General features: G+C 70.7%; 200 protein-coding genes, 1 tRNA gene and 2 pseudogenes (2 of these 203 running past the window's edge). 132 read left to right on the forward strand and 71 right to left on the reverse strand.

Features of this window, described 5'->3' with window-relative positions; all coding sequences use genetic code 11:
• From AC3RXY_RS07100 to AC3RXY_RS07155, 12 genes are all read left to right on the forward strand, one after another.
• Positions 1-408, forward strand: partial view of a Gfo/Idh/MocA family oxidoreductase gene (locus AC3RXY_RS07100; RefSeq protein WP_491510203.1) — the 3' portion only. It extends 588 nt beyond the left edge of the window; the window shows 408 of its 996 coding nt (coding positions 589-996); its start codon lies beyond the left edge, outside the window; it ends in the stop codon at positions 406-408.
• Positions 409-419: 11 nt separating this feature from the next.
• Positions 420-1,577, forward strand: coding sequence for a glycosyltransferase family protein (locus AC3RXY_RS07105; RefSeq protein WP_491510204.1), 1,158 nt, complete (start codon positions 420-422; stop codon positions 1,575-1,577).
• Positions 1,578-1,745: 168 nt separating this feature from the next.
• On the forward strand, positions 1,746-3,551 hold the full coding sequence (locus tag AC3RXY_RS07110; protein WP_498224535.1) for an ABC transporter ATP-binding protein: 1,806 nt from the start codon (positions 1,746-1,748) through the stop codon (positions 3,549-3,551).
• Positions 3,548-4,666 (forward strand): glycosyltransferase, encoded by a 1,119-nt coding sequence (locus AC3RXY_RS07115; protein WP_491510206.1) that lies wholly within the window; start codon positions 3,548-3,550, stop codon positions 4,664-4,666. The genes AC3RXY_RS07110 and AC3RXY_RS07115 overlap by 4 nt, the downstream gene beginning before the upstream one ends.
• Positions 4,663-5,799 (forward strand): glycosyltransferase, encoded by a 1,137-nt coding sequence (locus AC3RXY_RS07120; protein ID WP_491510207.1) that lies wholly within the window; start codon positions 4,663-4,665, stop codon positions 5,797-5,799. The genes AC3RXY_RS07115 and AC3RXY_RS07120 overlap by 4 nt, the downstream gene beginning before the upstream one ends.
• A complete protein-coding gene (locus tag AC3RXY_RS07125; RefSeq protein WP_491510208.1) occupies positions 5,796-6,941 on the forward strand; it encodes a glycosyltransferase family protein in 1,146 nt (381 codons plus the stop codon). Before AC3RXY_RS07120 ends, AC3RXY_RS07125 begins: the two co-directional genes overlap by 4 nt.
• Positions 6,938-8,173 carry a glycosyltransferase gene (locus AC3RXY_RS07130; protein ID WP_491510209.1) on the forward strand — a complete coding sequence of 412 codons (1,236 nt, stop codon included), beginning with the start codon at positions 6,938-6,940 and terminating at the stop codon, positions 8,171-8,173. Before AC3RXY_RS07125 ends, AC3RXY_RS07130 begins: the two co-directional genes overlap by 4 nt.
• Complete coding sequence (locus AC3RXY_RS07135; RefSeq protein ID WP_491510210.1) at positions 8,170-10,311, forward strand: glycosyltransferase; 2,142 nt, start codon at positions 8,170-8,172, stop codon at positions 10,309-10,311. Before AC3RXY_RS07130 ends, AC3RXY_RS07135 begins: the two co-directional genes overlap by 4 nt.
• A gap of 215 nt (positions 10,312-10,526) precedes the next feature.
• Positions 10,527-11,600 (forward strand): non-hydrolyzing UDP-N-acetylglucosamine 2-epimerase, encoded by a 1,074-nt coding sequence (gene wecB, locus AC3RXY_RS07140; protein ID WP_491510211.1) that lies wholly within the window; start codon positions 10,527-10,529, stop codon positions 11,598-11,600.
• Positions 11,597-12,697, forward strand: coding sequence for an acyltransferase (locus AC3RXY_RS07145; RefSeq protein WP_491510212.1), 1,101 nt, complete (start codon positions 11,597-11,599; stop codon positions 12,695-12,697). The genes wecB and AC3RXY_RS07145 overlap by 4 nt, the downstream gene beginning before the upstream one ends.
• Positions 12,698-12,845: 148 nt before the next feature.
• Complete coding sequence (locus tag AC3RXY_RS07150) at positions 12,846-14,138, forward strand: nucleotide sugar dehydrogenase (protein ID WP_491510213.1); 1,293 nt, start codon at positions 12,846-12,848, stop codon at positions 14,136-14,138.
• 6 nt (positions 14,139-14,144) lie between these two features.
• Positions 14,145-16,076, forward strand: a complete 1,932-nt coding sequence (locus AC3RXY_RS07155) for a DUF6541 family protein (protein WP_491510214.1) — start codon at positions 14,145-14,147, stop codon at positions 16,074-16,076.
• Positions 16,077-16,123: 47 nt separating this feature from the next.
• Here AC3RXY_RS07155 and AC3RXY_RS07160 read toward each other — a convergent pair whose 3' ends face one another.
• Entirely contained in the window at positions 16,124-17,104 is a 981-nt protein-coding gene (locus tag AC3RXY_RS07160; RefSeq protein WP_491510215.1) for a glycosyltransferase family 2 protein, read from the reverse strand.
• Complete coding sequence (locus AC3RXY_RS07165) at positions 17,097-17,522, reverse strand: GtrA family protein (RefSeq protein ID WP_491510216.1); 426 nt, start codon at positions 17,520-17,522, stop codon at positions 17,097-17,099. The genes AC3RXY_RS07160 and AC3RXY_RS07165 overlap by 8 nt, the downstream gene beginning before the upstream one ends.
• A 135-nt stretch (positions 17,523-17,657) precedes the next feature.
• Between AC3RXY_RS07165 and AC3RXY_RS07170 the strand changes: the two genes are divergently transcribed.
• From AC3RXY_RS07170 to AC3RXY_RS07190, 5 genes are all read left to right on the forward strand, one after another.
• Positions 17,658-19,157 carry a cell wall-binding repeat-containing protein gene (locus AC3RXY_RS07170; RefSeq protein WP_491510217.1) on the forward strand — a complete coding sequence of 500 codons (1,500 nt, stop codon included), beginning with the start codon at positions 17,658-17,660 and terminating at the stop codon, positions 19,155-19,157.
• Between the two features lie 106 nt (positions 19,158-19,263).
• The gene (gene glf / locus AC3RXY_RS07175; protein ID WP_491510218.1) at positions 19,264-20,400 is read left to right on the forward strand and encodes a UDP-galactopyranose mutase; all 1,137 of its coding nucleotides are present in this window, start codon (positions 19,264-19,266) and stop codon (positions 20,398-20,400) included.
• Entirely contained in the window at positions 20,397-22,406 is a 2,010-nt protein-coding gene (locus AC3RXY_RS07180; RefSeq protein ID WP_491510219.1) for an acyltransferase family protein, read from the forward strand. The genes glf and AC3RXY_RS07180 overlap by 4 nt, the downstream gene beginning before the upstream one ends.
• A 46-nt stretch (positions 22,407-22,452) precedes the next feature.
• Positions 22,453-23,244 (forward strand): ABC transporter permease, encoded by a 792-nt coding sequence (locus AC3RXY_RS07185; RefSeq protein WP_491510220.1) that lies wholly within the window; start codon positions 22,453-22,455, stop codon positions 23,242-23,244.
• Positions 23,244-24,005: an ABC transporter ATP-binding protein gene (locus AC3RXY_RS07190; RefSeq protein ID WP_491510221.1), complete on the forward strand. Its 762-nt coding sequence runs from the start codon at positions 23,244-23,246 to the stop codon at positions 24,003-24,005. The genes AC3RXY_RS07185 and AC3RXY_RS07190 overlap by 1 nt, the downstream gene beginning before the upstream one ends.
• 21 nt (positions 24,006-24,026) lie before the next feature.
• On the opposite strand, the gene AC3RXY_RS07195 is transcribed toward AC3RXY_RS07190, so the two are convergent.
• The 5 genes from AC3RXY_RS07195 to AC3RXY_RS07215 form a co-directional block, all read right to left on the reverse strand.
• Positions 24,027-25,001 carry a putative endonuclease domain-containing protein gene (locus AC3RXY_RS07195; protein ID WP_491510222.1) on the reverse strand — a complete coding sequence of 325 codons (975 nt, stop codon included), beginning with the start codon at positions 24,999-25,001 and terminating at the stop codon, positions 24,027-24,029.
• A 100-nt stretch (positions 25,002-25,101) separates the two neighbouring features.
• Entirely contained in the window at positions 25,102-26,082 is a 981-nt protein-coding gene (locus AC3RXY_RS07200) for a glycosyltransferase (RefSeq protein WP_491510223.1), read from the reverse strand.
• Positions 26,079-27,992 (reverse strand): glycosyltransferase, encoded by a 1,914-nt coding sequence (locus tag AC3RXY_RS07205; protein WP_491510224.1) that lies wholly within the window; start codon positions 27,990-27,992, stop codon positions 26,079-26,081. The genes AC3RXY_RS07200 and AC3RXY_RS07205 overlap by 4 nt, the downstream gene beginning before the upstream one ends.
• Before the next feature lie 227 nt (positions 27,993-28,219).
• The gene (locus tag AC3RXY_RS07210) at positions 28,220-29,533 is read right to left on the reverse strand and encodes an O-antigen ligase family protein (RefSeq protein WP_491510225.1); all 1,314 of its coding nucleotides are present in this window, start codon (positions 29,531-29,533) and stop codon (positions 28,220-28,222) included.
• Positions 29,530-30,954 (reverse strand): O-antigen ligase family protein, encoded by a 1,425-nt coding sequence (locus tag AC3RXY_RS07215; RefSeq protein WP_491510226.1) that lies wholly within the window; start codon positions 30,952-30,954, stop codon positions 29,530-29,532. Before AC3RXY_RS07215 ends, AC3RXY_RS07210 begins: the two co-directional genes overlap by 4 nt.
• A gap of 209 nt (positions 30,955-31,163) precedes the next feature.
• Here AC3RXY_RS07215 and AC3RXY_RS07220 point away from each other — a divergent pair, with 209 nt between their 5' ends.
• From AC3RXY_RS07220 to AC3RXY_RS07230, 3 genes are all read left to right on the forward strand, one after another.
• Complete coding sequence (locus AC3RXY_RS07220) at positions 31,164-31,481, forward strand: WhiB family transcriptional regulator (RefSeq protein WP_491510227.1); 318 nt, start codon at positions 31,164-31,166, stop codon at positions 31,479-31,481.
• A 113-nt stretch (positions 31,482-31,594) separates the two neighbouring features.
• Positions 31,595-34,948: a glycosyltransferase gene (locus tag AC3RXY_RS07225; protein ID WP_491510228.1), complete on the forward strand. Its 3,354-nt coding sequence runs from the start codon at positions 31,595-31,597 to the stop codon at positions 34,946-34,948.
• Complete coding sequence (locus tag AC3RXY_RS07230) at positions 34,945-36,312, forward strand: DUF5719 family protein (protein ID WP_491510229.1); 1,368 nt, start codon at positions 34,945-34,947, stop codon at positions 36,310-36,312. Before AC3RXY_RS07225 ends, AC3RXY_RS07230 begins: the two co-directional genes overlap by 4 nt.
• Before the next feature lie 164 nt (positions 36,313-36,476).
• Here AC3RXY_RS07230 and AC3RXY_RS07235 read toward each other — a convergent pair whose 3' ends face one another.
• Together AC3RXY_RS07235 and AC3RXY_RS07240 are read right to left on the reverse strand one after the other, a co-directional pair.
• Positions 36,477-36,647: a hypothetical protein gene (locus AC3RXY_RS07235; RefSeq protein WP_491510230.1), complete on the reverse strand. Its 171-nt coding sequence runs from the start codon at positions 36,645-36,647 to the stop codon at positions 36,477-36,479.
• Between the two features lie 67 nt (positions 36,648-36,714).
• Positions 36,715-37,155: a hypothetical protein gene (locus tag AC3RXY_RS07240; protein ID WP_491510231.1), complete on the reverse strand. Its 441-nt coding sequence runs from the start codon at positions 37,153-37,155 to the stop codon at positions 36,715-36,717.
• Positions 37,156-37,216: 61 nt separating this feature from the next.
• On the opposite strand from AC3RXY_RS07240, the gene AC3RXY_RS07245 reads away from it, so the two are divergent.
• Positions 37,217-37,423, forward strand: a complete 207-nt coding sequence (locus tag AC3RXY_RS07245) for a DUF3499 family protein (RefSeq protein WP_491510232.1) — start codon at positions 37,217-37,219, stop codon at positions 37,421-37,423.
• 36 nt (positions 37,424-37,459) lie between these two features.
• Positions 37,460-38,908: an adenosylhomocysteinase gene (ahcY, locus tag AC3RXY_RS07250; RefSeq protein ID WP_491510233.1), complete on the forward strand. Its 1,449-nt coding sequence runs from the start codon at positions 37,460-37,462 to the stop codon at positions 38,906-38,908.
• A 109-nt stretch (positions 38,909-39,017) separates the two neighbouring features.
• On the opposite strand, the gene AC3RXY_RS07255 is transcribed toward ahcY, so the two are convergent.
• Complete coding sequence (locus AC3RXY_RS07255) at positions 39,018-39,827, reverse strand: RDD family protein (protein ID WP_491510234.1); 810 nt, start codon at positions 39,825-39,827, stop codon at positions 39,018-39,020.
• A 16-nt stretch (positions 39,828-39,843) separates the two neighbouring features.
• Here AC3RXY_RS07255 and AC3RXY_RS07260 point away from each other — a divergent pair, with 16 nt between their 5' ends.
• Entirely contained in the window at positions 39,844-40,836 is a 993-nt protein-coding gene (locus tag AC3RXY_RS07260; protein WP_491510235.1) for a stage II sporulation protein M, read from the forward strand.
• 99 nt (positions 40,837-40,935) lie between these two features.
• On the opposite strand, the gene AC3RXY_RS07265 is transcribed toward AC3RXY_RS07260, so the two are convergent.
• Complete coding sequence (locus tag AC3RXY_RS07265; protein ID WP_491510236.1) at positions 40,936-41,682, reverse strand: aquaporin; 747 nt, start codon at positions 41,680-41,682, stop codon at positions 40,936-40,938.
• Positions 41,683-41,833: 151 nt separating this feature from the next.
• Between AC3RXY_RS07265 and AC3RXY_RS07270 the strand changes: the two genes are divergently transcribed.
• Together AC3RXY_RS07270 and katG are read left to right on the forward strand one after the other, a co-directional pair.
• Complete coding sequence (locus AC3RXY_RS07270; RefSeq protein ID WP_491510237.1) at positions 41,834-42,334, forward strand: Fur family transcriptional regulator; 501 nt, start codon at positions 41,834-41,836, stop codon at positions 42,332-42,334.
• Entirely contained in the window at positions 42,318-44,600 is a 2,283-nt protein-coding gene (katG, locus tag AC3RXY_RS07275; protein WP_491510238.1) for a catalase/peroxidase HPI, read from the forward strand. Before AC3RXY_RS07270 ends, katG begins: the two co-directional genes overlap by 17 nt.
• 60 nt (positions 44,601-44,660) lie before the next feature.
• On the opposite strand, the gene AC3RXY_RS07280 is transcribed toward katG, so the two are convergent.
• The 5 genes from AC3RXY_RS07280 to AC3RXY_RS07300 all read right to left on the reverse strand — a co-directional run bounded on the left by AC3RXY_RS07280 (position 44,661) and on the right by AC3RXY_RS07300 (position 50,280).
• The gene (locus AC3RXY_RS07280) at positions 44,661-45,968 is read right to left on the reverse strand and encodes a DUF58 domain-containing protein (protein WP_491510239.1); all 1,308 of its coding nucleotides are present in this window, start codon (positions 45,966-45,968) and stop codon (positions 44,661-44,663) included.
• A gap of 16 nt (positions 45,969-45,984) precedes the next feature.
• A complete protein-coding gene (locus AC3RXY_RS07285) occupies positions 45,985-46,941 on the reverse strand; it encodes an AAA family ATPase (RefSeq protein WP_491510421.1) in 957 nt (318 codons plus the stop codon).
• 71 nt (positions 46,942-47,012) lie between these two features.
• Complete coding sequence (locus tag AC3RXY_RS07290) at positions 47,013-48,191, reverse strand: DUF4350 domain-containing protein (protein ID WP_491510240.1); 1,179 nt, start codon at positions 48,189-48,191, stop codon at positions 47,013-47,015.
• Positions 48,188-48,871 (reverse strand): DUF4129 domain-containing protein, encoded by a 684-nt coding sequence (locus AC3RXY_RS07295; protein WP_491510241.1) that lies wholly within the window; start codon positions 48,869-48,871, stop codon positions 48,188-48,190. The genes AC3RXY_RS07290 and AC3RXY_RS07295 overlap by 4 nt, the downstream gene beginning before the upstream one ends.
• Complete coding sequence (locus tag AC3RXY_RS07300; protein WP_491510242.1) at positions 48,868-50,280, reverse strand: glycerophosphoryl diester phosphodiesterase membrane domain-containing protein; 1,413 nt, start codon at positions 50,278-50,280, stop codon at positions 48,868-48,870. The genes AC3RXY_RS07295 and AC3RXY_RS07300 overlap by 4 nt, the downstream gene beginning before the upstream one ends.
• A 180-nt stretch (positions 50,281-50,460) precedes the next feature.
• Here AC3RXY_RS07300 and mtrA point away from each other — a divergent pair, with 180 nt between their 5' ends.
• The 5 genes from mtrA to hpf all read left to right on the forward strand — a co-directional run bounded on the left by mtrA (position 50,461) and on the right by hpf (position 56,205).
• Positions 50,461-51,141: an MtrAB system response regulator MtrA gene (gene mtrA, locus AC3RXY_RS07305; RefSeq protein WP_491510243.1), complete on the forward strand. Its 681-nt coding sequence runs from the start codon at positions 50,461-50,463 to the stop codon at positions 51,139-51,141.
• A 7-nt stretch (positions 51,142-51,148) separates the two neighbouring features.
• Positions 51,149-52,942 carry an MtrAB system histidine kinase MtrB gene (mtrB, locus tag AC3RXY_RS07310; protein ID WP_491510244.1) on the forward strand — a complete coding sequence of 598 codons (1,794 nt, stop codon included), beginning with the start codon at positions 51,149-51,151 and terminating at the stop codon, positions 52,940-52,942.
• A complete protein-coding gene (locus tag AC3RXY_RS07315; protein WP_491510245.1) occupies positions 52,939-54,624 on the forward strand; it encodes an LpqB family beta-propeller domain-containing protein in 1,686 nt (561 codons plus the stop codon). Before mtrB ends, AC3RXY_RS07315 begins: the two co-directional genes overlap by 4 nt.
• A gap of 119 nt (positions 54,625-54,743) precedes the next feature.
• Complete coding sequence (locus AC3RXY_RS07320) at positions 54,744-55,463, forward strand: ComF family protein (protein ID WP_491510246.1); 720 nt, start codon at positions 54,744-54,746, stop codon at positions 55,461-55,463.
• An 85-nt stretch (positions 55,464-55,548) separates the two neighbouring features.
• Complete coding sequence (gene hpf, locus AC3RXY_RS07325) at positions 55,549-56,205, forward strand: ribosome hibernation-promoting factor, HPF/YfiA family (RefSeq protein ID WP_491510247.1); 657 nt, start codon at positions 55,549-55,551, stop codon at positions 56,203-56,205.
• Positions 56,206-56,432: 227 nt separating this feature from the next.
• Here hpf and AC3RXY_RS07330 read toward each other — a convergent pair whose 3' ends face one another.
• Positions 56,433-57,755 (reverse strand): coiled-coil domain-containing protein, encoded by a 1,323-nt coding sequence (locus AC3RXY_RS07330; protein ID WP_491510248.1) that lies wholly within the window; start codon positions 57,753-57,755, stop codon positions 56,433-56,435.
• Positions 57,756-57,764: 9 nt separating this feature from the next.
• Positions 57,765-58,364: a PadR family transcriptional regulator gene (locus AC3RXY_RS07335; protein ID WP_491510249.1), complete on the reverse strand. Its 600-nt coding sequence runs from the start codon at positions 58,362-58,364 to the stop codon at positions 57,765-57,767.
• Between the two features lie 217 nt (positions 58,365-58,581).
• On the opposite strand from AC3RXY_RS07335, the gene secA reads away from it, so the two are divergent.
• Together secA and AC3RXY_RS07345 are read left to right on the forward strand one after the other, a co-directional pair.
• Entirely contained in the window at positions 58,582-61,359 is a 2,778-nt protein-coding gene (secA, locus tag AC3RXY_RS07340) for a preprotein translocase subunit SecA (protein ID WP_491510250.1), read from the forward strand.
• Between the two features lie 234 nt (positions 61,360-61,593).
• On the forward strand, positions 61,594-62,838 hold the full coding sequence (locus AC3RXY_RS07345) for a pyridoxal phosphate-dependent aminotransferase (protein WP_491510251.1): 1,245 nt from the start codon (positions 61,594-61,596) through the stop codon (positions 62,836-62,838).
• 112 nt (positions 62,839-62,950) lie between these two features.
• On the opposite strand, the pseudogene AC3RXY_RS07350 reads toward AC3RXY_RS07345, so the two are convergent.
• Both AC3RXY_RS07350 and AC3RXY_RS07355 read right to left on the reverse strand, forming a co-directional pair.
• A pseudogene (locus AC3RXY_RS07350) lies at positions 62,951-64,045 on the reverse strand (nucleotide-binding protein); the annotation flags it as partial.
• On the reverse strand, positions 64,042-64,665 hold the full coding sequence (locus AC3RXY_RS07355) for a CpaB family protein (RefSeq protein ID WP_491510252.1): 624 nt from the start codon (positions 64,663-64,665) through the stop codon (positions 64,042-64,044). The gene AC3RXY_RS07355 and the pseudogene AC3RXY_RS07350, both read right to left, overlap by 4 nt.
• Positions 64,666-64,765: 100 nt before the next feature.
• Here AC3RXY_RS07355 and AC3RXY_RS07360 point away from each other — a divergent pair, with 100 nt between their 5' ends.
• Positions 64,766-65,041 carry a helix-turn-helix domain-containing protein gene (locus tag AC3RXY_RS07360; RefSeq protein WP_491510253.1) on the forward strand — a complete coding sequence of 92 codons (276 nt, stop codon included), beginning with the start codon at positions 64,766-64,768 and terminating at the stop codon, positions 65,039-65,041.
• 95 nt (positions 65,042-65,136) lie between these two features.
• On the opposite strand, the gene AC3RXY_RS07365 is transcribed toward AC3RXY_RS07360, so the two are convergent.
• Positions 65,137-65,733, reverse strand: coding sequence for a hypothetical protein (locus AC3RXY_RS07365; protein ID WP_491510254.1), 597 nt, complete (start codon positions 65,731-65,733; stop codon positions 65,137-65,139).
• 182 nt (positions 65,734-65,915) lie between these two features.
• On the opposite strand from AC3RXY_RS07365, the gene AC3RXY_RS07370 reads away from it, so the two are divergent.
• Together AC3RXY_RS07370 and AC3RXY_RS07375 are read left to right on the forward strand one after the other, a co-directional pair.
• Positions 65,916-66,323, forward strand: coding sequence for an Rv3235 family protein (locus AC3RXY_RS07370; protein ID WP_491510255.1), 408 nt, complete (start codon positions 65,916-65,918; stop codon positions 66,321-66,323).
• A gap of 68 nt (positions 66,324-66,391) precedes the next feature.
• The gene (locus AC3RXY_RS07375) at positions 66,392-67,891 is read left to right on the forward strand and encodes a sensor histidine kinase (RefSeq protein WP_491510256.1); all 1,500 of its coding nucleotides are present in this window, start codon (positions 66,392-66,394) and stop codon (positions 67,889-67,891) included.
• A 117-nt stretch (positions 67,892-68,008) separates the two neighbouring features.
• On the opposite strand, the gene AC3RXY_RS07380 is transcribed toward AC3RXY_RS07375, so the two are convergent.
• Positions 68,009-68,257, reverse strand: a complete 249-nt coding sequence (locus AC3RXY_RS07380) for a WhiB family transcriptional regulator (protein ID WP_067248175.1) — start codon at positions 68,255-68,257, stop codon at positions 68,009-68,011.
• A 214-nt stretch (positions 68,258-68,471) separates the two neighbouring features.
• Here AC3RXY_RS07380 and AC3RXY_RS07385 point away from each other — a divergent pair, with 214 nt between their 5' ends.
• On the forward strand, positions 68,472-68,867 hold the full coding sequence (locus AC3RXY_RS07385) for a hypothetical protein (protein WP_491510257.1): 396 nt from the start codon (positions 68,472-68,474) through the stop codon (positions 68,865-68,867).
• Positions 68,868-68,880: 13 nt separating this feature from the next.
• Here the strand turns inward: AC3RXY_RS07385 and bcp are convergent, their stop codons facing one another.
• The 3 genes from bcp to aroA are packed head-to-tail and all read right to left on the reverse strand — an operon-like array spanning position 68,881 to position 71,793.
• Positions 68,881-69,357 (reverse strand): thioredoxin-dependent thiol peroxidase, encoded by a 477-nt coding sequence (gene bcp / locus AC3RXY_RS07390; protein WP_491510258.1) that lies wholly within the window; start codon positions 69,355-69,357, stop codon positions 68,881-68,883.
• Between the two features lie 58 nt (positions 69,358-69,415).
• Positions 69,416-70,462, reverse strand: a complete 1,047-nt coding sequence (gene rsgA / locus AC3RXY_RS07395) for a ribosome small subunit-dependent GTPase A (RefSeq protein ID WP_491510259.1) — start codon at positions 70,460-70,462, stop codon at positions 69,416-69,418.
• Positions 70,459-71,793, reverse strand: coding sequence for a 3-phosphoshikimate 1-carboxyvinyltransferase (aroA, locus tag AC3RXY_RS07400; RefSeq protein WP_491510260.1), 1,335 nt, complete (start codon positions 71,791-71,793; stop codon positions 70,459-70,461). The genes rsgA and aroA overlap by 4 nt, the downstream gene beginning before the upstream one ends.
• Positions 71,794-71,925: 132 nt before the next feature.
• Here aroA and AC3RXY_RS07405 point away from each other — a divergent pair, with 132 nt between their 5' ends.
• The 4 genes from AC3RXY_RS07405 to AC3RXY_RS07420 all read left to right on the forward strand — a co-directional run bounded on the left by AC3RXY_RS07405 (position 71,926) and on the right by AC3RXY_RS07420 (position 75,152).
• Positions 71,926-72,543 (forward strand): sigma-70 family RNA polymerase sigma factor, encoded by a 618-nt coding sequence (locus AC3RXY_RS07405; RefSeq protein WP_491510422.1) that lies wholly within the window; start codon positions 71,926-71,928, stop codon positions 72,541-72,543.
• Entirely contained in the window at positions 72,540-72,785 is a 246-nt protein-coding gene (locus AC3RXY_RS07410) for an anti-sigma factor family protein (protein ID WP_491510261.1), read from the forward strand. The genes AC3RXY_RS07405 and AC3RXY_RS07410 overlap by 4 nt, the downstream gene beginning before the upstream one ends.
• A 103-nt stretch (positions 72,786-72,888) precedes the next feature.
• A complete protein-coding gene (locus AC3RXY_RS07415; protein ID WP_491510262.1) occupies positions 72,889-74,196 on the forward strand; it encodes a GNAT family N-acetyltransferase in 1,308 nt (435 codons plus the stop codon).
• A 5-nt stretch (positions 74,197-74,201) separates the two neighbouring features.
• On the forward strand, positions 74,202-75,152 hold the full coding sequence (locus AC3RXY_RS07420; RefSeq protein ID WP_491510263.1) for an ornithine cyclodeaminase family protein: 951 nt from the start codon (positions 74,202-74,204) through the stop codon (positions 75,150-75,152).
• Between the two features lie 117 nt (positions 75,153-75,269).
• On the opposite strand, the gene AC3RXY_RS07425 is transcribed toward AC3RXY_RS07420, so the two are convergent.
• Complete coding sequence (locus AC3RXY_RS07425) at positions 75,270-78,944, reverse strand: multifunctional oxoglutarate decarboxylase/oxoglutarate dehydrogenase thiamine pyrophosphate-binding subunit/dihydrolipoyllysine-residue succinyltransferase subunit (protein ID WP_491510264.1); 3,675 nt, start codon at positions 78,942-78,944, stop codon at positions 75,270-75,272.
• A 201-nt stretch (positions 78,945-79,145) separates the two neighbouring features.
• Here AC3RXY_RS07425 and guaB1 point away from each other — a divergent pair, with 201 nt between their 5' ends.
• The 3 genes from guaB1 to AC3RXY_RS07440 all read left to right on the forward strand — a co-directional run bounded on the left by guaB1 (position 79,146) and on the right by AC3RXY_RS07440 (position 83,166).
• Positions 79,146-80,618, forward strand: a complete 1,473-nt coding sequence (gene guaB1, locus AC3RXY_RS07430) for a GMP reductase (protein WP_491510265.1) — start codon at positions 79,146-79,148, stop codon at positions 80,616-80,618.
• Between the two features lie 149 nt (positions 80,619-80,767).
• On the forward strand, positions 80,768-82,117 hold the full coding sequence (locus AC3RXY_RS07435; RefSeq protein ID WP_491510266.1) for a hemolysin family protein: 1,350 nt from the start codon (positions 80,768-80,770) through the stop codon (positions 82,115-82,117).
• Positions 82,114-83,166 (forward strand): hemolysin family protein, encoded by a 1,053-nt coding sequence (locus AC3RXY_RS07440; protein ID WP_491510267.1) that lies wholly within the window; start codon positions 82,114-82,116, stop codon positions 83,164-83,166. Before AC3RXY_RS07435 ends, AC3RXY_RS07440 begins: the two co-directional genes overlap by 4 nt.
• Before the next feature lie 93 nt (positions 83,167-83,259).
• Here the strand turns inward: AC3RXY_RS07440 and AC3RXY_RS07445 are convergent, their stop codons facing one another.
• Positions 83,260-84,327 carry an NADH:flavin oxidoreductase/NADH oxidase gene (locus tag AC3RXY_RS07445; RefSeq protein ID WP_491510268.1) on the reverse strand — a complete coding sequence of 356 codons (1,068 nt, stop codon included), beginning with the start codon at positions 84,325-84,327 and terminating at the stop codon, positions 83,260-83,262.
• A gap of 131 nt (positions 84,328-84,458) precedes the next feature.
• On the opposite strand from AC3RXY_RS07445, the gene AC3RXY_RS07450 reads away from it, so the two are divergent.
• The 4 genes from AC3RXY_RS07450 (at position 84,459) to AC3RXY_RS07465 (ending at position 88,217) form a co-directional block, all read left to right on the forward strand.
• Positions 84,459-85,346 carry an ADP-dependent NAD(P)H-hydrate dehydratase gene (locus AC3RXY_RS07450; RefSeq protein ID WP_491510269.1) on the forward strand — a complete coding sequence of 296 codons (888 nt, stop codon included), beginning with the start codon at positions 84,459-84,461 and terminating at the stop codon, positions 85,344-85,346.
• Positions 85,343-86,635: a hypothetical protein gene (locus AC3RXY_RS07455; RefSeq protein WP_491510270.1), complete on the forward strand. Its 1,293-nt coding sequence runs from the start codon at positions 85,343-85,345 to the stop codon at positions 86,633-86,635. The genes AC3RXY_RS07450 and AC3RXY_RS07455 overlap by 4 nt, the downstream gene beginning before the upstream one ends.
• On the forward strand, positions 86,592-86,906 hold the full coding sequence (locus AC3RXY_RS07460) for a thiamine-binding protein (protein WP_491510271.1): 315 nt from the start codon (positions 86,592-86,594) through the stop codon (positions 86,904-86,906). The genes AC3RXY_RS07455 and AC3RXY_RS07460 overlap by 44 nt, the downstream gene beginning before the upstream one ends.
• A gap of 81 nt (positions 86,907-86,987) precedes the next feature.
• Positions 86,988-88,217, forward strand: a complete 1,230-nt coding sequence (locus AC3RXY_RS07465; protein WP_491510272.1) for an MFS transporter — start codon at positions 86,988-86,990, stop codon at positions 88,215-88,217.
• Positions 88,218-88,266: 49 nt separating this feature from the next.
• Here AC3RXY_RS07465 and metX read toward each other — a convergent pair whose 3' ends face one another.
• Together metX and AC3RXY_RS07475 are read right to left on the reverse strand one after the other, a co-directional pair.
• Positions 88,267-89,472 carry a homoserine O-acetyltransferase MetX gene (gene metX, locus AC3RXY_RS07470; protein WP_491510273.1) on the reverse strand — a complete coding sequence of 402 codons (1,206 nt, stop codon included), beginning with the start codon at positions 89,470-89,472 and terminating at the stop codon, positions 88,267-88,269.
• A 153-nt stretch (positions 89,473-89,625) separates the two neighbouring features.
• Positions 89,626-90,948, reverse strand: coding sequence for a bifunctional o-acetylhomoserine/o-acetylserine sulfhydrylase (locus tag AC3RXY_RS07475; protein WP_491510274.1), 1,323 nt, complete (start codon positions 90,946-90,948; stop codon positions 89,626-89,628).
• A gap of 187 nt (positions 90,949-91,135) precedes the next feature.
• Between AC3RXY_RS07475 and AC3RXY_RS07480 the strand changes: the two genes are divergently transcribed.
• Genes AC3RXY_RS07480 through AC3RXY_RS07490 form a run of 3 tightly spaced genes read left to right on the forward strand, consistent with a single transcriptional unit; the run spans position 91,136 to position 93,237 of the window.
• Positions 91,136-91,945, forward strand: a complete 810-nt coding sequence (locus AC3RXY_RS07480) for an SDR family NAD(P)-dependent oxidoreductase (RefSeq protein ID WP_491510275.1) — start codon at positions 91,136-91,138, stop codon at positions 91,943-91,945.
• A gap of 6 nt (positions 91,946-91,951) precedes the next feature.
• Positions 91,952-92,665 carry a uracil-DNA glycosylase gene (locus AC3RXY_RS07485; protein ID WP_491510276.1) on the forward strand — a complete coding sequence of 238 codons (714 nt, stop codon included), beginning with the start codon at positions 91,952-91,954 and terminating at the stop codon, positions 92,663-92,665.
• Entirely contained in the window at positions 92,662-93,237 is a 576-nt protein-coding gene (locus AC3RXY_RS07490) for a GNAT family N-acetyltransferase (protein WP_491510277.1), read from the forward strand. The genes AC3RXY_RS07485 and AC3RXY_RS07490 overlap by 4 nt, the downstream gene beginning before the upstream one ends.
• 99 nt (positions 93,238-93,336) lie before the next feature.
• On the opposite strand, the gene AC3RXY_RS07495 is transcribed toward AC3RXY_RS07490, so the two are convergent.
• The 6 genes from AC3RXY_RS07495 to AC3RXY_RS07520 are packed head-to-tail and all read right to left on the reverse strand — an operon-like array spanning position 93,337 to position 99,345.
• Positions 93,337-94,125: an ABC transporter ATP-binding protein gene (locus AC3RXY_RS07495; RefSeq protein WP_491510278.1), complete on the reverse strand. Its 789-nt coding sequence runs from the start codon at positions 94,123-94,125 to the stop codon at positions 93,337-93,339.
• A complete protein-coding gene (locus AC3RXY_RS07500) occupies positions 94,122-94,988 on the reverse strand; it encodes an ATP-binding cassette domain-containing protein (RefSeq protein ID WP_491510279.1) in 867 nt (288 codons plus the stop codon). The genes AC3RXY_RS07495 and AC3RXY_RS07500 overlap by 4 nt, the downstream gene beginning before the upstream one ends.
• On the reverse strand, positions 94,985-95,890 hold the full coding sequence (locus tag AC3RXY_RS07505) for an ABC transporter permease (protein ID WP_491510280.1): 906 nt from the start codon (positions 95,888-95,890) through the stop codon (positions 94,985-94,987). The genes AC3RXY_RS07500 and AC3RXY_RS07505 overlap by 4 nt, the downstream gene beginning before the upstream one ends.
• Positions 95,887-96,837 (reverse strand): ABC transporter permease, encoded by a 951-nt coding sequence (locus tag AC3RXY_RS07510; RefSeq protein ID WP_491510281.1) that lies wholly within the window; start codon positions 96,835-96,837, stop codon positions 95,887-95,889. Before AC3RXY_RS07510 ends, AC3RXY_RS07505 begins: the two co-directional genes overlap by 4 nt.
• Before the next feature lie 30 nt (positions 96,838-96,867).
• On the reverse strand, positions 96,868-98,406 hold the full coding sequence (locus tag AC3RXY_RS07515; RefSeq protein ID WP_491510282.1) for an ABC transporter substrate-binding protein: 1,539 nt from the start codon (positions 98,404-98,406) through the stop codon (positions 96,868-96,870).
• Positions 98,407-98,451: 45 nt separating this feature from the next.
• Complete coding sequence (locus AC3RXY_RS07520; RefSeq protein WP_491510283.1) at positions 98,452-99,345, reverse strand: alpha/beta fold hydrolase; 894 nt, start codon at positions 99,343-99,345, stop codon at positions 98,452-98,454.
• 213 nt (positions 99,346-99,558) lie between these two features.
• On the opposite strand from AC3RXY_RS07520, the gene AC3RXY_RS07525 reads away from it, so the two are divergent.
• The 3 genes from AC3RXY_RS07525 to AC3RXY_RS07535 all read left to right on the forward strand — a co-directional run bounded on the left by AC3RXY_RS07525 (position 99,559) and on the right by AC3RXY_RS07535 (position 101,289).
• A complete protein-coding gene (locus tag AC3RXY_RS07525) occupies positions 99,559-100,026 on the forward strand; it encodes a carboxymuconolactone decarboxylase family protein (protein WP_491510284.1) in 468 nt (155 codons plus the stop codon).
• Between the two features lie 10 nt (positions 100,027-100,036).
• Positions 100,037-100,741: a tyrosine-protein phosphatase gene (locus AC3RXY_RS07530; RefSeq protein ID WP_491510285.1), complete on the forward strand. Its 705-nt coding sequence runs from the start codon at positions 100,037-100,039 to the stop codon at positions 100,739-100,741.
• Between the two features lie 92 nt (positions 100,742-100,833).
• Positions 100,834-101,289: an SIP domain-containing protein gene (locus AC3RXY_RS07535; RefSeq protein ID WP_491510286.1), complete on the forward strand. Its 456-nt coding sequence runs from the start codon at positions 100,834-100,836 to the stop codon at positions 101,287-101,289.
• 142 nt (positions 101,290-101,431) lie between these two features.
• On the opposite strand, the gene AC3RXY_RS07540 is transcribed toward AC3RXY_RS07535, so the two are convergent.
• The 4 genes from AC3RXY_RS07540 to AC3RXY_RS07555 form a co-directional block, all read right to left on the reverse strand.
• Positions 101,432-101,899, reverse strand: coding sequence for a Fe-S oxidoreductase (locus tag AC3RXY_RS07540; protein ID WP_491510287.1), 468 nt, complete (start codon positions 101,897-101,899; stop codon positions 101,432-101,434).
• Positions 101,896-102,723 carry an arginase family protein gene (locus tag AC3RXY_RS07545; RefSeq protein WP_491510288.1) on the reverse strand — a complete coding sequence of 276 codons (828 nt, stop codon included), beginning with the start codon at positions 102,721-102,723 and terminating at the stop codon, positions 101,896-101,898. Before AC3RXY_RS07545 ends, AC3RXY_RS07540 begins: the two co-directional genes overlap by 4 nt.
• A gap of 58 nt (positions 102,724-102,781) precedes the next feature.
• A complete protein-coding gene (locus tag AC3RXY_RS07550; protein ID WP_491510289.1) occupies positions 102,782-103,522 on the reverse strand; it encodes a PspA/IM30 family protein in 741 nt (246 codons plus the stop codon).
• A 72-nt stretch (positions 103,523-103,594) separates the two neighbouring features.
• Positions 103,595-105,571, reverse strand: coding sequence for a TPM domain-containing protein (locus tag AC3RXY_RS07555; protein ID WP_491510290.1), 1,977 nt, complete (start codon positions 105,569-105,571; stop codon positions 103,595-103,597).
• A 240-nt stretch (positions 105,572-105,811) separates the two neighbouring features.
• Between AC3RXY_RS07555 and AC3RXY_RS07560 the strand changes: the two genes are divergently transcribed.
• From AC3RXY_RS07560 to AC3RXY_RS07570, 3 genes are all read left to right on the forward strand, one after another.
• Positions 105,812-106,654, forward strand: coding sequence for a DUF3097 domain-containing protein (locus tag AC3RXY_RS07560; RefSeq protein WP_491510291.1), 843 nt, complete (start codon positions 105,812-105,814; stop codon positions 106,652-106,654).
• Between the two features lie 74 nt (positions 106,655-106,728).
• Complete coding sequence (trmB, locus tag AC3RXY_RS07565; RefSeq protein ID WP_491510292.1) at positions 106,729-107,472, forward strand: tRNA (guanosine(46)-N7)-methyltransferase TrmB; 744 nt, start codon at positions 106,729-106,731, stop codon at positions 107,470-107,472.
• 20 nt (positions 107,473-107,492) lie between these two features.
• The gene (locus AC3RXY_RS07570; protein WP_491510423.1) at positions 107,493-108,347 is read left to right on the forward strand and encodes a CPBP family intramembrane glutamic endopeptidase; all 855 of its coding nucleotides are present in this window, start codon (positions 107,493-107,495) and stop codon (positions 108,345-108,347) included.
• A gap of 85 nt (positions 108,348-108,432) precedes the next feature.
• On the opposite strand, the gene AC3RXY_RS07575 is transcribed toward AC3RXY_RS07570, so the two are convergent.
• Positions 108,433-110,259 (reverse strand): DUF2207 domain-containing protein, encoded by a 1,827-nt coding sequence (locus AC3RXY_RS07575; RefSeq protein ID WP_491510293.1) that lies wholly within the window; start codon positions 110,257-110,259, stop codon positions 108,433-108,435.
• Between the two features lie 102 nt (positions 110,260-110,361).
• On the opposite strand from AC3RXY_RS07575, the gene AC3RXY_RS07580 reads away from it, so the two are divergent.
• A complete protein-coding gene (locus AC3RXY_RS07580; protein ID WP_491510294.1) occupies positions 110,362-111,183 on the forward strand; it encodes a methylenetetrahydrofolate reductase in 822 nt (273 codons plus the stop codon).
• 28 nt (positions 111,184-111,211) lie between these two features.
• On the opposite strand, the gene AC3RXY_RS07585 is transcribed toward AC3RXY_RS07580, so the two are convergent.
• The 6 genes from AC3RXY_RS07585 to AC3RXY_RS07610 all read right to left on the reverse strand — a co-directional run bounded on the left by AC3RXY_RS07585 (position 111,212) and on the right by AC3RXY_RS07610 (position 116,584).
• Positions 111,212-112,051 (reverse strand): HAD-IIB family hydrolase, encoded by an 840-nt coding sequence (locus tag AC3RXY_RS07585; RefSeq protein ID WP_491510295.1) that lies wholly within the window; start codon positions 112,049-112,051, stop codon positions 111,212-111,214.
• 29 nt (positions 112,052-112,080) lie between these two features.
• On the reverse strand, positions 112,081-112,677 hold the full coding sequence (locus tag AC3RXY_RS07590; protein WP_491510296.1) for a DUF2249 domain-containing protein: 597 nt from the start codon (positions 112,675-112,677) through the stop codon (positions 112,081-112,083).
• 165 nt (positions 112,678-112,842) lie between these two features.
• Complete coding sequence (locus AC3RXY_RS07595; protein ID WP_491510297.1) at positions 112,843-113,838, reverse strand: FecCD family ABC transporter permease; 996 nt, start codon at positions 113,836-113,838, stop codon at positions 112,843-112,845.
• The gene (locus tag AC3RXY_RS07600) at positions 113,835-114,869 is read right to left on the reverse strand and encodes a FecCD family ABC transporter permease (RefSeq protein ID WP_491510298.1); all 1,035 of its coding nucleotides are present in this window, start codon (positions 114,867-114,869) and stop codon (positions 113,835-113,837) included. The genes AC3RXY_RS07595 and AC3RXY_RS07600 overlap by 4 nt, the downstream gene beginning before the upstream one ends.
• Positions 114,866-115,894 carry an ABC transporter substrate-binding protein gene (locus AC3RXY_RS07605; protein ID WP_491510299.1) on the reverse strand — a complete coding sequence of 343 codons (1,029 nt, stop codon included), beginning with the start codon at positions 115,892-115,894 and terminating at the stop codon, positions 114,866-114,868. Before AC3RXY_RS07605 ends, AC3RXY_RS07600 begins: the two co-directional genes overlap by 4 nt.
• 87 nt (positions 115,895-115,981) lie before the next feature.
• Complete coding sequence (locus tag AC3RXY_RS07610; RefSeq protein ID WP_491510300.1) at positions 115,982-116,584, reverse strand: TetR/AcrR family transcriptional regulator; 603 nt, start codon at positions 116,582-116,584, stop codon at positions 115,982-115,984.
• Positions 116,585-116,632: 48 nt separating this feature from the next.
• On the opposite strand from AC3RXY_RS07610, the gene AC3RXY_RS07615 reads away from it, so the two are divergent.
• Entirely contained in the window at positions 116,633-118,228 is a 1,596-nt protein-coding gene (locus AC3RXY_RS07615) for an ATP-binding cassette domain-containing protein (RefSeq protein ID WP_491510301.1), read from the forward strand.
• The gene (locus AC3RXY_RS07620; RefSeq protein ID WP_491510302.1) at positions 118,225-119,820 is read left to right on the forward strand and encodes an ATP-binding cassette domain-containing protein; all 1,596 of its coding nucleotides are present in this window, start codon (positions 118,225-118,227) and stop codon (positions 119,818-119,820) included. The genes AC3RXY_RS07615 and AC3RXY_RS07620 overlap by 4 nt, the downstream gene beginning before the upstream one ends.
• Positions 119,821-119,880: 60 nt before the next feature.
• On the opposite strand, the gene AC3RXY_RS07625 is transcribed toward AC3RXY_RS07620, so the two are convergent.
• A tRNA-Arg gene (locus tag AC3RXY_RS07625) sits at positions 119,881-119,956 on the reverse strand.
• 73 nt (positions 119,957-120,029) lie between these two features.
• Here AC3RXY_RS07625 and argS point away from each other — a divergent pair.
• Positions 120,030-121,688, forward strand: coding sequence for an arginine--tRNA ligase (gene argS / locus AC3RXY_RS07630; protein ID WP_491510303.1), 1,659 nt, complete (start codon positions 120,030-120,032; stop codon positions 121,686-121,688).
• Between the two features lie 4 nt (positions 121,689-121,692).
• A complete protein-coding gene (locus AC3RXY_RS07635; protein ID WP_491510304.1) occupies positions 121,693-122,439 on the forward strand; it encodes an LmeA family phospholipid-binding protein in 747 nt (248 codons plus the stop codon).
• A 121-nt stretch (positions 122,440-122,560) separates the two neighbouring features.
• On the opposite strand, the gene AC3RXY_RS07640 is transcribed toward AC3RXY_RS07635, so the two are convergent.
• Complete coding sequence (locus tag AC3RXY_RS07640; protein ID WP_491510305.1) at positions 122,561-123,574, reverse strand: YihY/virulence factor BrkB family protein; 1,014 nt, start codon at positions 123,572-123,574, stop codon at positions 122,561-122,563.
• A 171-nt stretch (positions 123,575-123,745) separates the two neighbouring features.
• On the opposite strand from AC3RXY_RS07640, the gene lysA reads away from it, so the two are divergent.
• From lysA to prfA, 5 genes are all read left to right on the forward strand, one after another.
• A complete protein-coding gene (gene lysA / locus AC3RXY_RS07645; RefSeq protein WP_491510306.1) occupies positions 123,746-125,224 on the forward strand; it encodes a diaminopimelate decarboxylase in 1,479 nt (492 codons plus the stop codon).
• Positions 125,221-126,513 carry a homoserine dehydrogenase gene (locus AC3RXY_RS07650; RefSeq protein ID WP_491510307.1) on the forward strand — a complete coding sequence of 431 codons (1,293 nt, stop codon included), beginning with the start codon at positions 125,221-125,223 and terminating at the stop codon, positions 126,511-126,513. Before lysA ends, AC3RXY_RS07650 begins: the two co-directional genes overlap by 4 nt.
• Entirely contained in the window at positions 126,510-127,460 is a 951-nt protein-coding gene (gene thrB / locus AC3RXY_RS07655; RefSeq protein ID WP_491510308.1) for a homoserine kinase, read from the forward strand. The genes AC3RXY_RS07650 and thrB overlap by 4 nt, the downstream gene beginning before the upstream one ends.
• A gap of 201 nt (positions 127,461-127,661) precedes the next feature.
• The gene (rho, locus tag AC3RXY_RS07660; protein ID WP_491510309.1) at positions 127,662-129,638 is read left to right on the forward strand and encodes a transcription termination factor Rho; all 1,977 of its coding nucleotides are present in this window, start codon (positions 127,662-127,664) and stop codon (positions 129,636-129,638) included.
• Between the two features lie 13 nt (positions 129,639-129,651).
• A complete protein-coding gene (gene prfA, locus AC3RXY_RS07665) occupies positions 129,652-130,725 on the forward strand; it encodes a peptide chain release factor 1 (protein WP_491510310.1) in 1,074 nt (357 codons plus the stop codon).
• An 89-nt stretch (positions 130,726-130,814) separates the two neighbouring features.
• Here prfA and epsC read toward each other — a convergent pair whose 3' ends face one another.
• Both epsC and cysK read right to left on the reverse strand, forming a co-directional pair.
• Positions 130,815-131,384 (reverse strand): serine O-acetyltransferase EpsC, encoded by a 570-nt coding sequence (epsC, locus tag AC3RXY_RS07670; protein WP_491510311.1) that lies wholly within the window; start codon positions 131,382-131,384, stop codon positions 130,815-130,817.
• A gap of 1 nt (position 131,385) precedes the next feature.
• On the reverse strand, positions 131,386-132,324 hold the full coding sequence (gene cysK / locus AC3RXY_RS07675) for a cysteine synthase A (RefSeq protein WP_491510312.1): 939 nt from the start codon (positions 132,322-132,324) through the stop codon (positions 131,386-131,388).
• A gap of 169 nt (positions 132,325-132,493) precedes the next feature.
• On the opposite strand from cysK, the gene prmC reads away from it, so the two are divergent.
• The 17 genes and pseudogenes from prmC (at position 132,494) to AC3RXY_RS07760 (ending at position 149,350) form a co-directional block, all read left to right on the forward strand.
• Positions 132,494-133,345: a peptide chain release factor N(5)-glutamine methyltransferase gene (gene prmC, locus AC3RXY_RS07680; RefSeq protein WP_491510424.1), complete on the forward strand. Its 852-nt coding sequence runs from the start codon at positions 132,494-132,496 to the stop codon at positions 133,343-133,345.
• A 38-nt stretch (positions 133,346-133,383) separates the two neighbouring features.
• Positions 133,384-134,067: pseudogene (locus AC3RXY_RS07685) on the forward strand (L-threonylcarbamoyladenylate synthase); the annotation flags it as partial.
• A 179-nt stretch (positions 134,068-134,246) separates the two neighbouring features.
• Complete coding sequence (locus AC3RXY_RS07690) at positions 134,247-135,428, forward strand: MraY family glycosyltransferase (RefSeq protein WP_491510313.1); 1,182 nt, start codon at positions 134,247-134,249, stop codon at positions 135,426-135,428.
• Positions 135,425-135,901: a Cg1360 family ATP-synthase-associated protein gene (locus tag AC3RXY_RS07695; RefSeq protein WP_491510314.1), complete on the forward strand. Its 477-nt coding sequence runs from the start codon at positions 135,425-135,427 to the stop codon at positions 135,899-135,901. The genes AC3RXY_RS07690 and AC3RXY_RS07695 overlap by 4 nt, the downstream gene beginning before the upstream one ends.
• 139 nt (positions 135,902-136,040) lie before the next feature.
• Complete coding sequence (gene atpB, locus AC3RXY_RS07700) at positions 136,041-136,847, forward strand: F0F1 ATP synthase subunit A (RefSeq protein WP_491510315.1); 807 nt, start codon at positions 136,041-136,043, stop codon at positions 136,845-136,847.
• 39 nt (positions 136,848-136,886) lie between these two features.
• Positions 136,887-137,123: a F0F1 ATP synthase subunit C gene (gene atpE, locus AC3RXY_RS07705; RefSeq protein WP_491510316.1), complete on the forward strand. Its 237-nt coding sequence runs from the start codon at positions 136,887-136,889 to the stop codon at positions 137,121-137,123.
• A 38-nt stretch (positions 137,124-137,161) separates the two neighbouring features.
• Positions 137,162-137,713: a F0F1 ATP synthase subunit B gene (locus tag AC3RXY_RS07710; RefSeq protein WP_491510317.1), complete on the forward strand. Its 552-nt coding sequence runs from the start codon at positions 137,162-137,164 to the stop codon at positions 137,711-137,713.
• Positions 137,713-138,501 (forward strand): F0F1 ATP synthase subunit delta, encoded by a 789-nt coding sequence (locus AC3RXY_RS07715; protein ID WP_491510318.1) that lies wholly within the window; start codon positions 137,713-137,715, stop codon positions 138,499-138,501. The genes AC3RXY_RS07710 and AC3RXY_RS07715 overlap by 1 nt, the downstream gene beginning before the upstream one ends.
• A 53-nt stretch (positions 138,502-138,554) precedes the next feature.
• Entirely contained in the window at positions 138,555-140,195 is a 1,641-nt protein-coding gene (gene atpA, locus AC3RXY_RS07720) for a F0F1 ATP synthase subunit alpha (protein ID WP_491510319.1), read from the forward strand.
• A gap of 18 nt (positions 140,196-140,213) precedes the next feature.
• A complete protein-coding gene (locus tag AC3RXY_RS07725) occupies positions 140,214-141,119 on the forward strand; it encodes a F0F1 ATP synthase subunit gamma (RefSeq protein ID WP_491510320.1) in 906 nt (301 codons plus the stop codon).
• A gap of 21 nt (positions 141,120-141,140) precedes the next feature.
• Positions 141,141-142,577, forward strand: a complete 1,437-nt coding sequence (gene atpD, locus AC3RXY_RS07730; protein ID WP_491510321.1) for a F0F1 ATP synthase subunit beta — start codon at positions 141,141-141,143, stop codon at positions 142,575-142,577.
• A 2-nt stretch (positions 142,578-142,579) separates the two neighbouring features.
• On the forward strand, positions 142,580-142,840 hold the full coding sequence (locus tag AC3RXY_RS07735; RefSeq protein ID WP_491510322.1) for a F0F1 ATP synthase subunit epsilon: 261 nt from the start codon (positions 142,580-142,582) through the stop codon (positions 142,838-142,840).
• A 76-nt stretch (positions 142,841-142,916) separates the two neighbouring features.
• The gene (locus AC3RXY_RS07740; RefSeq protein ID WP_491510323.1) at positions 142,917-143,675 is read left to right on the forward strand and encodes a YaaA family protein; all 759 of its coding nucleotides are present in this window, start codon (positions 142,917-142,919) and stop codon (positions 143,673-143,675) included.
• Positions 143,676-143,781: 106 nt separating this feature from the next.
• The gene (locus AC3RXY_RS07745) at positions 143,782-144,528 is read left to right on the forward strand and encodes a large exoprotein (protein ID WP_491510324.1); all 747 of its coding nucleotides are present in this window, start codon (positions 143,782-143,784) and stop codon (positions 144,526-144,528) included.
• 84 nt (positions 144,529-144,612) lie between these two features.
• Positions 144,613-145,593 carry an aldo/keto reductase gene (locus tag AC3RXY_RS07750; RefSeq protein WP_491510325.1) on the forward strand — a complete coding sequence of 327 codons (981 nt, stop codon included), beginning with the start codon at positions 144,613-144,615 and terminating at the stop codon, positions 145,591-145,593.
• A gap of 106 nt (positions 145,594-145,699) precedes the next feature.
• Positions 145,700-146,539, forward strand: coding sequence for a PP2C family protein-serine/threonine phosphatase (locus AC3RXY_RS07755; RefSeq protein WP_491510326.1), 840 nt, complete (start codon positions 145,700-145,702; stop codon positions 146,537-146,539).
• Positions 146,540-146,578: 39 nt separating this feature from the next.
• Positions 146,579-149,350 (forward strand): FtsK/SpoIIIE domain-containing protein, encoded by a 2,772-nt coding sequence (locus AC3RXY_RS07760; protein WP_491510327.1) that lies wholly within the window; start codon positions 146,579-146,581, stop codon positions 149,348-149,350.
• A 78-nt stretch (positions 149,351-149,428) separates the two neighbouring features.
• On the opposite strand, the gene AC3RXY_RS07765 is transcribed toward AC3RXY_RS07760, so the two are convergent.
• Complete coding sequence (locus tag AC3RXY_RS07765; protein WP_491510328.1) at positions 149,429-150,424, reverse strand: asparaginase; 996 nt, start codon at positions 150,422-150,424, stop codon at positions 149,429-149,431.
• Between the two features lie 54 nt (positions 150,425-150,478).
• On the opposite strand from AC3RXY_RS07765, the gene AC3RXY_RS07770 reads away from it, so the two are divergent.
• Entirely contained in the window at positions 150,479-151,039 is a 561-nt protein-coding gene (locus tag AC3RXY_RS07770) for an OsmC family protein (protein WP_491510329.1), read from the forward strand.
• A gap of 112 nt (positions 151,040-151,151) precedes the next feature.
• On the opposite strand, the gene AC3RXY_RS07775 is transcribed toward AC3RXY_RS07770, so the two are convergent.
• On the reverse strand, positions 151,152-151,841 hold the full coding sequence (locus tag AC3RXY_RS07775) for a lysophospholipid acyltransferase family protein (RefSeq protein WP_491510425.1): 690 nt from the start codon (positions 151,839-151,841) through the stop codon (positions 151,152-151,154).
• Between the two features lie 241 nt (positions 151,842-152,082).
• Between AC3RXY_RS07775 and AC3RXY_RS07780 the strand changes: the two genes are divergently transcribed.
• The 3 genes from AC3RXY_RS07780 to AC3RXY_RS07790 all read left to right on the forward strand — a co-directional run bounded on the left by AC3RXY_RS07780 (position 152,083) and on the right by AC3RXY_RS07790 (position 155,588).
• Entirely contained in the window at positions 152,083-153,054 is a 972-nt protein-coding gene (locus AC3RXY_RS07780) for an FKBP-type peptidyl-prolyl cis-trans isomerase (RefSeq protein WP_491510330.1), read from the forward strand.
• A 55-nt stretch (positions 153,055-153,109) separates the two neighbouring features.
• Positions 153,110-154,192 carry a 1-deoxy-D-xylulose-5-phosphate reductoisomerase gene (gene dxr, locus AC3RXY_RS07785; protein ID WP_491510331.1) on the forward strand — a complete coding sequence of 361 codons (1,083 nt, stop codon included), beginning with the start codon at positions 153,110-153,112 and terminating at the stop codon, positions 154,190-154,192.
• Between the two features lie 85 nt (positions 154,193-154,277).
• Positions 154,278-155,588 (forward strand): M50 family metallopeptidase, encoded by a 1,311-nt coding sequence (locus AC3RXY_RS07790; protein ID WP_491510332.1) that lies wholly within the window; start codon positions 154,278-154,280, stop codon positions 155,586-155,588.
• Positions 155,589-155,733: 145 nt separating this feature from the next.
• Here AC3RXY_RS07790 and AC3RXY_RS07795 read toward each other — a convergent pair whose 3' ends face one another.
• Positions 155,734-157,641 carry an anthranilate synthase family protein gene (locus AC3RXY_RS07795; RefSeq protein WP_491510333.1) on the reverse strand — a complete coding sequence of 636 codons (1,908 nt, stop codon included), beginning with the start codon at positions 157,639-157,641 and terminating at the stop codon, positions 155,734-155,736.
• 242 nt (positions 157,642-157,883) lie between these two features.
• Here AC3RXY_RS07795 and ispG point away from each other — a divergent pair, with 242 nt between their 5' ends.
• Positions 157,884-159,014 carry a flavodoxin-dependent (E)-4-hydroxy-3-methylbut-2-enyl-diphosphate synthase gene (ispG, locus tag AC3RXY_RS07800; RefSeq protein ID WP_491510426.1) on the forward strand — a complete coding sequence of 377 codons (1,131 nt, stop codon included), beginning with the start codon at positions 157,884-157,886 and terminating at the stop codon, positions 159,012-159,014.
• A complete protein-coding gene (locus AC3RXY_RS07805; RefSeq protein WP_491510334.1) occupies positions 159,011-159,871 on the forward strand; it encodes a hypothetical protein in 861 nt (286 codons plus the stop codon). Before ispG ends, AC3RXY_RS07805 begins: the two co-directional genes overlap by 4 nt.
• 155 nt (positions 159,872-160,026) lie before the next feature.
• Here AC3RXY_RS07805 and AC3RXY_RS07810 read toward each other — a convergent pair whose 3' ends face one another.
• On the reverse strand, positions 160,027-161,469 hold the full coding sequence (locus AC3RXY_RS07810; RefSeq protein WP_491510335.1) for an RNB domain-containing ribonuclease: 1,443 nt from the start codon (positions 161,467-161,469) through the stop codon (positions 160,027-160,029).
• A 44-nt stretch (positions 161,470-161,513) separates the two neighbouring features.
• Positions 161,514-162,149: a pyroglutamyl-peptidase I gene (gene pcp / locus AC3RXY_RS07815; RefSeq protein WP_491510336.1), complete on the reverse strand. Its 636-nt coding sequence runs from the start codon at positions 162,147-162,149 to the stop codon at positions 161,514-161,516.
• A gap of 190 nt (positions 162,150-162,339) precedes the next feature.
• Here pcp and AC3RXY_RS07820 point away from each other — a divergent pair, with 190 nt between their 5' ends.
• Positions 162,340-163,113, forward strand: coding sequence for an isocitrate lyase/PEP mutase family protein (locus tag AC3RXY_RS07820; protein WP_491510337.1), 774 nt, complete (start codon positions 162,340-162,342; stop codon positions 163,111-163,113).
• A 76-nt stretch (positions 163,114-163,189) separates the two neighbouring features.
• Positions 163,190-164,959 (forward strand): proline--tRNA ligase, encoded by a 1,770-nt coding sequence (locus tag AC3RXY_RS07825; RefSeq protein WP_491510338.1) that lies wholly within the window; start codon positions 163,190-163,192, stop codon positions 164,957-164,959.
• Positions 164,960-165,091: 132 nt separating this feature from the next.
• Here AC3RXY_RS07825 and nhaA read toward each other — a convergent pair whose 3' ends face one another.
• A complete protein-coding gene (gene nhaA / locus AC3RXY_RS07830) occupies positions 165,092-166,438 on the reverse strand; it encodes a Na+/H+ antiporter NhaA (RefSeq protein WP_491510427.1) in 1,347 nt (448 codons plus the stop codon).
• 95 nt (positions 166,439-166,533) lie between these two features.
• Here nhaA and AC3RXY_RS07835 point away from each other — a divergent pair, with 95 nt between their 5' ends.
• The 5 genes from AC3RXY_RS07835 to rbfA all read left to right on the forward strand — a co-directional run bounded on the left by AC3RXY_RS07835 (position 166,534) and on the right by rbfA (position 172,349).
• Positions 166,534-167,559 (forward strand): LOG family protein, encoded by a 1,026-nt coding sequence (locus AC3RXY_RS07835; RefSeq protein WP_491510339.1) that lies wholly within the window; start codon positions 166,534-166,536, stop codon positions 167,557-167,559.
• Between the two features lie 116 nt (positions 167,560-167,675).
• Positions 167,676-168,662, forward strand: coding sequence for a transcription termination factor NusA (gene nusA, locus AC3RXY_RS07840; protein WP_491510428.1), 987 nt, complete (start codon positions 167,676-167,678; stop codon positions 168,660-168,662).
• 67 nt (positions 168,663-168,729) lie between these two features.
• Entirely contained in the window at positions 168,730-169,002 is a 273-nt protein-coding gene (locus tag AC3RXY_RS07845; RefSeq protein WP_491510340.1) for a YlxR family protein, read from the forward strand.
• Positions 169,003-169,079: 77 nt separating this feature from the next.
• The gene (gene infB / locus AC3RXY_RS07850; RefSeq protein WP_498224566.1) at positions 169,080-171,809 is read left to right on the forward strand and encodes a translation initiation factor IF-2; all 2,730 of its coding nucleotides are present in this window, start codon (positions 169,080-169,082) and stop codon (positions 171,807-171,809) included.
• A 105-nt stretch (positions 171,810-171,914) separates the two neighbouring features.
• On the forward strand, positions 171,915-172,349 hold the full coding sequence (gene rbfA / locus AC3RXY_RS07855; protein WP_491510342.1) for a 30S ribosome-binding factor RbfA: 435 nt from the start codon (positions 171,915-171,917) through the stop codon (positions 172,347-172,349).
• Positions 172,350-172,439: 90 nt separating this feature from the next.
• Here the strand turns inward: rbfA and AC3RXY_RS07860 are convergent, their stop codons facing one another.
• On the reverse strand, positions 172,440-173,360 hold the full coding sequence (locus AC3RXY_RS07860; protein WP_491510343.1) for an HhH-GPD family protein: 921 nt from the start codon (positions 173,358-173,360) through the stop codon (positions 172,440-172,442).
• Between the two features lie 181 nt (positions 173,361-173,541).
• Here AC3RXY_RS07860 and truB point away from each other — a divergent pair, with 181 nt between their 5' ends.
• Positions 173,542-174,441, forward strand: a complete 900-nt coding sequence (gene truB, locus AC3RXY_RS07865; RefSeq protein WP_491510344.1) for a tRNA pseudouridine(55) synthase TruB — start codon at positions 173,542-173,544, stop codon at positions 174,439-174,441.
• Positions 174,438-174,806, forward strand: coding sequence for a hypothetical protein (locus tag AC3RXY_RS07870; RefSeq protein WP_491510345.1), 369 nt, complete (start codon positions 174,438-174,440; stop codon positions 174,804-174,806). Before truB ends, AC3RXY_RS07870 begins: the two co-directional genes overlap by 4 nt.
• 90 nt (positions 174,807-174,896) lie before the next feature.
• Here the strand turns inward: AC3RXY_RS07870 and AC3RXY_RS07875 are convergent, their stop codons facing one another.
• Entirely contained in the window at positions 174,897-175,691 is a 795-nt protein-coding gene (locus AC3RXY_RS07875; RefSeq protein WP_491510346.1) for a thioesterase family protein, read from the reverse strand.
• A 170-nt stretch (positions 175,692-175,861) separates the two neighbouring features.
• Between AC3RXY_RS07875 and AC3RXY_RS07880 the strand changes: the two genes are divergently transcribed.
• The 5 genes from AC3RXY_RS07880 to AC3RXY_RS07900 all read left to right on the forward strand — a co-directional run bounded on the left by AC3RXY_RS07880 (position 175,862) and on the right by AC3RXY_RS07900 (position 181,685).
• Positions 175,862-176,248 (forward strand): hypothetical protein, encoded by a 387-nt coding sequence (locus AC3RXY_RS07880; protein WP_491510429.1) that lies wholly within the window; start codon positions 175,862-175,864, stop codon positions 176,246-176,248.
• On the forward strand, positions 176,245-177,195 hold the full coding sequence (locus AC3RXY_RS07885; protein ID WP_491510347.1) for a bifunctional riboflavin kinase/FAD synthetase: 951 nt from the start codon (positions 176,245-176,247) through the stop codon (positions 177,193-177,195). The genes AC3RXY_RS07880 and AC3RXY_RS07885 overlap by 4 nt, the downstream gene beginning before the upstream one ends.
• Before the next feature lie 171 nt (positions 177,196-177,366).
• Positions 177,367-179,502 (forward strand): DEAD/DEAH box helicase, encoded by a 2,136-nt coding sequence (locus tag AC3RXY_RS07890; RefSeq protein WP_491510348.1) that lies wholly within the window; start codon positions 177,367-177,369, stop codon positions 179,500-179,502.
• A gap of 142 nt (positions 179,503-179,644) precedes the next feature.
• Positions 179,645-180,673: a 6-phosphofructokinase gene (locus AC3RXY_RS07895; RefSeq protein WP_491510349.1), complete on the forward strand. Its 1,029-nt coding sequence runs from the start codon at positions 179,645-179,647 to the stop codon at positions 180,671-180,673.
• 178 nt (positions 180,674-180,851) lie between these two features.
• Positions 180,852-181,685 (forward strand): DUF559 domain-containing protein, encoded by an 834-nt coding sequence (locus AC3RXY_RS07900; RefSeq protein WP_491510350.1) that lies wholly within the window; start codon positions 180,852-180,854, stop codon positions 181,683-181,685.
• 127 nt (positions 181,686-181,812) lie between these two features.
• Here AC3RXY_RS07900 and AC3RXY_RS07905 read toward each other — a convergent pair whose 3' ends face one another.
• Complete coding sequence (locus AC3RXY_RS07905; protein WP_491510351.1) at positions 181,813-183,924, reverse strand: S9 family peptidase; 2,112 nt, start codon at positions 183,922-183,924, stop codon at positions 181,813-181,815.
• Positions 183,925-184,125: 201 nt separating this feature from the next.
• On the opposite strand from AC3RXY_RS07905, the gene AC3RXY_RS07910 reads away from it, so the two are divergent.
• The 4 genes from AC3RXY_RS07910 to AC3RXY_RS07925 all read left to right on the forward strand — a co-directional run bounded on the left by AC3RXY_RS07910 (position 184,126) and on the right by AC3RXY_RS07925 (position 188,323).
• Positions 184,126-185,391: an inorganic phosphate transporter gene (locus tag AC3RXY_RS07910; protein ID WP_491510352.1), complete on the forward strand. Its 1,266-nt coding sequence runs from the start codon at positions 184,126-184,128 to the stop codon at positions 185,389-185,391.
• Positions 185,388-185,723 carry a peptidase gene (locus tag AC3RXY_RS07915; protein ID WP_491510353.1) on the forward strand — a complete coding sequence of 112 codons (336 nt, stop codon included), beginning with the start codon at positions 185,388-185,390 and terminating at the stop codon, positions 185,721-185,723. Before AC3RXY_RS07910 ends, AC3RXY_RS07915 begins: the two co-directional genes overlap by 4 nt.
• Positions 185,724-185,857: 134 nt before the next feature.
• A complete protein-coding gene (locus AC3RXY_RS07920; RefSeq protein ID WP_491510354.1) occupies positions 185,858-186,787 on the forward strand; it encodes a phosphodiesterase in 930 nt (309 codons plus the stop codon).
• A 75-nt stretch (positions 186,788-186,862) separates the two neighbouring features.
• Complete coding sequence (locus tag AC3RXY_RS07925; RefSeq protein WP_491510355.1) at positions 186,863-188,323, forward strand: aspartate ammonia-lyase; 1,461 nt, start codon at positions 186,863-186,865, stop codon at positions 188,321-188,323.
• 114 nt (positions 188,324-188,437) lie between these two features.
• On the opposite strand, the gene AC3RXY_RS07930 is transcribed toward AC3RXY_RS07925, so the two are convergent.
• Positions 188,438-189,310, reverse strand: coding sequence for a fumarylacetoacetate hydrolase family protein (locus AC3RXY_RS07930; RefSeq protein WP_491510356.1), 873 nt, complete (start codon positions 189,308-189,310; stop codon positions 188,438-188,440).
• A gap of 121 nt (positions 189,311-189,431) precedes the next feature.
• Between AC3RXY_RS07930 and AC3RXY_RS07935 the strand changes: the two genes are divergently transcribed.
• On the forward strand, positions 189,432-190,700 hold the full coding sequence (locus AC3RXY_RS07935) for a PrsW family intramembrane metalloprotease (RefSeq protein WP_491510357.1): 1,269 nt from the start codon (positions 189,432-189,434) through the stop codon (positions 190,698-190,700).
• 261 nt (positions 190,701-190,961) lie between these two features.
• Here the strand turns inward: AC3RXY_RS07935 and AC3RXY_RS07940 are convergent, their stop codons facing one another.
• Entirely contained in the window at positions 190,962-191,675 is a 714-nt protein-coding gene (locus tag AC3RXY_RS07940) for a cache domain-containing protein (RefSeq protein WP_491510358.1), read from the reverse strand.
• A 34-nt stretch (positions 191,676-191,709) separates the two neighbouring features.
• On the reverse strand, positions 191,710-192,501 hold the full coding sequence (locus AC3RXY_RS07945; RefSeq protein ID WP_491510359.1) for a GntR family transcriptional regulator: 792 nt from the start codon (positions 192,499-192,501) through the stop codon (positions 191,710-191,712).
• A gap of 106 nt (positions 192,502-192,607) precedes the next feature.
• Here AC3RXY_RS07945 and AC3RXY_RS07950 point away from each other — a divergent pair, with 106 nt between their 5' ends.
• From AC3RXY_RS07950 to AC3RXY_RS07970, 5 genes are all read left to right on the forward strand, one after another.
• Complete coding sequence (locus AC3RXY_RS07950; RefSeq protein ID WP_491510360.1) at positions 192,608-193,678, forward strand: ABC transporter ATP-binding protein; 1,071 nt, start codon at positions 192,608-192,610, stop codon at positions 193,676-193,678.
• 143 nt (positions 193,679-193,821) lie between these two features.
• A complete protein-coding gene (locus tag AC3RXY_RS07955; RefSeq protein ID WP_491510361.1) occupies positions 193,822-195,003 on the forward strand; it encodes an extracellular solute-binding protein in 1,182 nt (393 codons plus the stop codon).
• A 69-nt stretch (positions 195,004-195,072) separates the two neighbouring features.
• Entirely contained in the window at positions 195,073-195,900 is an 828-nt protein-coding gene (locus AC3RXY_RS07960; RefSeq protein WP_491510362.1) for an ABC transporter permease, read from the forward strand.
• A 7-nt stretch (positions 195,901-195,907) separates the two neighbouring features.
• A complete protein-coding gene (locus AC3RXY_RS07965; protein WP_491510363.1) occupies positions 195,908-196,720 on the forward strand; it encodes an ABC transporter permease in 813 nt (270 codons plus the stop codon).
• 176 nt (positions 196,721-196,896) lie between these two features.
• Positions 196,897-197,265, forward strand: coding sequence for an FKBP-type peptidyl-prolyl cis-trans isomerase (locus AC3RXY_RS07970; protein WP_491510364.1), 369 nt, complete (start codon positions 196,897-196,899; stop codon positions 197,263-197,265).
• A gap of 34 nt (positions 197,266-197,299) precedes the next feature.
• Here the strand turns inward: AC3RXY_RS07970 and AC3RXY_RS07975 are convergent, their stop codons facing one another.
• Positions 197,300-198,589, reverse strand: coding sequence for an MFS transporter (locus AC3RXY_RS07975; RefSeq protein ID WP_491510365.1), 1,290 nt, complete (start codon positions 198,587-198,589; stop codon positions 197,300-197,302).
• Between the two features lie 142 nt (positions 198,590-198,731).
• On the opposite strand from AC3RXY_RS07975, the gene rpsO reads away from it, so the two are divergent.
• Entirely contained in the window at positions 198,732-199,001 is a 270-nt protein-coding gene (gene rpsO, locus AC3RXY_RS07980; RefSeq protein WP_491510366.1) for a 30S ribosomal protein S15, read from the forward strand.
• A gap of 116 nt (positions 199,002-199,117) precedes the next feature.
• Here rpsO and AC3RXY_RS07985 read toward each other — a convergent pair whose 3' ends face one another.
• Complete coding sequence (locus AC3RXY_RS07985) at positions 199,118-200,122, reverse strand: isopenicillin N synthase family dioxygenase (protein WP_491510367.1); 1,005 nt, start codon at positions 200,120-200,122, stop codon at positions 199,118-199,120.
• A gap of 64 nt (positions 200,123-200,186) precedes the next feature.
• Here AC3RXY_RS07985 and AC3RXY_RS07990 point away from each other — a divergent pair, with 64 nt between their 5' ends.
• From AC3RXY_RS07990 to efeB, 4 genes are all read left to right on the forward strand, one after another.
• Positions 200,187-200,639, forward strand: a complete 453-nt coding sequence (locus AC3RXY_RS07990; protein ID WP_491510368.1) for a hypothetical protein — start codon at positions 200,187-200,189, stop codon at positions 200,637-200,639.
• Positions 200,640-200,772: 133 nt separating this feature from the next.
• A complete protein-coding gene (gene efeU, locus AC3RXY_RS07995) occupies positions 200,773-201,732 on the forward strand; it encodes an iron uptake transporter permease EfeU (RefSeq protein WP_491510369.1) in 960 nt (319 codons plus the stop codon).
• Positions 201,729-202,970: an iron uptake system protein EfeO gene (gene efeO / locus AC3RXY_RS08000; RefSeq protein WP_491510370.1), complete on the forward strand. Its 1,242-nt coding sequence runs from the start codon at positions 201,729-201,731 to the stop codon at positions 202,968-202,970. The genes efeU and efeO overlap by 4 nt, the downstream gene beginning before the upstream one ends.
• A gap of 17 nt (positions 202,971-202,987) precedes the next feature.
• Positions 202,988-204,334, forward strand: coding sequence for an iron uptake transporter deferrochelatase/peroxidase subunit (gene efeB, locus AC3RXY_RS08005; protein ID WP_491510371.1), 1,347 nt, complete (start codon positions 202,988-202,990; stop codon positions 204,332-204,334).
• Positions 204,335-204,474: 140 nt separating this feature from the next.
• Here efeB and AC3RXY_RS08010 read toward each other — a convergent pair whose 3' ends face one another.
• A complete protein-coding gene (locus AC3RXY_RS08010) occupies positions 204,475-205,938 on the reverse strand; it encodes an Ig-like domain-containing protein (RefSeq protein WP_491510372.1) in 1,464 nt (487 codons plus the stop codon).
• Positions 205,939-206,243: 305 nt separating this feature from the next.
• Here AC3RXY_RS08010 and AC3RXY_RS08015 point away from each other — a divergent pair, with 305 nt between their 5' ends.
• Positions 206,244-207,098 (forward strand): helix-turn-helix domain-containing protein, encoded by an 855-nt coding sequence (locus AC3RXY_RS08015; protein WP_491510373.1) that lies wholly within the window; start codon positions 206,244-206,246, stop codon positions 207,096-207,098.
• 112 nt (positions 207,099-207,210) lie between these two features.
• Here AC3RXY_RS08015 and AC3RXY_RS08020 read toward each other — a convergent pair whose 3' ends face one another.
• Entirely contained in the window at positions 207,211-208,266 is a 1,056-nt protein-coding gene (locus tag AC3RXY_RS08020) for an acyltransferase family protein (protein ID WP_491510374.1), read from the reverse strand.
• A 126-nt stretch (positions 208,267-208,392) separates the two neighbouring features.
• Between AC3RXY_RS08020 and AC3RXY_RS08025 the strand changes: the two genes are divergently transcribed.
• Positions 208,393-209,577: an LLM class flavin-dependent oxidoreductase gene (locus AC3RXY_RS08025; protein WP_491510375.1), complete on the forward strand. Its 1,185-nt coding sequence runs from the start codon at positions 208,393-208,395 to the stop codon at positions 209,575-209,577.
• 217 nt (positions 209,578-209,794) lie between these two features.
• On the opposite strand, the gene AC3RXY_RS08030 is transcribed toward AC3RXY_RS08025, so the two are convergent.
• Positions 209,795-211,174 carry an aggregation-promoting factor C-terminal-like domain-containing protein gene (locus AC3RXY_RS08030; protein WP_491510376.1) on the reverse strand — a complete coding sequence of 460 codons (1,380 nt, stop codon included), beginning with the start codon at positions 211,172-211,174 and terminating at the stop codon, positions 209,795-209,797.
• A 355-nt stretch (positions 211,175-211,529) separates the two neighbouring features.
• Here AC3RXY_RS08030 and AC3RXY_RS08035 point away from each other — a divergent pair, with 355 nt between their 5' ends.
• From AC3RXY_RS08035 to AC3RXY_RS08055, 5 genes are all read left to right on the forward strand, one after another.
• A complete protein-coding gene (locus AC3RXY_RS08035; RefSeq protein WP_491510377.1) occupies positions 211,530-213,800 on the forward strand; it encodes a polyribonucleotide nucleotidyltransferase in 2,271 nt (756 codons plus the stop codon).
• Positions 213,801-214,139: 339 nt separating this feature from the next.
• Complete coding sequence (locus AC3RXY_RS08040; RefSeq protein WP_491510378.1) at positions 214,140-215,132, forward strand: aldo/keto reductase; 993 nt, start codon at positions 214,140-214,142, stop codon at positions 215,130-215,132.
• A 92-nt stretch (positions 215,133-215,224) separates the two neighbouring features.
• The gene (locus AC3RXY_RS08045; protein WP_491510379.1) at positions 215,225-215,827 is read left to right on the forward strand and encodes a histidine phosphatase family protein; all 603 of its coding nucleotides are present in this window, start codon (positions 215,225-215,227) and stop codon (positions 215,825-215,827) included.
• 57 nt (positions 215,828-215,884) lie between these two features.
• Positions 215,885-216,634, forward strand: a complete 750-nt coding sequence (gene dapB, locus AC3RXY_RS08050) for a 4-hydroxy-tetrahydrodipicolinate reductase (protein WP_491510380.1) — start codon at positions 215,885-215,887, stop codon at positions 216,632-216,634.
• On the forward strand, positions 216,631-217,080 hold the full coding sequence (locus tag AC3RXY_RS08055; RefSeq protein WP_491510381.1) for a hypothetical protein: 450 nt from the start codon (positions 216,631-216,633) through the stop codon (positions 217,078-217,080). The genes dapB and AC3RXY_RS08055 overlap by 4 nt, the downstream gene beginning before the upstream one ends.
• 16 nt (positions 217,081-217,096) lie before the next feature.
• Here the strand turns inward: AC3RXY_RS08055 and AC3RXY_RS08060 are convergent, their stop codons facing one another.
• The 4 genes from AC3RXY_RS08060 to AC3RXY_RS08075 all read right to left on the reverse strand — a co-directional run bounded on the left by AC3RXY_RS08060 (position 217,097) and on the right by AC3RXY_RS08075 (position 219,541).
• Positions 217,097-217,522, reverse strand: coding sequence for an OsmC family peroxiredoxin (locus tag AC3RXY_RS08060; RefSeq protein ID WP_491510382.1), 426 nt, complete (start codon positions 217,520-217,522; stop codon positions 217,097-217,099).
• Positions 217,523-217,593: 71 nt separating this feature from the next.
• The gene (locus AC3RXY_RS08065; protein ID WP_491510383.1) at positions 217,594-218,508 is read right to left on the reverse strand and encodes a TIGR01777 family oxidoreductase; all 915 of its coding nucleotides are present in this window, start codon (positions 218,506-218,508) and stop codon (positions 217,594-217,596) included.
• Positions 218,509-218,575: 67 nt separating this feature from the next.
• On the reverse strand, positions 218,576-219,106 hold the full coding sequence (locus tag AC3RXY_RS08070; RefSeq protein ID WP_491510384.1) for a DUF4395 domain-containing protein: 531 nt from the start codon (positions 219,104-219,106) through the stop codon (positions 218,576-218,578).
• A gap of 27 nt (positions 219,107-219,133) precedes the next feature.
• Positions 219,134-219,541, reverse strand: coding sequence for a TlpA family protein disulfide reductase (locus AC3RXY_RS08075; protein WP_491510385.1), 408 nt, complete (start codon positions 219,539-219,541; stop codon positions 219,134-219,136).
• Between the two features lie 96 nt (positions 219,542-219,637).
• Here AC3RXY_RS08075 and AC3RXY_RS08080 point away from each other — a divergent pair, with 96 nt between their 5' ends.
• The 7 genes from AC3RXY_RS08080 to pgsA all read left to right on the forward strand — a co-directional run.
• Complete coding sequence (locus AC3RXY_RS08080; protein WP_491510386.1) at positions 219,638-220,447, forward strand: thymidylate synthase; 810 nt, start codon at positions 219,638-219,640, stop codon at positions 220,445-220,447.
• On the forward strand, positions 220,444-220,944 hold the full coding sequence (locus tag AC3RXY_RS08085; RefSeq protein WP_491510387.1) for a dihydrofolate reductase: 501 nt from the start codon (positions 220,444-220,446) through the stop codon (positions 220,942-220,944). The genes AC3RXY_RS08080 and AC3RXY_RS08085 overlap by 4 nt, the downstream gene beginning before the upstream one ends.
• Position 220,945: 1 nt before the next feature.
• On the forward strand, positions 220,946-221,701 hold the full coding sequence (locus AC3RXY_RS08090; RefSeq protein WP_491510430.1) for an SDR family NAD(P)-dependent oxidoreductase: 756 nt from the start codon (positions 220,946-220,948) through the stop codon (positions 221,699-221,701).
• 92 nt (positions 221,702-221,793) lie between these two features.
• Complete coding sequence (gene dapA / locus AC3RXY_RS08095; protein ID WP_491510388.1) at positions 221,794-222,771, forward strand: 4-hydroxy-tetrahydrodipicolinate synthase; 978 nt, start codon at positions 221,794-221,796, stop codon at positions 222,769-222,771.
• A 43-nt stretch (positions 222,772-222,814) separates the two neighbouring features.
• Positions 222,815-224,491 carry a ribonuclease J gene (locus AC3RXY_RS08100; protein WP_491510389.1) on the forward strand — a complete coding sequence of 559 codons (1,677 nt, stop codon included), beginning with the start codon at positions 222,815-222,817 and terminating at the stop codon, positions 224,489-224,491.
• A gap of 161 nt (positions 224,492-224,652) precedes the next feature.
• On the forward strand, positions 224,653-227,415 hold the full coding sequence (locus AC3RXY_RS08105; protein WP_491510390.1) for an FtsK/SpoIIIE family DNA translocase: 2,763 nt from the start codon (positions 224,653-224,655) through the stop codon (positions 227,413-227,415).
• Between the two features lie 123 nt (positions 227,416-227,538).
• Positions 227,539-227,898: the 5' portion of a CDP-diacylglycerol--glycerol-3-phosphate 3-phosphatidyltransferase gene (pgsA, locus tag AC3RXY_RS08110; RefSeq protein WP_491510391.1), read on the forward strand. It continues 288 nt past the right edge of the window; the window shows 360 of its 648 coding nt (coding positions 1-360); the start codon lies at positions 227,539-227,541; the stop codon falls past the right edge of the window.

Here is a 227,898-nt window from a genome sequence, read left to right on the forward strand (position 1 = left end):
GAGGACATGATCGTCATCTCCGGGCGCACCGCGTCCGGCGTGACGGTGAACAACATCGTCAACTGGCTGAGCCCGATGAAGGAGCGCCTCACGGTGGTGACGGGGGAGAAGGGGGCGTTCGTCGCCGACACCTCCACGGGCGACCTGACGTTCTACGCCAACGGCACGATCCCGCTCGAGTGGGAGTCGGTCTCCAGCTTCCGCGGCGTCTCCGAGGGCGACGTGACCCGATACGCCTTCGCGAAGCGCGAGCCGCTGAAGGTCGAGCACGAGTCCTTCCGCGACGCGGTCCTGGGCCGGGAGACCGACCTGGTGACCATGGCGCAGGGGCAGCGCACGCTCGCCGTGGTGGAGGCCGCACTGGAGTCGGCGCGCACCGGGCAGTCGGTCTCGCTGCCGAAGGCCTGACCGGTCCCACGATGGTCAAGAGCGCGATCGTGCGGGCGATCCCCGTGCCGATCGCCGAGTATGTGCTGCCGTGGGAGCGCGCGGCGTTCCGGTCGGCCGGCGTGTCGCGGGTGCCCTCCGCCGCGCGACGGCTGCTGATCGGGCCGGTGAACTCCGCCGGGCAGGCGTACGCGTGGGCGCGTGCGGCGGAACGCCTGCCCGGCGTGGCCGCGGCGAACTTCATGTATCGCGGCGCGGACGACGTCTTCGCCTTCCCCGCGGACCATGCCGTGCCGACGGCGTACTTCCTCGCCAACCGGCGCTGGCAGCGGGCGCAGACCCGTGCCGTGCGGCGGGGGTTCACGCACGTCCTCATCGAGTCCGGCCGCCGGATGCTCGGCCACGGCGGGTCGGCGGCCCAGGATGCGCGGATGCTGGCGGAGCGTGGCGTGCGGGTGGGGCTGCTGTTCCACGGCAGCGATATCCGTCTGCCCAGCCGTCATGCCGCTCTCGAACCCGACTCCCCGTTCCGCGATGGCGTCTATGCCGAGCAGGGGCGTCTGGAAGAGATCGCTCGCGGCAACAGGGCGCTGATCGATGCGGCTGGCCTGCCGGTGTTCGTCTCCACGCCAGACCTGCTCACGTTCGTGCCGGAGGCCGCCTGGCTTCCCGTCGTGATCGAGCCGCAGTGCTGGGCCGATGCCGCTCCGCGCCCGCCGCTCACGCGCGAGCGCCCGGTGGTGGTGCATGCCCCGAGTCGCGCCGGCCTGAAGGGCACCGCCCTGATCACGGCGACCGTGCGGAGGCTGCACGCCGAAGGCCTCATCGAGTACCGGGAGCTCACCGGCGTTCCCGCCGCCGACATGCCCGCGGTCTACGGTGACGCCGACATCGTGCTCGACCAGTTCTCGCTTGGGATCTACGGTGTCGCCGCGTGCGAGGCCCTCGCCAGCGGCCGCATCGTCGTCAGCCATGTCGCGGACGTCGTGCGCGACCGGGTGCGGGAGGCGACCGGGCTCGACCTCCCGGTGACCGAGTCCACCGCGGACGACCTCGAGGCGGTGCTGCGCGGCCTGATCGCCGATCCGGAGCGCGCCCGCGCCGGCGCTGCGCGCGGCCCGGCCTTCGTCTCGGCGGTGCACGACGGGTCGCGCTCGGCCCAGGTGCTCGCGGGTTTCCTGGGCATCTAGCACGCCCAGAACAGACAGCCGACGCGAGAACAGGCGACTGCCGTCAGAAACGGCCTGTTCTCGTGTCGGCTGCCTGTTCTGGGGTGGTGGTCTGCGCGCACGGATCGGATTCGGAGGTGCGCGTGGGAGACTAGAGGACGTGTGGTTTGAACTGAACGCTTCGGGGCGGTGCGTGTGAAGGTCGTCATCAAGGCGTTCCGCGATCTGATGGGCTATCTGCCTGACGACGCGCGCTCCTACCTGATCCGCTACATCGTCATCTCCTGCCTGCTGACCGTGCTGGACATCGCCGCGATCATGCTCCTGGCGCTGAGTCTCGCGCCGATGATCTCGCAGACGCCGATCACGATCCCGCTGATCGGCACGATCGATGGCGACTCCTACATGTGGCTGGTGGGGCTCGTCGCGCTGCTCATCCTGGTGAAGTCGGCGCTGCAGCTGGGCCAGCAGTGGTTCGCGACCCGCCGCTTCGCGGCCTTCGAGCTCGAGATCGGCCGTCAGCTCTTCGACGCCTACATCAAAGCGCCGTGGACGTACCGCCTCGGCCGCAACACCGCACAGATCGTCCGGATCGCCGACGTCGGCATCGCGAACGCCGTCAGCGGCTTCCTGCTGCCCATCGTGCAGCTGCCGAGCATGGTCGTCAGCTTCGTCCTGATCCTCGGCGTCATCATCGTCGCCCAGCCCTTCACCGCGCTGATCACGGTGGTGTATCTCGGCCTGATCATGGCCCTGTTGTACTGGGTGGTCTCCAGCCGCAGCGTGCAGGCGGGTCGCGTGGCCCGCGACTACTCGTTCACCGTCGCGACGCTGATGACCGAGATGATGCAGGCGCTCAAGGAGATCACGCTCCGCAACAAGACCGGTGAGGTCGCGGAGATCGTCAACGCCAACCGCGCGTTCAGCACCCGCGCCAGGGCGAACCTCAACTTCCTCGGCGCGGTGCCCGGCTTCGTGCTCAACGCCGCGCTCGTCGGCGGATTCGTCCTGGTGGGTGCCGTGGCCTACCTGTTCGGCGGGGGTGGCGAGAACGGCATGAAGGAGGCGCTCGCTGCTGTCGCGTTGTTCGCGGTGGCCGGGTTCCGCCTGGTGCCATCGCTCACGGGCTTCCAGTCGATCGTCACGCGCACCACCGCCAACGTCCCGCACGTCGAGGCGGTGATCTTCGACCTCCAGGTGTCGGAGAAGTACCTCGAAGTCGCGGAGAAGCTGGGCCAGCAGCCGATCGTCGGAACGCCGGAGAAGCTGACGCTGTCGGGGGTCTCGTTCGGCTACCCGCAGCACGAGGACACCCCGGCCGTGCATGACATCGATCTGGAGATCCCGATCGGCAGCTCCCTCGCCCTGGTCGGATCTTCCGGGGCGGGCAAGTCCACGATCGTCGACATTCTGCTCGGGCTGCTCGTTCCGCAGGCGGGCACCATCATGCTCGACGATCAGGACCTCAATGATGTCCTGGCGGCCTGGCGTGAACGGGTCGGCTATGTGCCGCAGGACGTGTCCCTGTTCGACGGAACCGTCGCCCAGAACGTCGCACTCACCTGGGACGAGAAGTCCATCGACGTCGATCGCGTACGCGCGTCCCTCGAGAAGGCGCAGCTCTGGGACGTCATCGAGGGCCGTGAGGGCGGCATGCACGGCCGCATCGGCGAGCGCGGTATGTCGCTCTCCGGCGGGCAGCGTCAGCGGCTGGGCATCGCCCGCGCCCTCTACAGCGATCCGCTGATCCTCGTGCTCGATGAGGCCACCAGCGCCCTCGACACCAAGACGGAGTCGCGCGTGACCGAGGCGATCCGCGGGCTCAAGGGCCAGGTGACGATCGTGTCGGTCGCGCACCGGCTCTCCACCATCCGCGACAGCGACACGGTGTGCTTCATGCAGGACGGCACGATCGTCGACCGCGGCACCTTCGACGAGCTCGTCGCGCGCGTGCCGAACTTCGCGGAGCAGGCTCAGCTCGCGGGGCTCGCGTGACCGCTGCCCCCCGCGGCGATGCCGCGCAGGCCGGACCGGTCGTCGAGGTCGTGGTGGCCTGCCACGATGAGCGGCGGCCGATCGAACGCGCCGTCTCCTCGCTGCTGCAGGACGACGACGTGCGCGACCGGGTACGGGTGACGGTCGTCGCGCACGGCCTCGACCCTGAGCCCCTGCGCGAGCGCCTCGCGGGGATCGCCGGTGATGTCCGCGTGCTCCCGTTCCGCGACGGCATCCGCAGCGCCGCCGGTCCCTTCAACCACGGCCTGGACCAGGTCGAAGCGCCGTACTGCGGTGTGATGGGCTCGGACGACTTCCTCGAGCCCGGCACCATGAGCCGGTGGATCGCGCATGTCGAGCGGGAGCGTCCGGATGCCGCGATCGCGCAGATCCGGCAGCAGGGCCTGCCCATCATGCCCAACCCGCTGGTGCGTCTGGGACGGCGTCGTCGTCTGGACGCGGCGAAGGACCGCCTCTTCTACCGCACCGCCCCGCTCGGGCTCATCCGGACCGCGCGCATGCGCGAGCTCGGCCTGCGGATGGCCGAGGGCGTGCGGGTGGGCGAGGACTTCGAGTTCGGCATCCGGCTGTGGGCGCAGGGCGGTCGTATCGACTTCCTGCAGGGACTCGGCTGCTATGTGATCGGGCTGGACGCCGCAGAGCGCACAACGCTCGGCGCGATGACCGTTCAGGAGCGTTTCGAGCCGATCGTTCGCATCCTCGACGACGGGCTGTTCGCCGAGCTGCGGTCTGCGCACCGCACCGCGCTCGCGGTGAAGCTCATCCGGATCAGCGTCGTCGGCAACGCCGCTCCGCTGTCGCAGCAGGGTGTCTCCGACGCCGAGGTGGCAGAGCTCGCCGCTCTGCTCCGTCGTCTGCTGGCTGCCGCGCCGCGCGCGATCCGGCCCTTCAACCGCCAGGACCGCGGCGTGATCGACGGTCTCCTCGCCGAGCCGACCGCCGCGCGGCTGCGTGCCGAGGTGGCACGCGCGACGGGCGCCGGGCGCCGGCGGCGGTGGATCACCCCCGACATCGTGCACAGCCTTGCCCGGGAGTCCACGCTGCGGCGGTATGTGCTGTACTTCTGTAAACGCGAACGAGGGGGAACCCGGTGACTGCCCGTCCGACCATGCTGATCCTGTCGTACTCGCCGATCGTGGGGGACGCTCGGGTGCTGAAGCAGGTGGCACGCTTCGTGCGCGACTATGACGTCACCACCCTCGGGTACGGTGACGCGCCGGAGGGCGTCGTCGAGCACATCTCGATGCCCCGCGAGAACCGTTTCGACGACCGGGACGGCAAGCTCGTGCTGCTCAAGCGCTATCGCACCGTGTACTGGCGGTTGTCCGCCGTGCGCTGGTCGCGTGACGCGCTCCGGGGTCGCAAGTTCGACGTGATCATCGCCAACGACGTCGAGTCGGTCCCGGTGGCCGTCAAGCTCAAGCCGCGCTACGGGGTCCTCGCCGATCTGCACGAGTACAGCCCGCGCCTGCACGACGACAATCCGTCGTGGTTCGAGAAGATCACCCCCTGGTACAACTGGGTGGTTCGGCGCTACGTCACCAAGGCCGCCGCGTGGACCACCGTCAGCCAGGGCCTGGCCGCCGAGTACGAGCGCAACTTCGGGTTCCGCGCCGAGCTGGTCAGCAACGCCACGCCCTATCACGAGCTCGACCCGACGCCGGTCTCGCGCCCCATCCGTCTGGTCCACAGCGGAGCCGGACTGACGAACCGCAAGCTGCACCTGATGGCGGAAGCGGTGGCGACAGCCGATGCCGACGTGACGCTCGACTTCTATCTGACGCCCAACCACCCGGCGTACATGGAGGAGCTGAAGGCGTTCGCCGAGACCACCGACCGGGTGCGCGTGCTCGACCCCGTGCCGTACGACGACCTGGTGCGCACGCTCAACGACTACGACGTGGGCGTCTTCCTGCTGCCGCCGGTCACGTTCAACTATCGCCATGCCCTGCCGAACAAGCTCTTCGACTATGTGCAGGCCCGGCTCGGCATCATCGTCGGTCCCTCCCCGGAGATGGCCGCGTATGTGTCGGACTACGGACTCGGTCTCGTTTCGGACGAGTTCACGGTGGAGTCCTTCCGCGCGGCGATCGAAGCGCTCACGGTCGAGTCGGTCGTCGCGTACAAGCGCAACGCCGATGCCCACGCGGCGGAGCTCGCCGGGGAACGTCAGGTGGAGAAGTGGGATCGTATCGTCGCCGGGCTGGTGGGGAAGAAGCGCCGGTGAGCCGGCCCCGCCTGCTGATCATCTCGTTCTCGCGGATCGAGGCGGACGCGCGCGTTCTCAAGCAGGTGCGCCGGCTGCGCGACGACGTCGAGGTCCACACGATCGGCTACGGGGAGCAGCCGGACGGTGCGTCGTCTCACATCCGCATCCCGGACGAGTTCCCCATCTGGCGATACGACAGGGCCGCCGTCATCCTGCGGCAGTTCCGGCGGGCGTATCGGAGCAACCGCGCTGTCGCCTTCGTCGCCGACGCGCTGCGGGGCACCCGGTGGGATGCGATCATCGCGAACGACGTGGATGCCGCCGGCGTGGCCCTGGAGCAGGACTCCGTGCATGGCGTGCACGTCGACCTGCACGAGTACGCTCCGCGGCAGAAGGAGGACGTGCCGCGGTGGCGGCTGTTCGTCGCGCCGTTCGTGCGGTGGATGTGCCGGGAGTTCGTCACACGGGCGACCTCGGTCACGACGCTCGGTCAGGGCATCGCCGACGAGTACCGCCGGGTGTACGGCATCGACGCGGAGGTCGTGACCAACGCGGCTCCTTATCACCGGATCGTGCCGGGTGCGGTGTCGTCGCCGATCCGGCTGGTGCACAGCGGTGCCGGGCTTCGCGACCGCAACCTGCTGCTGATGGCGCAGGCCGTCGTCGCATCCCGTTCCGACGTGTCGCTGGACTTCTTCCTGACGCCGAACGATCCGCCCTACATCCAGGAGCTCCGGGAGTTCGCCGCCACGACGGACGGCCGGGTCCGGGTGCTCGATCCGGTTCCCTATGACCAGCTGATCCCGGCGCTGAGCGACTATGACGTCGGTGTCTTCCTCCTGCCCCCGGTGAACTTCAACTATCGATGGACCCTCCCCAACAAGCTCTTCGATTTCGTCCAGGCCCGTCTCGGCGTCGTCATCGGACCCTCGCCGGAGATGGCGAGGGTGGTGACGGAGCACGGGTTCGGTGCGGTCGCTGACGGCTTCGATGCGGCGGCCCTCACCCGGGTGCTCGACGGCCTGACGGTTGAGCTCGTGTCGGAGTGGAAGCGTGCGGCGGATGCCGCCGCCGCCGAGCTCGCGGGGGAGACGCAGGCCGAGGTCTGGGCGCGCGCGATCCAGCGGCTGCTCGCTGCCCCGGGAGCGGGCGGATCATGACGCGCCTGGTGCTGTTCACCAACGACTACCCCTACCGGACCGGCGACGTGGTGTTCGTGGCGAAGGAGATCGACGCACTCCTGGAGCGCTTCGACGACATCGTCGTGCTCTGTCACGCGCGCGACACCAGCGCGGGCATGGTGCAGCTGCCGGAGCGGGTGCGTCTGGCCGGGAATCTGTTCGAGCCGGCCCCCGAGGACGCGCCGCGGCGGCTGCTCGAGTGGGGGGCGATCGGGCTGCTGCTCCAGGCCACCTGGCGGGAGCTCTGGAGCGGACGTCTGCTCCGGCATCCGAAGCTCTTCCTGCTCGGCGCGAAGGTGGGCATCACGCAGGCGCACCGCACGGCCGTGCGGGAGGCGATCGCCGGGGCAGAGGATGTCGTCGCGTACGGGTTCTGGGCGATGGGCGGGGGGCTGGGCGTGCCGTGGCTGCGCGGGGTGCGCGCCCGTGTCACCCGGGTACACCGATACGACCTGTACGAGGAGAGCGCCCCGAACGGGTATCTGCCCTTCCGTCCCTTCCTGTATGCGCGTGCGGACCGTGTGCTCGCGATCTCGGACGACGCAGCGCGGTATCTGGCAGAGCACCACCCGCAGACGCGCGGCAAGATCGCGGTGAGCCGCCTCGGTGCGCACGGGCCGGCCCAGGCCCCGGCGCACGAGCGCGGTGCGACCCGCACCATCGTGTCGTGCTCCGCGGTCACCGAGATCAAGAGGGTCGACCGCATCCTCGCGGCTCTGCGGATCCTTCCCGGCCTGGACGCCGCGCACCCGGTGCACTGGGTGCACGCCGGGGACGGCCCGCTCATGCCGGAGCTGCGTGCGCAGCTCGGCGACCTGCCGCCTGGCCTCACGGTGGAGCTGCGCGGCCAGGTCGACAACGCCGAACTGCTGACGTTCTACCGCGATGAGCGCGTCGACGCTTTCGTCAACGTCAGCTCGTCCGAGGGCGTTCCGGTGAGCATCATGGAGGCGATCGCGCACGGCATCCCGGTCGTCGCGACCGCCGTGGGCGGAACGCCGGAGATCGTCGGCACGGAGCACGGCACCGGTGAGCTGGTCTCAGCGCCGGCGCATCCGGTGGAGGTCGCCGCTGCCCTGCGCAGGGTGCTGGACGCGGAACCGGGTGCCTACGCCCCCCGTGAGCACTGGGAGCGTGTGTACGACGCGCGTCGCACCGGGTCGCACGCTGCGGAGCTGGTGCGGTCAGCCGGAAGCGGAGCACCGGCGTGAAGGTTCTCGTCGTCACCGCCTGGCTGCCGACGGCGGCGCGTCCGGAGGCCGGAGCCTTCGTGATGCGCGACGTGGAGATGCTGCGGCGCGACCACGAGGTCGATGTCGTGCACCTCTCCGCGGACGGAGCCCCGTCGACGGCACCGTTCCCGACCCGCACGGTGACGATGTCGCCGGCGAACCCGGTGAGCATCGCCCGGGCGGCCCGTGTCATCGCGGAGCGCATGGCACATGCCGACCTGGTGCACACGATGGCCGCCTCGGCCCTGCTCCCGTTCGGTGCGCTCAGAGTACGCCGGCCCTGGGTGCACACCGAGCACTGGTCGGCGTTCGTCGCGCCGGCGAGCATCGGCCTCGTCGCACGCGCGTCCCTGCCCCTCACCGCCCGCCTGATGGCCCGGCCCGACGTGGTGATCGCGGTCGGCGCGCTGCTGGCGAGCGCGATCGGCCGACACCGCGCCGGACCCATCGTGGTGATCGGCAACGAGGTGGCCGGCCCGGCATCCCTGCGCGAACGCCCCGGCGGCGCTGAGACGGTGCTCGTCGGGGTGGGGGGACTCGTGCCGGGGAAGGGCCCGGAGCTCGCGATCCAGGCGATCGCGGAGCTGAATCGTCGCGGCGCTCGGGCCCGCCTGATCTGGGCCGGCGACGGGCCGATGCGCGACGACGTCGAACGCCTGGCGACCCGGCTCGGTGTCGATCTCGACCTGCGCGGTCGCATCGAGCCCGCCGCCGTGCCCGATGTGCTCGCGGAGGGGGATGCGTTCCTGCTGCCCACGCGCATGGAGACCTTCGGCGTGGCGATCGCCGAGGCGCTCGTCTCCGGGCGGCCCGTGATCGTGGGCGCCGAGGGGGAGCAGGCCTCGTTCGTCTCCGAGCCGGACGGCGTGCTCGTCTCCGCTCGAACCGCGGCCGCGTACGCGGACGGTGTCGAGCGGGTGCTCGCGCTGAACCGTGAACGGTCTGCCGCCGAGGTCGCGGCGCGTGCGACGGAGCTCTTCGACCCGGAGCCGCGGCGGCGGCGGACGAGCGAAGCGTACGGGCGTGCCCGGCGCAGCGCCGCCGTCGTGGCGACCGAGCCGCTGCCCGCCGATGTGGATGTGGTCATCGCCGTGCACGATCCGGCACGGCGCATCGACAGGGCGCTGGCCTCAGCGCTCGCTGCGACGTCCGTCGGGCGGGCGATCGTGGTGTGCCACAACACGCCGGCAGCGGGCATTCGCGCGGCCGCGGGGAGCGCCGCCGATGATCCGCGCGTGCGGTTCGTCGAGCTCGACGACGGCATCCGCAGTCCCGCCGGGCCGTTCAACCGGGGGCTGGAACTCTGCGAGGGACGGTACATCGCGATCGTCGGCTCCGATGACGAGCTCGTCGACGACGCCATCGATGCGTGGCGTCGCACCGCCGCAAGGGAGCGTGCCGACATGGTCATCGCTCCGCTGCGGCACGCCGGTGGCGCACGCATCCCCACGCCGCCAACGCCGCGCCGCCGCCGGCTGCGCGGGCGTCGCGACCGGCTCGCGTACCGCACAGCTCCCCTCGGACTCATCGCGCGGGAGCGCTTCGGCGCGTTGCGCTTCACGCCGGGGCTGGCGACCGGCGAGGACCTCGGCTACTCGACGCGCATCTGGTTCTCGGGGGCGCGGATCGCCCGGCATCGCGCACCGGGGGAGTACCTCGTGCACGACGGCGAGGGGCGCGTGACGTTCACCCCCCGCCCGATCGCCGAGGATCTGCGCGCCCTGTCGTTGCTCATCGCGGAACCGGAGACCCGCGCGCTGCCGGTGAGCGACCGGGGTTCGCTCGCCGTGAAGCTCTGGCGGCTGGCCGTCTTCGGCGCGGTGCACTACCGGCAGGGACACTGGACGCCGGAGGACCGGGCCGATATCGCCGACGTCGCGCGGGAGCTGCGCGGTTTCGCTCCCGCGGCGATCGACGTGCTCTCACGGGCCGACGTCGCCCTGATCACGGCGCTCCGCGATCCCGCCGTCGCCGACGCGGAGGTCGATCGGCTGTCCGGGCGGCGGCGCCGCTTCGCGACCCCGGCAGCACTGATCCCGGCGCGGGCGTCGCGGCTGTTCGCGCGGGAGGCACCGCTGCGCTTCAGCGCGGCCACGTGGTGGGCGCTGCGCGGCTGAGCGGCCCCCGCGGTCGCCGACCGTACTCCGGCAAAAAGGCCGCCAGCGCCCGAAACGGCGGTTTTCGGGCCGGTGCGGCACATTCTGCCTGAGTACGGGAAAGCGCGTGCCGGGGCCGTGCCGGGGCCGGTCCGGGGCGCGGCTGCCGCTTCCCCCGCCAGGGCCGCCGAGTGCGCGCACAGTGCTCCCGGCCCGGTCTCCTAGACTTTGTGTCCGTGAAGATCGTCAGCGTGGTGGGTGCGCGTCCGCAGTTCGTGAAGCTTGCTCCGATCCATCGGGCGGCCGTTGCCGCGGGTGTCGATCACGTGATCGTCCACACCGGCCAGCACTACGACCCGCTGCTGTCCGATGTCTTCTTCGAGGACCTCGGGATCGGCGAGCCCGACGTGCACCTCGGCGTGGGGAGCGGCTCCCACGGGGTGCAGACCGGTGCGATGCTCGCCGCCCTCGATGCGGTTTTCGAGGAGCACCGACCCGACTGGGTGCTGGTCTACGGCGACACGAACTCGACGGTCGCCGCGGCGCTCAGCGCGGTGAAGATGCACATCCCGGTGGCTCACCTGGAAGCCGGGCTGCGCAGCTTCAACCGGCGGATGCCGGAGGAGCACAACCGGGTGATGACCGATCACGCCGCCGACCTCCTGCTCGCGCCGACGCAGGTCGCGGTGGATCATCTCGCGCATGAGGGGCTCGCCGAGCGAACCGTCCTGGTCGGCGACGTGATGACCGACGTCCTGTTCCAGGTGCGCGACGAGGTGACGGGGGCGCCTTCGCCGCTCGTGGCAGAGCTGGGTCTCGCGCCGGGCGAACACTACGTCGCGACGATCCACCGCGCCGAGAACACCGACGACCCGGAGCGGCTTGCCGCGGTGATGGGCGCGCTCTCGATCCTCGACCGACCGGTCGTGCTGCTCGCACATCCGCGCGTGGTGGCGAAGGCGCAGGACGCCGGCATCCCGCTCACCCAGGGCTCGCTGATCGCCCACGCTCCGCTGGCCTATCCGGAGCTGATCGCGTCGGTGGTGCCGTCTGCCGGGGTCGTGACGGACTCGGGCGGCCTGCAGAAGGAAGCGTTCCTCCTGGGGGTGCCCTGCACGACCGTCCGCACGGAGACCGAGTGGGTCGAGACGGTCGATCTCGGCTGGAACGTGCTGGCGAACACCGCGGAGGAGATCGCCGCGGGGGTGAACCGCCCCCGCCCGGCCGAGACCGCCGCGGCACCCTATGGCGACGGGCGCGCCGCCGAACGTGTCGTGCAGGTCTTGCTCTCGCACGCGTCCGGCGCATGACATCGGCGTCCGCGCGCGGGAGCGCAGCTGCATCCCGCCCGACCGCGCCGGGATCCGGGCGGCGCTGGTGGCTCGATGTGCTGCGGGTGGTCTCGATCTGCGGCGTCGTCGCGATCCACGTGTTCGCCGGAATGGTCGGCAACGCGGAGATCCGCGGCAGCGGGCGATGGTGGGCAGCCGTCGCCCTCGACCTGGGCTTCGTGTGGGTCGTCCCGGTGTTCGTGATGATCTCGGGCGCTCTGCTGCTCGAACCACGGCAGCACGCGGCCGGCCCCGCGACGTTCTACCGGCGCCGGCTGCTGCGCCTCGCGCCTGCCCTCGTGTTCTGGCCGGTGTTCTACCTGCTGGTCATCCGGATCGGCGTGTCTCAGGCCCCGCCAGACAGAGCGGGGCTCGTTGCCTGGGCGCTCGATGGCAAGCCCTACACGCACCTCTATTTCCTCTGGCTGATCGTTGGGCTGTATGCGGTGACGCCGGTTCTGGCCGCCTTCCTGCGCGAGGGAGGCCAGCGGAGGGCGTTGATCTTCGCCGGCATGACGCTCGCGGCCACCGTCGCCACGGGCATGTCGTCGAGCCTGCTGGGGGCGATGGGACAGCCCAGGCCCCTCACCCTCCTCGCGCTCACCCAGTGGCTCCCCTACGTGGGTTACTTCCTCGCGGGCTGGGCACTGCGTGATGTGGTGATCCGCGGGCGTGCGCTCGTGTTCGTGACGCTCGGTACCGCGGTGTCGATCGCCTTCGTGATCGTGCAGTACGGTCTGGACTTCCCCCGCATCGACGCCATCGCACCGGTGAGCTACTTCGGCCCGATCGTGGCGCTTGCCTCGATCGGCGTCTTCCTGTCGGTGAACGGGCTGCTGCGCGCCTGGACTCCGGGACCGCGGGGTGCGCGCCTTCTCCGCGAACTGTCGGACAGCGCGTTCGGGGTGTTCCTGATCCACTTCGCGCTACTGGTGACCGTGCGCCAGGTTCCGATGTTCGCCGGCTGGGCCGGGTCGTTCCCTCGGACGCTGATCCTCTATGTCGTGGTGGTGATCGCGTCGTTTGCGATCGTGGGCGTCATGCGGCGCATTCCGGGACTCCGCCGGCTGGTCTGAATCCGTCCTCGGCCCTCACCCGGACGCCGCTGCGCGCGCCTCGCTCGCACATGTGCGAGCCGGTCGCGCGGGCGAGGCGTGCGCGCGGGGCGCGCGGCGGGCCGGGGAGCGGGCGGTCACGCAGCATTGGTTCCGTAGAATGACAACTATGCGCATCGCCGTCGTGGCCCTCGGAAAGATCGGGCTTCCCCTCGCCGTCCAGTTCGCCGATTCCGGACACGAGGTGATCGGCGTCGACGTGAACCAGCGGGCGGTCGACCTCATCAACGCCGCCCAGGAGCCGTTCCCCGGCGAGGCGCACCTGCAGGAGAAGCTGAGCGAGCTGGTACCGGCCGGGCGACTGCGCGCGACCACCGACTATGCCGACGCGATCCCGGGGGCCGACGCCGTCGTGCTGGTCGCGCCGGTCTTCGTGAACGATGAGACCTGGGAACCCGACTTCCAGTACATGGACGCCGCGACGGCGTCCCTCGCGGAGCATCTCACTCCCGGCACGCTGGTGTCCTACGAGACGACGCTGCCGGTGGGCACCACCCGCACCCGGTGGAAGCCGATGCTGGAGGCGGGCTCCGGCCTGACCGAGGGCGTCGACTTCCACGTCGCGTACTCGCCGGAGCGCGTGCTCACGGGCCGCGTGTTCGCGGACCTGCGGAAGTACCCGAAGCTGATCGGCGCCCTCTCCGATGAGGGAACCCGGCGGGCACGGGAGTTCTACGAGGCCGTGCTGCAGTTCGACGAGCGTCCGGACCTGCCGCGCCAGAACGGCGTGTGGGACCTGGGGTCGACGGAGGCGTCGGAGATGGCCAAGCTCGCCGAGACCACGTACCGCGACGTCAACATCGGCCTGGCGAACCAGTTCGGGCTGTTCGCGGCTGCGCACGGCATCGACGTCTACAAGGTGATCGAGGCGTGCAACTCGCAGCCCTACAGCCACATCCACCGGCCAGGGATCGCCGTCGGCGGACACTGCATCCCGGTGTACCCGCGCCTGTACCTGTCGACGGATCCCGACGCCGATGTCGTGCGCGTCGCCCGGCAGCTGAACGCCTCGATGCCGGAGCGGCTCGTGGCCCAGGCCGCCGACCTTCTCGGGTCGCTGGACGGCCTGCAGGCCGTCGTCCTGGGGGCGGCGTACCGGGGCGGCGTCAAGGAGACCGCGTTCTCCGGGGTGTTCCCCACGGTCGAGGCGCTGCAGGCGCGCGGAGCGACCGTGCGGGTGCATGATCCGCTCTACTCCGACGAGGAGCTGGAGCGCCTCGGATTCACGCCGTACGCGCTCGGAGAACCGGCCGACGTCGTCGTGCTGCAGACCGACCATGCGGACTATCGGTCGCTCACTCCCGCAGATCTCCCGGGGGTCCGGCTGCTGGTGGACGGCCGCAACGCCACCGACCCGGAACGGTGGGCAGGCACCCCGCGCATCGTCGTCGGAAAGGCCTAGCCCGCCGTGACCGAGGCGGCTGTGATCGCTCCGGCGCTCCTGGCCGCGCTCATCGTCCTGCTCGTCCCCGGCACCATCGCGGCGCTCCTGCTCGGGGCCAGAGGCTTCACCGTCGTCGGTCTGGCAGCCCCCCTCGGCCTGGCCGCGATCGCGCTGTTCAGCGTGATCGGCATCGTGCTGCCCGTCACCTGGGGAGCGGGCATGTGGGCCGCTTCGGTCGGAGTGCTGCTGGCGGTCGCCGCCGCGCTCGGCCTGCTCACCCGGCGGGCGCGCACCGCGGACGGTTCAGAGGCGAACAGATCGGCCCTGCGGGAGGCGGTGCCCTTCGTCGCGGTCGCGGTGGCCGCCGTGCTGATCGGCGTGCGCCTCGCCGACGTCTTCGGCACGCCGGGGGCGATCTCGCAGACCTTCGACAACGTCTACCACCTCAACGCGGTGCGCTTCATCCTCGACACCGGGGCGATCGCGCCCACCCGCCAGATCATCCCGGGCTTCTACCCGAGCCTGTGGCATGCTCTCGCTGCGACCGTCGCCCTGCTCTCCGGGGCGAGCGTTCCGGTGGCGGTCAACGCGACGGCGATCGTGGTCGCCGCGGTCGTGTGGCCGGCCGGGAGCGTGCTCCTGACCAGGCAGGTCGTCGGATCCTCGCCGGTGGCTTCGCTCGCGGCGGGTGCCCTCGCGGCCGGGATGGCCGCGTTCCCCCTCCTCATGCTCGATTTCGGGGTGCTGTATCCCAACGTGCTGTCGATCGCGCTGCTGCCGGCGGTGCTCGCGCTGCTGATCGCGGTGGCCGGCGTCGGGGACGGCACCCGGGCGCCCGCCCTCATCCGCTGGGTGCTTCTCCTGGCCGGGATGGCGACGCTCGCGCTGGCCCACCCCAGCACGCTGATGGCGCTGATCGCGGTCGGGGTCTGGCCCGCGCTCGCCGGCGGGCTGCGGTGGCTGCGGGGTCTGAAGGGCACGCCTCTGGCGCGGCGCAGAGCAGCCGGGGGGATGGCGCTGTGGGCGGTGGGGCTGGTCGCAGCGACCGTGCTGCTGCGCGTGGCCCGCCCGACGCGCGAGCAGGCCTTCTGGGAGCCGTCGATGACGGTGTCCGATGCGCTGCGCAGTGTCGCCCTCGGCATGCAGGGCTGGCGGGAGCCCAGCCCCGTGGTCGCCGGCGCGCTGCTGGCCGGGATCATCGCGATCGTGCTCGTCCGCCGTCGGTGGTGGTGGCTCGTCGCCGGCTGGGCGACGCTGGGCGGCATCTTCGTCGTTTGCGCGGCTTTCCCCGTCGGCATGCTCCGCTACGGCCTCACCGGAACCTGGTACAGCGACCTGTTCCGCATCGCCGCGCTGTTCCCGTCCCTCGTCGTCCCGCTGGGAGCGGTGGGCGTCGCGCTCGCAGCGGGGGGCCTGGCGCGGATGCTGCCAGGGCGACGCGCGACGACCGAGTTCGTCGCGGGGACGACGCTCGTCGCCGTGGTGGCGGTGCTCACTCAGGCCGGTCCCGCTCTCACCCGCGCGACGGAGCAGGCAGCGTCGATGTACGCGCTGACGGAGGCATCCCCGTTGCTCACGGCATCGGAGATGCGGTTGCTGGAACGGGTGCCGGACATCGTCCCCCCGGGGGAGGTGGTCGCGGGAAGCCCCTGGACGGGAACCTCGCTCGTCTCGGCGATCGCCGACCGGCCCGCGCTGATCCCGCACATCTATCAGGAGCCAGACGCCGATGCACAGATCCTGATCGCAGGCCTTCGGGAGGCCGGAGCCGATCCCGCGGTGTGCGCGGCGGCCGAACGATCCGGCGTGCGATGGGTGCTCGACTTCGGGCGGTCAGAGGTGCACAACGCCACCCACCCGATGCCGGGCTTCGAGCGGCTCGATGAGGCTCCGGGGTGGGAGCTCGCCGCCGAGGAGGGCTCGGCGCGGCTGTATCGCCTCACCGGCTGCGGGTGATCCCCCCTCGGCCGTGACGGCATCGCCGCGGGGCAGCGCCGACGCGGTCAGTGCTCCGCGGCGCCCCGATCGGCGGAGAACGGCTCGTGATCGGGGGTCGAAGGCGTCGCCAGGATGTCCAGCTGCAGCGCGCTGATCAGCATCTGCGTCCCCATCATGAGCGGCAGCGCGGCCAGCATCACCGTCGCCGCCGTGGCGGCCGTCGACGAAGCGATCTGGAACACCATCCACACGCTCACGGCGAGCCCCAGGCCGAAGAGCAGGATGCCGAGGAAGAGCAGCAGCGCGATGGGCGAGAAGGACCACAGCACGTAGCGGTACCAGATCCGTGTCCAGTAGCCCACCGTGAGGCGGTGCACGAGCTCGGGGATCACACGGCCGAGGCGGATGCTCGACACCTCGTCGCCGTACACGGCGGGGATCGGCACATCGGTCGCCGAGACGTTGAGGATGTTCAGCTGAATGAGCAGATCGTTCTCGAAGCTGTAGCGCTTGGCGATGCGATCGAGCGGCAGGCGTCGCAGCACATCGGTGCGGACCGCGGTGTACCCGTTCTGCGGGTCGAACAGGTTCCAGTAGCCGGACGCCGACTTGGTGAGGAACGACAGCGCGATGTTGCCGAAGACACGGTATGCCGGCATGCCGCGGAACGAGTCGGGTGAGTAGAAGCGGTTGGCCTTGGCGAAGCCGAAGCCGCCGTCGGTGACCTTATCCAGCAGCGCGGGGAGGTGGGCCGGATCCATCTGCGCATCGCCCGCCATCACGACGTCGACGTCGGCGCCCAGCTCCATCGCCGTGCGGTGCGCGGTGATGATCGCCCCGCCCACGCCCTGGTTCTTCTCATGGCGGACCAGAGTGACCCGCGGGTCGCCGACCGCGCGGACGGCATCACTGGTGCCGTCCGGGCTGCAGTCGTCGACGATCACGATGTGGTCGACGAAGGCGGGCATCGTCTCGATCACCCGCGCGATCATGCGTTCCTCGCGGTATGCGGGGACGACGGCGGCGATGACGGCGTCTTTATACATCGGCGCTCCGAGCTTCCGGGGTGGCGAACACCCAATGACGATAGATGAAGTAGTTCCACACGGTCGTCGCGATCACCGCGATCACTTTGCCGGCGATCCACGGCGCCCCCATCGCCGGAGCGGCCCACACGATCGCGGTGGTCGCGACGGTGTTCGCGGCCACGAGCGCCGCGTACCGGGCGACGCTCGGGGCGACCAGGGCGTCGGAGCCGAAGGCGACCGTGCGCTGCATCGTGTAGGTCACCGCGAATGACGCGAGGAAGCCCGCAGGGGCGGCGAGAGCGAGCGGCACGCCGAGCACATCATGCGCGAGCCAGAGCAGGCCGACGTCGACGGCGAAGCAGAAGCCGCCCACGGCGAGATACCGCAGCGCGCTCTTCCCCCACAGCCGGCTCACGATGGACGAGGGCCTCGACATCCCCCGATTCTGCCAGACCAGGCCCCGGGGATTGTCCCGGCTGCGGCTTGTCGCCGCCCGGTCATGCGCCGGTATGCTACCCAACATATCCGCCTGGATATGTTTCGCTTCGTTCCCCACCCCCCGAGGTCCTGCATGCGTCAACGATTCCTCGCTGCCATCGCCACTGCGGCGGTCAGCGCATCCCTCCTCCTCGCAGCCGGCGCGCCCGCCGCCGCAGATGACACCGACGCACCGGCGCGGGGCCAGGTCAGCCTGCCCGCCGGTGATATCCGGATCAGCGGCGCCGACCGCTACGACACGGCCCGGCAGGTCGCGGCGTTCTACACCGCCGGCGTCCCCGCGGTCTACGTCGCGACGGGGGCGAACTTCCCCGACGCTCTCGCGTCGTCGGCGGCGGCAGCACAGCTGGGCGCACCGCTCCTGCTCACCGACGGCAAGACGGTCTCGGCGGCGGTGCTCTCCGAGATCCGTCGGTTGAAGCCGCAGCGCATCTATGTGGTCGGCGGCACCGGCGCCGTCAGCGCCGCGGCGTACGCGCAGCTGAGCACGACGGCCACGGAGCTCGGTGCGCAGGTCTCCCGTCTCGACGGCGCAGACCGCTACGAGACCGGCGCTCTCTCGGTGCGCACGGCGTTCCCGAAGGGATCGTCGGACTTCGCGATCATCGCGACGGGCCGGACCTTCCCCGACGCTCTGGCCGCTACCGGAGCGGCGGGCGTGGCCGGGGCGCCGGTCGTGCTCGTGGACGGTCAGGCGGCCGCGCTCCCGGCGTCGGTGCGCTCGCTGCTCACTGACCTCGGCGTGAAGCGCGTGGCCATCGCCGGCGGAACCGGCGCGGTCTCGACCGCGATCGAGAACCAGCTGAAGAACCTCGGCATCACCGTCGAGAACCGCTTCCCTGGCGAAGATCGCTACGACACGGCCGCGCGGATCAACCGCGCTTTCTTCCCCGAAGGCACGTCCGGCACCGCGTTCCTCGCGACGGGTCTGAACTTCCCCGACGCCCTCGCCGGTGCCGCGCTCGCCGGCCGCGTGGGAGCGCCGATGCACATCAGCCGCACCGACTGCCTTCCGGTGGTCGTGCGCGACGCGCTCACGGCTGGTGGGAGCACCCGCACGGTCGTGCTGGGCGGCACCGCCGTCGTGAGCGCTGCCGCCGCGCAGGGCAACGCGTGCCTCACCGCCGGCTCCCTCAAGATCAACGGGGCGACCGTCGTCGGCAGCACCCTGACCGCGCAGGTCGGGGCCTGGACCGCTGGCACCCAGCTCGCCTACCAGTGGTTCGCCGATGGCTCAGCGATCAGCGGCGCGACCAGCGCCACGCTCGTGACCGCCGCGGCCCAGGTGGGCGCGAGGATCACCGTGCGCGTCACCGGCTCGCAGACCGGCTTCGTGTCGGCATCCGTGCTCTCCGGCGCTGTCGGCCCGGTGACGGCCAAGCCGGCGCCGAAGCCGGTTCCCAACGGCAAGGACTGCCCGGCGGCCGCGCCGATCAAGGGCAACCACAGCAGCAGCGGGGAGTGGATCTACCACGTCCCGGGTCAGCGCGACTACGACAAGACGGTTCCGGAGGCGTGCTTCGCCACCGAGAGCGCCGCGCAGCAGGCCGGCTACCGCAAGGCGCTGCGCTGACACCCGGTCGCTGAGCGCATCGCCGAGGGCCCCCGTCGAACGACGGGGGCCCTCGGCTCTTCCGCGCCGCCGGATGGTTCCGCGTGCCGCCGATACGATAGACGGCATGGATCTCCTCGTCGTAGGCTCGGGTTTCTTCGGCCTCACCATCGCTGAGCGCGCGGCGGCCGCCGGGCGCAAGGTCACCGTCATCGAGCGTCGCCACCACATCGGCGGGAACGCCTACAGCGAGGATGAGCCGGAGACCGGCATCGAAGTGCACCGCTACGGCGCACACCTCTTCCACACGTCCAACAAGACCGTGTGGGAGTACGTCAACCGGTTCACCACGTTCACCGACTACGTGCACCGCGTCTATACCAGCCACCGGGGCGTCGTCTACCCGCTGCCGGTGAACCTGGGCACCATCAACCAGTTCTTCCAGGCCGCATACTCGCCAGACGAAGCACGCGCCCTGGTGCGCGAGCAGGCGGGGGAGTTCGACGTCGCCACCGCACGCAACTTCGAGGAGAAGGGCATCGCGCTCGTCGGGCGCCCGCTGTTCGAGGCCTTCTTCCGCGACTACACCGCCAAGCAGTGGCAGACCGATCCCCGTGAGCTCTCCGGCGACATCGTCAGCCGCCTCCCGGTGCGCTACACCTACGACAACCGCTACTTCAACGACACCTGGGAAGGCCTGCCCACCGACGGCTACACGGCGTGGCTGGAGCGGATGGCCGATCACCCGAACATCGAGGTCAAGCTCGACGTCGACTTCTTCGACCCGGCGCAGCCGCTCAACCGCACCGACACCGTCGGCCAGCTTCCGGTGGTCTACACCGGCCCGGTCGACCGGTACTTCGACTACGCCGAGGGTGCGCTGTCCTGGCGCACGCTCGACTTCGAGCAGGAGGTCGTGCAGACCGGCGACTTCCAGGGCACGAGCGTGATGAACTACCCCGATCCTGACGTGCCGTTCACGCGCATCCACGAGTTCCGCCACTTCCACCCCGAGCGTGCCGACCGGTACCCGAAGGACCGCACCGTCATCATGCGCGAGTTCTCGCGCTTCGCCACGCGCGAGGACGAGCCGTACTACCCGGTCAACACGCCCGCCGATCGCGCCGGCCTGCTGGCCTACCGCGAGCTGGCGAAGGGCGAGCAGGACGTCCACTTCGGCGGCCGTCTGGGCACCTACCAGTACCTCGACATGCACATGGCCATCGGCTCTGCGCTGTCGATGTGGAACAACCAGCTGGCGTGACCACCGCAGAGCCGATGACGCGGGCGGCCGTTCCGGCCGCGTCATCCGGCTATCGACGGGACATCGACGGCCTGCGAGCCGTCGCGATCCTGCTCGTCGTGGTCTACCACGTGTGGTTCGACCGGGTCTCCGGGGGCGTCGACGTCTTCCTGATGATCTCGGCGTTCCTCCTGACGCTGTCGCTCACGCGCCGGATCGAGCGGGGGGAGCGGCTCGACCTGATCTCGTACTGGGCGCGGCGCTTTCGCGGGCTGCTGCCCGCGGCGGCGCTGACGATCGTGCTCACGCTCATCGCGGGGCGGTTCCTGCTCGCCGAGACCCAGTGGCCGGCGCTGTGGCGCGAGGGCGGGGCATCGCTCCTGTTCGTGGAGAACTGGGTGCTCGCGGTCGACGGCGTCGACTACTACGCGCGTGCCGAAGAGCTGCCCTCGGTGTTCCAGCAGTTCTGGTCGCTGTCGGTGCAGGGGCAGGTCTTCGTGCTGTGGCCCCTGGTCTTCTGGGCGGTGTGGCTGATCGTCCGGCGCACCGGCTGGTCGGCGCGCACCCTGCTGGCCGTGGCGTTCGGAACGATCTTCGCCGTGTCGCTGATCTTCTCTGTCGTCACCACGGCGGCGCAGCAGGAGTTCGCCTACTTCGACACGCGCACCCGGCTGTGGGAGTTCGCGGCAGGGTCCCTGCTCGCCCTCGCGGCGCCCGTCATCCGGCTTCCGGCTGTCCTGCGGGCGATGCTCGGCTGGGCCGGTCTGCTGGCGATCATCGTGTGCGGTCTTGTGCTCGACGTGCGCGGGGGCTTCCCCGGCTACCTGGCGCTGTGGCCGGTGCTCGCGGCGGCACTGGTGATCGCGGCGGGATCCGAACCGGCGCGGTTCGCTCCGACAAGACTGCTCGAGTCGCGCCCGGTGCAGGCGCTGGGGCGCGACGCCTATGCGCTCTACCTCGTGCACTGGCCGGTGCTGATCCTCACCCTCTCCGTGCGCGACGAGACATCCGCCGGGATGATCGACGGCGCGCTCATCGTGCTCTGCTCGCTCGTGCTCGCCCGGCTCATCTCCGCCCTGGTCGACCGGCCGCTGCGCCCCGATGCCGTTCGCGGTCACCGCCGCGGCCAGAACCTCGCGGTCATCCTGGTCTCGGCCGCCGCGGTCGCCATCGCGATCGTGCCCTGGCAGATGGTGGTGCACGTGCAGAACGAGGAGGCCAGGGCCGCTTATGAGCACGAGGCCGCCGCCGCAGCAGACGGTCGCACCGCCTCCGGTGCCCTCCCGCTCCTGATGCCGCGCCCCACCGAGCTGGACGCGCAGTGGGTGTCGCTCGACATGGCCTGCTCGCCCGCCCTGTTCCCGGCAGACCCCCTCCTCCAGGCCGGATGCGGGCAGACGCCGGGCGCGGAGGAAGCCGAACGCGTCATCCTCGTGATCGGCGACTCGCACACCGAGCAGATGATGGGTGCTCTGCTGCCGATCGCCGCAGAAGAGGGCTGGGGCGTCGTGTCGCTGTTGCGCGGCGCGTGCTCGCTCGAGGAGCGGGTGCCGCAGGACGAAGCGGAATGGGTGTGCGCGGACTGGCGCGTAGCGACCCTCGACTACGCTCGGTGGCTCGTTCCGGACGCCGTGTTCACCGTCGTGACCGCCGCCGCGGTCGATTCCCCCGATGAGCGTCTTCTCGCCGGAATAGACGACCTGGCAACGCAGCTCGGCGACGCCGGCATCGCGGTGATCGGGGTGCGAGACAACCCGCGCAGCAGTGTCGACCTCTACGAGTGCGCTCTCGAGAGACGCCACTGCGATCGCCCGGCCGCGGACGCGCTCGCCGCCGTCAACCCGGCGGAGCTCATGACCGTGCCCACGCTCGTCCCGGTCGACCTCACCCCGTGGATCTGCCCTGAGGGCCTGTGCCGCGCCGAGATCGACGGCGTCGCGGTCTACCTCGACGACAACCACCTCACGGCCGACTTCGCCCACACGCTGGCGCCCGCCCTGCGCGCGCAACTCGGGGCGCTGTGGTGAGCGGGTACGCTGGCGACGATATGACCACAACGGACGGGCGGGAGCGATGAACGTGACGACTGCGGGCGCCCCCGGCACGCCGCGCCGCTACCTGCACTCGCTCTGGCTGCTCTCCGCGCGTGATCTGCGGGTGCGGTACGCCACGAGCATGCTCGGCTACCTGTGGTCGGTGCTCGACCCGCTCGTCATGAGCGCGATCTACTGGTTCGTCTTCACGCAGATCTTCGATCGCACCGTGGGCGAGCAGCCCTACATCGTGTTCCTCATCACCGCTCTGCTGCCGTGGGTGTGGTTCAACACCTCGGTCAGCGACTTCACGCGTGCTTTCCGCAAGGACGCACGCCTGGTGCGCTCGACCGCCATCCCGCGCTCGATCTGGGTCACCCGCATCGTGCTGAGCAAGGGCATCGAGTTCCTGTTCTCCCTCCCGGTGCTGGTGCTGTTCGCCGTCGTCAACGGCGCAGAGGTGAGCTGGAGCCTGCTGTGGTTCCCGGTGGCCGTGATCCTCCAGACCATGCTCCTGGTGGGTCTGGGGCTGCTCGTGGCCCCGCTCTGCGTGCTCTATTCAGACCTCGAGCGCACCACGGCGCTGATCCTGCGCGCGCTGTTCTACGCGTCGCCCATCATCTATGGCATCCCCGACCTCCCTGCGCCCTTCGACACCCTGGGCGCGTTCAACCCGCTGGCGGGCATCATCACCCTGTACCGCGTCGGGTTCTTCCCGGACCAGTGGGATGGCAGGGTCGTGGGCATCGGCGCGGTGATGACTGTCGGCATCCTCCTCCTGGGCGTCATGGTTTTCCGCCGCCTCGAACGCACCGTTCTGAAGGAGCTGTGATGGCGGCGCGCACCACGGACACTGTGCTCGGCGGCATGGCGATGGAGGTCAGCGGCCTCGGCATCCGCTTCCGCCGCAATCGACGGGGTCGGCGCAGCTTCAAAGACCTCTTCGCCGGGCGCGGGCGTCGCTCGCGACCGGGGGAGTTCTGGGCGCTGCGCGACGTGTCGTTCACGGTGCGCGCCGGTGAGGCGATCGGCGTCGTCGGCCGCAACGGCCAGGGCAAGTCGACGCTGCTCAAGCTCGTCGCCGGGGTGCTGCTGCCGGATGAGGGCGCCGTGCGCGTGAACGGCGGAGTGGCGCCGCTGATCGAGCTCACGGGCGGTTTTGTGGGAGATCTGACCGTGCGTGAGAACGTCCGGCTCACCGCGGGCCTGCACGGCATGCCGCGCGCCGAGATCGCGCGGCGCTACGACGACATCATCGAGTTCGCGGAGCTGGCGGACTTCCAGGACACCCCCTACAAGCATCTCTCCAACGGCATGAAGGTGCGCCTGGCGTTCTCGGTGGTGTCGCAGCTGGATGAGCCGATCCTGCTGGTGGACGAGGTGCTGGCGGTGGGGGACAAGGCGTTCCGCGAGAAGTGCTATCGCCGGATCGACGAGCTGCTCGCAGCCGGCCGCACGCTGTTCTTCGTCAGCCACAATGAGCGCGATCTGCGGCGCTTCTGCACGCGGGGCCTGTACCTCGATCGCGGCGCCCTGGTCTTGGACGCCCCCATCTCCGAGGTCCTCTCCCGCTACAACGCCGACCACCCCTAGGCGAGCGGCCACCCGTTGTCGCTATTTCGCGGGAATGGCCGCATTGTGTGGCCGCTCGCGGAGGAGGGCGCGAATGTGGCGTGTGATGCGGCGCATGGAATGGGGAGCGCGGAGGTCATCGGCGTTCACGCGGATGACCTCCCAGCCGGCCTCCTGGAACGCACGGACACGGGCGAAGTCGCCGCGCCACTGCCGGCGATCGTGACGATGCTGGTCTCCCTCGTACTCCATCGCCACCCGGGCCTGCGGATACGCCAGGTCCGGAGTGAGAACGCCCAGTGATGTCATCACGCCGAACGCGATCGCCGGTTCCGGCAACCCTGCGCGTCCCAGCGCGAGGCGCAGCCGGGTCTCCTGTGCGGACTCCGCCCCACCGCGCGCGAGAACCAGAGCCTCCGCGAGGAGACGCGCGCCCCGTCGCCTGCCGTGTCGTCGCACCGCGGCGCGAAGATCGTCCGGTCGGCAACGGGGCGCGTCACGCTGCCCCGCGCTGCGGCGTGTACCCGTGAGCAGGAAGTCGGCTGCGGCGACGATGTCGTCGATCTGCAGCGGATGTCGTTTCTGTGCGCCGTGCTCGGCGAGCTGGCACCAGGCGTCTGCCGCCGCGACCACGACGAGACCGTTCGGCAGGTGCACCACCGGGACGGCGTCGTGCAGCCGATGCCCGACGACCCCCGGGCGCCGGATGCGATTGCCGCCGATCGTGCTCACGTGCAGGGGCGCCCCGGCATCCGCCAGCCAGAAGGGGAGGGGCGCGCCGTGCAGCGCCAGCGCGGTGCTGTGGCTGAAGGCGTGCTGATCCTGCAGGACGGTCGCCAGCGCCTGCGCACGGGCGGAGAGCGAAGACAGATCGAGTCCCGCCGCGCGAACACCGTGGTGCGGTGCTGCCAGGTCGCCGCTGCGGAGTCGGCCCGCCGTCACCCCGTCACGGCGCGCATCGCGCACCGCGAAGGGCTTCCCGCGCAGATGCTCGGGCAGGGGCGCGGCTGGCTTCATGCCACCAAACTCTGCCCGGTCCCCGCAACCGGCGTCCCCGCCTGTCCACACCCTGCGCCGAGCGGCCAAACAAGGCGCCCATTCCGCGGAAATGGGGACGTTAAGCGGCCGCTCGCGGGAGCGGGGGCATGGGACGCCAGGACGCGTCGCGGGAGATCCGGCGGCCGTCGCGGAGACCGCGCACGAGGTTGCTCGTGCCGCGGACGGTGCGCTCCACGGTCACCAGGCGGATGAGCTCCTTGGCGAAGGTCATCGCCGTGCCGAGGCCGAACAGCACCGGGTTGTAGACACGGTGATGGCGGTAGTACTTCTTGATATATGCGCGATTGCGCATGATGTAGTACCGGTAGGTGTCGCTCGAGGCATTCAGGTGCCGGATGCCCATGTCCCACTGCTTGATCTCGCGCGTGCGACGCAGCACGAACTCGTCGACGATCACCGATGTGGTCAGACGCGAGGCCAGCCACCCGTACATCTGGTCGTCCCAGTAGATGAAGAAGCGCGGATCCGGCAGGCCGATCTCCGCGACGATGCTGCGGTGGATGAACATCCCCTCGAAGCAGCCGCTGTTCATCTCCTTGAATCCGGAGGCATCGAAGCCGGCCGGTGCGAAGGGGATCGGGATGCCCATACGCTCGGCGATCCGGTACTGCCAGTAGAACGGGCTCCCGTCGTAGTCGTATCGCCGGCCCTGAATGCTGCGGAAACGCGGCGTCCAGCGCCCCATCGCGGTCAGCCCGTTCGGCATGACCTCGACGTCGTCGTCCATCAGCCAGATCCACTCGGAGCCGAGCTCGTAGGCCACGCGCATGCCCTCGCTGAAGCCGCCGGAGCCGCCGGTGTTCTCCTCCAGCCGGCGGTAGACCAGCTCGGTGCCCAGACCCGCGCGGAACGACTCGACGACCGCGGTGGTGTCGTCGACCGATGCATTGTCGATGACCACGACGTGTCCCGGTTTCGGATCCATCGCGGTGATCGACGTGAGCAGCCCGGAGAGCAGATGCGACCGGTTGTATGTCACGACGACGATCGTCGCCGACGCCGGGTCGAACGGCACAGCGTCCGCGCGGGCGCCGCTCATCGCTGCGCTCCGAACGTGCGGCGCCACGCTTCGGGGGAGACCAGTTCCGGCAGGGCCTCGCGATAGGCGCGCTGCAGAGCGGGCCATTCCTTGCGCAGCCGGGCATGGAGCCGGAAGGACTCGCGCAGCATCCGCCGGTAGGCCCGGCGGTCACGCGTGTAGATGTTCTTGCCAGAGCCGTCTGCTGCGCTCACCAGCGCGCTGTCATAGGCGGGAACGCGCCACCACATCGCGTCCTCCTTGCCGAACTCGACCTCCGCCTGCGCGACATTGGCAGGGTGGGGACGGTGCAGCCAGTGGGAGACGAGGGTTGTGAGCGTGAACCAGCGCAGCCGCAGTCCGGTCGGGCTGTCGAACTCGTTCTGACGGCGGCGTGGTGCGAACACGACACGTCCGCGCCGCGAGCGCAGCACCCGTTCCGGGTCGGCGTGCACGATCGTCTCCGGGTAGTCCTTCGCGATCGCGCGGGCGCGGGGCAGCGCCGTCTCCAGCTGCGCGCGCATGTGCGCGGGGCCGGTGAGCACGTCGCGCAGCGCCTGATTGCGCAGGGCCACGGGATAGTACTGCATCATCATGAGGTGCTTGAGGTCGACGCGTCGACTGTGGCGCAGGAGGGTTCCGCCGCGCGGCACGTCGGAGTGGATGAGCCCGGCGACGATCCGATTGCGCGCGTGGAAGTACGCCTGCCAGTCGATGGTGTCGTCCTTGCCGACCCAGGAGACGTGCCAGAGGGCCACGCCGGGCATCGACACGGTCGGGAAGCCGGCTGCTCCGGCCCGCAGGCAGAACTCGGCGTCGTCCCATTTGATGAACGCCGGCAGGGCGAGGCCGACCTCGCGGATCGCGGCGAGGGGGATGAGGCACATCCACCAGCCGTTGTAGTCGGCGTCCATGCGCATGTGCAGCAGCGGGGTCTGGCGCAGGTTCGCGACGCCGAAGTCGTGCGGCATCCGTTCCTGGTAGAGATTGCGCCACATGAACGGCGCATCATCGACGACCTCGGCCCAGCCGTGCAGTTTCGGCCGGTTGAGGAGGTCGAACATGTGCCCGCCGACCAGCACCGGGTTGGTGGCGAAGCGGCCGAACACGATCGAGCGGCGCAGCGACTCCGGCTCGATGCGCACGTCGTCGTCGAGGAGCTGGACGAAGTCGCTCTCCGGGCGGTCGAGGGCCTCCAGCATCGATCGCGAGAAACCGCCGGACCCGCCGAGGTTGGGCTGCTGGATGATCTGCAGGGTCTCGCCGAGGCGATCCGCGACGGCATCGAAGCCCGCCTGCTCAGAGACCAGCCGGGTGCCCTGGTCGATCAGGAAGATGCGGTCGATCAGCTCGAGGGCTTCCGGTGCGTCGGCCAGGGCGGTGAGGGTCTCGACGCAGTAGTCGGGCTTGTTGATCGTGGTGATGCCGAGCGATGCCTTGCCGGTGCGCGGGGGCTCCTGCTCTGTGGTCCACTCTGCGCCCTCGAGGATCGCGGCCTTCTCGTCTGCGACGACGTCGAACCAGATCCACCCGCCGTCGCTGTACTGGTTCAGAGCCAGGTCGAAGGTGGTCACGGCGTCGCCGTTGACCTCTCTGCTGTCCAGGCGCTGGCGAACGCCGGAACCGTTGGACCGGTAGACGAGGACCGTGGCGGGCCCGGTGGTGCGAACCGTCAGCCGCACCTCGCGCACACTCGTCCAGTGCTGCCAGTACGACGCGGGGAAGGCGTTGAAGTACGTGCCGAGCGACACGCGGCGGCCCGCGACGACGCGGGCGCGGTGGCGGCCGAGGATGTTGCCCAGGTGGGCCCGGTTGGAGACGCGCACCGGCTCCTCATCGATGACCGACCAGGTCTCGGGGTCCGCGTAGAGCGGAAGGAGGTCCGGATCGCGGTCGAGCGGGAACACGAGCTTCTGCAGGACGTGGGGCAAGGCGAGATCTCCGGGGTGTCGCGCTCGCCGGATCGCGAGCCGCAGTCAGCATACCCGGCAGCGCTCCCCCCGACCTGGGACGCAGCCGACTGCCGGTCGCCCGCGACCCTGGCCGCGTGACGGGCCGACCGGGGTCCGCCGTGGGCCTGCCCTGTCGTGGCGCAGGATCGCGCGGGGACGGAGCGGGATCGCCCAGACAGCAGGCGCCGGGCGCTGCGCGGCTGCCGTCAGCGGCCCGCGGGCGGGAGGGTGGGCATCGTGCCGGTGACGGCGGCGTCGATGTCCTCCCGCCAGGACCTGGCCTGCCCGGCGCGCAGAGCGCACAGCACGAGCATGAACCAGCCGAGCCCGGTGAGGGTGAAGCTCTCGAACACCGAGTCGACCGCGAGAGCGACCAGGACCAGGGGCGTCCAGGCGTAGACGATCGAGCGCCGGGTGCTCGCCACCAGCCACGAGCGCACGAGCGCGATCCCGCCCAGCAGGGCGAACAGCACGAGCCCGACGGCGCCCAGCTGCAGCAGCACGTCGAAGAAGGCGCTGAGGGCAGAGGCGTGGCTGTCGTCGGTGAGGAAGTTCAGCGCGCGGAAGGGGAACAGGCCGTCGTCCCAGCCGCCGTGCCAGCCCCACCCGTGCAGGGGCCGGACGGCGATGTAGTCCAGCATCGTGTTCCACAGGTCTGCGCGCACCGAGAAGTCGGAGCCGGCGTCGAGGAGCCGGATGATCTGATGACGCAGGGCAAAGGCGACGGCGAGTCCTGTCGTGACCGCAGCGCCCAGGATCCACTGCACGGCCCTGCGGCGGGCGGGGGAGGTGCGTCTGACCAGGGTCAGCATGCTCGCGGCCACGGCCGATGCCAGGGCGAGAACGAAGACGGTGGGGGACGCCGAGAGCACGGCCAGCAGCGACCCCAGGGTGATGGACGTGAGGGCGAGCGGCCGCGGGATGGACTGCGTGCGCCACTCGATCACGAACGTGACCAGGGCGAGCACGGCGACGAAGCCGAGCATGTTGCGGGTGCCGAACAGGCCCTGGACGGGGCCTCCCTCCGCGAGGGATCCGGTCACGCCGAGGAAGGGGAACGGCATGTCCAGCAGCACGCCGGCGAGGATCTCCATCCCGAGGGACAGCGCGAGGAGGAGCCGGAGTGTGTCGCCGATGGCGCGCACCGTCTGGAGCGTGTCGCGCGTGTGGCCCACGACGATCGCCAGGAGCGCGCCACCGGCGAGCTCGAGCCACCCGGTGACGGTGCCGGTGCGGCTCGTGGTCCACGCCAGGCTGACGAGGGCCCACAGCAGCAGCGCCACCAGCGTGGTGGGGGCCAGGCGGATCACGGAGAGCTCGTCCCTGCGGACGAAGAGCATGGCGGCCCCGATCGCGCACAGCGCGGTGAGGACGGCGCCGAGCGTCGCTGCGCCAGCGAGCCGTTCGATCGTGAAGCCGCCGAAGACGGCGCCGATCGCGGTGAGCGCGTATGCGCGGGCGAACTCCGCCGATGCCAGCAGGTGCCGGAGCGCTCCGCCGGAGGCGTCCGCCTCGCTCATCGCATCCGCCGCCCTGGCTGTTCGCCGTGGTCGATGACCCGGCTCTGCTCGCTGAGACCGCGCCCGACGATCGGCACGGTCTTGATCTTGAACGACAGCATCATCATCAGCATCCAGCCCCACAGCATGATGGGGCCGGACTCCGTCAGGCCCTGCACGAGCAGGAGCGTGGCGACGAGGATCGGCAGCAGGGTCAGCTGCGCGTAGGGGCGGTCGGTGCGGATGTCCCAGCGCGGTCGGTCGACGGCGAGGAACCAGGCCCGCCAGACGAAGGCCAGGTACGCGACGGCCACGAGGATCAGGCCGACGATCCCGAGCTGGAAGAACGTGTCGACCCACATGTTGTGAGCCTGCATCACGCTCTGGTCGTGGTCGATGATCCAGCCGTGGAACGCCGGGTCCCACGGCATCCAGGGGCTGGCGTGCCCCCACCCGAGCAGCGGACGTTGCACGGCGCGCGCGAGCACGGTGTCCCAGATGCCCTCGCGGCCCGAGAGGTCAGAACCCCGTCCCACGAGTGAGAGCAGCGGTGTGCGCAGGAACCATACCGCCGCGAGCCCTCCGGCGATCCCGGCCCACAGCACGATGTAGGCCGTGCGGCGGGCGCCGCGCTCGGTGAGCCGGCGCAGCACCACGACGATGACGGCGACGAGCAGGCAGGCCAGGGCGCACACGCCCGCTGTGACCGAGCCGGCGCGGGCGAGGACGAACAGGGCCACCAGGCCCCACCCGATGCTCCAGCCGCGACGGGAGATGCGCGACCAGTACTGCACCGCGAAGACGATGAGGCCCAGCAGGGCCAGGATGCCGAGCAGGTTGGCGTTGCCGACGACCCCCTGGATGCGTCCGCCGTCGATGAGGTTGTTTCGCGACCAGTACCACTGCGGGTCGATCGTGTCGCCGGTCGGGGTGACACCGGAGGGCAGGACGGGGTGTCCGAGCGCGAGGGAGACCCACAGCTCGAAGGCGAGGGAGAGCCCGAGGAGCCAGCGCAGCGCCGATCCGAGGGCACGGACCAGCTCACGCCAGGTGAGCCAGGTCGGCAGGAACAGGGCCTGGATCGTGGTGACCAGCAGCAGCACCGAGGTGGTCGCCGTGGTGGCGGGCCAGGCCGACCAGAGCGTGGACAGCAGGGCCACGGCGAGGTATGCCAGTCCGGCCCACGGCAGCCGCCGCCAGGGGAACGGCTCGCTCGCGCGGCGGGCGATCAGCAGCGGGACGCCGATCGCGATCGTGCCGATGGCGAGCGCCACGCCGATCACCACGGTCGCGGTGACGCCGAACGCGTGGGTCATGGCGGTGGGGGCCAGAATCACCGCGAGCACGACGATCGCGTAGCCGCGCAGCAAAAGCCGCCCGGACGACACGCGCGCGGGCGCGGTGGGCGGGGCGGCTACGGAGATCCTCGAATACTGCGCCATCGCGGATCAGGTTACCTCGGAGCGCTGGACGCGCCGTGGGGGCGCGCACCCGCGACACGCCGGGTCACGGCATGAAGCTTCAAGGCGCAGTTGAGGGTTTAAGGTGTGCGACTTGACCGCGGGTAATGACACGGGTGTAATTAGTTGAGCCAAGAGGCTCGTGCCACGGATCAGACCGTGGTGCGGTGGGAAGACCAGGGGGCAAGAAAATGAGCGGTTACCGTGCCGATGTGCCGGGCAACTGGTTCGTCGACCCCGTCAATCTGGGGGTTCCCGGCGTCCGTCGCCCGGACGTCGACGAAGAGAGCGAGCTCGCGTGGCAGGCCGACGCGCTCTGTGCTCAGACCGATCCCGAGGCGTTCTTCCCCGAGAAGGGCGGCTCGACCCGTGACGCCAAACGGATCTGCACGTCGTGCGAGGTCCGGGCGGAGTGCCTGGAGTACGCCCTGCAGAACGATGAGCGCTTCGGCATCTGGGGCGGTCTCAGCGAGCGTGAGCGCCGGCGTCTCAAGCGTCAGGCCAGTTAGCGTCCTGGGCGGCGGTGGCGGGCCCGCGCGTCGATCGGCTGGTCACAGCAGGTTGCCTGACGCGCGGGCGCGCTGCCGCTTCCGGGCGGAGTGCCGCCTAGGCTGAGTGAGCCATGCCTGCACCTGTCCACGTCATCGTCGTCATGCGGCCGAACGCGACCGCGCACGCACGTCTGCTGCGCACGCTCGACGCTCTCGCTGCCCAGACCCTGCCGGTGCAGGCGATCACGCTCGTCGTGTGCGGCTCCGCTGAGCGCGTTCGGCGCAGCGACGTCGTCACCGCGGCCGTCGGCACGATCATCGCCGCGGACGCCGGCACCGGTCTCGGCCAGGCATTCGGCATGGGATTCCCCGGCGTGGCCGCCGACGCGTCGGTGTGGCTGCTTGAGCCGGGCGTGGTGCCTGCGCCCGATGCGCTCGAGCAGCTCGCCGGGGCCCTGGAACGCTCTCCCTCCGCGGCGATCGCGGCGCCCAAGCTGCTTGTCGAAGACCGGCCGCGCGAGCTGGCATCGTACGGCCAGAGCATGACGCGTTACGGGCGTGCGGTCGATCTGGTCACCGGCCAGCTCGATCAGGGCCAGCACGACATTCGCGACGAGGCCCTGGGCGCTGACCTGCGCGGTCTGCTGATCCGCGCGGAACTGCGCGACGGACTGCGCCCCGACCCGGCACTGGGCGGTGCGGACGAGGGGCTCGACCTCGGTGTGCGAGCCCGTCTCGGTGGCGGACGCGTCGTGCTCACCGCCGCCGCGCGCGTTCATGTCGCCGATGCCGATGACCGCAGCGCCGCCTCTCGCGCCTTCGTCGCCCGGCGGGCCCAGCTGCATCGTCGTCTGGCATACGCCCCGGCGCTCGCCGTGCCGCTGCACTGGCTGAGCCTGCTGCCGCTCGCGCTGTGGCGCTCGATCGACCACCTCATCGGCAAACGGCCGGCCGAGGTGCTTCCCGAGTGGGGTGCCGCCGGTGTGGAGATGGTGCGCTGGGGCTCGGTCGCGCGTTCTCGCCGGGCGATCAGAGCGCACCGGACCACCCCGTGGTCCGCCCTCGCGCCGCTGCGCGTGACACGCGCCGAGATCCGAGAGCATGCCGACGACGACGCGGGTGCCGAGGGCGCAGCCGTGCAGGAGCTGCGCTTCTTCTCCGGCGGGGGAGCGTGGGCGGTGCTGGCCGCGCTCGTGCTCGGCGTGGTCGCCTTCTTCTCCCTCCTGGCGTGGCCGGTGCTGGGCGGCGGTGGTCTCCTGCCGCTGCGCGAGACCGTGGCCGGCCTCTGGCGCGATGCCTCCTTCGGTATGCGCGGGGTGGGTCTGGGCGTCGTGGGGCCCGCGGATCCGTTCTCCGGCGTGGTCGCCGTGATCGGCAGCATGTCCCCCCTGGCGCCGTCGCTCGCGCTGGTGGTGCTCTGGGTGCTCGCGCTGCCGTGCGCGGTGCTGGGCGGCTGGTTCGCCGCGACGCGCGTCACCAACAGGTCGGGTCTGCGCATTCTGGCCGGCGTCGCGTGGGCGCTGGCCCCGACGTTCCTGGTGGCTCTGATCGATGGTCGTCCGGCCGCGGTGATCGCGCATCTCCTGCTGCCGTGGGCGGTCTTCGCCGCGGCTGCCGCGCACCGGTCGTGGGGGGCCGCCGGCGCCGCATCCATCCTCGTCGCGGGGGTCCTCGCGAGTGCGCCGTCTTTGCTGCCGGCGGCGGCAGTGCTCTGGGTCCTCGCAATCATCGTCGCTCTCGTCCAGGCTCGGATCCGCGGCGCTGTGCGTCTGGTCTGGCTCGCCGTGCCGGCAGCGGCGCTGTTCGTGCCGCTGGTGCTGTGGCAGCTGCGCCACGGCGACCTCTGGGCGCTGCTCGCCGACCCCGGCGCCGTCTGGGCCGGCCCGCAGGTCGGTGCCGATGCCGCCGGTCGTCTGACGCTCATCGCGGGCTTCCCGACGAGCGATCCCGGCGGGTGGGAGGCCTTCCTCGGCACCGCAGCGCCCTGGGCCCTGTATCTCTCGGTGCCTCTCGGCGCGCTCGCGCTGCTCGCCGCCGTCGCGCCGCGCTGGCGGGCCGGGCTCAGCGCCCTGCTGCTGGCCCTCATTGGCCTGGGCACCGCCCTGCTCGCTCCCGGGATCCAGGTGGCGTTCACCCAGTCGACGCCGGTGCCGCTCTGGCCGGGCGCCGGCCTCAGCCTCGCGTGGGCCGGCGCCGTGGGCGCAGCGGTCATCGCCCTCGACACGGTCGTGCGCATCCCCGCGCTGCGGACGATCGCGGCGCTGCTGGTCGGCGCCACGCTCGCGGTCTCGGCGGTCCCGTCGCTCACGGCTCTCAGCCGCGATGCGGCCGTGCTCACGAACGGCCCGGCCTCCACCCTGCCCGCGTTCGTCGCTGCCCAGGCCCGCGGCGACGGCGAGGTGGGCACGCTCGTGCTGACCCCGCAGGGAGACGGTGGCCTGGCGGCCCAGGTGGTGTGGGGTGCGAGTCGCACGCTCGGCTCCGAGAGCACGCTGCTCAGCACCGCGACCGCGCCGGTGGGGCGCGATGTCGCCCAGCTCTCGGCCGATCTCGTCTCGCCGCGCGACTTCGAGGCGGCTGAGGCGCTGGGCAGCACCGGGATCGGGTTCGTGCTGCTCGAGCAGCAGCCCGGCGGGGAGAGCGACGCGGCCCGCGCGCTGCGTCTCGACGCCGTGATCGCGCTCGACCAGCGTCCCGGCTTCGTGCGTGTCGGCGAGACCGACAAGGGCGTGCTCTGGCGTCTCGACGGCGAGCCGGCGCGCGCGCCGTCCGAGAACATTGCCGAGCGTGCCACCGCCCACCTCGTGGGCGTCGCGCAGCTCGTCGTGCTGGCGGTCGCGCTGCTGCTGGCGATCCCCACCCGCGCTTCGCGGCGTGCTGCGCGGCGTGCGCCGCGTGTCGTCGGCGCGGTCGCAAGCGACTTCTTTCCGCCGCCGCGTCGCGCGCGGCGGAAGCATGACGACGGACTCTCGGACGACACCGTCCGCGATGACCATGAGCCGGAGGAGGACGCCTTCGAGCCGACAGCGGAGCCCGTCGCGACCGTCGACGAACCGCTCGACGAGGCCGCCGTGCCGGTGGGGCCGGACGAGAGCGACGGCGCGGGGACATCGGTGGCGCAAGCCCCGACGGCGGCCGAGCAGATGCCCAGCATGCCGGTGCCCGTCGAGTCTGTGCCCGTCGACGTCGAATCGGTGCCCGGCGAGTCTGTGCCCGTCGAGTCGGGTTCTGTCGATGCGGTGCCCGAGGATGACGCGGCCGGCGATGTCGATGATCGGGCGGACGCTCCGGAGGAGGATCCCGCCGGCCCGGCAGGGCGCACGGCGCCGGAATCGTCCGCCTCCGATGACGTGGTGTCCTCCGGCGACACCCCTTCCCCGGACCGGACCGATGATCCCGCCCCGACAGACCCGGAGGCCGCCGGAGACCAGAAGACGTCCGGCGAGCAGCCGCCGCAGCCCGGAACGCAGGGGGAGAACCGATGAGCCGACCCGTTCTGGCCGGAACAGCGCGCGTGATCACCGGTGTGGTCCTGGCCGCGGCGGCCGTCGGTCTCGTGGTGCTCGCCGTTCCAGCGCCCTTGCCGGAGGTGAGCAGGGCGCCTGCGACCGTGCCGGTCGAACGAGCGGCGGCAGCGACGCCGCTCGTGTGTGCCGGACCCTTCCGCGCGATCGGCCGGGATGTCGCAGACCCCCTCGCGATGACGGTCGCCGGCGACTATGCGATCACTGAGTCGTCGACGGACCTGGTCACGCTCGACCCGCTCGTCACCGTCGAGATCGCGGACGGCAGCGTTCGTCTCCTCGTCGCGGAGCCGCCCAGCAGTGCGACGACCAGTGAGGCGGCGGCCGCAGAGTCGATCGGACTCGCGACGAGCGATCTTGCCGGTTTCGCCGCGGCGCCGTGCCGGCCCGCCGCGACGGAGTCGTGGATCGTGGGCGGTGCGGCCAGTACCGGCACCAGCGACATCCTGCTGCTGTCGAACCCGGGCGAGGTCACCGCGACCGTCTCGCTCACGGTCTTCGGCTCTGCGGGCGCGCGCTCCGACAGCACGGTCGTGGTCCCGGCACGCTCGCAGGCCGCCGTCCCGCTGGCCGCGGGCGCCTCGGGCGAGCTCAGCCCCGTGCTGCGGGTGAACGCGGTCGGCTCCCCGGTGCGCGCCGTTCTGCAGTCGAGTCTCATCAGGACCCTCGAGCCGGGCGGGATCGATCTGCAGGATGCTGCGGCGGTTCCCGCCCAGCAGCAGCGCATCCTCGGACTGAACGTCCGGGCGGTGGCCACGGCGGAGGCCGCCACGACCACGCTGCGGCTGCTCGCTCCGGACAGCGACGGCGAGGCATCGGTGATCGTGCGCGACGCCGCGGGGCGCCAGGCCGGCACTCCGGTGGCGGTGTCGCTCAGCGCGGGGGTGCCGGTGGAGGTCAACCTCAGCGGTCTCGACGCCGGCGTGTACGGCGTCGACGTCGACGCCGATGTGCCGGTGGTTGCCGCGGCGTGGCACACGACCGGTTTCGGCCGGGGCGCCGATTTCGCGTGGGTGCCGTCGGCGCCCGTGATCGATGCGGCGACGTCGTTCGCCGTTCCGGCGGGCGAGTCCGCCCGGCTGCACGTGAGCAACGCCGGGGACGCCGAGGCGACTGTCGTCGTCACGGGCGATGCGGGGGAGCAGCGGATCGTTCTCGCCCCGGGCGCCGCCGAGGTGATCCCGGTGGCCGCCGGGCGCGTTCACCGGTTGGAGTCGGACGGTCCGATCCGTGCGGCGGTCGCGCTGGAAGGCCCCGGCGGCACCGCCGCCTGGGCGCTGTGGCCGGCGCCCGGAGCGCTTCCTGCCCTCACGGTCTACCCCTGACGCGCGCCCGGCGCCCCGCCGGTGCCCGCCCGAACTCAGGCACCGCTCCGCGCCCGCGCGCCCCGGCGCCTGTTCCGGGCGCTTGCGCGCGGTTCTGCCTGAGTTCGGGATGGCGGGAGGAAGGGCACCGGAACCGACGTGGTGCTGTGCCGCCCTCGCCGCGCTCAGTCCTCGGCGTGGCGGAGCGCCGACGCGGTGAAGAAGGTCACCTCGCCATCGGCGTCCTCGACGCCGATGACCCACTTTCCCGAGACGGTCGGACGGATGTCGATGACAAAGCCGCGGGTGCGCGGGGTGAAGACGTCATCGCCGGGCGTGAAGCTGTTCTCACTCATGAGGGAATGCTAGAAGCATCGCCGCGATGCGTACGTCCCCCGTGAGGAGGACATTGCCGGAAAAGGCTCAGTCCGCGTACCGCGGGCCGAGCTCCCACGGATCACGTCCCGCGTAGGCGGCCGCCGCATGGAACACCGCGCTCTCGATCGACACCCGCCGGTGCAGGTCGTCGTCGTGTCCCGGGGCGAGCAGACGCTCGATCGGCACGCGGAACAGCACGATCCGCCGATCCTGCTGGTCGATCTGCCAGCGGGGCATCCGCTCCGCATCGTGGCGGAAAGGCATCGAGGCGACGTCGACACGCACGTCACGCAGCTCCGGCCACACCGAGCGGAGAAACTCCATCGTGGTGTCCACGATGATGTCGAACCGTTCGTCACGCCCGTCGATCGGGGGCAGCGGCGGGCGCACCACCGAGCTCCGGCCGAGGCGGCCGTGCCGCCCGTGCCGCGCGGGGCGAGGCCGGGGGGCCGGCTGCGCTGCGCGGAAAGGGTTGCGGCGGGGCATGTCTCCGAGTCTAGAGCGTGTCTGGCGAGGTCGAGAGGCCGGCCTCCTTAGGCTGACAGAGATGTACGGAAGACTCTGCTCGAAGGTTGGCTGCGCGCGCGAGGCCGTCGCGACGCTCACCTACGACTACGGCGACCAGATGGCGGCGCTGGGCCCACTGGGTGCCGGCGACGACCCGCACGCCCACGACCTCTGTGCGATCCATGCCGACCGCCTCTCGGTTCCCGCCGGTTGGATCGTCGTGCGGCACGAGACCCTACGCGCCTGAGCCGCATGCTCTGCGACGGGGTGCAAGAATGGCCAGATGCTCGACTCCAGCCAGTACGCCGTCGCCGATCTCTCCCTCGCTGAAGCCGGACGTCATCAGCTCCGCCTCGCCGAGAACGAGATGCCGGGGCTCATGGCCCTCCGCGCGGAGTTCGGTCGGTCCCAGCCGCTGAAGGGTGCACGGATCGCCGGCTCGCTGCACATGACCGTGCAGACCGCCGTGCTGATCGAGACGCTCGTCGCTCTCGGCGCCGAGGTCCGGTGGGCCAGCTGCAACATCTTCTCCACGCAGGACGAGGCGGCGGCCGCCGTCGTGGTCGGTCCGGCTGGCAGCGTCGACGAGCCCGCCGGCGTGCCCGTGTTCGCGTGGAAGGGCGAGAGTCTGGAGGAGTACTGGGACTGCGCTGCGCGCATCTTCGACTGGTCGTCCACCGGACACGACGGCCCGAACATGATCCTCGACGACGGCGGCGACGCCACCCTGCTCGTGCACCGCGGGGCCGCGTACGAGCGTGCCGGTGCCGTGCCCGACGCCGCGGAGGACGACCCCCACGAGTGGCGCGTCGTGCTCGACCTGCTCCGGAGCTCGCTCGCGGCTGATCCGACGCGCTGGACACGGGTGGCAGCCGGCATCCAGGGCGTCACGGAGGAGACCACCACGGGCGTGCACCGCCTCTACGAGCTGGCATCGGCTGGCGCCCTGCTGTTCCCCGCGATCAACGTCAACGACTCGGTCACCAAGTCCAAGTTCGACAACAAGTACGGCATCAGGCATTCGCTGCCCGACGGCCTCAACCGCGCCACCGACGTGCTGATGGGCGGCAAGGTCGCCTTCGTGTGCGGCTACGGGGACGTGGGCAAGGGGGCCGCCGAAGCCCTGCGCGGGCAGGGCGCGCGCGTGATCGTCAGCGAGGTCGATCCGATCTGCGCGCTGCAGGCCGCGATGGACGGCTTCCAGGTCGCGCGCCTCGACGACGTGATCGATCAGGTCGACATCCTGATCACCGGAACCGGCAACCGTGATGTCGTCACCGCGGCCCATCTGCAGGGGCTCAAGCACCTCGCGATCGTCGCCAACGTCGGCCACTTCGACAACGAGATCGACATGGCAGGTCTGGAGAGCCTCGTCGGCGCGGAGTCGGTGGAGATCAAACCCCAGGTGCACGAGTGGCGTCTGCCGAACGGGCGCAGCATCCTCGTGCTGAGCGAGGGGCGCCTGATGAACCTCGGGAACGCCACGGGGCATCCCTCGTTCGTCATGAGCGCGTCCTTCACGAACCAGGTGCTGGCGCAGATCGAGCTGTTCACGAAGCAGTCCGAGTATCCGGTGGGGGTGTACACCCTGCCGAAGCTCCTCGATGAGAAGGTCGCGCGTCTGCACCTCGATGCGCTCGGGGTGCAGCTGACCGAGCTCACCCCGGCTCAGGCCGACTACATCGGCGTGCCGGTGGCGGGGCCCTACAAGCTCGAGCACTACCGCTACTGAGGATCCTCCCCGCGCCAGAACAGGCGGGCATCACCAGAACAGGCGGATGCCGGCGGGAATGGCCTGTTCTGGTGACGCCCGCCTGATCTGGTGAGGCAGCGCTCGACGGTCAGACGCCGACAGCCCGCCCGCCGAGGCGCTGTACGCGCTCGTCGGCGATCCGCAGCGAGCGCAGCTCGCGCTCGCGACGCAGCACCGAGATCCCCTGCAGCGCCGTCTCCGCCGCGACGGGCGGCCACGGCGAGACGAAGGACCGTGCCTCTGCGGCCAGCTGCTCAGCGACGCGGGCGCGGGAGGCCGGCGTCATCCGGGCGGCACCGTCGAGGAACTGCGACACCCGCCGTGACAGGCGATCCGGCAGGCGCGCGACATCGGCGACCTGGGCCCAGCCGACCAGCTCCGGCGGCAGCACGGCGGGACGGGCGACGAGCCGGGGCGCGCGGGTGCGCTGGCAATAGGTGCCGGCGACCAGGTCGCCCAGTCGCTGCGACCGGGGTGAGAGCGTCCCGGTGAGAACCGCCACCGCGCCACCGCTGAGATAGATCTCCAGCACGCCGAGCAGTGCGCGGATCAGCGCGTGCCGGAACCCGGCCGCGCCGCCGTCGAGCCGCACGATGCGTCCGCCGATGACGACCTTGCCGACGCTGCGGCCGTGGGTCACGGTCTCCACTGTGCACGGCAGGACGACCGCGGCGAAGACGATGGCGCCGATGCTGAGCACCGTGGTCAGCCCGGGCTCCGCTCCGAGCGTCGCCAGCAGCCATCCGCCGCCGAAGAGCAGGCCGGCGAGCACGAGCACGGAGATGATCACGTCGATGGCCGCGCCGAGCGCTCGCAAGAGGAAGCCCACCGGCTGCACGTCGATCGCGACGGCCTCGCCGGAAAGGATCTCGTCTTCGGCGGGGAGCGTGACAGACATGGGTACAGTAAATCAGGTGGATGCTGATGCGCTCGCAGACGCTCGCCGTGCGGAATGGCAGCGACTGGAAGAACTCACCCGCGCCCGTCTCGACGGCGCCGGGGTCGACGAGCTCGTCGCCCGCTACCGGGCGGCCTCCGCTGATCTGGCCGAGCTGAAGACCAGCGTGGGCGATTCGGCGCAGGGGGAGTATCTCTCCACCGTGATCGCGGCCGCCCGGCTCCGGCTCACCGGCACCGGGGAGAACGCGGTGGTGCGGATCACGCGGTTCTTCGTCGATCAGCTCCCCGCAGCCCTGTACCGGGTGCGGTGGACGACGCTGGTGATCGCGGTGGTGTTCATCGCGATCGTGGCGGGTGTCGGCCTGTGGATCTCCCAGGATCCGCTCCTCGTCGCCGCGATCGGTGACGAGTCGATGCTGCGCCAGTACGCCGAGAGCGACTTCACCGACTACTACGTCGAGAACCCGCCCGCGGTGTTCGCCGGCATGGTGTGGTCCAACAACGCCTGGATCGCCGCGCAGTGCGTGATCTTCGGTGTCACCGGCATCTGGCCGGTGTACGTGATGGCCCAGAACGCGATCGGACTCGGCATCAGTTCGGCGGTCATGCTCTCCTACGATCAGGGCGACGTGCTGATCCTGCACCTGCTTCCGCACGGCCTGCTCGAGATGACGAGCCTGTTCGTGGCCGCCGCCGCCGGGCTGCACATGTTCTGGGCGTGGGTCGCCCCCGGTGCGCGGACCCGGGGGGCTGCGCTCGCCGCCGAAGGTCGTTCGCTCTCCACGATCGCGCTGGGCCTCGTGCTCGCTCTGGCGCTGTCTGGGCTGGTCGAGGGCTTCGTGACGGGCTCCGCCCTGCCCTGGGCGGTGAAGATCGGTATCGGGGCGGTCGCTCTGGGGGTGTTCCTCGCCTACATGCTGATTCTCGGTCGGCGTGCGGTGCGGCGGGGCGAGACCGGGGACCTGCAGGAGTTCGACGCCGGGACGCCGCGGCTCGTCGCGGGCTGATCCCCCCGGCCCCGGAGGGGCGGAACCGGCGGCCCGGGGCAAGAGACCGTGCGCTGCACCGTCATCCGATGCGTGCCGGCACCCGCGGTGCCGCGCAGGTCATCGCTTCGCGCCGTCCAGGAGCCCGCGCTGGATCAGCCCGGCGATGACCGCTCCCACCACGGGGAACACCAGGAAGACCCAGAGCTGAGCAAGGGAGTCGACGTTGCCGTAGATCGCGGTGGCGAGCGAACGGGCCGGGTTGACCGAAGCGTTGTCGATGGGGATGAGCACGAGGTGCGCGAGCGTGAGGGTGAGCCCGATCGCGAGGCCGGCGAAGGGCGTCGCGCGCTCCGGGTAGGTGGTGCCCAGGATCACGAACAGGAACACCGCGGTCACCACGACCTCGGCGATCATCACGCCGCCCATGCCGAAGCCCGACGGCGACGCCGCTCCGAAGCCGTTGCTGGCGAAACCTGCGCTGCGGGCGCCCTCGAGCCAGCCGTCCGGACCGAACAGGCCGATCAGGAAGATCAGGGTCGTAGCGACGAGGCCGCCGACCACCTGGGCGATGAGATAGGCCGGCACCTCGCGCCAGGGCATCCGCCCGGCGGTCGCGATGCCGATTGTCACGGCCGGATTGAAATGGCCGCCCGAGATGGGGCCGAAGGCATAGGCGCCGATGACGACGGTGAGCCCGAACGCGAGCGCGATCGAGAGATAGACCGCGCCGGACGATCCCGGGTCGGTGAAGTAGTTCGAGGCGAACAGGGCGGTCCCCACACCGCCGAGGACGAGGACGAGGGTGCCCACCGCCTCGGCGACGAGCTTGTGCGCGGTCGTGGGAGTCCAGGAGGTCTCGCTCATGATGGCTTCCTTTCTGCGTGCAGTCGGAAGGCGAGCGCCCCCCGACGCACCCTCAGAATGACGGCCGCGCCGCGGGCCTGCCGGAGGCGCGCCGGGCGGCGGTCGGGTCGCTCCTTTTTTGAGTGAATCAAAAAAGGGCTACGCTGGCAGTGTGCATCAGCCCGCTCGCCACCCCGACGCCGAACAGGCGATCCGCGCGGCAGGGCTGCGTGTGACGGAGTCCCGGCGTGCGGTCTTCGACGCCCTGCGGACCCGCCCGCACGCGAGCGCAGACGACGTGCACGCGGCCCTCCGCGCGCACCGGGAGTCGACCAGCCTGCAGTCGGTCTACAACGTGCTCGGCGATCTCACCGACGCCGGTCTCGTGCGACGGATCGAGCCGGCTGGGCACCCGATGATGTTCGAGCTGCGCGTCGGGGACAACCACCACCACGTGGTGTGCACCCGGTGCGGCGCTGTCCAGGATGTCGACTGCGCGGTGGGTCGCGCCCCGTGCCTGACGCCCGCCGATGTCGCGGGCTTTCACATCGTCGCCGCGGAGGTCACCTACTGGGGCCTCTGCGCCGACTGCACCGGTGCGACCGCGGCACCCCCTCAGACTCATTCCTCCTCTGCCCGCACTATGGAAGGACACCATGACCGACTCTCCTGACCAGATTCCCGGAATCGGCGACGACGTCGCCGGCATCGACCAGTCCGTGACGGTGACCGATGCTCCCGACGAGCAGACGCCGTCCGGCGGCGCGTGCCCGGTCATCCACGCGCAGCCGCATCCCACGATGGGCGATGCGAACCGGGTCTGGTGGCCTGAGCAGCTGAACATCAAGATCCTGGCGAAGAACACCGCGGAGCGGAACCCGCTCGGGGCGGACTTCGACTATCAGGCCGCCTTCGAGTCGCTCGACCTCGACGCCGTCAAGGCCGATATCGAGCAGGTCCTGACCACGTCTCAGGCGTGGTGGCCGGCCGACTTCGGCCATTACGGACCGCTGATCATCCGGATGGCGTGGCACAGCGCCGGTACGTACCGGGTGATGGACGGTCGCGGTGGGGGCGGCACGGGACAGCAGCGTTTCGCGCCGCTGAACAGCTGGCCGGACAACGTCGGCCTGGACAAGGCGCGCCGCATCCTGTGGCCGATCAAGAAGAAGTACGGTCAGTCACTGTCGTGGGGCGATCTCATGATCCTCGCCGGCAACGTCGCGCTCGAGTCGATGGGCTTCGAGACCTTCGGCTTCGCAGGCGGCCGCGTGGACGCGTGGGAGCCGGACGACGACGTGTACTGGGGTCCGGAGACCACCTGGCTGGGCTCAGAGCGCTACAGCGGCGACCGTGACCTGGACCGTCCCCTGGCGGCCGTGCAGATGGGGCTGATCTACGTCAACCCGGAAGGCCCGGACGGCAACCCCGATCCGCTCGCCTCGGCCCACGACATCCGCGAGACGTTCAAGCGCATGGCGATGAACGACGAAGAGACCGTCGCGCTCATCGCGGGCGGGCACACCTTCGGGAAGACCCACGGGGCCGGACCGGACGCCAACCTGGAGCAGAACCCCGAGGCCGCCGGTCTGGAGATGCAGGGTCTGGGCTGGAAGAACAACTTCGGCACCGGGAAGGGCGACGACCAGATCACCTCTGGCCTGGAGGTCACCTGGACCTACCACCCCACCCGCTGGGACAACGAGTTCTTCCACATCCTCTTCGCCTACGAGTGGGAGCTCTTCCAGAGCCCGGCCGGCGCCAACCAGTGGCGTCCGAAGAACGGCGCTGGTGAGGACATGGTGCCGATGGCGCACTCGCGCGGGCGGCGTGAGCCGCGCATGCTCACGAGCGACCTCGCGCTGCGCTTCGACCCGGAGTACGGCAAGATCTCGCGTCGCTTCAAGGACGACCCCGAGGCGTTCGCCGACGCCTTCGCCCGCGCGTGGTTCAAGCTGACCCACCGCGACATGGGTCCGCGCAGCCGTTACCTCGGTGCCGAGGCACCGCAGGAGGAGCTCATCTGGCAGGACCCGCTGCCGGCCGCCGATCACGAACTGATCGGTGACGCCGACGCCGCTGAGCTGAAGAAGCGCGTCCTGGACTCCGGCCTCAGCGTCTCCGACCTCGTCTCGGCGACGTGGGCGGCGGCGGCGTCGTTCCGCGGCAGTGACAAGCGCGGTGGCGTCAACGGCGCCCGCATCCGTCTGGCGCCGCAGAAGGACTGGGAAGCGAACAACCCGGCCCGTCTCGCCCGGGTCATCGGTGCGCTGGAGGAGATCCAGGCATCGTTCAACGCGGAGCGCACCGACGGCGTCCGCGTGTCGCTGGCCGACCTCATCGTGCTCGCCGGCAATGCGGCGGTCGAGAAGGCAGCGGCCGACGCCGGCGTCGACGTGGTCGTGGACTTCCACGCCGGTCGCACGGATGCCACGCAGGAGCAGACCGACGTCGAGTCGTTCGGCTACCTCGAGCCCAACGCCGACGGTTTCCGCAACTATGTCTCGCGAGACTATGCGGCGGTTCCCGCTGAGCACCTGCTGCTCGACCGCGCCAACCTGCTCACCCTCACCGCGCCGGAGATGACCGTTCTGGTCGGCGGACTGCGGGTCCTGGCGGCCAACTGGGACGGCTCCGACTACGGCGTGTTCACCGACACGCCGGGTGTGCTCACGAACGACTTCTTCGTGAACCTGCTCGACCTGGGCACCACGTGGAAGCCGCTCGACCCCGGATCGTTCGCCTTCGCCGGCCGCAAGGACGGCTCCGGCGAGTTCGTCGGGCACGGCACGCGCGTCGACCTGCTGTTCGGATCGAACTCCGAGCTGCGTGCGATCGCCGAGGTGTACGCCGCCGACGACGCGAAGGAGAAGTTCGTGCGTGACTTCGCCGCCGCGTGGGGCAAGGTCACGGAGCTGGACCGCTTCGACCTGCGCTGATCGAGCGCGTGAGGCCCCCGCCGGACGGCGGGGGCCTCACGCGTCTCCTGGCCAGGTCAGCTAGAGGCGTCCGGCGGCCTTCAGGTCGAGGTAGCGATCGGCGATCGCCGGTGGCAGGGCCTCGGGGTCGGCGGTCAGCGGCTCGCCGCCCGCTCGGCGCACGGCGTCGGCGACCTGACGGGCATCGTCGATGGTCTGCTCCGCGGCCGCGGCGAGGTAGACGTCCTCGCGAGTGTCCCGGAGGCGGGCGAGCGCGGTCACCTGCTCATCCGTCACCGTCCCGACCAGGATGGTCGTCGCGCGGGTGGCGGTCGGGAACGCCCCCAGGAATCCCCGCGCCGACTCCAGGGCGTCCTGGGCGGTGAGAACCACGACAAGCGACGGACGGGTGGTCACGGCCCGAATCGCGGCGAAAGCCCCCGTCCAGTCGGTGTCGACCAGGCGTGCGTGGACGCCGGCCATCGCGTCGGACATCGCCGGAAGGAGAGCCGGGCCCTCGACGCCGGTGACCCGGCCCCGCACCGCCCGGTCGTAGAGCAGCAGGTGCACGTGGTCGCCGGCCTCGGAGGCGAGCGCGGCGAGCAGGAGCGCGGCCTCGTAGGCTGCGTCGAGGCGGGTGGCGTCGCCCACTCTGGCCGCTGAGGTGCGGCCGGTGTCGATCAGGATCACGACCTGCCGGTCGCGCTCCGGACGCCACGTGCGGAGCATGGTGGTTCCGGCGCGCGCGGTGGCCCTCCAGTCGATCGAGCGCACGTCGTCGCCGCGCACGTACTCTCGGAGCGAGTCGAACTCGGTGCCCTGGCCACGCACCTGGATGCTCGTGTTGCCGTCGAGCTCGCGGAGCCGGGCGAGCCGTGACGGCAGATGCCGCCGGGAGGTGAACGGCGGCAGCACGCGAACCGTGCCCACGACGTCGTGCCTCGCCTGCCGCCCGGCGAGCCCGAGCGGGCCACGCGAACGGACCATCACGAACTCGCTGACTAGCTCGCCGCGCCTCCGGGGCAGGAGCGGCACGATCACCCTGCGCCGCTCTCCGGGCGGCACGGTGACCTCGCTGCGCTCCGGCGGGGCTCCGGCGGTCGGCTGCCACGCGTCGCGCACCAGGGCCGCCATCGTGCGCGACCCGAGGTTCTGCAGCGTGACCGCTGCGGGCACCGGCTCACCCAGGCGCACGCGCGAGGGGAGGGTGCGCCCGACCCGCAGCGCTCGCGGGTCTGCCGCGGTCGCCACGTCGACGCCCGCCGCCAGGAGGCACAGCAGCAGCCATCCTCCGGCGACCGCCCAGGGGGAGAGGCCGGCGGTCGAGAGGAGGACGAGCGGCACGATGCCGAGGCCGGTGAGAAGGGCGAGCCTGCCGGTGACGAACACAGTGGATCGGAGCTCCTTAGATCGGGACCCTGGTCTGCTGCACCACGGAGGCCAGCACCGCATCGGCCGAGACGCCCTCCATGAGCGCGTCGGGGCGCAGCTGCAGGCGGTGGCGCCACACCGGCACCAGCATGGTCTGCACATGGTCCGGTGTGACAGCGGGCGACGCGTTGAGCCAGGCCCACGCCTTCGCGGCGGCGAGCAGCGCTGCGGACGCGCGCGGGCTCACGCCGAGCTGCACGGAGGGGGCGTGGCGGGTGGCGCGCGCGAGGTCGACCACGTAGCCCAGCACCTCGTCGGTCACCTGCACGCGTCCGACCGCGTCCTGGGCGGCCAGCAGCTCCTCGCGGGTGACGACCGTCTGGATCTCGGCCAGCTCCCGGGGCGAGAAGCCATCGGCGTGGCGGCGCAGCACCGTCACCTCGGCGTCGCGGTCGGGCAGGCCGACCACGAGTTTCATCAGGAAGCGATCGAGCTGTGCCTCCGGAAGGCTGTACGTGCCCTCGTGCTCGATCGGGTTCTGCGTCGCGGCGACGAGGAACGGGTCCGGCAGCGGCAGGGTGCGACCGTCCACCGAGACCTGACGCTCCTCCATCGCCTCCAGGAGCGCGGCCTGGGTCTTCGGAGGGGTGCGGTTGATCTCATCCGCGAGCAGGATGTGCGTGAACACCGGTCCTTCGCGGAAGTCGAATCCGCCGCTGCGCGCATCGTAGATGAGCGACCCCGTGACGTCGCCGGGCATCAGGTCCGGGGTGAACTGGACCCGCTTGGTATCGAGGCCGAGTGCCCGGGAGAAGGTGCGCACGAGCAGGGTCTTGGCAACCCCTGGCACGCCCTCGAGCAGGACATGGCCGCGCGCGAGGAGGGCGACGAGCAGACCGGTGACCGTGCCGCCCTGGCCGACCACCGCTTTGTCGATCTCGGCGCGCACGCGGGAGATCGCGTCGCGGAGCGCGGCGTCGTCGGCCGGCACGCTGCTCGTGGCGGGCTGGTGCGCCCGGCCGGGGTGCGCCGGATCAGGCGGAGCGGAGAAGAGCGGATCGGTCACAGGGCGTTCCTTTCGATACGGTGTGTCGTCTCGAGTGCGTCCTCCCAGGAGGACAGGCGGCGGGCGGACTCCACGAGGCCGGCGTCGTCGACGGGCAGCGCCCCGAGAAGCTCCTCCCGGAGCGCCGCTCTGGGCACGCGCAGCCGGTCGGCTGCGGCGTCGGCGATGCGTTCCGCCGACGCGTGACCGGGCAGTCCCAGGCGCACAGCCATGCGCTGCAGCGAGCCCTTCCGGAGCGCTGCGGCCGCGTGCGGGGCGTCGGCTGCGGCGGCCGAGAGCCTGGCGCGTCCCTGCATCGTCTCGGACGCACGCACCGTCACCGGCAGGGTCTCGGCCACGAGCGGCCCGAAGCGCCGTCCCCGGTGCAGGGCGGCCACCACGCCGGACGCCAGCAGGAGCACGATGGCGGGGGTAACCCAGCGGGGCGTCATCGTGGCCAGTGTCTCCGGGGCGTCCACGACGATGTCGCTGTCGCCCGGTGTCGGCACGTACCACACCACGCGCGGCTCCTGAGCGAGCAGGGCGAGGGCGAGGGCTGCGTTGCCGTTCTCGGCGAGGTGCTCATTGTCGAACAGGGCGCTGCCGTCGACGGCTGCCACCGGAACGCCATCGCGTTCGCCGAGGACGGCGCCGTAGCCGCCCGCGCCGGGGAAGCAGCCGACGGCGTCCTCCGCCGGAATCAGCAGCCGCCCGGGCTCCACCGCGCCGACGCGGGCGAACTCGGCGACATCGCAGTCGGCGGTGACCGCTCCCGTGCCGGCAGCGGTCCCGACATCGGCGATGCCCAGCAGGCGCAGCGCGCGCGTGCTCGTGGAGATCAGCACGGTGCGCTGGGAGGCATCGAAGAGGGTCGTGACGGCCTCGTCGCTCAACGGGGCGGGGTCTGCTGTCACCAGGGTGACCCCGGCACCGGCGAGCTCCGCCGCGCGCTCGCGCGAGGTGACGATATCGACCTCGACGCCCTGGGCGCGGAGGATCTCGGCCAGGGCCAAGGTGCCGGCGCGCCCGTTGTTGTCCGGCGCGAAACCGGCGGAGCCGGTCGGCATGTTGCGCGCGAACAGCGCACCGAGCCCGGCGAGCAGGAGAACGGCGATCGCGATGACGGCCCAGGTCAGGATCGTCCTGGCCCGCTGCGGGCGAGGAGCGGCCGTCGAGACCGGCGCAGCGTCCCTCATGCCGGCACCGACACAGAGGGGCGCGCCGCGTCGAACACGGGCGTCGCCACCTGGAGGGCGCGGTCGGTCTCACGGATCTCGCGGTAGGCGTCCGCGCTTCCTGGCCGGTCGAGGTAGCGCACATCGTCGAACGCTGCGGCCGAGGCGCGCAGCGCCCGTGCGGCATCGGGGAAGGAGACCGTCGCCTCGCGGGCGATCGCCTGTGCCGTCGCTCCGGGCAGCGGGTCGATGACATCGCGCTCGAGCAGCCCGCGTGCCAGTGCCCGGTACCCCAGCACCACGGCCGCGCTCCAGTCCCCGCCGCGTGCTGCGCGCTCGGCGTCCTGACGCAGGCGTGCTGCGCTGCGGGAGTCATCGCTGCCGAGCAGCTCGCGCGCCGCCCGGCGTCGTGCGCGCTGGGCGCGTGGCCGGGCGAAGAGCACCAGGATCACGATGACCGCGGCGACGAGGATCGCGCCGACGATCATGAGCACGACGGACGCCGCCCCTCCCGCGCCGGAGGTGTCGAACAGGCCGAGGACGAACTCGACCACACCGCGCGCGAAACGGTCGAACGCCGTCGGCACGGCATCGGCGTACCGGGCCTTCGCGAGCTCCTGAGCGGCGAGCTCGCGCGCCTCGTCGCCGTCGGGGACGAAGACCTCCACGCCGACGGAGAAGAGGCTCAGCGGCGCGGTCACCCGCGTCCCTCGCCCGGTGCTGTCCACCGGTCGCTCGGCGGCGCGGGCTGTGCCCCTGCCGCGTCCTCGGGCGCCGGGGGCGCCGCGGGCGGAGCGGAGGGCGGCGGCGGCGCCGGAGCGTTCCGGGGTGCGGCGCCCGGCCAGGGGGCGGCGGGCGCGGCGGGTGCGGCGGCGGGCGCGTACGGGCTGCCCGACGCGTCAGAGCCGACCGGGTATCCCTGCGGAGCGGATCCCGCCTGGCCGGGATAGGCCGGGCCGGGATAGGCCGGGCCGGGATAGGCCTGGCCGGGATAGACCGGGGCGGGGAAGGAGACGGGTGCCGGCGGCGCCTGGCTCGGCGGAGGCGCGCTCGTCACGGCCCGGGCAGGGTCCACGACCCAGGGGTCGCCGAGACGGTCGGCCTCCGCGCCCAGGTCACGGCGCTCGACGTACGCCAGGAGCGCCTGATCGAGCCCCTCATAACGCATCCGCGCATCCACGTAGATCAGCGTCCCCGCGGAGTTCTGCACGATGGTGGTGATCGCCTGGAGGATGAGCACGAAAATCTGGGAGATGACCAGGCCGGCCACCATCGTGATCATCGCGCCGGTGTCCGAGGCGCCGGTCGGCTCGAACACGAAGCCGAACAACGACATCGCCAGCGTCCCGATGCTCGAGACCGCCTGTGTCGCCGCACCCATCACGAGGCCGATCAGGAACATGATGCCGAAGGCGAACCAGAACCGCCCGCGGATGAGGCGCCAGGAGCGCACGATCGCCTCGCGCAGGGTGGCGCGCTCGAGAACGAGGATCGACGGCACCAGGAGGAGCTTGGTCATCAGCCACACCACGAGCGGGATCAGCCCGAGTCCGACCAGCACCATCAGGATGATCGTGCCGGCGATCGCGGCCGTGTCACCGGTGATCGCCACCACCCAGATGAGGGCGGCGAGCAGCGTGATGCCGAGAAGGACGACCGCGGAGATCAGCGCAGACCACGCGATGAGGCGCCAGAGCGCGGGGCGCAGGCGGCTCCACAGCACCCGCAGGGGCGCCTTCTCGCCGACGGCCGCCGATGCGACCTCCGCGGCCACCACGCCCTGGACGATCGAGGTCAGCGCGACAGAGGCGAGTGCGGCGATGAGCGAGACCGCGATGATCGACGCACCGGTGCCCGCCATGATCGTGAGGAAGTCGTCCGAGGAGGGACGCACCGTGGCCATCCGGTTGATGCCCACGACCGTGGCCCACGAGACCAGTGCGACGGTGAGCAGCAGGACGATCAGCTGGACCACGACGGCGAAGCCGAACAGCACGCGCGGATTGTGGCGCAGTACGCTGAAGGATCTGCCGAGGACGGTGCCGAAGCTCAACGGGTGCAGGGGGATGAGCCCCGCCTTCGAGGCCGGGGTCCAGGACGGCGTGCTCATAATCCTCATTCCGCGGTCGCGCGCTGCGCTCCGACGCCCTCCCATCGTGTCACAGCGATCCGACACGCGCAGGCGCGACCGACCGTCCGCAGCGGTGAGGACGCCGTGAAGTACGCTGGAGGACACGCGGCCCCGGCCCGGACCCCGGCCGCGCGAGCGAGAAGGACGGCTTCGCAGAAAATGACCGCACGCATCCTCGTCGTGGACGACGACACCGCACTGGCGGAGATGATCGGCATCGTCCTGCGCACCGAGGGCTTCGAGCCCGTCTTCTGCGCAGACGGCGGCCAGGCGATCGAGCGGTGGCGCTTCGAGCGTCCCGACCTCGTGCTGCTCGATCTGATGCTCCCCGGCATGGACGGCATCGAGATCTGCACCCGCATCCGGGCGGAGTCCGGGGTGCCCGTCATCATGCTGACCGCGCGCAGCGACACCGCCGACGTGGTGCGCGGACTCGAGGTGGGCGCGGACGACTACATCGTCAAGCCGTTCAACCCGAAGGAGCTCGTCGCCCGCGTCCGCACCCGGCTCCGGCCCGCGCAGCCGGTCGGCGGCGAGGTGCTGCGGATCGGCGATCTCGTCGTCGACGTCGACGCCCACGAGGTGCGCCGCGACACGACACCGATCTCGCTGACCCCGCTCGAGTTCCAGCTCCTGGTCGCGCTCGCCTCGAAGCCGCAGCAGGTGTTCTCGCGCGAGATGCTCCTCGAGCAGGTCTGGGGCTATCACTACAAGGCCGACACACGGCTGGTGAACGTGCATGTGCAGCGCCTGCGCGCCAAGGTCGAGCTCGACCCGGACAACCCCAAGATCGTCACCACCGTGCGCGGCGTCGGCTACCGCGCCGGCGGCGTCGCGTAGGCGCAGGGTGTCGACCGGGCGCGTCTCTGCGGGAGGATCCGGCGCGGTCCGCACCGGGGTCGTCCGCGCAGAGGCGGTGCGCGTCGGCTGGCGCGGATGGCCGGGCAGGATCGCCCGCACGTGGCGGCGCTCGCTGCGCTTCCGCACCCTCACCTTCGCGCTCGTCCTCACCTCCGCCGCTGTTCTGGTCACCGGGGTCGCGATGGTCCTCGCCGTGCAGAACAGCCTGTTCGAGGCGCGCAAGACCCAGGTCCTCGAGGACGCCCGTCGGGCGGTGGCCGAGGCGCAGCGCACCTTCGAGGCCGCGGACGTGCACGGCGACCGCACGGCGCTGCAGTCGCTGATGCGCAGCGTGCGCGCCGACATCGCCCGGGTGTCCCAGTCGAACATGCTGGCGGGCTTCCGCATCGACACCGAGTTCTCGGCGATCGCGCCGCCGGACTTCCTCGTGGGCGGGCTGTCGGCGGATGTGATCTCGCCGGAGCTGCACGCCTACGTCGCCACGAGTCCGGATCAGTGGTGGCAGTCCGTCGCCCTCGGCGGCTTCCCGGGGCAGGACGTGCCGGGCATCGTGGTCGGTCAGCAGATCGAGGTCCCGGAGTCCGGCACGTATGAGTTCTACATCGCCTATCCGCTGGGCGAGACGGCGCAGACCCTGGCCGCCGTGCAGCGCGCGATGTGGCTCGCCGGCGCCCTCCTGGTGGCGATGATCGCCGCGATCGCCTGGCTCGTCGTGCGGTCGGTGGTGATGCCGGTGGTCGAGGCGTCCGAGACGAGCGCTCGGCTGGCATCCGGGGAGCTCGGGGTGCGTCTGACCGTGCACGGCGAGGACGAGCTGTCCACCCTCGGCCGGTCGTTCAACGCCATGGCCGACAGCATTCAATCCCAGATCAAGGAGCTGGGCGAGCTCTCCCTGGTGCAGCAGCGGTTCGTGTCCGACGTGTCCCACGAGCTGCGCACCCCCTTGACGACGATTCGCCTCGCGGCGGATGTGATCAACGACCAGCGCGACGGCTTCGATCCCGTCACCGCTCGCTCCGCCGAGCTCCTGCACGCCCAGGTGCAGCGGTTCGAGACGCTCCTGGGCGACCTGCTGGAGATCAGCCGCTACGACGCAGGGTCCGTGCAGCTCGAGCTCGAGCCGACGAGCCTGGCGATGCTGGCTGCGGACGTGGTGGAGCAGATGCGCCCGCTCGCCGAGGGGCACGACACCGTGCTGCGCATCAACGCCCCGGGCGGGCACACCCCGGTCGACATGGATCCGCGGCGGGTGCGCCGGGTGCTGCGCAACCTGATCGGCAACGCGATCGAGCACGGCGACGGCAAACCGGTGCTGGTCACGACGGACTCCGACTCGCGCGCGGTCGCGGTCGGCGTCCGTGACTTCGGGATGGGCATGGACCCGTCGGACGCGGAGCGCGTTTTCGACCGTTTCTGGCGGGCAGACCCATCGCGCGTGCGGACCATCGGCGGCACCGGGCTCGGCCTGTCGATCGCGCTCGGCGACGCGCGGCTGCACGGCGGGCGCCTGGAGGTGTGGTCTGAGCCGCGGGTGGGCACGAACTTCGTCCTCACCCTGCCGCGCGGGGCCGGTCCGATCGACGGTGCCGCCCCGGTGCCGCTCGAGCCGGAGGATCCGCTGGTCGAGCTGCCCGTGACGCGCCCGGTCGAGGTCGTCCAGGAGTCCGGTACGAGCGACGACGGCGTGTCGGACATCGCGGGGATCGCCTCAGAGCCCTTCAGCGCGAACGGCGCGGGGGACGGCGCGGCCGGCCTGGACGAACAGGAGGATGCGCGATGAACCGTGGCATGCGTGCGCTGGCGGGTCTGACGGTGCTGTGCGCAGCGCTGGTGGGGTGCGGGAGCCTGCCCACCGAGAGCCCGGTCAAGCCCGGGCTGCCCATCAACGAGGCGCAGACGATCGAGGACATCACCTACCTCTCGGAGGGACCGGCGGAGGACGCGGAGCCGATCGACATCGTCCGCGGCTTTCTCGATGCCGGCGTGAGCCCGGCGGGCGACTGGGCCATCGCCCAGCAGTTCCTCGCCGAGACCATGCGGCATGAGTGGCATCCGACGGCCGGGGTGACGGTGGACGCCTCGGCGGGGGAGCGCACGTTCCGCATGGTCGAGACCGGTGACGGCCAGGCCGAGGTCACCGTCGAGCTGCGTCAGATCGCCGGCGTCGATGAGGCCGGCAGCTACTCCGAGCGCCGCGGGCCCGCTGAGCTCGTGTTCCGGCTGAAGCAGGACGCGGCAGGACAGTGGCGGATCGACCAGGGTCCGGACGGCATCGTGCTCGAGGTGGAGAACTTCGGCGACATCTTCGCCGCCCACGCGGTGCAGTTCTACGACGCCACGTGGACGCGGCTCATCCCGGACGTGCGGTGGTTCCCGACGCGCTCGAACGTGGCGACCCGGATCACGCAGACCGTCATCGCCGGCGAGCCGAGCGAGTGGCTGGCCGCGACGGCGCGCACCGCCTTCCCGGCGGGTGTCGTGCTGGCCCGTGACGCCGTGCCGGTCAGCGCGCAGGTCGCCGATGTCGAGCTCGATGCCGCCGCCCTCGAGGTCGACCCGCTCATCCTGGACAGGATGCGGACCCAGCTCGAGCGCAGCCTCAGCGGCGTGGGGGTCACCGAGGTGCGGTTCAGCGTGGCGGGGCGCCCGCTCGACGCGGGGCGGGCGCCGGTCGCCGGCACCGCGGTCGACCCCAATCCCGTTGTGCTCACCGCGGACGCCTTCGGGTTCGCCGCCGGCGGGGTGGTGTCCTCGTTCGGCGGCGTCGACCCCGATCTGCTCCGGATGCCGGATGTCGTGGCGATCGATGCCTCGTCGTCCGGGCGTGCCCTCGTGCGGACCGCGGACGGCGTGGCCGCTCTGGTGACCGGTGAGCAGCGCGATGAGATCCCGTTGCCGCGGGATGCGGTCGCCCCGACCCTGGATCCCTTCGGCTTCGTCTGGAGCGCCGCCGCACACGCGCCGCAGGGCTTCCTGACGTGGGACGCCCGTCTCGAACCGCATCCGGTGGGCAATCTGTCGGAGCGCGTCGGAGGCGTTCATCGGATCGCCGCGTCGCGGGAGGGCTCGCGTCTCGCGGCGGTGGTCACGGTGGGCAACGAGCGCTGGCTCGTCGTGCTCGGCATCGAGCGCGATGCCGACGGCACCCCGCTGTCAGTGGGGGAGATGAACCGGCTGGCGGTCATCGAGGGCGAGCCGCTCGCCATCGCCTGGCTCGGGGACCAGACCGTCGGCGTCCTGGTGCGCGACGGCGATGACACGTTCCTGCTCGAGCAGCGCGTCGGAGGGCCGTCGTCGACCAGCCGGGTGCCGGCTGGGACGATCGCCCTCACCGGCGGCAACGCAGCGGCGGCTGCGCGTCTGCTCAGCGGAGACGGCGTGGTCTCGGTGCGACAGGGCCCCACGTGGCAGGCCGTCGTCAGCGATGTGATCGTGCTCGCGACCCAGGTCCCCGCCGGCTGATCGCGGGCTCCGCTGACGTTTCCGGGGCCGGTCCTTCCCCGGCTCTTCGCAGCGACCGGCTCTCCACCGTCTCCGGCGACTCCGCGCGTGAGCGGCTACGGCGGTGACATCGTCGGGGGATGCATCGCCGCCCGATCCTTCCCGACGCCGTTCGCGACGCCCTGGCCGACGCCCTCGCTCTTGCCCTCGGCGCAATCTGCATCGGATGCGGCTCCGCGGGACCCGACCCGTGCCGCGACTGCCGTGCGGCGTGCGCGACGATCCCGTTGCGGCGGGTCCGCACGCCGGGCGGACTGACCGTCATCGCCGCTGTTCCCTTCTCGGGGGTGCCGGCGCGCATGATCCGTGCGGTCAAGGACGAGGGGCGCACCGCGCTGCTGCGGCCGCTGGCACCGGGGCTGCGGTCCGCGTGGCGCGCGCTGGGCGAGCCGCGCGCCCGAGCGGTCGCGGTGCCGACATCCTCCGCTGCGTTTCGTCGTCGCGGCTACCGCGTGCCGGAGCTCCTCATCCGTGCGGCAGGGCTCCCTGGTGCCGGCGGACGCCGGCTGCTCGTGCTGCGCGCGCGCACGGCAGACCAGCGCGGGCTCGGGCCAGAGGCGCGGCGCAGCAACGTCGCGCACAGCATGCGCGCCGGGCGCGTGTCGCCCGGCGCGCATGTCGTCGTCGTCGACGACGTGATGACCACCGGTGCGACGCTCGACGAGGCCGCTCGCGCGTTACGGTCCGCGGGCTTCGTGGTTGCCGGCGGGGTGGTGCTCGCGGCGACTCCCGGGCGATCGGGGGAGGGGGGTGCAGAACCGGCGGCAGGGAATCGTGACACGCGGGAAAACGGATGGTGACAAGCGCGTGACCGTATGGATACGGTGGGGGTCACACAAGGCGACCACGGTCCGCCCTTGGCCGGACCGGGACAAGGAGGCAGCGATGGAAACGAACATCACGGGTGTCGGAGTGGGCATCTCGGATCGGTTCCGCGAGGTCGTCGAGGAGAAGGCGGCGCGCGTTGCGAATCTCGCCCCGCGCGCTCAGCGCCTCGACGTGAAGGTCACCCATCGCACCTATCGCCAGGGGCGCCTCGACGATGAGACGGTCGAGCTCACCGTGGTCGGCAAGGGCCCGGTGGTTCGGGCGGAGGCGAGCGACGGAGACAAGTTCGCCGCTCTCGATGTCGCGCTCGACAAGCTCACCGAGCAGTTGCGTCGGGCGAAGGAACGTCGCGTCGACGGACGCAACCACCCCCGTGGTGCACACTTCGAGAAGGGCAGCGGCTCCCTCGAGGGCATCGATGTCCAGCCGGCCTCTGTCGATGTGCTGCAGGCCGTCGCCACCGGCACGATCCCCGTGGTGGAGACGGAGGAAGAGGAGTACTCGCCCGTCGTCATCCGTACCAAGAGCTTCGACGCGGAGTGGATGACCGTCGAAGAGGCGGTCGACCGGATGGAGCTGGTCGGCCACGACTTCTTCCTGTTCATCGATGCGCGCAGCGATCAGCCGAGCGTCGTGTACCGCCGCAAGGGCTGGGACTACGGCGTGATCTCGCTGACAACGCAGGCCGCCCCGCTGGTCGAGGCGGCGTCCTAACCGCACGCACCCGCATCGCACGCACCGCGCACGCGGCCCCGCTCGCTTCGGCAGCGGGGCCGCGTCACGTCGAGACCGCGCTCCGCGCCCGCCGAGTCACCAGGATTTTCAGGCCCGCGGGCCTGAAAATCCTGGTGACTCGGCACGCGCGGGGCACGCGCGGGGCACGCGCGGGGCACGCGTGGGGCTGGCGTGGGGCTGGCGTGGGGCTGGCGCGGGGAACGGGCCTAGTCGAAGATGCCGTCGAGGATCGAGCCGATCACCAGGCCGCCGAGCACGCCGGAGACGAGATCGCCCCCGCCCCCGCGGCGGCCGCCGCCCATCCCGCCCCAGGCGTCGCCGCCCCAGCCCTGGGCGGGGCGGGCGGAGTCGATGTCGTGCTGCGCTGCCTGCAACGCCTCCGTAGCGAGCTGACCGATCCGCCGGGCGGTGACGAGCGCGTGCTCGCGGGTGTCCTCCGGGGCGATCATCGCGTCCACGTCCACGCGGAGCCGCTCCGCCTCCGCGAGCCGGGTGCGGGCGTCTGCGCCGATCCAGCCGCGGTGACCGGCGATCACGCTGCGCGCGACGCTCAGCTGATGGTCGGCGTCGGAGAGGGCGTGCCGCACGTGCTCGACAGGGGGGAGCGGATGCGCCTCGCGGTGCCGGGCGACGGCCACCGCGGCGTCGAGCGCTGCGTTGACTTCGCGCAGCGCGCTCAGCTCGGCGAAGGGGTCGTTGCGCGCCCCGGCGGCGGGCAGGCCGTCGAGCGCGGCACGGAGGGCGGCCGTGGCGGCGAGGACGGCCGGCGTCTGCGGCGCCGTGCGCGCCACCGTGAGATCGGACCGGGAATCGGCGATCACCTCGGCGAGCGTGGACTCCGCGCGCAGCGCCTCGATCTCGAAGTCCTCGATGCCGTCGAGGATGACCGTCGCACGTCGCACGCCCTCCGTGGCGGTCTCCAGTGCGATCCCCGCCTCCTCGTTGCGGCGCGCGCTGCGGCGCCGCTCGGAGACCTCCGCGCTGTGCAGGGCGAACGACAGCAGCTGTTCCGCCTCGTCTGCCCCCGCCTCGATACGGTGCACAGCGCTGTGCGCGTAGCGCGCCGCGAGCCGCTCGATGGTCTCCCTGGCCTGCGGAAGGCGCGCCTGATGACGGGCGACGTCCGCCCGCACCTGGGCGATCACCTCCGGTGCACGGCGCACGGCGGCGACGGCGTCCTTCAGAGCTTCCGTCTTCTCGTCGAGCAGCGACTCGGCCCACTCGCACAGCTGCGCGATACGCGCGTTGCGTGTGCGCAGCTCCTCCTCGGTGTCGGGGATCTCATCATGGTTGAGCTGGTGCAGCGCGAAGGCCTCCTGCAGGTGCGTGCGCACGCTGTGGAGGGCGGCGGAGAGATCGGCTGTCATCGTCTCGCCGAGCTCGGCGACCGCGAAGGCGAGCTCGTCGGCAGTGATCCGGATGCGCTCGTCGGCGGAGACCAGCGCCTCCTCGGCGCGACGAGCGAGATCGGCGTCCTGGGCCGCGCGTTCCTGTTGAGCCTGTCGACGCTTGCCCCAGAACCCTGCCATGGGAAGATCCTACGTTCTGATCGGGCCCGCGCTGTCGCTGTTCTCCCTTGGCGGACGTCCGCGGCGCGGCCCCTCTCCGCCGAACGCGATCGCGGTGTCCCCGATCAGGCGCTGCTCCACACGGGTGAGCCAGGTGAGCTCGGCCTCCGCCTCGGCCACCATCGCCTCCAGCACGAGGGCACGGGGAAGAGTCGCCGGCTCGCCGTCCGTGTCGTCGAGCTCGGCGCGCAGTCGCTCCAGGCGCGCGAGCGCCGCCGCGCGCTGCGTGCGCAGCAGCGCGCGGGCGTCGACGCGGGGGAGGGAGGCGGCCAGAGCCAGCTTGAGGGCGAGCTCGTCGCGGGTGCCGGCGATCTCCGGCGTGGGGGAGGACAGCCACGCCCTGGCCTGACGGGAGCCGGCCGGGGTGATCGTCCAGAACACGTGCCCCTGGGCATCGGTCTCCGCCCGGCGGACGAGGCCGTCACGCTCGAGACGATCGAGGGTGTGGTGGATCTGCCCGACGTTGAGCGGCCGGGCCCGCCCCGTGCGGCGGTCGAACTCCGCGCGCAGGCGTGCGCCGTAGCTCGGCCCCTGATCGAGGATCGCGAGCAGACTGTGGCGGACGGACATGCAACCTCCCGGGGCCGCGGAACGTGCAGGGCCCCGGGACATGTATACCCGCCCGGATCGCCGGGTGGGCGGAGCGGGACCGGGGATCCTCATCAGAGGCTCTCAGCCGGGCGGGAGGAAACGCGAGGTCACGGCCCGGTAACATGGGGCGGTATGCCTGTGAACCCGGACGGTCTCCGGATCCAGGCGCCGATCCACCGACAGGGAGAAGACTCTCGTGCCCAATCCTCTTGAGAAGCTCCTGCGCGCCGGTGAGGGACGCATCCGGCGCCGGCTCACCCAGGTCGTCAAGGCCGTCAACGCCCTCGAGGAGCACTTCGCCGAGCTCACCGACGAGGAGCTGCGAGGCGAGACGGCGGAGCTTCGCGGGCGGTACGAGAACGGCGAGACGCTCGATCAGCTGATGCCGGAGGCCTTCGCCGCCGTGCGCGAGGCGGCGCGTCGCACGCTGGGCATGCGCGCCTACGATGTGCAGCTCATGGGCGGCGCTGCCCTGCACATGGGCAACATCGCCGAGATGAAGACCGGTGAGGGAAAGACGCTGGTGGCGACGTTCCCGGCGTACCTCAACGCGATCGCCGGTGAGGGCGTCCACGTCATCACCGTCAACGACTTCCTCGCCGGGTACCAGTCCGAGCTCATGGGGCGCGTCTTCCGCGCTCTCGGCATGACCACCGGCACGATCCTGTCCGGTCAGAACCCGGCTGTGCGCCGTGAGCAGTATGCGGCAGACATCACCTACGGCACGAACAACGAGTTCGGCTTCGACTTCCTGCGCGACAACATGGCGTGGCGCAAGGATGACCTCGTCCAGCGCGGCCACTTCTTCGCGATCGTCGATGAGGTCGACTCGATCCTCATCGACGAGGCACGCACCCCGCTGATCATCTCCGGTCCGGCGTCGGGAGAGGCCAACCGCTGGTTCGCCGAGTTCGCCAAGCTGGCTCGCACCCTGGAGCCGGGCGTGGACTACGAGGTCGACGAGAAGAAGCGCACCGTCGGCGTCCTCGAGCCCGGCATCGAGAAGGTCGAGGACTACCTCGGCATCGACAACCTCTACGAGTCGGCCAACACGCCGCTGATCTCGTTCCTGAACAACTCGATCAAGGCGCTCGCGCTGTTCAAGCGCGACTCCGACTACGTCGTGATGAACGACGAGGTGATGATCGTCGACGAGCACACCGGGCGTATCCTCGCCGGACGCCGCTACAACGAGGGCATCCACCAGGCCATCGAGGCCAAGGAGGGCGTGCCGGTCAAGGCGGAGAACCAGACCCTTGCGACGGTCACGCTGCAGAACTACTTCCGCCTCTACGACAAGCTCTCCGGCATGACCGGAACCGCCGACACCGAGGCTGCAGAGTTCATGTCGACCTACAAGCTCGGTGTCGTGCCGATCCCGACCAACCGGCCGATGGTCCGCAAGGACCAGCCGGACCTGGTCTACAAGAACGAGCAGGCGAAGTTCGCCCAGGTCGTGGAGGACATCGCGGAACGGCACGAGAACGGCCAGCCCGTGCTGGTCGGGACGGTGAGCGTCGAGAAGAGCGAGTACCTCTCCGGGCTGCTGAAGAAGCGCGGCATCCGCCACGAGGTGCTCAACGCGAAGAACCATGCCCGCGAGGCGGAGATCGTCGCCCGCGCCGGACGGCTGGGCGCCGTGACCGTCGCGACCAACATGGCCGGCCGCGGCACCGACATCATGCTCGGCGGCAACGCCGAGTTCCTCGCCGTCCAGGCGCTCAAGGAGCGCGGCCTCGACCCGGTCGAGACCCCGGAGGAGTACGAGGAGGCCTGGGACGAGACCTTCGCCGAGATGCAGGCGACGGTCGCCGCCGAGGCCGAGAAGGTCGCCGCGACCGGCGGGCTGTACGTGCTCGGCACCGAGCGCCATGAGTCGCGCCGGATCGACAACCAGCTGCGCGGTCGTTCCGGCCGTCAGGGCGACCCGGGCGAGAGCCGGTTCTACCTGTCGCTCACCGACGACCTGATGCGTCTGTTCCAGTCGGGCGCCGCCGAGGCGATCCTCGCCAGGACCAACTTCCCCGACGACGTGCCGATCGAGTCCACGCTCGTCTCCCGGGCGATCCGCAGCGCCCAGTCGCAGGTCGAGTCCCGCAACGCCGAGGTGCGCAAGAACGTCCTCAAGTACGATGACGTGCTCAACCGCCAACGTGAGGCCATCTACGCCGACCGCCGTCACATCCTCGCGGGCGACGACATCCGCGACCGCGTCCAGCACTTCGTCGAGGACGCCGTCACGGCGACCGTCGACGATCACACCGCAGAGGGGCACGCGGAGAGCTGGGACTTCGACGCGCTCTGGACCGATCTGAAGACCATGTATCCGGTGGGCGTCACGATCGACGAGGTCGTCTCCGAGGCCGGCGACCGCCGCGGGGCGATCTCGGCGGAGGCGCTCAAGCGTGAGCTCATCTCGGACGCGAAGATCGCCTACGACAAGCGCGAGGCGTCGCTCGGGGAGGCGGCGACGCGTGAGCTGGAGCGCCGGGTGGTGCTGCAGGTGCTCGACCGGCGCTGGCGCGATCACCTCTACGAGATGGACTATCTCAAGGAGGGCATCGGCCTGCGTGCGATGGCGCAGCGCGACCCCCTGGTCGAGTACCAGCGCGAGGGCTACGCGATGTTCCAGTCGATGATGGGCCAGATCCGGGAGGAAGCCGTCGGATACCTCTTCAACCTCGAGGTCGAGGTGCGCGCGGCCGAGGCGGGTGCCGAGGTCGAGGCGAAGGGGCTGGCGCAGTCTGCGCCGGAGACGCCCCTGGAATACTCGGCGCCGAGCGACTCCGGCGACGTCGAGGTGCGCGACGAACGCGGCCAGGTTCAGCAGGCCGCCACGGCACGCGCGCGTCAGGCCGCCCCGCAGCAGGAGCAGCAGCCCGCCCAGCGCGGCGCCTTCGGCCAGCGCGTCGAGGGGGAGGGGCCGGCACCCCAGAACCGGGCGGAGCGCCGGGCGGCGGACAAGAAGCGCTGACCGGAACTGATCAGAACAGGCATCGCCACACGGGCGGCCGCGCGTCTTCGCGCGGCCGCCCGTGTGTTCCCCCGGGTTCGCCGTCGTTCACCCCGCGGCCGACACCGCGGAGTGATGTCGCGGGGGCGTCCGCTCCGCGTCGATTGGTCCGGAGATCGGACCAGGCGGCCCAGCGTGGCAGGTCCGCGGGCCGCCCGGCGGGGAGCGGCGGGTGCGGAGCGGTACGATGCTCGGATGACCAAGCGCCAGTTCGATCAGTCCTCCAAGCTGAAGGACGTCCTGTACGAGATCCGCGGAAAGGCCCTCGTCGAGGCGTCGCGGCTCGAGGCGGAGGGGCAGACCATCCTCAAGCTCAACACCGGCAATCCGGCGGTGTTCGGCTTCGAGGCACCCCCGCAGATCGTCCAGGACATGCTGTCGACGCTGCCGCACGCGCACGGCTACAGCGACAGCCGCGGGATCATCTCCGCGCGCCGGGCCGTCGTCAGCCGCTATGAGCAGGTCGAGGGGTTCCCGCCGGTCGACCCGGACGACGTCTATCTCGGCAACGGCGTCTCGGAGCTCATCACGATGACGATGCAGGCGCTCCTCGACGAGGGGGACGAGGTGCTGATCCCGGCGCCGGACTATCCGCTGTGGACCGCCATGACGAGCCTGGCCGGGGGCACCCCGGTGCACTACGTCTGCGATGAGGAGCAGGGCTGGGAGCCGGACCTCGAGGACATCCGTGCCAAGATCACGCCCCGGACCAAGGCGATCGTCATCATCAACCCGAACAATCCCACCGGGGCCGTCTACTCGCGTGCCGTCGTCGAGGGCATCGTCGCGGTGGCGCGCGAGCACGGGCTGCTCCTGCTCTCCGACGAGATCTACGACCGCATCCTCTACGACGACGCCGTGCACGTTCCGACGGCCGCCGTGGCGCCCGATCTGCTGTGCCTCACCTTCAACGGCCTGTCCAAGACCTATCGTGTCGCGGGCTACCGATCCGGCTGGCTGGTGATCACCGGGCCTCAGGACCACGCCCGCGGGTTCCTCGAGGGCATCCAGCTGCTCGCCTCGACCCGGCTGTGCGCGAACGTCCCTGCGCAGCACGCCGTGCAGGCTGCGCTGTCCGGTGTGCAGTCGATCGACGCGCTCATTGCCCCGTCCGGGCGGCTGCATCTGCAGCGCGATGCCGCGTGGCAGGGGCTCGAGGCGATCCCCGGCGTCACGTGCGTGCGGCCGGCCGGTGCGCTCTACGCGTTCCCGCGTCTCGACCCGGAGGTGCACGAGATCCACGACGACGCACGGCTGGTCTACGACCTCCTGGTGTCAGAGCGCATCCTGCTCGTGCAGGGGACCGGGTTCAACTGGCATGCCCCGGATCACCTGCGGGTGGTGACGCTGCCGGAGCCGCGCGTGATCTCCGAGGCCATCGAGCGCCTCGGGAACTTCCTCGCGTCCTACCGGCAGGAGCCGCTTCCGCTCTCGCGCTGAGCGCGACAGCGAGCGGCCGCAGCGCGGAGACGAACGCGGATCGCGGCATCAGGTCGCCCGCGGCGCGGCGCTGCAGCAGCACCGCGTCGAGGGCCCGGGGATCGTCTGGGAGGAACACCGCCTCGTCGATCCCCGAGAAGCGCTCGAGGGTGCGCCGGATCTGTGCTCGGGGTTCCAGGCCGAGCGGACCGGGCCGGACGCGGTTCACCACGACGTGAATGGGAGTCGCGCCGACAACGGCGCGCAGTTCCGCGTAGCCGCGGACGAAGCGGGATATGCCCACCGGGTCCGCGGCGGCGATCGCGACCACCGCGTCGGCCTCGGAGAGGCTCGCGATGGCGGCGGCGTTGCGGGCCGGAATGCCGACGTCGCTGATGATCTCCTCGTCGGCCTCGAGGGCCGCAGCGGTGTCCACGACCGTGTTCTCGGCCCATGCCCGGCAGCACCCCAGCGTGGTGCGCAGGCGGCCGGCGTCCAGCTCCGGCCAGCGTGACGGCCGGTTCAGCCCGGAGAGCACCAGGACAGGTCCGCCGGCGGTCGTCAGTCGTGCGGAGAGCCGGTCGAGCTCCGCGGGCTCGAGCGCGTCCAGCCCCGCACGGCGGCAGGCCGCAGCGACCCCGGGGCCGTCGTCATCCAGGCCGAGCAGGAGCGCGAGCGCCGGGGCGTGCGTGTCGGCGTCGATCAGCGCGGTCCGCCGCTCGGGCGCGGCTATCGCAGCGGCGAGGTGCAGGGCGACGGTGGTGCGGCCGGGCGCACCGTGCGGGCCCCAGACCGCGATCACCCGGCCAGGCTCGGGCGCCAGGGCGCCGGCGATGTCCGGGTGTGCGGCGGACAGCGCCGACGCCAGGTCCTCGGCTGCTGCATCGGCGGGCACGGGCCCGACCAGGCCGTGGCGCTGAGCGAGGCGCACGGCCGGGGTCTGCCCCCCGATGAGCACGATGCGCACCCCGGCCCGATCGCACGCCGCCAGCAGCTCGGCGGAGAGCACACCGCCGGTGGCGGGGATCGCGATGGCGTCGACGTCGTCCAGCGCCCCCGCGCGCGCGAGGAGGCCGGGTGCGCATGCGGCGGTGGACAGGATGCCCCTGATCTCGATGCCCTCGTCCCTGAGGTCTTCCGCTCGGCCGGCAATGGCGCTGCCGACGAGGAGCGCCCGGGTGCGCCGATCCGAAGAGGGCCCGGGAGGGGGCTGGCGCGGCGTTCTCATCGCGTCCCCGTGGTCGGCACGACGGAGAGCGCAGCACCCTCGGCGATCGCCCCCAGGACGGCGCCGACATCGCCGCGAGACACCACGAGCTCGAGGCTGCGGCGACCCTGGTCGAGCATCCCGCCGGCCTCGCGCACATCCGCCACGACGGCGTCGGCCACCAGGACGCGCGGCGCCTGGAAACCGCGGCCCTCCGGCGTCGGCGGCGCATGCCAGAGCTCGACGCTCGACCCGGGGCGCACGGCCGCGGGGACAGCGGTGGCACTGTCGATCACGAGGGTCGTCGTGCGCGCGGCGTCCGCGGGGGCCGTGGCCGAGACCGGGACCAGCTCGCCCCGCTCGATCGTCCGGACCGCGATGACGCCGGGTGAGAGCGACTCCGGGGCGAGATACCGGTCGGCAGCGACGCCCAGAGTGACGTCTGCGACCTGGAAGTGCGCCGCGGTCAGGGTCTCGCCCGGCACGATGGTGCGCGCCGCCATCAGCACGGGTTGCGCATGCTGCGCGGCGGAGATGACCAGCCAGACGCCCCCGATCGAGGCGACCACGAGCGCGGCCCCGACGAGGAAGCGGACGTCAGCCCAGAACCGGGTGCGCTCGGAGCGCGGTGTCGTTGTCACCCGGCCATCGTCACAGAGGCGCCGTCTCGTTCGGAAAAGTTGTCCACAGATCTATTCCGGTGCATTCCGCTGGCTCCGGAGGGTGAGGACAATGGACGACATGACCGAAGAGCCGGAGCCCCGGGCGCGCTACCTCGCCCCCGCACAGGTCGCTGAGCTGCTGAGCATCGGGGTCGACGAGGTCGTCGATCTCCTCATGGACGGGCGGCTGCGCGGAGCGCAGCTCGGATCCCCGGCGCGTTGGCGCGTGGCCGCAGACAGCCTCGAAGAGTATCTGGCCGAACAGGAGGAGCTCGCCCGCCGGATGGCCCTGTGGCATCAGGTCAACGCCGCCAGCTTCCCCGAGGTCTGGGGCGCGGCGCCGCCGACACGCTGACACGTCGGGCCGGAGGGGACAGGTCCGGGCAGAGCAGGCACGTCCGGGCAGAGCCTCCTCCGCGCAGAGCCCCGGCCGAGAGCGGTCCGGCGGCGTCAGGGGACGTCATTGCCGCCGCCGCTGATGGCCACCGAGAGCAGTGCGCGGTAGGGCACCAGCCGATAGCCGTGCACGTCTCTGCTCCGCCGTGCGGCGCCCCTGTCGTGCAGCGCGAGGTCGAGATGGTCTGCCCCGGCGCGGTCCACGGTTCCGGAGAGGATCTGACCGGTGCGGATCCGGATGCCCACCGCTCTGCGACGTCTCGCGAGCCCGCGCAGCACATACCCGAGCGTCAGACGTTCGCGCAGCGGATCGGGCCCTGTCGCATCGCGGGTGCTCGCGATGAGGTCCCCGCGCGCGAGCGTGAGCTGCGCCACCGCCGGAAGCGGCACAATGAGCGGGCCCGATGCGCCGGACTCCTCGACCGCGGCCCAGTCCGCACCCGTCGATCGCAGCGTGTCCTCGACGACGGTTCCGTCGAGCAACGTGATCGCGAGCGGCGAGCGCAGCTCGGCCAGGACGGTCAGCCGCGTCTGCAGGCCCAGCCGTGACACGCGCAGCCGCTCCGCCTCGGCGTCGAGGGCGGCACGCTCCGCCTCCCACTCCGAGGCGAGCTGGTCTTCGAGGTCATCGAACAGGCCGTCCCACCGCACGGACCAGAGCGTAGAGCACGGCGACCGATGGCGGGCGGAACTGTCCACAGGGGCGTCGGCGCCCTGTGCCCCTGTGCCGCCCGTGTGCTCTACTGGGGCAGCTCCGGGGGGAAGCGGTTCTCTTCGGCGCACGTGCGTCCGGGCGCGAGCTCTGACGCGACGGCAGTGCAGGGGGGATGGACATGAGACCGCTTGACCGTCTGGCGCGCACGGCGCGCGACACCGCGAGCTCCCCGCCGGATGAGAGGCCTCTCCCCGACACCGAGGCTTTTCTGCAGGGTCTGGCCCGGGGCGTGCTCGAGGCCATGGCAGGCGTGCGTGACGTGGACCAGCTGATCCGGTGGTTCAGCGAGGACGCCTACCGGAGCGTCCTGCTGCGGGCGAGTCTCGCCGCCCGTGCGCGCAGCGCCCGGGGCACGCCCCCGTCGCGGCCGGTCTTCCGCGTGCTCTCCGTGCACCGGTCGAGCCCGGCGCCCGGTGTGGTCGAGGCCACGGTGATCGTGGAGACCCCCGCACGCACGCGGGCGCTCGCGATCCGCCTGGAGGCCTTCGAACGCCGCTGGCGCGCGACGAGCCTGGCCGTGCTCTGAGCACGTCAGCGGTCCGGGCGGGAGGCGCTGTGCTCCGCATCGTCCCAGCAAGCGCATAGGCTTGTCGCGTGTCAACGCTCAGTGATCTCGTGCAGTCCCACGGCGACCTCGGCGAGGCGGATGTGGACTGGCTGCACCGGCTCGCCGGCGACGGCCAGCTCCTCGCCGACCTCGCCTTCGCGGACATCGTCATCTGGGTCGCGACGGCCGACGGCGACTCCTTCGTCGCTGTGACGCACGCGCGACCGAGCGGAGCCGCGACGCTGTTCTACCGCGACATCGTGGGAGAACGCATCCGTCCGCAGTGGAGCACCCAGGTGCGCTCCGCCTATGAGTCCGGCGCCATCGTGGACTCCTCATCGCCGGACTGGTTCGAGGAGACGCCGACGCGCGTGCGGGCCGTGCCGATCGCGCGCCGCGATGGCGACACCCACCGGGTGATCGGCGTGCTCACCCGGCACACCAACCTGGGTGAGTCTCGCACCCCCTCGCGCCAGCAGATCACGTTCAACCAGTGCGCAGACGATCTGTTCGAGATGATCGCCTCCGCCGAGTTCCCCGATCCTGCCGCCCCCACCTCCCCGCGCCGGGGCGCGCCCCGTGCATCCGACGGTCTCATCCGGCTCGACGTCGACGGGATCGTGACGTTCGCGAGCCCCAACGCCCTCTCGGCGTTCAACCGGATGGGGTTCGTCGACGAGCTCGAGGGGGAGTCCCTCGCGGAGGTCACCGCGCAGCTGCTGCCGGACAGCAGGGACGTCGATGAGAGCCTTCCCGTCGTCGCGACAGGGCGGGCGCCGTGGCGCACCGACATCGACGCACGCGGGGTGACCGTCTCGCTGCGCGCGATCCCGTTGCGCGACCACGGCACCCGGATCGGTGCGATCGTGCTGTGCCGCGATGTCACCGAGCAGCGCATCCAGGAGCAGGAGCTGATCACCAAGGACGCCACGATCCGGGAGATCCACCACCGGGTGAAGAACAACCTGCAGACGGTGGCGTCCCTTCTGCGCATCCAGGCGCGGCGGACCCACTCGGACGAGGCGCGGGAAGCCCTGACGCAGGCGATGCGGCGGGTCGCGGCGATCGCGGTGGTCCACGACACCCTCTCGGAGGGCCTGACCCAGCAGGTGGACTTCGACGAGGTCTTCGACCGGGTGCTCAAGCTCGTCGCCGAGGTGGCCGCCGCACCGAACACGCGGGCGCGCACGCAGTCGACCGGACGTTTCGGGGTGCTCCCGAGCACATACGCGACGCCGCTGGCTCTCGCGCTCACCGAGCTCGTGACGAACGCGGTCGAGCACGGGCTCGCCGGGCAGGAGGGCACGGTCACGATCGACGCCGCGCGCACCAAGGAGTATCTGCGCGTGAGCGTGCGCGACACCGGGCGCGGGCTCCCCGAGGGCCAGGTGGGCCGAGGGTTGGGCACGCAGATCGTGCGCACGCTCATCCAGGGCGAGCTGGGCGGGTCGATCGACTGGCACACCTCGGAGGCGGGCGAGTCCGGCGAGAGCGGCACCGAGGTGACGATCGAGATCCCGCTCTTCTGGATCGGCAAGCATCGCTAGCGACGCCGGCGCGCGCCGGGAGCGGGGATCCGCGCGGGCGCGCCGATCAGCGGCGGGCGCCGGTTCCGAGCCGGAGGTGTGCGTTCCTGCCGTGCGCGGCCGGGGTCGGGGGAACGCTCAGCTGGCGCGGCGTGCGCGTGCGGCGCGACGCTTCAGGGCGCGACGCTCGTCCTCGCTGAGACCGCCCCAGACGCCGGAGTCCTGGCTGGACTCCAGGGCGTACTGCAGGCAGATCTCGGTGACGGTGCACCGGGCGCAGACGGCCTTTGCCTTCTCGATCTGGTCGACCGCCGGTCCGGTGTTCCCCACGGGGAAGAACAGTTCGGGGTCGACAGTGAGGCATGCGGCTTTGTCGCGCCAGTCCATGGGGGCTCCTCTGGGTTTCCTTGATAGCGCACGACTGCTGAGGGAAATCGAGAGGCAGTCGGCAAGATGTCGTGTTGCGAGCAGAAGGCTCGCCCCACGTCGCTGTGGGAGCACATGGCTGTGAACTATTGTCGTACAGGAGACGGAAGTAATCAAGAGTTATGCACCAGTTGGTATGTATGAAACCGGTCGTTCCCCAACCCAGGAGATACTGATGCGTGCCCCTGCCCTTGCCCGCGCCGCCGGGACCGTCCTCATGCTGGAGGGGATCGCGCTGCTCGTGATCGCGTTCGCCGAGGGCTGGGGGCTGTTCTCCGGCCAGGCGGCTGTGCCGGTCTCCGCGGTGGCCCTGATCGTCCTCACCCTGGCCGGAGCGGTCGGGCTGATGGTCTTCGGGATCGCGGTCGCGCGCGGTCGGTCGTGGGCACGGTCGGCGGGCGTCGTGCTGCAGGTGATCGCGATCGCGGTGGCGCTCAGCGCGCTGAGCGTGCGCCCTGTGCCGGGAGGGGTCTTGCTCTTCGTCGGGGTGCCAGGACTGCTCGGCCTCGTGCTGATCCTCGCCAGCGCCCGGCGGGAAGGGCGCGATCCCGAGCCGGCGGAAGACGACTGAACCGCTGCGGCGGTCAGGCCGCGTCGATGCCGAGCAGCTTGCGGAGCCGGGCGACGTGGCCGGTGGCCTTGACGTTGTAGAGCGCCTCGGTGATCACGCCGTCCTCGTCGAGCACGAACGTCGAGCGGATCACGCCGAGGACGGTCTTGCCGTAGTTCTGCTTCTCTCCCCAGGCGCCGTAGGCCTCGTGCACGGCGTGATCGGGGTCGCTCAGGAGCGGGTACGTCAGGCCGTCGCGCTCGCGGAACGTCGCGAGCTTCGCCGGCTCGTCGCGCGAGATGCCGACCACCGCGTAGCCGGCGGACTCCAGGGACGCCATGCTGTCCCGGAAGTCGCAGGCCTCCTTCGTGCATCCCGGGGTCATCGCCGCCGGGTAGAAGAACAGGATCGCCTTGCCCCCGCGCAGATCGCCGAGAGAGACGGACGCGCCGTCCTGGTCGGTGAGGCGGAAGTCGGGGGCGGCGGTTCCGGGTTCCAGGCGCGAGGTCATGCTCACAGCCTAATCCGCCCGGCCGGGAGGCCGGCCCCGTGCCCCCGCCGCGCCGGTGCTACGCCGCGCGCTGGCGTTGCAGTTCGAGCAGCCGCTGCAGGGAGTCCAGACGGCTCGCGGCAAGGTCACCGCGCTCGACGGCCTCGATCAGCGCGCAGTCCGGCGCGTCGGGCAGATGGGTGCACCCCCGCGGGCACTCCGCGGCGATCTCGGCCAGGTCGGTGAACGCGCGCAGCACGTTGTCCGGGTCGATGTGACCGAGACCGAAAGAGCGCACGCCCGGGGTGTCGATGACCCATCCGCTCCCGGTGGGGCCGCGGTAGCGCAGGGACACCGTCGACGAGGATGTGTGGCGTCCTCGGCCGGTCACCTGGTTGACGTGCCCGGTAGCCCGTCCGGCCTCCGGCACGAGGGCGTTGACGAGGGTGGACTTGCCCACTCCGGAGTGCCCGACGAACACCGTCGCGTGTCCGGTGACGGCCTCGCCGATCTCGTCCAGCGGCATCCGGCCGCGTGCGGACGTGAACACCCGCAGATCGTCGAGCGCGTCGAAGTGGGACAGGAACGACGCCGGGTCGGAGAGGTCGGTCTTCGTCACGACCAGGAGCGGCCGGATGCCCGCGTCGAGCGCGGCGACCAGGTAGCGATCGACCAGTCGCGGCCGCGGCTCCGGGTCCGCCGCCGCGACGACGATCAGCATCTGGTCGGCGTTGGCCACCACGACGCGCTCGACCTGGTCGGTGTCGTCGGCGCTGCGCCGCAGGAGCGAGGTGCGATCCTCGACGCCGACGATGCGGCCGAGCGTGCCCTCCGCGCCGGAGGTGTCGCCGACCACGCGTGCTGCATCGCCGGTGACGATGGGCATCCGCCGCAGTTCCCTGGCCCGCGCCGCGGTGATCGTGCGCTCCTGCGCGGTGTCCTCGCCGAGCAGGACAGCGTAGCGACCGCGGTCGACGCCCAGGACCCGGCCCGTCTCGGCATCCTCGTGAGCGGGGCGCCGCTTGGTCCGGGGGCGGTTGGCCTTCGGGTTCGGCCGCACACGGACGCGGCTCTCATCGAAGGCGTCCAGGCCCTCGTCGTCCTCGTCGTCTGCGAGCCAGCTCACGCGGAGGCGCCTCCGCGCAGCATGCGCTCCCAGATCATGGTGAACTCGGGGAGCGTCTTGGCCGTCGTGCCGATGTCGTCGATCTCGACACCGGGGGTGCGCAGGCCCATCAGCGCGCCGGTGGTCGCCATGCGGTGGTCGTGATGCGCGGCCCAGACCCCGCCGTGCAGCGGCACCGGCGTGATGCGCACGCCGTCCTCGAGCTCGTCGATCTCACCGCCGAGCGCCCGCAGGTTGCCGATCAGGGCGGCGATGCGGTCGGTCTCGTGCATCCGGATGTGCCCGATCCCGCGGATGGTCGTCGGCCCATCCGCGAACGCGGCGAGGCCGACGATCGTCGGCGCGAGCTCGCCGGCCTCACCGAGGTCGAGATCGAGACCGCGGATGCCGTCGCCGGCCCGCACGGTGAGCACACCGCTCCGGCGGTGCGCGTGGGCGCCGAGCGCGGTGAGGAGCTCCGGCAGCATCGCGCCGGGCTGGGTGGAGTGGATCGGCCAGCCGGACACCGCGACCTCCCCACCGGCGACGAGCGCCGCGGCCAGGAACGGCGCGGCATTGGAGAGATCGGGCTCGATCGAGATCTCCTTGGCCCGCGGCACGCCCGCTTCGACGAGCCATTCGCCGGGGGCGGGACGCTCGATGCGGATGCCGCGGCGGCTGAGCGCTTCGATCGTCATGTCGATGTGGGGCAGGCTCGGCAGGCGCTCGCCGGTGTGCACGAGGTGCAGCCCGACGTCGAAGCGCGGTGCGGCGAGCAGCAGGCCGGAGACGAACTGACTCGACGCCGACGCGTCGATCTCGATGCGTCCGCCCCGGATGTGCCCGTGGCCGCGGATGGTGAAGGGAAGCGACCAGCCGCCCTCGTCGTCCACGTCGACGCCGAGGTCGCGCAGCGCCTGGATCATCGCGCCCATCGGCCGGTGCAGAGCGCTCTCATGCGCGGTGATGAGCACCTCGCCCTCGGCGAGACCCGCCAGGGGGGCGACGAAGCGCATGACCGTGCCGGCCTGGCCGCAGTCGACCGTGCCCCCGCCGGTGATCCGCCCCGGGGTGACGATGAGGTCTGGACCGAACTCACCGTCCCCGTCGACCTCTTCGACGCCGATGCCGATCGCCCGCAGGGCGCTGACCATGTAGCGGGAGTCGTCGGAGTGCAGCGGGGCGACCAGCCGGCCAGGTCCGTCGGCCAGGGCGGCGATCACGAGCTCGCGGTTGGTGAGCGACTTCGATCCGGGGATCGTCAGCGATGCGGACAGCGGGCCGCTGGCGGTCGGGGCGGCATAAGAGCCTGTGCTGCCTGCGGCGCGGGGGGAATACCGGTGAGTGCTCATCGGTTCCACCCTACTGAACGGCACCGACAGGGTGCCCGAGGCGAGACGGTCGACGGGGAGGAACACATGAGTCTGCTCAGCCCTCCGCGCGTGGACGAGCTCCTCAGCGACGCGGACCTAGACTGGGCCGTGATGGACGACACAGCTGGGGTCGGCTCCTCTGGGCCCGTCGACGACACCGCGCAGCGGGAGTTCGAGGAGCAGGCGATCCCCTACATGGACCAGCTCTATGCCGCGGCCATGCGGATGACGCGCAACCCCGCGGACGCCGCCGACCTCGTGCAGGAGACCTTCGTGAAGGCCTTCGCGTCCTGGTCGAGTTTCACGCAGGGGACCAACCTCAAGGCGTGGCTGTACCGGATCATGACCAACGCGTACATCAACGTGTACCGCAAGAGGCAGCGCGAGCCGTACCAGGGCACGATCGACGATCTCGCAGACTGGCAGCTCGGCGGGGCGGAGTCCACCACGGCCACCCGCAGCCGTTCCGCCGAGGTCGAGGCGATGGACCGGATGCCGGCGTCGGTGGTCAAGGACGCCCTCCAGGCGATCCCCGAGGACTTCCGCCTCGCGGTGTACCTCGCCGACGTCGAGGGGTTCGCTTATCAGGAGATCGCCGACATCATGAAGACGCCCATCGGCACGGTCATGAGCCGGCTGCATCGTGGCCGCCGGCTGCTCCGGGACCTGCTGGCCGACTATGCGGTCGAGCGCGGCATCCGGGCGTCAGGGACGAGGAGTGAGAGATGAGTGATTGTGGCTGCGAGAAAGCGCGCCGCGACCTCGAAGAGTATTTGCGCAACGAGGTCTGCAAGACCGAGCACGCCGATATTCAGGAGCATCTGGCGCACTGCCCGTCGTGCCGTGATGAGGCGATCGTGGCGCGGGCCCTCACCGAGGTGATCTCGCGGGCGTGCAAGGAGACCGCCCCGGAAGAGCTGAAGATCCAGGTCATCGCCCGGCTGCGGGCGGTTCAGGCCAGCGAGCACTGACGCTCGTGCCGGGTGTGTCTGGCACCCGCCGGCCTCGCCGGTGTTCGTGTTCCCGTGCCGTCTCTGCCCGACGCCGCGCCGACGCGCGACATAGGCTTGCGGTATGAGCCTTCTCGACGCGCGCACCGTTCCTGTCGACCCGACGTCCGCGGAAGCCCTGTCCGGGCGGGGACTGGAGTACCGCCTCATCGACACCGCAGACCAGGCGGACGCCGACGCGTTCCTGCGGGCGGACGCGCGCGGGTTCATGGACGCCCGGCCGACGGCGGAGGCGCTCAGCCGGATCCGACCGTCGCTCGCGGATCGCCGCAACATCGGCGTCTTCGATCGCGACGTCGTGCCGGGTACCCTGCCGATCGCGACGGTGAACTCCTGGGTCACCCCCCTCACGCTCCCGGGCGGGGAGATCCCGATGTGGGCGATCAGCTCGGTCACGGTCGCCGCGACGCACCGTCGTCGGGGCATCGCGCGCGCCCTGCTGGAGGGGGAGCTGCGCGCCGCCGCAACCGCCGGCGTGCCGATCGCGGGGCTGACCGCGACCGAGGCGACGATCTACGGCCGCTATGGCTTCGCCCCGGCCATTCCGGTGCTCCGGGTGCGCGTCGACACTGCGCGCGCAGGATGGCGGGCACCGGAGGCGCCGGGGCGCGTGGAGTACATCGACCGGGACCGGCTCGCGGGCGACCTCGGCGCGCTGCATGAGCGGGTGCGCCGCGAGCGCGCCGGGCAGATCGCCGGGTGGCCGCTGCGCTGGGAGCAGTCGGCCGGGCTGATGCCGGACGACAAGCAGGGCACGGCGGTGCGCGGGGTGCGCTATCTCGACGCCGACGGCGAGGTGCGCGGGGTGATGTCCTATGTGCTCGAGGAGTCGACCGGCCCGCACTTCGTGTTCGAGCTGACGATCCGCCAGATCATCGGCGAGACCGCCGAGGCCCGCGCCGCGCTGTGGCGTTTCGCCGTGCAGCACGACCTGGTGCGCGTGGTGAAGGCCGATCTGCTGCCGCTGGACGCGGCGCTGCCCTGGCTCGTGGCAGATCAGCGCGGCGTCGAGCTCACCGTGCACGACCACGGCTGGCTGCGGATCCTCGACGTCCCCGCGGTGCTCGGAGCGCGCACGCTCTCCGCGCCGCTGGATGTGGTGCTCGCGGTCAGCGACCCCTTCGGGTTCGCGGCGGGAACGTGGCGGGTGCGCGCGGCGGCGTCGGGGGACCGCCCCACCGTCGAACCCGTCGACGACGCGCCGGCCGACATCGAGCTCGGCGTCGCGGAGCTGTCCGCGCTGGTCCTCGGCGGCGTGAGCGCTGCTGTCCTGCGCGACGCCCTTCGCCTGCAGGGCGACCCCGGGGCGGTGACGGCGCTCGACGCGGCGCTGCGCGGCGACCGGGCGCCGGTCCTCAGCATCTGGTACTGAGCGGCATGAGCGGGCTGGTGCGATGGCTCGACGGCGGTGCCGTGAGCGCGGCGATCGATCCGGCGTCCGCGGTGGGCGCCATCGAGCGCGTGCTGCGCGATGGGTTCCGTCCAGAACACGATCTGCCGCGCACGGCCCCGCACTTCAGCGACGGGCACTACCTGCTCATGCCGTCCGAGCTGACCGCCGGCGGGGTGCGGACCGCGGCAGGGGTGAAAGCGCTCACGGTCGCCCCGCAGAACCCGGCGCGCGGCCTGCCGCGCATCCAGGGGATCTACGCGCTGTTCGACGCCGATACCCTCGCCCCGCGGCTGCTGATGGACGCGGCCGCGCTCACGGCGATCCGCACCCCGGCGGTGTCCATCGCCGGGGTGCTGCCGGCGCTGCGGGCGCACCGTGATCCGTTGCGCGTCGTGCTCTACGGCGCCGGCCCCCAGGCGCACGGGCACCTGCGTACGCTGCGCGCCATGCTGACGGGGGAGCGTGAGATCGGCGCGGTCGACGTGGTCGTGCGGGAACCCGCACGCGCCGACCTGCCCGACGGCGCCGGTGCTCTCCGGGCGGGCACCGCGGCCGCGCACCGTGCCACCGCGGCGGCGGGGCTGGTCGTCTGTGCGACGACGGCCAGGGAGCCCCTTTTCGCCGGAGACCTGGTCGCGCCGGATGCGGTGGTGATCGCGGTCGGATCGCATGAGCCGGACGCCCGTGAGCTCGACGCCGCCCTGCTCGGCCGCGCTCAGGTGATCGTCGAGGACGTCGACACCGCGCTCCGGGAGTGCGGCGACGTCGTGCTGGCGATCGCCGAGGAGACCCTTGCGGCGGATGCGCTCGTGCCGATGGCGGAGATCGTCACCGGGCGGGTGGCGCCGGCGGCCGATCGTCCGGTGGTGTTCAAGAGCGCCGGGATGGCCTGGCAGGACCTCGCGGTCGCCACCGCGGTCGCCGCCGCGGCCTGACTCCGGGTGCCGCGCGGCGCCATCCGGTCGCGATCCCGCGGTACCGGGGAGCGCGATGTTCCCGGGAGCACGAAGCCCCGGGGTCGCGCGAGCGGACCCCGGGGCTTCGTGGCGACGTCAGTGACTGAGCGCGGCGTGCAGGATCTCGGCCTGCTCGATCGCGTGCACCTTCGACGAACCGGTGGCGGGAGACGCGGAGGACGCACGCGAGATGACGCGCACGGGGCGACCGCCCAGCTGCGGCTGGATCTCCAGCGCGATGAACGGCCAGGCGCCCTGGTTCTCCGGCTCGTCCTGCACCCACACCAACTCGGCGTTCGGGTAGCGATCGATCACGGCGCGCAGCTCGTCGATCGGCGCCGGATAGAACTGCTCGAGGCGCACCAGGGCGATCGTCGGGTCCGGGTTCTTGTCGAGCTCGGAACGGAGGTCCCAGTGGATCTTGCCGGAGTGCAGCAGCACACGGGTGACGGAGGAACCGTGCACGCCGCGGTCATCATCGAGCACGGGCTCGAAGCGACCGCTCGTGAAGTCCTCCACCGGGCTGGTCGCACCGCGCAGGCGCAGCATCGCCTTCGGGGTGAACACGATCAGGGGACGGCGCGGACGCGCGTATGCCTGACGGCGCAGCAGGTGGAAGTACGACGCCGGCGTCGACGGGCGCGCGACGGTCATGTTGTCCTGAGCGCACAGCTGCAGGTACCGCTCCATGCGTGCGGAGGAGTGGTCAGGGCCCTGGCCCTCGTAGCCGTGCGGAAGCAGCAGGACGACGCTCGAGCGCTGTCCCCACTTCTGCTCTGCCGAGGAGATGTACTCGTCGATCACCGACTGCGCGCCGTTGGCGAAGTCGCCGAACTGGCCCTCCCACAGCACGAGCGTGTTGGGGTTCTCGACCGAGTAGCCGTACTCGAACGCCATCGCCGCGTACTCGCTGAGGAGCGAGTCGTAGACCCAGAGGCGCCCCTGGTTCTCGGTGAGGTTCGCCAGCGGCAGCCATTCCTGGCCGTTGGCGCGGTCGTGGAGGACAGCGTGACGCTGCACGAACGTTCCGCGCCTGGCGTCCTGTCCGGCCAGGCGCACCGGGGTGCCCTCGACCAGGAGCGAGCCGAACGCGAGCAGCTCGCCGAAGCCCCAGTCGATCCCGCCGTTGCGGCTCATCTCGACCCGGCGGTCGAGGAGCTGCTTGAGCTTGGAGTGGACCGTGAAGCCCTCTGGACGGTTCGCGTGCGCATCGCCGATCAGGCGGACGACATGGTCGCTGATGCCGGTCGACTCGGGGAGGGTGTCCGGCTCGGCGAGGGTGAGCTCCGGGGCGATCGGCGTCGCACCGGTCTCCGCGGCGTGCGTCTCGGCGAACGCCACCTCCAGGCGGTTCTGGAAGTCGCGCTTGGCCTCTTCGTACTGCTCCTCGGTGATGTCGCCGCGGCCGACGAGCGACTCGGTGTAGAGGCTGCGCACGGAGCGCTTGGCCTGGATCAGGTCGGTCATCAGCGGCTGGGTCATCGACGGGTCGTCGCCCTCGTTGTGGCCACGGCGGCGGTAACAGACCAGATCGATCACGATGTCGCGGTGGAAGCGCTCGCGATACTCGAAGGCCAGCTGGGCGACGTGCACGACAGCCTCCGGGTCGTCGCCGTTGACATGCAGGACCGGCGCCTGGATGGTCTTGGCGACGTCGGTGGCGTACACCGATGTGCGGCTGTCCTGGGGGAGCGTGGTGAAGCCGACCTGGTTGTTGACGACGATGTGCACGGTGCCGCCGGTGCGGAATCCGCGCAGCTGCGACATCTGCAGCGTCTCGACCACCACGCCCTGGCCCGCGAACGCCGCATCGCCGTGGACGAGGATCGGCAGCCAGGTGAACGATCCGATGGGCTTGCGATCCTGCTTGGCGCGGACGATGCCCTCCAGCACGCCGTCGACCGTCTCCAGGTGCGAGGGGTTGGCGGCGAGGTAGACCGGGATCTCTGAGCCGTCGTCCGCGACGAAGGTGCCCTCGGTGCCGAGGTGGTACTTCACATCGCCGGAGCCGCGCTGGTTGCCCGGGGTGAGGCTGCCCTCGAACTCGCGGAACACCTGGCCGTAGGTCTTGCCGGCGATGTTGGTGAGGACGTTCAGGCGACCGCGGTGGGCCATGCCGATCGCGGCACCGTCCAGGCCCGCCGCCGCCGCGCCCTGCAGGATCTCGTCGAGCATCGGGATGAGCGACTCGCCGCCCTCGAGGGAGAAGCGCTTCTGCCCGACGAACTTCGTCTGCAGGAAGGTCTCGAACGCCTCGGCCTCGTTGAGCTTGCTGAGGATGCGCAGCTGCTCCTCGTGGCCGGGCTTCTGGTACTTCACCTCGACCTTCTGCTGGAACCACGCCCGCTGGTCCGGGTCCTGGATGTGCATGTACTCGATGCCGATCGTGCGGCAGTACGAGTCGCGCAGGACGCCGAGGATGTCGCGCAGCTTCATCGTGCGCCGGCCGCCGAAACCGCCAACGACGAACTCCCGGTCGAGGTCCCAGAACGTCAGACCGTGCGACTCGATCTCGAGGTCGGGGTGCGAGCGCTGGACGTACTCGAGGGGATCGGTGTCGGCCATGAGATGGCCGCGTACGCGGAACGCGTTGATGAGCTCCTGCACGCGCGTCGCCTTGTCGACGCGCTCGGCGAGGTCGACCGAGATGTCGCCGGCCCAGCGGATCGGGGCGTAGGGGATCCGGAGGGCGGCGAAGATCTCCTCGTAGAAGTCGTTCTTGCCGATCAGCAGCTCGTGGACGATCTTGAGGAACTCGCCAGAGCCGGCACCCTGAATGACACGGTGGTCGTAGGTGCTGGTGAGGGTGATGACCTTGCCGACGCCCAGCTCGGCCAGGGTCTTCTCATTGGAGCCCTGGAACTCGGCCGGGTACTCCAGGGCGCCGGCGCCGACGATGCAGCCCTGGCCCTTCATCAGGCGCGGCACGGAGTGCACCGTGCCGATGCCGCCGGGGTTCGTCAGCGAGATCGTGGTGCCCTGGAAATCGGCGGCGGTGAGCTTGCCGCCGCGGGCGCGCTTGACGAGGTCCTCGTAGGCGACCAGGTACTCGTTGAACGTCATCGACTCTGCGCGCTTGATGCTGGGCACCATCAGAGCGCGCGTGCCGTCGGGCTTGGGCAGGTCGATCGCGATGCCGAGGTTGATGTGCGCGGGGGCGACGACGGACGGCTTGCCGTCGATCTCGGCGTAGAAGACGTTCTGGCTCGGGAACGACTTGAGGGCCTGGATGAGCGCCCAGCCGATGAGGTGGGTGAAGCTGACCTTGCCGCCGCGGGTACGCGCCATGTGGTTGTTGATGACGATGCGGTTGTCGATCATCAGCTTCGCCGGGATGCTGCGCACGCTCGTCGCGGTGGGGACGGTCAGCGACTCGTCCATGTTGGCCGCGAGGGTCTTCGGCATGCCGCGGAGGGTGGTGATCTTGTCGGAGTCGTTCTCGCTCGCGGGCTCGGCCGACTCCGCCTTGGGTGCCGGTGCCTGCGCCGGGATCGGAGCCTGAGCGGCGGGCTTCGCCGTGGTGCGGGCCACCGGCTGCGAGCCGATCACGCGCACCGGCGCGGTCGGGGGAGCGGCCTCATTGATGGTCTCGGTCCGCGCGGTGGCCGCCGGAGCGCTGGCGCGACCGTAGTTCTCCAGAACGGGCCACCACTCCTTGTCGACCGAGTCGCGGTTTACCTTGAACTGCTCGTAGAGCTCCTCGACAAGCCACGAATTGGCCCCGAAACCCCCGTCAGCTGCTGTTCCTACGCCAGTCGTCTGATCCGACACGCTGGTCGCCCTCTTTCGTCGCTGAAGATCCTGTCGCGCGCCGCCCGCGGACCGGGCTTTCCAACACGCGCTCAGGTTTCAAGCCTAACGGGTTTCGGGATTTACCGGGCGCATCCGGCGGCACCGGATCGCCCGGCGATCGCCGGAACCATCCGTGCTCCGCCGCCGAGCCCGACCGGCACGCACCGCTACCCTGAAGCCATGCGATTCTCCGGTGCGGCCCCCACGGTCGATCTGACCTATTCGGACGTGTTCCTCATGCCACGGCGATCGGGCGTGACCTCGCGTCTGGAGGTCGACCTGACCCCGCACGACGGCACGCCGGCGCGGCTGCCGCTGGTCGCATCCAACATGAACTCGGTGACCGGTCCGCGCCTGGCGGCGACGCTCGCCCGCCGCGGCGGGCTCGCGGTGCTCCCGCAGGACATCCCGCTGCAGGAGCTCGCCGCGGCGATCCGATGGGTCAAGCGCCAGCCGGTGCGCTGGGACACGCCGCTCGTGCTCTCCCCTGGCACCACCGTGGCCGCCGCGCTTCGCGTCATGCCGCCGCTCGACGGCCACGGCATCGTCGTGGCCGAGGCGACGGGCCCCGGCCCGGTCGAGATGACCGACGTGGTCGGAATCCTGCCGGCGTCCCGTCTCGCGACGGCCCTGCCGGACGCGCTGCTGGGCGACCTGGTGCGCGGTGCGGCACCCGGTCTCGACGCCGAGGGCATCGGGGAAGGACGCGCCGCCTTCGATGCCCTGCACGCCCTCGCCGAGGAGACCGGTGTGGAGACCGTCGGCGTCTTCGACCACGGGCATCTGGTCGGAACCCTGTCGCGCCGCACCGCGCTGCGCTCGACCCTCTACCCCCCGGCGATCGACGCCGAGGGCCGCCTGGCGGTCGCCGCGGCGGTCGGCATCAACGGAGACGTCGCGGAGAAGGCCGGCGCCCTCGTCGCCGCCGGCGTCGACGTCCTCGTGGTCGACACCGCCCACGGCCACCAGGAGTCGATGCTGCGTGCGCTGCGCACGATCGGCGGCCTGGGACTGGGCGTGCCGATCGTTGCCGGCAACATCGTCACGGCGGAGGGGGTCGCCGACCTCGTCGAGGCGGGGGCGTCCATCCTGAAGGTCGGCGTCGGTCCTGGTGCGATGTGCACGACCCGCATGATGACGGCGGTCGGGCGTCCGCAGTTCTCCGCCGTGCTGGAGACCTCCGAGGCCGCCCGTGCCGCCGGAGCGCATGTGTGGGCGGACGGCGGCGTGCGGTATCCCCGCGACGTCGCGCTCGCGCTCGCCGCGGGGGCCGGCTCGGTGATGATCGGTTCGTGGTTCGCCGGCACGCTCGAGGCGCCGGGAGAACTCCACCGCGATGCCGACGGACGCGTCTACAAGGAGTCGTGGGGGATGGCCTCCAGCAAGGCCGTGCAGGCGCGCTTCGGCCGCCTGGACGCGTACGAGCGCGCCCGCAAAGAGCTGTTCGCCGAGGGCATCTCCTCCTCGACGGTGTACCTGGACCCGCTGCGCCCCAGCGTGGAGGACCTCGTGGACATGATCACCTCCGGCGTGCGTTCGTCCTTCACCTATGCCGGTGCCGCGACGGTGGCGGAGTTCCACGAGCGCGCCACCGTGGGACTGCAGTCCGCAGCCGGCTACGAGGAGGGCAAGGCGCTCCCGGTCAGCTGGTGACGCCGGATTGCATCGGGGCGACCGGAACGGTCACCCCGATGCCGTAAACTCTTCGGCACAATGGACGACCCTCCTTCTCATAGTCCCCAGCCCCACGACCCGACCTTCCGATGCGTGCGCATTCTGCGGCGCGAAGGGGGGCATGCCTGATGGATTACGTCATGCTGGGAGTGGGGCTCCTGCTCACCATCGGCACCGGTCTGTTCGTCGCGAGCGAGTTCGCGCTCGTGAACCTCGACCGAGCCGACCTCGAGGCCCGTCGCGCCGCCGGCGAATCACGGCTCTCGTTGACCATCAACGCGTTGCGGATCACCTCGACGCACCTCTCCAGCGCGCAGCTGGGCATCACTCTCACGACGCTGCTCACCGGTTACACCATGGAGCCGGCGCTGTCGAACCTGATGCGCCCTCTGCTGCTCTCGGTGAATCTGCCCGAGGCGGCCATCCGGCCGGTCTCGGCGACCATCGCGATGGCGGTCGCGACGATCTTCTCGATGATCATCGGTGAGCTGGTGCCGAAGAACTTCGCCCTCGCCGTGCCGCGGCAGACGGCCAAGCTCGTGATGCCCTTCCAGGTCGCCTTCACGACGGTGTTCCGTCCGGCGATCCGTCTGCTCAACGGCAGCGCGAACGGCGTCCTGCGCGCGATGGGCATCGAGCCCAAGGAAGAGCTCTCGGGAGCGCGCACCGCGGAGGAGCTGTCCAGCCTCGTGCGGCGCTCCGCCAGCGCCGGCGTGCTCGAACAGGACACCGCTTCGCTCCTGGACCGCACGCTCACCTTCACCCGGCTGTCGACGGCCGATGTCATGACCCCGCGTCCGAGCATCCACGCCGTGGCCGCCGGGGACAGCGTCGAGGACGTCATCCAGCTCGCCCGCCGCACCGGGCACAGCCGGTTCCCGGTGTACGACGACTCGATGGACGACATCGTCGGCATCGCGCACCTCAAGCAGGCCGTCGCCGTACCGCGCGACCGTCGCTCCGACGTGCCTGCCGCGGCGATCGCAGAGGAAGCCCTGCGCATTCCGGAGGCCGTTCACCTGGACGGCCTGCTGGCCGAGCTGCGGGGACGCGGCTACCAGATGGCCGTCGTCGTGGACGAGTACGGCGGCACCGCCGGCATCGTCACCCTCGAGGACCTCGTCGAGGAGATCGTCGGAGAAGTGCTCGACGAGCATGATCGCAGCAGGGCCGGCGTCGTGCGCGCCGGCGAGTCCGTGATCTTCCCCGGTGAGCTGCGCCCGGACGAGGTGCTGGACCGCACCGGCATCCGCGTGCCGGAGGGCGATGACTACGACACCGTCGGCGGCTTCCTGATGGCCGAGCTCGAACGCGTTCCGGTCGTCGGAGACGAGGTCGAGATCGAGGACGGCACGCTCACGGTGCAGCGGATGGCCGGGCGTCGCGTCGACCGGGTGCGATTCGTTCCGCACCCGCTGCCGGGCTCAGAGGAGCCGGCCGGCAGAGAAGCGGCCAGCGAGGGAGGTGAGCGGCGATGAACGACTGGGCTGGAATCGCATGGCTGGTCGTGCTCCTGGTGTTCAACGCCTTCTTCGTCGCCTCGGAGTTCGCGGTGATCTCCGCGCGTCGCTCGCAGATCGAGCCGCTGGCAGAGAAGGGCTCCCGCGCGGCGAAGACCGCCCTGTGGGCGATGGAGCACGCGACGCTGATGCTGGCGACGAGCCAGCTGGGCATCACGATCTGCTCCCTGCTGATCCTGAACGTCTCTGAGCCCGCGATCCATCACCTCCTGGTGGTGCCGCTGGGCCTGACCGGATGGGGCGAAGCGGTCGTCGACGTCGTCGCGTTCGTGATCACCCTTCTGCTGGTCTCGTACCTGCACGTGGTGTTCGGCGAGATGGTTCCGAAGAACCTCGCGTTCTCGGTGCCGGACCGTGCGGTGCTCCTGCTGGCGACCCCGCTGGTGTGGGTGTCACGGGTGTTCCACCCGCTGATCGTGGCGCTCAACTGGATCGCGAACCACATCGTGCGGCTGTTCCGCGTCGAGCCGAAGGACGAGGCAGCCTCGACCTTCACGCTCGACGAGGTCGCCACGATCGTGAACCAGTCGCGCATCGAGGGCGTCCTCGACGACGTCTCCGGCGCGGTCGCCGCGGCCGTGGAGTTCACGGACAAGAAGGCCCGCGACGTGGCCGTCCCGCTCGACCAGCTCGTGACGCTGCCCGAGACGGCGACACCGGACGACGTGGAGCGCGCGGTCGCCAAGCACGGCTTCTCGCGATACGTCATCGTCGACGCTCAGGGTGAGCCGGTCGGCTACGTGCACCTGAAGGACGTGCTGCGCGAAGCGGAGGACGCCGTGAAGGCGGAGACCCCGCTGAAGTCCAAGCGGATCCATCACATGGTCCCCGTGCAGGAGTCCAGCGACCTGGAGGACGTGCTGGCCCTCATGCGCCGCGCCGGCCGCCACCTGGCGCGTGTGCGCGACGAGTCCGGCAGGACCACCGCTGTGCTGTTCCTGGAGGACATCCTCGAGGAGCTCGTCGGAGAGGTGCAGGACGCCACCCGGCGCGGTCACGGCCGCTGACGGCGGCTGCGTCGAACCGGCCTGCCCGGCGCGATCTGATCGCGCCGGGCAGGCCGGTTCTGATCGTCGGCGCCGCCGGCGGTGCGTGCGAGGTCAGCGCGGGCGCGCCCGCTCGTACGCGACCGGCCACGGCACATCGACGCCGAGCTCGTGGGCGGCGCGGAGCGCGAAGTGCGGGTCACGCAGCCACTCGCGGCCGGCGAAGATCACATCGGCCGCGCCGTCCTGCAGCACCTGCTCCGCCTGGGCACCGGAGGTGATGAGCCCGACAGCGCTCGTCGGAACCGTGCCACCCTGCCGCACGGTGTCGGCGAGCGGCACCTGATAGCCCGGGTGCACGTCGATGCGCTGATGGGCGACGAGGCCGCCGCTGGAGACGTCCACCAGGTCCGCCCCCGCGGTGATGGCGGCGGAGGCCACCTGCGCCGCCTCGGCGGGGTCGAAACCGCCGTCGGCGTGGTCGGTCGCCGAGATGCGCACGAACAGGCCGCGGTCCTCTCCGATCGCCGCGCGGACCGTTTCGACCACACGCAGCAGCAGCCGGGCGCGTCCGGCCAGGTCCCCGCCGTCGGCGTCGTCGCGACGGTTGCTCAGCGGCGACAGGAACTCGTGCAGCAGGTATCCGTGCGCGGCATGGATCTCGATCACATCGAAACCGGCCGCGCACGCACGCAGCGCGGCGTCCCGGAAGGCGTCGACGACCGCGTCGATCTCCGCCGCATCGAGGGCGCGCGGCGCAGCCAGCCCGTCGAAGGCGATCGCAGAAGGGGCCACCGTCTCCCAGCCGCCGTCCGCAAGGCCGACGCTCCCGCGTGCATCGGCCCATCCCCACCACGTCGACCCCTTGCGTCCGGCGTGGGCCAGCTGGACACCGGCGAGAGCGCCCTCGGCGTGGATCGCGTCGACGATCGGGACCCACGCGTCGCGCTGGGCGTCGTTCCACAGGCCCGTGCAGCGCGGAGTGATGCGTCCCTCCGGCGCGACGGCGGTGGCCTCGGTCATGACGAGCCCGGCGCCGCCCTGGGCGAACTGCGCCAGATGCCCGCGATGCCAGTCGGTCGGCATGCCGTCCTCGGCGCTGTACATGCACATCGGCGAGACCCACAGACGGTTGCGCGCGGTACGTGAGCGGATCGGATACGGCGAGAAGAGCGCAGTCACCCCTCGACGCTAACTCCTTCGCGGGGTGGCATGGCGCGTCGGACGAGATCGCGTTCGCCGTCCGATCGTGCGGAGAGGGCGCCGCGCGCCTCCGCCGCACGATCGTGGCACGCGCGCACTAGCGTGGTGGCATGGCGGACGAGCGGATCGCGGGCTGGAGCGGCCGGATGTGGGGGAGCGGCGACACCGCGCGCCTGCTGCGGCCGCCGGGGCCCACGGATGACAAATACACCCGGGGGGTGGTCGCCTTGCGCACCGGATCCCCGCGCTATCCGGGTGCCGCCGTGCTGGGCGTCGAGGGGGCATGGCGCTCCGGAGCGGGGCTGGTCCGGTGGGTCGGGGACGCCGACATCGGCCGCCTCGTGCTTGCCCGGCGTCCCGAGACCGTGCTCGGAGCAGGACGTGCTGGCGCCTGGGTGATCGGCTCCGGCACGGATGCCGCAGACCGCACGCCGGCGGAGGAGGCGGCGCTGCGGGAGATCCTCGACGGTGATGCGCCGGTGGTCGTGGACGCGGGCGCGCTCGACCTGGTGGCTGAGACCCCGGGGCGACGCGCCCCGGTGGTGCTCACGCCGCACGCCGGGGAGCTCGCGCGGATCCGCGAGCGGCTCGGGCGCTCACCGGCCGCGATCGCCGGAGACCGGGGTGCGCGCGTCGCCGCAGCGCGCGAGACCGCGGCGGCGCTGGGCGCCGTGGTGCTGCTCAAGGGCGCGGAGACCGTCGTGGCCGACCCGGCCGGCTGGGTCGAGCTCGTCGATGCCGGCACCGGGTGGCTGGCCACCGCGGGGACGGGTGACGTGCTCGCCGGAATCATCGGGACGGTGACGGCCGGTCTCGGATACAGCGGCTTCGCGGCCCTCGGAGAGGCTGCCGCGTCTGCCGCATGGCTGCATGGTCTGGCGGCCAGGATCGCCTCCGGCACGGTGACCGGCGGGGCCGGCCACCCGATCGTCGCCCTCGACGTCGCCGCGGCCGTGCCGTACGCGATCGCCGACGTGCGAGAGAACCACGGGAGGTGACCACCCGCGTGCCGATCCGCACGCCGGAACCCCGGCGCACCCTGCTGCTGCTGTGGACGCTGTTCCTCGGCGTGCACCTCGTGCACGGCGCGCTCGGCTGGTTCGTCGTGGGGGAGCCTGTGCTGGACGACGTCGTCGAGGTGTACGCACCGTGGGCACGGGATGCGGTGGCCGGCGCCGGCGTCGTCGGCATCACCGAGACCTGGGTGTACCCGCAGCTCGCGCTGGTGCCCATGCTCCTCGCGCACGGGCTCGCGATCCCCCTCGCCCCGCTCGCGGGGGATGCGGCGTTCGGGGTCGCGTGGCTCGTGCTGGTGACGGCCGTGGACGCCCTGGCCTTCGCCGTGCTCCTCGGCGACGGCGCAGCGCGCTCCCGGCGGGCCGCTGCCGTGTTCTGGTGCGCCGCCCTGCTCGTGCTCGGGCCCGTGGCGCTGTACCGCATCGACGCCGTCACCGTGCCGCTCGCGGTGCTCGGCGGGCTGCTGCTCGTGCGGCGCCCGGCGGTCGGCGGGCTGGTGCTCGCGATCGCCGGGTGGACCAAGGTCTGGCCGGTGGCGCTGGTCGCCGCGGTCGCCGGGGACCCGCGCCGCGGCCGACCCGCCGTGCTGGCAGCGGCGGCGCTCAGCGTGCTGATCGTCGCCGGGCTCTTCTTCGCCGGCGCCGGGCCGCACCTCTTCGGCTTCCTCACCACCCAGACCGGGCGCGGCCTGCAGATCGAGGCTGTTGCTGCGACGCCGTTCCTGTGGGCGGCGCTCGCGGGCCATGTCGCGGTCGGCTTCGACCCCGACATCCTCACCTATCAGGTGAGCGGCCAGGCAACGGCGGCCGTCGCCGATGCGCTCACCCCGGTGATGATCCTGTCCCTGCTCGCGCTCGCCGCGGCCGGGGCGGTGCGGATGCGGCGCGGCGGTTCGTTCGCGCGGATCCTCCCGCCGCTGTCCGCGTCGCTCGTGCTCGTGCTGATCGTGACGAACAAGGTGGGCTCGCCGCAGTTCCAGACGTGGCTGATCGCGCCCATCGCCCTCTGGCTGGTGTGGGACCGCCGGGGGGCGATCGTCCCCGCCGGGATCACCCTCGCGATCGGACTGGCGACCTTCGTCGTCTATCCGATCTGGTATCACGGTCTCTTAGAGGGCAACGGGTTCGTCGTCGCCCTCCTCACGGCCCGCAACGTCGGGCTGGTCGCACTGCTTGTGCTGTGCGTCGTCCGCCTGTCCACCATCCATCGCTTCCCAGGAGGAAACCATGCTGATCGCCTTCTCCGTCGCACCGTCCGGCAACGGCCGTGACGACGGCTCCGTCCACGACGCCGTCGCCGCCGCCGTCCGTGTCGTCCGCGACTCCGGGCTCCCGCATCGCACGACGAGCATGTTCACCGAGATCGAAGGTCCCGACTGGGACACCGTGATGGACGTCGTCAAACGCGCCACCGAGGCCGTGATGCCGTTCGGGTCGCGCGTGTCTCTCGTGCTCAAGGCCGACATCCGTCCCGGCTACGCCGGCGAGCTGGATGCCAAGATCGACCGGCTCGAGCGCGCGATCGGCGACGCGGAGGACTGAGGCCGGAGCGGGGGCGCCGTCGCGGGACGGTCACGTCGAATCGTTTCGGTGCTGCGGTCCGGGAGGGCGTAAGCTGGCGCGATGACCTCCTCGACCGTCGCGAGGGGTGCGGCGCGGCGGGCGCTCCTCGCCCTCGCCATCGGCAGCTTCGGCATCGGCATGACCGAGTTCGTCGCGATGGGCCTGCTCCCGGAGATCGCCCGCGACCTGCTGCCGACGCTGTGGCAGGCGTCCCCGGAAGCGGCTCTCGGCCAGACCGGCCATCTGATCTCGCTCTACGCGCTGGGCGTGGTCATCGGCGCGCCCACGATCGCCGGCGCGGTGGCACGGTTCCCGCGGCACCGCGTGATGATCGTGCTCGCGCTCGCCCTGCTCGTCTTCAACGGACTGGTCGTGATCGCCCCGACCTTCGAGACCGTGGCGGCTGCGCGGTTCCTGGCCGGTCTTCCTCACGGGGCGTACTTCGGCATCGGGGCGCTGGTCGCTGCCGATGTCATGGGACCGGGAAACCGGGCCAAGGGCGTGGCGTTCATCCTCACCGGCCTCACGCTCGCGAACGTCATCGGCGTGCCCGTCGGCACGCTCCTCGGGCAGCAGGTCGGCTGGCGCGCCGCCTTCGCCGTCGTGGCCGGGGTGTTCGCCATCGCTCTCATCGCCATCGCGCTGTTCGTGCCGGCCCACCCGGGTGAGGCAGGGCGCACGATGCGCGCGGAGCTGGGGGTGTTCCGCATCGGCCAGGTCTGGGCGGTGCTCGCGGTCGGGGCGATCGGGTTCGGCGGTTTCTTCGCGCTCTACAGCTACATCTCTCCGCTGGTGACCGATGTCGCCGGCGGGTCGCAGCGGGCTGTTCCGCTGGTGCTGGTTGTGATGGGCATCGGGATGACGGTGGGCAATCTGCTCGGCGGCTACCTCGCGGACCTCGATCTGCGCCGTACCCTGCTGTGGGGTCTGGTGGTGATGGGCGTGGTGCTGGTGGCACTCGCGCTGACCGCGTCGTGGATCGTGCCTCTGGTGGGCTTCGTGTTCGCCACGGGGGTGGCCTCGTCGGTGCTGAGCCCGGCCATCCAGACCCGCCTGATGGACGTGGCGGGCGACAACCAGTCGATCGCCGCGGCCCTGAACCACTCGGCGCTCAACATCGGCAACAGCCTGGGTGCCTTCCTCGGCGGCATGGTCATCACCTGGGGGTGGGGCTTCACCGCGCCCGCGTGGACCGGAGCGGTGCTCGCCGCGCTGGGCCTGCTCCTCGCCCTGGCCTCCTATCGAGCCGAATCCCGCCTCGCCGTCCCCGCGGTTCCCACCCCCGCGTGACCCTCGCCCGCGGCGAGCGTGGCTGCGTGGGCAGGGGGCAGGGTGCGGGTCAGGAGGTGAGCAGGCGGGAGAGGTGGAAGCCGACCTCGGGGATCTCGATCAGGAAGCCGTCGTGCCCGAAGTCGCTCGAGATCACCACCGCACGGTCGCCGTCGAGCGTGCCCGGCACGCTGCGCGCGATGCGGTGCTGACCGTCGACCGGAAACAGGCGGTCGCTGTCGATGCCGAGCACGAGCGTGCGCGCAGTGACCCTGTGCAGGGCCTCCTCAACCCCGCCGCGGTCGCGGCCGACGTCGTGCGAGCTCATCGCCTCCACGAGGGTGAGGTAGGTGTTCGCGTCGAAGCGGCGCGTGAACTTGTTGCCGTGGAAGTCGAGGTAGCTCTCCACCGCGAACCGACCGCCGTGACCCAGCGGTGACACATCGGACTGCCAGGTGCGCTGAAAACGCTGGTTCAGCTCGATCGGCGTGCGGTAGGTGAGCATCGCCATGCGCCGCGCGAGCGCGAGCCCGCGGTGCGGTCCCTCGCCGTCCGGCGCATCGTAGTACTCGCCGCCCTGGAAACGCGGGTCGGTGCGCAGGGCCTCCAGCTGGAGCCCGTTCAGCGCGATCTGATCGGCGGTGCTCAACGGGGGAGCGGCGATGAGGGCGAGCCGCTCGACGCGCTCCGGGTGCGTGACCGCCCACTCGAGCGCGTGCATCCCGCCCATCGAGCCGCCCACGACGGCCGCCCACGCCTCGATGCCGAGGTGGTCGGCGAGGAGGCGATGCGCCTCGACCTGGTCGCGGATGGTGAGATACGGGAAGCGGGACGCCCACTCCTGGCCGTCCGGGGCGACGCTCGAGGGTCCGGTCGAACCCTGGCAGCCGCCCAGCACATTGGGAACGACGACGAACCAGCGGTCGGTGTCGATCGGCCGCCCCGGGCCGACGATCTCGTCCCACCATCCGTCGGTCGGGTGTCCGGGTGCTGCGCTGCCGTGAGCATGGCTGTCTCCGGTGAACGCGTGCGCGATGAGCACCGCATTGTCGCGTGACGGGCTCAGCTCGCCCCAGGTCTCATAGGCGATCCGGATGCTGGGCAGAGACTGCCCCGACTCGGTGCGGAACGCGCCGAAGGTGGCGAACAGGCGCTCGCCCACCGGGTCTCCGTCGCGCCAGGCGCCGGTCACCGGTGGGCGGGCGCGGAGCAGACGCACGTCGGCCTCGGTCACCGGGGCGGAGGGAACCGTGTCCTCGGAGATCTGCCAGTCCATGCCTCTATCTTCGCGTGCAGCGGGGCGGAAGCCGACAAGGTTACGCCGGCGCCGCACCACAACAGGCAAACGGCACCAGAACAGGCAGCCCCCAGGCCATTCGGCCTGCGGTGGTGACGTTTGCCTGTTCTGGTGCCGTGCCTCCGGCGGACGTCAGGCGCGGGCAGACTCCGCGACCTCACGTGCGGCGGCGAGCGCCTGCGCGAGGTCGGCCTTGAGGTCGTCGACGTTCTCGAGCCCCACCGACAGCCGCACCAGGCCCGGGGTCACGCCGCCGGCGAGCTGCTCCTCCGGAGAGAGCTGCGAGTGCGTGGTGGATGCCGGGTGGATGACGAGCGAGCGCACGTCGCCGATGTTGGCGAGGTGGCTGAAGAGAGTGAGGTTGTTGACGAACTCGCGGCCGGCCTCGACGCCGCCCTTCAGCTCGAACGACAGCACAGCGCCCACGCCCTTCGGGGCGTACTCGTTGGCCTTGGCGTACCAGGGCGACGAGGGAAGGCCGGAGTAGTTCACCGACGCGACGTCGTCGTGGTCGTCGAGCCACTCGGCGATCTCCTGCGCGTTCTGCACGTGGCGCTCGATGCGCAGCGACAGCGTCTCGACGCCCTGGATGAGATTCCAGGCGCTCTGCGGCGAGATGGCGGAGCCGAGGTCGCGCAGCAGCTGCACGCGCGCCTTGATGATGTAGGCCAGGCCGTCGCCGACCGCCGTGGTGTAGCTGGCGCCGTGATAGGACGGGTCCGGCACGGTCAGGCCGGGGAACTTGTCGACGTTCTTCGACCACTCGAACGTTCCGCCGTCGACGATCGCGCCGCCGATGGTGGTGCCGTGACCGCCGAGGAACTTCGTCACGGAGTGGATCACGATGTCCGCGCCGTGCTCGAAGGGGCGGATCAGGTACGGGGTCGCGATCGTGTTGTCGACGATCAGCGGGATGCCGTTCTCGTGAGCGATGTCGGCGATCGCGCGGATGTCGAAGACGTTGATCTTCGGGTTGCCGATGGTCTCGCCGAAGAACAGCTTGGTGTTCGGGCGGACGGCGCGGCGCCACTCCTCGAGGTCGTCCTGGTCCTCGACGAAGGTGACCTCGATGCCGAGCTTGCCGAGGGTGTACTTGAACAGGTTGTAGGTGCCGCCGTAGATCGACGAGGACGACACGATGTGGTCGCCCGCCTGGGCGATGTTGAGCACCGAGAACGTCGCCGCAGCCTGGCCGCTGGCGAGGACGAGGGCAGCGGTGCCCCCCTCGAGCGCGGCGAGCCGCTGCTCGAGCACGTCCTGCGTGGGATTCTGGATGCGGGTGTAGATGTTGCCGAACTCCGCCAGGGCGAAGAGGTTCGCTGCGTGGTCGGCGTTGTCGAAGACATACGACGTGGTCTGGTAGATCGGCGTCGCGCGAGCCTTCGTGACCGGGTCGGGGGCGGCTCCGGCGTGGATCTGCTTCGTCTCGAAGCGCCAGTTCTCAGGTGCGGACATGATCTTCCCTCTCGGGCTGGCGCCCTGCGGGAGGGCGGTGGTTCAGGTCGTCGCCGGGGGTTGGGGACGTGAGACGAGAGTATGGTGCTAGCGCATCCGGGGCAAAGCAGCGGACATGTGACGTAACACGTGCGATCCCGGTCGTGGGGCGGCAGAAGAGCCCGTCGATTCGTCGTACGGTGGAGGCATGTCGACTGACCAGCACCGCAGCCGCCCCCTGGAAGCCCTCACCCGCCGTGCCGTCGTCACGGGCGCGAGCTCGGGAATCGGCGCTGCCACGGTGCGCGCTCTCCGCGCCTCGGGGTGGGACGTGGTGGGGGTCGCGCGCCGCGCCGACCGGCTGGAGGCCCTCGCGGCGGAGACCGGTGCGCATGTCATCGCGTGCGACGTCACCGCGGAGGGGGCGGTCGCGGCGCTGGTCGAGGAACTGGGCGATGAGATCCATGCCCTCGTCCATGTCGCCGGTGGTGCGCGCGGCACCGACCATGTCGACGCCGCGGCCGCCGAGGACTGGCGGTGGATGTATGAGCTCAACGTGATCGCGGTCCAGCACCTCACCGCCGCGCTCATGCCGGCCCTGCGTCGCGGGGCGGAGGCTACCGGGCACGCCGACACCGTCTTCGTCACGTCGACGGCCGCGCAGCAGGCGTACCCAGGCGGCGCGGGCTACAACGCCGCGAAGGCCGCTGAGGCGATGATCGCCAGGGCTCTGCGGCTGGAGCTGCACGGCGAACCCATCCGGGTCGTGGAGGTGGCTCCGGGGATGGTGCGCACCGACGAGTTCACGCGCAACCGCCTGGGCGGAGACCAGGCTGCGGCGGACGCGGTCTACGCCGGTGTCGAGGCTCCGCTGCTCGCCGAGGACGTCGCAGACATCATCCGCTATGCGCTCGACGCGCCGGCCCATGTCAACCTCGATCTGATCACGGTGCGGCCGGTCGCCCAGTCGGCGCAGCATCTGCTCGCCCGCGGGCCGCTGCGTGTGCGGGGGGAGTGAGCGCGCGTGGCGATGACGCTGCCGGAGCTCGCCGACGCCGGCATGATCGACCCCGGCTGGGCGCAGGCCCTCGCGCCGGTGGGCGACCTCATCTCGGCTCTGGGGGAGCGCCTGCGCGGCGAGGTCGCTGCGGGCCGGCCGTATCTTCCGGCCGGGCGTGACGTGCTGCGGGCGTTCCAGCGGCCGCTCGACGATGTCACGGTGCTCATCGTCGGCCAGGACCCGTATCCCACACCGGGCCATCCGATCGGACTGTCCTTCGCCGTGGACGCGCAGGTACGTCCGATCCCGCGCAGCCTCGACAACATCTACCGCGAGCTCGAGACGGATCTCGGCATTCCCCGCGCCGCGCACGGCGATCTGTCCGCGTGGAGCGATCAGGGGGTCATGCTGCTCAACAGGGTGCTCACGGTGCGTCCTGGTGCTCCCGCGTCGCACCGCGGCTGGGGCTGGGAGACGGTGACCGAGCTCGCGATCCGCACGCTCGTCGCCCGCCAGCAGCCGCTCGTGGCGATTCTGTGGGGCAAGGACGCCGCGGGTCTGATCCCGATGCTCGGGCCGACGCCGTCGATCTCGTCGCCGCATCCGTCTCCGCTGTCCGCGAGTCGCGGCTTCTTCGGTTCTCGCCCGTTCTCGCGGGCGAATGCGCTGCTGGAACAGGCCGGCGCCGCACCGATCGACTGGCGGGTGGGCGACCCGCCTGGCACGGGGGCGGTGTGAGCGCACGCTGGGCGCGTGCGGCCAGACCGCGGGCGACGCGGGCGCTGCGCGGGCGGGCGGATCGGCGCGCCGACGTCGTGATCCGCCCGGCCATGCCGGGGGATCTCGCCGGCGTCCGAGCGATCTACAACCACTCTGTGCGCACGTCTCTCGCGGCCTGGGACCACCGGGGCACGGGCGCGGGCTTCTGGCGGGCGAAACATGAGGCTCTCACCGTCCGCGGCCTGCCGTTCCTGGTGGCGGCAGACCGGCGGGGCCGGATCCTCGGCTACGCGCTCGTCCAGCCCTGGTCGGCCAAGCCCGCGTATCGGCGCACGGTGGAGAACTCGATCTACCTGGCGCCGGATGCCCGCGGCCGGGGTGTGGGTCGCATCCTCCTGGAACGGCTGGTGGCGGCGTGCGCGAACGCGGGAGTCCGTGAGATCGTGGCCGCGATCAGCGACACGGGAGCGGAGTCCTCGATCGTGCTGCACTCCCGGTGCGGCTTCGTCGAGCGAGGCAGGATGGCGGGGGTCGGGGAGAAGTTCGGCCGGCGGCTGGGAGTGATCTATCTGCAACGGAGCCTGCGATAGGGCCGTCGTTCCCTGTCGTGCGCATGCCTCGCGCGCCCAGCCCGGTTTCCGCCGCGCGGCGCGCGCATGTGCGAGCCGGGGTCACGCGACCGCGTGCGGCTACCGGCCCGGGATGACCGGAATCGCGGCGAGGAGCCGGCGCGTGTCGTCGTGCCGCGGGCTCAGCAGCACGTCCGTGGTGGCGCCGCGCTCCACCACCCGGCCGTCCTTCATGACGGCGACGGTGTCGCAGAGGTTCTGCACCACGCCGATGTCGTGTGAGACGAGCAGGAGCGTCAGCTCCTCCTCGCGACGCAGGGTGTGCAGCAGCTCGAGGATCTGAGCGCGCACGGTCACGTCCAGCGCCGACATCGGTTCGTCGCCGACGAGGATGCGCGGTCGGTGCACGATCGCCCGTGCGATCGCGATGCGCTGGCGCTGGCCGCCGGAGAACTCATGCGGGAAGCGATCGGCCATCTCCGGATCCAGCCCCACCTGGGAGAGCACCTCGTGCACGCGTTCGCGTCTGTCGCCGGGGATGCCGAGCGCCCACAGCGGTTCGCCCACGATGCGCCCGACGCTCATCCGCGGGTCGAGGGAGGCGTAGGGATCCTGGAAGACGAGTCCGGTCTGCCGGCGCAACGCGTGCAGGGAGCGGGCGGGCGCGGAGGCGTCGACCTCCGCCCCGTCCACCCGGACGGTGCCGGCGGTCGGGGTGTCCAGGCCGAGGAGCAGCCGCACGAGGGTCGATTTGCCGGAGCCGGACTCGCCGATGATGCCCAACGACTCGCCGGCCTCGACGTCGAGATCGGTCGGGTGCAGCACGGTCCGCTCCGTCGCGCGCGAGAACGGCGTGCGCCGGGAGGCACGGTATGCGCGGGAGAGTCCCCGCGCCTCGATCAGGCTCATCCGGTCTCCTCCGGCTCGTGCGGGGCGTCCCCGGCTGCGGGGTCCTGGCCGATCGGCCGATCCCCGAGCGGCACCGATCCGGTCTCGCCTGGTCTCCACAGCGTGGCGGTCGCATCGCGCAGCAGCGCCTGGGTCACCGCGGAGGACGGCGACCGGAGGAGCTCGGCCACGGAGCCCTGTTCGACGATGCGACCGTGTTCGAGCACGACCCCGTGGGTGGCCACCTGGGCGAGCACGGCGAGGTCATGGGTGATGAACAGCAAGGACATGCCCTCTTCGTCGACGAGCCGCAGCAGCAGCCGCAGCACCTCCGCCTGGATCGTCACATCCAGTGCCGTGGTGGGTTCGTCGGCGATGAGCAGGCGCGGGCGCCCGGCGAGCGCCATCGCGATCGCGGCACGCTGTCGCTGCCCGCCGGAGAGCTGGTGGGGGTAGCGGGTGACGATCTCGGCGGGGTCGGGCAGGCGCACGCGTTCCGCTTCGGCGACGGCCCTGGTCAGTGCGGCATGGCGTCCGAGCTTCTCGTGGATGCGCACGACCTCCGCGATCTGGTTCCCGATCGTGCGGATCGGGTTCAGCGCCGTCCGCGGCTCTTGGAACACGATGCCGATCTGGTCGCCGCGGAATCGTGCGAGCTCGCGATCGCTCATGCCCACCAGCTCGGTGTCGCCCCAGCGAATGCTGCCGCTCACCGTCGCGCCGTCGGGGAGAAGCCCGAGCACGGCGAGAGCCGTGAGCGACTTGCCGGACCCGGACTCCCCGATGAGCCCGACCCGGGCGCCGTCCGGCACGGCGAAGCTGATGCCGTCGATGAGCCGCCGGCCGTCGATCTCCACGGCGAGGTCGGTGACCTCGAGCCTCATGCGACCACCTCCGGGACATGCGAGCGCGGGCCGTGCTCGCGGGGCTGCTGGCGCAGCGTGGGGTCGGTGGCATCGCGCAGTGCGTCGCCGAGCAGGTTGAGCGCGAGGACGGTGAGCGTGATCGCGAGCCCCGGCCAGATGACGGAGAGCGGGTGGATGGCGATGTAGCGCTGCACGTCTGCCAGCAGGATGCCCCAGGACGGCTCGACGACCGATGCGCCGAATCCCAGATATGACAGGCCCGCCTCGGCGAGCACGGCCACCGCCATCGACCACGACAGCTGCACGATGAACACCGGCGCGACGTTGGGCAGGAGGTGGCGCACGAGGTTCTGCATCGGGGTGAGCCCGGACGCCCGCCCGGCGAGCACGAAGTCGCTCTGCTGCACGCGGCGCAGCTCCGGGCGCGTCACCCGGGCGATGTTGACGCCGAAGCCGATGCCGACCGACCAGATCACCACCCACAGCGAGCCGCCCCACACGGCGGAGACCATCATCGCGATCAGAAGCGTCGGGAAAGCGATGAGCATGTCGACGAGGACAGCCACCCCCTCCCGCATCGGCCGGGGGGTGAGCGCGCCGAGGGCGGCGAGGGTGATTCCGATCACGGTCGCCAGCACGCCGGCGCCGATCGCCACGAACACCGCCGTCTGCGCTCCGGCCATGATCAGGCTCAGGATGTCGCGCCCGGTGCCGTCCGTGCCGAGCAGGTGCGGCCAGCCCGGCAGCTGCCAGCGGCGTGCGATCGAGGCGGACTTCGGGTTGAACGGGGTCCAGAACAGCGAGACGGCCGCGGTCACGGCCACGACGCCGAGCACGATGATGGCGAAGCGCCCCGGGGCGCTGCGCCACAGGCGCCTGGCCCAGCCGGACGTGATGCGCCGGCGTGCCGCGGCGTTCATGAGGCCTCCCTCTGGCGCGGGTCCACCATGCGGTGGACGATGTCGACAGCGAAGCCGATGATCAGCACGAAGCTGGTGAGCACGAGGAGCTCTCCCTGTACCTTGACCAGGTCCCTGGTCCCGACATCCGTCACCAGCATGCGCCCGATCCCCGGCAGCGTGAACAGCTGCTCGATCACCACGGACCCCACCACGATGCCCGCCACCTGCAGACCGAGCACGGAGACCACCGAGAGGCCGACCGCGGGGATGCCGTGCCGGATCAGCGCGGCGCGGCGGGTGAGGCCCTTGGCCGCGGCCGTGCGCACGAAGTCCTGATCGGCGGCGGCGAGGGTGGCGCTGCGCACGAAACGCATCAGCATCGCGCCCTCGACGATGCCGATCGTGAGCGCAGGCAGGAGCAGGGAACGCAGAGCCGCCCCCGGCTGCTCCCATCCCGCGCGGGGAAAGCCCTGCGCCGGCAGCCATCCCAGCCACACCGCGAACACGACGATCAGCATCATGCCTGCCCACACCACCGGCACAGCGGCGAGCGCCTGCGCGCCGACGCTCATCAGCGTGCCGCTGCGGCGGCCGCGCTGCAGTGCCGCCAGGACCCCGAAAGGGGCGGCGATGAGCAGGGCGATCGCCATGGCGATCAGGCCGAGCGGCACGGTGACCTGGGCCTTGGCGAGCAGCTCGGCTCCTACCGACGTCCCGGTGATCATGGATGTGCCCAGGTCGCCGGTGATCACCCCGCCCATCCAGTCGAGATACTGCTGGGCCAGCGAGCGGTCCAGTCCCAGCGAGATGCGGATCGCGTCGATCTGTTCCGGGGTCGCCTTGGTGCCGGCGATGATCTGCGCGACGTCACCCGGGAGCACGCGCAGCGTGAAGAAGATGACGATGCTGGCGACGAGGAGCCCGGCGATGAGCAGGGCTCCTCGTGTCAGCGCATAGCGGAGCACGCGGTTATCGGATCTGTCGCGCTCGCCGGATCACTCCGCGGCGACGGTGACGTCCGCGAGGTTGATGCGGGAGTTGACGGAGTTCACCGGGAAGCCGGAGACCGTCGGCACGTGCGCGGTGATGGTCGCGCCGTTGTAGAGCCAGTCCGCGGCGTGATCCTCGGAGACCAGCCGGGCGGCCTCGGCGAGCAGCTCGGCGGATCGGTCGGCGTCCAGCGCGCCGATCGCCTGCTGGTAAAGCTCTTGCACCTGGGGGTTGTCGTAGCCGAAGTAGTAGTCGGGGTCGGCGAAATTGCTGACGTCGCGCGGCTCGACGTGCAGGACGAAACTGAGGTCGTAGTCCTTGTTGGCGTAGACATCGGTGAGCCAGGTGCTGAAGTCCACCGGGTCGACCGTGAGCTCGACGCCGACCGCGGCGAAGTCAGACACCAGCACCTGGGGCACGGTCGTGCCGTAGAAGCTCGGGATCGTCAGCGTCAGCGCGAGGGAGGACTGGCCGGCCTCGGCGAGGAGCTCCTTGGCGCGGGCCGGGTCGTACGGGGCGACGTCTGCGAGATCCTCGTATCCGGGGTCGAGGTCGGGGATCGGCCCGTAGAGGGTCTGGCCGGACCCGATCGCCTCGATGAGGGCGTCGTGGTCGATCGCCAGACGCAGCGCCTCGCGGACGCGCACGTCGTCGAGCGGGGCCTTGGCGTTGTTGAACGCCAGCGTCGCCTTGTCGGTGGTGCGACCGGTGGTCAGGATGAAGTCGCCGGACTTCTCCAGCTGCGGTGCGAGGTTCGGATCGACGGCGGTGAGGACGTCGAGGTCCCCGCCGAGGGCGGCATTGACGCCCGCGGTGAAATCGGGGATGTACTGGAAGACGACCTCGGCGAGGTTTGCCGGCGTGCCCCAGTAGGCGTCGTTGCGCACGAGGGTGATCGAGCTGCCGGTGTTCCAGCGCTCGAGCTCGTACGGCCCCGTGCCGTTGGCGCCGGTCTTCAGGTCGGTGGTGTCGTTCGCCTCGAAGACGAGGCCTGCCGGTCCGGTCAGGGCGAACAGGAAGTTCTGGTTCGGCTCGCTGAGCGTGATCACCACGGTCTGCGGATCGGGCGCGGTGATGCTGGCGACCCCGGCGAAATCCTTGTAACCCTGGACGGTCGCGTCGGACTGCACGGTCTGGAACGACCCTACCACGTCCGCGGACGTGAGCGCTGCCCCGCTGTGGAAGGTCACGCCCTCCTGCAGGGTGAAGGTGTAGGTGAGTCCGTCGTCCGAGACGTCGTATGCGGCGGCGAGGAGCGGAATGATCTCGTTCTCCTGCGTGCGCGTGACCAGACCCTCGTAGACGTTGTCGATCAGGATCTGCTCCAGCGCCGCGCCGGAGGTGTGGCGGATGTCCAGGTTCGACGGCTCGAGCACGAGTCCGACCGTGAGCGAGGCGTCCGGGTCGGCGGTGCCCTGGGCGGGAGACGGGCCGGGGCCTGTCGGCGTGGCGCCGGTGCAGGCGCTCAAGGCGAGCGCGGCGGCGAGGACGGCGGACGCCGCTGCGAGGCGGCCGGAACGGCGCGGGTGGGGGGTGCGGGACATCTGTGGACCTCTCGTGATGTCTGTCTGGGGCGGATGTCTGGTGTGTCAGTGAGCGTGGGGCGCGGCGAGCAGCGGATCGAGGACGCGGGCGATCTCGGCGTACGCGGTCTCTTGCAGGTTGTGCGGCCCGGTGATTGTCTCGATCCGTGCGTCCGGTCGGTGTGCGAGGAACGCCGCCGCGTCGCCGTCGGTCAGGAAGCCGTCTGTGGCGCGCAGCAGCCAGACCGGACCCGCCGCGGCGGCCAGGTCCGCCCAGCCGTCCGCCGTGCGGTGGCCGCCGAGCAGACGGTCGGTGAGGTGGGCGAAGTGGTGCTTCCACTCGGCGCGACCGTCCGGCCGGATCCGGGAGTTGAGGAAGACGCCGCGTTCGGCGTCGGAGCGCGTGCCGCCCAACCCGAAGGCGATCGCGCGCTCGAGGATCTCCTCGCGCGAGTCGAAGTCGGTGACGGCGAAGAACGCCTGGAGCCCGGCTGTCGCGTGCTCGACCGACATGGCGGGCGCGGCGTCGACGAGGACGGTCGCTGCCGCGAGTCCGGGGTGGCGTGCTGCCAGCGCGAGCGCAGTGAGCCCGCCGAGGGACTGGCCGACGACGACCACCGGGGCGGTGGTCCACGCCGCCAGGCCGGCGGCGACATCGTCTGCGAGGGAGCGGGGGGTGTAGTCCAGATCCTCGCGCCAGGACGAGTCGCCGTGGCCGGGGAGGTCGATCGCGAGAGCGGGCAGGCCGATGGCCATCACGGTGCTGTCCCAGGTGTGCGCGTTGAGCCCTGCGCCGTGGAGGAAGACGACCAGCGGGACGCCGTCTCCGTAACGGATCGCGCTGAGCGTCCTGCCATCGGGAAGCGCGGTCTGCAGGCGTTCCACCGCCGGGGGGACGGTTCCCTGGCGTTCGGCCTGCTCCGGCAGGAAGGAGAACTCGGAGATCTCTTCTCTGGTCACGGTGCCATTGTGCTCTGCGGGGGAGGAGGTGGTCGTCGTGCAGATCAGAATGACCGTCATAAGAGGAAACAGGCGAGCATTCTGCTCATAGAATGCGTTTCTGATCTTGGTATACGATCTCCGGCGCCGTGCGGCATGACCGTCGAACGGATGTGCGGGCACGGGCGGGACGGAGGGGAGCCCTGCGGCGGGCCGACCTCCTAGGCTGGGGGCATGAGCGAGCCGCGTGTGCACCTGTCCAAGACCTACCGGGAGATCTACGCAGCCCTGGACCAGTTCTCCCGGACGGTCAACGACGCGTGCCGTGACAACGGCATCGACGACCGGCTGAAGGAGCTTGTGCTGCTGCACACGTCCCAGCTGAACGGCTGCGCGTTCTGTGCACGCATTCATGTGGATCGGGCCGTCGAGGCGGGCATCGGCATCGACACGATCGGACAGCTGCCCACGTGGCGCGAATCCCAGGTGTTCAGCGCCCGCGAGCGCGCCGCCCTGGATCTGGCCGAGTCTTTCGCCTTCATCCACCGGGACGGAATCCCCGACGACGTCTACGCGCGCGCCCTCGCGGTCTTCTCGGAGCAGGAGTACGCCGCGCTGAGCTGGGCGTGCGTCAACATCAACGCCTTCAACCGGGTCGTCCTGGCCGGCAGATACGCTGTGCCGCGCCGCGACGGGCAGTGAGGCGGGCGCGGTGACCGTTGTGAACATCCCCGGCGTGCCGAACTTTCGCGACGTCGGTGGCATTCCGGCGGGGAACGGCCGGATCCGCGACCGCGTGCTGTATCGCTCCGGCCAGCTCGCTGCGATCACGCCGCGAGGGCAGCAGAAGGTGACCGCGCGGGTGCGGCGCATCATCGACCTCCGGGCCGACGAGGAGGTCGATGGCGAGCCGACGCGCATCGATGGCATCGAGATCACGCGCGTACCGCTGCTGCTGGGCTCCGTCGCCTCGCTGTTCTCCGACGACATCAGCCTCCCCGGCATGTATCGCGGGATCGTCACGGGGGCATCTGACCGTGTCGTGGCGGCGATGAGAGTGATCGGTGCCGGCGATCCGACGCTGGTGCACTGCACCGTCGGCAAGGATCGCACCGGCGTGACCGTCGCGATCGCCCTCGCGGCGGTGGGGGCAGAGCGCGAGGCGGTCGTCGCCGACTATGCGCTGACCGCCTCGCAGCTGCCGGCGGAGCGCAACAGAGCCGTGGTGTCCTATCTGCGTGCGCGTCATCCGCATGCCGAGCACGTCGTCGCCCTGGCCACGCAGTCTCCCGCCGCGGTGATGCGCGACCTTCTCGCCGAGGTCGACCGGGAGTACGGCTCTGCGGCGGACTACCTCATCGCGCACGGTCTGACCTCGGGCGAGCTCGACCGCCTGCGCGGCGCGCTGGTCGCCTGACCGCCGATCTGCGGCGGGCTGGCCGCGTTACGCCAGGAATCGTGCACGATGAGGTAAGGCTTGGCTAATTCGGTGCTAAGATAGTCGATGCTATGGATACCACGCTCGCCCCCTCGCGTTCGCGTCGCACTGCGCGACGTGAGCATGTGCAGCACCTGATCGCCGCGGACGAGAGCTCGTTCGCCGAGCTCGAGACCTATCTGGCGACGCTGCCGTTGTGCGCGACGGGGCGCGTGTTCATCGAGGTCGCCGACGAGCAGTCCATCGGCCACGTCGACGCTCCGGCACGGATGACCGTCACCTGGCTCGCCCGCAGCCGTCGCAGCGGAGCCCCGGGTACGGGCCGCTCCTGCCGCAACGGTGAGGCGCTCGCGCGCGCGGTGAACGCCTGGGCGGACGAAATGCTGTGCGACGAGATCGGCAGCACGCGCATCGTTCTGCTGGGGGGCTTCCTCGGCACCGCGGACATCTTCGATCACATGGTCGAAGACCTCGGCGTGGACTCCGCGGCGATCGCGGTCCCGAAGCGGTTCCACCTCACGGCCTGATTCCTCGGCGCCCGGTGCGGGCGCCGGCTGTCGGCGTGTCGCAGGCCCGCTGAGGCGGTACGAGACGCGCCGGCCCGACCGGCGCGTCTCGTACCGGTCGGGGCTCTGACAGGCCCGGCGCCTGCTGCCGGATCCCGCGTGCTCAGCGCGCGGGATCGCGCACGCGGACGTATCCGCCGTCGGCCAGACCCGCCTCGATCTCGAAACGGTTGCGCAGCGGATCGCGGCCGGCCAGATGATAGAGCACCGGCATCAGGAAGCCGTAGCGCAGCCATTGGGCACGGTGCACGGCCTCGTGCCGGAGGATCGCGTCGCTCGGTGCTCGATCGCCGGTGAGGAAGCATCCGCCGACGCACACCCCGCCCCGGGCATAGGTGGCGCGCGGCATGCCCCGGAACACCCACATCCCGCCGCGGCGCTCGATCGGGCCGGTGCTCCACAGCCCGCCCCACACCCAGCCGAGTGCGCATCCGGCGGCATAGCCGAGCCGGGAGATCGGGGACCGCAGCAGGAACGACGGGATGCGGCGATCGAAACGGCGCCCGCGCGCGAGGATCTCCTGCTGCTCCGCGGTGAGCACGTGCGCATCAGGGGCGGTGAGCTCGATCATGCGAGAGCGCCGATGAGGCGCAGAATCGCCCCCAGGTCTCCGACCGCTCCGTCGGCGGTCGCCGGGGCGAAGCCGGCGATCGTGGCGCCGGCGAGCGGCACCTCCGTGCGCAGCTCGCGGAGGGAGGAGGCCAGGGCCGCCACACCCAGGCCGAACGGGAGCGCCTCGAAGACCCCGCTGAACTCCGGGGGATCGAGCACATCGACGTCGATGTGCACATAGACGCGGGAAGCTCCGGTCGCCGCGACCGCGGCGATGAGCGATGCGGAGTCTGCAGCGGTGTCCACCCGGGTGATCGGGAGGGTCGTGAGGGCATCGTCCTCCGCCGGGTCGAGGCTGCGCGCCCCGACCAGGACGACGCGTTCTGCCCTGATACCGGGAGCAGCGGCCAGACGCGGTTCTCCCGCACCGATCGCGGCGCGCAGCGCCATGCCGCCGAAGGCGCCGGAGGGGGAGGTGTCCGGGGTGTGCAGGTCCCCGTGGGCGTCGTACCAGACCAGGGCCGTGTCGGAGAGGTCGCTGCCGTGGGCGGAGAGCACTGCAGGGGTGATCCCGCAGTCACCGCCGATCGTGACGATGTGCTCGCCCGCGTGCTCATCGGAGAGGCGGCGAACCTCCTCGGCGATGAGGTCGCGGATCCGGGCGAGGGCGCTCAGCCGGTGAACGCCGGTGTCGAGGGCCTCCCCGGCCTCGATCGGCACATCCAGGACGGTCGTCGCGTGGCGGGGCAGATCACCGGCGATCGCGGCGGCGCCGTCGGTCAGCAGCATCGCTCGCGTGGAGGGCGAGCCCTGCCACTGGGGTGCGACGAGGAATCGTGTCATCCGTCTCTCCGGGGTGGGCGCCGGTCGCGCGGAGGCCTCCGCGCGACCGGCGCAGGTGTCACTCGGACTCGATCGCGGCGCGCGGCGTGCCGCCCGCCTTCAGCTCGGCGAGGCGTGCCTCGACCTCGCTGAGCTCACCGAGGTCCTCCAGACTCTCGAACTGTGCGTCCAGCGATGACGCTGCCAGCTCCGCCTTGCCCTGGGCGATGGCCTCCTGACGGCGGATCTTGTCCTCGAAACGGCCCAGCTCGCTGGTGGGGTCGAGCACGTTGATCGACGAGATCGCGTCCTGGACGCGGGTCTGCGCCTCCGCGACCTTGGCTCGGGCGAGCAGTTCGCTCCGCTTGCCCTTGAGCTCCTCGAGCTTCTCCTTCATGCCGTTCAGGCCGGCCTTGAGCTTGTCGACGATCTCGGTCTGCGCGGCGATCTGCGGCTCGGCGGAGGTCGCCTCGCGCTCCGCGCCGATCTGGCGCTGGAGCGCGATCTTGGCGAGGCTGTCGAACTTGTCGGCGTCGGCGGTGTCGCCGATCGACCGCAGCTCATCGGCCTTGCGGCTGGCTGCCAGCGCCTTGCGGCCCCACTCGTTCGCTGCCTGGACGTCTTCCTGGTGGTCGCGCTCCAGGAGGCGGAGGTTGCCGATGGTCTCCGCGATCGCGGCCTGAGCGTCAGAGATGCTGTTGGTGTAGTCGCGCACGAGCTGGTCGAGCATCTTCTGCGGGTCCTCGGCGGAGTCGAGGAGTGCGTTGATGTTCGCGCGGACGAGGGTCGAGATGCGTCCGAAGATGGACTGCTTTGCCATGGGTGCTCCTTTCGAGCGGGTTCGATCTGGCGGTGCTTTTCGAAGACGACGACGGTGCCACGGTCCGGGGATCTAGAAGCGACCACCCCCGGACCTGCTGCGGGAGCCGCCGAAGCTGGACGACCGGAAGCCACCGCCGGAAGAGCGCCAGCCGCTGCTGCGGTTCGATCCGCCGCTGCGCCCCGACGACCATCCGCCGCCGGAGGACCGTCCCGATCCGCTGCTGGCGATGATCCCGCCGATGATGCCGCCGAGGATGTCGCCCCCGAGACCGCCGGATGATCCGCCGCCGTACCCGCCCCCGGAGCCGAAGCCGCTCACGTCGCTCTGTGCGGCGCTGATGGCGTCGCGCGCCAGCTGATCCGCGCGCTGGGCGAGCCCGAGAGCCTGCTCCGGGTCGGTCGAGGCGAGCGCGCTCGCCTGCGTCAGGGTGCTGGATGCCTCGGCGAGCCTGGTACGCGCCGTCGCGCCGATCGCGCCGCGACGGGTGGTGATGAAGTCGGACGCGGCGTTGACCTGCGTCTGCGCGTGCAGGAGCCACTGCTGCAGGACCTGGCGGGCCCGTTCGGCACGCTGGGCGGCATCGCGGACCGTGGCGGTGGTCGTGTCGATGCGCGTGTTGGCGGCGTCCAGGGCGTCGCGGACCTCCTGCGGCCGCCGGGAGACGCCGGCGAGATCGGCTCTGGCCCGATCGATCTCGGCGCGGGTGGCTGCCACGACGGGGGCGAGCTGGCCCTGGGGGTCCGGCAGCGCCGCCGCGGCAGCGATGTCGCCTTCGAGGTCGGCGATCAGTGCCCGTGCCTGCTCCTCGAGCGAGGCCAGATCGGCCCCCAGCGTGTCGGCCGCCGCGGCGAGCTGACGTGCCTGCAGGACGGACTCCTCCGCGGTGCGGATGGCGAAGGCGGCCTCGCCACGGCGTCCGGCCGCGAGGTGGGTCTCTGCATCGGCGATGCTGGTGTCCGCCAGGGTGAGCCTGCTGTGCGCCTGGGCGGCATTGTCGGCGACCGTGCTGAGCGCTGCGGGGGCGTAGAGCTGAGCCAGCGCTGCCAGTCGTGCCGGGATGCCGGCGACGAGCGGGGCCACGGCGGCACGCTGCTCCCGGGTGGCGGCGAGCGCAGCCGGTGCGTTCTTCTCGAGCTCGCGCAGCTCGTCGAAGGCGGCCACCTGCGCGTCGAGGGCTTCGTCGGCCTCGGTCGCGAGCTGGATGATGCGCGCGAACCAGGCGCGGCGCTGCGTTCGCGTGTCGGGGATCTCATCGTCGAGTTTCTGCTGCAGCGCGAAGACCTCGTCCATGCGCGTGCGCGCCTCGCCGATCACGCGACGGAAGTCGGCGGTGGCCTCCTCGCCGAACTCCGCCGCGGCGAAGCCGAGGTCCTCGCTGCTCGACGTGATCGAGTCGTCAGCCGAGACGATGGCCAGGGCGGCCCGCTTCTCCAGCTCGGCGTCGTCGAGCTCGGGGTGCGCATCGTCGGGCGCCAGCGCTTCCGGCATCGCGCGGCGGCGGGCGCGCACCACGAGCCAGATCACGACGGCGACACCGCCCACCACGATCAGGCCGATGATCCAGGGCCCTGATCCGCCGCTGCTGGAACGATCGAAGCCCGCCGCGGCGACGTCGATCGCACCGGCCCAGTCCTGATCGCTCAGCACGGGGCGAAGGGAGTCCTCGATGTCGTCGAGCCGCGACCCGCTGACCGGACCCTCGTCGTCGGCGGAGATGAAGAACTGCCGTCCCTCCGTCGCAACCGCGAGGAGGTACTGGTCGGAGCCGAGACCGTTGCCGAAGGCGGTCCGGTTGGCCCAGTCGACGCGACCGGCGGGGTCGGTGAACTCGTCGACCAGCACGACGAAGAGATCGACGCCCGCGGCGTCGCGGAGCCCGGAGAGGCGCTCGTTCGCCGCCTGCTCCTGCGCAGGGGTGAGCACGTCGGCGGAGTCAGTGACGAAACCCGGATCAAGCGTCACGGGCGGCGTGGCCGCCGCCGGCGACGCGAGCGCGCCGATCAGCAGGGCACCCCCCGCGAGAAGACCTGCACTGAGGCGTGTCATCCGGCGTCGTCGCATCGCCACCCCTTCTCGGCTGCGCGGCTTGTCGGCTGCGCGGCGCCGCTCCCCGACGCCTGGGCCAATCCTACGCACCGCCCCTGACGTGCGGGGATCGGAATTCCCGGTTTCCTGTGCCGTCCGCGCCAGCGCGGCGACCGTGGCGGAGCCGGCGGACGGGGCGCGATGGTGCGACATGCTGCGACCTCACCGGACCATCCCGCCGGTGCTCCTAGGCTGGGAGACATGGACGATCGATATGGCTCCGACGTTCTCGCGGACGGCTGGCGTGAGCGCGGTCGCCGCGTCGTGCCGGACATCCCCGCCGAGGCGGACCTGGTCGTGGAGGTGGCCGACGACGGCTACTGCGGCGCGGTCACCCGGGTGCAGGGTGGCCTGGTCGAGCTCGAGGATCGCCGGGGACGCAAGCGCGTCTTCCCGCTCGGCGGCGGATTCCTCGTGGATGGTCAGCCGGTACGCCTTCGTGCGCCGGCGCAGCAGACCGCACCGGCTCGGCGACGCACCGCGTCCGGATCCTTCGCGGTCGCCGATGCCAGGGCGCGGACCGCGCTTCCCAGCCGCATCCTCGTCGAGGGACGGCACGACGCCGAGCTCGTCGAGAAGGTCTGGGGCGACGACCTGCGCATCGAGGGCGTCGTGGTGGAGTACCTCGCGGGCATCGACCTGCTCGATCAGATGCTCGACGCGGAGCCTCCCGGTCCCGGGCGTCGCTACGGGGTGCTCGTGGACCACCTCGTGCCCGGTTCCAAGGAATCCCGGATGGCGGCTGCCGTCGCCCGCGGGCCGCACGGCGCTCATGTGCGCATCGTGGGGCACCCCTTCGTCGACGTCTGGCAGTGCGTGACCCCCCGTGCCATCGGAATCGACGCGTGGCCGGAAGTGCCCCGTGGCCAGGACTGGAAGACCGGTATCTGCCGGGCCTTCGGGTGGCCGGCGCAGACGCAGGCCGACACCGCCAGAGCCTGGCAGCGCATCCTCGCCCGCGTGAGCAGCTACCGCGATCTGGAGCCCGCGCTGCTGGGTCGCGTCGAGGAGCTCATCGACTTCGTGACCGCGCCGGCCCGCTGAGCACCGGCGGCGCCGGGCCGGGGAGCGGACGCGAGCGCATCCGCAGCGTCGTGCCGCCCCGGTAGCCTGGAAAGATGCCCGAGACCCCCGTCGTTCCCGAGGACCGCGTCTTCCGCGACGAGCCCGTGTCCTTCGTCCGTCGCAGCGGGCGGATGTCCGAGGCGCAGGAACGCGCCTTCAGCGACCTCGCCCCGCACTACCTCATCGAGGTCGAGCGCTCCTTCGCCGGCACCTCCGTGCACCCGGCCGCGCGGCTGGATCCTGCCGCCGCCTTCGGGCGGAGCGCACCGCTCATCGTCGAGGTGGGGTCGGGGCAGGGGCACGCGATCGTGCACGCGGCGAGCTCCCGGCCGGACGTCGACTTCCTCGCCGTCGAGGTGTTCCGCGCCGGCCTTGCCAGGACGATGCTCGACGCCGACCGTCTGGGTGCGCGCAATCTGCGCCTCATCGAGGCCAATGCGCCTGAGGTGCTGTCGCCGTTCCTGCCCGCCGCTGCCGCCGCGGAGGTCTGGGTCTTCTTCCCCGACCCGTGGCACAAGAAGCGGCACACCAAACGGCGTCTGGTGCGCCAGGGCTTCGGGCCGATCGTCTCCCACGCCCTGCAGGACGGCGGGCTGCTGCGGCTGGCGACCGACTGGGAGGACTACGCCCTGCAGATGCGCGAGGTGCTCGACGCCGAGCCCGACCTCGAACGCGCCTTCACCGGCGAATGGGCCGGACGATTCGACGGCAGGGTGATGACCGCGTTCGAACGGAAAGGCATCGCGAAGGGACGGGATATCCGTGACCTCGTCTACCGGCGGGTGTCGCGCGGGTGATCCGCTCCGCGCACGCCGGCGTGCTCGAGGAGCGGGCCATCCGGCCCGTCCCGCTCCTCGCCGCTCTTGCGGTGTGCGTGGCAGCCCCCGCGCTGTTCGTGGCGCAGATCCCCTGGCTGGGATGGTCGCTGATCGCGCTCGGGCTGGCAGGGGCGGCTGCCGATGAGGGGGGCGCTCTGCGCCACCGTCCGCGTGATGCCGCGGGACGGAATCTGCCCTCGCTCACCCGCGACCTCGGCCTCATCGCGCTCGGCCTGCTGATCGTCGCCGCCATCCCGCTCGCCGCCCGGCTGGACACCGTCTCGATGATCCGCTTCACGCTCGCCCTCGGCGGCGCGGTGCTGGTGCCTTATCTGGTGTCGCGGTTCGTGTTCCGCGATCGCGCGACCAGCTTCCCCTGGCGCGGCGGCGGACGCTGGGGAGCGCTGCACGGCACCTGGCTGGTCGCGGTGCTCGTGCTCGGGTGGCTCATCCTGCCGGTCTATTTCATCCGCAGCGGTGTCTACCTCAACTGGCCCGTCGTGGACACCCCCGACCTCATCGCGCGGCTCTTCGTCGGCGTCGGTGCGGTCGGCATCTGGGACGAGTTGTTCTTCATCTGCACGGTCTTCGCGCTCCTGCGCCGCCATTTCCCCGACGCGGTGGCCAACGTGCTGCAGACGATCGTGTTCGTGTCGTTTCTGTGGGACCTCGGATACCGGGCGTGGGGTCCGGTCCTCACCATCCCGTTCGCCCTCCTGCAGGGGTTCATCTTCCTGCGCACGCGGTCGCTCGCCTACGTCGTGACGGTGCATCTGCTCTTCGACGCCGTGGTCTTCGCGGTGCTCGTGCATGCCCATAACCCGGGACTGCTCGACGCGTTCTTCCTGCTCTGACGGGTCGCCGCCGGCCGGGCAGCGGGCCTCGGCGCGCACGGACGGGCAGGGTACGAGGGGGAGCGGGCCGCGCTGACGCGGTCCGTCAGCGGCCGCCTCCGCCGCCGCCGCCACCGCCTCCGCCGGAGAAGCCGCCGCCGGAGAGCCCGCTGCTCGAACTGGACGATGTGATCGCGTACGCGGAGGTCGTCGAGGCCGTGAACGTCGACATCGATGAGCTGAAGCGCCCCGAGTCGAAACCGCCGGCACCGACGTACCAGAGCGGCGCGAGCTGCGGCGCCTGGGCGTACTGCAGGGCGATCACCTGCGCCCAGTACTTCTCCTGGCCGAACAGGATCGCGTAGGGGAGAAGACGCTCGTACAGGTGCACGAGCTGGGCGGGGTCATCCGGATCCACGGTCTTCCGCTCCGCACCGGCGGGGCTCTGCAGGACGCGGATGCGCTCCTGCTCGGCCATGCGGATGTACAGCTCGAGGCCCTCCAGGTGCTCCCGGAGGAGGGCCCCTTTCCGGGTCAGGGGGTGCATCCCCACGACGAGGGCCAGGCACACGATCGCGGCCGCCGCCGTGAGCACGCCGAGCAGCACCGGCGCCGGGTTGCCGATCCCGACGCCCGCGATGATGAGCGCGCCCGCGACGACGAAGCCGGCGATCGCTGCGCCGACGAGGACGCCGGGGGTCTTCTCCCGCCGACGCAGCCCGTCGGCGGGGGCCAGCTCTGAGCGCACGGAGGTCTCGACCGCGCGCACCGCCGTCGCCGTCGACTCCGGAAGATCGGCGAGGGACACGGTGTCGCCCTCGCGCAGATCGGTGAGGGCCGCGAGCAACTGCCGCTCCTCCGGCCGCAGGCCGTCGGTGTGCAGCAGCCGCACGGCGAAGCCGGCCTTGCGACCCTCTCCGACCTCGAGGATCTGGACGTTGCCGCGGACGGCGAGATCCACCAGCTGGGCGGGGACGACCGGGCCCTGGCGCGAGCGGACCGTGTCGGCGAGCATGACCGACGTGTCCGCGGGCGGCTCATACTCGGCGATGATCGTGCCGCGGCCGGCCGCATTGCGCCCGCGCCCTCGCCGCACCGCGATCGCCGGGATCAGCAGGACGAACGGCGCGATCGCGCCAAGGACGGTGGCCCCGATGCCGAGGGGAGCGTAGAACGCAGGCTCCTGGTAGCCGGAGAACGTGTCCGCGGCGAACCCCGCCACCAGCGTGAGGTTCTCGTGCGGGCCGAGTCCCGCGTCGGAGCGGAACACGATCGTGTCGCCGGAGGCGCGCGCCTCGCACGCGTCGCCGGCCCCCTGCGCTCCCTGATAGCAGGCGACCCTTCCGTCGAAGGCGTCGGCGATCGCGGGGGACAGGTGCAGCGTCGCGGTCACGCCGGCGGTGATGGGCTGGGGCCATCCGGTGCCGTTGGTGTCCCAGTACAGCTCCTGATGATCGCCGAAGTCCTTCGTGACATCGCGCAGCGTATAGGTGATCTGGTAGGTCTGCACCCCCAGCACATAGTCATCGTCGCCAGTGGACAGGTTCAGCACCCCGTCCGACCGCTCCTCGGAGAAGATCGGCTCGTCCTCGCCGTTCCGGGTGAGTGATTCGAGCTCGACCGACGCCGGGTGCCCGTCGTAGTCGAGGGGGATCAGCCGGACGATGCCCTTGTTCTGCTCGACGGACGGGAAACGAGCCGTGATGGTCTCGACCACGCGCAGCGTCGATCGCCCCTCGGCGTCGCGATCGAGGTAGTAGTCGGCCTCGAAGGTGTCGAACGTGAAGTCGTCCACACCGGCGTCGCGGGGCGCGGCCAACGCCGCCGTGGGGGCGACGTCATCCGGCGCCGAGGTCTGCAGAGACGCCGTGCCGAGCGGGGCGAACGCCAGCAGGAGCGCAGCGGCGGGGATGAGCGCGGTGTGAGGCGTCATGCCCCCATGCTAGGCACGCTCCGCGGCGGCGCTCGGGGATTCGGGGTGAACCGGTGTGCCGCCGATACGCGGTCTTCGCGCTCCGGATGCGAGCATGGTCGCATGCCGAGCGCCGTCCCTCCCCTCTTCGAGCGCAGAGAGCCCCTCCCCGACCGCATAGAGATCGTCCCGACGGACGGCATCGTCTCGCAGGTGACGCGGAGCCTGGCGCCGGGCGCCGCGATCAGTGTGACCGCGCTGCCCGGCCGCGACATCCGCGACACGGTCGATACGGCTGTGTCGCTCGCGGCAGCCGGATACGACGTGATGCCGCACCTCGCGGCGGCGCGCGTCAGCGACCCGGCGCAGCTGCACGAGCTCCTCCGCCGGCTCGCCGATACGCCGGTCGCATCGCTGTTCGTGGTCGGGGGTGACGCGCCGGGCGCGGACGACGCCTATCCGGACGGCGGAGCGCTGCTGCGGAGCATCCGAGACCGGTGCGGTGACCGTTTCGCGCTCGGCGTCGCGGCCTATCCGGAGGGGCACCCCGCGTTCGACGTGGCCAGGGGGCTGTCGATCCTGCGCGAGAAGCAGCCGGACGCCGACTTCGCGGTCACCCAGATGTGTTTCGATGGCGCGTTGCTGGGAGCGTTCGTCCGGCGTGCTGTCGCGGAGGATGTCGGGCTGCCGTTCTGGCTCGGCGTTCCGGCGAGGGTGGGGATGCTCACCCTCGCGCGGATCGCCGCGCGCATCGGGGTGGGTCCGTCGCTGTCGTTCGTGCGGAAGGGCGCCAACCGGCGCCTGCTCACCCGATACGACCCCGCATCCCTGCGCCGTGCGGCGCTCGCGACCGCCGATCCGGCGGCGGTCGCCGGGTTCCACGTCTACAGCTTCAACGCGCTGGACGCGCTGGACGCGGTCGGCGCTGCCTCGGACGCGCCGTGACCGGACGCGCCGTGACCGGACGCGCTGCTCAGCCCGCCGCGTCGAGCAGCGCCGTCAGGACGGTCACCACGCCGTGGTCGCGGTACGACGGGGCACGGAACCGGGCCGTCGCGACGATCTCCGGATGCGCGTCGGCCATCGCGAACGACAGCCCGGAGACCGCCAGCATCTCGCGGTCGTTCAGATAGTCGCCGAACGCGCAGGTCTCGGCGGGGCCGATGCCGAGCTCCGCCTGCAGCCGCTGCACAGCAGCGCCCTTGTTCGCCTGCTGCGACATCAGATCGACCCAGTGGCGCCCGGCCACGACCACCTGGTGCGTCCGTCGGAAGGCATCCAGAGCCGGGGCCACGCCGTCCTCGGCACCGGCCGCGTCGAACACCGCGATCTTCAGGGTCTCGTCCTCCACGGCGAGGACGTCGTCGACGACCTCCAGCCGGGCGTAGTAGGTGCGGGCCTCGTCGAGGAACGCGCGGTCGGAGCGCTCCACGTACGCCGAGCGCTTGCCGCAGCGGACCAGGCCGACATCGCGCCGGCCGCCGAGCTCGCGGATCGTGCGAACCGCCGCCGCGGCGGTCGCGGGGTCGAGGGGGATCACGCCGAGCTCCTCGCCATCGCGCACGACGTACGTGCCGTTCTCCGCGATGTAGGGCATCCCCGCGGCGGCCGGGGCGAACAGTCCGGCGAGCGTGGCGTATTGTCTTCCGCTCGCCGGCGCGAAGACGATTCCGCGCCGGCGCATCCGCTCCAGCAGCGGCCAGAACGAGTCAGGCACCGCACCGCTCTCGTCGAGCAGGGTGCCGTCCATGTCGGCCACGACGAGCCGGATGCGGGCGGCGTCCGCCGCGGAGGGAAGAGCAGAAGACATCATGCCGCCATCGTCTCAGACGTGCGGGATGCTCAGACCTCCGGGCGGGCGGGGGCGATGGTCAGCGCCTGACGTCGTTGATGCACCGTGAGGTAGCCGAGCCCGTCGGCGCCGGCCTCCACTCCGCGCCGTGACCGGGCCGGGAGCCAGATGAGCTCTCCGGCGCCGATCGCGATCCGGTCGACTTCGCGGCTGAGCGTGCCGGACCCGTGCAGCACGACCCACAGCACATCGAGGTCGGGGCCGGTGTGCTCCTCGATCCGCTCGGCAGGACCCAGGCGGATGAGGTTCGCGTCGAGGCCACGGTCGCGGGGCTCGAGCCGCCACACCGCGCCGGAGACTCCCGTCGCCGCGTCCGTGAGGACGGCGGTCTGGCCCACCACGCGGGGGAGGGCGGCCGGGGAGATCTTGGTGAGGCGCGCGCGCCAGGCGTTCGGGCCCGGTTCGAGGTCCTCCCAGACGACGCCCCCGGGCAGCGCGCGCTCGACGTCGGCGCGAACGTGCTCCCCGTCGTGGTCGTCCGCGAGCACGAGGGCATCGCCGGCCGCGAGCGCGTCATAACGCCGTCGGATCAGCACGACGCGTTCCGCGCGGGGCACGTCGCGCAGGTCCAGCTCGCGGTCGGGCATGGCATAAACCCTAGTGCTCGCGGATCAACCGGCGGCGTGGTCGCCCCGGCAGCTCCCGGTCCCGGCGATGTGGGGCCCACGAAAACAGGCAGAAAGCACCAGAACAGGCAGTTCCTGCGGGTTTCTGCCTGTTCTGGTGCTTTCTGCCTGTTTTCGGGGGCGGCGTCAGCGGCAGGCCCGGCGCAGCAGCGTGAGCACGAGGTAGGCACCGCCGATGCTGATCGTGACCGCGCCGACCGGCAGCTGCGTGGGGGCGAAGGCGTGGGCGGCGAGCCAGTCCGCCGCGCTGAGGAGCACGGCGCCGGTGACCGCTGCGGCGACGATCGGGCGGTGCGGGGGCAGTGTCGCCCGCGCGAGGTGCGGTGCGGCGAGCGCGATGAACAGGATCGGTCCGGCGGATGCGGTGGTGACCGCGGTCAACGCGACGGCGGCGGCGATCAGGAGCGTACGGCTGGCGCGGACGCGGAGCCCGAGAGCCGTGGCGAGGTCGTCGCCGAGGGAGAGGACGCGCAGCCGCGGTGCAACAGCGCCGAGGACGACCGCGGCGACCGCGAGCGCCGCGAGCGCGGGGACGAGGTTGTCCCAGCGGGTGTTGTCGAGCGTGCCTGCCGCCCACACCGAGCCGGCGGTGGCTGTGGCGGTGTCGGTGCGGTAGACCAGCCAGGTGTTGATCGAGCCCAGCAGCGCCCCGACCGCGATGCCGGTGAGGATGAACGTACGGCCGCCGAGCCCGGCACGGCGGCAGAAGGCTACGACGACCGCCGCGGTCGTGAGCCCGCCCGCGAGGGCGGCGCCCGCGGTCAGTGCGAAACCCGCGGCGGGCGCGAAGAGCAGCACGATGAGCACACCCGTGTAGGCGCCCGTGTTGAAGCCGATGACGTCCGGGCTGCCGAGCGGGTTGCGCGTGACCGACTGGAAGACGGCGCCGGCGGCGCCGAGCGCCGCGCCGAAGACGAGCGCGGCACCTGCCCGGGGCAGCCGCCAGGACAGCACGACGGTCGTGGTGAAGGCGTCCGCCCGGCCGGTCAGGGCGGCCCAGACCTCGGCGGGGCTGAGGACGAGGTCGCCGGCGAGCAGGGCCGCCAGAAGGATCCCGGCCAAGAGGAGGCCCGCCACCGCCCACCGGCCACCGCTGCGGACCGGCGCTGTCCCGACGCTCACCGCGTGCCCCGGATGAGCAGGAGGAGGATCGGTGCTCCGATGGCCGCCGTGACCACCCCGACGGGGAGCTCACCAGGCCACAGCGCGATCCGCGCGACGACGTCGGCGGCCAGGAGGATGGCCGCCCCGACGACCGTGCTGACCAGGAGGAGCCGTGCGGTGCCGGGACCGGTGAAAGGGCGCACCAGGTGGGGAACGATGAGTCCGACGAATCCGATCGGGCCGGCGATGGCGGTTGCCGCTCCGACCAGGAGGGCGACGGCCACGGCCACCCCGCCCCGTGTGAGCAGGGGGCGGGTGCCGAGGCTGCGGGCGAGGTCGTCGCCGAGCGAGAGAGCGTCGAGGGGGCGGCACAGCAGGAGAGCGATCGCTGCTCCCGCAGCGAGCAACGGGAGGGCGATCGTGAGCACCTCCGGGTCCGGGGTGGCCAGCGACCCGGCCGACCAGGCGCGCATCGCGTCGAGCGCCCGCGGATCGAGCAGGGTGATGCCCAGCTGTATGCCGGAGATCGTCATGCTCAGGGCGACGCCCGCCAGGATGAGCCGCGCACCATCGGTCGAACCCCGCAGTCCGAGGGCCAGCACCGCCGCGGTCATCACCGCAGCGCCCAGCACGGCGGCCGTCGCGATCCCCAGGGCGCTGTGGACCCCGATCCAGCTGAGCGCGACCGTGACGAAGAACGCGGCTCCGGAGCCGACGCCGAGGATGCCAGGCTCTGCCAGCGGATTGCGGGTCATCGCCTGCATCAGCGCTCCCGCCCAGGCCAGTGCTGCGCCGACGAGAGCTGCGGCGATCGTGCGCGGAACACGGACGGCGTGCACCAGGGTGCGGAGGTCGTCGTCCGCGGTGCCGCGGAGGAGGGCGAGGAGCTGGTCCGGCGGAACCGGCCGGGAACCGACCAGGATGCTCGCGGCGAGGAGCATGCCGAGCGCGGCGAGGAGGACGGCGGTTGCCGCCAGGGAGCGACAGCGGCTGGAGCGGGCTGGTGCGATGCGTTCGGCGACGGTCGACCCCTGGCGGTCCAGGCTCACGACGCGGGAATGAGCTCGAGTCCCGGCCGCAGCTGCGTGAGCAGCCAGGGCACCGCGACGACGTTCGGGTCCTGAAGCGCCGTGGCGGTCTCCAGGTCGACGGGCACGTAGCGGCTGGTCATGATCGGCTGCGCGGAGACGATCGGGTTCTTCTCGAAGGCCTCCCGCAGCACGTCCGACTGATACGTCATGAAGAGCACACCGGCGTCGTCGAACAGCGGCGCCTGCTCGAAGCTGACGTCGATCGCGCCGGGCACGGAGCCCTCGCCGCCGAGCCCCGCGACGGCCGGGAGCGCGACGAGGCCGAGTCGATGCATGAAGCGCGCCGTGACGTTGGTCTCCTCGACGAGCATGACGACCACGCCGTCGCGGGCCTGCCCGTAGAGGAACGTGCCGCCGTCGAGGTTCGGCAGCTCCGTGCGCAGGTCGGCGATCGCGTCGTCCGCCTGCTCGATCAGAGCCTCCGCTGCTTCGCCCTCGCCGAGCGCCGCAGCGATGCGCCGGGCCGAGTCCTCGCTGGTGGCGGCGTAGAGCTGCTCTTCGTAGGTGACCACCGGTGCGATGTCGCTGAGCTGCTGATAGAGCGCCTGGTCGAGAGTGAAGCCGGCGGTGGCGAGGATCACATCGGGTCGTGCTGCCGCGACCTGCTCGACGTTGATGCTCATCGGGTTGATCCACGTTGTCGCGTCGGGCAGGGGAGCGAGGTAGGGCAGGTTCGGGTCTTCGTCGGTTCCGGACAGGGCCGAGAAGGACTGCGGTGCGAGGACGACGTTGGCATCCAGCGCCGATGCCACGGCGACGTCCGCATATCCGAGCGCCGCGACGCGGTCGGGCCGGGCGGCGATCGTCACGTCGCCGTAGGCGTTGTGCAGTGTCACCGGGAAGCCGTCGGCGGGGGGAGCCTCGGCGGCCGGGTCGCCTGCGCTGGCATCCGGCGTCGCCGCGCAGGCGGCGAGCAGCGCAGCACCGGCCGCGATGGCGCCGATGGCGAGGGGAAGCCGGCGGTGGGGTCGATGAATGGGCATGGATGACTCCTTGTCAGTTCGGGGGAGATCGTCGGTTCTGCGGAGATCGTCAGGACGCCCGGATGGGCGCCGGAGGGCGCGGCGGCCTCAGCGGGTCGTGAGCAACGCGGCCGCCGCGCGGAAGATCGCCTCCGGCGCAGCGCGGGCGTCCAGCTCTGGCCAATGCGGTGCCAGGGCGGCCACAGCCGGGGTGCTGTCCTCCGACGCGCGTGGCGTGGGGGCCACCGCGATGCCGCTCTGGCGGCGCGCAGCGGTGATGGTGGCCTGGCCGAGCACCGTGGCGAACATGGTGCGGTAGAAGATGAAGGCGGCCGCGTCGGCGAGGCCGGCGTCACGCGCACAGCAGAGGAACCCCTCGGGGAAGCGCAGTCCGGCGGGGCTGGTGAGGAGCCCGGTGGAGATGAGCCGGATCATCCAGGGGTGGTCGGCGAGGAAGTCGTGCAGGCAGAGCGCCAGCGCGACCGCGTGGTCGCGGGGTGCTCCGACCGGCTCCGGCAGCCGGATCTCGGTCGAGACGCGCTCGACGAGGGCGAGCAGCAGCGCGTCGCGGTCGGGGAAGTAGCGGTAGAGCGCCATCGGCGTGACGCCGAGGCCGCTCGCCAGCTGGCGCATCGACAGGGCGGGCTCGCCGTCCGCCGCGATGATCTCCAGCGCGTTCTCGATGACGCGCTCTCGATCGATCTTCGTCATGGTGCTCCTTAAGGTAGGCAACCCTAACTATACGCGTATACTTTTTCCGTGAGCAACCCGACGTCCCTCTCCTCTCCCGCTCTTCGCGGCGTCCTGGCGCCGTCGATCCCCGCACTGCTTGCGGCGGCGATCGCCGCCGCCGGTGCCGGACTCCTGTCCCTGGCAGCGGTGTGGTCCCTGGTGCGGGCGGTGTCGGGCGACGGTGCGGGAGGGGTGGTGTCGGCGTGCGTCGCCTGGGCCGGCGCAGCGGTGCTCTCGGCGGCAGCGGCGTGGCTGGCGCACCGGGCGGAGGGACGCTTCGAAGCGCGACTGCGGCGCCGGGTGGCCGTGCAGGTGCTCAGGATGCCGGCCGACAGGCTGAGCGTGAGATCCACCGACCGCCTGCGCCGCCTGGTGTCGGATGACGTGGCGGCCCTGCACCACCTCATCGCGCATCTGCCGTCGGAGGTCGCCACACTCGCGCTCGTGCCGGCTGCCGCGATCGTGCTCCTCCTCGCCGCCGCGGGGCCGGCCGCACTCCTCGCGCTTGTGCCGGGCGCCGTCGCGGCAGCGGTGTACCTCGGCGTGATTCCGCGGCTGTCCGCTCGGCATGGTGCGCAGCGGGCCGAGGTGATGGCCGGCATCACCACGGCGGTCGACGACTACGCGCGCGGCATCGAGGTGTTCCGTCTGAGCGGATCCGCTCAGGGCGCTCTCGCCGACTACGTCACGGCCGCGGAGCGCTTCACCGCCGGCATGGTCTCCTGGGTTCGGCGCGTCGCCACCCCGGCCGCCATCGCCGTCGCGCTGCTTCAGGCCGCGGCGAGCCTGGCCATCGCCTACGCGGTCGGCGCCTCGTGGGACATCTCCCGGCTCGCCGCGGTCCTGCTGCTGAGCCTGTCCCTGGTCGCCCCGGCGTTGCGGCTCGGCCACGGCCTGGACTACGTGACGGCCGGGAGAGCGGCGGCCGCCCGCATCGCAGAGCTCCTGGCGGAGCCCCCGCTGCCGGCGGGAGAGCGCGGCGTCCCGGACGGGGATGGCGTGCGGGCCGACCGGATCTGCGTGTTCGCCGGAGAACGGATGGTCATCGACGGGCTCTCCTTCGCGGCGCGTGCCGGATCGGTCACCGCGGTGACCGGGCCGAGCGGTGCGGGGAAGTCGACGCTGCTCCGGGCGATCGCGGGACTGATGCCCACGGCGAGCGGAGAGGTCCGGATCGGGGGGACACCGGTCGCCGCGCTCGACGAGACGTCTCGCCACGGCGCCGTGCAGTTGATCCCGCAGGGCGGGGACGTGCTGCCGGCGAGCGTCGCCGACAATCTCCGACTCACCGCCCCGGATGCCGATGACGAACGGCTCTGCGCCGCGCTCGCGCGGGCGGGGGTCGCGGTCGGCCTCGATGACGACGCCGAGTCGTTGTCCGGGGGAGAGCGTCAGCGTCTCTCCCTGGCGCGCGCCTTCCTCTGCTCCGCCCCCGTGGTGCTGCTCGACGAGCCCACCAGCGCGCTCGACAGGGGCACTGCCGATCGGCTGTGGGAGCAGGTGGAGGCCCTCGCGCACGACGATGGGCGCACGGTCGTCGTGGTCACCCACGATCCGGCTCTCGCCGCGCGCGCCGACCAGCGCGTGGCCGTCACCGCCGCAGAGAACGGTGTGCTCCGATGACCCCCGCGACCCCGCGACGCCCCGGCATGACCGCCGTCTTCCCGCGGTCGGCCCGCCGCCGGCTGCTCGGCATCGGCCTCGGCTGGACGCTCGCCGGCGTGACGGAGGCGACCGCGTACACGATGCTCGCGCTGGCCGTCGCCCAGCGCGGCGGCATCGCGCCCGTCCTCGTCGCCGCCGGGCTCGCCCTCATCACGACCGTGCTGTGCTCGCGCTCCGGGTATCTCGCCGGAGCGCGCGTCGCCGGCGACCTCTACGCCGCGCTCGGCCGTGCCGTGGCGCGCACGAAGCTCGCATGGTTCACCGCCGAGCATCGTGCCCTCGTCACGCGCGTCGCGGGCATCGGCATCCCCTCGTTGATGGGTGTGCCGGCTCACCAGCTGCAGACGTTCATCCTCGCGCCGCTCGTGCCCCTCCTCCTGCTCGGCGGGATCGCCATCGTCAGCGGTCCGGCACCGGCCCTGGTCGCCGCCGGGCTCCTCGCCGCCGCACTGCTCGCCCAGATCGTCGCTCAGCGGCGACTTGCGCGCGCGGACGCCGGTCGCCATCGCGCAGAGCACGCGGCGACCGCGGCGACCCTCGAACTCGTCGACCACCTCGAGCTGCTGCGGACCGCTGCTCCCGCGGATCGCGCATTCGGGCGTGCCGAGCGAGCCTGGAGCGCACAGGAGCAGGCGATGTCGCGCACGAACACCGCCGCGGCTGCAGCGACATTCGTCTCGGCGCTGGCCGGGGTGCTCCCGCTCGCGGGCATGGCCGCATTCCTGGCGGCCAGCGGCGGCTTCGCCGATCCGCCGGCCGCGCTCGCTCTGCTGCTCCTCACCGGGCGGGCGAGCGCGCCCCTCGACGATCTCGCGCTCGCCGGCATCTCGATCAGCGAGGTCCGTGCCACGGTGTCCGCCTATCGGGAGGTGGTCACAGCGCCGAGGCTGCCAGCACCGGCGGCAACCAGCGTCCCCCGCGACAACACGATCGGCCTGCGCGACGTGGTCCAGCCGCCCGCGTTGGACGGAGTGTCTGCGACGATCCCAGAGGCAGCGCGCGTGCACGTGGCCGGGCCCTCCGGCGCCGGCAAGACCACGCTGCTCGGACTCCTGCTGCGCTTCGACGACCCCGCAGGCGGCGAGATCACCCTCGGCGGCGTCCCGCTCACCGCGCTCGCCGAGCATGAGCTGGCCGGCCGGATCGCCTACGTCCCGCAGGATCCGGTCGTCTTCGGCGGCACGCTCGCGTCCAACATCCGTCTCGGCAGACCGGATGCCGATGATTCTCAGATCATCCGGGCCGCCGAGCAGGCCGGGCTCGGAGCGATCATCCGCCGCGACCCGGCGGGCATCGACCAGCAGGTCGGACGGCACGGCGCCGCACTGTCGGGTGGTGAGCGGCAGCGCGTCGCCCTGGCGCGGGCGCTCGTCACGGAAGCGCCGATCCTGGTCCTCGACGAGGCGACCGCCGCACTCGACAAAGACACCGAGAGCGCCATCGCCGCCCGGGTCGTGAGCACCGGGACCACCATCGTGTTCGTGACCCACGGCGACCCGGGCCTCTGGCAGCCGGACGGCACGATCGAGCTCAGCGGGGGAGCGCGGTGACAGGAGATCAACCATGCCACACCCGAGATTCGCGTGCGGCACGGTCGAACCGTGATGGTGTGGTGCCCCCGACAGGAATCGAACCTGCGACCTACGGTACCGGAAACCGGCGCTCTATCCGCTGAGCTACGGAGGCGTACCGAACGACCTTACCACCCGGATCGGGCTCGCTGACGACGTCGGCGCGCCCCGCGTAGACTGGGCCGTCTATGAACCCGGATGCCCTTGCCGAAGCCCTCGTCTCCGTGCTCGCCCCCCTTGCCGTCGAGAAGGGCGTCGATGCGGGCGTCACCCCCGCCGACATCACGCTGGATCGTCCGCGAAACCGAGACCACGGCGACTGGTCGACCAACCTCGCGATGCGTCTGGCCAAGACCCTCGGGATGCCGCCGCGCGAGCTCGCACAGCGGATCGCGGACGGCCTGTCCGCGGTCGAGGGAGTGGCCAGCGTCGACGTCGCAGGGCCGGGCTTCATCAATATCCGCCTCGACGCGGCGGCGGCCGGCGTGCTGGCCCGCACGATCGTCGAGGCCGGCGCAAGCTACGGCACCAACGACTCGCAGGCGGGACGCTCGATCAACATCGAGTTCGTGAGCGCCAACCCGACCGGCCCGCTGCACATCGGGCACACCCGCTGGGCTGCGCTGGGCGACGCGATCGGGCGGTTGCTCGCCGCTTCGGGCGCGACCGTCGCGCGGGAGTTCTACATCAACGACGCCGGCGCGCAGATGGAGCGCTTCGCGCGGTCGGTGCTCGCCGCAGCGGCGGGGGAGCCGACCCCGGAAGACGGTTATGCCGGCGCGTATGTCGCCGACCTCGCCCAGCGTGTGCTGGCCGAGCGTCCCGACCTCCTCGACCTGCCGGAGGACGAGCGCCTCGTGGTCGCGCGCGAGCTGTCCTACGGCTATCAGCTGGCGGAGCAGAGGGAGTCGCTCGCGGCATTCAACGTCGACTTCGACGTGTGGTTCTCCGAGCGCACGCTGCACGCGAAGGACGACGAGGGGCTGAGCCTGGTGGACCGGGCGGTGGAGCGGCTGCGCGCGCAGGGGCACGTGTTCGACCAGGACGACGCGGTGTGGGTGCGCACCACCGAGTTCGGCGACGACAAGGACCGTGTCATCCGTCGCTCCAACGGCGAGTACACCTACTTCGCCGCCGATGCCGCGTACTACCTCGACAAGGGCGACCGGGGGTTCGAGCACAAGATCTACCTGCTGGGCGCCGACCACCACGGCTACGTCCACCGCCTCAAGGCGCTCGCCGGTGCGGCCGGAGACGATCCGGAGAAGGACATCGAGGTGCTCATCGGGCAGCTGGTCTCGGTGGGCGGAGCGCGGCTCAGCAAACGCGCAGGCAACATCATCGAGATGGACGACCTGCGCCGCTGGCTCGGCACGGACGCGCTCCGGTACTCGCTCGAGCGCTACCCGGCGGATTCACCGCTGTCGCTGGACCCTGAGCTGTTGCAGAAGCGGACCAACGACAACCCGATCTTCTACGTGCAGTACGCCCACGCTCGCACCCACAATGTGGCCCGCAACGCCGCGGACTCGGGTGTGGACCGTTCGGAGTTCGCCCCGGAGCTGCTCGATCACGAGACCGAGGCGGCCCTCCTCGGAGCGCTGCAGGAGTTCCCGCGCATCGTCGGGTTCGCCGCGGCGGTGCGCGAACCGCACCGCATCGCGCGCTACCTCGAGGAGCTCGCCGGCCTCTACCACCGCTGGTACGACAACTGCCGTGTGATCCCGAAGGGCGACGACCCGATCACCAGCGTCCACCGCACGCGCCTGTGGCTCAACGACGCCACCGGTCAGGTGCTCCGCAACGGCCTCGCCCTGCTCGGCGTCTCGGCGCCAGAGCGCATGTGACGTGATGGCGGGCGAACGGCGACGGCGCTGGCCGTGGGTGGTCGGCATCCTGCTGGTGCTGCTGGCGGGGCTCGCCGTGGCGGGGGAGTTCATCGCGCGCTCCGTCGTGCAGTCGATCGCGAGGACCGAGATCATCCGGGTGCTCGATCTGCCGGCCGACCAGGCGATGGACGTCGAGACCGATGGGCTGGTGCTGCCGCAGGTGATCGCCGGACGCCTGGACACCCTGCGCGTCTCGGCCGACGAGCTCTCGATCGGCGCCTTCACCGGCGCCGTGTCGGGTGAAGGCGTGGGAATCCCGCTGCGCGGCGGCGACCTGGGGTCTGCGACGCTGAACGTGCGCATCGACGAGGAACAGGTTCTCGATCTGCTGGCCACCACCGAGCTGCCGGTGGACGCGGTGACGCTCGCGGCGCCGGATGTCACCGCGACGGGCGCTTTCCGTGTGCTCGGACTCGCGGTGCCGGTATCGATCACCCTCCGCCCCGACGCGGCCGAGGGTGATCTGCTCGTGACACCGGTGTCGGTGTCCGTGGCCGGCGCCACGCTCGAAGCCGCCGACCTCGAGCGGTTCGGCGACATCGGCCGCACGATCACCGGGGCGCACCGCATCTGCATCGCCGACCGCATCCCCGCCGGCGTTCACCTCGTCTCCATCGAGGTGGCGCAGGCGGAGCTGATCCTCATCGCCGACATCGACGGAGCCATCGCCACCGATCTGTCGCTGCAGGAACCCGGCACCTGCGACTGAGGGCGCCGCCACCGCTGATCCGTTCCCTCGCACATGTGCGCCCGCGTCGCACGGAGCCGCGCAACGCGCCCGCAGGAAGCTCACATGCGCGGGGGAAGCGCTCGCGCAGCGCGGGGCGCGGTCAGCGCGGCTCCCGCGCGTGCGCCGTCCGTTTCTCGCGTTCCGCGGCGACGGCCTGCTCCGCGGTGCGCAGCTCCGCGGCGGCCGCGTCGACGTCCTGCTGGGCGCGGAGCACGCGCAGCTCAGCGAGCGTGCGTGCCCCGTACCGCGCACGCACGCGATCCTTCTGCTCTTCCACGCCGACGATGATCCAGCTGCTCGCGATGAGCATCACCTGCACGGAGAGGTTCACCCAGAGCAGCAGCGCGATGAGGGAGCCGAAGGTGGCCAGCAGCGGGTTCTTCGTGGCCCCGCCGACGAAGAGGCTTGAGAGCTGCTGCAGCACGGTCAGTCCGACGGCGCCCAGCAGCACGCCGGACCACAGCGTCCAACCACGCGCCTTCACCCCGGAGAGCGCTCGGAAGACCACGAGGACCATCGCGACGTCGAGGGCGAACACGACCACCGCGGAGACGATCGTCGGCGCGGCGGCGGCGAGTCCGCGGGCATCCGGCAGGTCGATGAGGCCGAGCACCCACCGTGCCCCGACCGAGCCGACCACCGTCGCCGCAGCGGCTGCCAGGAACGCCAGGCCGATGAACAGCGCCAGACCGATGTCGCGCAGCTGCGCCCAATACCAGGCGATGTCCTCTGCCGCGCCGCCCGCGATCGTGCGCAGCGCGAGGCGGAGCGTGCTGATCGCTCCGAGCGCGGCGACGATCAAGCCGACGAGCGAGACGACTCCGGCGATCGACAGTCCGACCGGAGCGGTGATCCGGTCGGGATCGACCAGGCCGTCCGGGCCCACCAGCCCGGGCACCGCGGTGCCGACGGCCTCGATCAGCGCGTTCCACACCGCCGGGTTGCCGGCCAGCCACAGGGCGGCCGCCGAGAACCCGAGCAGCACGGCGGCGAAGATGCTGAACAGTGCACGATAGGTGACGCCGTCGGCGAGGTTCGATCCGTTCCGCCCCTGGTACAGCAGGAAGGCGCGCACCAGTCGACGCTCGAGGGCCCAGGCGATCACGGCATCCATGCGCCCAGCCTATGCGCGCCTCGTCGTCGCGCCATGTCGCGGCTCCCTCCGGCCGCGCTGGGCGGAGAGGCGCGCGGTCCGGGCCGGTTGCGCCCGGTGCCGTAGGATTTGCGGAAGACTTCCGCCGTTCCCCGTGTCAACGGGAGAACCTGTCCACACGATTGGTCGCCCGTGCTCCCCGTCTCGTCCGCCGGATCGCCGGCCCCGGAATGGCTGCGCGTTCCCGCCGACGCCGACGCGCTCGCCCCGCTCGTCTGGCCATCGTCGGCGGGGCGTGATGAGGACGGCTGTCTGCTGATCGGCGGCGTCCCCGTCACCGAGCTGCGCGACCGCTTCGGCACGCCCCTGCAGGTGATCGACGAGGACGAACTGCGCGCCCAGGCGCGCCGGGTGCGCGCGGCCTTCTCCGACGCCGCGGCCGCCCACGACGCCCTGGTACGCATCTATTACGCCGGCAAGGCGTTCCTGACCGCCGACGTGGTGCGCTGGGTCCTCGCCGAGGGGCTCAACGTCGACGTCTGCAGCCGCGGCGAACTCGAGCTGGCACTGGCCGCGGGGGCAGACCCCGCCCGTCTCGGCCTGCACGGCAACAACAAGTCCGTGGCAGAGCTGGAGCGCGCGGTGGAGGTGGGGGTCGGCTCGATCGTGGTCGACAGCCTCATCGAGATCGAGCGGCTCGGTGCGATCGCCGAACGCCGCGGCGTCGTGCAGCCCATCCTGCTGCGTGTCAACAGCGGTGTGCACGCCGAGACCCACGACTATCTGGCCACGTCGCACGAGGACCAGAAGTTCGGCTTCGCCCTCGACACGGCGGCTGCCGCCGTCGCGCGCATCCGCGAGATCCCGGCGCTCTCCCTGCAGGGACTGCACGGGCACATCGGCTCGCAGATCTTCGGGGTGGCCGGTTTCGCCGAGGCGGCGTCGCGCCTGATCGAGCTCCATGCCGAGCTGCGCGAGGGCGGCGAGCTGCCGATGCTCAACCTCGGCGGCGGCTTCGGGATCGCCTACACATCGGCCGACGAGCCGACGCCGATCACCGAGCTGGCGGCCGGCATCCTCGACGCGGTCGTGCGCGAGTGCGCTGTCCGCGGTATTCCTGTTCCGTTGCTGGCCTTCGAGCCCGGCCGGGCGATCGTCGGACGTGCGGGCGTGACCCTCTACACGGTGGGCACGACCAAGGAGGTCTGCCTCGGCGGGGGAGCCGCGCGTCTGTACGTGAGCGTCGACGGCGGGATGAGCGACAACGCCAGACCAGCGCTGTACGGCGCGCAGTACTCCGCGCGCATCGCGTCGCGAACCAGCGGCGCGGAGCCGGTGTTGTCGCGTGTGGTCGGATCGCACTGCGAGTCTGGCGACATCGTCGTCGAGCACGAGTACCTGCCGGACGACATCACCCCGGGGGACCTCCTGGCGGTGCCGGCGACCGGGGCCTACTGTCACGCGCTGTCGAGCAACTACAACCTCTTCACGCGCCCGCCGGTGGTGGCGGTGCACGACGGAGAGGCGCGGGTGATCGTCCGCGGTGAGACCCTGGAAGACCTGTTCGCCCGAGATGCGGGGCTTGCCGTCGACCCGTCGGACGGCCCGTCGGACGGCGGCGAGACCGGTGAAGAGACCCCGGGCGATGCCCGGGAAGAAGGAGAGAGATGACACCTCAGCGCACGCTGCGAGTCGCCCTGCTCGGGGCGGGATCTGTCGGGTCGCAGGTGGCCCGCCTCCTGCTGGAGCACCGTGATGACCTGGCTGAGCGCAGCGGGGCGACCCTCGAGCTGGCGGGCATCCTCGTCCGCGATCTCGACGCCCCCCGCGATGCCGATCTGCCGCGCGAGCTGCTGACCACCGATGCGGAGAGCCTGATCGTCGGCGCCGACATCGTCATCGAGCTCCTCGGCGGGATCGAGCCGGCCCGCGGCTTCATCCTGCAGGCGCTTGCTTCTGGCGCGTCCGTGGTGACGGGCAACAAGGCGCTGCTGGCCACCCACGGCCCGGAGATCTTCGACGTCGCGGATCAGCTCGGCGCATCGGTGTCGTATGAGGCGGCGGTCGCCGGGGCGATCCCGATCATCCGCCCGCTGCGCGATTCGCTCGCGGGCGACCGGATCGTGCGGATCTTCGGCATCGTCAACGGCAGCACCAACTTCATCCTCGACAAGATGGACCGCGAAGGCTTGAGCGCCGCGGACGCGCAGCAGCTCGCGACAGATCTGGGCTACCTCGAGGCAGACCCGACCCTGGACCTCGAGGGCTACGACGCGGCGCAGAAGGCCGCGATCCTGGCGAGCCTGGCCTTCCACACCGAGGTCTCGATCGACGACGTGCACCGCGAGGGCATCGAGTCGGTGACGGCGGAGATGATCGCGGACGCGCAGGCCGCCGGCTACGTCATCAAGCTCCTGGCCGTGTGCGAGCGCCTGGCGGACGACGCGGCCATCTCGGTGCGCGTCTATCCGGCGTTGATCAGTCGTGAGCACCCGCTCGCGGCGGTCCACGGCGGGAACAACGCCGTCTTCGTCGAGGCCGAGGCCGCCGGCCCGCTGATGTTCTACGGGGCGGGCGCCGGGGGCGTGCAGACGGCGTCTGCGGTGCTGGGCGACGTCGTCTCCACCGCGCGTCGGCACATCGCCGGCGGCGTGGGGGTGGGGGAGTCTGCGCGGCAGAGTCTGCCCGCCGCGCCCATCGAGCGCATCACGATCCGGTACCAGATCACCCTGCAGGTGTCTGACGAGCCCGGCGTGCTCGCGCGGATCGCCGGGATCCTGAGCGACGCAGGGGTGTCGGTCGCGACGGTCGTGCAGACCGCAGATGACGAAGGACGCGCGCGTCTGGTGATCGGCACCCACGCGGCTCGGGAGAAGGCGCTGGGCGAGACCGTCGCACGCCTGGCCGACACCGCGGGTGTGGAGAGCGTCGCCAGCGTGCTGCGGGTGGAAGGCGAGTGAGCGCGGATCTGACCGGGCGCAGCGTCGCGGTGCGGGTCCCGGCCACGAGTGCGAATCTCGGCCCGGGTTTTGACACCCTGGGTCTGGCGCTCAGCCGCTATGACGACCTCACGGTCACTGCCATCCCCGCTGGCCTGGAGATCGAGGTCTCCGGTTCCGGCGCGGAGGAGATCCCGCGCGATGAGTCTCACCTGGTGGTCCTCTCGATCGCACACGTGTTCGCCGACGCGGGGGTCGAGATGCCGGGCATCCGGCTCACCGCCCGCAACGACGTGCCGCACGGCCGGGGGCTCGGATCATCGGGCGCCGCGGTGGCCGCCGGCGTGCTCGCCGCGCAGGGACTGCTGGACGGCGTCGCTGATCTCGACGCCGATGCGCTGCTCCGCCTGGCGACCGAGCTGGAGGGTCATCCGGACAACGTCGCCCCTGCGCTGTTCGGGGGGCTGACGATCGCGTGGGTCGCCGAGCGCGGCCCGCAGCACAAGAAGCTCCTCGTGCATCGCAGCGTGTCGCCCCTCGTGCTGGTGCCGAACCGGACGATGTCGACCCATCTCGCTCGCAGCCTGCAGCCCACGCAGGTGCCGCGAGAGGACGCGGTGTTCAACGTCTCGCGGTCGGCGCTCCTCATCGCCGCGCTCACGCAGAGCCCCGAGCTGCTGCTGGACGCAACCGAGGACCGTCTGCACCAGGACTACCGTGCGGAAGCCATGCCGCACACCCAGGCGATGGTGCGCGGGTTGCGTGCGCGGGGATTCGCTGCGGTCGTCTCCGGGGCAGGGCCGAGCGTCCTGGTGCTCGCGGACGGACCGGGGCAGCGCCTCGCCGCCGCCGAGGCCGCCGCGTCGATCGACACGGGCGACACGGCGTGGGAGGCGCTGTTCATCGCCGTCGATGCGCGGGGTGGTACAGTGAAGGAACGCGCGGAGGGCGTCACGTCCACGACGTGAGACGGCCTCTCACCGCTTTCGCGATTTCTCGCACAACCCGCCCTGATCCCGGGAATCACCGTTCCTGTGCATCATCCCTCTGGCGCGGCATCGTTCCAGGAGCAGGGCAGAGCAACGCATCGCGTTGACTCGAGCGATCCGCACGGCATCCGGCCGTGCGCGCTGTCAATTCCGCACGACCTACAGATAAGAGGAGTGCTCGTGGAGACTGTCTCCGAGACCACCCAGACCGACGCTCCGGCGTCGGAAGCCCCGGCCTCTGCCGAGGCCCCCGCTGCCCCCGCTCGCAAGCGCGCGCCGCGCAGGGCGACCTCCGCCACGGCGGCGAAGAAGGCCGCGGAGGCAGCTGAAGCCGCACCGGCCGATGCGCCGGCCGCGGAGGCTGCGCCGGCCGCGGAGGCACCCGCCGAGACCGCGCCCAAGGCGCCCCGCCGCACGCGGGCGAAGAAGGCGGACACCGCTGTCGTCGAGGCCGCACCGGGCGACGACGCCCCCGCCGAGGCACCGGCGAAGGCGCCGGCCAAGGCTGCTGCCAAGACTGCCGCCAAGACGGCAGAGCCCGCGGCGGAGACCGAGGCGCCCGCCGTCGAGGCCGCGCCCAAGCGTGCTCCGCGCCCCCGGAAGAGCCGGAGCACCGCTGCAGCGGAGACCGCCGCAGACGGGGAGACGACTCCGACCCGCGCCCCGGAGGCGCCGGCCGCTGAGGCGCCCGCCGCCGCGCCGGAGAAGGATGACACCGCCGCGGCAGACGCCGCGCCCGCCGCCGCGCAGCGAGGCGACGCCACGAAGGGCGACGCGCAGAGCGGCGACGCCGACGAGCAGGCCGGCGAGACCACCGGCCGCAGCCGCAGCCGCAGCCGCAACCGCAGCCGCAACCGCGGTCAGAACGGCGGGCAGCCGGCCGAGCAGGCCCCCGTGGAGGATGAGAGCAACGCCCGCGGCCGTCAGCGCAACAAGCGCCGCGGCAACACCACCTCCGACGAGTTCGAGACCGAGATCGGCGAGGACGACGTGCTCGTCCCGATCGCCGGGATCCTCGACGTGCTCGACAACTACGCGTTCGTTCGCACCGCCGGCTACCTCGCCAGCTCGGCCGATGTGTATGTCTCGCTCGGACAGGTCAAGAAGTACAACCTGCGCAAGGGCGACGCGATCGTCGGCGCCATCAAGCAGCCCCGTGAGGGCGAGCAGCAGGGCCGCCAGAAGTACAACGCCCTGGTCAAGGTCGACTCGGTCAACGGGCTGACCCCGGAGGACGCCGCGAACCGCGTCGAGTTCGGCAAGCTCACTCCGCTGTACCCCCAGGAGCGGCTGCGTCTGGAGACCGAGCCGGGCAAGCTGACCCAGCGCATCATCGACCTGGTGGCGCCCATCGGCAAGGGTCAGCGCGGCCTGATCGTCGCGCCCCCGAAGGCGGGCAAGACCATCGTGCTGCAGCAGATCGCGAACGCGATCGCCCACAACAACCCCGAGGCCCACCTCATGGTCGTGCTCGTCGACGAGCGCCCGGAGGAAGTCACCGACATGCAGCGCACGGTCAAGGGCGAGGTCATCGCCTCGACCTTCGATCGTCCGGCAGAGGACCACACCACGGTCGCCGAGCTCGCGATCGAGCGCGCGAAGCGTCTTGTCGAGCTGGGTCGCGACGTCGTCGTGCTGCTCGACTCGATCACCCGACTGGGGCGTGCGTACAATGTGTCGGCCCCGGCGTCCGGCCGGGTGCTCACCGGCGGCGTCGACGCCTCGGCGCTGTATCCGCCCAAGCGCTTCTTCGGCGCAGCGCGCAACATCGAGAACGGCGGATCGCTCACGATCCTCGCCACCGCGCTCGTCGAGACCGGATCCAAGATGGACGAGGTCATCTTCGAGGAGTTCAAGGGCACCGGCAACAGCGAGCTGCGCCTGTCGCGTCAGCTGGCGGACAAGCGCATCTTCCCCGCGGTCGACGTGAACGCCTCGTCGACGCGCCGTGAGGAGATGCTGCTCTCGCCGGACGAGGTCACGATCACCTGGAAGCTGCGCCGCGCCCTCGCCGGCCTCGACCCGCAGCAGGCCCTCGAGGTCGTCCTCGGAAAGCTCAAGGAGACCGACTCCAACGTCGAGTTCCTGCTGCAGATGCAGAACGCGCAGCTGAAGTCGGCGCCGTCCCCGGGCGCGCGCGACAACGACATCCGCTGATCGGGTCCTGCCGGTGTTCGATTCCGTCCAGGCGCTGATCGACGAGCACCGCCGGGTGCAGGAGGAGCTCTCCGACCCGGCGGTGCACGCCGACGCCGCGCGCGCCAAGCGCGTCAATCGCCGCTATGCGGAGCTGTCCAAGATCGTCTCGGCGCACGAGACCTGGCTCGCGGCCTCCGACGATCTCGACGCGGCGCGCGAGCTGGCACGAGAGGACGAGGCCTTCGCGGCCGAGGTGCCTGGCCTCGAGGAGGCGCAGGCGCAGGCGCAGGAACGCCTGCGCCGCCTCCTCATCCCGCGCGATCCGGACGACGCCCGTGACGTGATCATGGAGATCAAGGCGGGGGAGGGCGGTGCGGAGAGCGCTCTGTTCGCCGCCGACCTGCTGCGCATGTATCTGCAGTATGCGACGTCGATGGGCTGGAAGACCGAGCTCCTCGAGCGCAACGAGTCCGACCTCGGCGGCTACAAAGACGTCCAGGTGGCCATCAAGGGATCCTCCAACGATCCGGCCCAGGGCGTGTGGGCGCACCTCAAGTACGAGGGCGGGGTACACCGCGTGCAGCGGGTGCCGGCCACCGAGTCGCAGGGGCGTATCCACACCTCGACCACCGGGGTGCTGGTTTTCCCCGAGGTCGATGAACCGGATGAGATCGAGATCAGCCAGAACGATCTGAAGATCGACGTGTTCCGTTCTTCCGGTCCCGGGGGGCAGTCGGTGAACACGACGGACTCTGCGGTGCGCATCACGCACGTGCCCACCGGCATCGTGGTGTCGATGCAGAACGAGAAGTCGCAGCTGCAGAACCGGGAGGCGGGGATGCGCGTGCTGCGGGCCCGCCTGCTCGCGAAGCAGCAGGAGGAACGGGACGCCGCGGCGTCCGACGCCCGCCGGTCGCAGATCCGTGGCATGGATCGGTCCGAGCGCATCCGGACGTACAACTTCCCGGAGAACCGGATCGCAGATCACCGCACCGGATACAAGGCCTACAACCTCGATCAGGTGATGGACGGCGCGCTCGCGCCGATCGTCGAATCGTGCATCACCGCCGATGAAGAGTCGCGCCTGGCCGCCCTCAACGCCTGACCCCGCGTTCCCGTCCCCACCCGCGCTTCGTCGAATCCACGCCGTTCTGGCGCGCCCCCAGGGTGGGCTCGGCGGAGGTGAGAGGGGGGCTAGATCTGGTACTCGGGGGCGGTGAGGATGCCGCGGATGTCGTCGCCGGGGGAACGGTGACGGGCCCTGGCCGGCACGCCGATGAGCACGGAGTCCGCGGGGGCATCGTGGGTCACCACGGCGTTCGCACCGACCGCCGTCCGCGCGCCGAGCGTCACGGGGCCGAGGATCTTCGCGCCGGATCCCACCGCGACGCCGTCGCCGAGTGTGGGATGCCGCTTGCCGGTGTCATGGGTGCGCCCGCCCAGCGTGACGCCGTGGTACAGCATCACGTCGTCACCGATCTCCGCGGTCTCCCCGATCACCACGCCCATGCCGTGATCGATGAAGAAGCGCCGCCCGATCGTGGCCCCGGGGTGGATCTCGATACCGGTGAGCCAGCGGGTCAGCTGGGAGAGGGCGCGCGCCGGGAAACGCACGCCGCGCACCCACAGCGCGTGCGACAGACGGTGCATCCACACCGCGTGCAGACCAGGGTAGAGCAGGGCCACCTCGAGCCCGCTCCGCGCCGCAGGGTCACGCAGGCGGGCAGCGGCGACGTCCTCCCGCACGCGGGACCAGAGCGACACCTCAGTCCTCGCGGAGATCCTCGAACAGTGCGGTGGTGAGGTACCGCTCCCCGGTATCCGGAACGACGACCACGATCGTCTTGCCCGCGTTCTCCGGGCGCCGCGCGACCTCCAGGGCGGCCCACACGGCGGCGCCGGACGACATCCCGACGAGCAGGCCCTCCTGTGCGGCCAGCTCGCGGGCCACGCGCAGGGCATCATCGAAGTCGACGTCGACGACCTCGTCGATCACGTCGCGGTCGAGGATCTCCGGGACGAAGTTCGGGCCGATGCCCTGGATCTTGTGCGGGCCGGGGTGGCCCGCGGTGAGGATAGGGGAGTCCTTGGGCTCGACGGCGATGATCTGAACGCCGGGGACGCGCTCCTTGAGCACCTGGCCGACGCCGGTGATGGTGCCGCCGGTGCCGATGCCCGCGACGAAGACGTCGACCTTCCCGTCGGTGTCGCGCAGGATCTCCTCAGCGGTGGTGCGGCGGTGGATCTCCGGGTTCGCGGCGTTCTCGAACTGGCGCACCCAGACAGCGCCCGGGGTGTCCTCGACGATCTGCTTGGCCACGTTCACGGCCTCGGACATGCCCTTGGTGGGATCGGTGAGGACGAGCTCGGCGCCGAACGCCTTCAGCAGCACCCGCCGCTCCTTCGACATCGAAGCCGGCATCGTGAGGATGACGCGGTAGCCGCGGGCCGCGCCCACCATCGCCAGGGCGATGCCGGTGTTGCCGCTGGTGGACTCCACGATCGTCCCGCCGGGCTGGAGCTCTCCGGCGGCTTCCGCGGCGTCGATGAGGGCGATGCCGAGACGGTCCTTGACGCTGGAAGCCGGGTTGTAGAACTCGAGCTTGGCCAGCACCGTCGCACCCACCCCCTCGGTGACGCGGTTGAGCCGGACCAGCGGGGTGTTGCCGAACGCGGTGGTGATGTCTGCGTGGATGCCGGACATGCGAGGCCTTTCCGAGAGGGACGAGGTCGAGGCGCATCGTGGTCGACGTGCGTGCCACAGCCTAACGGCCACAACCCGGAGGACGACCGAATATGACGAGGAGACGGCCCCGTCCGCCGTGGCGGTCTCTGGTGGTCGGGATACGCTGACGGGCGTGTCAGAGAATGCCATGACCATCGCAGACGCCCTCCGGCGGGCGGCCGCCCGCCTGGCCGAGGCCGGCGTGCACGATCCCGTGGTCGACGCCGAGCTCCTGCTCGGGCATATCCAGCAGAGCAGCCGCGGGGCGGTGCAGGCGGCCGCGATGCGCGGCGACGCCATCGGCGCCGCAGACGTAGCGGCCTTCGACACCGCCGTCGCACGCCGCGCGCAGCGGGAGCCGCTGCAGCACATCACCGGCACGGCGCCGTTCCGTCATCTTCTGCTCGCGGTCGGCCCCGGAGTGTTCGTGCCGCGGCCGGAGACCGAGACCGTCGCGCAGTTCGCGATCGACCTGCTGCGCGCCGACGCTGACCCTGCGCCGATCGGCATCGACCTCGGCACGGGCTCCGGCGCGATCGCGATCGCGATGGCCACGGAGGTGCCCCATGCGCGGGTCTACGCGGCGGAGCTCTCCGACGACGCGATCCGCTGGACCCGCCGCAACGTCGCGGGCGTCGACAACCTCGTCCTCGTCCACGCCGATCTCGGAGCAGCCTTCGACGAGCTCGCCGGAACAGCGGCGGTCGTGGTCTCCAACCCGCCCTACGTGCCGGACGCGGCGATCCCCCGTGACGCGGAGGTGCGCTTGTTCGACCCCGCGATGGCGCTGTACGGCGGCCCGGACGGTCTCGACGTCGTCCGCGTCCTCAGCGCGCGCGCTCTGCTCCTCCTGCGCTCCGGCGGTGCTCTCATCATCGAGCACGGCGAGCTGCAGGGGGAGCAGATCCGCACCCTGCTCGCCGCGGACGGGTGGCGTGCGGCGACCACCCATCCCGATCTCACCGGCCGGGACCGCACCACCATCGCGATCCTTCCCTGAACACGGCCCCCGGGCCGTCCGCATAGAATCGATCCGATATGTCCTCGATCTTCGACTGCCGCGATGAGGCACAGCTTCTCGCGGGGATGCGCAATGCCCGTCAGGCGATCGCCCGTGGCGAGCTCGTCGTCGTCCCCACCGACACCGTCTACGGCGTCGCGGCCGACGCCTTCAGCCCGGCGTCCGTCCAACGGCTCCTCGATGCCAAGGGGCGTGGCCGCCAGCAGCCTCCGCCCGTGCTGGTGTCCGGGCACGCCATGCTCGCCGCTCTCGTCGAATCGGTTCCCGAGGAGATCGAGCGGCTTGTGGAGAGCTTCTGGCCGGGCGGCCTGACCATCGTCCTGCCGGCTCAGCCCTCGCTGTCGTGGGACCTCGGTGACACGGAGGGCACTGTCGCGGTGCGCATGCCGGACAGCGCGCTCACGCGCGAGCTGATCGAGGAGACCGGCCCGCTGGCGGTCTCCAGCGCGAACCTCACAGGCTTTCCCGCCGCCGTCACCTCGCCGGGCGCTGAGCGGATGCTGGGCGAGCTGGTCGCGGTGTACCTCGACGACGGCCCGAGCCGGCTGGGTCTTGCCTCCACGATCATCGATGCGACCTCGCTGGTGACGCGGCCTGCCGGTGACCCGGAGCGCCGCGTGCGCATCCTGCGGGAGGGCACCATCTCGCGTCATGCGCTGGAGGCGGTGCTGGGCGACATCCTGGAGCCCGAGGCGGCTGCCGCGGACGCGACGGCCACGGCGGAAGCCCCGGCGGCGGCGCTCGATGCCGCGCAGACGCTGCCGGACGCCGCAGATGCGCCGCAGACCGCGTCCGCCGGCGAGGCGGAGGACGCGGTGGCGCACGAGCCGATCGCGGCCGTGGGGGAGCAGGACGCACCGGCGCCCCCGAACGAGAGCGCGTGAAGCAATACGTCTTCGTCATCATCCTGACCGCGGCGATCACGCTGGTGCTCACGTGGGCGGTGTGGCGGCTGAGCCTGCGCTTCAAGCTCTATCCGGCGATCCGCGAGCGCGACGTCCACACCACCCCGACCCCGCGGCTGGGTGGCATCGCGATCTTCCTCGGCGTGGCGGCGGCGATCGCCGTCTCCGCGGCGAACCCCTTCTTCGAGAGGCTCTGGAATCCGCCCCAGGCGATGTGGGCGGTGCTGGGCGCGAGCCTGCTCATCGTGATCGTCGGCGTCGCGGACGACCTGTGGGACCTGGACTGGATGATCAAGCTGGCCGCACAGTTCCTGGCGGCGGGGATCATCGCCGTCGGTGGCGGCCTGCAGATCCTGTCGCTCCCGATCGGCGGGATGGCGATCGTGTCTGGCTGGGCGAGCGCGATCCTCACGATGCTCGCGATCGTGATCGTGATGAACGCGGTGAACTTCATCGACGGCCTCGATGGGCTGGTGGCCGGGGTCTGCCTCATCGCGAACGCGGTGTTCTTCGCCTACTCCTACATGTTCACCCGTGATGCCGGCCAGACCAGCTACTTCACGCTGGCGTCCTTCCTCGCAGCCGTGCTGATCGGCGCCTGCCTCGGATTCCTGCCCCTCAACTGGAGTCCGGCCAAACTCTTCATGGGCGACTCCGGTGCCCTCGTGATCGGTCTGCTGATGGCGACGTCGGCGGTCGCCATCACGGGGCAGATGCCGCCGTCGGCGCTGGACCCTGAGCTGCTGGGCCGCTCGCAGCTGCTCGGCGCATTCATCCCGATCCTGCTGCCGATCGTGGTCGTGCTGCTGCCGTTGCTCGATTTCGGGCTGGCCGTGCTGCGCCGCGTCGGGAAGGGGAAGTCGCCCTTCTCGCCGGATCGCGGGCACCTGCACCACCGGATGCTGGATCTCGGCCACCGCGATCGCGACGCGGTGCTCATCTTCTACGCGTGGACCGCCGTGGTCTCCCTCGCCGTGCTGCTGATGTACATTGGCACCCGCGAGGAGTGGCCGGGCGACTACCGCATCGGCGTCGTCTTCGGCGTCGTGGGTGTCGCCGCCTGCCTCGTCGTCACCTTCCTCCCGGCGCCGCGCGCCGTGACAGCATCGGCGAAAGCCGCTACCCCGGCCACGGCCCCCGAACAGGAGACGCGATGACCGACTCTTCCGCCCGCAAGGCGCCCACCAGCAATCTGATGCTGCGCAAGACGCTCGTCTGGACCGCGATCGCGGCCGTCGCCCTGGCTGTGCTCGGCGGCGTGCTCGGCATGCTCTTTGCGGGGCAGGACGGCCTGTGGAGCGCGCTGGCCGGTGTGGTGGTCGCGGTGGTGTTCCTCGCGCTCACGCCGCTGAGCATGCTGATCGCCAACCGGTGGTACGGCTCAGACCAGTTCGTGACGATCTTCTTCGGCGTCGTCATGGGGGGATGGCTGCTGAAGTTCGTGCTGTTCTTCTTCGCGATGGTGTTCCTGCGCGATCAGGAGTGGCTCGTGCCCACGATCACCGTCGTGGCCCTGGTCGTCGGCATCGCCGTGAGCCTGGGCATCGACGCCATCGCGTTCACCAAGGCGCGGGTTCCGTACGCCTCCGAGGTTGCCCTCCCGGGGGACGAGGACGACCGCGATTCGTGAGCCTGAGAAAATCTTGATAGTCTCTCTGAGGGTTCGCTGAGCGATCACTCACCTGCGGGGTGCCGTCACGGCGCCTCGGACTCCCCATCCCAATCGTCGCGCCGGCCACCGCCGGTGCCCCGAAGTTGGAGCTGCAACGTTGACACACGCCGCGAGCCTGCTCTTCCGGACCGCAACGGATGGTGAAGGATTCCACCCGCCGTCGATCACGGAGTTCTTCCCCGAGATCCTCCTGGAGTTCGGACCCTTCGCGATCCACCGGATCCACCTTGTGCAGTTCCTCGCGACCGCCGTCCTGATCCTGGTCCTGGTTCTCGGCACCCGCCGCCTGCGCCTCGTGCCGGGCCGTGCTCAGACGATCCTCGAGATGGGCTTCAGCCTCGTTCGCGTCAACATCGCGCACGACATGATCGGACGCAAGGACGGCGACCGCTTCCTGCCGTTGCTGACCACGATGTTCTTCATGATCCTGTTCTTCAACATCACGGGTGTCATCCCGGGGCTGAACATCGCAGGAACGAGCATCATCGCGGTGCCGCTGGTGCTCGCGGTCATCAGCTACGTGACCTTCATCTACGCGGGTATCCGCAAGAGCCCGATCGGATTCTTCCGCAACGCGCTCTTCCCGCCCGGGGTTCCGCCGGCACTGTACGTGATCGTCGCCCCGCTCGAGTTCATCTCGACCTTCATCGTCCGTCCCGTCACACTGACGCTGCGTCTGCTGATGAACATGATGGTCGGCCACCTGATGCTCGTGCTGTTCTTCGCCGCCACCCAGTTCTTCGTCGTCAGCATGGGCGGCTTCTGGACCGTGCTGGGCGCGGGAACGCTCGCCTTCGGCTTCGCCTTCACCGGCTTCGAGATCCTGGTGGCGTTCCTCCAGGCCTACGTCTTCACCATTCTGACCGCGGTGTACATCCAACTCGCCATCGCGGACGAGCACTGACCCGGACGGCTTCTGCCGCCACAATGAAAGGAAAATCCCGTGGATTCTGTCACCGTTCTCGCTGAGGTCACCGGTTCCATCGCCAACGTCGGCTATGGCCTCGCAGCCATCGGCCCGGCCATCGGTGTTGGCATCGTCGTCGGCAAGACGATCGAGGGCACCGCTCGCCAGCCCGAGCTCGCCGGCAAGCTCCAGGCCACGATGTGGATCGGTATCGCCTTCACCGAGGCGCTCGCGTTCGTGGGCATCGGCGTGGCGTTCCTCTTCGGCATTTGACCCGCTTCCCCGACACTCAAGACACCTAAGGAGACAGGATGCTGAACGCTCTTGTCACGGTCGCGGCGGAAGAGTCGAACCAAAACCCGATGCTCCCGGCGATGTACGACATCGTCTGGTCGCTGGTCTGCTTCGTCCTCATCCTTCTCGTGGTCTGGAAGGTCGCCCTTCCCCGCGTGACCAAGATGCTCGATGAGCGCTCCGCTGCCATCGAGGGCAACATCGCCAAGGCCGACGAGGCGCAGAAGCAGGCCGAGGCCGCGCTGGAGGAGTACACCCGCCAGCTCGCCGAGGCCCGCGTCGAGGCCGGAGAGATCCGTGAGGCCGCGCGCGAAGAGGGCAAGCAGATCGTCGCAGAGGCGAAGGACGCGGCCGTTGCCGAGGCCTCCCGTGTGACCGCTTCCGCCCAGGCCCAGATCGAGGCGGAGCGCCAGGCGGCGCTGGTCTCGCTGCGTGGTGAGGTGGGCTCGCTGGCCCTCGACCTCGCCGGCGGCGTTGTGGGCGAGACGCTCTCCGACGACGCCCGTGCGACCGCTGTGGTCGACCGCTTCCTCGCCGACCTCGAGGCATCAGAGAAGGCGGCCCAGTAATGGGCAGCGCGACCACTCAGGCACTGGCGGCATCGACGGCGGCGCTGTCGGCGTCGTCCGGCGTGACCCTCGACACCGCGGCCGAGCTCTTCGCCGTCGCGCGTGCGGTGGGGGAGTCCGCTCAGCTGAGCGGCGCGCTGGTCGACCCCGCGGCGGCTCCGGAGGCTCGTTCCGCGCTCGCCGAGCGTGTCTTCGCGAGCCTCTCGGATGTGACGCGCGCCATCGTCGGCACCGCGATCTCCCAGCGCTGGTCGAGCCCGTCCGATCTCGTCGACGGGATCGAGGAGCTGGGCATCCGTGCTGCGGCGATCGCCGCCCCCGACGCGGACATCGCCGGCGAGCTGTTCGGGTTCTCGCGCGTCATCGCCGAGAACTCCGAGCTCGAGCTCGCCCTGGGCAGCCGTCTGGGCGACGGCGCGGCCAAGGGCCAGCTGGTCTCCACGCTGGTCGGCCAGGCCGTGAGCCCGGCCACGGCGCTGATCGCCTCGTCTCTCGTGCGCGACGCGCGCGGCCGCCGGGTGCGTCAGCTGCTGAGCAGGGCGACGCGTCTCGTCGCCGCGCAGCGTGAGCGGGCGGTGGCGACCGTGCACACCGCCGCGCCGTTGACCGACGCGCAGCGTACGCGCCTCTCCGACGCCCTCTCGCGTCGCTACGGCTCTGCCGTGGCGCTGAGCGAGGTCGTCGACCCGGCACTGGTGGGCGGCCTGCGCGTGCAGATCGCCGACGACGTCATCGACGGCAGCATCTCGGCCCGTCTCGCGGACCTCCGTCAGAGACTCGCGGGCTAACAGACTTCGCGCGGCCGACCCCGCGCACCCCTCTCCGATACAAAGGGAAGACAATGGCAGAACTATCGATCAGCCCCGACGTCATCCGCGACGCGCTGAAGGACTTCGTCGCCGCCTACGAGCCGACGGGAGCCGCGGCAACCGAGGTCGGCACCGTCGTGGACGCCGCTGACGGGATCGCGCACGTCGAGGGCCTGCCCGGCGTCATGGCCAACGAGCTGGTGACCTTCGGCGATGGCACCCAGGGTCTGGCCCTGAACCTCGACGAGCAGGAGATCGGTGTGGTCGTCCTGGGCGACTTCACCGGCATCGAGGCCGGCCAGGAGGTGACCAGGACCGGAGAGGTGCTCTCGGTCGCCGTCGGCGACGGTTACCTCGGTCGCGTCGTCGACCCGCTCGGGAACCCGATCGACGGCCTGGGCCCCGTGGCCTCCGAGGGACGTCGCGAGCTGGAGCTCCAGGCACCGGGCGTCATGCAGCGCAAGAGCGTCCACGAGCCGATGCAGACCGGCATCAAGGCGATCGACGCGATGATCCCCGTCGGCCGCGGTCAGCGTCAGCTCATCATCGGCGACCGCCAGACCGGCAAGACCGCGATCGCGATCGACACGATCATCAACCAGAAGTCCAACTGGGAGTCCGGCGACGTCAACAAGCAGGTGCGCTGCATCTACGTCGCTATCGGCCAGAAGGGCTCGACGATCGCCTCGGTGAAGGGCGCCCTCGAGGAAGCCGGCGCGATGGAGTACACCACCATCGTCGCGGCCCCCGCATCCGACGCGGCCGGCTTCAAGTACCTCGCCCCCTACACCGGCTCGGCCATCGGTCAGCACTGGATGTACGGCGGCAAGCACGTCCTCATCATCTTCGACGACCTGTCCAAGCAGGCCGAGGCCTACCGCGCCGTGTCGCTTCTGCTGCGCCGCCCGCCGGGGCGCGAGGCCTACCCTGGCGACGTCTTCTACCTGCACTCGCGTCTGCTCGAGCGTTGCGCGAAGCTGTCGGACGAGCTGGGCGCCGGATCGATGACCGGTCTTCCGATCATCGAGACGAAGGCGAACGACGTCTCCGCGTACATCCCGACCAACGTGATCTCCATCACCGACGGCCAGATCTTCCTCCAGTCCGACCTCTTCAACGCCAACCAGCGTCCGGCGGTCGACGTGGGTATCTCGGTGTCCCGTGTCGGTGGTGACGCTCAGGTCAAGTCCATCAAGAAGGTCTCCGGAACGCTGAAGCTCGAGCTCGCGCAGTACCGTGCGCTCGAGGCCTTCGCGATGTTCGCGAGCGACCTCGACGCCGCATCGCGTCGTCAGCTCGCCCGCGGTGCGCGCCTGACCGAGCTGCTCAAGCAGCCGCAGTACTCGCCGTACCCGGTCGAGGAGCAGACCGTCTCGATCTGGGCCGGCACCAAGGGCAAGCTCGACACCATCGAGGTCGAGGACGTCCTGCGCTTCGAGAAGGAGCTGCTGGAGCACCTGCGTCGCAATTCCACCGTCCTCGACACGCTGCGTGAGACGAACGTCCTCGACGCCGACACCGAGGCCCAGCTGGAGAAGGAGGTCGACGCGTTCCTCGCCGGCTTCCAGGGCGGCAAGGGCCACGGCATCGGTGACCCGGGCAACGAGTCGGTCCCCGCTCAGGACATCGACGACGTGAACCAGGAGAAGATCGTCAAGGGTCGTCGCGCGTAATCGCGCGGGTATCACGCTATGGGTGCACAACTCCGGGTCTACAAGCAGAAGATCAACACTGCTCAGACCACAAAGAAGATCACGAAGGCCATGGAGCTCATCGCGGCCTCGCGCATTCAGAAGGCGATGGCGCGCGTGCGCGCGTCCTCGCCCTTCGCGCGGGCCGTGACCCGGGCGGTGTCGGCCGTCGCGACCCACTCGAACGTCGATCACCCGCTGACGCGCGAGCCGGAGGTGATCCGCCGTTCTGCGGTGGTCATCTTCACCTCCGACCGCGGTCTGGCCGGCGCGTTCAACTCGCAGGTCATCCGCGAGGCGATGGAGCTGGCCGAGCTGCTGCGCAGCGAGGGCCGGGAGCCGGTGTATTACCTGGTCGGCCGCAAGGCCGTCGGCTACTTCACCTTCCGCCAGTTCACGGCGGCGGCGGAGTGGACCGGTGACACCGACACCCCGCAGTTCCAGACGGCGGAGGAGATCTCGGCCGTGCTGCTCGACGCGTTCGCGCGTGGCGGGCAGGCCGGAGGCGTCGACGAGATCCATCTCGTCTACAACCGCCTCGTGAGCATGATGACCCAGACGCCGGAGACGGTGCGTCTGCTCCCGCTCGAGGTCGTGGAGGCCGAGAGCGAGGGCGAGGCCGCTGCCGACTCCCTGTATCCGCTCTACGAGTTCGAGCCGGATGCGGCGACGGTGCTCGACGCGATCCTGCCGGTGTACATCCAGAGCCGCGTTTTCAACGCGCTCCTGCAGTCGTCTGCCGCCAAGCAGGCCGCGACGCAGAAGGCGATGAAGTCGGCGAGCGACAACGCGGACAAGCTCATCACCGACTACACCCGGCTGCGCAACAACGCGCGTCAGGCCGAGATCACTCAGCAGATCGCGGAGATCGTCGGCGGCGCCGACGCCCTCGCGTCGAGCAAATAGACCACCAGGAAAGAGACGAACATGACTGCCACAGCAACCGACGTCGTCGGGCGCGTTGCACGCGTCACCGGACCCGTCGTGGACATCGAGTTCCCCCACGACGCGATCCCCGACATCTACAACGCGCTGAAGACCACGATCACGATCGGCGCAGAGTCCACCGAGATCACCCTCGAGGTCGCGCAGCACCTCGGCGATGACCTGGTCCGCGCGATCGCCCTGAAGCCCACCGACGGCATCGTCCGTGGCCAGGAGGTGCGCGACACCGGCGCCCCCATCTCTGTCCCGGTCGGCGATGTCACCAAGGGCAAGGTCTTCAACGTCATCGGCGAGATCCTCAACGCCGAGCCCGGCGAGCAGATCGAGGTCACCGAGCGCTGGCCGATCCACCGCAAGGCGCCGAACTTCGACCAGCTCGAGTCCAAGACCCAGCTGTTCGAGACCGGCATCAAGTCGATCGACCTGCTCACCCCGTACGTGCAGGGTGGCAAGATCGGCCTCTTCGGCGGTGCGGGCGTGGGCAAGACCGTCCTCATCCAGGAGATGATCCAGCGTGTGGCTCAGGACCACGGTGGTGTCTCGGTGTTCGCCGGCGTCGGTGAGCGCACCCGTGAGGGCAACGACCTCATCCACGAGATGGAGGAGGCCGGCGTCTTCGACAAGACCGCCCTCGTCTTCGGCCAGATGGACGAGCCGCCGGGGACGCGTCTGCGTGTCGCGCTGTCCGCCCTGACGATGGCGGAGTACTTCCGCGACGTGCAGAAGCAGGACGTGCTGCTGTTCATCGACAACATCTTCCGCTTCACGCAGGCGGGTTCCGAGGTGTCGACGCTGCTCGGCCGCATGCCGTCCGCGGTGGGCTACCAGCCGAACCTGGCCGACGAGATGGGCCTCCTGCAGGAGCGCATCACCTCGACCCGCGGCCACTCGATCACCTCGCTGCAGGCGATCTACGTGCCGGCCGACGACTACACCGACCCGGCGCCCGCGACCACCTTCGCGCACCTCGACGCCACCACGGAGCTCTCGCGTGAGATCGCCTCGCGCGGTCTCTACCCGGCGATCGACCCGCTGACCTCGACCTCGCGGATCATGGACCCCCGCTACCTGGGCGAGGACCACTACCGCGTGGCGACGACGGTCAAGCAGATCCTGCAGAAGAACAAGGAGCTGCAGGAGATCATCGCGATCCTCGGTGTCGACGAGCTGTCCGAAGAGGACAAGATCATCGTCGCCCGTGCGCGCCGGATCCAGCAGTTCCTGTCGCAGAACACCTACATGGCGAAGAAGTTCACCGGTGTCGAGGGCTCCACGGTGCCCCTCAAGGAGACGATCGAGTCGTTCGACGCGATCGCGCGCGGTGACTTCGACCACGTCGCCGAGCAGGCCTTCTTCAACGTCGGTCCGATCTCGGACGTCGAGGAGAAGTGGGCGCAGATCCAGAAGGAGAACGCCTGATCATGGCGCTGCATGTCAGTCTGGTCTCGGCGACCGCAGAGGTCTGGACCGGCGAGGCGGACCTCGTCGTGGCCAAGACGGTCGAGGGCGAGATCGGCTTCATGTCCGGTCACGAGCCGGTGCTCGCCATCCTCGCCGAGGGACAGGTGCGGATCACGCAGAACGACGGGACCCGCATCGTGGCCAACGCCCAGGACGGCTTCGTCTCGATGGAGGGCGACAACCTGACCATCGTCGCCGGAAACGCGGCGCTCGTCGCCTGACAGGCATCCGATATCCCGAATGAGGGAGGCCCACGGGCCTCCCTCATTCGCGTCTGAACCGCGGGAGCATCCAGTCATGAAGATCCTTCTGCCGCCCTCGGAGACCAAACGAGCCGGTGGCGGAGCGGCACCGCTCGAGATCGCCGCCCTCGCACTGCCTGGCCTGGGTCCGCAGCGGGAGGAGGTCGTCAGTGCGCTCGTGGCGCTGGCGGCCGATGCCGCGGAGACCCGGCGCGTGCTCAAACTCAGCGACCGGCAGCTGGACGATGCCGTCGCCGACAACCGCGCGCTGCGCACCGGGCCGACGATGCATGCTGTCGACCGCTACACCGGCGTGCTCTATGACGCCCTCGACGCGGCATCGCTCGGCGCCGCGTCCCGCCGCTGGCTGGGCGCGCACGCGTGGATCCACTCTGCGCCCTTCGGCCCGATCGGCGCGCTCGATCCGATTCCGGCGTACCGGCTCGCAGCCGGAAGCTCTCTGCCGGGCACGGCGCCGCTGCGGCGGCTCTGGGCGGCCCCGGCGGGGACCGCGATCCGTGCGGCGGAGCCGTCCTTCGTCCTCGACCTGCGGTCGGAGTCGTATGTCGCGCTCGGCCCGATCCCGGCGGACGTGCCGGCGGCCTATGTGCGTGTCGTTGCGGACGAGGATGGACACGCACGGGCGCTCAACCACTTCAACAAGAAGGGCAAGGGGCTGCTCGTACGTGCCCTCGCGGAGGCGCGGCCCCGTGTCACGAGCCGGCGCGGCCTGCTGGCATGGGCGCAGTCAGCCGATGTGCGCCTGCGCGAGACCGACGACCCCCGGGTGCTCGAGCTGGTGGCATCGCCCTGACCCGAGCGCTGCGGGATGACGCGCCGCGACCTTGAACCCTGCGCCGCGCCGCCGCTAGCATGTGCAATGCCGTGGCGCGGCCCCCACCCAGAGATGGAGCACACAGATGGACGATCTTCCCAACTTCGGCTACAGCGTCGCCCTGGCGGTCTGGGGCCTGTTCCTGTTCGTGATCTCCATCGCGGGCTACCTGATCACGAGCTTCTTTCTGATGAAGATCTTCGACAAGGCGGGTGTGCAGGGTCGCTGGCGGGCCTGGGTGCCCGTGTACAACGTGATGATCTTCGCGAAGCTCGGCGACTTCTCGCCGTGGATCGCGCTGATCTTGATCGCGGCGTCCTTCGTCCCCGCCCTGCAGTTCTTGGCGGCACCCGCGGCCGCGGTGTTCCTCGCCGTCGTCGCGTGGCGGGTCGGCCTGAAGCTCCAGAAGGAGGCCTTCTGGGTCGTGCTGTGGGTGCTCCTCGCGCCGGTGTGGCTGGGCATCAACGCCTTCGACAAGTCCCGCTGGAACACCGCGATCGCCCCCGCCCCCTGGGCCGGGACCTCCTGGCTCGTCGACACCACGCAGTGGCCGGGCGTGCCGGTCCAGGCGTCCGCCGGTCCGGCTGCGCCGCAGGGATACGGCGCACCGCAGGGCTACGCACCGCCCGCGCCGCAGGGCTACGCACCGCCTGCTCCGCAGGGCTATGACCCGTCGGCCCCGCAGGGCTATGTTCCGCCCGCGCCGCAGGGCTATCGCCCGCCGGCGGCGGGTCCGGTTCCGCCGGTGCCCCCGATGACCCCCGGCGGCACGTCGGACGGCTCGCCGGAGAACCCGACCCCGCCGGCGCCGCCCGCGCCGCCCCAGGGCTGATCCGGACACTCGGACGGAGCTCCCTCCCGGGCGGAGGGCGCCCTGTCCGTCACGGGCTGCTCCGCGGCGCGCTACGGTGGAGGAATGACTGATCTGCCGCTTCGTCGTGTCGGTTCCTCGGGGCTGCTGGTGTCGGCCGTCGGCCTCGGCTGCAACAACTTCGGCCGCGCGGGCACCCGTACCGAGACGATCGAGGGCACGCGGGCGGTGCTCGACGCCGCGATCGGCGCGGGGGTCGTCTTCCTCGACACCGCCGACATGTACGGCAAGGAGCCCGGCCTCAGCGAGACGCTGATGGGCGAGGCCCTCGCGGGCCGCCGCGACAGCGTGGTGCTGGCGACGAAGTTCGGCCATGTCGCCGACATGGGCTACGCCTTCCCCGCGGCGCGCGGATCGCGCCGCTATGTGCGCTTCGCGGTCGAGCAGTCGCTCCGCCGGCTGCGCACCGACTGGATCGATCTCTACCAGCTGCACCTGCCAGATCCGGAGACACCGATCGCCGAGACGCTCGATGCCCTCGACGAGCTCGTCCGCGAGGGCAAGATCCGCTATTACGGTCACTCCAACCTCACCGGCTGGCAGATCGCGGAGGCCGAACTGACCGCGGCCGCCCGCGGGGGCGGGCGCTTCGTCTCGGCGCAGAACCAGTACTCGCTGCTCTCGCGGGCGTCTGAACGCGAGGTCCTCCCGGCGGTGCGCCGGTTCGGGCTCGGGTTCTTCCCGTTCTTCCCGCTGCACAACGGGCTGCTCACCGGAAAGTTCACCCGCGAGGGCGGCCCGTCCGAGAGCCGGATCATGTCCATCCGGCCGCACCTGTGGGCGAACGCCCCCTGGGACGCCCTGGACGCCTACCGCGCCTTCTGCGCAGAGCGCGGCATCACGATGCTCGATGCGACGTTCGGCTGGTTCCTGGCGCAGCCGGAGGTCTCGAGCGTGATCGCGGGGGCGACCACACCGGCCCAGGTCGAGGCCAATGCGCGCGCAGCGACCGCCTGGGCGCCGACGACGGAGGAGATCGCCGCGATCGACGCGTTCTTCCCGCTGCCGGCGGATCCCGCAGAGTGAACCGCCGGGCCCCGCAGATGCTGGCATGCTGGCCGGGCGCGGGTGTCGACTACGATGGAGCCCGACCTGCGGTCGAGCAGGATCGCCGAGAAGGACGAGGAGCTTGATGGAGCCGACGACACTGCACACGCGTGATGTCGTGCTCGACAGCGGAGAGCGGATCGTCCTGCGGTGGGCGGGGGCGACGGATCGCGGTCGCCGCCGGGAGAACAACCAGGACGCCTTCCTCGCCGCCTACCCGCTGTTCGTGGTCGCGGACGGCATGGGCGGTCACGCGGGAGGCGAGATCGCCAGCAGGGCGACCGTGGCGCGGCTGCGCGCGCTGGTCGAGCAGGAGCGCGTTGGCCCGGTCGGGATCGAGCAGGCGATCGGGCTCGCCGTTTCGGACATCGTCGGTGCTGTCGACGAGATCGACGAGGGCACCGGTACGACCCTCACCGGGATCTTCCTCGACACCGAGGGGGAAGAGCCGCACTGGACCACCCTGAACATCGGGGACTCCCGGGTGTATCTGCTGCGTGACGACGAGATCGTCCAGCTCACGGTCGATCACTCGGTCGTGCAGGAGCTGCTGGCCGCCGGTCGCATCGGTCCGGCGGAGGTGGACGGGCACCCGTACTCCAATGTCATCACACGCGCGGTGGGCGTGAGCGAGGGCCAGGCGCCGGACTACGTCTCGGTCGAGGTGCGCGACGGCGATCGATTCGTGATCTGCTCCGACGGCCTCACCAAGGAGCTCACCGACTACGGTATCCGGCACTTCCTCCAGCAGGAGGGTTCGCCGGATGCGGCGGTGACCGCGATGCTGCGCGCCGCGCTCGAGAACGGCGGACGCGACAACATCACCCTGGTCATCGTGGAGGTCTCGCGCCCGGACGCCGAGTCAGACAGCGCTGAGTTGTCCTCATCCGATGACGCGGCCGGACTCTCCACAGATCCCGCCTGAGCGCCCGCGCCCCGGTCCGGACTCGGCTGACATGGGGTCATGCACCTCACCGAGCCGATCGAGCTTCCCGCGTCGACGGCCGTCGTGCCCCGGCCGCGGCCCGGGCTGGCGACGGCACTGGTCCCTCTCCTCGGTGGCGTGGCGCTCTGGCTCGTCACCGGATCCGTGCTCGCTCTGTGCCTGGCAGCCGCCGGCCCGGCGATGATCGCGGCCTCCGCCGGCACCGGCATCTGGCGGCACCGTCGCCAGGAGCGCGCAGCCCGTGCGGGGGAGGACGCGGCCTGGCAGCAGGCGGAGGAAGAGCTGGCGTGCCGTCATGACGCAGAGCGGACAGCGCTCGAGCGCGCGAGGCCGGACGTCGTGGCGATGCTGCGAGACGCGACCGTGCGCCTGCGCGCGGTCGAGCGCGACGAGGTCGTCGTGATCGGGCGAGCCGATGCCTCCAGTGCTGTGCGCGTCACCGGGGGAGTGGGCGACAGGGCGCGGGCGTTCCGTGCGCGGGCGCGCGTGCTCTCCGGGGCTCCGCTCACGGTCCCCCTCGCCGATGGAATCTGCGTGCGGGGCCCTGGCCCGCTTGCCCGTGCCGTGGCGCGCGCTCTCGTCGCCCAGCTGGCGCTGCGCTTCTCGCCGAGCGGGCTGTCGCTCACCGGCCCGGGACTGGACGCCCTCGGCTTGGCTGCGCTGCCCCACGCGCGGCGGCAGCAGGGGGTGGTCGTCACGGTGACGACAGACGACCATGCGGTGACGGGTGCGCACGGCCGGATCGCGGTCATCGCCCCGCACGCAGAACCGCCGGCGGGCGCGGGTGCGCTGATCGATGTCGCCGAACCGAACCGCGCGGTGGTCCGGTTCGGCGGCGAGGTCGTCGAGCACGTCGCGGTCGAATGCCTCTCGGCCGCCCAGGCCGACGGGCTGTGCGCGATGCTCGCCGCGCACCCGCAGCCGCAGACCGAGCCGCCGGCGCAGCTCTCGTTCGACGCACTGGCCGCGGCCGGCAGCGGCGGCCTGTGCGCGACGATCGGGCGCAGCACCGCGGGGGACGAGATCGTCGACCTCGTCGAGGAAGGGCCGCACGCGCTGGTGACCGGTGTCACCGGCACGGGCAAGAGCGAGCTTCTGATCACCTGGGTCGTGGCCATGGCGTCCGTGCGTTCTCCGGATGATGTGGCCTTCGTGCTCGCCGACTTCAAAGGCGGAACGGCCTTCGAGGGCCTGCGGTCGCTGCCGCATGTCGCGGCCGTCATCACCGATCTCGACGCCGCAGGGGCGCGCCGCGGGGTCGAGAGCCTGCGCGCGGAGCTGCGCCGCCGCGAGCGTGCCCTGGCGGACGCCGGGGCACGGACCGCCGCAGAGGCGCGGCTGCGGCGGCTCGTGATCGTGGTGGATGAGTTCGCGACACTCCTGCATGAGCACCCCGATCTGGGCGCCGTGTTCACCGATATCGCCGCGCGGGGGAGGGCGCTGGGGATGCACCTGATCCTCGGCACCCAGCGGGCCGCAGGAACCGTTCGTGACGACCTCGCCGCCAACTGTCCGCTCCGCGTGAGCCTGCGCGTGGCGGACGCCGCAGACAGCCGTCTGATGCTCGGCAGCGACGAGGCGGCCTCGCTGCCGGGCGACGCCGCTGGCCGAGGTCTGGCACTGATCCGGCGCCCGGGAGACGCCGCCGCGGTGCGCACGAGGATCGCGCGCACCGCGGAGTCCGATGTCGCCGCGCTGGTGATCCGCGGCGGGACGCGTCCACCGGCGCCCTGGCTGCCGCCGCTGCCGACGCGCCTCGGCGTCGCGCAACTGCGCGCCGGAACGGACCCGGCATCCGCCGCGGCGGCCTCCGGGGTCGTGGCGTTCGCGCTGGCCGATGAGCCGCGAGCCCAGCGCCAGCGGGTGCTCCTGCTGCGACCGGGCCACGACAGAGGCCTGGGCGTCATCGGCGGCGTCGGTGCGGGCAAGAGCGCTCTGATCCGCCTCCTCGCCGACGCCTGCTCAGAGGTCGCCGGCGTGATCCCGCGCGACCCGGAGGCGGCATGGTCGGCTCTGCGCGCCTGGGCAGGCGCGGGAGCGCGCCCACCGGCGCTCATGCTGTGCGACGACCTCGACGCGCTCCTCGGCGCTCTCCCGCCCGAGTACGCCACGGCCTGGTCCGCACTGCTCGAGCAGGTGATCCGCGAGGGGAGGACGACCGTGGTTGCGACGGTGACCCGTGCCGCGGGCCCGGGGATGCGCGCTCTCGACCTGCTGCCGCGGCGTGCGGTGCTCGCGCTGCCAAACCGGGCGGAGCACATCGCGGCCGGGGGAGATGCCGCCGGATACGATCCGGACCGGGTTCCCGGGCGGGCGATCATCGACGGCGTCGAGGCGCAGATCGCCTGGCACCCGGCGGAGAAGGACGGCCGCGGCGGCGCCGCCCCTGTGACGTCACCAGCGAGCGCCGTGCGGCACTGGTCGCCGGGCGGCGGCCCCACCGCCATCGTGACGATCTCGGCGCGACATCTCGCCGAGGCCGTCGCACGGAGGTCTCCGCGCAGCGCGGTGGTCCGGCTGGGCGGTGGCCCGGTCCGCGAGCTGCCCGCCGGGCGGGTATGCGTCATCGGTGAGCCAGAGGCCTGGCTGCGCGAGGGGGTGCTGTGGCAGCGGATCCGCGAGCACGGCACGGCGCTGGTCGCCGCGGAGTGTTCCGCAGCGCTGCGCACCCTCGGCGGTGTGCTCGAGCTGCCTCCGTACGCCCGCCATAACGCCGGGCGTGCGTGGTTGCTGCGCGACGGCGAGGAGCCGGCGCTGGTCCTTCTCCCGACGGCAGCCGAGGCCGGCTGACCCGGACATGCATGGTGAGCCGGAGGGGGCGGCGCCGCGAGCGGTTGCTGCCGGGGTTCAGGCGGCGCCGGGCACGCCTCAGATGCCGGGGCCGGGGCGAATCATGCCGACCGGGGCGCCCCCGCCCAACACCTTCAGGGGGAGCGCGGCGACCAGCGCCGCGGCGTCGGTGGTCTCCACCGCGCCTGCGCGTGCGAGCAGGGTGATCGCGACCACTGCTGCGGCGCGCGGGCTGCCATCGAGCATCTTCAGGGCAACGGTCGTGCCGTTCGGGGCGACCATCACCTGGACGCCCTCGGCTCCCTTCTTGCTGAAGACACCGGTGCGCTCGATCGCGAGGGTGTCTGTTCCGCCCGGGCCATCGACCGCCCAGGGGTGCTCGCGCGCCGCACGGGCCAGGGCGCCGGCCACACGATGCAGCGCGAACGGCGAGCGTTCGGATGCCGTGCCGACCCGGTGGATCGCGCGCGCCAGCCCGATCAGGGTCAGCGCATGCACGGGCGCGCCGCAGCCGTCGACGACGGTCGCGGCGACCCGCTCACCAGAGAGCCGCTCGACCACATCGCGCGTGTGCTGCTGCAGGGGGTGCTCCGGGTCGAGATATCCATCCACCGGCCACCCCGAGGCCACACAAGCACTGAGCATCGCGGCGTGCTTGCCGGAACACTCCATCCGCAAGCGAGAAGGACCGATGCCCTCGCGCACCATCTCGTGGCGAGCCGCGGGATTGCCCGGCAACGAGACAGGGCATCCCAGGGCGTCCTCGGTCAGGCCGGCATCCTGCAGGATGCCGCGCACGACATCGGCATGCCGATCGGTGCCGCTGTGGCTCGCCATGGCGAGCGCGAGCTTCTCTCCCTCGAGCTCAGCGCCGGCGGTGACGGCCGCGACGGCCTGCAGCGGCTTCAGGCTCGATCTCGGGAGAACGAGGGCTCCGGGGTCGCCGTGGGCGGCCAGCTGCTCGCCGTCGGGGGAGAGGACGACGGCCGCGCCGCTGTGGCGCGACTCGACGAAGCCGCCACGCTCCACGATCGCGAGCTCGACGGCGTCCTGGGTCCTCAGCGTCTCGATCACCTCGACAGCCTACGCAAGAGCGCGACCGCGATCACGCCATGACACACTGACCACATGGACGCCCCGGACCTTCCCGACACCGAAGACCGCCCCGTCGCCCTTCCGCCGGCCAAGAGGCCGGCCCGGAGCGCGTCGCTCGCGCGCCGCGCACACACCTACGCCGTGTCGGCGGAGTGGACCGGCAATCGCGGGACGGGAACCAGCGGCTATCGCGACTACGCCCGTGACGTGTCGCTGCGGATCGACGGCAAGCCTGACCTCGCCGCGTCCGCCGACCGCCCGTTCCGCGGGGATCCGGCCCGGTGGAACCCGGAGGACATGCTGTTGGCCGCCCTCGCGGAATGTCACCTGCTGTCCTACCTGCACGCGTGCGTCACGGCGGGCGTCGTGGTGGTCGACTACCGCGATGACGCGACCGGCACCATGACAGAGGACGGTCGTGGCGGTGGCGCATTCACCGAGGTCGTGCTGCGGCCCCGGGTGACGGTGGCCGAGGAGTCGATGGTCGCCGCGGCGATCGCCGCTCACGCCCAGGCGAACGCCTGGTGCTTCATCGCGAACTCCGTGTCGTTCCCGGTGCGGCATGAGCCTGTCGTGACCGTTGCGGCTCGCTGACGCGCGCGTCAGCGTGACCGCCTCACACCGGAACCTCGGTGCGATGCGGTGCGATGCGGTGCGGTGGTGGTGACGGGGTGGTTCCCCTCGTGCGGGGCGCGCACGGACGCCGTCAGCGGCGCTCGTGGGGGAGGACCTGCTTGATCTTCTCCATCGGGGTCTGCGCCGGAGGCTCGTTGTAGGTGCCAGCGAGCTCTTGCCCGGACAGGGCGTGGATCGCGGCCATGATCTCGTCGGTCGCCAGGCGGCGGGCTTTTCCTGAGCTGGCCGCACCGTGATGGGACAGATCGAGGGGCTCGCCGAAGCGCACCGAGATCCGTTCGCGCACCGAGGGGATTTTCGCGCCCCGCGGCATCACCCGATCCGTGCCGATCAGACCCACCGGCACCACAGGGGCGCCGGTCTGGAGGGCGAGGAAGGCGACGCCGGTGCGGCCTTTGTAGAGCCTGCCGTCGTCGGACCGCGTGCCCTCGGGATAGAGGGCGACAGCGAGCCCTTCGTCGAGCAGCCGACGCTGCTGATCGAGAGCATCGAGGGCAGCCTGTCCGCCCCCGCGCTGGACGGGGATCGCACCGATCGATTCGAAGAAGGTGCGCTGCACCGCGCCCTTCATGCCGGTCCCCTCGAAGTAGCTCGACTTCGCCAGAAAATGCACCGGGCGGGGAGCCGCGACGGGGATGGCGATCGAGTCGATGAACGACAGGTGGTTGCTCGCCAGGATCACCGGGCCGTCCAGGGGCACGTTCTGCCTGCCCTCGACCCGTGGTCGGTACACGAACCGCGCCAGCGGCGCGATGATCATGCGCCCGGCCGCATACGTCGCGCCGGCGTGGCGCGGAGCGGGGGCATCGGAGGGGGCCGGTTCGGGGGCTGGATCGGCGGTCACCGCGTCAGATTACCCGAGGGAGCATGCCGACGTGGGAATGAGCGATGACCGAGTCTGGGTCGCACAGCCGCGCATCAGGTCCCTCCCAGCCTGGACTTAGAACAGAACGGCAGGATAGGAGAGCCCCCACCCGGACCCTCGCAGAGGAGCAATCATCGTGCGCACGCGCCTTCTTACCGCCGTCTCGGCCGTCGCGCTGGGCGCGGTCGTCCTCACCGGATGCCAGGGAACGGCGGAGCCGGAGACCGCGGAGACGCCGGGCGCCGACACCAGCCACTGCCTGATGAACGCGCCGTCCGGTGCGTCGTCCGACGCGGTTGTCGTGACCGGCTCCGGTGACGACACCCACGTCGAGCTGCCGGAGGGGACCGAGGTCCTCCAGGTGGAACGCACGGTCGTCGAGCCGGGCAGCGGTGAGGAGATCGTCGCGGGCGATCTGGTGTCTGTGCGTTTCCAGATCGTCGACGCCACCACCGGCGAGGTGCTGGACTCCTCGGCGCGGGACGATGAGGGCGTGCTGCCGGTGCTCCTGGACGCCCAAGGGTCATCGCTGTTCGTCGCGGCGCTCGAGTGCGAGCCGCTCGGCTCGCGCATCGTCATGACGCTTCCCGGCGGCGCCATGGGCCAGGGCTCGCCGAACATCATCGTCTACGCGGAGGCCACCGCGCAGCTTCCCACGGCCGCTGACGGCACGCCCGTCGCCCCCGTGGACGGCCTGCCCACCGTCGAACTCGACGCCGACGGCGCCCCGACCATCACGGTGCCGGATACGGCTCCCCCTGCGGAGACGCAGATCGCGGTGCTGCAGGAGGGCGACGGTCCCGTGGTGCAGCAGGGTGACCTGGTCGTCGTGCAGTATCGCGGCGTCGACTGGGAGACCGGCGAAGAGTTCGACTCGAGCTGGTCGCGGGATGCGACGCCGTCGATGTTCGCCACCACGGCCGTCGTGCCGGGCTTCCGCTCCGCCCTCGAAGGCAAGAAGGTGGGCTCGCAGGTGCTCGCGGTCGTCGCCCCGGCGGACGGCTATGGCGAGGTGGGCGAGAGCGAAAGTGCGCTTGCCGGCAAAACGCTGGTGTTCGTCGTCGACATCCTCGCCACGAGCCCGGCGGAGCAGACACCGGCCGGGTGACGACGCCGCCGCGCAGCGGGCACGGCGACCGCCGTCCCGCGCGTAGGCTGGGCGGATGCGACGCATCATCGTCCTCGGATCCACCGGCTCCATCGGCACGCAGGCGCTCGACGTCATCCGCGCCAACCCGCGTCGCTTTGAGCTGGTCGGCATCGCGGCGGGCTCGAACGCGGCGATGGTCGCCGATCAGGCTGAGGCATTCGGCGTCGAGCACACCGCCCTCGGCGCCGCCGAGGCCGAGCAGCTCGTGCGCGACGTCGAGGCGGACGTCGTGCTCAATGCGATCACCGGATCGGTCGGGCTCGGCCCGACGCTCGCGGCGCTGCGGGCCGGGCGCACGCTCGCGCTCGCGAACAAGGAGTCGCTGATCGTCGGCGGCGCGCTGGTGACCGCGCTCGCCGCGCCGGGCCAGATCGTGCCGGTCGACTCAGAGCATTCCGCGATCGCTCAGGCCCTGCGCGCGGGCGATCCCCGTGAGGTGCGCCGCCTGGTGCTGACCGCATCCGGCGGCCCGTTCCGGGGGTGGAGCTCCGCACGGATGCGTGACGTCACCCCGGCTCAGGCGCTCGCTCACCCGACGTGGGACATGGGCCGGGTCGTGACGACGAACTCGGCGACGCTCGTGAACAAGGGACTCGAGGTGATCGAGGCCCACCTGCTGTTCGGGGTTGACTACGACGACATCGATGTGGTCGTGCACCCGCAGTCGATCGTGCACTCGATGGTGGAGTTCATCGACGGATCGACCATCGCCCAGGCGTCCCCGCCGGACATGCGCCTGCCGATCTCGCTCGGTCTCGACTGGCCGAGCCGCGTGGGCGGGGTGGGACGGCCGCTGGACTGGACCACGGCGGCATCGTGGACCTTCGAGCCCCTCGACGACGCCGCCTTTCCGGCCGTGCGGCTGGCGAAGAGGGTCGGTAGGGCGGGGTCGACATACCCGGCGGTGTTCAATGCGGCCAACGAGCAGGCGGTGCACGCCTTCCACGACGGCGCACTGGCATTCCCCGGCATCCTCGACACCATCACCAGCGTGGTCGAGGCCCACGAGCCCCCCGCAGACCTGACCGTCGAGACGCTCACCGCTGCCGAGGAGTGGGCGCGCATGCGCGCCGACGCCCTGATCGCAGCGGCGTAGCATCACCTGTCGCCCCGCGACCCCGGCGGGCGCCGCATGCCACCGGCCTCGGCGGATTCCAAGGCCGCGCCGGTAGCGTGTCGGGGTGGAGATCGCACTGTACGTCGGGGGCCTGCTGTTCATGCTCGTGGGCCTGGGCGTCTCGATCGCCCTGCATGAGATCGGCCACCTCGTTCCGGCGAAGCTGTTCGGCGTGCGCGTCGGGCAGTACATGATCGGATTCGGGCCGCGCCTGTGGTCCAAGCGCATCCGCGGCACCGAGTACGGCGTGAAGGCGCTGCCGCTGGGCGGCTACATCTCGATGTCCGGCATGTACCCTCCGGCGGGCGGCAAGCAGGCGAGCGGAATGTTCCGCACCCTGGTGCAGGACGCCAGAGCCGCGAACGAGGAGACCATCGACCCGGATGACGACGGGCGGGTCTTCTACCGGCTGCCGGTGTGGAAGCGCATCGTCGTGATGCTCGGCGGCCCGGCGATGAACCTGGTCCTCGCTGCGGTGCTCTTCTCGGTGCTCGCGTCCGGGATCGGCATGCAGCAGGTCACCACGACCGTGCAGGCTGTCTCGGAGTGCGTCGTGCCGGCCGGGCAGACCCGCGATGCGTGCGAGCCGGGCGACCCGCTCGCCCCGGCCGCCGAGGCAGGCCTGCAGCCGGGCGACGTGCTGCTGAGCGTCGACGGGCATCCGGTGCAGACGTTCGCCGAGGTGTCGGAGATCGTCCAGGCCGCGCCGGGACGGCCGCTGCCGGTCACGGTCGAGCGCAACGGCGCGACGGTGGGCCTCACGCTCACGCCGCTGCTCGCGGAGCGGCCTGTGCTGGATGACCGCGGTCAGGTCGTGCTGGACGACGATGGTGAGCCGCGCACGCAAGAGATCGGATTCGCCGGGATGTACGCGCAGGTCGCCCTGGTGCGCCAGCCGATCTGGACCGGGGCGGAGATGACGTGGCAGAACGTCACCGGCGTCGCGTCGATCATCGTGACCCTGCCGGAGAAGATCTGGAACGTCGGCGTCTCCCTGGTCACAGGGTCCGAGCGGGACCCGGACGGGCCGCTCAGCGTCGTCGGGGTCGGCCGGCTGGCCGGCGAAGTCGCTGCGACGGAGACGCCGGTGGCGAACCGCCTGGCCACCCTCATCGGACTGCTCGGATCGGTCAACATCGCCCTGTTCGTGTTCAACCTGCTGCCGCTGCTCCCGCTCGACGGCGGACATGTGGTCGTAGCGCTGTGGGACGGCCTCAAGCGGACCGCTGCCCGTCTGCTCGGCCGGCCGGCACCCGCGCCGGTCGATGCCACCCGGCTCGTGCCGCTGACGGTGGTGGTCGCGGCGCTGCTGATCGGCATGGGCGCGCTCCTCATCCTCGCCGACCTGGTGAACCCGATTTCGCTGCTGGGCTGAACTCCGCCTGCCGCTGCCCGGCGGCAGGCGCTTCCGCGCTGCCGCGCCCCTCCGAACTCAGGCACAACCGGTGCCCGGGGTCGACAGCTGCCGTTTCCGCGGGCCGGCCGCCGGTTGTGCCTGAGTTGGGAAAGAGCGGCGCGGGTCAGCTCAGCGCATGGGAGACGAGGCGCTCGAGCGTGCGCATCCCGTCGCGGCTCAGGATCGACTCGAGGTGGCCCTGTACCGACGCGAAGGACGGGCCACGCAGCGCATAAACGTTGCCGGAGCGCGGGTCTGCCGAGACCTCGGCGTCGCCGGCTGTGACCGTGCCCGGCGTCACCCGTGCCGTGAACGTGTTGTAGAAGCCGATCGAGGCTTCCTCGCCGAACACGGGCACGACCTTCTGCAGACCCTGATGGGGCTCGTCGAGCGGGACGAGCGGAATGCCGAGCCGGTCGGCGAGGATCTGGTGGCTGAGGCACACCGCCAGCAGTGGGCGGCCGGACTCGACGCGCCGGGCGATCACCGACCGCAGGCGTGCGACGCGCTCGTTGTCCGTATCGCGCGGGTCGCCGGGCCCGGGGCCGGAGACGACGAGGTCGGCGGCGTCCGCCGCGGCGGGGGACACCTCGCTCCAGTGCACGATCGAGACCTCACAGCCGAGGTGGCGCAGCTGGTGGGCGAGCATCGTGGTGAAACGGTCCTCCGCGTCGACGACGAGGGCGGTGCGCCCCGCGAAGGGACCGGCGTCGCCGGTGGCCTGGGGGTTCATCCAGAACGGCGCGAGCCGGTCGTTGCGGGCACGGAGGAGCGTGGCGATCGCCGGGTCGTCCGCCAGCAGCCGTGGCTGCGGGGCTGGTGCATCCTCATCGACGGCGTCCGCGGCGAGGGCTGCCTCGGCCGCCGTGTCTCGGGCGACGGCTCCGATCGCGCCGAGCACCCCAGCGGCCTTACCGTGGGTCTCGCTGACCTCGCCCTGCGGATCGGAGTGGCGTACCAGGGTGGCGCCGACCGGCACGCGCAGCGTGCCGCCGTCGAGATAGACGGTGCGGATGAGAATGGGCGCGTCGAGGTCGTAGCCGTTCTCGTGGTTCGGCGTGAACAGCGCAGCGACGCCGGAGTAGTAGCCGCGGGGCCGCATCTCGTGGCGCTGGATCACCGTGCAGGCGTTCTGCATCGGCGAGCCGGTCACCGTCGGGGCGAACATCGTCTCGCGCAGGATGTCGCGCGGATCGAGGCGGCTGGTCCCGCTGAGCATGTACTCGGTGTGGGTGAGGCGGGACATCTCCTTGAGGTGCGGGCCGGTGATGCGGCCCCCGTCCGAGCACACCGCGCTCATCATCTTGAGCTCTTCGTCGACCACCATGAACAGCTCTTCCGTCTCCTTGGTGGAGGTGAGGAACTCGCTGAGGTTCTCGGGCGTCGCACCGCCGGCCGGGTGGCGGAAGGTGCCGGAGATCGGGTTCATCGTGACGGTTCCCCCGCGGGCGACGACGTGGGCCTCCGGGCTGGCGCCCACCGCGATGACGCCGGGGGTGATGACGGCGAAGGTCCAGTACGCGCCGCGTTCGTGCGCCAGCAGCGCGCGGAACCACGTGAGCGCCGCGATCCGGTCGTCGACGTCGAAGCGTGCGGTGAAGTCGCGGCGGATGACGAAGTTCGCGCCCTCTCCCCGGCCGATCTCGCCGTCGATCACACGGCGGACGATATCGGCGTACTCCTCGTCGGCGATGTCGAACCCGGTGTCGCGCAGCGGGACCGCCGCGTCCGGCAGCTGCGACATGGCGTCGTCGCGCGGCATCCGCGCGTGCTCGTCGACGAGCAGGCAGCGCAGAGGAGTGTCGTCATCGAGCGCGGTGAAGCCGCGTTCGCGCACCTGACGGTAGGGCACGAGCGCGAGGACTTCTCGTGCGTCCGCGCCGGTGCCCAGCGGGATGTCGGCGAGGAGGTCGACGTCGCGCACCTCGCCCGTGAGCAGTTCCACGTCGGACGATCCCTCGCGCGCGAGCAGCGCGAACGAGGTGTTCGGGTCGTGGGCGAGCGCGAGCAGCCGCGACGGGGCGTGCGTCATCGTTCCTCCTGGGGAATGGTGCCCGGCGAGACTCGGCATGCGAGACCGCCTCGACGGGCGGTCTCGGATTGTGGGTACGCCGACTCGCCGCCTAGGAGGCGGGCCACCAGGAGCGAGTCGCGAGCATGCGCCGAAACTATCACAGGGCGGCGAGCCCCGGCTCCGGCGCCGCAGTGCCGCGCATCCAGCCCGCGTTCGGGTGCCGCGAGTAGGCTGGCCCGGTGCCTGCCGTGAACCTCGGGATCCCGCGGATCCCCGAAACTCTCGCCCCTCGCCGCAAGTCCCGCCAGATCCGCGTGGGGAAGGTGCTGGTCGGCGGGAACGCGCCCGTCTCGGTGCAGTCGATGACGACCACCAAGACCACCGACATCAACGCGACCCTGCAGCAGATCGCCGAGCTGACCGCGTCGGGCTGCGAGATCGTGCGCGTCGCTGTGCCGTCCCAGGATGACGCCGATGTGCTGCACATCATCGCCAAGAAGAGCCAGATCCCGGTGATCGCCGACATCCACTTCCAGCCGAAGTACGTCTTCCAGGCGATCGATGCCGGGTGCGCGGCCGTGCGGGTGAACCCGGGCAACATCCGCCAGTTCGACGACAAGGTCGGCGAGATCGCGCGTGCCGCCCAGGCCGCGGGTGTCTCGCTGCGCATCGGCGTGAATGCGGGATCGCTGGACAAGAGGCTGCTGGAGAAGTACGGCAGAGCGACGCCGGAGGCGCTGGTGGAGAGCGCCGTGTGGGAGGCGTCGCTGTTCGAGGAGCATGATTTCCACGACTTCAAGATCTCGGTGAAGCACAACGACCCCGTCGTGATGGTCAAGGCCTACCGGCAGCTGGCGGAGCGGGGTGACTGGCCGCTTCATCTCGGTGTGACCGAGGCTGGTCCGGCGTTCCAGGGCACCATCAAGAGCGCCACGGCGTTCGGCATCCTGCTCGGCGAGGGCATCGGCGACACCATTCGCGTGTCGCTGTCCGCCCCGCCCGCGGAGGAGGTCAAGGTCGGCCATCAGATCCTGCAGTCCCTCAACCTGCGTGAGCGCACGCTCGAGATCGTGTCGTGCCCGTCGTGCGGCCGGGCGCAGGTGGATGTCTACACGCTCGCAGAAGAGGTCACCGAGGGTCTGAAGGACATGACCGTGCCGCTGCGCGTCGCTGTCATGGGCTGCGTCGTGAACGGACCGGGTGAGGCACGCGATGCCGATCTGGGGGTCGCCAGCGGCAATGGGAAGGGGCAGATCTTCGTCAAGGGAGAGGTCGTCAAGACCGTCCCGGAGGCGGAGATCGTCGCGACGCTCATCGCGGAGGCCAACCGCATCGCGGCGGAGATGGGTGCGGACGCCCCGGTCGGCACCGCGCAGGTGGTGACCGCGTGAGCGCGACCCGTGTCTCCTTCCCCGCCGGTGCTGTCCGTGGCACAGCGGTCGTGGAGCGGGTGGAGCCTGTCTCTGGCGGGATGGTGGTGGTGCTCGACGCGACGCCGTTCCACCCGGTCGATCACACCTGGCCGGATCAGCCCGGCGACACGGGTGCGCTGCGCAGGGGAGCCGAGACCGTCGAGGTGACCGAGACCGTGATGGCCGCCTCCGGTGCCGACGGCGCGTTCGCCGTGTCCGCCGACATCCCCGTCAAACGGGGCGCGCCGGGCTGGACCTGGCTCGTCGGTCATCGACTGGCCGAGGCGCCGTCGTGGCTCGTGCCCGGCGCGCAGGTGGACGCCGTCGTCGACGCACCGCGCCGCGCGGGTCTCAGCCGTGGCCACACCGCCTGCCACCTGGCTGCGCTCGCGGTGAACGAGGTCTTCGCAGATCTCTGGCGCAAGGACACGCCGGTCGATGCCCTGGGCTCGCCCGATTTCGATGCCACGGCGAATGTCTCCAGCCGCATCCTCTCCGACGGTGCGATCGACGAGTATCGGCTCGGCAAGAGCCTGCGCCGGGCCGGATTCGACGCCGAGACGCTCGCCGTGGAGCTGGCCGCTCGCGAAGCAGCGGTCAACGCGCGCCTCGCCGCATGGATCGCCACGGGCGGCCGCAGCTGGGTGTCGACGCTGGGCGACACGATCGTCGACCGCCGTTCGTGGCACTGCTCGCTCCCCGAGGGCGAGGCGTCGATGCTGTGCGGCGGGACGCACGCCGAGTCGCTGGCGGAGTTCCTCGGCGTCCGGGTGTCTTTCGACCTCTCCGGCCCGCAGCTGCTCGTGATGACCACCACCGCGGTGCCGGCGGCCTGAGCCGCGCACCGAGGCGTCACCCGTGCTGCACGGGTTGTCTCTGCGCCGCACGGTGTTGTCTCCGCGCGCACCGCGTTGCTCCGGCGTCGAGGGCGGGTGTTGCTCCGGCGTCGAGGACACGCGCGCGCACGCGGCTCACACGGCGAACACGCGGCTCACACGGCGAAGGTCAGCTCCCCGCGGCCGATGTCCGCCCCGGTCAGCAGGAGCGCCACGGTATCGCCCGGAGCCGCCTCGGCGGGCAGGGGAGCGGAGGCGGTGACGGCGGGTTCCGCGACCTGGACGCGGCCCCGATCGCCGTTGCGCCGTTCGATCACCGTCACCGCGATGCGCTCTCCGACGAAGGGCGTGAGGAGCGCTGCCTCGACGCGGTCGATCGTGCCGCTGTTGAGTCGGGCGGCGCGCTGCTCTGACGCCCGCATGAGGCCGGGCAGTTCGATGAGGCTCTCCCGCGCCCACGCCGGCGCTGCGCGCCCGGCAGACAGGTCCAGACAGATGGCGAGCGCCCACCGGTCGACGAGCCGGCGGATCGGGGCGGTCGCGTGCGCATAGGGAGCGCCGATCGCGGCCTGCATCCGCTGTTCCGGAATCGGGAGGTCGGGCTGGGCGGTATCGAAGACGGCGTACCCCGCGCCCCGAAACAGGGTGGCTGCGGCTTCGAGGACGGGCAGGGCTTTCGGGTCTTCGCGGGGGAGTCCGCGCAGATAGTCGCCGTAACGCCCGGTCGTCCAGGGACGGCCGAGGGCGCGGGTCTGGTGGCGGAACGCCGCGAACGCCGCCTCATCGGGCTGGGGCATCGTGCGCAGCACGCCCACGCCCGCATCCAGCATCAGCCGGGCGGCCGCCATGCCGGTCAGCAGGGAGAGCTGGGCGTTCCAGTCCTCCACGGCGAGCGGATGCCGCCGCTCGATCCGATACTGGCCGTCGTCGTCGTGCACGACGTCCTCATCGGGCAGGTTCAGGCTCGCTCCGCCCCGCAGCACCTCGTGCTGCTGGCGGAGCTGCCCGATGACCGGAAGCAGCGCGAGGGGGGAGTCCGCGTCCACGGCATCCGCGTCGAAGGCCTCCTGCACGGCGTCGTAGGCGAGCTGGGCGCGTGAGCGCACCAGCGCGCGCTCCAGACGCGCGCCGGTGGCGCTCCCGTCTGCGTCGAGCGTCATCGTCCAGACCAGCGCGCTGCGATCCTGGTCGGCCAGCAGGGAGGCGCGGTCCTCGCCGAGCACCGGCGGGTGCAGCGGGATCATGCCGTCTGCGGCATAGAGGCTCTGCCCCCGCTCCCGCGCCGCGAGATCGACCGCACCGCCGGGCCGGACGAACCCCGGGATGTCGGCGATCGCGTAGCGCACCACGAACCCGCCACCGGCGCGCTCGAGATGGAAGGCCTGGTCCAGGTCGCGGGAGCCTGCGGGATCGAGCGTGAGGAACGGCACCTCGCGCAGGTCGACATCCGGCACGGGCGGTGCGGCCCCCTCCGCCTCTGCGAGCGCCCGCGGGGGGAACGCCGTCGGAGCGTCGATCTCTGCGCGCAGTGCCGCGAGCGCGGCGGCGAGGGCGTCCTGTGCGGTCGGTTCGGCCAGGTGGGCGCGGCGCTGGGGCATGCTCCTCAGCCTAAGAGGTCGCATGCGGCGGCAGGCGAGCGTCCTCAGTGGATCGCGCCACCGGGGACGCGGATGTCGGCCGGCGTGTCGATGGCCGTGCGCACCGCGATCTCGAGTGCGCGGACGATGTCGGCGAGCGGGAGCGACGGCCGCCCGGCGACCTCGTGCTCGGTCGCCCAGGGGACGTGCACGAAGCCCGCGCGTCCGCCGCTGCGGGAGGCGGCGTGCACGGCGCGGTAGAACACGTGGTTGCACACGAAGCTCCCGGCGCTCAGCGACAACGCGCTCGGGATCCCCGCCGCGGCGATGTCGCGCGCGATCGCCTTGACCGGCAGAGACGAGAACAGCGCGGCGGGACCGCCGGCGAGCGATGGTGCGTCGATCGGCTGTGCGCCGTGGTTGTCGGGGATGCGGGCGTCGATCAGGTTGACCGCGACGCGCTCGACACTCACCGCTTCTCGCCCGCCCGCGAGTCCTGTTGCGATCATGATGTCCGGGCGATGCTCGTCGACGAGCGCGGCGAGGTCGGCCGCAGCGGCGTCGAAGCCCACGGGCAACACCGCGGTCACCAGCTGCTCCTGGCCGCCCCATCGCGCCGCGAGGTGTTGCACGGCCGTGCCGGACGGATTGTGCCGGTCGCCGCCGAACGGCTCGAATCCCGTCAGCAGAACGGTGGTCATCGCTGTCTCCCTGCGGGTGGTGGTGGGCGCCGGACGGCACGGTCAGCCTAGACCGACCGTCTTCGGATGGACGGCCGGTGCGGATCCAGGCGGGCGTCGCCCCGCTGTCATCCGGCCCGCGCGCCTGCACATCCGCGTCGCCCCGCGCAACCCCCTCGCCCCTGTCCGCCGCCCCGATTAGCCTGGCCGCATGAGCATCCTCGAAGACAAGGCCAGAGCACTCGCAGACCGGTACGCCGCACCCGAAATCCTCCGGGTGGTCAACGTGTGGGACGTCATCAGCGCGACCGTCGTGGCAGACGTGCCGGAGACCACCGTGATCGCGACCGCCGGGCACGGCATCGCCGCGACCTACGGCTATCCCGACGGCGACATCCCCCGCGCGGTCATGCTCCACATGGTCGGCCGGATCGCCAGCGCCGTCGACCTCCCCGTCACCGCTGACCTCGACGACGGCTACGGCGATCCCGGCGAGACCACGCGCCTGGCCATTGCGGCCGGTGTGGTCGGCGCCAACGTCGAAGACCGTCTGCGTCCGCTCGCCGACGCCGTCGCCACCGTCGAGGCCATCGTGCGCGCCGGTGCGGACGAGGGCGTGCCCTTCGTGCTCAATGCGCGCACCGACGCGCTCATCCGTGCCGAGGGTCGCTCGTTCGACGATTCGCTGGCCGACGCCATCGAACGCGGCCGTGCCTTCCTCGATGCCGGGGCCGCATGCGTGTTCGTGCCCGGTGTGCTCGACGCCGCCGCGACCGAACGACTGGTCTCGGGGATCGGGTGGGGAAAGGTGAGCGTCATCGGTCTCCCTGGTGCGCTCTCGGCGGACGAGTACGAGCGCCTCGGCGTCGCCCGCATCTCCTACGGGCCGATGCCGCAGGCCGTCGCGCTCACCGCGCTGCAGGACCTCACCGCCGACCTCTACGCCGGCGGGGTGATCCCGGCGAGCACGCGTGCTCTGAACTGAGCGGGGCACACAGCGGGTCCCGGGGCAGGCATCCTCGCCGCCGGGATCCGCTGCGGCGACGCTCTAGACTTGGCGGGTGGTCACCCGTCTGTCGAACTTCTTCCTCCGCACGCTCCGTGAAGACCCCGCCGACGCCGAGGTCGCCGGCCATCGGCTGCTGGTCCGCGCCGGCTACATCCGGCGGCAGGCGCCGGGCGTCTTCGCCTGGCTGCCGCTCGGTCTCAAGGTCAGGACCCGGCTGGAGGCCATCATCCGTGAGGAGATGGCCGCCGCCGGCGCTCAGGAGGTGCACTTCCCGGCGCTCATGCCGCGGGAGCCGTATCAGGCGACCGGCCGCTGGGAGGAGTACGGCGATAACCTGTTCCGTCTGAAGGATCGCAAGGGTGCCGACTACCTCCTCGCGCCGACTCACGAGGAGGCCTTCACGCTCCTCGTCAAGGACCTGTATTCGTCATACAAGGACCTGCCGCTGACGATCTTCCAGATCCAGGACAAGTACCGCGACGAGGCCCGCCCCCGCGCCGGCCTCCTGCGCGGTCGCGAGTTCACCATGAAGGACGCCTACTCCTTCGACGCGTCGGACGCCGGGCTCGACGCCTCATACCTCGCGCAGCGCGACGCCTACGAGCGCATCTTCCAGCGCCTCGGTCTGGAGTACGTCATCGTCCAGGCAGATGCCGGTGCAATGGGCGGCTCGCGCAGCGAGGAGTTCCTCCACCCCACTCTCGTCGGCGAAGACACCTTCGTGCGCTCGGAGGGCGGGTACGCGGCCAACGTCGAAGCCTTCACTACGGCGGTCCCCGCACCGATCCCCTTCGGCGACGAGCCGGCCGCGACGATCTTCGACTCGCCGGACACGCCGACGATCGACACGCTCGTCGCGCACTGCAACGCGACCCTGCCGGCGACGGAACGGGGCGCGTACACCGCCGCCGACACCCTGAAGAACGTCGTGCTGGCCCTGGTCCACCTCGACGGCACCCGCGAGCTCGTGATCGTCGGCATCCCCGGCGACCGTGAGGTCGACGCCAAGCGCGCCGAGGTCGCCTTCGCGCCCGCCGAAGTGGAGGCGGCCACCGATGAGGACTTCGCGAAGCACCCCGGCCTGGTCAAGGGGTACATCGGGCCCTGGAGCCCCGACGGCGCTGTGCTCGGCGAGGAGTCGAGCACGGGCATCCGCTATCTCGTCGACCCGCGGGTGAGCGAGGGGACGCGCTGGATCACCGGGGCCAACATCGACCAGAAGCACGCGCACTCGGTCGTCGCCGGCCGTGACTTCATCGCCGACGGGGTGGTCGAGGTCGCGAACGTCCGTGAGGGAGACCCGGCGCCCGACGGTTCCGGCCCCGTCACGCTCGCCCGCGGCATGGAGATCGGCCATGTCTTCCAGCTCGGCCGGAAGTACGCCGAGGCGCTGGGACTGAAGGTCCTCGACGAGAACGGCAAGCTCGTCACGGTCACGATGGGCTCCTACGGGATCGGCGTGACCCGTATCCTCGCGATCATCGCCGAGCTGAACAACGACGACAAGGGCCTGATCTGGCCGGCCTCGGTGGCTCCCTTCGACGTGCACGTCGTCGCGACGGGCAAGGACCAGGTCGCCTACGACCTGGCGGAGCAGATCTCCGAGCAGCTCGAGGCGGCCGGCCGCGATGTGCTCTACGACGACCGTCCCAAGGTCTCCCCGGGGGTGAAGTTCGGTGACGCGGAGCTCGTCGGCGTCCCCCGCATCCTCATCGTCGGTCGCGGCGCTGCCGCGGGCGAGGTGGAGCTGTGGGATCGCCGGACCGGCGAACGGGAGACCCTGCCCGCGGCGGACGCCGTGTCGCGTCTGCTGGCCGGCTGACGCCCCAGAACAGGCAGCGAGCACCGGGGCAGGCTGGTTCCCCTGGAACCAGCCTGCCCCGGTGTCGTCTGCCTGTTCTGGTGCTGGATCACGGCGGCCCGACGCCGGGGGTCAGGGCTCAGGGCTCCAGGCTCAGGGCTCCGGGTAGACGTCTGGCACACCATCGCCGTCGGCGTCGACCGCGTCGTCCTCCGCGAGGCGCCGGTACCGGCGGTTGCGCGCTGTGAGGACGACGGACGCGAGCGCCGCCGCGAGCACCGATGCGGTGAAGATCGCGATCTTGGCATGGTCGTGGTGCGCGTCGGCGGCGTCGAAACTGAGCTCGGTGACCAGCAGGGACACCGTGAAGCCGATGCCGGCGAGCAGCCCGACCCCGATGAGGTCGATCCATGTCAGAGCAGGATCGAGGGTGATCCGCCGGATGCGCGTGATCAGCCACGTCGAGCCGACGATGCCGATCGGTTTGCCGACGACGAGCGCCACCAGGATCGCGATCGCGACCGGGTCGGTGATGGCCGAGGCGAAGCCGTCGATGCCGCCGATCGCCACGCCCGCGGAGAAGAACGCGAACAGGGGCACGGCGACCCCCGCCGAGAGCGGGCGGAAGCGGTGCTCGAAGACCTCCGCGAGCCCGGGCTTGGTGTCGTCGACGTCGTCGCGGCGGCGATGCCGCACCGGGATGGTGAATGCCAGGAGGACGCCGGCGATCGTCGCGTGGATGCCAGAGGCGTGGAAGAACGCCCAGGCGACCACGCCGAGGGGGAGCAGGATCAACCATGCCGCGGCAGGTGTCACGCGGAAGAACTGGCGGTATCGCTGGGCGATCGCACCGTACACCAGGATCACGCCGACGCCGATCAGGAGCGGCACGACGGCGATCTCGTCGGTGTAGAAGATCGCGATGATCGTGATCGCGATGAGGTCGTCGACCACGGCGAGGGTGAGCAGGAAGATCCGCAGCGGGCTGGGCAGGTGCGAGCCGATGATCGCGAGGACGGCCACGGCGAAGGCGATGTCCGTGGCGGTCGGGATTGCCCAGCCGTGCAGGATCGCGGGTTCTCCGCCCGCGACGAGCGCGAGGTACAGCAGGGCAGGCACTGCCACGCCGCCTGCGGCGGCGACCACGGGCACGATCGCGGTGCTGAGGCGACGCAGGTCCCCGGCGACGAACTCGCGCTTGAGCTCCAGGCCGACGAGGAAGAAGAAGATCGCGAGCAGACCGTCGGCCGCCCAGGTGCCGAGCGTGAGGTCGAGGTGCCAGGGCTCATACCCGACCCGGATGTCGCGCAGCGCGAAATAGCCCTCGGCCCAGGGGGAGTTGGCCCAGACGATGGCGATCACCGCCAGGGCGACCAGGAGGGCTCCGCCCACGGTCTCCTTGCGGAGCACATCGAGGATGCGACTGGCCTCACGATAGCTCCCGCGGCGCGGGAAACGGGCGGGCTCAGAGACGGGGGGAAGAGGCGTCGACGAGGTCATCATGCTCCGGAAGGGTCGGTGAACAGATGTCGACCAGACTTCCCGACGCGCCGCGAACAGCCTACATGTGCTCCGGGGCATGCGAGTCTGGAGGCATGACTGATCTGTCGACACTCGAGCCCGATATCGCCGATGAGATCCGCACGATGATCGCGGACGCCGGCATCACCGCCAACACGGACCTCGTCGGGAGCATCCTGGCGAGCGGCATCGGCATGGGGCAGGACGCCAACTCCCGACTTGATCTGAAGATCGTCTCCGCGGCGCTCACCGAGATGCGCGAGGCTTTCCAGCTGTTCGCCCCCTATGCCGGCATCCCCAAGGCCACCGTGTTCGGTTCGGCGCGCACGCTCACCGACGACCCGCTGTACCAGCAGGCGCGTCGGGTCGCCGAGGCGCTCGCCGAGCGGGGCTGGATGGTCGTCACCGGTGCGGGGCCCGGCATCATGCAGGCGGCGACGGAAGGCGCCGGCGCCGAGCGGGCGCTGGGCGTGTCGATCCGGCTCCCGTTCGAGGAGGAACCCCAGCACGGGCTGGACATGGAGAGCAGACTCGTGCGGATGAAGTACTTCTTCACCCGCAAGCTCATGCTCGTGAAGGAGTCGAGCGGGTTCGTGTGTCTCCCCGGGGGCTTCGGCACGATGGACGAGATGTTCGAGCTGCTCACCCTGCAGCAGACCGGCAAGGCGGAGCCGGTGCCGATCGTGCTGCTCGACGAGCACGGCGGCCGGTTCTGGGCGGGGCTGGAACGGTTCGTCCAGGAGCAGATGACGCCGGCCGGGGTCATCTCCGATGGCGACTTCGACCGGGTGCTGGTGACAGACTCCGTCCACCGTGCCGTCGAGGAGATCACCGGTTTCTGGCACAACTACGTCTCGCTGCGCTGGGTCGGGGACCGCCTCGTGATCCGGTTGCGCACCGCCCCGACGGATGCCCAGCTCGCCGAGCTGAACGCCCGGTTCGGCGACATGTGCGCGACGGGATCGATCGAGCGCACCGGTCCGATCGGTCCCGAGAAGCACGATCACGACACGCGCGACCTGCCGCGCATCGTGCTGACCCCGCAGCACCGTGCGGTCGGCGAGCTGCACCGGCTGATCCGCGCGCTCAACGAGCTGTGAGCTCCGCGCCCCGCGCCCGGGGGAGGCGCGGGGTCGAGGGGCGCCGTCGGTTCCGGTACCCTGGAAGGATGCCCGCGGGGGATATCCCGCGGCGAGAGCTGAACACGGAGGCCGCGATGGACATTGACCTCGGGTTGTTGCGCATGATCGAGCGCGAGAAGGAGATCCCTCTCGACGAACTGGTCGGCATCATCGAACAGGCGGTCCACACCGCCTACGTCAAGCACGTCTCCGCCGAGGGCCCAGCCGCCGATGGGTCGCGGGCCTCGCTCGACCGCAAGACGGGCCATGTCGCCGTGCTCGTCCCGATGCTGGACGACGAGGGTGCGGTCATCGGCGAGGAGGAGGTCACCCCGGAGGACTTCGGCCGGGTCGCCGCCTTCGCCGCCAAGCAGGTGATCAGCCAGCGGCTGCGCGACATCGCCGACGACGCGGTGCTCGGCGAGTTCCGCGGCAAGGAGGGCGACATCGTCGCCGGTGTGATCCAGCAGGGCCCGAACCCGCGGATGATCCACGTCGACCTCGGCTCTGTCGAGGCGATTCTGCCGCCGGAGGAGCAGGTGCCCGGCGAGGACTACTCCCACGGCACCCGGGTGCGGGTGTACGTCACCGCCGTCGCCCGTGGCAACAAGGGCCCGCAGATCACCGTGTCTCGCACGCACCCCGGGCTCGTGCGCAAGCTCTTCGCCCTCGAGGTGCCGGAGATCGCCAACGGCCTGGTCGAGATCGTCTCGCTCGCGCGGGAGGCGGGCCACCGCACGAAGATCGCCGTCACGGCCAACGACGCCTCGATCAACGCCAAGGGCGCCTGCATCGGTGAGATGGGCCGACGCGTGCGAGCGGTGACCGAGGAGCTGGCGGGGGAGAAGATCGACATCGTCGACTACAACCCGGATCTGGCGACCTTCGTCGGAAATGCGCTGTCGCCTGCCAAGGTGACGTCGAGCTTCGTGCTGGACGCCAACACGAAGGCTGTGCGCGCGCTCGTTCCCGACTACCAGCTGTCCCTCGCGATCGGCAAGGAAGGGCAGAACGCGCGTCTGGCCGCCAAGCTCACCGGGGCGAAGATCGACATCCAGCCGGACAGCGTCCTCGACGACTGACGAGCTCGGCGGAGCGGCCGTGCCGCTCCGGAGCGGCACGGCAGGCGCCGGCCAGGAGAGGTGTAGGATGGGACCCGTACGAACGTGCGTCGGTTGCCGCACGCGTGCGTCCCGCTCCGACCTCCTCCGGGTGGTCGCGGTCGGCTCAGAGCTCGTCTTCGATGAGCGAGGGGCGATGCCGGGACGCGGCGCGTGGGTGCATCCCTCGCCCGAGTGCGTCGACGCCGCCCTTCGGCGTCGGGCCTTCGCACGTGCACTCCGCGTGTCGGCACCGCTGAACACGCAGACCATCGAGAAACGGCTGAACGGCTATGGAAACAAAGTGAACGGCTCGAAATGAGACCCGTCCGCAACTGATGGTCTGTCCTGTCCGGGCAGACCGACCCAGACAGGAGAATTGTGGCTGCCAAACCACGCGTGCATGAAATCGCCGCCGAACTCGGCGTCGACAGCAAATTCGCCCTCGCGAAGCTCAAGGAGCTCGGCGAATTCGTGAAGTCCCCGTCGTCCACGATCGAACCCCCCGTGGCGCGCAAGCTGCGTGCGGCGATCGAGTCCGACCCCGCGGCCAAGCCCGCGGACGCCAAGCCCGCAGAGCCGCGTGCCGAGGGTGTGAAGCCTGCCCCGGCTCGGCCGTCGGCGTCCAACGCCCCCAAGCCCGGCCCGCGGCCGGCCCCCAAGCCCGCCGCCCCCGCTCCGGCTCCCGAGCCGGAGAAGGCGCCAGAGCCGCAGGCCGCAGAGCCGGCCCCGGCCCCGCAGGCCGAGACGCCGCGTCCTGGCGCGCAGGGCGGCGGACCCCGTCCTGCCCCGAAGCCGGGTGCGCCGCGACCCGGCAACAACCCGTTCTCGTCGCAGCAGGGCATGGGCCAGCGCCCCGCCGGCCCGCGACCTGGCAACAACCCGTTCTCGTCGCAGCAGGGCATGGGCCAGCGCCCGACCCCCGGCAACATCCCGCGCCCGCAGGCTCCCCGCCCCGGGTCGCCGCGCATCGGTGCTCCTCGTCCGGGTCCGGGCGGTCGTCCCGGCCGTCCCGGTCAGGGCGGCGGCCGTCCTGGCGCTCCGTTCCAGCAGCGTCCCGGCGGTCCCGGTCGTCCCGGCGGTGCCGGAGCGGGTGCCGGCGCCGGTGCCGGTCGTCCCGGTGGCGGTTTCGCCGGTCGTCCCGGTGGCGGCGGTGGCCGTGGCCGTGGTCCCGGTGGTGGCACCGCCGGCGCATTCGGCAAGGGCGGCGGCAAGAGCAAGCAGCGCAAGTCGAGGCGCGCCAAGCGGCAAGAATTCGAGATGCGGTCGGCGCCGATCGTCGGCGGCGTCAACGTCCAGAAGGGCAGCGGCGAGACCATTCGCCTGCGCCGCGGCGCGTCGATCGCCGACTTCGCCGACAAGCTCGAAGCGCTCAATGGCTACACCGTCCAGCCCGGCACGCTCGTGACCATCCTGTTCAACCTGGGCGAGATGGCCACCGCGACGGAGTCGCTCGACGAGGCCACCTTCGAGATCCTCGGTGAGGAGCTCGGCTACAAGATCCAGATGGTCTCGCCCGAGGACGAGGACAAGGAGCTCCTGGAGAGCTTCGGCCTGAACCTTGAGCAGGAGCTCGAGGAAGAAGACGACGACGACCTGGAGATCCGTCCCCCGGTGGTCACCGTCATGGGCCACGTCGACCACGGTAAGACACGACTGCTCGACGCGATCCGTCAGACCAACGTCATCGAGGGCGAGGCCGGCGGCATCACCCAGCACATCGGTGCCTACCAGGTGTGGACGGAGCACGACGGCATCGAGCGCGCGCTCACCTTCATCGACACCCCTGGTCACGAGGCGTTCACCGCCATGCGTGCCCGTGGTGCGCAGGTGACCGACATCGCGATCCTCGTGGTCGCCGCCGACGACGGCATCATGCCGCAGACGGTGGAGGCGCTCAACCACGCGCAGGCGGCCGGCGTGCCGATCGTCGTGGCGGTCAACAAGGTCGACAAGCCGGAGGCCAACCCGGCCAAGGTGCGTCAGCAGCTGACCGAGTACGGTCTGGTGGCGGAGGAGTACGGCGGCGACGTGATGTTCGTCGACGTCTCGGCCCGTCAGGGCACCGGCATCCAGGACCTCCTGGACGCGGTGCTGCTGACCGCCGATGCCGGTCTCGACCTCACCGCCAACCCGAACAAGGCCGCGCGCGGTATCGCGATCGAGGCCAAGCTCGACAAGGGCCGCGGATCGGTTGCCACCGTCCTCATCCAGTCCGGAACACTGCGCGTCGGTGACGCGATCGTCGCCGGCACGGCGTACGGCCGTGTGCGTGCGATGGTCGACGAGAACGGCGACGCCGTCGACGAGGCCGCGCCGTCGCGTCCGGTGCAGGTGCAGGGTCTGAACTCGGTGCCCCGCGCCGGCGACGTCTTCATCGTCACAGAGGAAGACCGCATGGCCCGCCAGATCGCTGAGAAGCGTGAGGCCGTCGAGCGCAACGCCCTGCTGGCCAAGGCCCGCAAGCGCATCTCGCTCGAGGACTTCACCCGTGCTCTCGAAGAGGGCAAGGTCGAGACGCTCAACCTCATCATCAAGGGCGACGTGTCCGGTGCCGTCGAGGCGCTGGAGGAGTCGCTGCTCAAGATCGAGGTCGACGACTCGGTGCAGCTGCGCATCATCCACCGGGGTGTCGGTGCCATCACCGAGTCGGACGTGAACCTCGCGACGATCGACAACGCGATCATCGTGGGCTTCAACGTCCGCCCCGACACCAAGGCACGTGAGGCCGCTGCCCGCGAGGGCGTGGACGTCCGGTTCTACTCGGTCATCTACTCGGCGATCGACGAGATCGAGAACTCGCTCAAGGGCATGCTCAAGCCCGAGTTCGAAGAGGTCCAGTCGGGCGTGGCGGAGATCCGCGAGGTGTTCCGCTCGTCGAAGTTCGGCAACATCGCCGGTGTGATCGTCCGCTCCGGCACGATCACCCGCAATGCGAAGGCGCGTGTCATCCGCGATGGCGTCGTGATCGCCGATGGCCTGGCGATCGAGTCGCTGCGTCGCTTCAAGGACGACGTCACCGAGGTCCGTACGGACTTCGAGTGCGGTATCGGTCTGGGCAAGTACAACGACATCCAGATCGGCGACGAGATCGAGACCACCGAGATGGTCGAGAAGCCGCGGGCCTGAGCGCCCGGTCGTACAGAGCGTGAGGCGAGACGTGGTGAGATGATCACCACGTCTCGTCTCGCTCTCCGGCCGTGAGGCCGGGGACTCAACGGATAGGAGCAGGACATGGCTGGGGAACGACAGGCACGACTCGCCGACCGGATCAAGGTGATTCTCGCCGAGCGCCTCGACAAGGGGCTGCGCGACCCGCGGCTGGGCTATGTGACGATCACGGATGTGCGTGTCACCGGCGATCTGCAGCACGCGTCGGTGTTCTACACCGTGCTCGGAACCGATGAGGAGCGCGCCGGCAGCGCCGCCGCTCTCGCCTCGGCCACCGGGATGCTGCGCACCGAGGTGGGACGCCAGCTCAACACGCGGCTGGTGCCGACGCTGGAATTCATCCCGGACGCGCTGCCGGAGAACGCCGACCACATCGCGGAGCTCCTCCGCGAGGCGGCGGAGCGCGATGCCGAGGTCGCGCGCCAGGCGCAGTCGGCCAAGCCCGCCGGCGACGCCGACCCCTACGTGAAGGCGCGCGAGGCCTCCGAGGAGGACTGACCACTCCCGCGATGGCGCCTGCTCCCTGTGGCGGCGACGGTTCTTGCTGTCGCCGCCACAGGAGCAGGCGCCATCATCGTCGGTGCGGGGCTACCGGGGGAGGCGCAGCGCTCCGGCGGAGGCCTCGGCCAGGCCGTCGGCGATGAGCGAATCGATCGCTCGGTGGCGCTGGGCGGGGTCCGGCCACTCGGCGATCACGCGGTCGAGCAGCAGGGTGTGATCCGGGGCGTCGCGCAGCGCCTTGAGCGCCGCGCCCCGCGCCTGGCGGTCCGATCCCTCATACCTCGCCTGGCGCGGTCTGGCGTCACCGGTGTCGGGGTAGCCGGCGGCACGCCATGCGCACGCGGATGCCACGGGGCACGCCGGGCAGCGCGGCGACCGTGCGGTGCACACGATGGCGCCGAGCTCCATCATCGCGGCGTTCACCACGGCAGACTCCGCGGCGTCCGCCGGCAGGAGCGCGGCCATGTCGGCGAGATCGCGCTTCGAGGCCGCGGCCGGCTGGGAACGGCCGTGCACCGCCCGGGCGATCACCCGGCGGGTGTTGGTGTCGACGACCGGGTGCCGGTCGCCGTAGGAGAACACCGCAACGGCGCGCGCGGTGTAGTCGCCGATGCCGGGGAGGGCCAGCAGCGCCGCGACATCGCGCGGCGTCGTGCCGTCGTGCCGGTCGCGGATCGCGATCGCCGCTCCGTGCAGCCACAGCGCCCGGCGCGGGTAGCCGAGGTTGGCCCACTGGTGCACGACGTCACCCGGGGTGGCTGAGGCCAGGGCAGTCGGCGTTGGCCAGCGTCCGAGCCACGCCTCCAGATGGGGGATGACGCGGGTCACCGGTGTCTGCTGGAGCATGAACTCGCTCACGAGCACGCCCCACGCGCCGTAGTGCGCGTGGAAGGCGGGGCGTCGCCAGGGCAGGTCGCGCGCCTCGCGCAGGTACCACGCGGCCAGCGTCGCGACGGGGAGCCGTGGCGGGTGCTCCCGCGCGCTGGTCGGGGCGGTGGACGGCGGCATCCGGCCAGCCTAATCACAGAACCTCCGGTCACCGCGCCGACCCCGACTCAGGCAGATTCTGCGCCCCGGGCCCGTATCCGGCCTCTTTCCGCCGCCGGGCAGGATTCTGCCTGAGTCGGGGATTGACCGGCTCGCGCACCGTCCGTTTCCGACGCGTCGCGGCGATCCCTAAGCTGGACTCATGGCTCATCCCGGCATCCTTCTCGTCGACAAACCGGGCGGGATGACCAGCCACGACGTGGTCGCCCGCACGCGCCGCGCCTTCGGCACGCGCAAGGTCGGCCACGCCGGCACGCTCGACCCGATGGCCACCGGTCTTCTCGTGATCGGCATCGAGGGCGCGACGCGGCTGCTCACCTTCATCGTGGGCGCAGACAAGACCTATCACGCCACCATCCGGCTCGGGCAGAGCACGACGACAGACGACGCCGAGGGAGAGGTGGTCTCGACCGCCGATCCGGCGGGACTCAGCCGTGCGAGCATCGATGCGGGCATCGCCGCCCTCACCGGGCGCATCGCGCAAGTGCCCAGCGCGGTCTCCGCGATCAAGGTCGACGGCCGCCGTGCCTATGATCGCGTCCGGGCGGGTGAGGATGTCGTGCTCGCCGCGCGCGAGGTGGAGGTGAGCCGGTTCGACGTCGTCGACCTGCGGGCCGGGCAAGGCCTCATCGACATCGACGTGATCGTCGACTGCTCATCGGGCACCTATATCCGCGCGCTCGCCCGAGACCTGGGTGCTGCCCTCGGGGTCGGGGGGCACCTGACGGCACTGCGTCGCACCCGTGTCGGCTCCTTCGACGTGGCAGACGCCGCCGACCTCGACGACCTGGCGGCGGCGGCGCTGTTGACTCCCGCCCAGGCGGCAGTGCGCGTGCTGCCGCGGGTGGACGTGGGGGCGGACCAGGCGCGCGATCTGCGCCACGGCAAGGTGGTCGCGGGCGACCTCGTCGCTTCGCCGGCTGCCGCGATCGACCGCGATGGCGTCTTGATCGGTGTGGTCCAGACGCACCGCGGCGGCTACAAGAGCACGATGAACATGCCGGAGCCGCCCACGGCGGCGGGCAAGGAGGACGCCAGATGATCATGTGGTTCACGTGGGCCCAGATCGGAGTGGCCGGTCTCACGGCCCTGGTGTGCCTGGTGCTGGGTTTCGCTGGACGGCGGCCGAGCGACGTCACCGTGCTCCCGCTCGTCCTGATCGAGCTGCTGCTGATCGCGCAGATCGTCGTGGCGATCGTGGCGCCCCTCGCGGGCAATCCGCCGACCGGGAGCCTGCTGGAGTTCTGGACCTACCTCGTCTCCGCCGCGCTTCTGCCGGTGGGCGGCGTGGTGTGGGCGTTGCTGGAACGCAGCCGCTGGAGCACGGTGATCCTCGGGGTGGTCGCCGCGGCCGTGGCCGTCATGGTCTGGCGCATGCACGTGATCTGGAACATCCAGATCGCCTAGCAAGAGCGGTGTTCCGCGCCGCGGGCAGGCGGTCTGGTCGAGCACCGCGCCGGAACCCGCGGCGCTCGGCGACCGTCCGTACGGGGGTCCTCAGCGCGCGCGGAGCGTGAGCGTCTGCGTGGATGTTCCGATCGGGCCGTCGACGTCGTGCAGCACGGTCTCGGTCTGCCCGACGCCGTTCGCGCCGAAGGAGACGCGGATGTCCATGCCCACCCACTCGCCGACCGGCGCCCGGAGCAGGCTCGCGGCGAGGTCGACGTTGGGATAGCTGATCACACGCGGATCGGCACGGATCGTGAGGCCGTTGGCCACGTCCACGAGGCCGAGCAGCCGCGCGACCGGCGGCGTGCTCTCCCCGGCGATGATCGGGTACGGCGTGCGGACCCAGGTGACGGCATGGCCCGGTTCGATCTCGCGACGGCGGATGTCGACGCTCTGCACGAAGCGCCCCAGCCACACCGCACCGGCATCCCACGGCTCGAGGTCTTCGACCGGCGGGATCGGCTCGAGCGCGGAGCCCACGAAAGCGGAGGTATCCGGTGCCTGCAGCAGCCACGCCCGCAGGAGCAGCACGGTGCGTCCCTCCGCGGAGACGGTGGCCTCCACGAGCTCGATCGTGCGCCCGGGGCGGATGACCTCCACGTGCGTCTCCACCGGGCCGATCGGGAAGGCCCCCAGGATGTCGTAGCTCGCGCGGGCCAGCACCAGGCCGTCGTCACGACGCCGATCGCGGTCCTCCTCCACCAGCTGCGCGAGCAGGCCGAGCACGGGCGCGATGTGCTGCTCCGCCGGGTTCCATCCGCCTCCGACGAGCGGCGTCGCGACGAATCGCGAGGCCGAGACGCGGCGGAAGTAGCTCTCGGGATGCTGGGTGTCCTGTGTCACGGCGCTCCTGTGTTCTCGGCGTCGCCGCGGGGCTGCGTCCACGGCATCTGGGCGATGGGTCTCTTCGATCATGGCACTCGATGACGCCGATCACGGCCATGCGGTCTCCGGGGAGCGTCGCCCGTCCTAGGATGGACAGCGCTATGAATGCACCCGCTCCCCATGCCCGGATGTCCGGGATCGGCCGTGTCCTCGTGATCGTTTACGCCGTGATGGCGCTGGCGGCGACCGGTCGTTCTTTCGTTCAGATCGCGCAGCGCTTCGACGAGGCGCCGCTGGCGTACACGCTCTCCGCGGTGTCTGCGGTGGTCTACATCGTCGCGACGCTCGCGCTCGTGCTCGCCGGGCGACGGGGGTGGTACACGATCGCCTGGGTGGCGATCGTGTTCGAGCTCGCCGGCGTGCTGCTGGTGGGAACGCTGAGCCTGACGCATCCCGATCTGTTCCAGCATCCGACGGTCTGGTCGCTGTACGGCAACGGGTATCTGTTCATCCCCCTCGTCCTCCCGATGTTCGGCATCTGGTGGCTCCTGACCCACAGACCGGAACGCTCATGATCGTCTTCACAGACCCCTCAGAGATCCCCGCAGACTTCGGGCGGAGCATCGTCGCGATCGGCAAGTTCGACGGCGTGCACGCGGGGCACAGGGCGATCATCGAGCGGGCGATGGAGGATGCCGCCGCTGCCGACTGCCAGAGCGTGGTGGTGACCTTCAACCGCAATCCGCTGAGCGTGCTGAACCCGGAACGCTCCCCGGAGAGCATCCTGGGCACAGAGCGCAAGCTCGAGAAGCTGGCGCAGTTCGGCCTGGATGCCGCGCTCATGCTCACCTTCGACGAGAAGCTCGCTGCCGTATCGGCAGAGGACTTCGTCACGAAGATCCTCGTTGACGCGCTGAAGGTGTCGACGATCCTGGTCGGCAATGACTTCCGCTTCGGCCGCGGCGGCGCAGGGACCCCGGAGCTGCTGCGCGAGCTGGGGGAGGTCTACGACTTCACAGTCGAGGTGGTCGATGAGGTCCTCGTCCCGGGCACCACGCAGCGGGTGTCTTCGACCTGGGTGCGTCAGCTGCTCGCCGACGGCGACGTCGAGGCCGCTGCGCGTGCCCTCGGGCGGCCGGTCGATGTGCGGGGCGAGGTCGTGCACGGGTTCAAGCGGGGGCGTGAGCTGGGCTTCCCGACCGCGAACCTGCCGGACGTGATGGATGACTTCATCCCCGCAGACGGCATCTATGCCGGTTGGCTCAACGACCACGACACCGACACGCGGTACCCTGCCGCGATCTCGGTGGGCACCAACCCCACGTTCGACGACGTCCCGGTGCGCCGTGTCGAGGCCTACGTCATCGACGGTGTCGGGCTCGACCTGTACGGCCACCAGGTGACCGTGGAGTTCGTGCATCGGCTGCGCGGCATGATCGCCTTCGACGGCATCGAGGCGCTCATCGAGCGGATGACCTCCGATGTCGAGCGGGCTCGGGAGCTGCTCTCCGAGCAAAGCTGACGCACGACGAATCGGGATGTAGACTGGTCCGAGGATCCGTTGGGGACGCGAAGTGCTGCGCCGTCCGGAATCCGCTCCGCATCGTCTTGGCCACGGCCGCGTGCGGACCAGGTACGACTCGATCGGCGGACTGCGTCGATCCGGCATCCAGGCTCAGGAGGAGCACGCCGCATGGCGACTACCGCCCCCGCACGACAGAAGAAGAGCGCAGTGCGCGACGACGCGCCCGTCATCCCGATCCTCGCCCGCAAGGTGCGCGAGGTCGAGGCGAAGGCGCAGCGCGGCAAGCTCGGCCCCACCAACCGCGTGAAGTTCCAGGTGATCGCGTTCCTGGTGCGCGAGGAACGTGCCCGCGTCAAGGCCGACACGGAGCTCACCGAGAATGCCCGGGCGGAGCTGCTCAAGCGTCTCGACGGCGTGGCGACGATCCTCGCCAAGACGGCGGCACGCGACACCTCTCTCATCCAGCTGCTCGAGGTCGACCAGGCGACCAGCCCGGTGGCCAAGCGCATGCGGCGGGACTGGCTGCTGGAGGCCGGCGCCGAGCTCGCGCCGGAAGAGCTCGTCATCGCCGATGCGGCGCCGGCACCGCAGGCTCCGGTCGTGCCCGCGGCGCTCGCGGAGCGCCAGGTGGTCCCTCCGGGAATCGAGGCCCGTCGCCTGGCCAACCCGTTCCTCACCCCCGATCTCACGCCCCGAAAGGGCGAGACGCCGCGCCGGCGACTCGACAGCTGGGAGCTCATGGGCCCGCTCTACAAGGCCTTCGAGACCGGCGGCGGCGGGATGGCCACCATGGAGCTGCCGCCCGCACCGGAGCAGGACCACCTCTCGCCCCGAGGTCGTGAGGTGATGGTGCACCAGGCGCGGCTGCTCGAGGCGGCACGTGCCGGCCACCGCAGCTTCCTTCTCGCGGACGAGCCGGGCTTGGGCAAGACCGCGCAATCGGTGCTGGCCGCCTCCGTGGCAGACGCCTACCCGCTTCTGGTCGTCGTGCCCAACGTGGTGAAGATGAACTGGGCCCGCGAGGTCGAGCTGTGGACGCCGCAGCGCCGCGCCACCGTGATCCAGGGCGACGGAGACGAGATGGACGCCTTCGCGGACGTCTTCATCGTGAACTACGAGATCCTCGACCGCCACCTGTCGTGGCTGGGGTCGATCGGCCTGCGCGGCATGGTCGTCGACGAGGCGCACTTCATCAAGAACCTCACGTCGCAGCGCTCGCAGAATGTCCTCGCCCTCGCGTCGCGTGTGCGTGAGCAGACTCCGGGCGGAAACCCTCTTCTGATGGCGCTGACCGGCACGCCGCTCATCAACGACGTCGAGGACTTCGACGCGATCTGGCGCTTCCTCGGTTGGACCACCGGCACCAAGCCCGCCGCCGAGCTGATGGACCGGCTCGAGGCCACCGGCTTCACCCCGGCAGACAAGGCCTTCTACGGTGAGGCCCGCGATGCCGTCATCTCGATGGGGATCGTGCGCCGGAAGAAGGTCGACGTCGCTGCCGACCTTCCCGACAAGCTCATCGCCGATCTGCCGGTGCAGCTGGACGACGAGGTGGGGCGCGGCATCCAGCAGGCGGAGCGCGAGCTCGGCCAGCGCATGGCCGCGAAGTACCGCCGCATCGTGGAGGCCCGCGGAGCCGCGCACGGCACGTCTCTCGACGGTATCGACGAGGACATCGTGCGCCTGGTGGCGCACAACGAGCTCGAGGAGTCGAAGGCGGCCGGCGCCGGCGGGGACAACGTCTTCACCATGGTGCGGCGGATCGGCCAGGCCAAGGCCCTCCTCGCCGCGGACTACGCCGTGCAGCTGCAGCGGTCGGTGGGCAAGGTCGTGTTCTTCGCCAAGCACATCGATGTCATGGACCAGGCGGAGGCGCACTTCTCCGCCGCCGGGATCAAGGCGGTCTCGGTGCGCGGAGACCAGACCTCCACAGCCCGTCAGCAGGCGATCGACGCGTTCAACGACGACCCGGAGGTGGGGATCGCGGTGTGCTCGCTGACCGCTGCCGGTGTCGGGGTCAACATGCAGGCGGCCTCGAACGTCGTCCTCGCCGAGCTGTCGTGGACGGCGGCGGAGCAGACCCAGGCGATCGACCGGGTGCACCGTATCGGCCAGGACGAGCCGGTCACCGCCTGGCGGATCATCGCCGCGCACACGATCGACACGCGGATCGCGGAGCTCATCGACCAGAAGCAGGGGCTCGCGGCCCGTGCCCTCGACGGCGAGGAGATCGACGAGGTGGCCGCAGAGCCGGTGCAGCTGGCCGCGCTGATGCATCTGCTGCGCGAGGCGCTCGGCTCCTGAGACCGTCGGGGCCGCTCCCGGCGGGGTGGACATCTGTGCAGAACGGTCACGCTGGTTCTGCTGCCGCGGGCGTGGTGGATCCTTTAGTGTCGCTGTGGCGGTACCCCGCCGGCACCCGGATCCTCGGAGCGAAGGGCGAACGATGAAGATCGGCATTCTCACGAGCGGTGGCGACTGCCCCGGACTCAACGCGGTGATCCGCGCGATCGTTCTCAAGGGCACCACGGTGCACGACATGGAGTTCGTCGGCATCCGCGACGGCTGGCGCGGCGCCGTCGAGGGGCTGTTCATGCCCCTCACCCGTCATGAGGTGAAGGGTCTGGCCAAGACCGGCGGTACGATCCTCGGCACCAGCCGGACCAACCCCTACGAGGGGGAGAACGGCGGCCCGGAGAACATCGCCCGCACGCTCGAAGCGCACGGCATCGACGGCATCGTCGCGATCGGCGGGGAGGGGACGCTCGCCGCTGCCGACCGCCTGTCGCGCGACGGCATCCGGGTGATCGGCGTGCCGAAGACGATCGACAACGACCTCAGGGCCACCGACTACTCCTTCGGGTTCGACACCGCGGTGAACATCGCCACCGAGGCGATGGACCGCCTGCGCACGACCGGCGACTCGCACCAGCGCTGCATGGTCGCCGAGGTCATGGGGCGCCATGTCGGCTGGATCGCGCTGCACGCCGGCATGGCCGTGGGAGCGCACGCGATCTGCATCCCCGAGGTTCCGCTGGGGATCGACGACATCTGCGAGCTGGTCAACAGCGCTCGCGACCGCGGGCGGGCGCCGCTGGTGGTCGTCTCGGAGGGGTTCACCCTCACCGGCATGGACTCCGCCTATAGCGACAAGGGCCTCGACGCGTTCAACCGTCCGCGTCTGGGCGGTATCGGCGAGGTGCTCGCACCGCAGATCGAGGCGCTCACCGGGATGGAGACCCGTGCCACCGTGCTGGGCCACATCCAGCGTGGCGGCTCTCCGTCGGCGTTCGACCGCGTGCTCGCGACCCGGCTGGGCCTGCGTGCCGCCGATGCTCTGGCGGATCAGGACTGGGGTCGGATGGTCGCACTCCGCGGCACCGACATCGTGCGGGTGCCCTTCGCCGAGGCGCTCGGCGAGCTCAACACCGTGCCGCTGGAGCGCTACGAAGAGGCCGCTGCCCTCTTCGGCTGATCCACCAGCGCGAGAACAGGCAGACAGCACCAGAACAGGCAGTCGCTGCGGATTATTGCCTGTTCTGGTGCTCTCTGCCTGTTCTCGCGCTTATCCCACAGGTCCGGTGCCGGTGACGTCCTGCACAGATCCGGCCGATGGGTGGTGCCGCGTGCCCCTGTGAGCCGACTCTGGGGGAATGACACCGGAGGAGTGGGCAGCCGCGCACGGCGGGATCGTGCGCACATCGGCGCTGCGGGCGGCCGGGTTCGGCCGCGCCGCCGTGGATGCTGCGGTGCGCGGGGCCCGGCTCACGCGTATCCGCCGGTCGTGGCTCGCGACGCCGCACTGCGATGAGCGGCGGATCGCTGCGGCGTCCGTCGGCGGGCGCGTCACCTGCGTGAGCGCTGCGGCGCTGCTGGGGCTCTGGGCTCCGGCTGACCACGACGGGGTGCACGTCGTGGTCGAGCACGGCTCCTCTCGGCATCCTCCCGCCGCGGCGCGCCTGCACTGGGCGCGCGGCCCGGCGCCGGTGGCCCGGTTCGAGATCATCGATCCGGTCATCAACGTGCTGTTCCAGGTGGCGCGCTGTCAGCCCCACGGCGAGGCGCTCGCGGTGTGGGAGTCAGCGGTGCGCACCGGACTGGTGATGCCGGGCTCCCTGCCCGCCATCCGCTGGCGGAGCACCCGCGCGCGGGCGCTCGCCGTGGCAGCGGGCGCCGATGCGGACGCGGGCACAGAGACGCGCTTCGTCGGGCTCATGGCGATGATCGGCGTCGCGGTGCGCCAGCAGGTCTGGATCGATGGGCATCCGGTCGACGCGCTCATCGGCGAACGTCTGGTGGTTCAGCTCGACGGCTTCGCCCACCACAGTCGGGCAGCCGACCGGCGTCGAGACATCCGCGCGGACGCGCGCCTTGCCCTCCTGGGGTTCACCGTGCTGCGCTTCGACTATCAGCAGCTGTTCCACAACCCGGAGCACGTCTGGGAAACCGTGCGCACCGCGATGGCGCAGGGCCGGCACCTCGGGTGATCCCGCACCGGAAGGCCCCCGCAGGCCCCCGCACGAAAACAGGCAGGGAGCACCGGAACAGGTCACACCTCAGGGAAGTGGCCTGTTCCGGTGCTCCCTGCCTGTTTTCGTGCAGGCGCCCGCGGCCTCAGGCCTCGGCGAGCCCCAGCACGTCCAGCATCCAGGCCAGCTCATAGGCGCGCTCATGCCACGAGGAGTACCGGCCGCTCACGCCACCGTGACCGGCGACCATCTCGCACTTCAGCACCGCGTCGTCGGCTCCCGCGTCGCGCAGCCGGGCGATCCACTTCGCCGGCTCGACATAGAGCACCCGGGTGTCGTTGAACGAGGTCATCGCCAGGATCCGCGGGTACGCGACCCCGTCCTGGACGTTCTCGTACGGCGTGTACGACTTCATATACGCGTACACCTCCGGGTCGTGCAGCGGGTCGCCCCACTCGTCCCACTCGATCACGGTGAGAGGGAGCGTCGGGTCGAGCATCGAGGTGAGCGCGTCGACGAACGGCACAGAGGCGAGGACCCCCGCGAACAGCTCGGGGGCGAGGTTGGCGACGGCGCCCATCAGGAGACCGCCCGCGCTGCCGCCCTCGGCGACGAGCTGCGACGGCTCCGTCACCCCGGTGTCGACGAGGTGGCGTGCGCAGGCCACGAAGTCGGTGAACGTGTTGCGCTTGCTGGCGAGCTTGCCGTTCTCGTACCAGCCGCGGCCGAGCTCGCCGCCGCCGCGCACGTGCGCAACGGCGAACACCACGCCGCGATCGAGCATCGACAGCCTGGCGACCGAGAACCCGGGATCGATCGAATGCTCGTAGGCGCCGTAACCGTAGAGATGCACGGGGCGCACAGCATCGCCCGGTGCACCGTGCGCAGTGCTCCAGACGAGCGAGATCGGCACGCGCGTGCCGTCGTCTGCCACGGCCCAGGTGCGCGCCTGACCGTATCCCGCCGGGTCGTAGCCGCCCAGCACCGGCTGCTGCTTGCGCAGCAGGAGCTCACGGCTGGCGAGATCGAGGTCGTAGACCGTGCCGGGGGTCACGAACGACGAATAGCCCAGGCGCAGCACCGGGGGAGCCCACTCCGGGTTGCCGCCGAAGCCGACCGCGTAGAGCGGCTCGTCGAACGGGAGCTCCTCGATCTCGCCGGTGGCGTAGTCGAGCAGCCCGGCGCGGGTGAGGCCGTCGCGGCGGTACTCGATCCCGGCGAAGTCGCGGAAGCAGTCGATGTCGCCCAGCCGGCGCCCTGGCACATGCGGCACGAGCACCCGTCGGGGGCCCTGCGGATCGGACGCCGGCACGGCGATGAGCTCGAAGTCCTCCGCGCCGTCGTTGTGCAGGATCAGGAGAGTGTCCACGCCGTCGATCACCGCGTGGTCGACGGAGTACTCCACGCCGTCGCGCCGGGGCCACACCACACGCGGCTCCCCGGTGGGATCGTCGGCGTCCAGCAGCAGCTCCTCCGAGGTGATGTGCGAACCAGCCGCGATCACCAGGTACTTCCGGCTGCGGGTGAGGCCGGCGCCGAGCCAGAATCGTTCGTCCGGTTCGTGGAAGATCATCTCGTCGGCTGAGGTATCCGTGCCGATGCGGTGCAGCCACAGCTTGTCGGGCCGCCAGGCGTCGTCCACCGTGGTGTAGACGATCGCGGTGCCATCGGGGGTGAAGAACGCCCCGCCGCCGGTGTCGGCGATCTCGTCGGGGAGCATCTCGCCGGTGGCCAGGTCCTTCACACGCACGGTGTAGCGTTCGTCGCCTTCGAGATCGACCGACCACAGCAACCGGGTGCCGTCCGCGGAGACGTCGTAGGCGCCGAGGGAGAAGAACGCGTGGCCATCGGCCTCGGCGTTGCCGTCCAGCAGCACCTCCTCACCGGGGAGGGCGCCGTCGGGCCGGGGAGGGGTCCAGTCGTCGGCGTCCTGGATCGGTGCCCGGCACTGCAAGCCGTACTGGGCGCCCTCGATCGTGCGGGAGTAGTACCACCAGGAGCCACGCCGGGTCGGCACCGACAGATCGGTCTCCTGCACCCGTCCCTTGATCTCCTGGAAGATCGTCTCGCGCAGATCGGCGAGGGGCGCGGTCACCGCGTCCGCATACGTGTTCTCCGCCTCCAGATGCGCCACGACAGCGGGCGCATCCTTATCGCGCAACCACTCATACGGATCGTCGAAGATATCACCGTGGTGGGAACGGGTCTGCGGGCGACGCTCGGGGCACGGTGCGACGGGAGGGGTTTCGGCATGCATCCCTCCACGCTATCCGAGCGGCTGCCGACGACCATGCGTGCCGGCGCTGCGGATCCCCGGGGCGAGTTGCCGGAGGGGGCGGGACGGTGCGATCATCTCTTGGGGCCGGTTAACGGAAGCAAAACCCACGGTGAACTCTTCGTTCGTCACGTCGATCACGTCGGCACAATTCATGTCTTCCCCCCTACACGAAAGCGACCGGTGGAAACCGCAGCCCTCATCATCGTGCTGGTCATCGCTCTGGCACTGTTCTTCGACTTCACGAACGGCTTTCACGACACCGCGAACGCGATGGCCACGCCCATCGCGACGGGTGCGCTGAAGCCCAAGACCGCTGTGCTCCTTGCGGCGATCCTGAATCTCGTCGGTGCCTTCCTGTCCACCGAGGTCGCCAAGACGATCTCGGGCGGCATCGTCCGCGAGGACCAGATCAGCGTAGACATCTTCCCGTCGATCATCTTCGCCGGACTCATCGGCGCGATCACCTGGAACATGCTCACGTGGCTGCTTGGCCTGCCGTCGAGCTCGTCGCACGCCCTGTTCGGCGGCCTGATCGGCGCGACCCTGGTGGGCGTGGGCATGTCCGGCATCGACTTCGGCGTCGTGCTGTCGAAGGTCGTGCTGCCCGCGCTGATCGCGCCGCTGACCGCCGGGATCATCGCGTTCCTGGCGACGAAGGCGGCCTATACGATCACCCGTCGTTATGACGGCAAGCCGGACGGTCGTGGCGGCTTCCGCTGGGGGCAGATCTTCACGTCGTCGCTCGTCGCCCTCGCGCACGGCACCAATGACGCGCAGAAGACGATGGGTGTCATCACCCTTGCGCTGATCACCGTCGGCTGGCAGTCCTCCGCCCACCATGAGCCGCAGCTGTGGGTCGTCATCTCGTGCGCTGTCACGATCGCGCTGGGCACCTACCTCGGCGGATGGCGCATCATCCGCACGCTCGGCCGCGGCCTCACCGACGTCAAGCCGGCGCAGGGCTTCTCGGCGGAGACCTCCACGGCGGCCACCATCCTCGCCTCGAGCGCGCTCGGGTTCGCCCTCTCCACCACGCAGGTGGCCTCCGGCTCGGTGATCGGCTCCGGTCTCGGCCGGCGCGGGTCCGTGGTGCGCTGGCGCACCGTGGGGCGGATCGGCGTCGGGTGGCTGCTCACCCTTCCGGCCGCCGGGGCGGTGGGGGCGCTCGCCGCGCTGCTGGTGGTGCTGTGGGGCGGCTGGGGTGTCGCGATCGACGCGGTCTTCGCGCTCGTGGTGATCGTGGGACTGTTCCTGTACTCGCGCCGTAACGCGGTCACCGCGCACAATGCGATGAGCGATGTCGCCGAGTCCGGCCACGCCGTGGACGTGCCGGAGACGCCGCCGCGGCCGACGATGCGCGAGCGCCGTATGCTGCGCGCACAGAAGGCCGCCCGGCGTGCCGCGAAGGCGGAGGCCGCCCGGAACGAGTCGGAGGAGGTGCGATGAACGTCGTTATCGACTGGATCGCTTTCGTCCAGGTCTTCGTCGTGGCCCTCGTGGGCGCGGTCGTGGTCGTGTCGTTCTACGCCTTCGGGCTCCGTCTGCTCGTGCGGGCCGGGCGTGCGCCGGTGGCGCTGCCGGCGGCGTTCACCGACGCGATCACCGTCATCACGCCCAAGGAGGCCAAGCGCGCACGCAAGGCGGCTGAGAAGGCCGCCAGGCGCAGTCCGCTCAGCGCGACCCAGAAGACCATCGCGCTGATGGGTGCGTACGCGAGCTTCGGCGTGTGCATCGCGGCGATCCTGTGCGGCATCGTGCTGCTGGTCGTGGGTCACTGACACCCGCGCTCCAGAACAGGCGAGCAGCACCAGAACAGGCCGTTCTGGTGCGCAAGGGCCTGTTCTGGTGTCGCCTGCCTGTTCTGGGGTGCCCGCGGCGCGCGGATGTCGGCGCTTCCTCCTAGGCTGGCACCATGCCCGGTTCCACCCCGCGCCGTGTCGTCCCCTCCTTCGGCCGCTTCGCGCCGCCGACGCACACCATCGTGCACCTCAGCGACACGCACCTGCTCGCCGGGGGAGCGCGCCTGGGCGGCAGGTTCGCCGTCGAGGCCGGGGTCGAGCGCACCCTGGCGGCGATCGAGGCGCTCGAGGCGCCGATCGATGCGCTCGTGATCACCGGCGATCTGGCCGATCTCGGGGAGCCGGACGCCTACCGGCGCCTGCGGGCGGCGATCGAGCCGGTGGCAGAGCGCATCGGAGTGCCGGTGGTGTGGGTGGCCGGCAACCACGATGAACGGCCCGCGATGCGTGAGCACCTGCTCGACACGCCCCCGACCGAGGATCCCGTGATCGGTGCGACCGATCTGCGGGGACTGCGCCTGATCCACCTCGACACCTCGGTGCCCGGCTGGCACCACGGCGATCTCGATCGGCGGCAGCTCGACTGGCTCGCCGAGCAGCTGCGCGAGCCGGCACCGCACGGCACGATCCTGGCGATGCACCACCCGCCGCTGCCGAGCCACGTGCCGTTCTTCGACATCCTCGAACTGCGCAACCAGGATGCCCTCGCCGACATCGTGCGGGGGAGCGATGTGCGCGCCATCCTCGCCGGTCATCTGCACTACTCGATGCACGGCAGCTTCGCCGGGGTCCCGGTGAGCGTGGCCTCAGCGACCTGCTACACGATGGCGCTCGACCGCCCGGCCGACAGCGTGAACGGCATGGACGCCGCGCAGTCCTTCCAGCTCGTGCACGTACGGCCGGAGACGATCACCCACACCGTCGTGCCGGTGGGGGAGGCAGATGTGCTGGAGCACTTCACGCCGGAATGGACAGCCCGGATGGCGGCGCTGACTCCCCAGGAGCGTCTCGAGGCGTTCTCCCGCAAGCCGACCTCCGCCTGAGGGCTTGCGGGCATAGGCTCGAGGTACCCCCAATTCCGAAGTACCATCCGTTTCGCTTGCCACGAGGAAGTGTTCATGGCCGTCATCGCACGCACACGTACCGAGACCGACTCCCTGGGGTCGATGGAGATCCCGGAGGACGCCTATTGGGGCATCCATACCGCCAGAGCGGAGGCGAACTTCCCGATCGCCAAACGACCGATCTCGGTCTACCCCGATCTCGTCCGCGGCCTCGCGATGGTCAAGCAGGCCAGCGCCCGCGCCAACAAGGAGATCGGCGTGCTCGACGCCGAGCACGCCGACCTGATCGACCGGGCCGCCCAGCGCGTGATCGACGGGGAATTCCACGATCAGTTCACCGTCGGGGTGATCCAGGGCGGTGCCGGAACCTCGACCAACATGAACGCGAACGAGGTCATCACCAACATCGCCCTCGAGATCGCCGGCCGGGAGAAGGGCGACTACGCGTTCCTCTCGCCGATCGACCACACCAACCGCAGCCAGTCGACCAACGACGTCTATCCGAGCGCGATCAAGGTGGGCCTCTCGCTCACGCTGCGTTCGCTGCTGGAGGAGCTCGACCTGCTGCGGGGGGCGTTCCTGGCCAAGGCCGAGGAGTTCCACGACGTCCTCAAGGTCGGTCGTACGCAGATGCAGGACGCCGTGCCGATGACCCTCGGGCAGGAGTTCCACGGATTCGCCACCACCCTCGGCGAAGACCTCAGCCGCCTGCGGGAGAACGCCTCGCTGCTGTATGAGATCAACATGGGAGCGACGGCGATCGGCACGGGCATCACGACCCACCCCGCCTACGCGGCCGCTGTCCTGCGCCACCTGCGTGAGATCTCCGGTCTCGACCTCTCCACGGCGACCGACCTGGTGGAGGCGACCAGTGACACGGGCGCGTTCATGTCGTTCTCCGCGTCGCTCAAGCGCAACGCCATCAAGCTGTCCAAGATCTGCAACGATCTCCGGCTGCTCTCTTCGGGCCCCCAGGCCGGACTCGGCGAGATCAACCTCCCCGCCAAGCAGGCTGGTTCCTCGATCATGCCCGGCAAGGTCAACCCCGTCATCCCCGAGGCCGTCAACCAGGTGGCCTTCGCCGTCGCCGGCGCAGACATGACGGTCACGATGGCGGTCGAGGGCGGTCAGCTCCAGCTCAACGCGTTCGAGCCGGTCATCGCGCACTCGATCTTCCAGTCCATCACCTGGATGCGTCAGGCGATGTGGACGCTGCGGGTGAACTGCGTCGAGGGCATCACCGCCAACCGTGAGCGCCTCGAGCTGATGGTGGCGTCGTCGGTCGGTGCGATCACCGCGCTGACACCCTTCATCGGCTATGCCGCGGCGGCGTCGATCGCGAAGACCGCGCTCGAGACCAACCGGAATGTGGCTGACCTCGTCGTCGAGGCCGGCCTGATGAGCCGTGAGGACGTCGTCAAGCAGCTCTCGCCGGCCCGCCTGTCCGGGCTCGAGGTCGTGACAGCCGCGATCCCGGTGGTCACGGAGCTGCCGGGGAACACGCCAGCCCGCTAAGAGGACCGTGCCCCGCCCAGCGCACGATGCCCCGCCCTGCACAGCGGCGAGGCCGGTGCGTGTGCTGGGCGGGGCATTGTGCGCATGGCGGCGCGCGGCCGCGGCTGGGGGGGACTACGCCTCGATGATGCGGCAGTGGGTGGTGAGCTCGCCGATGCCCTCGATGCCGACCGTCACGGTGCTGCGATCGCGGAGGAAGATCTGCGGATCCCGCGAGTAGCCGGCCCCGCCAGGGCTCCCGGTGGAGATGAGCGTCCCAGGCAGCAGCGTGAGCGAGCGGGAGAGATGCGCGATGAGGGTCTTGACCGAGCGCACCATCTGCCCGGTCGAGCCGTCCTGCACCGTGTGCCCGTCTACGACCGTCCAGATGTGGAGGTCCTGCGGGTCGGGGATCTCGTCGGCGGTCACCACGACGGGGCCGGTGGGAGTGAACCCGTCGAACGACTTGCAACGGCACCACTGCGCCTCGGAGAACTGCACGTTGCGGGCGGTGATGTCGTTGACGACCGTGTAGCCCCAGACGTGGTCGAGGGCGTCCTCCTCGGAGACGTCCCGCGTCGGTGTGCCGATGATGACCCCCAGCTCCGCCTCGTAGTCCACCGCCTCGCTCAGCGAGCGCGGCCAGGAGGTGGTCTGCTCATGGCCGGTGAGCGAGTTCGGCCAGAGCGAGAACACGGTGGGCGCGGCGTCCGTCTTCAGGCCGAGCTCGCTCGAGTGCGCGGCATAGTTGAGTCCCACCGCGAGCGTCGCCGGCGGCATGAGCACCGCGGAGGCGAAGGTGAGATCGGCGAGCGGATATCGGGTTCCGTCGCCGCGGTCGAATGCCGTGCGGATCGCCTCCAGGCCCGCGTCGCCGAGATCGATCAGCTGCGGGAGCGTAACCGGGCCCCCGGGGATCAGGTCGTCGACGAACGTCGCGTGATCGTCGGTGACGAGCGCGAGGCGCGGAGCGGGGGAATCGGGCAGGCGCAGGTGTGCAAAGCGCATGGCACCACGTTACCGGAGGGGGGTGGGACCTCGTCCGCGGTGGCAGGGGATCGAGTATCGGCGCCGCTGCCCGGCGCCATCCGGTGCGGGCAGGGGGCAGTCACCTCTTAGGCTTCTTCTCATGACATACGGCTTGCCCGACCCAGAGCAGCCCGCGCCCCGGTTCGTGCCGCGGGTCGGCCAGCAGTCTGCATTCGCCCCCGCGGCGGGGCATCAGCCCGCGCACGCGGCCGGCTTCGGGTCATCGCTCGATCAGACCCCGCTCTATCGCCCGCCCGCTCCGATGGCGCCGCCGCCGGCCGCATCGATCCCGGTGCGGGGCAAGCGCGGGATCGGTGGCTGGATCTGGCTGGTGGGTGTGCTGGTCTTCCTCCTGCTCGGCCTGGTCGCCTATTTCCTCGCGACGCTCGGCACCGGAGCGGCGGTCGTCGGTCTGGTTCTCGCCCTCGTGCCGCTCGGAATCGTGCTGGTCGGGGTGCGGCTCATCGACCGGTGGGAGCCGGAACCACGCGGACTGATCGCCTTCGCCCTCGCGTGGGGAGCGATCGCGGCCGTCGCGATCGCGCTGCTGATGAGCCTGCTGACCCAGATCGCCTTCGGCGGACGCGTTCCGGAGTTCTTCAGCGCCGTCATCCAGGCACCGCTCGTGGAAGAGGCGGCCAAGGGGCTCGGCGTGCTGTTGATCTTCCTGATGGCGCGCCGCTCGTTCGACGGTCCCGTCGACGGCGTCGTCTACGGCGCGCTCGTCGGCGCCGGGTTCGCGTTCACCGAGAACATCCTCTACTTCGGCAGCAGTCTTATCGAGAGCGGGGGCGCGGGGCTGACCGCGACGTTCTTCGTGCGCGGACTCATGTCGCCGTTCGCCCATACGATGTTCACCGCGCTCACCGGCTTCGCGATCGGCCTCGTCGCCCGGCGTGGCGGCGGGGCGGGCGCGGCCATGCTGGCCGGACTCGTCGGCATGGCCGGCGGGATCGCCCTGCACGCCTTCTGGAACGGCTCGGCCATGCTCGGGGACTTCTTCGGGCTTTATGTGACCCTGCAGGTGCCGCTGTTCCTCGCGTTCATCCTGGGGGTGATCGCGCTGCGCCGGGAGGAGTCCAGACTTACCCGTTCTCGCCTGATGGAGTATGCCCAGGCGGGCTGGTTCACACCGGAGGAGGTCACCATGCTCGCCACGCCCGCCGGGCGACGGGAGGGGCTGCGCTGGGCGGCGACGCTGAACGGCGACCGCCGCCCCCTCATGCGCGCCTTCATCCGTGACGCCACCGCGCTCGCCGCGACACGGCAGCGCATCATCACCGGTCGTGATGCCCACCACGGACCGGAGGAGGAGCGGATGCTCCTCGCTCGCACGCGCCAGACCCGCGCGGCGCTGCTGTCCATCTGACCGGCCGGCGGCTGCGCCGCGCCTTGCCGAATCACCAGGGTTTTCGGGTGGGCGCCGCCGGCGCCCACCCGAAAACCCTGGTGATTCGGCAAGGCGCGCGGCGGCCGGGGGCGGGCGGTCCATCCGGCGGCACGCACCGGAGCCGGCCTGGCAAGACTCAGCGCCCGGTGCTGCGGCGATGCCTGCGAGTCTCCCGGGCGCTGAGCTGATCTGAAACCAGGGTGCACCCGCTCCGCCGCGGTGTCAAGAGCTCTGTCGGCCTCAGTGCGCGATGTCCTCCACGATCACGTCCAGGGCGACACCAGCGCACGGGACCCGCGGAAGGGCGGCGAGCCGGCTGCCGCGGACGGTGTCGCCCGTGGCACAGCGCGGATCTGTCGAGACCACAACCCGGCCGACGCCGTTGGTGAGGGTCACCTGCTGACCGAGGGCCGCGAACCGCGGCGTGAGCTCTCGTTCGACGTCGGACACCAGCAGGTCCAGCGCCGCGACGCCGATGCGCCGTCCCCCGGTGACGGTCGGCACCGCGATCGTGATCGTGTACTCGTCGCTGCAGAGGTAGTCCACGTAGGGACCTGCCACGTGCGGAGTGCCGGTGGCCATCGGTACCCGGTACCACTCGAGCTCGCTGTAGTCGATGTTCTCCTTGTCGACGGTCTGCGCGGCGAGCACGAGCTGGCGGCGGTCGGCTCCCTGCCACCAGGCGAGGTGGCTCTGCGCATCGGAGAGGAGGTCGATCGCCGCCACGAACCCGGCGCCGTAGACCGGCACCGCCTCGAGGTCGAACGTCGCCTGCGCATACGGCTCCACGAGGGCGTCGACCATCCCGCGCGTGAGGCCGCCGGAGCGCATGGTCGCCGAGAGCTCCGCCGCGAGCGGGTCGACCCAGCCGCGGAGGGCGCGGATGGGGGCGCTGAAGTAGTCCTCGACGATGCCGGCGGCGGCTTCTCGGGTGATGGGGGGCTTGGTGCTCATCGCGTCCTCCTGTGCACGTCGATGGGAAGGGTGCTCATCGCGGGGGCGGTGAGGCGGTCTGCAGGGCGATGAGCGCGTCGATCACGTCGGCGACCATCTGTTCGGTGCGGCGCCCGGCCTCGTCCACGTCGCCGCACTCGACGGCGCCGATGACTCCGGCCAGGTTGTCCGCCTGGTGCTGCAGGCCCGTCTCGTCCGGGGCGACGAGCCGCAGGTAGGGCGAGATCTCCGCCTGGAGCTTCATCTGCTCGCGGGTGAGACGGGCGGACTGGCTGAGGGAGACGAGCTCGATCTGGACGTCGTCGATCAGGCGTCGTTGCTGTTCGACGTCGAGGTCTCCGAGGCGTCCCAGCCGATGCAGCACCTGCTGCGCTTCGCTCGGATCGGCGCGCCGCGCCGCCAGGCGCACGGCGGCTGCCGTGATCGCGGCATAGTGCGCGGCCATGTCGCGCAACGCCAGTCGTGAGCTGTTCAGCAATGCGGTGCGCGCGAAAGCGACCGGATCGGCGTCGGCCGCGACGAAGCTTCCGCCGTTGCGGCCGCGGCGCGTGACGATCAGGCCGCGACCGCGGACGGCGAGGAGCGCCTCGCGGACGGTGACGGGGGCGACGCCGAAGCTGCGGGCCAGCTCCGACTCGGAGGGCAGGCGCTCGCCGGCGCGGAGGTGGCCGCGTTTGATGGCGTCGACCAGCCGACGTTCGACGAGCTCTGCGCGGCCCTCGTCGCCGATCGGCTGGAACAGCGCTCCGCGCAGCCGGTGCGGATGCCGGGGGAGGGGCACCGACGCGACGGCCTCGGCATCGGGCAGCGGCGTCGGCGAATCCATCTGCTGATTGTCGCATCAGAAGAGTTTTCCGGAAAGAGTTGAAATATTACCTCTGGGTTTATATGTTTATCCCACCTTCCCGTTCGACGATGATCCGAGGAGAAAGATGACGACCGTCGCATCCGCCGCGCCGCCTGAGCAGGACGCCGGCGCCGCCCCCGGCAGCGTCTCCTTGCAGGGGCTGACGAAATCCTTCGGCGAGTTCACCGCCGTTCGCGACCTCGACCTCGAGGTCGCATCGGGCGAGTTCCTGTCGATGCTGGGGCCCTCCGGCTCGGGAAAGACGACCGTGCTGCGGCTGATCGCCGGTTTCGAGGAGGCGACATCGGGAACGGTGCGTCTGTCCGGTGCAGACGTCACCCGGACGCCGCCCCACGCCCGTGAGGTCAACACGGTCTTCCAGGACTACGCCCTGTTCCCCCACATGACGATCGCCGAGAACGTCGGCTACGGCCTGCGGGTGCGCGGACGCGGCACGGAAGACAGGCTCTCCCAGGTCTCGGACTCCCTGCGGCGGGTGCATCTGGACCACGTCGCCGACCGGCTGCCGCACCAGCTCTCCGGCGGCCAGCGCCAGCGCATCGCGCTCGCGCGCGCGCTGATCCTGCGCCCGCAGGTGCTGCTCCTCGACGAGCCGCTCGGCGCGCTGGACAAGCAGCTGCGCGAGCAGATGCAGATCGAGCTGAAGCAGATCCAGCGCGAGGTGGGCATCACCTTCATCTTCGTCACGCACGACCAGGAGGAGGCGCTGACCCTGAGCGACCGGGTCGCGGTGTTCAACAACGGTCGTATCGAGCAGATCGGCTCAGCGCGCGATGTCTATGAGAACCCGCAGACCGAGTTCGTCGCGCGTTTCCTCGGTCTGTCGAACCTCATCACCGGAGATCTCGCCCGCGAGCTCACCGGAGACGCACGCACGATGAGCATCCGACCAGAGCGCGTGCGCATCGCGGCGGAGCCGGCGGCGCTCACCGACGGCGAGGTGGGGCTCGCCGGCGTGGTCCGCGAGATCGTCTACACCGGCCCCGCGACGCGCTATCTCGTCGCCGCCGATGCGGGCCAGGACGTCATCGTCGAGCGGCCCAATGCGCACGTCGCCCCCGCCGCCACTGTCCTCGGGCGCGGCGACCGCGTCCGGGTGGCGTGGAACCCGGCGCACGCCGCCCGGCTGCCCTGACCGACCGTCCACACTCGCCTGCCTGACCCGCCCGACCGCCGCGGCCCGCCCCGACCGGTCCATCCCGGGCGGCGCGCCGGATCCGGCGACGAAGACCTGCACCACCACCACCCAGACAAGCACGATCCCGAAGGAGCGATCCCATGCGAAAGAAGATCCTGGCCGCCGGAGCGATGACCGCGGCTGCACTCCTGGCCCTCACGGCCTGTTCCGGCGACACCGGCGGGGGAGGCGGCGGCCTCTCCATCGACGTCCCCGACGTCCCGATGGTGGACGAGCTCGGCGAGATGGAGGGCGCGGTGAACATCGTCGCCTGGTCCGGCTTCGTCGAGCCGGCCTGGAGCGACGCGTTCACCGCAGAGACCGGGTGCGTCGTGAACCGTCGCGTCGCGGGCACCAGCGACGAGATGGTCCAGCTCATGCGCACCGGAGACTACGACCTCGTCTCGGCCTCGGGCGACGCAAGCCTGCGCCTCATCGCCGGCGGCGACGTGCAGCCGCTCAACCTCGACCTGATCCCCAACTTCGGCGACGACATCGTCGAGGGCATGAAGGGGCAGATCTACGACACCATCAACGGCAAGTCCTATGGCATCCCGATCGGTCGCGGGGCGAACATCCTGCAGTACAACAGTGACGTCGTCACCGAGGAGCCCACCAGCTGGGCCGTCGCGTGGGAGGCGGACAGCCCGTATGCCGGCAAGGTCATCGCCTATGACGCGCCGATCTACATCGCCGATGCGGCGGTCTACCTCATGGCGCACAACCCGGAGCTGGGCATCAAGAACCCCTACGCCCTGGACGAGACGCAGCTGGCCGCGGCCGTCGACCTGCTCAAGCAGCAGAACGGCATCGTGTCGGAGTACTGGTCGGACCCTGCTGCGCAGATCACCTCGTTCGCCGGCGGCACGACGGTGCTCGGCACATCGTGGGAGGTGCTGCGCAAGCTCACCGAGGACGAGAAGTTCAAGAGCGTGCTGCCGGAGGAGGGCTCGACCGGCTGGTCGGACGCCTGGATGCTCGCTGCGGAGTCCGAGCACCCCAACTGCGCGTACGCCTGGATGGACTACTCCTCCTCGCCGGAGGTCAACGGCGCGATCGCGATGAACTTCGGCATGGCGCCGGCCAATGCCGCGTTCTGCGACACCAGCGACGAGGCCACGGCGCACTGCGACTACTACAACGCCACCAACGAGGAGTACTTCGAGAAGGTCTGGTTCTGGACCACCCCGATCGAGCAGTGCATCGACGGCCGTACCGCCGACGAGGCCGTCTGCACCAACTTCCAGCAGTGGACGGACGCCTGGCTCACCGTCAAGGGCTGACCCTCGGCGCCGGGGCGGGGCATCCCGCCCCGGCGCTCCCCGAAGACTCGCATCGACGACAGGACCGACATGAAACGTCGCGCACGGCTCGCCGGGCTCCTGGCCCTCCCGATGGCCTGGCTGATCGGCATCTACATTTTCTCGCTGGCACTGCTGCTGGCCACCGCGTTCTGGGTCGTCGACCCCTTCACCTCGAAGGTCAAGCCCGGCTTCACGCTGCGCAGCTTCGAGATGCTGGTGACCAACCCGGCCTACCTCTCCACCTCGCTCCGCACCCTGGGCATCGCGCTCGCGGTCACCGCGCTGTCGATCCTCATCTCGGTGCCGCTCGGCATCTTCATGGCGAAGGTGGCCTCGCCGTGGCTGCGTGCCGTGCTGGCGGTGTCGATCACCCTTCCCCTCTGGGCGGGGTATCTGGTGAAGGTCCTGGCGATGCGCATCACGTTCACCGAGGAGGGGTTCTTCAACTGGGCAGTCTCTCCGCTGGGGATGCACGGCCCCGGATTCACCGCCGTGACCGTGGTGATCACGCTCACCTACCTCTGGCTGCCGTATATGGCCGTTCCGGTATACACGGCGATCCGCCAGCTGCCGCCGAACCTGTTCGACGCGGCGGCCGACCTGGGCGCCGGGTCCTGGCGGACCATCCGCACCGTCGTGCTGCCGCTGATCAAGCCGGCGATCATCGCCGGCTCGGTGTTCACGTTCTCGCTCAGCCTCGGCGACTACCTGGTCGCGAAGTTCGTCGGCGGCTCGACGCAGATGATCGGGAGCGTCATCGCATCCAACATCAACCTCAACCCGCCGCTCGCTGCCGCATTCTCGCTCGTGCCGATCGTGTTCGTCGTGATCTATCTGGTGAGCGTGCAGCGCACCGGCGCCCTGGAAAGGATGTGAGCGGAGCATGCTGAGACTGTCCCGCCCCGCGAAGGTGGTCCTCGGCGCCCTCGTCGCCGTGATCCTGGCCTTCATGTACGTGCCGTTGATGCTCGTGGTGCTGAACTCGTTCAACGCCGCTCGCATCGCCAGCTGGCCGGTATCCGACTTCTCCCTGCAGTGGTGGGTCCGGGCCTTCACGAGCCAGCCGGTGCGCGACGCCCTGCTCAACTCCCTGCTGGTCGCGGCGGGGGCCACGGTGATCGCCGTGATCCTCGGCACGCTCGTGGCCTTCGCGCTGCAGCGGTACCGTTTCTTCGGGCAGCGCGCGGTGAACCTGCTCGTGGTGCTGCCGATCGCCCTTCCCGGCATCGTCACCGGTGTCGCCCTGAACAACACCTACAACCGCATGCTCGAGCCCATCGGCATCCAGGTGGGCTTCTACGGGATGATCATCGCGCACGGAACCTTCTGCATCGTGATGGTGTTCAACAACGTCCTCGCGCGACTGCGTCGGCTCAACCCGAGCCTGGAGGAGGCGTCCCAGGATCTGGGCGCCACCCCGTGGCAGACGTTCCGCATGGTCACGTTCCCGCAGTTCCGCAGCGCGCTGATCGCCGGCGCGATCCTCGCCTTCGCCCTGAGCTTCGACGAGGTCTACGTCACGATCTTCACCGCGCCGCCCGGCGTCGACACGCTGCCGTTGTGGATCATGAACCAGATGGCCCGGCCGAACGAGGCCAACGTGGTCAATGTGGTGGCCACCGTGGTCATCCTCCTCTCGTTCATACCGGTGTGGGTGTCGCAGCGGCTCGGCCGCGATGTTTCGGACCGTGACTGACGGGCCAGACATTCTCCCAACTCAGGCACATACGACCCGCAACCCCCGATATCCGCGGATATCGGGGGTTTGCGGGGGTTCTGCCTGAGTTGGGGAACGGGGGGACGGCGGGCCGCGTTCGCCCTCAGCGGAGCGTTCGCGTTGACCACGCCCCGGTGCTCGGGTTGTATGGAGCCATGACCGATCGAACCAAGCCTGAATTCGATGCCCCCTCCGGCCCGGCTCCCACCGAGCTCGTCATCCGCGACCTGATCGTCGGCGACGGCGCCGAGGCCAAGCCCGGCGACACCGTCACCGTGCACTACGCCGGCGTCGAGTACGACACCGGCGAGGAGTTCGACTCGTCGTGGAACCGCGGGGAGTCCATCCAGTTCCCGCTCCGCGGCCTCATCCAGGGCTGGCAGGAGGGCATCCCCGGCATGAAGGTCGGAGGACGCCGCGAGCTCGTCATCCCGCCGCAGCTCGCCTACGGCCCGGCCGGATCCGGCCACTTCCTCAGCGGCAAGACCCTGATCTTCATCATCGACCTGATCGCGGTCGGCTGAGCCAACGGCCTGCGCAGAACCCCGTTCCCTGCCCTCATGGAACGGGGTTCTGCGCGTCATAGGCGCGGAAACCCGGCGTGCGCGAGGCCACCACGGCGGCGAGAACGACCACGATGAGCCCGCCCAGCAGCGGCGGGAACCACAGGGCGACCGCCGTGGCGAGCGTTCCCGCGTAGAGGGCGCCCACGCGTGGACCGCCTGCGACGACCACCACGAAGACGGCCTGCAGACGGCCGCGCATCGTGTCGGGCACCGCGGACTGCATCATCGTCGAGCGGTAGATCATGCTGACGTTGTCGGCCGCGCCGGAGAGGGCGAGCGCCGCGCATGCGGCGACGAGCAGCACCGTGTTGGGGGCGGTCGTGCTGGCCGGGAATCCGGTTCCGATCAGCAGAACCGCCCCGAACAGCAGGATGCTGATGCCGTAGACCTGCACGGCTCGCTCGATGCCGCGCCCGTGCCAGCGATAGCCCACCAGACGCCCGGAGAACAGGCTGCAGAGGAAGGCCCCGGCCGCGATCGATGCCGTCAACAGGCCGGTCGTCGCAGCTCCGCCGCCGAGCAGGACCGTGCCGAGGGCGGGGAACAGGGCGAGAGGCTGACCGAAGGTCATCGCGATGATGTCGAGCACGTACTGGGTGCGGATGTTGCGCGCTCGGCGGAGGAACCGCCACCCGTCAACGAGGGAGGCCAGCCCCGGGCGCACCGTCTCGCCATCCGGCTTGAGCGACGGCAGGGTCCACAGGCCGAGGAACATCGCCAGCATGAGGAAGACGTCGATCGTATAGGTCCAGCGGAACCCGGTCGTCTGCACCAGGAACCCGGCGAGTGCGGGCCCTGCGAGCATCATCACGCCGTACGTGACGCCGGTGAGGGCGGACGCTGCGGCCAGGAGATCGCGGGGCAGCAGGCGCGGGATGATCGCGGTGCGGGTGGCCATCCCGATCGAGTTGCCGACCGCGTTGACGATGCTCAGCGCGTACAGCCACCAGACCGTGTCGTTGCCCGTCCAGGTGAGCACGGCCAGGAGAGCCGTCGAGGCGAACGTGACGGTGGCGGCGATGAGCGCGATCAGGCGACGGTCGTGGGCGTCCGCCAGCATCCCGCCGAACAGGCCGGCGACCATCATGGGGAGCAGCCCCGCCACGGCGATCATCGACACCGCGAAGGTGCTGCCGGTGAGGTCGAACACGTGCAGCATCACGGCGACGATCGTGAGCTGCCCGCCGAGTCCCGCGAGCGTCGACCCGATCCACAGACGGGTGTATGCCGCGCTGGCCCGGAACGGGCGCAGATCGATAAGAAGCCCCCGCGGCGCGCTCATGTTCACCCCATCGAGGCTACCGGCGGTTGTCAGGGCCGCGGTGCTGATAGACTTCTTCGGTTGCCGTTAGATCGGCCGCGGATGAAGAGAGCTCGCGCATCAGGCGTCGGGCACCGCGCAACGAGAGAGAGGGGACCGCTTTATGGCACTGGATGCAGAAGTCAAGAAGGCGATCATCGAAGAGTACGCGACGCACCCCGGTGACACCGGTTCCCCCGAGGTGCAGGTCGCGATGCTGACGCAGCGCATCAAGGACCTCACCGAGCACCTCAAGGAGCACAAGCACGACCACCACTCGCGTCGTGGGCTGTTCCTGCTCGTTGGTCAGCGCCGCCGTCTGCTCGGCTACCTCCAGGACGTCGACATCGAGCGTTACCGCTCGCTGATCGAGCGCCTGGGTCTGCGCCGCTAAGCGCGATCAGCGTTCAATCGCATCAAACTTCTTGAAGGCCGCCCCGGGTGTGGGGCGGCCTTCGTCGTCTCTGCTCTCGCTCCGTGGGCGCTGCGGGAGCGCCCACGGAGCGGCGATCAGGAGCGGGCGGTCAGCAGGTCGGCGTGCCACCGTTCCGCGACGTCGGGGTGAGCGCGCAGGCGCGACTTCAGCGCGTTCTCGCCGTAGAGGCCGTGGATCGGGTTTGCCGGGTCCTGCGTCACTCCGGGCGCCTGCGCTGCCAGCTCTGCGGGCAGCTCGATCAGGGGGAGCACCGCGTCGAGCGCGGGGTTGAAGAAATACGGCACCGAGATGCGCTCATCGGGGAACCGCGGCGAGATCACCCGATGGTTGGTCGCGGTCAGGTATCCGCCGGTGGCGTACTCGAGCATCTCGCCGATGTTCACCACGAAGGCCCCCGGCACCGGGGGAGCGTCGACCCACTCGCCGTCGCGCTCGACCTGCAGGCCGCCCTTGCCAGGCTCCACCCACAGCAGCGTCAGCACGCCGGAGTCCTTGTGGGCGCCGACGCCCTGGGACGGCTCGTCTGTGCCGGGATAGCGCACGATCTTCAGCAGGGTCGAGGGGTCACCGAAGTGGTCGTCGAAGTAGGACTCCGGTGCACCAAGCGCCAGAGCCCAGGCGCGCAGCAGCTTGCGGGCGATGCCGGCGAGGTGGTCCTGCCACTCCTCGACCACGGCACGCAGCTCCGGCTGAGCCTGGGGCCACAGGTTCGGTCCGGTGAGGCGCGTGAAGTCCGGGGCTTCGGGGTCGGTGACCGCATCGCGCTCCGGGCCGATGTCGATCTGCTCGCGCCAGTCGACCCTGCCCTGGGTGAGCTCGCCGCCGACGCGGGTGTACCCGCGGAAGTGCGGGCTCTGCAGGTTCTCGATCGCGAGCTTGTCCGCTTCCGGCAGCGCGAAGAACGCCTGCGCCGCCGCCAGCAGCCTGCTCTCCAGCTCTGGCGTCACCCCGGTTCCTGTGAGATAGAAGAAACCGACGTCGTGGGTGGCCGCGCGCAACTGCTCGCGGAAGCGTTCCGCCGCCTCCGCTCCCTGGTCGAGGAGGGACAGGTCGAGGATCGGGAGGTTGAGGTCTGACATTCTTCGAGGCTATGAACGGCCGTCCGGAATCCGCACGTGTGTTTCCGTTCGTTACCCTGGCGGCATGCGCATCGTGCCTGCTCTTCGCGTCGTCCTGCCTGCGGTCTGGATGGGGCTGATCCTGGGGCTGTCCTTCCTGGAGACACCGCTGAAGTTCCAGGCCCCCGGCATCACGGTGCCGCTGGGCCTGGGCATCGGGCGGCTGGTGTTCGTGGCGTTGGGCATCGCGGGCCTGGCGCTGCTGATCGCGCTGACAGCGCTCGCCCTCGTTCCGGAGCGGGAGAACCGAAGCGGCTGGCTGCTGCTCGGCGGCCTGTGGCTGGTGCTCGCCGTGCAGTCTGTGGTCGTCCGGCCGCTCCTGGCAGCGCGCAGCGACATCATCATCGCGGGCGGCGACCCGGGGCCGTCGCTGCTGCACTACGGCTACATCGCCGCGGACATCACGATCCTCGTGCTGCTGCTGATGCTGATCGTGCACTCCTGGCGGCGGGCGGTCTCCGCCGGCGCCGCTCGCTGATCTGGACGGCCCGCCGCTCGGGATTTCTCCGGCCGGGTGGTTTCGCGGGCCGCGGCAACAGGCGTACAGTTCTTAGGTTCGCCTTGCCTTAGTGGGCGAACCTCGCCGTATCTGTCGGAAAGCAGTCGCCACCGTGTTCGCCGCCTTTCTCATCGGGCTCCGTGAGGGCCTCGAAGCCGCGCTCATCGTTGGCATCCTCGTGGCATATCTGCGCCGCGTCGGCCGTGCCGATGTGCTTCCCCGGCTCTGGGTCGGCGTTGTGCTGGCCGTGGCCTTGGCGCTGGGCATCGGGGCGGTCTTCACCTTCGGCGCCTACGCGCTCACCTTCGAGGGGCAGGAGCTGATCGGGGGAGGCCTGTCGCTGCTGGCCGTGGCGATGGTCACCTGGATGGTGTTCTGGATGCAGCGCGCGGGCCGTGACATGCGCAGACACCTCGAAGGGTCCATCGATCGCGCTCTCACCGATGGCGGGCTGTGGGCGATCGTGGCCGTCGGATTCGTGTCGGTCGCGCGCGAGGGCGTCGAGACGACGCTGCTGCTGTGGTCGATGGTCCAGTCGTTCGGCGATGGCGAGGGAGCCCTGATCGGAGCGCTGCTCGGCCTCGCCGTCGCCGTGCTGGGCGGGTGGCTCATCACCCGTGGCGCGCTGCGCCTGGACGTCGGGAAGTTCCTCACCTGGACGGGCGCGTTCCTCGTGATCGTGGCGGCCGGCGTGCTCGCCTATGCGATCCACGACCTTCAGGAGGCCAGAGCCCTCCCCGGTCCCTTCGGTGCCGGGGCGCCGGTCGATCCGGCCACCGGCGCTGTGCTGGTGGGCTGGGCCGGTCTGCCGCTGGGCTGGGCGTTCGACGTGAGCGCCGTCGTCCAGCCGACCGGCGTCCTCGCCACGATTCTGCAGGCGACGATCGGTTTCATGCCCCGGATGACGTGGCTCCAGGTGATCGCCTGGGCGCTGTACATCGTCGTCGTCGGCTCTCTCTACCTTCGCGGTGTCCTGCGCCGTCGTGTCCCGCGTGCGGGCGGCCCGGCCGGGACCGCCGCGAACCCATCTGCCCCATCGGTTCCCATCCCATCACCAGGAGCATCAGCATGATCGTTCTCTCTTCACCGGCGCGGCGCGGAGCCGCTGTCGTCGCCGTCGCCGGTGCGGCCGCACTCGTCCTGGGCGGCTGCGTGGCAAAAGCCGACCTCGCCGAGGGCAACACCCTGCAGGTCACCTCGACCGCCGACGACTGCACGGTCTCCGGGGCCTCCGCGACCAGCGGGACCCTCGTGTTCGAGGTCGCGAACGAGGGCGACCAGGTCACCGAGTTCTACCTTCTCGCCGACGATGGGCTTCGTATCGTCGGGGAGGTCGAGAACATCGCCCCCGGTGCGTCGCGCACGCTCACCCTCACCGCGCAGCCGGGCGAGTACTTCACACTCTGCAAGCCCGGCATGATCGGCGAGGGCGTCGGCCGCACCGGGTTCTCCGTCTCCGGCGACGCGGTGGCGCTGACCGGAGCGGACGCCGAGCAGAAGCAGGTCGCCGTCGACCTCTACGCCGCATTCGTCAAGGATCAGGTCGGTCAGCTGCTGCCCGCCGTCGAGGACTTCGTCGACCGGTACGTCGCAGCGGACGATGATGCCGCGCGGGAGCAGTTCCCGCTGGTGCGTACCTTCTACGAGCGGATCGAGCCGGTTGCCGAGGCGCTCGGCGACCTCGACCCGCGCATCGACTACCGCGAGGTCGATGCGCTCGCCGAGAACCTGCCGTGGACCGGCTTCCACCGCATCGAGAAGGACCTCTGGGTTCCCGCGAAGGATGCCGTCAACGCGGATGACACCCCCGCGTGGCAGGGCTGGGAGCCGTCCACGCCCGAGCAGCGCGCCGAGTTCGGTGCACAGCTGATCGCCGACGTCCAGGAGCTGTACGACTACGTGCACTCGGACGACTTCCTCGCGGCGCTCGACGAACAGGGCATCGGCGGCATCTCGAACGGTGCGATCGCGCTCCTCGACGAGGTCGCCACCGGCAAGATCACCGGCGAGGAGGACTGGTGGAGCGGGACAGACCTCTACGACTTCGCCGCGAACGTGGAGGGCTCGAAGATGGCCTTCAGCCTGGTTCGTGACTTCGCGGCGTCGAAGGGCGACGACGGGGACACCCTGGTGACAGACATCGAGGCCGGCTATGCGGCGCTCGAAGACGCCCTGGCCGCCCACGGCTCGCTGGATGCCGGGTTCGTCGACTACTCCGATCTCTCGGCGGCGGAGACCCGCGAGCTGTCCGACCTGATCAACGCGCTGGCCGAGCCGCTCTCGCAGCTCACCGCCAACATCCTGGGCTGAAGGCCTGTCCTCCGGATATGAGCGCACCGCAGGACAGCCCTGTACCGTCGCCCCCGAGCGGGGGCGACGGTACAGGGCCCGCCGCCCCTGATCGGGCCCCGGAGGCCGCCACCGGCGCGAGCTTGAGCAGGCGTGGCCTGCTCGGGCTCGCGCTCGGCTCTGGTGCGGCCGGGCTCGCCCTGGGCGTCGGGGCCGCCGCCGGATACACCGCCGCGGCGGGCCGGGGGGACGGAGACCATCAGCCGCATGCGTTCTTCGGGGCCCACCAGGCAGGGATCACCACCGAGGTGCAAGATCACCTGCACTTCGCGTCCTTCGACATGATGCCCGCGGCGACCCGCGGCGATCTGATCGAGCTGCTGCAGGACTGGACGTATGCCGCATCGCGCATCACCCAGGGGCTGGACGTGAGCGCGACGGGCGCGGTCGGAGGCTCCCCGGAGGCGCCGCCGGACGACACCGGTGAGGCGCTGGGCCTTCCCGCCGCACGGTTGACCGTCACGATCGGATTCGGTCCCGGCCTGTTCGACGCGGAGGGAGACCGGTTCGGCGTCTCTGATCGCCGTCCCGCGGGGCTGGCCGCGCTGCCCGCCTTCCTCGGCGACGATCTCGATCCAGCGCGCTCCGGCGGGGACCTGTGCGTCCAGGCATGCGCAGACGACCCGCAGGTCGCCGTGCACGCCGTGCGCAACCTGAGCCGCATCGCGTTCGGCCGCGCGCGTCTGCGCTGGTCGCAACTCGGCTTCGGCCGCACATCCCGCACCAGCAGCGATCAGGCGACGCCGCGCAACCTGTTCGGCTACAAGGACGGCACGGCCAACATCCTCGCCGACGACCGCGACGCCCTCGATGCGCACGTCTGGGTGCCAGCGGATGACGGGCCGGCATGGCTGGGCGGCGGGACGTATCTCGTCGCGCGGCGCATCGCGATGCTGATCGAGACCTGGGACCGCGTGCGCCTCGCCGAGCAGAACCGCATCATCGGGCGGGACAAGGGGGAGGGTGCGCCCCTCTCGGGTGGCGGCGAGTTCACCGCGCCGGACTTCTCGGCGCATGACGCGGCCGGCGCACCGCTGATCGACCCCACGAGTCACGTGCGCCTCGCGCACCCCGACCTCAACGACGGTATCCGCATTCTGCGGCGCGGATACAACTACGTGGACGGCAACAACGCACTCGGGCGTCTCGACGCCGGTCTGTTCTTTCTGTCGTATCAACGTGATCCTGCGCACTTCATCGCGCTCCAGCGGCGTCTCTCGACGGACGCGTTGAACGAGTACATCCGCCACGTCGGTTCCGGTGTCTGGGCGATCCCGCCCGGCGCGGAGCCCGGATCTTTCGTCGGCGCCGGGCTGTTCTCCTGACCCTTCCTGACCCCTCCTGACCGCTGCCGCCACGGGAAGGGCCGCCGGTGAGTGCGGCAGGCGCGGAGCGCGGCACCGCGGCAGAGGAGGTGGCCACCCGTCCGGGTGACCACCTCCTCTGGACACGCTGATCCCCGGTGTCAGCAGGCCTGGTTCTTCTCGGCGATGAACCAGGCGTAGTCACCGAAGTTGGTGGTGACATCGCGGACGGTGTCGCCCGGGCTGCCCGTCATGCGGTACCACGGCCCGTCAGCGGCGGCCGCGTGCGAGTAGACGCTGCCGTCTGCGAGGCGTGCGTATACCCAGCCGGCGCCGACGGCGTAGTCGACGATCGGGCTCGGGAGCGCGCTCGCCGAGTCGGACGGGAAGAAGTTGGTCGCGTTGGCCGACCAGTAGAGCTTGCCGTCCGCGAGTGCCCACAGATAGTCCCCGCCGCGGTTCGAGACGATGCTGGTCGCGCCTCCTGCGGGGAGCCCGGTGAGCTGCTTCCAGTCGCCGGCGCTGGCCGTCGGGTGCGACCACACGCTGCCGTCCGCGTCGCGGACGTAGGCCCAGGCCGCTCCGATCCCGAGCTGGACGGGATTGGCGGGCTTGTTGGCTGTCGTCGTGGACAGGTAGGCGCGGTTGTTGTCCAGGATGTAGTAGATGTCGGTGCCGGAGATGGCCCACCCGTAGCCGCCGCCCTGGTTGGAGCTGAGGTGGGAGATGTTGCCGAGCGGCTGCAGCGGCGTCGTGCCGTCGACGAGCACCTGGGTCCAGGCCGCGTCGGTGAGGTAGCGGCGCTGCAGCGTTTCGGTGTCATCGATGGCGAACAGGCGTCCGCCGGACTCGACGAGCTCTGTCACACCCGTGATGCCGCTGAGGTGAACGCCGTTCGCGTTCGCGGCGGAGCGATAGACCTCCCCGCCCGAGACGGCATAGCCGTAGTCGTTGCCCGTGCCAGCCACCAGCTTGTCGACGGCGGGGACGTTGTTGATCTTGTTCCAGGGCCCGTCGATGGCGCCGAAGTGGTAGTACCAGTTCCCGGCGGCATCCTGTGCGTAGACGTAGGTCGTGGTGACCGCGATCGCCCGAGGGTCGGCGACCGCGCCTGCGGTGTCGGCGTTGGTGAGCGTGCGGGCATTGCCTGAGAAGTAGATTGCACCCCGGGTCGCGGTGGTCTGCAGCGACGTCGTCGCTCCGGCCGCCCCTGAGGCCGTCGCCACGATCGGATACGTGCTCGCGGTGCCGGTGCCGGCGATGAGGCCGCTCAGCGGCACGTAACCCGAGCTGTCGGTCACGAAGGTCGCACTCGGCGACGTGGTGCCGTCTGCCCAACGGAGACCGGTCGGCAGAGTGACCGTCACCGAGACCCCGGCGACCCCTGCGCCGTTCACATCGGTCACTCGAAGCGTTCCGGTCGAGTTGGTGGCGCACGCGTCCATCGGGAGGAAGTTCTGCGTGAAGGACAGTCGCTGGTTCTCGGAAGCGGCCGCCAGCGGCACGGTCGTCGAGGCGACGATCACCGGGACGGACCACGCCGCTCCCCGCACGATCGTTCGTCGAGAGATGCGGCCGGCGGGTGTGTCGGCATGCGCAGTTTCAACAGCATCGGATTCAGTCACGGTTTCCCCTCAGATGAACTTCTTCGTCGGCAGCCGGATCCTGTCGTCGGCCGCCAGGGGATCAGTAGACCTCGTCTTCGTCCGCGTGATCGCTCCGGGGGGCGTTCCTGGCCCGTTGATGTCGTGGGGCCGACCCATTTGTGTATCCCCGGGCGCTTTGGGTGCTCCGGCGGGTTCTCGTCATGGGAGGCTCTGACGCCGCGGCAACGATGATTTCTCGTTGCTTCGGAGACCGGGTACGGCCCCGATGTGATGTGAGCAGGAGATGAATGTACGACCCGGCAGCGGGGATTGATCCCGCGACGATGCGTGAACGGCTTTCACGGCTGGGGTGGTCGCCGGTCGTCGCCCCCGATCGTTCATCGATCGAGATCGTCTCCTCGTCCACGTGGGCGGTCGCGCGCGTCTGGACGTCGAGGAGCGTGCTCGGTTCGATCCCGCTCGACTTCTCGGCCTATCGCATGATCCTCTCCGTCGAGGGTGTCGGGACCCTGCGCGTGGGGGAGGCCACCATCCGGCTCGCCCCGCGGGAGATCGCGATCTTTCAGGGAAAGAAGTCCATATCCGCCGAGAATGAGGCGCTCTGGGCGCGATACGTTCTGCACTTCAGTCCGCTGCAGGCTCACCGATCATTACTGGACAGAAACCAGGAAAGGCCGACGCGGATCTCGCAGAAGGACTTCGCGCTGCTCACGGCGATGGCCAACTCCATCAGCACGCAGCCGGCGTTCTCGCGTTCGCCGGGTTCGTCGTTCCTGAATCAGATCATCACCGGAGCGGTGCTCGCTTCGCTGGTCAACGTGGTGCACGATGCGCCCGGCCTCCAGCCGCCGCACGCCGATGTGCTCCAGCGGGCGCGGGAGCGGATCGAACGCCGGTACATGGAACCGGACTTCGATCGCACGGCGCTCGCCGCCGACCTCCACGTCTCCGTGCGCCAACTCAGCAGGCTGTTCCACGCGGTGGGCACGACACCCTGGGAGGAGATCGAGCGACGGCGGGTGGCCGCATACGAGAGTTGGCGTACGGCGACTCCTGCGGCGCGGCAGAGAGTCGGAGACGCCCTGGCGATGAGCTTCGGGTTCCGATCGGCCCGTCATCTCTCGGCGGCGCTCCGGCGGCAGGACGCCTCGGAGCAGGGCGAGCGTCGGTACCGTTGACGGGCGCGGCCGTCCCCGGGAGCGCACGCCGGGCGTCTCATCGATCGGCCGCCGACGGCGCTCGCCGTGGGGGACTGCGCGCGACGGCGGGCGGGTTCCGCGACGTACCCGGTCAGCGTGAGCGGAACAACCACGGCACGCGCGGCTCGACCAGCGGCCGGAACACCCGCCGCACGGGGGCGCTCGAGAGCAGCACCGCGAGGAGCGCCGATGCCGGGACCAGGAGGGGGAGCCACAGCGCGTCCGGCGCGAGCTGCGCGATGACCCCGCCCTCGCGCAGCGGAAAGAGCACGAAGGTGTGCAGCAGGTACACGTACATGGTGTACTGCCCGAGCGGGGTGAACCACGTCTCGCGGCGTGGCACGAGCGCGAGGAAGGCGCCGCACAGCACGACCGCGAGCACGAGCAGCGCGAGCCGCACCAGGCCGCCCTGCCATCCGGTTCCCGCGAGCAGCTCGTCGTAGGGTTCCCGGTAGAAGAACCACGTTCCGGTGCGGAGGCTCCGCCACAGCGGAGCCAGCAGCCAGAACGTCAGGAAGACGCCGACCAGCACCGCAGCCGCCACGATGCGTGACCACACCGGGCGTCGTTCGATCAGCCGCAGCCGGGCCACGACGTCGTTCTCGTGCAGCCACCACCCGAGCGTGAAGAAGGGCAGCAGGCCGATGGCCCGCGAGAGCGAGAACGTGGCATCGATGCCCGGCAGATAGCCCACCAGCATCGATGCCAGCACGGTCCACAGCACCGGCCAGCGCAGCAGCGCCAGGTAGGGGAGCAGCACGCGGAAGATCGCCAGGGCGAGGAGGAACCAGAGGGTCCAGGACGGTCGGGTGGGGTCGAAGGTGAAACGCCCGGTACGAGCCGACGCGATGATCTCCCAGATGGTCTCGAAGATCAGGTACGGCACGATGAGATCGGTGATCACGCGCCGGAGCCGCTCTGGTCTCGAGACGTCGGCGCGGGAGAAGTAGCCGGAGATGATCGCGAACGCCGGCATGTGGAAGGCATAGATGAGCAGATAGAGCCCGTAGGCCGCATCGGAATCCGCGGTCATCCGCTGCACGGCGTGCCCGAGGACGACCAGCACGATGCAGGCGAAGCGAGCGTTGTCCCAGAACGGCACCCGGATCCGGGCGGCCGGAGGTGCGGCGGATGCGGAGTCGCTCATGCGTGAAGGCTAGCCGGTGTCGGGGGAATGGAACGGCGCGCATTCCTGTTCCTTTTCGGTGTGCGTGTGCAGACCGCCGCGCAGAACGATGCACGGCCGCGGCGGCCGCGCAGGAGGAGGCGCCCCATGTCCGGCATCCAGTTCGGGATCATGTCGGTCAGCGACATCACGGCTGACCCGACCACCGGAGTCACCCCGTCGGAGGCGGAGCGCATCCGTGACACGATCACGATCGCGCGTCACGCCGAGGAGGTCGGCCTGGACGTCTTCGCGATCGGCGAGCACCACAACCCGCCCTTCTGGTCGTCGAGCCCGACGACCGTGCTCGCGGCGATCGCCGCGCAGACCGAGCGCCTGATCGTCTCGACCTCGACGACGCTGATCACCACGAACGACCCGGTGCGGATCGCCGAGGACTACGCGGTGCTGCAGCACGTCGCCGATGGCCGGATGGACCTCATGCTCGGCCGGGGCAACACCGGACCGGTGTATCCGTGGTTCGGTCGCGACATCCGGCAGGGGCTCGACATCGCGATCGAGAACTACGCTCTGCTGCACCGGCTGTGGCGCGAGGAGGTGGTCGACTGGAGCGGCCGTTTCCGCACGCCGCTGCAGGGCTTCACGGCCACGCCGCGCCCGCTCGACGGCATCCCGCCGTTCGTCTGGCACGGCTCGATCCGCACCCCCGAGATCGCGGAGCAGGCGGCCTTCTACGGGGACGGCTTCTTCGCGAACAACATCTTCTGGCCGGCCGAGCACTACCAGCGCCTGATCGGGCTGTACCGGCAGCGCTACGCCGACCACGGCCACGGCACGCCGGAACAGGCCATCGTGGGCATCGGGGGCCAGGCCTTCATCCGGCCCCGTTCGCAGGACGCGGTCGACGAGTTCCGCCCCTACTTCGACAACGCCCCGGTGTACGGGCACGGGCCGTCGCTCGAGGACTTCACCGAGATGACGCCGCTCACGGTCGGATCGCCCCAGCAGGTGATCGATCGCTACGCCGGCATGCGTGAACTCTTCGGCGACTTCCAGCGGCAGCTGTTCCTCATCGACCACGCCGGGCTGCCGCTGAAGACCGTGCTCGAGCAGCTCGATCTTCTCGGCGGCGAGGTGGTGCCCGTGCTGCGCCGCGAGCTCGAGAAGAACCGCCCGGCGGACGTCCCGGACGGCCCGACCCATGCCGCGCAGGTGCGCACGGTGCACGGCGATGGGCCGGGCCGCCAGTTCCGCCCCGGCCCGAACGGCGGCGACAACCTGACCGCGGGCAGCCCCTACCTTCCCGACGAGGCCCGCGCCCCGCGCGCCTGATTCTCCACGCGTCGGCCGAGCCCCGCGCCCAGCGAGCCCGCCGCGCCGCGCGAGCACGCCGCGCCCAGCGAGCCCGCCGCGCCCTGAGTGAGCCTCCCGCGCCGCGCGAGCCTCCTGCGCCGAATCACCAGGATTTTCAGGCCCGTGGGCCTGAAAATCCTGGTGATTCGGCAGGCCGCCCAGCGGCCCGGGGCGGCTGCCGGCGGGCGCGGCGAGGTCAGTACCAGCCGGTCGCCTCGGAGTGGTTCCATGCGCCGCAGGGGCTGTCGTAGCGGTCCGCGATGTAGGCCAGTCCCCAGTCGATCTGGGTGGCAGCGTTGGTGCGCCAATCGGCGCCGGCGGACGCGAGCTTGTCCGCGGGGTAGGACTGTGGGATGCCGTAGGCGCCGCTCCACGGGTTCGTGGCGTCATAGCGCCAGCCGGACTCGCGGTTCCAGAGCAGGACGAGACAGTCGTACTGTCCGGAACCCCAGCCGTAGGAACCGATCGCGTTGCGTGCGTACGCCTTCGCCGCGCTCGGATCGGTGATCGCGCCGGAGCTGGATCCGCCAGATGACCCGCCGGTGGAGCCGCCGCCGGAACTGGTTCCGCCGCCCGAGGATCCACCGCCGGAACTGGATCCACCGCCGGAACTGGATCCGCCACCGGAGGAGCCGGAGCTCGATCCGCCGGTGGAGCCGCTGCCCGTGCCGCCGCCTCCCGGTGTTCCCCCTCCGCTCGACCCGCCCGGCGTGCTCCCGCCGCCCCCGGAGGATCCGGTGCTGCCGCCCGCCGATCCGCTCGAAGGGCCTCCCTTCGCCGGCGGCTCGCTCTGCGCCATCGCCGCGATCTCCTGAGCAAGCCGGTAGCGCCGCTCCAGCTCGGCTGTCGTGTTCTTCAGGCTCGCCAGCTGTGCGTACAGGGTGTCGATGCGCGAGCGGATGTCGGCGACCTTCACGCGTTCGGTCTCCACGGCGGCCTGCGCGGCATCGGCGGCGCCGCGGGCGGTGGCGGCGAGCTCGTCGCGGGCGGTCTGAGCCTGCGCAGCCTGCTGCTCGAGCGAGGAGGAGACCGCGGACACGCCGCGGGCCTCTTCGGCGATCGTCGACCACGTGGCGCCCAGGCGGTCGAGCACGCCGAGCTGGCTGAGGACGTCGTCCGATCCTGCGGTGGTGATCAGTCGCATGGTCAGCGGTGCGCCCGCCTGCAAGCGGATCCGTCCGGTCGTGGCGGTGGCGAACACCGACGTCGCCTCGGTGAGGTCTTCGCGTGCCTGGGCGGCCTGTACGCCCAGGTCTGCGGCACGAGCAGCGGCGACATCGGCCTCCTGCTGGGCGCGATCGGCTTCCTGCGTGCGCAGCAGGGCGGTCCGAGAGGCCGCGGCCGCTTCGTTCTGCGCGTTGGTGAGCGCGGCATCGACGCGCCGGATCTGGGCCTGGGTGTTCGCTTCGTCCCCGCGGGCGCTCTCGATGTCGTCCCACGACGGATCCTCGGCCATCGGAGCGACCGTCGGGGCAGAGGCTGCGGCGAGCGTCGTGCTCCCGCCGACCGCGAGGAGCCCGGCAACGACGGCGGCGAGAACGCGCGGTCGGTACCTCCGAGCAGAGGGAATACCCATGCATACGAAGCTAACGGCGGCGGACCCGCCTCGGCAACCGCGCGCCGTGCCCGCCCGGGAGGGCGCGCTGATACGCTGAGAGAGGTTCTGCCCATGCGGAACCGTCAACTGAACACATGCTTCAACGGAGCGGGCCCGGCAGGAAGCTGGTCTCCTGTGGTGGACTCCTCGGCTCTCGATCTTCTTTCTTCGGGCCTCGGGTGGTCTTCTCCTGGTGGCCAGCGCAGGCGGACCAACGCTGTACCGCGACGTCTTCGGTCGTCGTACCGTGCGCCCATATCTGCTCGTCTCCGCTCTTTCACGATGCTCGTGCGTCATACGGACGTGCGAGTCTAAACAAAGAAGGAGAGACCTCTTGGAAGGTCCTGAAATCACCGCAGCCGAAGCCGTTCTCGACAACGGCCGTTTCGGCACCCGTACTATCCGCTTCGAGACCGGGCGTCTCGCCCAGCAGGCGCAGGGTGCTGTCGCCGCCTACCTCGACGAGGAGACGATGCTCCTCTCGGCCACGAGCGCGAGCAAGAACCCCCGTGAGGGCTTTGACTTCTTCCCGCTCACGGTCGACGTCGAGGAGCGCTCCTACGCCGCCGGCAAGATCCCCGGCTCGTTCTTCCGTCGCGAGGGGCGCCCCTCGACCGAGGCGATCCTCGTCTGCCGTCTCATCGACCGTCCGCTGCGTCCGTCGTTCGTCGACGGTCTGCGCAACGAGGTCCAGATCGTCATCACGGTGCTCTCGATCGCGCCGGGCGAGTTCTACGACGCTCTGGCGATCAACGCCGCGTCCGCGTCGACCCAGATCTCCGGTCTGCCCTTCTCCGGCCCGATCGCCGGTGTCCGCCTCGCGCTCATCCCGGGCAACGGGGAGCACGCCGACCAGTGGGTCGCGTTCCCGAACGCCGCCCAGGTCGAGCAGGCCGTGTTCGACCTCGTCGTCGCCGGTCGCGTGGTGACCAAGGCCGACGGCACAGAGGACGTCGCCATCATGATGGTGGAGGCCGAGGCGACCGAGGGCAGCTGGAACCTCATCAAGGCCGGCGCCACCAAGCCGAGCGAGGAGATCGTCGCTCAGGGCCTCGAGGCGGCGAAGCCGTTCCTCAAGCAGCTCGTCGAGGCACAGGCAGCGATGGCAGCGTCCTCGTCGAAGGAGCCGGGCGTCTACCCGGTCTTCCTGCCGTACGCCGAGGAGACCCTCGCCTTCGTGAGCGAGCGTGCGTTCGCCGAGCTCAGCGACGTCTACCAGATCGCTGACAAGATCGAGCGCCAGGCCGCCGACGACGCCGTCAAGGACCGCGTCAAGGGCGAGCTCGCCGCCGCCGTCGAGGCCGGCGAGCTGCCGGAGTCGGCGCTGGGCGAGTTCTCCGCCGCGTACAAGGCCGTCACCAAGAAGATCGTCCGCGGCCGCATCCTCGCCGAGGGCGTCCGCATCGACGGGCGCGGCCTGGCGGACATTCGTCCGCTGGACGCCGAGGTGCAGGTCATCCCGCGCGTGCACGGCTCCGCGATCTTCCAGCGCGGCGAGACCCAGATCCTGGGTGTCACCACGCTGAACATGCTCAAGATGGAGCAGCAGATCGACTCGCTGTCGCCGACGACGAGCAAGCGTTACATGCACCACTACAACTTCCCGCCCTACTCGACCGGTGAGACCGGCCGCGTCGGGTCGCCGAAGCGTCGTGAGATCGGGCACGGCTTCCTCGCCGAGCGCGCGCTCGTGCCGGTGCTGCCCACCCGCGAGGAGTTCCCCTACGCGATTCGTCAGGTCTCCGAGGCGCTGGGCTCGAACGGCTCGACCTCGATGGGCTCGGTCTGCGCGTCGACTCTCTCGCTGCTGAACGCCGGTGTGCCGCTGCGCGCCGCCGTCGCCGGCATCGCGATGGGCCTGGTGTCGGACGAGGTCGACGGCGAGACCCGCTACGCGGCGCTGACCGACATCCTGGGAGCCGAGGACGCCCTTGGCGACATGGACTTCAAGGTCGCGGGCACGAGCGATTTCGTCACGGCGATCCAGCTCGACACCAAGCTCGACGGCATTCCCTCCGAGGTCCTCGCCGGCGCCCTGACCCAGGCCAAGGACGCCCGCCTGACGATCCTGAACGTGCTCGACGCCGCGATCGACGCTCCGGACGAGATGGCGCCGACCGCGCCGCGCGTGATCAGCGTGCAGATCCCGGTCGACAAGATCGGTGAGCTGATCGGCCCGAAGGGCAAGACGATCAACGCGATCCAGGACGAGACCGGTGCGCAGATCTCCATCGAGGAGGACGGCACGGTCTACATCGGCGCTGTCGACGGTCCGTCCGCCGAGGCGGCGCGTGCGCAGGTCAACGCGATCGCGAACCCGACCAACCCCGAGGTGGGCGAGCAGTTCCTCGGAACGGTCGTCAAGCTCGCGGCGTTCGGTGCGTTCATCTCGCTCCTGCCGGGCAAGGACGGACTGCTGCACATCAGCGAGGTGCGCAAGCTCGCCGGTGGCAAGCGCGTCGAGAACGTCGAGGACGTGCTCGGGGTCGGCCAGAAGGTGCTCGTGCGCATCACCAAGATCGACGACCGGGGCAAGCTGTCGCTCGAGCCGGTGCTCGAGGAGAACGCTGCTTCCGCCGAGGCTGAGGAAGCCGCGGCAGAGTAGTCGTTCCAGACCAGACGCCACGGCCCGGGTCCCGGTGGGGACCCGGGCCGTGGCGTCTTCGCCGTCCGTCGTGGTCAGATCACCCCGGTCTGCGCGGCGTTCCGGATGGGCGCTGCGGGCGCTCGTCCGGGAGGCTCCGCAGCTTGTCCCCCGAATGGGGGACAAAGACGGACGGCGCCTCGTGGCCGTGATGAAAACGTTAGAGAAATGCCTGTTTCGTGGCCGTTTCTTCACATTGCGGAGGGAATGCTCGCCTAGCCTCAGAAGTGTGGCGCACCGGCGCCGCCCCTTCGAGCAATCAGAACACGAGGTGGACCGATGCGGATCTTCGGCGTACCGATGCCGAAGACGACCGTGGCCGCCCAGCATCCCTCTGGGCCCCTCCCGGTCGTCGGCCCCGGTCTCGGCGAACGCGTCCGCGTGCGGGTGGGGGAGCACGGCCCGGAGGTCTTCCCCCTCGTCGTCGGCGCAGCAGAGTTCGGGTGGACGGTCGATCGCGACGCAAGCCATCGCATCCTCGACCTGTACGCCGATCTCGGAGGCAACGCCGTGCACACCTCGGACGGCTTCTCGGCCGGACGTAGCGAGCACATGATCGGGCAGTGGCTCGCGTCGCGCGGGCAGCGGGGGCGCATGGTCGTCGCCGTCCGCGTGGGGTCCCACCCTGACAGTCCTGGCCTCGGTTCGGTCGATCTCGTCCGCTCCGTCGAGGGTTCCCTCGGACGCCTCGGTATCGAGCGCATCGACCTGCTCTACCTCGATGGCACGGCCGACACGGTGACCAACCTGGAGGACACTCTCGCCACCATCGACTGGCTCGTCGAGAGCGGCAAGGTCGGAACGGTCGGCGCGTTCGGCTTCGCTCCAGAACGGCTCGTCGAAGCTCGCATCCTGGCGTCTGCCGGCTACCCGCGCATCGAGGCGCTCGACGTGCCGTACAACCTCGTACGGCGGGCCGGCTTCGAGGGCGATCTGCGCCTGGTCGCCGGCGCTCAGGGCATGGCGGTCACGCCGTCTCAGGCGTTGGAGCACGGCTTTCTCTCTGGTCGGCACCGTTCGCGCACCGGCGGAGCGCCCGGTGTCCGCGGCACGCAGCTGCGTGAGAGCGTCAACCGTCGTAACGTGCGTGTGCTCAAGGCGCTCGACGCGATCGCCCAGGAGCTGGGCGTGCCGGTGGCCGCGGTCGCTGTCGCGTGGCTGCTCGCGCAGCAGACGGTCGCGGCATCGATCGTCAACGTCTTCGCCGACAGTCATGTCGAAGAGCTCGTTCAAGGCGTGGGGATCTCTCTCCAGCGCGCGCACATGGCGGAGCTCGACCGCGCGAGCGCTTGAGCGCAACGCCGTCGGATGACGATCATTACGGTGCCGTAACGGCCGGTGGCCTAAGCTGGAGCCCCGGGGCAGCCCCGGAGGAGCTGATACGAATGACGCACTACATCTACCTGGTACGACACGGGGAACAGCTCGACGCCGAGCACGGATTGCCCGACGGTCCGCTTTCGCCGCGCGGCCGCAAGCAGGCAGAGCTCATCGCCGATCGCCTCTCGGGGGTCGCTTTCGACGCCGTCTGGCATTCGCCGCTTGAGCGCGCCGCCGAGACCGCGCGGATCTTCGCCGAACGCCTCCCGTCGATCGATCCGAAACCGACCGCCCTGCTGTTCGACTGCATCCCCACCGGCATGACCGAGGACACTCCTGCGGTCTTCGAGCCCTTCTTCGGCGCGTACACCGAGGCGGATGAGGAGGCAGGACGTGCGCAGATGGACGACGCCGTCACGACCTTCCTGGTGCGGACGACGGAGGACGTTCACGAGCTGCTGATCACCCACAACTTCGTGATCGGCTGGCTCCTGCGCGAGGTCCTGGAGGCGCCGGACTGGCGGTGGCTGACGCTGAGCCAGGCCAACTGCGGCTTGTCGGTGATCGCACAGAAGCCAGGCCGGCCGTGGACGGTCGTCTCGCACAACGATCTCGCCCACCTGCCGATGGAACTGCGCACCGGCATGATCGACCCGCCTCCGGTGTGAGCATCGCGCGCGATCTTCGTGTCGGGGGCGACCACGCGCCCCCCATAGGCTGGGAGCATGACAACGAAGGTTGCCCTCGTCGGGGGCCGCGGCCGGCTCGGATCGATCATCCGCACCGTGATCGACGCGCAGGATGACTTCGCGCTCCACGCCGTCCTCGGATCGACCAGCTCCCTGAACGAGCTCGACGGCGCTGAGCTGATCGTCGACGCCACCGTCTACGAGGCCAGCGTCGGGATCGTCGCGGCGGCCGCCGAGCGGGGGACGAACGTGCTGGTGGGGACGTCAGGTTGGTCTGCGGAGCGTATCGACGCGGTGCGCCCGCTGATCGAGGCGGCCGGGATCGGAGCGGTTTTCGTGCCGAACTTCTCGCTGGGGTCCGCGCTGGGCACCGCACTCGCGGCAGCGGCAGCCCCGTTCTTCTCCGCGGCAGAGGTGATCGAGACGCACCACGAGCGCAAGGTGGATTCTCCCAGCGGTACCGCGGTACGGACGGCTGAGCTCATCGCCGCTGCGCGGAATGCCGCTGATATCGCACGCCCGGCGGCGTTCGCCGAGCAGCCGGCCCGCGGCGTCGCCGTCGACGGGGTCCCCGTGCACTCGCTGCGCTTGCCTGGCGTGATCGCGCGTCAGCAGGCCATCCTGTCCGGTCCGGGCGAGACGCTCTCGATCGTGCACGACACGGTGGATTCCGCTGCCGCCTATGCCCCGGGGATCCGGCTCGCGCTGCCCGCGGCGCGCGACGCGGGCGGCGTCGTGGTCGGCTTGGAGAACATGATCGACCTGGGAATCGGGGCGCGCGTATGAGCTCGCGCATCGGCGTGGTCGTGATGGGCGCCGGGCTCGTGCTTTACCTGGTGCTGATGGGCCACCGCGCCGTCGTGATGCTCACCAGCAAAGAGCCGGTGGGCGTGGCGATGGGTGTGGCGCTGGTCGTGCTCCCGCTCATCGGCGCGTGGGCGCTGGTGCGCGAGCTCGTCTTCGGCTTCGACGCGGATCGTCTGGGACGTACGCTCGACGCGGAAGGCGGCATGCCCGCCGACGATGTCGAGCGCCGGCCGAGCGGACGCGTCGTCCCCTCGGCCGCTCCCGCGCTGCTGGAGCGCTATCAGACCGTGGCGGACGCCGCGGATGCGGACTGGCGTGACCTCTACCGCCTGGGCGTGGTGCAGGATGCGGTCGGCCAGCGCGCAGCGGCACGGGGCAGCATCCGCGCCGCCATTCGTCTGGAGAAGGCGACCAGGGCCGCCTGACGCCGAGCCGCCGCGGTCAGGCGAGAGTCGCTTCGAGGGTGATCTCGATCCCCGCGAGGGCCTGGGAGACGGGGCAGCCGACCTTGGCGCTCTCGGCGATCTGGGCGAAGCGTTCCGGGTCGAGGCCGGGGACCACCGCGTTGACATTGAGGTGGCTGCCGGTGATGCCGGTGCCCGGGGTGAACGTGACGGAGGCGGTGGTGTCGACGCGCTCTGGCGGGGTGCCGTTCTCCGCCAGCATGTTCGACAGAGCCATGCTGTAGCACGACGAGTGCGCGGCAGCGATCAGCTCTTCCGGAGTGGTCGTGGTCTCGGAGCCCGCGCTGCGGGCCTTCCAGTCGATCGGGAACGTGCCCAGGCGCGAGGACGAGAAGGCGACGGTGCCTGACCCGTCGAACAGGCTTCCGGTCCAGGTGGCGGCGGATTCGCTGGTGACGGACATGGCATCTCCTGTCGCAGGGGTGTTCGGTCAGCCTAGTCGTCGGTGCGTGGTTCCGGGCGAGGCGTCTCGGGTCATCCGTCCGCGTCGGGCCGCGGGTCCAGTGCTGCCGCCACGGCGTCCTCCACGGTCGGGTCCTGGAAGGAGAATCCGGTCGAGAGCAGCACCTGCGGCAGCGCGTGCTGATCGCAGGTGAGCAGCGATCGGGTGGCCTCACGACCCAGCACGAGCTCGAGGGCGGGGGCGGGTGCCGGCACGAGGAACGGCCGGTGCAGCCGCGCGGCCAGCGCGCGTCCGAGATCGTTCGCCGTCGCACGGGCGGGGCCGACCAGATTGACCGGGCCCTCGATGGGGTTGTCGATGATGTGGCGGATCGCGCGCACCTCGTCGGCCAAGGAGATCCAGGTCCACGACTGCGTGCCACGGCCGATCGGACCGGAGAGGCCCAGCCGGGTGAGCGCGATGAGCGGCTTGAGCACGCCGTCGGGGTGTACGACCGGGGCGGTTCGCAGCGTGGCCACGCGTGCCGCATCGCCCGCGGACCGGGCCACGCGCTCCCACTCCACACACAGGTCGGCGAGGAATCCCTCCCCGCGCGGCGACGTCTCGGTGAGGACGTCATGCGAGCGCTGCGGGTAGAAGCCGATGGCCGAGCCCGAGATGAACGCCGGAGCATCCGCGCCGAGGATTCTCAGGGCGTCGGCGATGGTGCGTGTGGGAAGAATACGCGAGGAACGCAGCTCCCGGCGGTAGGCCTTCGTCCACGGGAAACGACCGATACTGGCGCCGTTCAGGCAGACCACCGCGCGCGCCCCGGCCAGCACAGCGGGGTCGAGCCACTCGCCGGGCGTCCACCGCACCTGGTCTGGTGTCTCCGGCTCCTGGCGGACGAGGCGGGTCACGGGCACACCGTCGGACGCGAGCGAAGCGACCAGGGCGGTGCCGATGAGGCCGGAAGAACCGGCGACGATGACACGGTCGGCGCTCATAGGTGCTCCTCACAGTCGTTCCGGAGCCCCGCGGCGTCGTGGCCCCGCTCTGGGGAGCATACGTCGCTCAGTGCGCTGGTCGGCCCTTCGCGCGCTGAAGGAGCAGATAGATCTGGCAGCCGAGGCAGAAACCGAAGGCCGCGTTCAGGAACGCCGCGACGAAGGCCGCTGCGAGGGCGATCGGGAGCGCGAAGGGAACCCCGAGAAGGTGCAGGGTGATCCCGATCAGCACGACGGTGAGGCCGACCCCCTGGGCGAAGCGTGGCGGCCGGGGGTCCTCGAGGTCCACCGGGGGCTTCAGGCGGGGACGCACCACGGCGCGGAAGATCAGGTTCCAGGGGTGGGTGCGGGGTGAGAGCACGCCCCAGAGGAAGAGGAGCGCGATGATCACGGCGAGGGGGAGGGCGGGATGCGCCAGAGGTGCCGGCGCGGGATCGACCACGAACATCTCCTGGGCGAGCGGCTGATAGGCGAACCAGCCGCGTGAGCTGGACCCGCTCGGAAGAAGTGCCACGACGACGGCGATCAGCAGCAGCGCCGAGGTGATGGCGGCCCCGAAGCGCGGGCCGCGGGGATCGATGCCTGCAGGTTCTGACATGGGGGCCTCCTGGGGGTCTGTTCTGCGTCAGAGTACGGAGATCGCGGCGGTGAGCTCGTCGACCCGCGGCGGCCCGCCGAAACGGGCCCGGACCCGCAGAGCAGGATCGACGACGAAGACCGTCGGCGTCTGCAGCACGTGATAGCGGCGGGCGAGGTCGGGGCGGTCGGTGAGGTCGATCTCGACGTGCGCGAGCCCGTCGGCGTCGTCGGCCAGTGCGGTGAGCTGACGGCGCACCTGCGGGCAGCGCGCGCACTGCGTCGTGCTGAACTGGACGAGCGTGCCGCGCGTGCCCGTGACGGGAAGGTCTTTCGCCACCACGCGCAGATCGCCGGCGTCCCGTCTGCGGCCCGTGGTGGCGCGCCAGACCAGTCCGGCGACCACTGTGGCTGCGGTGAGCGCCAGAGCGATGAGGAGAGCGGTCGTCAGCGCCATGATCAGAGGATAGGGCGCCCGGCAGAGCGCGAGTCTGGTTGTGTCCTCCGGTGACGACACCGGCTGTGCGCGCTGGAGCGACGATATCGTTGAGCCATGAGTGAGCGCGTGCCGACCCCCTACGAGGACCTGCTCCGAGACGTGCTCGACAACGGCGTCCACAAGAACGACCGCACGGGCACGGGCACGACCAGCGTGTTCGGCCGCCAGATCCGGTTCGATCTCGCCGAGGGTTTCCCCCTGATCACGACCAAGCGCGTGCACCTGAAGTCGATCGTGTACGAGCTGCTGTGGTTCCTCCGCGGTGACGGCAACGCGCGCTGGCTGCAGGAGCACGGGGTCACGATCTGGGACGAGTGGGCCGATGCCGACGGCAACCTCGGACCGGTGTACGGCGTGCAGTGGCGGTCGTGGCCGACGCCGGACGGCGGGACGATCGACCAGCTCGCCGACGTCGTCGCGCAGATCCGCACGAACCCGGATTCACGTCGCCTGATCGTCTCGGCCTGGAACGTCGCGGACATCCCGCGGATGGCCCTCGCACCCTGCCACGCCCTCTTCCAGTTCTCCGTCGCAGACGGCAAGCTCTCGTGCCAGCTGTATCAGCGCAGTGCGGACATGTTCCTCGGCGTGCCGTTCAACATCGCCTCCTACGCCCTGCTGACGCTGATGGTGGCCCAGCAGACCGGGCTTGCGCCGGGGGAGTTCATCTGGACCGGCGGCGACTGTCACGTCTACGACAACCACGTCGATCAGGTCAGAGAGCAGCTCTCCCGCGATGCGTATCCGTTCCCGACGCTCCGGTTCGCGCGCACCCCGGCGTCGATCTTCGACTACGTCTACGACGATGTCGTCGTGGAGGGCTATCAGCACCACCCGGCGATCCGGGCCGAGGTCGCAGTATGACGGCGCGGCCGATCTCGCTCGGCCTGATCTGGGCGCAGACCCGTGACGGCGTGATCGGGGCCGACGGCGGGATGCCGTGGCATGTTCCGGAAGACCTTGCCCATTTCCGCGCCGTCACCGGGTCGTCTCCGGTCGTGATGGGGAGGCGGACCTGGGAATCGCTGCCCGAGCGTTTCCGGCCGCTGCCCGGCAGGGAGAACATCGTCATCACCCGGTCGCCGGGGTGGTCGGCTCCCGGAGCACGCCGTGCCGCAAGCATCGTCGAGGCCATCGCCGGCCTCGAAGCGGCATGGGTCATCGGCGGGGCGGAGATCTTCGCGCTCGCCGCAGACCTGGCGACCCGCTTGGAGGTCACCGAGCTCGACCTCGATGTGGCCGGTGACACGTTCGCCCCGTCGCGCGACGGATGGCGGCTCGCCGATGCCGGCGGGTGGCAGACCTCGCGCACCGGCGTCCGCTATCGCTTCCTCGGCTACGACCGTGAGAGCGGGCACTGACATGCCCCGTGCCCTCGTCACCGGCGCCAGCGCTGGGCTGGGTGCTGAGTTCGCCCGCCAGCTCGCGGCGCGCGGCGCCGACCTGGTCCTGGTCGCTCGCTCCGCGGACGCTCTCGAGGCTCTCGCCCGATCGCTGCGCGACGAGCATGGTGTCCGGGCCGATGTCCTGGTGGCCGACCTCGCGGTCGAGGAGGATGTGGAGCGTGTGGTCGAGCGGATCGCCCAGCACCCCATCGACGTCTTGGTGAACAACGCCGGGTTCGGCCTGCCGCTGCAGTTCGCCGACAACGACATCGACGACGAGGTGCGTCATCTCCGCGTGCTGGTGGAGGCGCCGATGCGGCTCATGCACGCAGCGCTCGCGGGGATGCGCGGCCGCGGCGGCACGATCGTCAACGTCGCGTCGGTCGCCGGCTTCCTGCCCCGCTCGACCTACGCCGCGTGCAAAGCGTGGGTGATCGGCTTCAGCCGATGGGCCGCCGTCGAGTACGCCGGCGACGGTGTGCGCATCACGGCCGTCTGCCCGGGATTCACGCACACCTCGTTCCACGAGCGGATGGGTCTTCCGCGCGGACAGGAGGGCGTGCCGGGGTGGATGTGGCTCGACGCGCGGAGCGTGGTGCGCACCGGACTGCGTGACGCGGCGCGTGGTCGGGCGGTCTCTGTGCCGTCCCTGCGGTACACGGCGCTCGCCGCCCTCGCGCGCCTGCTGCCGGCACCCGTCCTCGCACGCCTCGGCCGTCGCGGCCGCCTCTGACGCCTCACGGGGCGGCATCGGAGCAACCCGGTGCCGGAACAAGCGGACGCGCTGCCGAAAGGGATGCCGCAGGCCGGGGTACGCTGAGAACCATGACGCATTCGGGCAACCCCTTCGGACAGGTTCTCGTCGCGCTCGTCACCCCGATGACGGCCGACGGCGAGGTCGACTGGCCCGCGGTCGAGAAGCACATCGACCGAGTGATCTCCGACGGGGCGGACGGCATCGTCGTCACCGGCACGACGGGGGAGACGTCCACCCTCACCGACGCGGAGAAGATCCGCCTCGTCGAGGTGGCCCGCGCGGTCTCCGCCGGGCGCGCGAAGATCATCACCGGCGGCGGATCCAACGAGACCGCCCACGCCATCGATCTCTACCGGGCGAGCGAGAAGGCCGGCGCAGACGGCATCATGATCGTGACGCCGTACTACAACAAGCCGACGCAGGCGGGCATCCTGACGCACTTCCGTCTGGTCGCCGATGCCACAGACCTGCCGGTGATCCTTTACGACATCCCCGGTCGCACGGGCGTGCCGATCATGTACGAGACGATCCTGCGCCTCGCCAAGCACCCCAACATCATCGCCGTGAAGGACGCCAAGGGCGACTTCTCCGAGGTGAGCAGGGTGCTCAATCAGACCGACCTGCTGTACTTCTCCGGCGACGACGCGAATGTGCTCCCGCACCTGTCCATCGGGGCAGCGGGCATGATCGGCGTCACCGCCAACATCACGTCCGCGCCGTACCGCACGATCGTCGACGCGGTGAACCGCGGCGATCTGGCGACGGCCACCGAGACGCACCGGCAGCTCGAGCCGCTCGTGCGCGCCATCATGACGCACGTGCCCGGCACCGTCTCGGCGAAGTACGTGCTGCACGGGCTCGGCCGCATCGGCAGCCCGCGCGTGCGCCTTCCCCTGGTGGGACCAGAGGAATGGGAGGCAGCGATCATCGAGGACGAGCTCGCGCTCGTCTCCGGCATCCCTGGCGCCGACTTCTCCGACTTCCGGCCCGACCGCAATGCCGCCGCCGGCGGCGCGCTGCCCAAGGTGTCCGGCACCACGCGCTGAGAACACAACCGATGCGGGCGTCGCGCCCGTGACCTGGAGGACCATGTCCATTCCCCTCTCCGACATTCCCCCCCTCGCCCCCGGGACGCTCCGGATCACCCCGATCGGCGGGCTCGGCGAGGTCGGCCGAAACATGACCGTCTTCGATTACGACGGCAAGCTGCTCATCCTGGACTGCGGGGTGCTCTTCCCGGAGGAGCATCAACCCGGTGTCGACCTGATCCTGCCCGACTTCGAGCCGATCAAGGGTCGGCTCGACGACATCGTCGGGATCGTGCTCACGCACGGGCACGAGGATCACATCGGCGCGGTGCCGTATCTGCTGCGCTTGAAGGGCGACATTCCCCTGATCGGGTCCGGGCTCACGCTCGCTCTCGTCGAGGCGAAGCTCAAGGAGCACCGCATCAAGCCGGTCACGGTCACCGTCGCGGAGGGCCAGAAGGAACAGCTCGGCCCCTTCGAGCTGGAGTTCGTCGCGGTCAACCACTCGATCCCCGACGCCCTCGCCGTCGCGGTGCGCACGCCGGCCGGCCTCGTGCTGGCCACCGGTGACTTCAAGATGGACCAGCTGCCGCTCGACGGCCGCATCACCGATCTGCGTGCCTTCGCCCGGCTCGGCGAGGAGGGCATCGACCTCTTCCTCGTCGACTCGACCAACGCCGACGTGCCGGGCTTCACGCCGACGGAGCGTTCCATCGGACCGGTGCTGGAGCAGGTGATCGCGAAGGCGCCTCGCCGGGTGATCGTGGCGAGCTTCTCGAGCCACGTTCATCGCGTGCAGCAGGTGATCGACGCCGCCCACGCCCACGGGCGCCGGGTGGCCTTCCTCGGCCGCAGCATGGTGCGCAACATGACCATCGCCGAGAACCTCGGCTACCTCACCGTTCCGGAGGGGGTGCTGATCGACTACAAGAAAGCCAAGGATCTCCCGGACGACCAGGTGGTCTACATGTCCACCGGCTCGCAGGGCGAGCCGATGGCCGTGCTCAGCCGGATGGCCAACCTGGACCACGCGATCGAGCCCGGCGAGGGCGACACCGTGATCCTGGCGTCGAGCCTGATCCCGGGCAACGAGAACGCCGTGTACCGGGTCATCGATGGACTGACGAAGCTCGGTGCGACCGTGGTGCACAAGGGCAACGCCAAGGTGCACGTCTCCGGCCACGCCGCGGCGGGTGAGCTGCTGTACTGCTACAACATCCTGCGCCCCCGCAATGTCCTGCCGGTGCACGGCGAGCACCGCCACCTGATGGCCAACGCCAAGCTGGCGCAGGAAACCGGGATCCCGGCGGAGCGCACGATCCTGGCCGAGAACGGCACCGTGATCGACATGAAGGACGGCGAAGCCCGCGTGGTGGGCCAGCTGGAGATCGGATACGTCTACGTCGACGGCTCGACGGTGGGCGAGATCACGGACGCCGACCTCAAGGACCGGCGCATCCTCGGCGAAGAGGGCTTCATCTCGGTGATCGTGGTGGTCGACGCCGCGACGGGGAAGATCGTCAGCGGACCGGAGATCCATGCCCGCGGCGTCGCAGAGGATGACGCCGTGTTCGACGATGTCACCCCCAAGATCGTCGCTGCGCTCAAGGAGGCCGCCGGCAACGGCGTGCGGGACACGCACGCGCTCTCGCAGGTCGTGCGGCGCACGATCGGCCGCTGGGTCAACCAGAAGCTGCGGCGGCGTCCGATGATCGTCCCGCTCGTCATCGAGGCCTGACCCTTCCGCACGAAAACAGGCAGACAGCGCCAGATCAGGCCGTTCCGTGAGGTTTCGTCCTGATGTGGTGTTGTCTGCCTGTTTCCATGCGGGCCGTCGAACTCGGCTGAGACCCGCGTCATTCCCGGGCGATGTCGCCGGCAGCGCGTAGCGTGGGAAGCATGCCCAGGAGCTCGACGACCACACGCGCTAGCGGCGCGCCGTCGCGCGGCGCGTCGTCGAAGGCACGCAAGCCCGCGCCGGCGCCGAAGGAGTCCATCGACGCCGCGGCCAAGCCGCCGGTTCTCGTGCGTGCCTGGAACGGACTCGCCCACGGGGTGGGAGGACTTTTCCGCTCTTTCGGGCTGGAGACCCTCGAGAAGGACCAGCGCAGGGACAGCCTGCCGTTCCTGCTCGTCCTGCTCGCCGCCGCGGGGGCGGTGGTCGAATGGTTCCTCATCGGCAACGAGGTCGCCACGACCATCAGCGCCTACAGCTTCGGCATCCTCGTCGGCCGGGCGGCGTTCATTCTGCCCGTCCTGCTCGTGCTGCTCGCGGGCTGGCTCTTCCGGCACCCGTCGTCGGTGTACGACAACGGCAGGGTGGGCATCGGCTTCGTCATGCTGGTGGTCACGATCGCCGCGTTCTGCCATGAGGCCGGCGGGCGCCCGGATCCGCAGCAGGGACCGCCCGCGCTGAGTGCTGCGGGGGGCCTCTTCGGGTGGCTGGTCGGTGAGCCGCTCGCGCTCGGCCTGACCGTGATCGGCGCGAACATCGTCCTGTCGCTCCTGGGTGTGCTCAGCATCCTCATCCTGACCAAGACCCCGCCGAACCGCATCGGCCATCGCCTCGGAGAGCTCTATGTGTGGGCGTTCGACGCGCAGCGCCGGCCCGCCGACGAGGGCGACGCTGCGACCGAGCGGCTCCCCGTCGATGACTCGCTGCCGTGGTGGCGACGCAATCGCACCGGTCGTGAGGAGGATCCTGATGGCGCCCGTCTCGGCTCGCAGGACCTCACCGAACTCCTTCCTGTCGGATCGTCGTCCGGTGGTTTCGATCAGGCCATCGCGCCGTCGTCCTTCGACGTCGCCCTCGACGACCCGGAGCCGGCTCCGGCGCGCCCGGCGCCCCGCTTCGCCCCGACGAAGCCGGTGCCAGCGCCAGACCCCGATGCGGCGACGCAGATCCTCGACGGACTGACCGACTTCGCCGCCGGCCTCGGCGACGAAGACCCCGGAGCGGCGACCGCGCTGCTCGGCGACGGCGAGCACGACACCGGCGAGCTGGCCGGTCTCTCCGGCATCGGCACGGCGGGTCCGGGGGAGAGCGGCATCCAGCCGCCGAGCACGCCCTACATCCTGCCCTCGGCGACGTCGCTGGCTGCGGGTTCTCCGCATCGCGACCGTTCCGCGGCGAACGACCAGGTGGTCGCGCAGATCACCGGCGTGCTCGACCAGTTCGGCATCGACGCGAAGGTCACCGGCTTCTCGCGCGGGCCGACGGTCACCCAGTACGAGATCGAGCTCGGGCCCGGCGTGAAGGTCGAGCGGATCACCGCGCTGTCGAACAACATCGCCTACGCGGTGGCGTCGAACGAGGTGCGCATCCTCGCGCCGATCCCCGGCAAGAGCGCCATCGGCGTGGAGATCCCCAATGCGGATCGCGAGATCGTGACGCTCGGCGACGTGCTGCGCTCGACAGCGGCCGCCCAGGCGACGCACCCCATGACGATCGGCATCGGCAAGGACGTCGGCGGCGGCTACGTCGTGGCGAACCTCGCCAAGATGCCGCACCTCCTCGTGGCCGGATCCACCGGGTCCGGAAAGTCCAGCTTCGTGAACTCGATGATCACGAGCCTGCTGATGCGCGCGACCCCGGCGCAGGTGCGGATGGTGCTGATCGACCCGAAGCGTGTCGAGCTGACCTCCTACACGGGCGTGCCCCACCTGATCACCCCCATCATCACGAGCCCGAAGAAGGCCGCTGAGGCGCTGCAGTGGGTCGTCAAGGAGATGGACATGCGGTACGACGACCTCGCGTCGTTCGGATTCCGCCACATCGACGACTTCAATCGCGCGGTCACCTCGCGTGAGATCCAGCTCCCGCCCGGCAGCGAGCGTGTGCTCAAGCCCTACCCGTACCTCCTGGTGGTGGTCGACGAGCTCGCCGACCTGATGCTGGTCGCCCCGCGCGACGTCGAGGACTCGATCCAGCGCATCACCCAGCTCGCCAGAGCGGCCGGGATCCATCTGGTGCTCGCGACCCAGCGTCCGTCCGTCGACGTCGTCACCGGTCTCATCAAGGCCAATGTGCCGTCTCGCCTCGCTTTCGCGGTGTCCAGCGTCACCGACTCCCGCGTCATCCTCGATCAGCCGGGCGCTGATCGCCTGATCGGTCAGGGTGACGGCCTGTTCCTGCCGATGGGCGCCTCCAAGCCGATCCGTGTGCAGGGCGCGTGGGTGAACGAGGACGAGATCGAGCGCGTCGTGACGCACGTCACCGCGCAGGCACGGCCGGAGTACCGGCCGGATGTGCAGCAGGTCGCGGAGAAGAAGGAGGTCGACGCCGACATCGGAGACGACCTCGATCTCCTGCTTGCCGCCGCCGAGCTGGTGGTGGGATCGCAGTTCGGCTCGACGTCGATGCTCCAGCGCAAGCTGCGGGTGGGCTTCGCGAAGGCCGGACGCCTGATGGACCTGCTCGAATCGCGTGAGATCGTCGGCCCCTCGGAGGGGTCGAAGGCGCGCGACGTGCTGGTCAACGCCGAGCAGCTGCCGGGTGTGCTGGCTCGGTTGCGCGGCGACGAGCCGCCGCAGCCGCACGCATCAGAAGCGCCGTCCGACCCCTACGGAACGGATGCCGTGGCGGCCCAGTTCGACGGGTACGAGGTCGTGGAGTCCGAGGAGGACTCCGAAGACGCGTGGAGTCTCACCGGCCGCGACTGACGTCTCCGCTCCGTGCGGGCGCCGCCCCGACGGCCCACGACGGATGGTGTTCCGTGTCCGGGGCGGGGCATCGCACGCAGGGCGGGGCCGGGGCGGTGCCGTCGTGCCGACTAGGCTCGCATCGTGGCCATCCCCAAGCAGCTTCCGAACGCGATCACGATCGTCCGCATCCTCTGCGTCCCGGTCTTCCTCTGGCTGCTGCTGGCGGAGCCGGGCACACGAGCAGAGTTCATCGCCTTCTCCGATGCTCCGAGCGATGCCGTGGCCTACCAGGCCGCGGTCGGCGCGGTGGCACCCGGGGCGATGCGCTGGTGGGCGGCGGTCCTGTTCATCGTCGCGATCGCCACGGACGGCGTCGACGGCTATCTCGCTCGCAAGTACCACCTCGTCAGCGACCTCGGCAAGCTTCTCGACCCGATCGCGGACAAGGCGCTCACCGGTGCCGCGTTCATCGGCCTCTGGATTCTGGGAGAGCTGCCGGGG

The sequence above is a fragment of the Microbacterium longlingense genome (assembly GCF_058349825.2).

Bases quoted from the DNA above. Each gene is read 5' to 3' on its own strand.
- AC3RXY_RS07290 (WP_491510240.1), bottom strand. From the start codon at position 48,191: ATGAGGGACGCTGCGCCGGTCTCGACGGCCGCTCCTCGCCCGCAGCGG.
- AC3RXY_RS07480 (WP_491510275.1), top strand. From the start codon at position 91,136: ATGTCGACTGACCAGCACCGCAGCCGCCCCCTGGAAGCCCTCACCCGC.
- AC3RXY_RS08070 (WP_491510384.1), bottom strand. From the start codon at position 219,106: ATGTCAGAACCTGCAGGCATCGATCCCCGCGGCCCGCGCTTCGGGGCC.
- nhaA (WP_491510427.1), bottom strand. From the start codon at position 166,438: ATGACCTCGTCGACGCCTCTTCCCCCCGTCTCTGAGCCCGCCCGTTTC.
- AC3RXY_RS07650 (WP_491510307.1), top strand. From the start codon at position 125,221: ATGACACCTCAGCGCACGCTGCGAGTCGCCCTGCTCGGGGCGGGATCT.
- AC3RXY_RS07925 (WP_491510355.1), top strand. From the start codon at position 186,863: ATGGCCGTCATCGCACGCACACGTACCGAGACCGACTCCCTGGGGTCG.
- AC3RXY_RS07300 (WP_491510242.1), bottom strand. From the start codon at position 50,280: ATGAGCACGCCGTCCTGGACCCCGGCCTCGAAGGCGGGGCTCATCCCC.
- AC3RXY_RS07410 (WP_491510261.1), top strand. From the start codon at position 72,540: ATGAGTGATTGTGGCTGCGAGAAAGCGCGCCGCGACCTCGAAGAGTAT.
- AC3RXY_RS07585 (WP_491510295.1), bottom strand. From the start codon at position 112,051: ATGATGTCTTCTGCTCTTCCCTCCGCGGCGGACGCCGCCCGCATCCGG.
- prmC (WP_491510424.1), top strand. From the start codon at position 132,494: ATGACCATCGCAGACGCCCTCCGGCGGGCGGCCGCCCGCCTGGCCGAG.
- AC3RXY_RS08085 (WP_491510387.1), top strand. From the start codon at position 220,444: ATGACGGCGCGGCCGATCTCGCTCGGCCTGATCTGGGCGCAGACCCGT.
- AC3RXY_RS07860 (WP_491510343.1), bottom strand. From the start codon at position 173,360: ATGCCGCCGTCCACCGCCCCGACCAGCGCGCGGGAGCACCCGCCACGG.
- AC3RXY_RS07130 (WP_491510209.1), top strand. From the start codon at position 6,938: ATGACGCGCCTGGTGCTGTTCACCAACGACTACCCCTACCGGACCGGC.
- rpsO (WP_491510366.1), top strand. From the start codon at position 198,732: ATGGCACTGGATGCAGAAGTCAAGAAGGCGATCATCGAAGAGTACGCG.
- AC3RXY_RS07240 (WP_491510231.1), bottom strand. From the start codon at position 37,155: ATGCCCCGCCGCAACCCTTTCCGCGCAGCGCAGCCGGCCCCCCGGCCT.
- AC3RXY_RS07200 (WP_491510223.1), bottom strand. From the start codon at position 26,082: ATGAGCGGCGCCCGCGCGGACGCTGTGCCGTTCGACCCGGCGTCGGCG.
- AC3RXY_RS07885 (WP_491510347.1), top strand. From the start codon at position 176,245: ATGATCGTCTTCACAGACCCCTCAGAGATCCCCGCAGACTTCGGGCGG.
- AC3RXY_RS08080 (WP_491510386.1), top strand. From the start codon at position 219,638: ATGAGTGAGCGCGTGCCGACCCCCTACGAGGACCTGCTCCGAGACGTG.
- AC3RXY_RS07460 (WP_491510271.1), top strand. From the start codon at position 86,592: ATGCTGATCGCCTTCTCCGTCGCACCGTCCGGCAACGGCCGTGACGAC.
- AC3RXY_RS08055 (WP_491510381.1), top strand. From the start codon at position 216,631: ATGAGCTCGCGCATCGGCGTGGTCGTGATGGGCGCCGGGCTCGTGCTT.
- glf (WP_491510218.1), top strand. From the start codon at position 19,264: ATGGATCTCCTCGTCGTAGGCTCGGGTTTCTTCGGCCTCACCATCGCT.
- AC3RXY_RS07835 (WP_491510339.1), top strand. From the start codon at position 166,534: ATGACTGATCTGTCGACACTCGAGCCCGATATCGCCGATGAGATCCGC.
- atpA (WP_491510319.1), top strand. From the start codon at position 138,555: ATGGCAGAACTATCGATCAGCCCCGACGTCATCCGCGACGCGCTGAAG.
- AC3RXY_RS07930 (WP_491510356.1), bottom strand. From the start codon at position 189,310: ATGCGCTTTGCACACCTGCGCCTGCCCGATTCCCCCGCTCCGCGCCTC.
- AC3RXY_RS07405 (WP_491510422.1), top strand. From the start codon at position 71,926: ATGGACGACACAGCTGGGGTCGGCTCCTCTGGGCCCGTCGACGACACC.
- AC3RXY_RS07945 (WP_491510359.1), bottom strand. From the start codon at position 192,501: ATGGATTCGCCGACGCCGCTGCCCGATGCCGAGGCCGTCGCGTCGGTG.
- AC3RXY_RS07315 (WP_491510245.1), top strand. From the start codon at position 52,939: ATGAACCGTGGCATGCGTGCGCTGGCGGGTCTGACGGTGCTGTGCGCA.
- AC3RXY_RS07965 (WP_491510363.1), top strand. From the start codon at position 195,908: ATGCTGAGACTGTCCCGCCCCGCGAAGGTGGTCCTCGGCGCCCTCGTC.
- pcp (WP_491510336.1), bottom strand. From the start codon at position 162,149: ATGACCACCGTTCTGCTGACGGGATTCGAGCCGTTCGGCGGCGACCGG.
- AC3RXY_RS07985 (WP_491510367.1), bottom strand. From the start codon at position 200,122: ATGTCAGACCTCAACCTCCCGATCCTCGACCTGTCCCTCCTCGACCAG.
- AC3RXY_RS07555 (WP_491510290.1), bottom strand. From the start codon at position 105,571: ATGACACGCCTCAGTGCAGGTCTTCTCGCGGGGGGTGCCCTGCTGATC.
- AC3RXY_RS07990 (WP_491510368.1), top strand. From the start codon at position 200,187: ATGCGCATCGTGCCTGCTCTTCGCGTCGTCCTGCCTGCGGTCTGGATG.
- AC3RXY_RS08045 (WP_491510379.1), top strand. From the start codon at position 215,225: ATGACGCACTACATCTACCTGGTACGACACGGGGAACAGCTCGACGCC.
- aroA (WP_491510260.1), bottom strand. From the start codon at position 71,793: ATGAGCACTCACCGGTATTCCCCCCGCGCCGCAGGCAGCACAGGCTCT.
- cysK (WP_491510312.1), bottom strand. From the start codon at position 132,324: ATGTCCGGCATCCACGCAGACATCACCACCGCGTTCGGCAACACCCCG.
- AC3RXY_RS07810 (WP_491510335.1), bottom strand. From the start codon at position 161,469: ATGCCCCAGCGCCGCGCCCACCTGGCCGAACCGACCGCACAGGACGCC.
- AC3RXY_RS07735 (WP_491510322.1), top strand. From the start codon at position 142,580: ATGGCGCTGCATGTCAGTCTGGTCTCGGCGACCGCAGAGGTCTGGACC.
- AC3RXY_RS07465 (WP_491510272.1), top strand. From the start codon at position 86,988: ATGACCTCCTCGACCGTCGCGAGGGGTGCGGCGCGGCGGGCGCTCCTC.
- AC3RXY_RS07535 (WP_491510286.1), top strand. From the start codon at position 100,834: ATGGATACCACGCTCGCCCCCTCGCGTTCGCGTCGCACTGCGCGACGT.
- AC3RXY_RS07105 (WP_491510204.1), top strand. From the start codon at position 420: ATGGTCAAGAGCGCGATCGTGCGGGCGATCCCCGTGCCGATCGCCGAG.
- truB (WP_491510344.1), top strand. From the start codon at position 173,542: ATGGCTCATCCCGGCATCCTTCTCGTCGACAAACCGGGCGGGATGACC.
- AC3RXY_RS07715 (WP_491510318.1), top strand. From the start codon at position 137,713: ATGGGCAGCGCGACCACTCAGGCACTGGCGGCATCGACGGCGGCGCTG.
- dapA (WP_491510388.1), top strand. From the start codon at position 221,794: ATGACGCATTCGGGCAACCCCTTCGGACAGGTTCTCGTCGCGCTCGTC.
- AC3RXY_RS07420 (WP_491510263.1), top strand. From the start codon at position 74,202: ATGAGCGGGCTGGTGCGATGGCTCGACGGCGGTGCCGTGAGCGCGGCG.
- AC3RXY_RS07935 (WP_491510357.1), top strand. From the start codon at position 189,432: ATGACATACGGCTTGCCCGACCCAGAGCAGCCCGCGCCCCGGTTCGTG.
- atpD (WP_491510321.1), top strand. From the start codon at position 141,141: ATGACTGCCACAGCAACCGACGTCGTCGGGCGCGTTGCACGCGTCACC.
- AC3RXY_RS07955 (WP_491510361.1), top strand. From the start codon at position 193,822: ATGCGAAAGAAGATCCTGGCCGCCGGAGCGATGACCGCGGCTGCACTC.
- AC3RXY_RS07695 (WP_491510314.1), top strand. From the start codon at position 135,425: ATGACCGACTCTTCCGCCCGCAAGGCGCCCACCAGCAATCTGATGCTG.
- AC3RXY_RS07220 (WP_491510227.1), top strand. From the start codon at position 31,164: ATGAGCGGTTACCGTGCCGATGTGCCGGGCAACTGGTTCGTCGACCCC.
- AC3RXY_RS07320 (WP_491510246.1), top strand. From the start codon at position 54,744: ATGCATCGCCGCCCGATCCTTCCCGACGCCGTTCGCGACGCCCTGGCC.
- AC3RXY_RS07870 (WP_491510345.1), top strand. From the start codon at position 174,438: ATGATCATGTGGTTCACGTGGGCCCAGATCGGAGTGGCCGGTCTCACG.
- ahcY (WP_491510233.1), top strand. From the start codon at position 37,460: ATGCTCGACTCCAGCCAGTACGCCGTCGCCGATCTCTCCCTCGCTGAA.
- AC3RXY_RS07795 (WP_491510333.1), bottom strand. From the start codon at position 157,641: ATGACGCACGCCCCGTCGCGGCTGCTCGCGCTCGCCCACGACCCGAAC.
- AC3RXY_RS07255 (WP_491510234.1), bottom strand. From the start codon at position 39,827: ATGTCTGTCACGCTCCCCGCCGAAGACGAGATCCTTTCCGGCGAGGCC.
- dxr (WP_491510331.1), top strand. From the start codon at position 153,110: ATGCGACGCATCATCGTCCTCGGATCCACCGGCTCCATCGGCACGCAG.
- AC3RXY_RS07560 (WP_491510291.1), top strand. From the start codon at position 105,812: ATGGACGATCGATATGGCTCCGACGTTCTCGCGGACGGCTGGCGTGAG.
- AC3RXY_RS07750 (WP_491510325.1), top strand. From the start codon at position 144,613: ATGACTGATCTGCCGCTTCGTCGTGTCGGTTCCTCGGGGCTGCTGGTG.
- trmB (WP_491510292.1), top strand. From the start codon at position 106,729: ATGCCCGAGACCCCCGTCGTTCCCGAGGACCGCGTCTTCCGCGACGAG.
- AC3RXY_RS07450 (WP_491510269.1), top strand. From the start codon at position 84,459: ATGGCGGACGAGCGGATCGCGGGCTGGAGCGGCCGGATGTGGGGGAGC.
- AC3RXY_RS07345 (WP_491510251.1), top strand. From the start codon at position 61,594: ATGACCAAGCGCCAGTTCGATCAGTCCTCCAAGCTGAAGGACGTCCTG.
- AC3RXY_RS07545 (WP_491510288.1), bottom strand. From the start codon at position 102,723: ATGACACGATTCCTCGTCGCACCCCAGTGGCAGGGCTCGCCCTCCACG.
- AC3RXY_RS07920 (WP_491510354.1), top strand. From the start codon at position 185,858: ATGCCCGGTTCCACCCCGCGCCGTGTCGTCCCCTCCTTCGGCCGCTTC.
- AC3RXY_RS07890 (WP_491510348.1), top strand. From the start codon at position 177,367: ATGGCGACTACCGCCCCCGCACGACAGAAGAAGAGCGCAGTGCGCGAC.
- AC3RXY_RS08020 (WP_491510374.1), bottom strand. From the start codon at position 208,266: ATGAGCGACTCCGCATCCGCCGCACCTCCGGCCGCCCGGATCCGGGTG.
- dapB (WP_491510380.1), top strand. From the start codon at position 215,885: ATGACAACGAAGGTTGCCCTCGTCGGGGGCCGCGGCCGGCTCGGATCG.
- rbfA (WP_491510342.1), top strand. From the start codon at position 171,915: ATGGCTGGGGAACGACAGGCACGACTCGCCGACCGGATCAAGGTGATT.
- AC3RXY_RS07170 (WP_491510217.1), top strand. From the start codon at position 17,658: ATGCGTCAACGATTCCTCGCTGCCATCGCCACTGCGGCGGTCAGCGCA.
- AC3RXY_RS07895 (WP_491510349.1), top strand. From the start codon at position 179,645: ATGAAGATCGGCATTCTCACGAGCGGTGGCGACTGCCCCGGACTCAAC.
- AC3RXY_RS07580 (WP_491510294.1), top strand. From the start codon at position 110,362: ATGCCGAGCGCCGTCCCTCCCCTCTTCGAGCGCAGAGAGCCCCTCCCC.
- AC3RXY_RS08040 (WP_491510378.1), top strand. From the start codon at position 214,140: ATGCCGAAGACGACCGTGGCCGCCCAGCATCCCTCTGGGCCCCTCCCG.
- AC3RXY_RS07165 (WP_491510216.1), bottom strand. From the start codon at position 17,522: ATGTCGAGGCCCTCGTCCATCGTGAGCCGGCTGTGGGGGAAGAGCGCG.
- AC3RXY_RS07500 (WP_491510279.1), bottom strand. From the start codon at position 94,988: ATGAGGCTCGAGGTCACCGACCTCGCCGTGGAGATCGACGGCCGGCGG.
- AC3RXY_RS07550 (WP_491510289.1), bottom strand. From the start codon at position 103,522: ATGGCAAAGCAGTCCATCTTCGGACGCATCTCGACCCTCGTCCGCGCG.
- katG (WP_491510238.1), top strand. From the start codon at position 42,318: ATGACCGACTCTCCTGACCAGATTCCCGGAATCGGCGACGACGTCGCC.
- AC3RXY_RS07725 (WP_491510320.1), top strand. From the start codon at position 140,214: ATGGGTGCACAACTCCGGGTCTACAAGCAGAAGATCAACACTGCTCAG.
- AC3RXY_RS08100 (WP_491510389.1), top strand. From the start codon at position 222,815: ATGTCCATTCCCCTCTCCGACATTCCCCCCCTCGCCCCCGGGACGCTC.
- AC3RXY_RS07540 (WP_491510287.1), bottom strand. From the start codon at position 101,899: ATGATCGAGCTCACCGCCCCTGATGCGCACGTGCTCACCGCGGAGCAG.
- AC3RXY_RS07225 (WP_491510228.1), top strand. From the start codon at position 31,595: ATGCCTGCACCTGTCCACGTCATCGTCGTCATGCGGCCGAACGCGACC.
- AC3RXY_RS07880 (WP_491510429.1), top strand. From the start codon at position 175,862: ATGTCCGGGATCGGCCGTGTCCTCGTGATCGTTTACGCCGTGATGGCG.
- nusA (WP_491510428.1), top strand. From the start codon at position 167,676: ATGGACATTGACCTCGGGTTGTTGCGCATGATCGAGCGCGAGAAGGAG.
- AC3RXY_RS07950 (WP_491510360.1), top strand. From the start codon at position 192,608: ATGACGACCGTCGCATCCGCCGCGCCGCCTGAGCAGGACGCCGGCGCC.
- AC3RXY_RS07440 (WP_491510267.1), top strand. From the start codon at position 82,114: ATGAACGACTGGGCTGGAATCGCATGGCTGGTCGTGCTCCTGGTGTTC.
- AC3RXY_RS07515 (WP_491510282.1), bottom strand. From the start codon at position 98,406: ATGTCCCGCACCCCCCACCCGCGCCGTTCCGGCCGCCTCGCAGCGGCG.
- AC3RXY_RS08030 (WP_491510376.1), bottom strand. From the start codon at position 211,174: ATGGGTATTCCCTCTGCTCGGAGGTACCGACCGCGCGTTCTCGCCGCC.
- AC3RXY_RS07740 (WP_491510323.1), top strand. From the start codon at position 142,917: ATGAAGATCCTTCTGCCGCCCTCGGAGACCAAACGAGCCGGTGGCGGA.
- AC3RXY_RS07495 (WP_491510278.1), bottom strand. From the start codon at position 94,125: ATGAGCCTGATCGAGGCGCGGGGACTCTCCCGCGCATACCGTGCCTCC.
- AC3RXY_RS07975 (WP_491510365.1), bottom strand. From the start codon at position 198,589: ATGAGCGCGCCGCGGGGGCTTCTTATCGATCTGCGCCCGTTCCGGGCC.
- AC3RXY_RS07820 (WP_491510337.1), top strand. From the start codon at position 162,340: ATGAGCATCCTCGAAGACAAGGCCAGAGCACTCGCAGACCGGTACGCC.
- AC3RXY_RS07235 (WP_491510230.1), bottom strand. From the start codon at position 36,647: ATGAGTGAGAACAGCTTCACGCCCGGCGATGACGTCTTCACCCCGCGC.
- AC3RXY_RS07605 (WP_491510299.1), bottom strand. From the start codon at position 115,894: ATGCCCATTCATCGACCCCACCGCCGGCTTCCCCTCGCCATCGGCGCC.
- AC3RXY_RS07435 (WP_491510266.1), top strand. From the start codon at position 80,768: ATGGATTACGTCATGCTGGGAGTGGGGCTCCTGCTCACCATCGGCACC.
- AC3RXY_RS07610 (WP_491510300.1), bottom strand. From the start codon at position 116,584: ATGACGAAGATCGATCGAGAGCGCGTCATCGAGAACGCGCTGGAGATC.
- AC3RXY_RS07900 (WP_491510350.1), top strand. From the start codon at position 180,852: ATGACACCGGAGGAGTGGGCAGCCGCGCACGGCGGGATCGTGCGCACA.
- AC3RXY_RS07845 (WP_491510340.1), top strand. From the start codon at position 168,730: ATGGGACCCGTACGAACGTGCGTCGGTTGCCGCACGCGTGCGTCCCGC.
- AC3RXY_RS07640 (WP_491510305.1), bottom strand. From the start codon at position 123,574: ATGGATGCCGTGATCGCCTGGGCCCTCGAGCGTCGACTGGTGCGCGCC.
- AC3RXY_RS07915 (WP_491510353.1), top strand. From the start codon at position 185,388: ATGAACGTCGTTATCGACTGGATCGCTTTCGTCCAGGTCTTCGTCGTG.
- AC3RXY_RS07370 (WP_491510255.1), top strand. From the start codon at position 65,916: ATGAGACCGCTTGACCGTCTGGCGCGCACGGCGCGCGACACCGCGAGC.
- AC3RXY_RS08105 (WP_491510390.1), top strand. From the start codon at position 224,653: ATGCCCAGGAGCTCGACGACCACACGCGCTAGCGGCGCGCCGTCGCGC.
- AC3RXY_RS07380 (WP_067248175.1), bottom strand. From the start codon at position 68,257: ATGGACTGGCGCGACAAAGCCGCATGCCTCACTGTCGACCCCGAACTG.
- AC3RXY_RS07620 (WP_491510302.1), top strand. From the start codon at position 118,225: ATGACCCCCGCGACCCCGCGACGCCCCGGCATGACCGCCGTCTTCCCG.
- AC3RXY_RS07970 (WP_491510364.1), top strand. From the start codon at position 196,897: ATGACCGATCGAACCAAGCCTGAATTCGATGCCCCCTCCGGCCCGGCT.
- AC3RXY_RS07210 (WP_491510225.1), bottom strand. From the start codon at position 29,533: ATGAGCGAGGCGGACGCCTCCGGCGGAGCGCTCCGGCACCTGCTGGCA.
- AC3RXY_RS07635 (WP_491510304.1), top strand. From the start codon at position 121,693: ATGGCGGGCGAACGGCGACGGCGCTGGCCGTGGGTGGTCGGCATCCTG.
- AC3RXY_RS08025 (WP_491510375.1), top strand. From the start codon at position 208,393: ATGTCCGGCATCCAGTTCGGGATCATGTCGGTCAGCGACATCACGGCT.
- AC3RXY_RS07770 (WP_491510329.1), top strand. From the start codon at position 150,479: ATGGACGCCCCGGACCTTCCCGACACCGAAGACCGCCCCGTCGCCCTT.
- metX (WP_491510273.1), bottom strand. From the start codon at position 89,472: ATGGACTGGCAGATCTCCGAGGACACGGTTCCCTCCGCCCCGGTGACC.
- hpf (WP_491510247.1), top strand. From the start codon at position 55,549: ATGGAAACGAACATCACGGGTGTCGGAGTGGGCATCTCGGATCGGTTC.
- AC3RXY_RS07590 (WP_491510296.1), bottom strand. From the start codon at position 112,677: ATGCCCGACCGCGAGCTGGACCTGCGCGACGTGCCCCGCGCGGAACGC.
- AC3RXY_RS07940 (WP_491510358.1), bottom strand. From the start codon at position 191,675: ATGAGCACCAAGCCCCCCATCACCCGAGAAGCCGCCGCCGGCATCGTC.
- argS (WP_491510303.1), top strand. From the start codon at position 120,030: ATGAACCCGGATGCCCTTGCCGAAGCCCTCGTCTCCGTGCTCGCCCCC.
- AC3RXY_RS07385 (WP_491510257.1), top strand. From the start codon at position 68,472: ATGCGTGCCCCTGCCCTTGCCCGCGCCGCCGGGACCGTCCTCATGCTG.
- AC3RXY_RS07150 (WP_491510213.1), top strand. From the start codon at position 12,846: ATGCGCATCGCCGTCGTGGCCCTCGGAAAGATCGGGCTTCCCCTCGCC.
- AC3RXY_RS07245 (WP_491510232.1), top strand. From the start codon at position 37,217: ATGTACGGAAGACTCTGCTCGAAGGTTGGCTGCGCGCGCGAGGCCGTC.
- AC3RXY_RS07755 (WP_491510326.1), top strand. From the start codon at position 145,700: ATGGAGCCGACGACACTGCACACGCGTGATGTCGTGCTCGACAGCGGA.
- AC3RXY_RS07265 (WP_491510236.1), bottom strand. From the start codon at position 41,682: ATGAGCGAGACCTCCTGGACTCCCACGACCGCGCACAAGCTCGTCGCC.
- AC3RXY_RS07360 (WP_491510253.1), top strand. From the start codon at position 64,766: ATGACCGAAGAGCCGGAGCCCCGGGCGCGCTACCTCGCCCCCGCACAG.
- AC3RXY_RS07745 (WP_491510324.1), top strand. From the start codon at position 143,782: ATGGACGATCTTCCCAACTTCGGCTACAGCGTCGCCCTGGCGGTCTGG.
- guaB1 (WP_491510265.1), top strand. From the start codon at position 79,146: ATGCGATTCTCCGGTGCGGCCCCCACGGTCGATCTGACCTATTCGGAC.
- AC3RXY_RS07195 (WP_491510222.1), bottom strand. From the start codon at position 25,001: ATGAAGCCAGCCGCGCCCCTGCCCGAGCATCTGCGCGGGAAGCCCTTC.
- AC3RXY_RS07710 (WP_491510317.1), top strand. From the start codon at position 137,162: ATGCTGAACGCTCTTGTCACGGTCGCGGCGGAAGAGTCGAACCAAAAC.
- AC3RXY_RS07215 (WP_491510226.1), bottom strand. From the start codon at position 30,954: ATGGCGCAGTATTCGAGGATCTCCGTAGCCGCCCCGCCCACCGCGCCC.
- AC3RXY_RS07505 (WP_491510280.1), bottom strand. From the start codon at position 95,890: ATGAACGCCGCGGCACGCCGGCGCATCACGTCCGGCTGGGCCAGGCGC.
- AC3RXY_RS07335 (WP_491510249.1), bottom strand. From the start codon at position 58,364: ATGTCCGTCCGCCACAGTCTGCTCGCGATCCTCGATCAGGGGCCGAGC.
- AC3RXY_RS07575 (WP_491510293.1), bottom strand. From the start codon at position 110,259: ATGACGCCTCACACCGCGCTCATCCCCGCCGCTGCGCTCCTGCTGGCG.
- AC3RXY_RS07475 (WP_491510274.1), bottom strand. From the start codon at position 90,948: ATGTCCGCACCTGAGAACTGGCGCTTCGAGACGAAGCAGATCCACGCC.
- bcp (WP_491510258.1), bottom strand. From the start codon at position 69,357: ATGACCTCGCGCCTGGAACCCGGAACCGCCGCCCCCGACTTCCGCCTC.
- AC3RXY_RS07145 (WP_491510212.1), top strand. From the start codon at position 11,597: ATGACATCGGCGTCCGCGCGCGGGAGCGCAGCTGCATCCCGCCCGACC.
- AC3RXY_RS08015 (WP_491510373.1), top strand. From the start codon at position 206,244: ATGCGTGAACGGCTTTCACGGCTGGGGTGGTCGCCGGTCGTCGCCCCC.
- efeO (WP_491510370.1), top strand. From the start codon at position 201,729: ATGATCGTTCTCTCTTCACCGGCGCGGCGCGGAGCCGCTGTCGTCGCC.
- AC3RXY_RS07190 (WP_491510221.1), top strand. From the start codon at position 23,244: ATGGCGGCGCGCACCACGGACACTGTGCTCGGCGGCATGGCGATGGAG.
- AC3RXY_RS08060 (WP_491510382.1), bottom strand. From the start codon at position 217,522: ATGTCCGTCACCAGCGAATCCGCCGCCACCTGGACCGGAAGCCTGTTC.
- mtrA (WP_491510243.1), top strand. From the start codon at position 50,461: ATGACCGCACGCATCCTCGTCGTGGACGACGACACCGCACTGGCGGAG.
- AC3RXY_RS08090 (WP_491510430.1), top strand. From the start codon at position 220,946: ATGCCCCGTGCCCTCGTCACCGGCGCCAGCGCTGGGCTGGGTGCTGAG.
- efeB (WP_491510371.1), top strand. From the start codon at position 202,988: ATGAGCGCACCGCAGGACAGCCCTGTACCGTCGCCCCCGAGCGGGGGC.
- AC3RXY_RS07960 (WP_491510362.1), top strand. From the start codon at position 195,073: ATGAAACGTCGCGCACGGCTCGCCGGGCTCCTGGCCCTCCCGATGGCC.
- AC3RXY_RS07230 (WP_491510229.1), top strand. From the start codon at position 34,945: ATGAGCCGACCCGTTCTGGCCGGAACAGCGCGCGTGATCACCGGTGTG.
- AC3RXY_RS07775 (WP_491510425.1), bottom strand. From the start codon at position 151,841: ATGATCATCGCGCCGCTGGCGCGGTTCGTGTACCGACCACGGGTCGAG.
- AC3RXY_RS07525 (WP_491510284.1), top strand. From the start codon at position 99,559: ATGAGCGAGCCGCGTGTGCACCTGTCCAAGACCTACCGGGAGATCTAC.
- AC3RXY_RS07415 (WP_491510262.1), top strand. From the start codon at position 72,889: ATGAGCCTTCTCGACGCGCGCACCGTTCCTGTCGACCCGACGTCCGCG.
- AC3RXY_RS07760 (WP_491510327.1), top strand. From the start codon at position 146,579: ATGCACCTCACCGAGCCGATCGAGCTTCCCGCGTCGACGGCCGTCGTG.
- AC3RXY_RS07330 (WP_491510248.1), bottom strand. From the start codon at position 57,755: ATGGCAGGGTTCTGGGGCAAGCGTCGACAGGCTCAACAGGAACGCGCG.
- AC3RXY_RS08075 (WP_491510385.1), bottom strand. From the start codon at position 219,541: ATGGCGCTGACGACCGCTCTCCTCATCGCTCTGGCGCTCACCGCAGCC.
- AC3RXY_RS07905 (WP_491510351.1), bottom strand. From the start codon at position 183,924: ATGCATGCCGAAACCCCTCCCGTCGCACCGTGCCCCGAGCGTCGCCCG.
- AC3RXY_RS07160 (WP_491510215.1), bottom strand. From the start codon at position 17,104: ATGTATAAAGACGCCGTCATCGCCGCCGTCGTCCCCGCATACCGCGAG.
- AC3RXY_RS08065 (WP_491510383.1), bottom strand. From the start codon at position 218,508: ATGAGCGCCGACCGTGTCATCGTCGCCGGTTCTTCCGGCCTCATCGGC.
- AC3RXY_RS07185 (WP_491510220.1), top strand. From the start codon at position 22,453: ATGAACGTGACGACTGCGGGCGCCCCCGGCACGCCGCGCCGCTACCTG.